Raw genomic sequence first — 230,686 nt, 5'->3', positions numbered from 1 at the left:
ATGCCCAGATCATTATGCGCGCTGCCATAAGCGAGGCGGCGGTCCCATAAAGAGCGCGACGGATAGGGCTCCTGCCCCGGCGCGCTGATCTGGTAATACAGGCCCGAATTGGGTTCGAGGAAGCGCTGGTCGGCCAGTTCGCGATTGTTGAACACTTCGCCTTGCGGGCCGATTTCCGCCGACACGATCAACGCGGTCAGCACATATTCGAGCTGATCGTCGAAATTCTGGGTGATCGCGGTGGTCAGCACGCGGTCCAGCGCGAAGCCGCCGCCGGTCAGCAGCAGCAGAATCCAGCCCGCCGCGATCAGGATCATGCGGCGGCTGAGCGATCCGGTGGTGCGCGTCGCGATCGTCGCGCGCGGCTCGGTGTCGAGCGGCGGCAAGGGCGGGGGCACATGCTCGTGCGCCACCGCGCCTTCGCTCGCCGGGACGACGACGATCTCCGTGCCCGGCGCGTCAGCCATTATGCATCCGGATCTTCAAGGCTGTAGCCAAGGCCGCGAATGGTGGTGATCACGTCCTGGCCGAGCTTTTTGCGGATGCGGGTTACGAACACTTCGATCGTGTTCGAATCGCGGTCGAAATCCTGGTCGTAAATATGCTCGATCAGCTCGGTGCGGCTGACCACCTTGCCCTTGTGGTGGAGCAGATAGCTGAGCAATTTATATTCCTGCGCGGTCATCTTGACCGGTTCGCCAGCGAGCGTGACCTTGCCGCTGCGCGTATCGAGCCGCACATCGCCCGCGGTCAGTTCCGACGAGGCATTGCCCGAGGCGCGGCGGATGAGCGCGCGCAGGCGGGCGATCAATTCCTCCGACTGGAACGGCTTGGCGACATAATCGTCGGCCCCGGCGTCGAGCCCGGCGACCTTATCGGACCAGCTGTCGCGCGCCGTCAGCACCAGCACCGGTGCGGTGCGGCCTTCCTTGCGCCAGCGATCGAGCACGGTGAGGCCGTCAATTTCGGGCAGGCCGAGATCGAGGATGATCGCATCATAATTCTCGGTCGAGCCCATGAAATGGCCTTCCTCGCCATCGGTGGCGAGGTCGATCGCATAGCCCGCACCTTCCAGCGTCGCCTTCAATTGCTGGCCGAGATTGGGTTCATCCTCGACGATCAGAACACGCATGAAAGTTCCCCTTAGGACGGCGCTGGCCGCGCTTAGTTGCTGGTGCGGCCGAGGATCTGGCCGGAACGCCCGTCCACCTCGACCCAGATGACGGTTCCATCGCGCAGGAACTTGAGCGTGTAAATCCCGCGATCGGGTTCGAAATCAAAGCCGAGATACTGGCTGCCGCGCATCGATGGCAACACGCGCGCTTCGATTTCCTTGAGCGGAAGGATGCGGCCTTCCTGGCGCGCGCGCCACGCCTCACGCTGATCCGCGCGCTGGAGTTGCACGCCGTCGGCCGGCAGCGGTGCCGTCGCGGTCGCCAGTCCGAGCAGGATGGGTAGGAGCATTGTCATGGGATTGGCATAGGCAGGCAGCGTTGAACAGCCTGTGAATGGCGAAAGGCGGCAGTCGGCTTTGCCCGACGGACTCGCCTGGGGCCGGTTTCAATCCTTCTCCCTGGGGGAGAAGGTGGCGCGAAGCGCCGGATGAGGGTGATCTGGGTGCACGCCGCATAGCGGATCACCCTCACCCTCCCACCGCTTCGCGGCGGGCCCCTCCCTCTCCCGATGGGAGCGGGGTATCCCGGCTTGCTCGCAAGCGCCTATCCCCGTAACGCCCCCCCTCATGGCTGCACCAATTCTCGCATATGAAAATCTCGGCGTCATTCAAGGCTCGGGCTGGTTGTTCCGTGGGCTCGATATTCATATCGGGCCGCGCGACCGGCTGGCGCTGATCGGGCGTAATGGCGCGGGCAAGACGACGCTGCTCAAATTGCTCGGCGGCAAGATCGATTCCGACGAGGGGCGGCGCACGATCGTGCCCGGCACGCGCGTGATCCAGCTCGAGCAGGAACCGGCGATGACCGGCTTTGCCACGCTCGCCGATTATGTGCTGGCGGGCGACGATGCGCCGCAGCGCTATGAAGCCGAGGCGATTGCCGACCAGCTTGGCATCGATCTGACGCGCGAAGCGGCCAAGGCCTCGGGCGGCGAGCGGCGTCGTGCGGCGATCGTGCGTGCCTTTGCGCAGAACCCCGATGTGCTGCTGCTCGACGAGCCGACCAACCATCTCGACATTGGCGCGATCGAATGGATCGAGGAATGGCTCCAGCGTTTTCGCGGTGCCTTTGTCGTGATCAGCCATGACCGCACCTTCCTGACCAAGCTGACCAAGCAGACCTTGTGGATGGACCGCGGCAATTTGCGGCGCGCCGAAATCGGCTTTGGCGGCTTCGACGCGTGGACCGAGCAAGTCTATGCCGACGAACAGCGCAATGCCGAGAAGCTCGACGCCAAGCTGAAGCTGGAGGAGCATTGGCTGCTGCGCGGCGTCACCGGGCGGCGCAAGCGCAACCAGGGCCGCTTGACCAAGCTGGTCGAGATGCGCGCCGAACGCGCGGCGATGGTCGGGCCGCAGGGGTCGGCCAACCTCACCATCGGCAGCGATGACGCGCGCTCCAAGGTGGTGATCGACGCCAAGCATATCTCCAAGGCGTTTGGCGACCGCACCATCATCCGCGATTTGTCGCTGCGCGTGACGCGCAAGGACCGCATCGGCATCGTCGGCGCGAACGGTGCGGGTAAATCGACGCTGCTCAAGCTGCTGACCGGTGAATTGGAGCCCGATAGCGGCACGATCCGCTTCGCCAAGACGATCGAACGCATCGTGATCGACCAGCAGCGCAGCAAGATGGCGCCCGACAAGACGATCCGCGACGTGCTCGCCGATGGCGGCGACTGGATCGAGGTGCAGGGCATTCGCAAGCATGTCGTTGGCTATTTGAAGGAATTCCTGTTCGAGCCGGGCGTGCTCGATGCCAAGATCGGCACATTGTCGGGTGGCGAGCGCTCGCGCCTGTTGCTGGCGCGCGAATTTGCCAAGCCGTCCAATTTGCTGGTGCTGGACGAGCCGACCAACGATCTCGACCTCGAAACGCTCGATCTGCTGCAGGATGTGATCGGCGATTATGATGGCACGGTGCTGATCGTCAGCCATGACCGCGACTTTCTCGATCGCACGGTGACGATCACGCTCGGGCTCGACGGCTCGGGCACGGTCGATGTCGTGGCGGGCGGCTATGAGGATTGGGAGCGCCGCCGCAAGGCCAATGCGCCGACCAAGCGCGGCGCGATCGCCAGGAATGCGACTTCTGCGGCCCCGGCGGCGGCCCCGGGGAGCAAGGCGAAGCTGACGTACAAGGACCAGCGCGATTACGAATTGCTGCCCAAGCGGATCGAGGCGCTCGACGCGGCGATTGCGCGCGACCAGGCGCTGCTGGAAGACCCCGATCTCTACACGCGCGACCCGGCTTTGTTCGAGCGGCTGATGGAAGCGATCGGCCAGGCGCAGGAAGACAAGAACGCGGCGGAATTGCGCTGGCTGGAACTGGCCGAGATGGTGGAGGCACTGGGATAGTTCGATCCTCCCCGGAACGGGGAGGGGGACCATCCGGCTTCTTTAGCCGGATGGTGGAGGGGGGCTGCCACGGGCGGAGCGCTTGTTGAGAGCTCCCTCCACCCTTCGCTGAATGCTCAGGGTCCCCCTCCCCGTGCCGGGGAGGATTAGGTTAGCGATCGCCCGTTTCGGCCCGCGAGATCGACGATGTAATGCCAGGCCACGCGGCCCGAACGGGCACCGCGCCGCGTTGCCCAGCCGACCGCATCGACCGGATCGAACGGCAAATCATAAGCCTGCGCATATCCCGCGACGATCGCGAGATAGCCGTCCTGGTCGACGACATGGAAGCCGAGGCTGAGCCCGAAGCGATCGGCGAGCGCCAGCGCATCGTCTGCGGCGTCGCGCGGGTTTACGGCGGTCGGCTGGTCGATCATCTCGCGCGGCACCAGATGGCGGCGGTTCGAGGTGACGACGAGGCGGGCATTGGCGGGCCGTGCCTCTGCCCCGCCATCGAGCATCGAGCGCAAAGCGCGCCCATCGGCGGCGGCATCGAAGCCGAGATCGTCGAGGAACAATAGGAAGGCACGCGGTACAGCGGCAATCTGCGCGAACAAAGCGGGCAGGGTCTCTAGCTGCGTGGTGACGACCTCGATCAGCGCCAGCGCGCCGCCCTCCGTCTGCACCGCGCCCGTCATGGCCTTGACCAGTGCCGATTTGCCGGTGCCGCGCGCGCCCCACAGCAGCACGTCATGCGCCGCCGCTCCATCTGCCAGATGGCGGGCATTGGCGTGCATCGCGGCCCTTTGCGCGTCGATGCCGTGCAGACGGTCGAGCGGCAAGGGGCGGAAATCGCGCACCGGTTCCAACACCGCGCCGCGCCAGACATAGGCCGGGTGCGCCAGCGGATCGGCGCTGGCGGGTGGCGGCGGGGCCAGCCGTTCGAGCGCGGCAGCGATGCGGGCGAGAGGATCGGTCATGCGCGCGGTGTTAGCCGCGCACCCCCTGTGCTGGCAAACGCGGTGCCGGCTGAGCTGGGCGGTTGCTTCCTCCTCCCCTCCCTTTCAGGGAGGGGAGGACGAAGGATTGCGGCTGCTTTATCCCAACGCCTTAAGCGCGGCTGCCGCTGCCACGCGGTCGCCAAAGGCGGGATCGGCGAGCGCTGCGCGCATTTGCGTCGCGGCTTCGGCGGTGCGGTCGAGATCGGCATAGGCCTGCCCCAAATGCCAGCGCAGATCGGCGCGGCCGGGCGCGATCGACGCCGCTTTTTCCAGCAATTGCAGCGCGGGTTCGCTCTTGCCCTGTTGGTATAGCGCCCAGCCATAGGCATCGCTCGTCGCCGGGTTCATCGGTGCGAGCGCATAGGCGGCCTTGCCATAGACCATGCCGGTGTCGGCATCCCCGGCTCCGGTATAAGCATAGGACAGTTCTGCGAGCAGTGCGGCATCGCGGTCACCGATGCGCCCGCGCAGATCCTCCAGCGTGTCGATCGCGGCATCCCAATCCTGCGCTGCGATCTGCCAATGGCCGATCAAGCGTCGCGCGGTGATGTTTTGCGGGTTTTGCGAGGCGAACAGCGCCAGCACCTTGCCCGCCTCGGCGCGCCGGTTGGCGTGATCCAGCGCATCGACCACGCGGAGCAGGGTCGGTTCGTCAAAGCGCAGGTCGGCGGCATGGCGATAGGCGTCGGCGGCGTCGCCATAACGGTTCACCGCCATCAATGTATCGCCGAGCGCGATATAAGCAGGCGGGGCACCCGGCGTCAGCCGCACCAGCGCCTGCGCCTTGGCCAGCGCCGCGCCACCATCGCCCGCCTCGATCAGCCCGCGGATCAATGCGAGTTGCGCGACCGGTTCCGCAGGGGCTGTGCTGGCAGCGTCGCTCAGCGCCGACAATCCGTCATCGATGCCAAACGGTGCCGAGCCGACCGCGCTGGGCATGGCCGAGCGATCGAGATATTTCGCAGCCCAATCACGCTCCCCGGTTTGTTCAAAGGCGCGCGCCACCAATGCCAGCGTATAGCTGTCGGCATCGGCGCGCAGCGCGACCGGGCGCAACACCTCGAGCGCACCCTGCGGATCGCCCGAGCGCAGCAACGCCGTCCCCAGCAGGCGGCGCGCGGTGATGTTGGTCGGCTGCTGCCCCACCAGCACACGCCAATCGTCGATCGCCTGCTGATACGCCCCCGCTTTATAGGCCAAAGTCCCCGACAACAGCCGCGCGCCGGGCATAGCGTCCAAGTGTCCACCGGTGCGCGCGAGCAGGGTGCGGGCGAGATCGTCCTTGCCCGCGCGCGCTGCCAGCACCGCCTGAAGGTACAGCGCCTGCGGGCTGTCCGGCCGCGCGGCCAGGGCCTTGCGCGTCGCCGCCAGCATATCGGTATAGCGCCCGACATCGCCCAGCGTGGCGGCATATTCGATCAATGCGGGATGATAATATGCGTCATGCCCCAGCGCCTTTTCGAACCATGGCAGCGCGGCGACCAAGCCATATTGGCCGCGCACCAGCTCCCCGCGCAGCGTGATCGCCTCGACATTGTTGGCATCGAGATCGACCGCGCGCTGCGCCGCGTCGATCGCCCCCGCAATGTCCCCCGCCTGATATTTGATGCGCCCGAGGTCGGACCACGCAAAACTGTCCTTGGGCGCATCGGCGAGCACGGTGCCGAGCGCGGCTTGTGCGCCGGCCATGTCGCCTTGCGCCGCCAGCGCGCGCGCGCCGATGCGGATGGCATAGCCGGCATAAGGTGTCCCCGCTTTGGCGGCTTCGGTCAGCGCGCGGTTGGGATCACCCTGCAGCAACCACGCATGGGCGTAGAGCTGGTGTGCCCGGGCCGGGTCGAAACCGTTGTCGCGCGCGCGGCCGAGTTCGCCCTCCGCTGCGACCCCGTCGCCAATCGCCAGGAAGCTGCGCGCGAGCATCGCATGGGCGAGGCCCCAGCTTGGATCGGCCTTGATCGCGGCCTGGGCGTGTCTGCGCGCGGCGCTGTAATTGCCGGCCTTGAGCAAGCGCGCGCTCAGCGCAAGTTCGGTGCGCGCGGTCGACGCATCGGCATGGGCGGGGCCGGTTGCCGCAACCGCGATCAAGGCGGCGCTGGTCATCGCGGCGAAGGTGCCGATGGCAATCGAAAGGGATTTACGCATGGAGATCGTAGCTCTTCAGCAAATCGTACAGGGTCGGTCGGCTGACCCCTAGCAGCTTGGCGGTATTCGAAATGTTACCCTCGGCGCGGGCGAGCGCCTGCGCAATCGCCGAGCGATCGGCGCTTTCGCGCGCGGCGCGCAGGTTGAGCGGCAATTCGGCCGCGCCTTCCGCCAGATCGAGATCGGCGGCGGTGACTAGCTTGCCCTCGGCCATGATGACCGCCCGCTTCATGCGGTTTTCCAGCTCGCGGACATTGCCCGGCCAACCCCATGCGGCAATCGCGGCACGCGCATCGGGCGACAGACCGGTCACGGCGGCGTGCATCGATTTGGCGTAACTCTTCAGGAAATGCTGCGCCAGCAACACCGCGTCGCCACTGCGTTCCGCCAGCGAGGGGATGCGGACGACGATTTCGGCCAGACGGTAATAGAGATCCTCGCGAAAGCTGCCCGAGGCGACCATCGCATCGACATCCTGATGGGTGGCGCAGACGATCCGGGTATCGACGGCAATCGCCTTGCGCCCGCCGATCCGCTCGATCGTGCGCTCCTGCAGGAAACGCAGCAATTTCACTTGCAGCGGCAGCGGCACGTCGCCGATTTCATCGAGGAACAGCGTGCCGCCCGCGGCCTGTTCGATCTTCCCCTCGGTGGTCTTGATCGCGCCGGTAAAGGCGCCCTTCTCATGTCCGAACAGTTCGCTTTCAAGCAGCGTTTCGGGGATCGCGGCGCAATTGATCGCGACAAAGGCACCGCCGCGGCGCGGGCTGCTGTCATGCAGCCCGCGCGCGAGCACTTCTTTGCCGGTCCCGCTGGCACCGAGCAGCATGACCGAAACATCGGCCCCCGCCACGCGTTCGATCGTGCGGGTGACCTTCAGCATTTCCGGGCTGGCGGTGATCATGCCGCCCAGCGCGGTGCCCGTCGCGCGCGTAGCGAGGCGGCGATTTTCCGCTTCCAGCGCATGGACGTGGAACGCACGCGCAACGATCAGCCCAAGCGCATCAATCTCGATCGGCTTGGCGTAAAAATCCCATGCGCCATCGGCAATCGCCTGCAACGCGCTCTCTCGCGCGCCGTGGCCGGAGGCGACAATCACCTTGGTATCGGGTTTCAAGCGCAGGATTTCGGCGAGCGTGGCGAACCCTTCGCTGGTGCCGTCCGCGTCGGGCGGCAGGCCGAGGTCGAGCGTCACCACGGCGGGCTCGGCCGCGCGCACCGCATCGAGTGCGGTGGCACGGTCGATCGCGGTCAGCACCTCATACCCTTCGTACGCCCAGCGGAGCTGGCGCTGGAGGCCCAAATCATCCTCGACGATCAGCAGCTTGGGTTTGTCGGTCATGCGGCCTGTTCCAGGGTGCGCGCGTGCGCGGTCGGCAAGGTAAGGCAAAAGCTGGTGCCGACGCCTTCGCGACTGTCGACGGCGACGCTGCCGCCCATCGCCTCGGCAAGTTGCTTCGCCTCGAACGCGCCGATGCCGAAGCCGCCGGGCTTGGTCGAGACGAACGGCTTGAACAATTGGTCGCGCACAAAGGCCGGGCTCATCCCGGAGCCCTGGTCGATTACCGTGAGCGAGACCGTAGCATCCGTCGCCGACGCCGCGATGGTGACCGGTTCCGCTGGCGGACTGGCGTCGATGGCGTTCTGCACGAGATGGCCAAGCACTTGTTCGACGCGCGCGGGGTCCGCCTGGGCGAACAGGGCCTTGGGGCCGATCACGACGACGGGATGCTGGACGCGCTTCCCCCGTGCAACCGTCTCGGCCAGCGGCAGCAGGTCGACCGGGCGCAGAACCTCGGCCCGGGCGCGGTGTTGCTGCGATAGCCGGGCGAGCAAGTCGTTCATGCGCGCCGCCGAGTCCTGCAATGTCGCGATCATGTCGGCGCGAAAGTCGGGATTGTCGGCATGACGCTCGGCATTGCGGGCGACGAGCGTCAGCTGGCTGACCAAATTCTTGATGTCGTGCAGAATGAAGGCAAAGCGGCGGTTGAATTCGTCGAAGCGCTCGGCCTCGGCCAGCGCGTCCTGTGCCCTGGCTTCGGCGAGATAGCTCGCAACGTGCCGCCCGGCGATCCGCAGCAGGTCGAAATCCTCCCAGTCGAGCGGGCGGTCGAGTGGCGGGCGCGCCAGCACGATCGCGCCCTGTAAACGATCGAGATGCGTTAGCGGCACCACCGCCCAGGCATCGCCGTCCAGCATCCAGATCGGGATGCTGACGGCCTCTACCGGATCGGCTTTGTCAGCGCGGACGGTGTCGAGTTCGACGATCCGGCCGCTTTTGGACAGATGCGTGACCAGCCGTGCATCGGCACCGCCGGTGGGAGCATCCCAGCGCCATCCGGTGCCGACGCCAAGCCCATCGCCGTCGGGCACGAGCAACAATCCGGCGGGTGAATCGGTAAGATCGGCGATGGCCTTTACGATACGCTGGTCGAGCGGGGCCGCCCCGTCGGGTTTGCCGAGGGTATCGGTAAAGCGCGTCCATTCCGCCCGGTAATCATAGCGGTGGCGGAAGAAATGTTTGGACACCTTCACTTTGGCCCAGGCGCGCAACCAGGGGGAGGAAAGGATGGTCAGCCCCGCCGCAGTCGATCCGAACACGAAGGCGGTTTGCCACAGCCGCGCATTGTCGCCGCTGATGCTGGCGATGGCGCTGGTCGCCAGCAGCATCGCCGCTGTGTAGAGCAGCATGACGGCAAAGGTCAGCGTCTGCCAGGCAACGGTGCGCGACAGTTGCAGCGTCCAGTCGCCGTTGCGCTGCACAGCGATCGCAAACAGGGGGGCTGCCAGCACCATAACAATGCCACGCGCGGCGACCAGGCCGCCATACCAGGGGCTGAACGCATAAGCGGCGGCGGAAAGCAGCAGATCGATGCTCCACATCGCGGTCAGTGCAAGAACGGCCAGGCGGATGCCGCCGCGTGCGCGCGGCGTTACCGCCGAATAGAGGTGATGCAGCAGCAGCAAGGCCCCGATCGCAATCATCATCCGCCACACGGCTCGCACTGCCGCCACTTGCGAACCCGTCTCCGTGGCGATGGTCGGCTCGATCACCGTCAGCGTGGCCCCCGCCAGAACAAGCACGGCGACCAGACCATAGATAATCGAAATCGCGGTGTGTTCGGGGCCCGTCCCCCCGCGCCGGACCAGCGCATACATAAAGCCGAGCCACGCGAGGTTACGCGCCGCCTCGGTCAGTCGCGTCACGACGTCGGTGGTGTCAATCCCGGCGACCGCCAATGCCCATAAGGCGGTGCTGCCCAGCGCTATGACGAAGGTCAACCGGGGCAGCGCGGTGCCGGCATCGTGCAGCCGCGTGAGGGCGACGCCCGCAAACAGCAAGGCGGCCAGGGCGTGGCTCCACAGGATCAGGGTGGCGAGCGCGCTCACGGGATCAGCGCGCGCCTTCTGGCCACAAGACCACACGCACCGTTTGCAGTAGGATCAACAGATCGAGAAACGGCGAATAATTCTTGGCATAATAGAGATCGTATTCGAGCTTCTGCCGCGAATCCTCGATCGACGCGCCGTAAGGATAGTTGATCTGCGCCCAGCCGGTGATACCCGGCTTCACCATGTGCCGCTCGGCATAATAGGGGATTTGCTGTTCGAGATCCTCGACAAATTGCGGTCGTTCGGGGCGCGGCCCGACAAAACTCATCTCGCCCTTCAGCACCGACCAGGTCTGTGGCAGCTCATCGATGCGGAGCTTGCGGATGATACGGCCAATGCGCGTGATCCGGGGATCGTCTTTCTCGGCCCACACCGCTTGGCCCGCGACCTCGGCATCCTGCCGCATCGAGCGCAATTTCACGCAATCGAACCCGACGCTGTACAGGCCGACGCGGCGTTGACGATAGAAAGCGGGGCCTTTGCTCTCGATCTTGATGGCGATCGCGGTGATGAGAATCAGCGGGAGCGTTAACGTCAGCAACAGCAGGCTGGCGACGATATCAAAGATCCGCTTGAACATGCTGGAGAGCATCCGACCCGACGAAAAACCGTCTGAAAAGATCAGCCAGCTCGGATTGACGCTTTGCAAGTCGACCCTGCCGGTTTCGCGTTCGAGGAAGGTCGAGATTTCGTTGACGTGCACGCCCGTCGTCTTGATCCGCAGCAGATCCTTCAGCGGCAGGGCGTTGCGGCGCTCCTCGAGCGCCATCACCACTTCACTCGCGTTGAGCAGCACGACATGGTCGGCAAGGTTATAGATCGCATCGCGTGCGATCGCCTCGGGGATGACCCGCGCAGGCTCGCTCATCGAGACATAGCCGACCACCGCGAAGCCAGCGCCCGGGGCTTGCGCCAAGGCCTTCAGCCGTGCCGCCCGCGCGCCCGCGCCGAGCACGACCACGCGCCGCTTAAACACCTGTCCGCCCAGCGTCTTGCCCAGCAATATGCGTAATGCGATCAAAAGGATCGCCGCCACGCCCATGCCGTAGAGCAGGTTAGACCGCCAAAAGGTGGCGGCGGGCACGATGAAATAGATAACGCTGAGGAAGATGACGCCGAGCGAAATGGCGACCAGCAGCCGCGCCGTTGCATAGCGCAGTGATTGCAGCGCCCCCGCTCCATATACGCCCACCGCGATCATCGCCATTTCCAGCGATCCGGCGAAGGTCAGCAATTGCGGAATCCGCATATGCATCGGCGTCAGCGGCATCGCGACCTGGCGCATCCGCATCGAATATCCGAGCTCCCCCGCCACGACCAGCAGGACGAGATCGAACAGCCCCAGCAAGAGCACCGCGTTGGGAATATAATGTTTGAACAGCCTGATCATTGATGCCGTACCTCGTCCGCCTTCCCGATAGCGGTGTAAACAAATCCGACAGGGGCAAGCTGCTGTCGCAGAAATTGGCAAAGAAAGGTTGAACAGAATGGATCGAGGCTGATCCAGGGCAGTTACCAATCGCTGGAAAGCCCGCTAGGGCGATTCCCTCAGGAGGACCCAATATGCCGCAGACCATACCGATCGTGCCCGTCATACTCTCCGGCGGATCGGGAACGCGACTTTGGCCTATGTCTACGCCTGGCATGCCCAAACAGATGCTTTCGTTGACCGACGATGCGACCATGCTGCAACTGACGGCGCGGCGTGCGCAGGGCGCGCGTTTCACTGCGCCGATTGTCGTCGCCAATGAGCGTCACGCCGATATGGTCGAAGCACAGCTTGATGCTGTCGGTGCGACGGCGAAGGCTTTGATTCTGGAGCCCGTCGGCCGCAACACTGCGCCGGCCATTGCGCTTGCGGCGATTGCTGCCGGCAGCGGGGCTGCCCCGCTTCTGGTGATGCCATCCGATCATGTCATTGCGGATGTCGCGGCCTTTCACGCCGCAATCTACACGGCGTTGCCGTTGGTCGAAGACGGGTGGCTCGTCACGTTCGGAATCGATCCGACTGCCCCAGAAACCGGATATGGATGGATTCGTCTTGGCGAGGAAATTTCCGGGGGAGTCCACCGCGTCGCCAAATTTGTCGAGAAACCACCGCTCGATGTTGCCGAAGCGATGCTCGCGGCAGGCAATCATGCCTGGAACGGCGGCATCTTTCTGTTTCGGGCGGATGCCTATCTCGCGGGTCTCGCCATTCACGCCCCGGAAATTCTTGCGGCCTCGCAGCGGGCGATGGATGGCGCGCGCGTGGAGGGTAGCCGCCTTTATCCGGACTCCGCTTCCTTCGCGGCAGCTCCGTCGGACTCGATCGACTATGCCGTGATGGAAAAGGCTGACCGGGTCGCGGTCGTACCCGTGTCGATGGGCTGGAGCGACCTTGGCAGTTGGGATGCGCTGCACGAGATCAGTGATCGCGACCAGGATGGCAACGTCCACGCCAGCCGCGAAGGTGGTGAAGTGATCGCGATCGACACGGCGAATTGCCTGGTGCGCAGCGATGGTGCCCGCATCGCGATGGTCGGGGTGCAGGATTTGATCGTCGTCGCCAGCGGCAAGGATATCCTGATTCTGCCGCGTGGCCGCAGCCAGGAAGTCAAAGCGTTGATCGAGGCGATGAAGCGCTGAACGACCGGGGGGGGGGCATGGGATGGATGGTTTGACGATTCATGGGTATCGGGACGATCTGGCGCAGGCCTTCCATGACATCAACGCGCAGTGGATTGCCGCCATGTACCGGCTCGAGCCGACCGACCGTGATGTGCTCGAGAACCCGCGCGCGCGGATCATTGACCGCGGCGGGGACATTCTGTTCGTCGAAGCGGCCGGGCTGGGCATTGTCGGGGCCTGCGCGCTGCAGAAGACCGGTGAGGGGCAGTTCGAGCTCACCAAGATGGGCGTGCTCGAATCCGCGCGCGGTCGCAAGGCGGGGGAGTTTCTGCTGCACGCCGTCATCGCGCGCGCCCGCGCGCTGGGGGCGGAGCGGCTCTATTTGCTGAGCAACAGCAAGAGTGCCGCTGCCATCCACCTCTACGAAAAGCTCGGGTTCGTCCATGATACGGGGATCATGGACGAATTCGGCGCGCGCTACGAACGGTGCAATGTCGCGATGCTGTACCCGCTGGATTAGCCGATCAGAGCCTCGGCCTGATCGAGCGTTTCCTTGAAGGTCGCGATGACTGCGCGATAGGGGGCGGGGCTGGCCATATCGAGACCGGCGCGTTGAAGAATCTCGGTCGGATAGGCCGACCCGCCCGCCTTCAGCACGGTCAGATAGGTGTCGCGCTCCTTTGCCCCACCGGTCAGGATGGCGTGCGCGAAATAGGAGGCCGCCGAGATGCAGGTGGCATATTGGTAAACGTAGAAGCTGTTGTAGAAATGCGGGATATAGGCCCATTCGACGGCATAAGCCGGGTCGATGGTCACCTTCGGCCCGTGATAGCGCTTGAGCAGATCGAGATAGAGCGCCGTGAAGCGCTCGCCCGATAGGCCTTCGCCGGCTTCGGCCTTGTCATGCACGGCGAGTTCGAATTCGGCGAACATCGTCTGGCGGAAGAAGGTGCCGCGAATGCTCTCCAATTGCTGGCCGAGGTAGAACAGTTTCTCCTGCTTGGTCTTGGCCTTCGCCACCATATAGGCAGCGAGCAGCATTTCGTTGCAGGTCGAGGCGATCTCCGCGAGGAAAATCGGGTAATCCGATTTCTCATAGACTTGCGTCTTGTTCGACAGCAGCGAGTGCATCGCATGGCCCCATTCGTGCGCGAAGGTGGTCATGCCCTCATAGTTTTCGCCCAGATTGAGCAGCAGATAGGGGTGCACGTCATAGGCACCGGGGTTCATATACGCCCCCGATTTCTTGCCTGGGCGGGGCAGGGGATCCATCCATTTCTGCGCGGTGGCGGTGCCGAGGAGCGCGACATAATCGGGCCCGAGCGGCTTGACCGCCTCCAGCACGGTCGTGCGCATGTCGGGGAGGGTGACCTTGCGGTCGAGCGACACCAACGGCGGGTAGATATCGTAATAGGCCATGTCGGGCAGGCCGAGCAGCTTTCGCCGCAGTTCGAAATAGCGATGCAGTTGCGGCAAGCCAGCATTCGCCTCGGTCACCAGCGTGCGATACACGCCTTCGGGGATGTTGTTGCCCGACAATGATGCCGCGAGCGCTGTTGGGTATTTGCGCGCCTTGGCGCGGTAGATGTCGGCTTTGACGTGGCTGAGATAGGCGGCCCCGAGCGAACTCTTGAAATGCCCATATTCGCCCCAGAAGGTGTCGAACACCGCCTTGCGATCGGCGCGCGCCGGCGCGTCACGGTTCAAGGTATAGGCCTGGTCGTCGAGGCGGACCTTTTTGCCGGTCGACAGTGTGATCGTCGGCCAGGGAATGTCCGATCCGACGAGCTGCTCGCGGATCGTGCCCGGTCCGGAAAGCGGTGCCCCCGCGCCTGCAAGCAGGATTTCGCCCTCGGGGGACAGCGTGTGCGGGGCCTGCCGCAGCGTGTCGGCTAGAAAGAAATCGAACCGCGTCGCGAGAGTCCGGTTTTCCGCGATGAAACCGTCGATTTTGGCTTTGCCGAGCGTCAGGATCTCGGGTGCCATCCACGAAGTCGCTTCGCCAAAGGCGGTGAACAGATCGCCGACCAAGGCGAGCTTTTCCTGATTGGCGGAAATGCGCAGATCGGCATCGCTCTTCAGCCCGGCATAGGTATAGACGCGTGCCGCCTCCCGCGCGAGGTCGGACTGCGCCACCAAAGCGGCGGCGAGCACCTCCGCGCCGGTGCCGAGCTTCCCCTTATAGCTGGCCAGACTTGGGATCTTGGCGAGTACGCCCTTGCGCGCCGCGTCCCATGCCGCATCGTCGGTATAGATTTCCGAGAGGTCCCATTGCGCCGCGTCGACTGGGGCAGACCGATCCTGCGCCCATGCGGGCAAAGCCGTTGCGAGCGTGGCGAAGGCGGTCGCGGCGAGCGCGTCGCGGCGGGTGAGATCGGTCATGGCGGTTGTTCCCCTGGCAGGCGTGTTGGTGCCATCCTGTCGCACCGCGCCTGCCAAGGGAAGGGGCGTTCAGAACGCCAGTTGCACGCCGATGCGGAATGTCTGGCGGTAATGCTCGTTCTCGATCAGCTGAGTCTTAACCGCCTGATACCGCCGCCAGGGCGAGTCGAGCAGATTGCTGACTTCGGCGAACAGCGTGTATTGCTTGACCGGCGAATAGGCGATCCGCGCGTCGAGCGAATTGTTCTCATCGGTATATTGGTCGGTCGCGGCGGTCGTGCCGAGCGTGTCGAGATAGGCCGAGCGATAGGTATAGGCCAGCCGCCCAGTGATCCCGTACTTTTCATAATAAAGCTGTGCCGTGCCGATATATTTCGACTGGAGCAGGTTGGGTACCGACCCTGCGCGGCCGATGACGCCGCTTGACGATCCGTCGGTATAGGTGAAGTTGCCAGACACGCCGAAGCCCGACAGCGCGCCCGGCAGGAACAGCAATTGCGCTTGGACATTGGCTTCAACGCCATAGATCTTGGCGCTGTCGCCATTGACCGGCTGCGTCACCAACGCCTTGGTGAAGGTCGTGCCGCCGAAGGTTCCGGCTTGGGTGATCCCGACGTTGAAGATCGGGTCATCGAGGTGTTTGTAGAAACCGGCAATCGACACGATGCCTTGGCCCGGCAGATAATATTCGGCGGACAAGTCGCCCGCGACGGCCTTGTACGGCTTCAAATTGGGGTTGCCCACGGCAATGACGCCAGCATTCGGCGTTGTGTCCGTGACGTTCACATAGGGGGCGAGCAGATTATAGTCGGGGCGCCCGATCGCGGTCGTTGCGGCGGCGCGCAGGATCAGACGATCGTTGACGTCAAAGCGCACGTTCAGATCCGGAAAAGCATCGGTGTAGCTGCGCGAATTCGACACGTTGAAATCCTGCGCCACACTCGATGCCGCGGTAAAGGATTTGCCTTTATAGGTGCCGTCGGTGTGTTCGACGCGGACACCGGGGACGATCGTGAGCTGGGCGAACTTGAACGTGCCCATGATGTAGCCAGCGACGACCTTCTCGCTCAGGTCATAATCGTTGACCAGCGAGTTGGCGACCGAGGTTGCGGCGTCCGACGTGCTTTGCGTGCGCCCGGCCGGGTTGGTGACGGTGTAATAGGTCTCGGCCAAAGCGTAGTTGATCCGCGGGCCGAACAGATAGCGGCCGCCGTAAATCGCGCTGCCGTTATCCGCTGCGGCTCCGGTCGCTGCCAGTGTGCCGCTCAGCGAATATTGCTGGAAATCGCGATTGTTGGATTTGTCGGTCTGCTGAAACTTGCCGCCAACCTTGATCGAGCTGTCGCTGCCGACGCCGATCGGGATCGTCAGGTCCGCGCGGGCCTGATACAGGTTTTCCTCTGCGCGCCGACGATCGTACGTCACGCGATAGCCGTTATACAACGCCGTGGTGATGGGCGTCGCATTGGCGGTGTTGACCTTGAACAACGTGTCGCTGAGGTCGAGCGACAGGCCGGTGAGCGCGGTGCTGCCGGTGCGGAAGGAATATTCGGACCGCAGCGGATCCTTCTTCAACGCTTTGCTGTACGTGCCCTCGACTTGCAATTCGGCATCGCCGAAGCGGAACTTGCCGCCCAGTTCTCCGGTGAAGGTCGAATCGTCCTCGTTGCGCAGGCGCAGGAAGCGGGTGCCGCGCGAACTGAAGGTTCCGCCACTCGAAATGGCGGCGTTGACCGTTTGTTGCGCGGCGGTCGGCTGCGTGGTTACGCCAGCGGCGTTGGTCGTTGGATAGGTGACCGGGATTTCGATTCGCGACTGGTCGCGGGTTTCGTGATCCTTGAACGTCGAATACAGCGTGCGGAGATAGACGTTGACGTCCGAACTGGGCCGCCAGTCGAAATTGCCGACAAAGCCGTAGCGCGTGCGCGTGAGATTGTAATCGCGCAGGCGGAAATCGTCTGGCACCGCCCGCGTCGCGCCGGGCGGCGTTCCCCAGTTCGATGAACCCTGCAGATTTTCGGACTCGATCGGGCGCCGCGAATAATTGGCCGACAACACGACGCCGAAGGTCTTGTCCGGGCCAAAGCGCGTGCCGGCAGTGATGTCGCCTTCATACGGGCTGCGGCTGTTGAGGTTGGCGTACCCGCCGACGATGCGGGCGTTGGCGAATGCCTTGGTGCGGTCGAATGCGGTGAGCGTGTTGATGTCGACTTGCCCGGCAATGGCATTGGCATCGCGATCGGCGGTAAGCGACTTCACCACCGTGACCGACCCGATCAGCGAGGAGGGAATGTCGTCAAGCTTCACCTGGCGGCTTTCCGGCTCGGGTGCGGGGGCAGTTTGGCCGTTAATGGTGACGTTGGCGAGGTTGGGGTTGACGCCGCGGATGATGACGTAGCGGCCTTCGCCCTGGTCGTTGGCGACCGAGATGCCGGGCAGGCGGCGCACCGCTTCTGCCACGTTCTGGTCGGGCAGTTTGCCGACATCGTTGGCGTTGAGCGTGTCCTGAATGAAGTTGGACGACCGCTTTGCCTGCAACGCGCGACGCTCTGCCGCGCGCTGGCCGGTCACCACGATTTCGCCGCCGCTGGTTTCGCTGACCGGCGCATCGAGCTTGAACACGACGACTTGCGGGCTGTCGCTCGACTGCGCGCTGCGCGTGGTGGTGGGATAGCCGACATAGGTGAAGCTCAGCTGGACCGTGCCTGCAGGCACATCGCGCAGGACGAACATGCCATCGGAATCGGCGACGGCGGTGCGCCCGCCAGCGGTGACGGTTGCGCCGGGCAGCGAGGCCCCGCTCGTCGGGTCGACCACGCGGCCAGCAATATCCGCTGCAAAGGCGGGCAGTGCGGTGGAAGTGAGCAATGCGGCGCACAAGGCTGCCTTGGACGCAAAAGACTGCGCCCGGACGCGTCCGAACATGATGATTTCCCCCAACGGCTACAGGTTGGGATTCCCCAACCTCGAAGTTTCGGGACCGCTACGCTGCTTTCATGACGGGTTCGTGACGACCGCCGCGATCTCGCCAGTGTCCGCGCCGTGCACCGCGGGAACAAAAGGATGCGCACGGGAGTCGTGGCGCTGATACAACAGGCAGGGATTTTTGAGAATGCGCCGGATCCATACCCCTATCATCATCGCTTCGATCGCGATGGTGCTGACGCCGATGGCGCTGCAGGCCGCCGGGCCGCAGGATGACAGCGTCGGCAAGGCCGTCACGCAGCCGCTGCGCGACGTGCGCATCACCGACAAGAAAATCCCGCCCATCCTGCAATTGGCGGCGTCCGCACCCTATTCGTCGGTCAATACGCGCTCCTGTGCTGCGATTGCGGGCGAAGTGCGCAGACTCAACGCCGCTTTGGGCACCGATGTCGATGCGCCGGGTCAGCCCAAGGGCGAAGGGTCGGCGCTTGCCGCCGTTGCGGCGCGGACCGCCGTCAACACGCTGATCCCGGGCCTTGGCATCGTGCGCGTCATCACCGGGGCGGACAAACAGCAGCGCCGGGTGGAAGCGGCGGTCTATGCCGGATCGACGCGGCGCGCCTATCTCAAGGGCATCGGCCTGGCGCGCGGCTGCAAGGCACCCGCCGCGCCGACAGCTGCCGCAGTCGCGGATCGGCCGGAACTGCAGTGATGTTTCCCGCAGGCTGACTGAGCAAGGCACAAAAAAGGGCCGGGGTTCGCGCCCCGGCCCTTTCTTTTGGTCCAGCCTGGGCTGGGAGGTTTGGATTGGGCCCGGCAAAGCCGTGGCCGTCCGTCCTCGGGCGAGTCCGTGGCCAGTAGGACCACGGACGCCCTTCGGATCAGAAGTCCATGCCGCCCATGCCGCCCATGCCGCCGCCGCCGCCCATCGGCATGGCGGGCTTGTCTTCCGGCAGCTCGGACACGGCGGCTTCCGTCGTGATGAGCAGGCCAGCGACCGAGGCTGCATTCTGCAGCGCGGTGCGCACGACCTTGGTCGGGTCGATCACGCCGGCCGCAACCAGGTTCTCATAGGTGTCCGTGGCCGCGTTGAAGCCCATCGTCACGTCGTTGCCGTCGAGCAGCTTGCCCGAGACGACGGCGCCGTCATGGCCGGCATTGCTGGCGATCTGGCGCACCAGAGCGGTCAGCGACTTGCGGACGATGTCGATGCCGCGGGTCTGGTCTTCGTTCGCGCCGGTGAGGCCTTCGATCGCCTTGGTCGCATACAGCAGCGCGGTGCCACCGCCGGGGACGATGCCTTCTTCAACGGCTGCGCGGGTTGCGTGCAGCGCGTCGTCGACGCGGTCCTTGCGCTCCTTGACTTCGACTTCCGACGAACCGCCGACCTTGATGACAGCGACGCCGCCAGCAAGCTTGGCGAGACGCTCCTGCAGCTTTTCCTTGTCGTAATCCGACGTGGTGTGCTCGATCTGCTGACGGATCGCATCGGTGCGGCCCTTGATCGCGTCATGGTCACCAGCGCCATCGACGATGACGGTGTTGTCCTTGTCGATCGTGACGCGCTTGGCGGTGCCGAGCATGCCGATCGTGACGCTCTCGAGCTTGATGCCGAGGTCTTCCGAGATCATCTCGCCCTTGGTCAGGATCGCGATGTCTTCGAGCATCGCCTTGCGACGATCGCCGAAGCCGGGTGCCTTGACCGCTGCGACCTTGAGGCCGCCGCGCAGCTTGTTGACGACGAGCGTGGCGAGAGCCTCGCCCTCAATGTCTTCCGCGATGATCAGCAGCGGACGGCCCGACTGGACGACGGCTTCCAGGATCGGGAGCATCGCCTGCAGGTTCGACAGCTTCTTTTCGTGGATCAGGATGTACGGATCGCTGAGTTCGACCGACATCTTCTCGGGGTTCGTGATGAAGTAAGGCGAGAGGTAGCCGCGGTCGAACTGCATGCCTTCGACGACGTCGAGCTCGAATTCGAGACCCTTGGCTTCCTCGACGGTGATGACGCCTTCCTTGCCGACCTTCTCCATCGCTTCCGCGATCTTCTCGCCGACTTCACGGTCGCCGTTTGCGGAGATGATGCCGACCTGGGCGACTTCATGCGAACCCGAGACGGGCTTGGAGCGCGCCTGGAGGTCCTTGACGACTTCGATGACCGCGAGGTCGATGCCGCGCTTGAGGTCCATCGGGTTCATGCCGGCCGCAACCGACTTCATGCCTTCGCGGACGATCGCCTGCGCCAGAACGGTCGCGGTGGTCGTGCCGTCGCCAGCGACGTCGTTGGTCTTGGAGGCGACTTCGCGCAGCATCTGCGCGCCCATGTTCTCGAACTTGTCCTTGAGTTCGATTTCCTTGGCGACGGTGACGCCGTCCTTGGTGATGCGCGGTGCGCCATAGCTCTTGTCGATCACGACGTTGCGGCCCTTTGGCCCCAGCGTGACCTTCACGGCGTCGGCGAGGATGTCCACGCCGCGCAGAATGCGCTCGCGTGCGTCACGCGAAAATTTTACGTCCTTGGCTGCCATGGTGGCTACCCTTTCAAAAATGATGGAACGTTGGAAGAAATCAAAGGTCGATCAGGCCGAAAGCGGCAGGATCAGCCTACGATCCCGAGGATGTCGCTTTCCTTCATGATCAACAGGTCTTCGCCGTTGATCTTGACTTCGGTGCCCGACCACTTGCCGAACAGGATCTTGTCGCCAGCCTTGACTTCGAGCGGGTGGATTTCACCGGCTTCGTTGCGGGCGCCGGTGCCGACCGAAACGACTTCGCCTTCCTGCGGCTTTTCCTTGGCGGTTTCCGGGATGATGATCCCGCCTGCCGTCTTCTCTTCTGCCTCTACCCGGCGGACGAGGACGCGGTCATGCAATGGACGAAAGGTCATGCGTGAAGTCCCTTATATATTGAACAGCTGTTAGCACTCGCACGGAGTGAGTGCCAGCACGGCGCATATGATGTCGCGACCTGGCATCGTCAACCGGTCGCCATCGGGATTGGCCTACAAAAATATGCGTGTTGGTCGTGCAACACGCATTTACTCGACGGACGCCTTGCCCTAGCCAAGGGCGGTATTTCCGCCAAATAGGGAGCGGCCAAGTGAAACTCGTACGGGGCGCGTGGAAGATTCTCGTCGGGATCAAGGACGGTCTCGTTCTGATCGCGATGCTGCTGTTCTTTGGCTTGCTGTTCGGTGCGCTGGCGGCGCGGCCGGGCAAGACCACGATCGGGGACGGCGCACTGCTGCTGAAACTTGACGGCGCGATCGTCGAGCAGCCGGCCGAGGCCGATCCCTTTGCCAGCCTGGGCGGTGGCCGCACGCCGCATCAATTCCGCCTGCGCGATGTCGTGCGCAGCCTGGATGCGGCGGGCAAGGACAGCCGCGTCAAGGCGGTGGTGCTCGATCTCGACGCGTTCGGCGGCGGCTATCCCGCCGCGCTCAACGAAGTTGCCGACGCCATCCGCCGCGTGCGCGACGGCGGCAAGCCCGTGCTCGCTTATGCCACCGCGTATACCGATAGCGGTTACCGCCTCGCCGCCAATGCCAGCGAAGTGTGGATGAGCCCGATGGGCGGCACGCTGTTCATGGGGCCGGGCGGCAGCCAGCTTTATTATAAGGGGCTGATCGACAAGCTCGGCATCAACGCGCACGTCTACCGCGTTGGCAAATACAAGTCGTTCGTCGAGCCCTATACCCGCACCGAAGCCTCGCCCGAGGCCAAGGAAGAAGTGGTCAAGCTGTATCAGGTGCTGTTCGCCAATTGGCAGGAAGCCGTGGCGAAGGCACGCCCCAAGGCGAAGGTCACCCCGTTCCTGACGACGCCGGGCGCGGTCATCACCGCCGCCAAGGGCAATATCGCGCAGGCCAATCTTGATGCGGGCATCGTCGACAAGCTCGGCAGTCACCTCGATTTCGGCAAGCGCGTCGCCGAACTGGCGGGCGCGGAGTCGGACAAGGCACCGGGCACCTTCAAGACGATCAAATATGACGCCTATGTCGCCGCCAACCCGCTGCCGACCGGGGGTGCCAAGATCGGCGTGCTGACGATCGCCGGCGACATTATCGATGGCAAATCGAAGAGCGGCAGTGTCGGCTCCGATACGGTGTCCAAGGCATTGCTCGATGCGCTTGCCAAGAAGGACCTGAAGGCGCTGGTCGTGCGGGTTGATTCACCGGGCGGTTCGGCGCTTGCGTCTGAAGACATGCGGCGTGCGATTCTGGAGGCCAAGGCGCAGAAGCTGCCGATTGTGGTCTCGATGGGCTCGCTGGCGGCGTCGGGCGGCTATTGGGTGTCGACGGCGGGTGACGTGATCTTCGCCGAGCCGACCACCATCACCGGCTCGATCGGCATCTTCGGCATCATCCCGACCTTTGAGAATACGCTCAAGAAGATCGGCCTCACCACCGATGGTGTGCGCACCACGCCGCTGTCCGGGCAGCCGGACATCTATGGCGGCACCAATGCCGAGACCGATGCGATCTTCCAGGCGGGGATCGAGAATGGTTATCAGCAGTTCATCACCCGCGTTGCCACCGCGCGCAAGCTGACCCCGGCGCGCGTCGACGAGATCGGGCAGGGGCGCGTCTGGGATGGCGGCACCGCGCATCAGATCGGGCTGGTCGATCGCTTCGGCGGGTTACAGGACGCAATCACCGAAGCCGCCAAGCGCGCAGGGTTGAAGCCCGAAGATGTCCATGCCGAATATCTGGAAAAGAAGCCGAGCGCGTTCATGCGGCTGATTTCGCAGATCCTCGATTCGAACAAGGATGACGATGCCTCGGCGGGCGATGCCTTCACGCGGATGGCGACCGAGCGGCGCGCGGTGTTCGCGCGCGCGCTGGGCGATGTGAAGCGGATCGGCACCGGGGCGGCGATCCAGGCAAGGTGCCTGGAATGCGACGGGCTGGGCGGTGCGCAGCCGCAACCAGGCGACGCCACCTTGCTCACCCTCGTGCTCGCGCGGTTCGGCCTGTGAGCGTCGATCCAGCCCCGCGCCCGATCGCGGTGCGCCCGGCGACGCCCGCAGATGCCGCGGCGATTGCGGAGATCTATCGGCCCTATGTCGAAGGCGGCACCGTCTCGTTCGAGCTGACCGCACCCGATGCCGCCACGATCGGGACGCGCATGGCGGCCTCGGGCGGGCTGTATCCGTGGCTGGTGGTGACGGAAGGGCCGGAGGGACCGGTACGCGGCTACGCCTATGCCTCGGCCTTCCGCGATCGCCCGGCCTATCGTTATACGGTGGAAACCTCGGTCTATCTCGAGACCGGCACGCAGGGGCGCGGCAATGGGCGGCATCTGTATGATGCCCTGATCGATACGTTGCGCGCGCAGGGTTTCACCCAGGCGCTCAGCGTGATTTCGCTGCCCAACGAGCATTCGATCCGGCTGCATGAATCGGTCGGCTTCCGCCGCGCCGGGGTGCTGCGTGAGGTTGGCTATAAGGAAGGCCGCTGGGTCGATGTCGGCCTGTGGCAATGCGAACTCAACGACGCCACCTTGCCGCCGATGGAGCCCAAGCCGTTCAGCGAGACCGGAATGGTGTGGAATTGGTGACGCGGCGCGCAGGCGCGTAAAATCCTTTCTGCTTTGCGTCTTCGCGGCTTCGCGTGAAAACGATTCACGCGAAGCCGCGAAGACGCAAAGCGACGATCAACGAGCGACGCGCATTGATGGCGATTGAGGCTCCCCTGCGGGGAGGGCTTTATAGAGCGTTGCCGCTCGGCTAAGGCCGCATCCAATGACCGACACTTCAGACACCGCCGCCCGCGACGCCCAACGAGATTGGCGCGACACCGTCTTCCTGCCGAAGACCGACTTTCCGATGAAAGCCGGCCTGCCCGCCAAGGAGCCGGGGATTCTCGCGCGGTGGCAGGCTATGGGTCTCTATGAGAAAACGCGCGCGGCGCGTCGCGGTCGCGAGAAGTTCATCCTGCATGACGGCCCGCCTTATGCGAATGGCGACATGCATATCGGCCATGCGCTCAACCACATCCTGAAGGACACGGTGTGCCGCACGCAGACGCTGCTCGGCAAGGATGCGCCTTATGTGCCCGGCTGGGACTGCCACGGCCTGCCGATCGAGTGGAAGGTCGAGGAGCAGTACCGCGCCAAGAAGCGGAACAAGGACGAAGTTCCGGCGAACGAATTCCGCGCCGAGTGCCGCGCCTATGCGCAGCATTGGGTCGATGTGCAGCGCGAGCAGTTGAAGCGGCTCGGCATCAATGGCGACTGGGACCATCCCTATCTGACGATGGATTTCCAGGCCGAGGCGACGATCGTCACCGAGCTGTTGAAATTCGCGGAAAGCGGGCAGCTCTATCGTGGGGCCAAGCCGGTGATGTGGTCGCCGGTCGAAAAGACCGCGCTCGCCGAGGCCGAGGTCGAATATGAGGATGTCGTGTCGACGCAGATCGACGTGGCGTTCGAGGTCCTGGATACTCCCAACTGTCCTGCCATTCGCGAATTCTTGGTCCGCGGTGAAAGAGTCTATCTCGTAATTTGGACGACAACGCCGTGGACCATCCCTGTCAACCAAGCGTTGGCTTACGGAGAGGGTATTGAATACGCAGTTTTGGACGTTTCCAAGCTCGAACTGATTTCGCTGACGGAACGGGGAACTGAGCCATCGCGCCGAGATGGCCTGCGTGACACAAAGGTGATTGTCGCTGTTCAATTAGTCGATTCATTTGTGGCACGTCTGAATCCGAAGAATGCACCTGCCGGATGGGCGATTGGCGACACGGGTTTGCGAATTAAGGGAACCGACCTTGCTCGTGGCGAAGCGCGTCATCCGATGCACGCGCTCGGCGGGTTTTTCGCCAAGCCCCGCCCGTTCCTGCCGGGCGATTTCGTCACCACCGACGCGGGCACCGGGCTCGTCCATATGGCACCGGACCATGGCGAGGACGATTTCCTGCTGTGCAAGCACTATGGCATCGATCCGGTCTTCGCGGTCGATGGCGCGGGGATGTATCGCGCCGATTGGGCGTGGCTCGGCGGGCAGGGCTCAGTGATCAACAAGAAGTTCGTCTCCGCCGAGGGGCCGATCTGTTCGGACCTGCGCGCGGTGGGCGCGTTGTTAGCTGCGAGCGATGATTTCGCGCACTCCTATCCGCATTCGTGGCGGTCGAAGGCGAAGGTGATTTTCCGCGCGACGCCGCAATGGTTCATTCCGATGGACCAAAAACTCCCCTCCCGCTTGCGGGAGGGGCTGGGGGAGGGCAGTGCCGCGAACGCTGCGCTCGCTGCTGATTTCCCTCCCCCAACCCCTCCCGCAGGCGGGAGGGGAGCAGAAGGGGAGACTTTGCGCTCCACCGCGCTCGCCGCGATCGAAGCCACCACCTGGTATCCGCCCAAGGGGCAGAACCGCATCACCGCGATGGTCGCCGGGCGACCCGATTGGGTGATCAGCCGTCAGCGCGCCTGGGGCGTGCCGATCACGCTGTTCGTCAACCGCGCGACCGGCCACTATCTGGTCGACCCGGAGGTCAACCGCCGGATTGTCGCCGCGGTGCGCGAGCAGGGCGTCGATGCGTGGTCCGAAGAGGCGGCGCAGGATCTGCTCGGGGCCGATTACGACGCCGCCGATTATGAGCGCGTCACCGACATTCTCGACGTGTGGTTCGACAGTGGCTGCACCCATGCCTTTGTGCTGGAAAGCGGGCGCTGGCCCGATCTGCAATGGCCGGCCAACCTCTATCTCGAAGGGTCGGATCAGCATCGCGGCTGGTTCCAGTCGTCGCTGATGGAGGCGTGCGGCACGCGCGGGCGCGCGCCCTATGATGCGGTGCTGACGCACGGCTTCACGATGGACGCCAAGGGCATGAAAATGTCCAAGTCGCTCGGCAACACGATCAATCCGATCGACCTGATGAAGGAATCGGGCGCGGACATCTTGCGGCTGTGGGCGCTGTCGGTCGATTTCACCGAGGACCACCGCATCGGCAAGGAAATCCTCGCCGGGGTGTCGGACCAGTATCGCAAGCTGCGCAACACCTTCCGCTATCTGCTGGGCGCGCTGGAAGGGTTTGACGAGGAAGTTGAGCGGTTTGGGCGCCTGCCGGTCGCGGAAATGCCCGAGCTGGAGCGCTACATGCTCCACCTGCTCGCCGAATTGGATGCGAAGCTGCGCGCGGCTGTCGCGGTGTACGATTTCAACAGCTATGTCCGGCTGCTGACCGAATTCGCGCAGGAAGATTTGTCGGCTTTCTACTTCGATATCCGCAAGGATTCGCTGTATTGCGATGGGGTCGATGATACCAAGCGGCGCGGCTGTCGCACGGTGTTCGACACGCTGTTCCACGCGCTGGTGCGCTATGCCGCGCCGGTGTTGTGCTTCACCGCCGAGGAAGTGTGGCAGGATCGCTTCCCGAGCGAAGACGGCTCGGTGCATTTGCTCGAATGGCCGGAGGTGCCAAATGTCGTATCATTCTCGATGGTGGGTCGCTGGTCGTTAATTAGGCAATTACGTGAAAAAGTTACCGGAAAAATTGAGCCGCTCCGGCGTGATAAGATTATCAGATCAAGCCTGGAGGCTGAGGTAATTTGTCCGTCACCATACGAAGACGTGCGTCAGAATGCAGAGCAGATCGACTTTGCTGAAGTCTTCATAGTGGCAAAGGTTACGATCGATCCTGCGCGTTCTTCTTTTGAAAATGAGGCGGATATTTCGGTGGCCCGTACCGATTTCCATAAATGCGGTCGCTGCTGGCGGCATTTGCCCGAGGTCGCGGTGGATGGCGATCTGTGTGACCGTTGCGCGGGAGTCGTCGCATGAAGCTGCCTGTCGCTGGTTTTGCCACCGCCGCCGCCCTGTTCGTGGTCGATCAGGCCGCGAAATATGGCATCACCGATGTGCTGAAGCTCAATTTTCTGAGCGATGCCTATCACGTCACCTCCTTCTTCAACCTGCGCTTCGTCGCCAATCAGGGCGTGTCGCTGGGGCTGTTGCACGCCGACACCGCGACGATGCGCTGGCTGCTGGTGGCGATGACGGGGGCGATCGCGCTCGGCGTGCTGGTGTGGTTGCTGCGGGAGAAGAACCGCGCCGACCAAATGGCGCTGGGCCTGGTGCTGGGGGGCGCTGCGGGCAATATCGTTGACCGCATCCGCCTGGGCTATGTCGTCGATTGGGCGGATTTCCATATTGGGGCGTGGCAGCCGTTTTTGGTCTTCAATGGGGCCGATGCCGCGATTACCATTGGTGTGCTGATCTTGCTCGCTCGCGCGCTTCTGGTACGGGATAAGCCGACCGGGGATTCGGGCACACATTCTGGGGCGGAACAGGGCCCAACGGAGAATATCCATGCGTAAGTCGTTTCTTCTCTCCGCGGCCAGCCTGGCGATCGTGGCGCTCGCCTCGGGCTGTGCCCATGGCCGTGGCGGGCGCGGCGGCCCTGATGAGTTCGCCGTGGCGCGTCAGGCACCGCTCGTGATTCCGCCCGATTTCTCGCTGACCCCGCCCAAGCCGGGTGCAGCGCGCGCCAACGATGTCAGCGCCAATGCGCAAGCGCTCGACGCGCTGTTCGGCGGCACTGCCCAGCGCAGCGCTGGCGAAGCGGCCACGGTGGTCGCCGCCGGTGCCGATAGCGACGATCCCGGCATCCGTTCGTCGGTCGGCGATCCGGCGACGACGGTGGTCGACAAGGGCGCGACGACGCGCGACGTGGTCGCCGCTCCGGAAGGCGATGGCCAATCGGCCAAGGCCGCGACCCCGAAATAAACCGGCGCACAACCCAACAAAAAGGCCGCGTACCGGATGCCCGGTACGCGGCCTTTTTGGTTAGGGTCGTGGAGTTTAGAAGCTGGCCGTCAACGACGCGACCACGCCGCTCTTGCTGACATTCTTGGTCGCCGACAGGAACTTGGCATCGGTGTCGACATAGGAAACGCCGAGCGTCAGCATTTTGTAGGTGGCCGTGGCCCCCAGTGCCCAGTCGGTATAGCCCTTCTTGCCGTTGGAGTCGGTGGCAAGCCAGCTCGGACCGAAGCTATGCCCGAGATGCGCGGTCAGACCGAGCGGCGTCTTGGGGATAGCGACGGTGAAATCGTCGGCGAGATAGACGTTGTCGCGCGACTGGAGTTTGCCGCTCGCACCCTGATCGAGCGCCAGCGCCTTTTGCTTCGGGGCATAGTTGACGGTGGTCTTGGCGGTCACCGGCCCAATCGTCGTCGAAATGTCGAAATACGGCTCGACAAAGTCGGAGCTGCTCTTGTCGCCCGCGAGCTTGGTCTTGGGATAGAAATAGTACAGGATCCCGCCATCCAGCTTGATGCCGCCGATCGTGTGGCTGTAGCCTGCGATCAGGTCGATTTCCTGGTGGCCGGTGCCGGCGACGGTGACATAGTCATCGATCGAAGACCCCCAGACCGAGGCATAGAAGCCCGATTTGTGGGTGACGGTGATCGAACCCTGAATCGCCGCATTATTGTCGGTCTGCGAAATGCCGCGGAACCGGTAATCGGTAACAACGGCCGCCGTCGCATTGATCGTGATCGGCGGTGGTGGCGCGGTTTCCTGCGCAAAGGCAGGGGTGGCGGAAGCGGCGAGCAAGAGCGCGCCGAGCGTGGTTGTGGAGAAGCGCATCGTTTCCCTTTCGAAAATGCGACTGTCCCCGCCTGCTTCACCGGGGCATGCGTCTGTCGGGAGCCATACAGATCCCCGCGCTGCTAACCGGTAATGTAGGAGAATTGACCATTGATGCCGCGCTGCACAACTCAAATTTGAGGTGCTACGTCCGGTTCGGCACCAGTTGTTGTAACGCAGCAACAGTCGAGCAACGCTTCAGCAACATAAAAACGCTCAGCGTGCCGCCGAAAACCGCTCCAGCCCGGCCGCCAGGTCCGCGATCAAATCGGCGGGATCTTCCAGCCCGATCTGCAGCCTGACGATCGGACCAGCATAGGGCCGATTGGTGACGCTGCGATAACGTTGCGGGTCGACCGGCAGGGCCAGGCTTTCGAACCCGCCCCAGCTATAGCCGATGCCGAAATGCTCCAGCCCGTCGATCAGCGCGGCGCGTGCCGTCTCGCTGCCACCGTTCAGCACGAACGAAAACAGCCCGGACGAACCTTTAAAGTCGCGCAGGAAGGTTTCGTGGCCGGGGCAATCGGGGAGGGCCGGGTGCAGCACCGCCGCGACCTCGGGCTGCGTCTTCAACCAGTGGGCGATCTCAAGCGCGCTGGCCTGATGCTGTTTCAGCCGCACCGCCATGGTGCGCAGCCCACGCGACGCAAGCCACGAATCGTCGGGGCTGGTGACCTGACCGAGTTGGAAGCTGGTGTCGCGCAGCCGCGCGAAATGCCCCGGCGCGGCGGTGACCGAGCCGAGCATCACGTCGCTATGGCCCACGATATATTTGGTGCAGGCGAGGATCGCCAGATCGATGCCGTGGCTGATGGCGGGGAAGAACAGCGGCGTCGCCCAGGTGTTGTCGAGCAAGGTGGTCACGCCGCGCGCCTTGGCCGCTGCGACGATGGCGGGCACGTCCTGTACCTCGAAGGTCAGGCTGCCTGGGCTCTCCAGCAGGATGGCGCGCGTCTTGTCGCTGATCAGTTCGGCAATGCCTGCGCCGATCATCGGATCGTAGAAGCGCGTTGCGATGCCCATCCGCTTGAGCAGGCCGGTGCCCATCGACCGCGTCGGATCATAAGCCGAATCGGGCAGCAGCAGTTCGTCGCCGGGCGAGAGCACCGATAGCAACGCCGCCGCGATCGCCGCGACGCCCGAGGGGTATAGGAAGGTGCCCTCCGCGCCGGGCTCCAGCTCGGTCAGCGCATCGGCGAGGCTCCACTGCGTCGGTGTGCCCTTGCGCCCGTAAAACAGCCGGTGGTGCGTATCGCGGCCACCCGCCGCTCGCAGATCGGCCACGCTGTCGTAGAGGATCGTCGAGGCGCGCCACACCGGTGCGCTGACGATCCCCTGTGTCCATTCCTTGCGCCGCCCCGCCGTTACGACGCGGGTTGCATCGCCCTTGGGGCGGCCGGTCTTGTCGTTCACGCCGCGCCCGTCGCCTTCGGCGTGGTGCGGTCGGCACCCCATTCGGACCAGCTGCCGTCATAGACCGCAGCTTCGTTGCCGAGCAGATGCGCGCCGAACGCCAGCGCCGACGCGGTGATGCCCGAGCCGCAGGTGGTGACGAGCGGCTTGTCGAGGTCGATCCCCGCCCCTTCGAACGCGGCCTTCAGCGCGTCGCCGGTCTTCCACGTGCCGTCTTCGTTGAAGATCTGGCCAACCGGCAGGTTCTTCGAGCCTGGAATATGGCCGGGATGCGTCGCCGGGCGGGGATCGGCTTCCTCGCCGGTGAAGCGCGCGACCGAGCGGGCATCGAGCACTTGCTCCGCACCGCTTTCGACATTGGCCTTCATCTGCTCGAGCGTGCGCACGCCCTTGTCATCCGCCCAGACGGTGAAGTGGCGGTGACGAAGCTGTTCCTTGCCCGACGCCGTCTCGCGGCCCTCGGCCTGCCATTTGGCCAGGCCGCCATCGAGAATGGCGACATCGTGTGCGCCGAACGTGCGCAGCATGAACCACGCGCGCGCGGCCGTGTGATAGGGCGAATTGTCGTAGAGCACGATGCGGCTGCCATCGCCCAGGCCCAGCGACTGCATCCGGCTGGCGAACTTTTCGGCGCTCGGCAGCATTGAGGGCAGATCGCTGGAGGTATCGGCGATCTCGGCCAGATCCATGAACACCGCGCCGGGAATATGCGTCGCTTCATATTCGGCAGCGGCATCGCGATCGCCGAAACCGGCGAAATAGGTCGCGTCGACAATGCGCAGATCGTTCGCGCCCAGCTCGTTTGCGAGCCATTCCGTCGTCACCAGCGAGTCCATGAATCGTCTCCTTGTTTTTACTGTCCCTAGCCCGCTGCGGGCACGCCGTCGAGCCATCGGGATGACGCAAGCGCCGTGACGCACTACATCAGCTCCATGACTCCGAAACATCTTGGCCAAACCAGCGCGCTCCCTGCCTCTCCCGAAGACGCCGTGCTCGATTACGTCCCCAATCCGCGCCCCGGGCGCACCTATCTGGTGCGGTTTGCGGTTCCCGAATTCACCTCGCTTTGTCCCGTCACGGCGCAGCCGGATTTCGCGCATCTGGTGATTGATTACGCACCTGCAGCAACGATCGTGGAATCGAAATCGCTGAAGCTCTTCCTGGGATCCTTCCGGAACCATCAGGCCTTTCATGAGGATTGCACGGTCGGCATTGGTGAGCGCCTGTTTGGCGAAATGCAGCCGCTGTGGCTGCGCATTGGCGGCTATTGGTATCCGCGTGGCGGCATTCCGATCGACGTGTTCTGGCAATCGGGGCCGCCACCCGCAGATTTGTGGCTGCCGTCGCAGGATGTGCCGGGATATCGAGGACGCGGCTGAGCGGGCGATTCGTTCATCTCACCGCAAGGTTGATTTCGATCAGCGCGATTCCTCGCGTTGCAATGCAACATCAGTGCAACCATATTGAAACTTGGCCGTTCGTTGGAGGTATTCAAAGGGCTTTGGCCCTGATGTTTTGAGGATTGCGAGCATGATGCAACAGGCGGATGGCGTGACCCCAATTGATCGCCTCGCGCTGGTGGGCAATTTCTTGCCGCGGAAATGCGGCCTTGCGACCTATACTACCGACACGTTTACCGCGTTGAAGGGCCGCTTTCCGGATTTGCGGATCGATGTCTATGCTATGGATGATCATCCCGGACGCTATGACTATCCTCCCGAGGTAACACGCAGCATCCCCGACCAGGATCGCATGGCGTATCTCGATGCCGCGCGGGAGATTGAGGCGAGCGGCGCGCAGGCGCTGTGGCTGCAGCACGAATATGGTATTTTCGGTGGCGCGGCGGGTGAACATATCCTCGCGCTGCTCGATCGCGTGTCGATCCCGGTGATCGTCACGCTGCACACGATTCTGGAAAAGCCCGATGCCGATCAGCGGCGAGTGATGGAAGGCCTGCTGCGCCGCGCGGCGCGCGTCATCGTCATGGCCGAGCGCGGTCGCGAAATTCTCGAGCGCGTCTACGGTGCCAGCGGTCGCAACATCGTGATGATCCCGCACGGTGTGCCCGATCGCGATTTCGTCGATCCCGATTCGCTGAAGGATCGGTTCGGCTGGGCCGGACGCGAGGTGGTGCTGACCTTCGGCTTGCTCGCGCCGGGCAAGGGTATCGAAGTGATGATCGAGGCGTTGCCGACGATCGTCGCCGAACATCCCAATGTGCTCTACACCGTGCTTGGCGCGACACACCCCAATCTTGTCGCGCATGAGGGCGAAAAATATCGCGATGGGCTGAAGGCGCTGGCCGCGAAACTGGGTGTCAGCGAAAACATCGCGTTTATCGATGCGTTTCTCGAGCATGACGAACTGATCGATTATCTCCAGGCCGCCGACATTTACGCGACGCCCTATCTTAACCCGGCCCAGATCACGTCTGGCACGCTCAGTTATGCGGTCGGCGTGGGCAAGGCGGTGGTCTCCACGCCCTACGTCCATGCAACCGAAATCCTTGCGGACGGGCACGGTGTGCTGGTCGATTTCGGTGATTCCGCTGCTTTCGCACGCGAGATCAACGCGTTGCTGGGCAGCGACCGCAACCGCCTCAAGCTGTCCGAGCGCGCTTATGCGCGCGGTCGCACGATGATCTGGCCGCGTTTGGCGGAACTGGCGATGCGGGAGATCACCCAAATGGTTGCGGCCAAGCCGCAGCGTCTGCTCAGCAGTGCCATGTCGCTCGCCCCGCTTGCTCCGGATTTTTCGGCGGTCGAACGGATGAGCGATTCGACCGGCATGTTACAGCATTCGATCTATTCGGTGCCCGACCGCCGCCATGGCTATTGCATCGACGACAACGCCCGCGCGCTGATGCTGGTCAGCCAGATGCCGACCATGGACGAAGGCGAGCGTGACAAATGGATGACGATCTATGCGTCGTTCCTGCAATATGCGTGGAATCCCGAGGCCCGGCGCTTCCGCAACTTCATGAATTTCGATCGCACCTGGTGCGAGGATTTCGGGTCTGAGGACTCGAACGGCCGCACGCTGTGGGCGCTCGGCGTAACCGCGCGGGACGCGCAACTCGCCAAGCACCGGGATTGGGCGGTGTCGATGTTCGACATGACGGCGTCGCTGTCGCTCGAACTGGGGTCGCCGCGCGCCCACGCCTTTGCGATGCTGGGGGCTGCCGCGATCTTGGACGCTTTCCCCGGGCACGCGCTGGCGCGCACCATCCTCGCCCGATTCGGCGAGGAACTGTGCGGCCTCCTTGAGGAAGCGCGTCGCCCGCAATGGGAATGGTTCGAAATCGTGCTGGCCTATGACAATGCCCGCTTGCCCGAAGCGCTGATCCGCGCCGGCCATGCGCTTGGGCGCGAGGACATGGTCGCCTGTGGCCTGAGCACGCTCGACTGGATCGTCGGCAAGCAGACGTCCCCCGACGGCCGCTTTCGGGCCGTCGGCAGCGAGAGTTTCGGGCGCGTTTATGCCGAGCCATTACAGTTCGACCAGCAGCCGCTCGAGGCCCAAGCTACGATCGACGCGTGCGGCGCTGCGTTCGATGCCTCGCATAATATGCGCTGGGTCGAGGAGGCCTATCGTGCCTATCGCTGGTATTTGGGCCAGAACGATCTCGATTTACCCCTCGCCACCGCGCAGGATGGCGGCTGTTTCGACGGCCTGATGCCGACCGGTTTGAACCGAAATCAGGGCGCAGAGTCGATTTTGGCGCTGCAATTGTCCGGTTGCACGATTTCAGGGCTGGCAAAGCGGGCGGAAAGCATGGCAGGACCGCAGAGCGCCGTCGCGTAGCCTCGCTCGCGACGCCGCCAAGGCGTTACGCGAGGCTTAAACCGTGATCGATTTGTTTCAGCATGCTCTGCGGCTCCATGCCGACCCCTCGCGGGTCGTGGTGCGGCCGTTTCACCTCGCCTGGGGCGGCAATGGCGGCAATCGCACGGAGCGCATCGTCAGCGCGGTGATGGCGCTCGACGCGGGTGAGACGCGCGCGCAGCTCGAACTGGTGCTCAAGGATTTCGAGGCGCGTCATTGGCAGACGCGGCGCGTGTTCATGACGCGCTATGACGAGATCGAGGATATGCTCGGCATCGACGGCAGCGAGATTGGCGATGAAAAGCGCCAGTTGATCGGTGCCTATTTCTGCCACGAATATAGCTATGCCGCCGCCGCTCTGATGAACCCGAGCGCGGTGCCGCATTTCGACCAGTCGGGCATGCCCGCTGGATCGCAGCGCATTCTGATGAGCTTGCGTGCGGTGGGGGAGGGGCACATCTCCTCGGTCGCCTTTCGCGAAGGCATCATCACCGACGACAATCAATTGAAGCTCGCGCCCGAGCCGCCCTTCGCCACCGCGACCGATGCGGTCGGGCTGGATGAGGAAACGCTGCCCGAGGGGCCGATCACCGTCTATCGCCACCGCGACTCGACGCTGTCGGGCACGGTGATCTTCCCGATCACGGCGGCGCAGTCCAAGGGGCTGGAGGATCTGCGGCTGGTCCAGTTCCATCATGACAATGGCGATGTCGAATGGCTTGGCACCTACACCGCCTATAACGGTTCGACGATCCAGTCCGAATTGCTGCGCACGCGCGATTTCCGTGCGTTCGATCTGGTGCCGATGACCGGTCCCGCCGCGCGCAACAAGGGCATGGCGCTGTTCCCGCGCAAGGTCGCCGGACAGTATATGATGATCGGGCGGCAGGACGGCGAAAACCTGTTCCTGCTCAAATCCGACACGCTGACGCATTGGGACGAGGGGCAGAAGCTGCTCGTGCCGGTGTTCCCGTGGGAACTGGTGCAGATCGGCAATTGCGGCCCGCCGATCGAGCTCGACGAAGGCTGGTTGTTGTTGACGCACGGCGTCGGCGCGATGCGCAAATATGCGATCGGCGCGGTGCTGCTCGACAAGCGCGATCCGTCCAAGGTGCTGGGGCGTACGCCCGAGCCGATCCTGGCGGCGGCGGACCAGGACCGCGAGGGCTATGTGCCCAACGTGGTCTACACCTGCGGCGCGATCCGGCATGGCGACACGCTGTTCGTGCCGTATGGCGTGGCGGATAGCTCGGTGGCGTTTGCGTTTATCAAGATCAGCACGCTGCTTGCGGCGATGTGACCCCCTTTTCCCTCTCCCGTTGGGAGAGGGAGGGAGGAGCGAAGCGACGGAAGGGTGAGGGTGACCTCGCCCGCCATAGCGTCGCCCTCACCCTTCCCACGCCTTTGGCGCGGGCCCCTTCCCTCTCCCGTTGGGTGAGGGAGTTTACCGCGAAACGGTGATGGTCCGACGGTACAGCACCGCCGCAATCCCCAGAAACAACACCGTCCCGCCGATCAGCGCCGCGGTCTCATGGCCCTTGCCGATCAGTGCCAGCGGCGCATCGCTGCCGCTCGCCCATACGATCAGCGCGAACAGCACGCCCCACAGGCTTTCGCCGACGATCAGGCCGGTCGCGGTCAGCGTGCCCATGCGCTCGGCGACTTCGGGGTTGGCGGTGGTGCGTGCCCAGCGGTCGTAGAACCAGCCGATCACCGAGCCCAGCACCGTCGGCAGGATCACCGACATCGGCAGATAGATGCCGAGCGCCACGCCGAGCGGGGGCAGGCGCAGCAACTTCAACCGCCCGAGCGCTTCGTCCAGCGCGATCAGTACGACGCCCGCCAGCGCACCATAGCCCAGCATCCGCCAATTGGCGTCGCCCGACAGCACACCCTTGGCCAGTGCCGAGATCAGCCCGGCTTGCGGCGCGGCGAGCGCATTCGGCCCCGCGCCCGGCACGCCGACAAAGCCCATCCCGCTGTTGAGGACGTTGAGCACCGGCGGGATGATCAGCGAGCCGAACACCACGCCGATCACCAAGGCAACCTGCTGCTTCCACGGCGTCGCGCCGACCAATTGGCCGGTCTTGAGGTCCTGCAGATTGTCGTTGGAAATGGTGGCGACGCCGAACACGATGCCGGTGACGATCAGCGCATAAGCGATCAGCGCGCGCGTGGTGTCAGCGCCCGGATGCTGGCCGAACAGGCCGACCAGCATCAGCGACGACCCGATCACCGCGAGGATGCCGATGCCCGAAACGGGCGAATTGGACGCGCCGATCAGCCCGGCCATATAGCCGCACACCGCCGCGATCATCAGCCCGGCGACGAGCACGAACACCAAAGCGCCTGCGATCAGCAGCGCCGCCGACCCGACCAGCGCGCCGCCCGCGATCACATCCCACAACAGCCACGCGATCGGCAGCAGCGTGAGCAGCGCGACGCCTGCGACCCAGGCGATCGGCAAATCCTGTTCTTCCAGCGCGAGTGTCTCGCCCTTGCCGCGCGCGGCGCTTGCCGCCAGCGCCGAGCGCACCCCGCCAATGACCGGGCCAGCGATCTTCACCAGCGTCCAGATCGCCGAAATGCCGATCAACCCCGCGCCGAAAAAGCGTACGTCGCCCTTCCAGATCGTATTGACCCATGCGGCCATGTCACCCGGTATGGGGTGCGCGGCGGTGAGCAGCGGCACCAGCACGAACCAGCCGATCACCAGCCCCAGGCCCATCGCGGCGCCGACCGAAATGCCGACGAGATGCCCGACGCCGAGCAAGACGAAGGACAGGCTGCCCGCTATGCCGGTCGCGCCTGCGCCGACGCGGAAGGTGGTGGCGGCGGTGTCGGTGATGATCTTGGTCTGGGTGAAGATTGCGAACCCGGCCGACGCAATGCTGTTCCAGATCAGCACGAACAGCCCGGTGCGCGCCTCGGCCGCGCCCTCGCGCGAGCCCGCGCCGATTTGCAGCACTTCGGCGGCGGCGACGCCCTCGGGATAGGGCAAATCGGTATCGACGACGAGCGCACGCCGCAGCGGGACCGAGAACATCACGCCCAATATGCCGCCGGTCGCGGTGATCATCGCGGTCTGGACATACGGGAAGCCCTGCCACCAGCCGATCATCACCAGCCCGGGCAGCACGAAGATGATCGCCGCCAGCGTGCCGGCTGCGCTCGCCACCGTCTGCACGATGTTGTTTTCGAGGATCGTCGCGCCCTTGAACAGCCGCAGCACCGCCATCGAGATAACGGCGGCCGGGATCGAGGTCGCGAAGGTCAGCCCGACCTTGAGCCCGAGATACACATTCGCGGCGGTGAACAGCAGCGTGATCAGGCCGCCAAGCAACACGCCCCGCAGGGTCAGTTCGGCGATCGGGGCGGGGCGTGTGCTGGTCATGCGCCTATCTGGCACAGCGCCGGGCCTCCGCAACAGGGAATTTTGCAACGGAACCAATCCCGTTGCGCAAACTTATTGCGATGCAGCAAAGAAGACTATGGATAATCTAAGCATACTTATTATATGGGCGCTATGCAGGATTCGATCGGATTTTTGATCAGCGACGTCTCGCGCCTGATGCGGCGGCGCTTTGATGAGCGGGCGCGGCTGATCGGCGTGACGCGCACGCAGTGGCGCGTGCTCAAGTTTCTCCAGCGTGGTGAGGGCATCAATCAGGGCGGTTTGGCCGATTTGCTGGAGGTCGAACCGATTACCTTGTGCCGCATGATCGATCGGCTGGAGGAGGCTGGTCTGGTCGAGCGGCGGCGCGACCCGTCCGATCGGCGCGCGTGGCAAATCTTCCTGACCGAGCGCGCCCGCCCTTTGCTCGAAGAATTGGGGCATATTGCCGAGGTGATGCTGGGCAGCGCGCTCGAGGGCGTTTCTCCGGCCGAACACGATGCCGTAATGGCCACGCTCCAGCGTATCCACAGCAACCTTTCTTCCCCAGATAAAACCAGTGAGGCCGCCAATGGCTGACGCAGACCCAAAGATCGACCGTGGCGCAGCGGCCGACACCGTGGTGATATCGCCCCCGCCCGGCACGATGATCGAAACGCCGGTCAAGCGGCGTGCCTGGTTGCGGCCCTTGCTGATGGTCAGCGTGCCGTTGCTGCTGATTGCGATTGCGGGCTATTTCTGGCTGACGGCGGGACGCTTCGTGTCGACCGACAATGCCTATATTCAGCAGGACAAGGTGTCGGTCTCGTCCGACGTCGGGGGGCGCATCGTCCAAATCAACGCGCGCGAGAACCAGCCGGTCAAGGCGGGCGACCTGTTGTTCCAGATCGATCCCGATCCCTATCGCATCGCTTTGGCGCAAGCCAATGCGGCGATCGCCACGGCGCGGGTGCAAGTGAGCACGCTGGCGACCGACAGTGGCGGCGCGGCGGCCGATATATCCAGCGCCAAGGCCGATATCGCGCTCGCGCAAGCGACCTATGACCGGCAAGCCGCGTTGATGAAGCAGGGCTTCACCACGCGCGCGAGCTTCGATGCGGCGGCCCAGCAGGTCGCGGCGGCCAAGGCGCGGCTGGCGACGGCCAATGCCAGCGCGGCCAAGGCGCGCACGCAAGTCGGCAGCGGCACCGATGGCTCGGGCGTGCCCGCTGCGGTCCAGGCAGCGATGGTCCAGCGCGACAAGGCCGCGCTCGATCTGCGGCGCACCTCGGTTTATGCGCCGGTATCGGGCACGATCAGCCAGTCGGACCGGCTTCAGGTCGGCCAGATGATGATCGTCGGTCTGCCCGCCGTCAGCATCGTCTCGAACCATCCGGCGTGGATCGAGGCCAATTTCAAGGAAACCGAACTCAACAAGATGTGCGTGGGGCAACCGGCCGAGGTCGAGTTCGATGCCTATAACGGCCTGAAACTGAAGGGGCATGTGCAGTCGATCGGCGCGGGGACCGGGTCCGAATTCTCGGTGCTGCCGGCGCAGAATGCGACGGGCAATTGGGTGAAGGTGACGCAGCGCGTGCCGGTGCGCATCGCGATCGACCAGCCGAGCAAGCGGCCGCTGATCGCAGGGCTCAGCGCCAACGTCACCGTGGATGTGCGCAGTGGCCACTGCTAATCCCGATGCGGGCGAGGCCGACCGCCTCGCCCGTGTCCCCTCGACCGAGGAGGCGGTGCCGCTGGAGGAGCGCGCCGCGCTCCACACCAGCAACCGCCCGCTGCTGACGATCGGCGTGATGGCGGCGACGATCATGCAGATCCTCGATTCCACCATCGCCAACGTTGCCTTGCCGCACATGCAGGCCTCGCTCAGCGCCACGTCGGACACGGTCACCTGGGTGTTGACCAGCTATATCGTCGCCTCGGCGGTCGCGATTCCGTTGACCGGGTGGCTCGCCGACCGGATCGGCTCGCGCAATCTGTTCCTGGGTGCGGTGGTTGGCTTCGTCATTGCCTCAATGTTGTGCGGTCTCGCCAGCAGCCTGCCCGAGATGGTGATTTTCCGCGTGCTGCAAGGCGTGGCGGCGGCGTTCATGAACCCGCTCAGCCAGACGGTGATGATGGACATCAACCCGCGCTCCAAACAAGCGGCGGCGATGTCGATCTGGGGCATGGGCATCATGGTCGGGCCGATTCTGGGCCCGGTGATCGGCGGCTGGCTGACCGACAATTATGACTGGCGCTGGTGCTTTTACGTCAACGTGCCGATCGGCATCGCCTGCTTCCTCATCCTGTGGGCGCTGCTGCCATCGCGCGAGATCAAGAAGCGCGGGTTCGATATCTTCGGCTTCTCGATGCTGGCGGTGGCGATCAGCGCGTTCCAGCTGATGCTCGATCGCGGGCAGACGCAGGACTGGTTCAGCTCGTGGGAAGTGTGGACCGAGGGGATGGTGGCGCTCGGGGCGGCGTGGATGTTCTTCGTGCAATTGTTCACCGCAAAGGGCCCGATGTTCGACCGGGCGCTGTTCCTCAACCGCAATTTGCTGACCGGTGTCGGCTTCATGCTCGTGATCGGCGTGCTGATGACGGCGACACTCGCCTTGCTGCCGCCGATGCTGCAGTCGCTATACGGCTATCCGGTGCTGACCGCTGGCATCCTGCTGATGCCACGCGGCATCGGGATCGTCGCCTCAATGTATGTCGCCGGGCAGTTGATGAAGCGCCAGGTCGATCCGCGACTGATGGTTGGCACCGGGCTGCTGATCGCGGGCTGGTCGCTTTATGACATGACCAGCTGGACGCTCGAAATGGGGCAGCAGCCGTTCATCGTCACGGGTTTGGTGCAGGGGATCGGGTTGGGGCTGGTGTTCATCCCGCTCAATATCATCGCCTTCGGCACGCTCGATCCGCGCTATCGCACCGAGGCATCGAGCTTGATGAACCTGGCGCGCAACATCGGCGGTTCGGCGGGGATTTCGGTGGTCACCGCATTGCTCGCGCGCAACATCCAGACGGCGCATTCGGAGATCGGCCAGCACATTCCCGATCCGGGCCTGGTGGCGAAAGATCCGGTGGTGAGCTCGATCACGGGCGGCGCGACCGATACGGTGCTGGCGATGGCGGACGGCATCGTCAACAAACAGGCGGCGATGGTCGCCTATCTCGACGACTTCAAGCTGATGATGATCTTGACGCTCGCGTCGATCCCGTTGGTGTTGCTGTTACAACGCCCGGCTCCGCCAAAGGCTGGCGATGAGCCGGTGCATGTGGCGGTGGAGTGAGCAGATGCGCGCGGCGCGCCACCTTTGGTCGCGTCGTGCGTTGGCCAGGGCATGAAGACGCTCTGGTTTATCACCAATCCGAAATCGGGCACGGCAACCCCGGCTAAGGCCGACGCGCTGGCGGCCTTGTTCGCCGAGCGCGGTCTTGTCCTCGCCGGTCGCACGGCCTTTCCCGACGATGTGCTGCCGACACCGCAATCGCTGGACGCGGCGGGGGTGGATACGGCGGTGCTGTTCGCCGGAGACGGCACGATCAACGCCGCCGTATCGGCGTTGGCGGACTGGAACGGCGCAATCCTGATCCTGCCCGGCGGCACGATGAACATGCTCGCCAAACTGCTGCACAACAGCACCGACCCGGCGGCGATCGTCGCCGCAGCGATCGAGCGGGAACGTAGGACGTGCCTGCCCTATGTCGATGTCGCGGGACAGCGCGCGCTTGTCGGCTTGATCCTTGGCCCTGCCGCGACTTGGGTGCGGGCGCGCGAAATGGTCCGCGCGGGGCGGCTGCGCGGCCTTGGCCGGGCGATGAAACATGCCTGGCAGCGCACCTTCGGTCGTGGCATCCGCCTGGAGGGCGTGCCGGCCTTGAAGCATGGTGCCCAGGCGGTGTTCGTCCGGCCGGAAGCTGATCATCTTGACGTCGCTGCGATCGACGCGCGCGATTTTCGGGCGATCGCACGGCTCGGTTGGGAATGGGTGACCGGCGATTGGGTCGCGTCGGCCGAGGTCACGCAATGCCATGTCCGGGAGTTCCGCACGCGCGGCGACAAACCCGCGCTGGCGCTGGTTGACGGGGAGCCGATCATGCTCGATCCCGGCAGCATGGTGCGGGTGGGCATGATGCGCGAGATCTTCCTGACGACCAAGGCCGCTGCATGACGCGGCTGTTCCACGTCAGCGATGTCCATTTCGGGCGCGAAGACGCCGCTGCAGTGGCGTGGTTTGATGCGCTGGTAAAGGCCGAAAAGCCGGATGCGGTGGTGATGACCGGCGACTTGACCATGCGCGCGCGGCGGCGCGAATTCGCGGCGGGGCTTGCCTGGTTGCAGGGGCTCGGCGTGCCCGTGACGGTTGAAGTCGGCAATCATGATTTGCCCTATTTCAATCCGATCGATCGCTTCTTCCGGCCGTATCGCCGGATGACCGCAGTGGAGCGGGTCGTCGAGCAGCCGCTCGATTTGCCGGGCATCGCGATCATCCCGCTGGTGACGACGGCGCGGGCGCAGTGGCGGCTCAACTGGTCAAAGGGCAAAGTCAGTCAGGGCGCGCTGGAGCGAGCGCTGGCGCTGGTGGCGGCGGTGCCCGAGGGGCGGCGGATCTTTATCGCGTGCCACCACCCGCTCGCGGAGCCCGAAACGCGCATGTCGGCGCGCACCCATAATGGCGCGCAGGCACTGGTTGCGCTGGCACGAGCGGGTGTCGATGCCGTGCTGACGGGCCATGTCCACGATCCCTTCGACATCGCGCACGAGATTGAGGGCCGGACGGTGCGGATGATTGGGGCGGGCACCTTGTCCGAACGAGTCCGCATCACGCCCCCCTCGTTCAACGAGATCCGCATCGGCGATGGAGGGTTCGACGTGGTGCTGCGGACGATGGACCTGGCCCCGCCAATCCCTTTGCGGCGCGAACGCGCGGAATAGGCCTGCCAGGACCGAAAGGCGTCTCCGCGGAACGAAAAAGGGCGGCCCGTTGCCGGACCGCCCCTTCGCGACTGGGTGTGAAAAGGACTTAGCGCTTCGAGAACTGGAAGCTGCGGCGTGCCTTGGCGCGGCCGTACTTCTTGCGCTCGACCGTGCGGCTGTCGCGGGTCAGGAAGCCTGCTGCCTTGACCGGCGCGCGCAGGATCGGCTCGAACTTGGTCAGCGCCTGGCTGATGCCATGCTTGACCGCGCCGGCCTGGCCCGAAAGGCCACCGCCCTTTACGGTGCAAACGACGTCATAGGCACCTTCGCGCTCGGCTACGCCGAACGGCTGGTTGATGACGAGACGCAGCGTCGGACGGGCGAAATACACTTCCTGGTCACGGCCGTTGATGGTGATCTTGCCCGAGCCGGGCTTGATCCACACGCGGGCGACGGCGTCCTTGCGGCGGCCGGTTGCATAAGCGCGGCCCTGCTTGTCGAGGATCTGCTCGCGCAGCGGCATCGTCGGAGCAGCGGGCTCGGCAATGTGGCCGGCCATATACTCTTCGGCCTTGCGGTCGGACTCAGCCGATTCGGCCGGGACGACGGGGGCAGGGGTGTTGGTCAGGCCGGCGAGATCGGCGAGGGACTGGCGGTTGTCGGACATTAGTTGCCCACCTTGTTCTTGCGGTTCATGGCGCCGATGTCGAGGACTTCGGGGTTCTGCGCTTCGTGCGGATGCTCGGTGCCGGCGAAGACGCGCAGGTTGCGCAGCTGCTGACGGCCAAGCGGGCCGCGCGGGATCATCCGCTCGATCGCCTTTTCAATCACGCGCTCGGGGAAACGACCTTCGAGCACCTTGCCCGCGGTGATGCCCTTGATGCCGCCGGCATAACCGGTGTGCTTGTAATAGACCTTGTCCTTCAGCTTGTTGCCGGTGAACTTGACCTTGTCCGCGTTGATGATGATGACATTGTCACCGCAATCGACGTGCGGGGTGAAGCTCGGCTTGTGCTTGCCGCGCAGGATATTGGCGACGATCGAGGCCATGCGGCCGACGACCAGACCATCGGCATCGATGATCAGCCACTTTTTTTCCACCTCATGCGGCAGTGCCGGCTTGGTGGTCTTCATCAGCGCCTTCATGGGGCTTGTGACCTTTATGTATGAACGGGTGTAAAACGACAGGTGCCGCCCCGAAGGACGGCACCGATGAGCGGCCTATTGCGGCGAAGGTGGGCAAAAGTCAAGCAATAGGCGGGTTTGCTGACGGGTATCCGAATACCGCCTTAAAGTCAGCCGGGCGGTGTGACGGTTATGACGGTGGCGGTGCGCGTGCGGTGAAATGCGCGGCCGTCCGATGCGATCACGTCCGTGGCTTCGCTGCTTGCGACCAGCAGGCCCGATGTGGAGTCGAACGTCCGGGTGGCGTGTGTCGTTACGGAGGGGGCCGCCACCGGTCCCGCCGCAAATTGGCCAGGGTTGTTGGCAAGCGGCGTTGCGTCGACCCGGCCGGCCGCTTCGGTCTCGATGGTGACTTCACCATTTGCGGCCCGGCGCACGGTCTCGGTGCCTGACAGAGCCATTCCGGGAGCCAGCGGTGGGCGACTGGGCAGCGTCACCGCGACTTTGCCCGGTAGGCGGTCGGTCAGGGGCCCAGCGAGCAGCGGGGACAGGATCGATGTCAGCATGGCGACCTTTCGCTCGGGCGGCATGGCGCGCAGCGGGGCCGCGAGCGCACTCGACATACCGGGGCGGCGCGTACCCATCGCCATCCGCTCGATCGCGGCCGCGATCTGCGCGATGGTGGCGTCGGCATCCTCGACGCCTTTGATCGCTCCATCGGGGGCGAGCGTGAAGTGCAGCGGGCGGTTGAGCAGGCTCGCGGTCGCGGTTGCAAACATGCGCGCAACGCCTGCGGCGTTTTGCTGATCGACCATTACCAGCGTGACGATCGCGCTGAAGCCGCGCTCGGTCTGGTGAAACACGACCGTGCGGGTTGACTGAAACCGCCGCTCAACGCCGTCAACGGTGCGCGTTTCGACCGAGTCGTAGCGGTAGGGGCGATCCTGGATCGGCTGGAACGCCGCCTGTGCCGCACTTGCCAGAAGCGCGACCGGCAGCAATCCCAGCCAGCGTATCACGCGAAACGTCGGCCTACGGCATGGGCGGCGGCGGTCGCTGCGATCAAGGTGAGCGCGGCATTGGCCTGATGCGCGACCGCGACGACAATCTCGACGCCGCTCAGCAAGGTGGCAATTCCAAGCGCGATCTGACATGCGACCAAGCCGATCACTACCGTGGCGGTGCGCGGTGCCCCCGCCCGCATCGCCCGAAGCGCGAGCATGACGAGCCCTGCCGCCGCCACGAAGGCGAACCAGCGGTGGATGAACTGCACCACGACCGGATTGTCCACGGCATTGCGCCACAACGGATCGGTCAGCGGAGTCGCGGCGGGGAAGATTTCATCGCCCATCAAGGGCCAGCTCGAAAAGGCATACCCCGCATCGAGCCCGGCGGTGAACGCGCCGAACAGGATTTGCCCGAACAGCAGGCCCAGCGCGATCACCGCGACGGGCCGCAAGCGCGCTGGGCGTGCGCGACTGTCCTGCGCCAAAGCGCGCAGATCGAGCGCGGTCCAGACCGTGCCGGCGAGCAAGGTGAGCGCGGTGACGAGATGAACCGCCAGGCGGACATGGCTGACGTCGGTGCGCTTGACGAGGCCGGACGACACCATCCACCAGCCGATCGCCCCCTGGAAAGCGACCAGGGCGACCAGCGCAAACAACCGCGGCACATAGCCGCGCGGCACGCGGCCGCGCGCCCAGAACCACAGCAATGGCAGCAAATAGGCCGCACCGACCACGCGCCCGAGCAAGCGATGCAGATATTCCCAGAAGAAGATCGCCTGGAACCCGGCCATCGACATGCCGCGATGGAGCTGCTGATATTCGGGGATTTTCTTGTAGTTATCGAACTCCGCCTGCCACTGCGCGGCATTGAGCGGCGGGATGATGCCGCTGATCGGTTTCCACTGCGTAATCGACAGGCCGGATTCGGTGAGGCGGGTAATGCCGCCGATCACCACCATCGCGACGACGAGCGCGGCGACGCCGAAGAGCCAGTTGGACAGGGTGCGCGGGCGGACCTGTTGCGGGAGCGAGGACGCTTGAAGCATGCGTCTGCCTTACGCGCCCGTCATCCGCGCGTCGATTGCGGAATAACGCTCCTTCCAAAAAATCCCCGCTAAAAATTTCCCGGGGATGATATGTTGTAACTTGACGGGCGGCGTGCCACATAGCGCAGCAAGATGACGACTCTGACCCTTTCTCCCGCCGTCCGGTGGATCGAACAGCGCTTCGACAATATGGCGATCGGCCTGTCGGGGTTGTGCGTGGTGCATTGCATTGCGAGTTCGGTGTTCATCGCGCTCGCCTCGACGGCGGGCGGGCTGCTGCTCAACCCGTTATTCCATGAGGCGGGCCTGACGATCGCGATCGGCTTTGGCGTGCTGGCGCTGGGGCGCGGCATCTTTACGCATGGCTATATGATCCCGGCAGTGGTCGGTTCGGCTGGGCTTGGCACGATGGCGGGGGCGATTTCGCTGCCGCATGACGGGTCGGGCATGGAGACGGTGTGGACGCTGATCGGCGTCGCCATTCTCGCGCTCGGCCATGATCTGAACCGGCGCGCGGCCAACTGACCAGTTGAGTCGCGCCGTTGCGGCTTGGGTCGACAACGCTTATCTGACCCGCATGGCAACGCATCACCATACCGAACCGCAGGGCGCGGATCTTGCCGTCGCGGCGCAGGCGACGCTCGAACGCTCGGGCGAGCAATGGACCGCGATGCGCGCCAACATCTTTCGCGCGCTGGCCGGGTTCGACAAGTCGGCGTCGGCCTATGACATCGCCGAGGCGGTCTCCAAGGCCGAAGGGCGCCGCGTCGCTGCCAACAGCGTGTACCGCATCCTCGATTTGTTCGTTGGCAAGAATCTGGCGCGGCGGGTGGAAAGCTCCAACGCCTATATCGCCAATGCCCATCCCGGCTGCCTGCACGACTGCATCTTCCTGGTGTGCGACACATGCGGGCAGACGGTGCATCTGGATGATGATCGGATCACCAATGGCGTGCGCTCGGCGGCCGAGGCCGCAGGTTTTTCGCCGGTGCGCCCGGTGATCGAAGTGCGCGGCAAATGCGCGGATTGCGGCTAGGCGCGGTCAGGCCAGATCCTTGCCCATCCTGAGCCCCGGCACCGGCGGATCGGTGTCCGCCATAGCGGGCACGCGCTCGATTTCGCGGTAGCCGCACGCACGGTACAACGGTTCCCCGCCCAGCGTCGCCATCATTTCCAGACGGCGAAATCCCGCAGCTCGGGCGGCGTCCTCACATAATGCCAGCACCATCCGGCCCACCCCGCGCCGGACAAAGGCAGGGTCGGTGTACATCGCCCGAATCCGCGCGGCGTCTGCGGTGGGATCAAGCACGCGCGCATCGCGGCGGATCGCACTGGCATCACCACCATAAAGCGTCGCGCGGTAGCTCCAGCCGCCGCACCCGGCGAGCGCCTCCCCATCGGTCACCACGAAATAGGTGCGATCGGCGATCAATTGCGTGTCGAGCCCCATGCTCCGGCGGCTCGCGGCGATTTGGTCCGGGGTCAGGAAGGGGGCCTGCAGCGAATCGATCGCACGCTCCATCACGGCGCGGATCGCGGGAATATCGGCCTCGGTGGCGAGGCGGGGCGTCAGTTCGGGCATGGCGCACTGTGATGCGCGGATGCATCGCTCGTCAAGAATCGGAGCAGCGCGATCCAGGCAATCGACAGGAACCCGCCATGGCGCTAAGTTGGGGGGATGGTTGACGCTCTCCAAACGCCGTTGCTCGATACGGTCCATTATCCTGCCGATCTCCGGGCGCTTGCTCCCACCCAGCTCCGCCAGCTTGCCGACGAACTCCGCCAGGAGACGATTGCCGCGGTCGGGGTGACCGGTGGCCACCTTGGTTCCGGGCTCGGCGTGGTCGAGCTGACGGTTGCGATTCACTATGTTTTCGACACGCCCAATGACCGACTCGTGTGGGACGTTGGCCACCAATGCTACCCGCACAAGATCCTCACCGGTCGCCGCGACCGCATCCGCACGCTGCGCATGGGTGGTGGCCTGTCGGGCTTCACCAAGCGCAGCGAGAGCGAATATGATCCGTTCGGCGCGGCGCACAGCTCGACCTCGATCTCGGCCTCGCTCGGCTTTGCGGTCGCCAACAAGATTGCGGGCAAGCCCGGCAAGGGTATTGCGGTCATCGGCGACGGCGCGATGTCGGCGGGCATGGCCTATGAGGCGATGAACAATGCCGCCCAGGCGGGCAACCGGCTGGTCGTCATCCTCAACGACAATGACATGTCGATCGCGCCGCCGGTCGGCGGGCTGTCGGCCTATCTCAGCCGGATCGTGTCGAGCCGCGAGTTTCTCGGCTTCCGCGATCTGGCGCGAAAGCTCGCCAAGCGGCTGCCCAAGCCGATCGCCACTGGCATGCGCAAGACCGAGGAATTCGCGCGCGGCATGGCGATGGGCGGCACGCTGTTCGAGGAATTGGGCTTCTATTATGTCGGCCCGATCGACGGCCACAATCTCGACCAGCTCATCCCCGTGCTCGAAAATGTGCGCGATGCCGAGGAAGGGCCGATCCTCGTCCATGTCGTGACCAAGAAGGGCAAGGGCTACGCGCCGGCCGAGGCCGCAGCCGACAAATATCACGGCGTCCAGAAGTTCGACGTCATCACCGGTGCGCAGGCAAAGGCCCCGCCGGGACCGCCGCAATATCAGAATGTGTTCGGCGCCCAGCTGAGCAAGGAAGCCGAGACCGATCCGCTGATCTGCGCGATCACCGCGGCGATGCCCTCGGGCACCGGGCTTGACGGCTTCTCCAAGGCGCACCCGGAACGCTTCTTCGACGTCGGCATTGCCGAGCAGCACGCCGTCACCTTTGCCGCCGGCCTTGCCGCGCAGGGGATGCGGCCGTTTTGCGCGATCTATTCGACCTTCCTGCAGCGCGCCTATGACCAGGTCGTCCACGACGTGTGCATCCAGAATTTGCCGGTGCGCTTCGCGATCGATCGCGCCGGGCTGGTCGGGGCCGATGGCGCGACGCATGCCGGGTCGTTCGACGTGACCTATATGGCGTCGCTGCCCAATATGGTGGTGATGGCCCCGGCCGACGAAGCCGAACTGGTGCACATGACGCACACCGCCGTACTGCATGACAGCGGGCCGATCGCTTTGCGCTATCCGCGCGGCAACGGCACCGGCGTGGCGCTGCCCGAGGTTCCGCAGCAGCTCGAAATCGGCAAGGGCCGCATCGTGCGGCAGGGGCACAAGGTCGCGATCCTGTCGCTCGGCACCCGGCTGGGCGAGGCGCTGCGCGCCGCCGAGGCGCTGGAGGCCAAGGGGCTGTCGACCACCGTCGCCGATCTGCGCTTCGCCAAGCCGCTCGACGAGGAGTTGATCCGCAAGTTGCTGACCACGCATGAAGTGGCGGTGACGATCGAGGAAGCCTCGGTCGGCGGGCTCGGCGCTCATGTGCTGACCTTTGCCAGCGACGCGGGCCTGATCGACGCCGGCCTCAAGCTGCGCACGATGCGCCTGCCCGATCTGTTCCAGGACCAGGACAAGCCCGAAGTGCAATATGCCCAGGCCGGGCTCGACGCCGATGCGATCGTCGAGACGGTGCTGAAGGCGCTGCGGCACAATTCGAGCGTGGTGGTCGAGGGCGCGCGGGCTTGAGGTTCAGGGGAGGGCTCCGGCGCTCCCCCGCAACTTGGCGCTGGTCATAGGTGGTCATCCCCGGCACACCGGGGATATCGCTGTTTTTGAAAGACCCGCGCATGTGCTTTTCCGCGACCGCCAGCTTCACCGCCTCGGCCGTGCTGGCGACGGTCGGGGTAGCGACGCTGCGCCATGTGCGTGAACCCCGCGCGCTGCTGTTCGCCTGCGTGCCGCTGCTCTTTGCCGCGCATCAGTTTTCCGAAGGCATGGTGTGGCTCGCGCTGGAGGGGCGGCTGGGGCCCTATGCGCTGGATCACACGGTGTTCCTGTTCACGCTCTATGCGATCGGCATCTTGCCGCTGTTGATGCCGCTTGCGGTGCTGCTGCTGGAGCCGCCGGGGTGGCGGCGCATCGCCATTCTCGGCACTGTGGCGGTCGGCGCGCTGGTGTTTGCGTGGGACATGACCGGGCTGGTGGTTGCGCCGACGTGCGCCGTGATCGAGCAGCATTCGATCCGCTATACCAACCCGATCACCAGCCAATTGTGGGTGTCTTTGCTCTACATTCTGGCAACGTGTGGGGCGTTGCTGCTGTCATCGCACCGCGTGGTGCGCAGCTATGGCGCGCTCAACGTGATCGGGCTGACGATCGTGCATCTGGTGAAGGGCTATGCCTTCGCCTCGGTGTGGTGCTTCTACGCCGCCGTGCTGAGCGTGGTGCTGTACCGCCAGTTCAACCGGCAGGACATCGACATCAAGACCCCCAATGGCACCACGCCGGGGCTGCGGCCGTTCGTGCTGTCGTGGCTGCGCGGGTGAGGGGAGCGGCCGCCGCCGCGCGCTAGGCCGCTGGGCTCGCCGTTGCGGCGGCCGCGCGCGCGGCGAGGATGCGCGCCAGCGGATTGGGTTCGGCGTCGCGGATCTTGAGCAGCGTGTTCTGGTCGCGATGGGCGAACGGTTCCGTCCGACCGTGGACGGTCAACACCGTATCCGTCGTATAACTCCAGGATCCGTCAGGATTGAACACGACCTCGATCTGGTAGCTGTCGGTGCGAAACGCATATTCCAGGAACGCGGTCGAGCAGATGCCATATTCGGTCTGTCCGCGCTCGGCCTTCAGCACGATGCGGTCAGCGTCCGGGGCAGCCTCGCCCGAGGCAATCGCAACCTGGCCACGCGGAATGGCGACGGTCTGGAGCACCAGCCCGGTCGTGGGCTCCCAAAGCCAATAACCGACCTGATCGTGGAAGGTGATGTCTTCCTCTTCGGTGGTGATGTGGATGTGATAGCGCAGGCCATAGAAAAGCTGCGGGCCATTGGCCTGCGGGTCGATTGGATCGAGCACGATCCGCTCGATATAAACGCGCCGTTCGGGCCCCTCCGCTTTGGGGTTGAGATCCACACCCTTGCGGGCTTCCCAGGTCCCCGCCAGTCGCCGCAGCGGTCCGAGATTGGCGAGCGTGTCGGGATCGACGTCGGTCGGCTCGGTAAACACGTCGTCGGGAAAAATCGGCACGGAACAGCCTTTCTATATCAGCCCTGTACTATCGGTCGTACGCACCTCAGTCCACATTGGTTGCCGAGCTTATATCTTGGTATAGTTGGCGACGAATATCGTCTCCTCCGCTGGTTTCACGCGTTATTGTCGTCTCGACGGTTGGAGAGCGGAAGCGATGAGTACCCCCGATACACGCGGCCACCAGATGTTTCCGGTGCTGAACGCGGCCCAGATCGCGACGGCGAAGCGCTTTGCCAGTGGCGCGGAACGGCACTTCGCGCCCGGCGAAACCGTCTACGCCATCGGGCAGCAGGATGCTCCGGCCTGGCTCGTGCTGGAAGGGTCGATCGAGATCGTGCGACGCGACGGCCTGAGCCATGAGGCTCCCGTCACGACGCATCTGGCCGGCCAGTTTACCGGCGAGGTCAATCAACTGGCCGGGCGCGGGTCGATCGCGGCAGGGCATGCCGGGCCGGAGGGCTGTACCGCATTGCCGTTCGATCCGCCGCATCTACGCGCCTTGATGGTCGGGTCGGCCGACGTCGGCGAGATTGTGATGCGTGCGCTGATCCTCCGGCGCGTCGCGCTGATCGAGGAAGGCGGGGCTGGAACCATCCTGATTGGCGTGCCGAACAGCGCGGAGGTCGTGCGGCTGCAGGGTTTCCTGACGCGCAGCGGTTATCCCAACCAGGTGCTGGATGCGGCGGCGGACGCCGAGGGCAAGGCGCTGGTCGAGCGGATCGGCGTGTCGCCTGAGGAATTGCCGTTGGTCGTCTGTCCAAGCGGCGAAGTGCTGCGTCGACCGAGCCAATTGCAACTGGCGACGTGCCTCGGGATGACGCCGACGCTCGACCCTGCGCGGATGTATGATGTGGTGATCGTGGGGGCGGGGCCCGCCGGGCTGGCGGCATCGGTCTATGCCGCGTCCGAAGGCCTGTCGGTGATCGTGCTCGATGAACGTGCGATGGGCGGACAAGCGGGAGCGTCGTCGCGGATCGAGAATTATCTGGGTTTCCCAACCGGTATTTCCGGGCAGGCGCTGGCCGGGCGGGCCTATAATCAGGCGCTCAAGTTCGGCGCGGAGATTGCGGTGCCGCTGGAGGTGACAACGCTCGATTGCACCGCCGACCGGATGGCGCTGGAACTGGCCGGGGGGCAGCGGCTGTTGGCCCGCACGATCGTGGTGGCATCGGGCGCGCGCTATCGTCGGCCCGACATCGCCAATCTCGCCGAGTTTGAAGGGCGCGGCATCTCTTACTGGGCATCCCCGATCGAGGCGCGGCTGTGCGCCGGAGAAGAGGTGGCATTGGTCGGGGGCGGCAATTCGGCGGGGCAGGCGATCGTCTTCCTCGCGCCGCAGGTGCAGCGCCTGCATCTGTTCGTCCGCCGCGCCTTGAGCGAAACCATGTCGCAATATCTGATCGACCGGATCGCGGCGTTGCCCAATGTCGATATCCACGTCGGCAGCGAAGTGGTCGCGCTGGACGGCGATCCGGTAACAGGCTTGGCGTCGGCCGATTTTCGCAACCGCGCGGACGGCGCAACCTGTCGTCTCGCGCTGCGGCACCTGTTTCTGTTCATCGGTGCTGATCCCAATACCGGCTGGCTGCAGGGGTGCGTCGATTTGGACGACAAAGGCTTCGTCATCACGGGGCAAGGCGCTCGCTCGCTCGAAACGAGCTTGCCGGGTGTGTTCGCGATTGGCGATGTGCGCGGTGGATCGACCAAGCGCGTCGCGGCTGCCGTTGGCGAGGGCGCTGCCGTCGTCGCCCAAATCCATGCCCTGCTCGCCGAACGATCGGCCAAGGAGACCGTATGACAACCTGTCGCCATAGCATCACGATCAACGAGGTTACGCCCAGCGCGCGCGGGTGCGAGGAGTGCCTCAAAATCGGCAGCGTCTGGCTGCACTTGCGTCTGTGTCGGGCGTGCGGGCATGTCGGTTGTTGTGACCAGTCGCCGCATCGCCACGCGACCGCGCATTTCCACGCGACCCAGCATCCGATCATCGAAGGCTATGACCCACCCGAGGGCTGGGGCTGGTGCTATGTCGATGAAGAGGAAATCGACTTGCCCGATCAGACGCCGCAATGGGGCCCGATCCCGCGTTATTATTGAGCCGAACACAGGAAGACGTCTGATGACTGGTCCCAAACTTTTCGAGCCGCTGTCGCTGGGGCATCTGACACTGGCCAACCGCATCGTAATCGCGCCGATGTGCCAATATTCGGCGGTCGATGGCTGCATGACCGACTGGCATGTGATCCATCTCGGCCATCTGGCGCTGTCGGGCGCTGGTTTGCTGACGATCGAGGCGAGCGCAGTCGAGCCCGAGGGGCGGATCACCTACGGCGATGTTGGGCTGTATGACGATGCGACCGAGGCGGCGATGGCGCGGGTATTGGAAAGCCTCCGGCGACATTCGGACATGCCGATCGCGATCCAGCTCGGCCATGCCGGGCGCAAGGCCTCGACGAACCTGCCGTGGCGGGGCGGGGCGCAACTTCCGGTTTCGGACCACAATGGGTGGCAGACGGTAGCACCGTCGGCGCTGGGGTTTGCCGAAAGCGACACCCCGCCGGTCGCGCTCGATCGCAGCGGACTCGATCGAGTGCGCGCGGCGTTTGCGGCGGCCGCGCGCCGGGCCGATCGGCTGGGTATCGATGCGGTGCAGTTGCACGGCGCGCACGGCTATTTGCTCCATCAGTTCCTCTCCCCGCTGTCGAACCGGCGCGACGACGAGTATGGCGGCAGCCTCGAAAACCGGATGCGCTTTCCGCTCGAGGTGTTCGATGCCTTGCGCAGTGCCTTTGCCGCGGAAAAGGCGGTGACGATGCGCGTTTCGGGCACCGATTGGGTGGAAGGCGGCTGGGATATCGACCAGACCATCGCCTTTGCGCAGGCGCTGGAACAGCGCGGCTGTTCGGCGATCCATGTCTCAAGCGGCGGGCTCGATCCGCGCCAGGATATTCCGGTCGGCCCGGGCTATCAGGTGCCGCTGGCGCGCGCGGTGAAACAGGCGACGGCAATGCCGGTGGTCGCGGTCGGGCTGATTACCGAGCCGGAACAGGCAGAAGCGATTGTCGGCACGGGCGACGCCGATATGGTCGCGCTGGCGCGTGCGATTTTGTACGATCCGCGCTGGCCGTGGCATGCGGCGGCGGAACTGGGCGCGCAGGTGCGGGCACCGAATCAGTATCTGCGCTCGCAACCCCGTCGCTTCCGCGACGTGCTGCACGGCGGCTGATCCCACCCTTCAAGCCTGCCATGCGCGATGGAATGGCACCGTCTGCGTATTAGTCCCAATGCCGCGTGCTGGCTGCGCCCGTTACCGTGCCCGCAGACCAAGAGACCTTCGGAGGCGGGCATGAAGACGATATTGCTGCTGGTGCATGATGATGGCGGCCAGGAAGCGCGGTTTCAGGCCGCGCTCGACCTGACGCGCACGTTGGAAGGGCATTTGGTGTGCCTTGACGTGACGATCATGCCCGCCATGGTGGTCTCGGACGCGCTAGGCGACGCCGGTTTCGGGATGTTGCTGCAAGAGGAAAAGCAGCGCGAAACCACCAACCGCGCCAAATTGGAGGCGCGGCTGGTTCATGAGGATGTGAGCTGGGATTGGCGCGATGCGTGCGGCGAAGTGGCACCGTGCCTGCGCGATGAATCGGCGCTTGCCGACCTTATCGTCGTCAATCGCCAGCTGGAGGCGTGCCCGGTGCCCGACATGCGGGCGCTGGCGGGCGATCTGGTGGTCAAGGGGCGCACGCCCGTGCTTGCCGTGCCGGAGGATCTGGTTCGGCTTGACCTTGACCGGGCGCTGATCGCCTGGGATGGCTCGGCCTCGTCCGGGGCGGCCGTGCGGGCGGCGGTGCCGCTGCTGCGCCATGCCCAGCAAGTGACGATCATCGCGATCGGCGACGAATCCGATCGCCTCCCCGCCGAAGCGGCTGCAGCCTATCTCTCGCGCTACGATATTCATGCAGAGATCGACCATGTCGTCCTTGCCGGGGAAAAGGTTGGCGACGCGCTGTTTGCACGCGTGTCGAGCGGGCATTTCGGCTATGTGGTGATGGGCGGCTTCGGTCATGCGCGCGTTGCCGAGGCCCTGTTTGGTGGAGTTACCAGGATGATGTTGACCAAAAGCCCCGTGCCGATCTTCCTGGCGCACTGAACGATCTTGGACATGTCCGTGTTCGTCCGCCTCGCTGCGGCCCTTTCGGTCGCGGCGAGCGCCTCGGTTGCTGCGGCTGCGCCCCAACAGCCGGTGGTGCCTCAGGTCGCGGCCCAGGCACCGCGCTGGTCTCCCAGCGATCTTGCCGCGCTCGTCCAGGAAATCGGTCGGTCGGCGCAGGAAGGGCTTACCCCGGAGCGCTATGGCGCGGCGGCGTTGCAACGCGCGATCGACCAGCGCGCGCCGGACCTGGAGGCGCAGGCCAGTCGCGCCGCACTGCTGCTCGCGCATGATTATGCCGAAGGCGCGGCATCGGCTGACGCGCGCACGGGATGGGAGATCGCGCGCGATCCGATTGATCTCGACCTGTGGTTGCGCGAGGCGCTGGCGCGGCATGATGTCGCGGGCGCGTTGCAAGCGCTGCTGCCGCGGTCGTCGGGCTATGCCGCTCTGCGCGCCGCGCTGCCGACGTGCGATACCCCCGCGCATTGCACGACGCTTAAGATCAACCTCGAACGCTGGCGCTGGTTGCCGCGCGCGCTTGGTGCCCATTATCTCTGGGTCAATCCGGCGGCCTATCGGCTCGACCTGATCGAGGGCGATCACATCCTGCAAAGCCACCGCATCATCGTTGGCAAGCCGACCACGCCAACGCCGGTATTTGCCGCGCTGGTGACCGGGGTCACCGCCAATCCGTGGTGGACTGTGCCGAGCAGCATCGTCTCCGAAAGCGTCGGCGCGATGGTGCGCAATCGCCCGGCCCAGGCCGCACGGCTTGGCTATGTCGCGACGCGCGCGGCGGGAGGGCGGTTGCAGGTGCGGCAGCGGCCCGGGCCGCTCAACGCGCTCGGCCAGGTCAAGATCGAGATGCCCAACGCCTATAGCATCTTCCTGCATGACACGCCGTCCCGGGGCCTGTTCGAGCAGGAGCGGCGTGCCTTTTCGCATGGCTGCGTGCGCACCGAACATCCCGATGTGCTGGCGCGCACGCTGCTCGCACCGGCGAGCGCACGCAGCTTCGATCAATATCTGGCGCAGCGCACCAATCACACCTTTGCGCTCGATCGGCCGGTGCCGGTCTACATCGTCTATTTCACCGCAGTGGCCGATCCGACAGCGGTGGGCGGCGTGGCGTATCTTGACGACGTTTACGGGCGCGACGCCGCAATCTCGAAAGCATTTTGAGTTGTTCTCATTCTGGGTATCGATCCACGTAATCTTCCCGATAGAGTGAGCCGGCGTCGCTGCTACCCTTTCGGCGATGATGACGTCCTCGCCCTTTTCAGAGCCCGCGCCGGGCGCGCAGACGGAGATCCTCGCGTTTCTCGAATCCGGCGCGGCTTTCGGTCTCAAAAGCCCGCCTCGCCGGATCGACACCCATGCTGCCGTGGTGTTCCTGTGCCCCGATCGGGCGTGGAAGCTGAAGCGCGCGGTGCGCTTGCCCTATCTCGATTTTTCGACGCCAGCCCTGCGCGGCATCGCGCTGGCGGCGGAGCTTTCGCTAAACCGCCGCACCGCGCCAACGCTCTATCGCGCGGTCCACCCGATCCGTCGCGGCAGGACCGGACGGTTGTCGATCGGCGGGGCGGGCGAAACGGTCGACTGGCTGCTTGAAATGACCCGCTTTCCCGATGGCGCGCTGCTCGATGAGATGGCGGCGGGCGGGCAGATCGACGATGCGCTGCTGCTGCGGCTGGCGGATCGCGTTCAGCGTTTCCACGCGACCGAACCGATCGTTCGAACGGGGACCGCCGCAGACGATTTTCGCACCGTCGTCGAAGCCGCGCTCGATCGGCTGGGGCAATTCCCAAAGATTCTCGACGGTGCGCAGTTCGCCCAGCTAGACCGTGATTTGCGGGGGCGAGTGACGGCGCTTGCGCCCTTGCTCGATGCGCGCGCAGCGGCGGGGCGGGTGCGGCATGGGCATGGCGATTTGCACCTCGCCAATATTGCGGTGATCGATGGCGAGCCGACGCTGTTCGACTGCCTCGAATTTGATGCCGAACTCGCCACCACCGATGTCCTCTACGATCTCGCCTTTCTGGTGATGGATTTGTGGCGGCGGGGGCTGCGGCGCGCGGCGAACATCGTGTTCAACCGCTATCTCGATCTTTCACCGGAAGATGAGGGTGGGCTTGCGCTCTTGCCGCTTTTCCTGGCCACGCGCGCGGTGATTCGGGCGCACGTCGCGGCGACTCGCAGCGCGCAGGCGGCGGGGGATGGCGCGCTGGAGCGCGAGGCGAAGGACTATTGCGCCCTGGCGGCCGATCTGATCACGCCGATGCCGCCTCGGCTGGTCGCGATTGGCGGGCTGTCGGGGACCGGAAAGTCGAGTGTCGCGCGCAATCTGGGCGGGGATGTGGGGCAGCCGCCCGGTGCCCGCATCCTGCGCACCGATGTGCTGCGAAAACGCAGCGTCGGTGCCATGCCCGAACAAGCGCTGCCGCCAGCCTATTATGCGCCCGATGTGACGGAGCAGGTCTATCGTTCGCTCGATCGGCTGGCGGCCGCCGCGCTGGCGCAGGGGAGTGCTGTCATCGTCGATGCAACCTTCGCTTCGCGCGACCAGCGCGATGCGATCGAGATCGTCGCCCGGCGTGGCCGGGTTGTGTTTACCGGCATCTGGCTGGAGGCTGAGATCGATCACCGCCTGGCGCGGGTCGCGGGGCGGCGCGATGACGCGTCGGACGCCAATGCCGCCGTTGTGCGCAATCAGGCGGCGGATGCGGTCGGCCCGCTCGGCGACTGGCACCACGTTGCGGCGGACGGTGCGCTGGAAACCGTCGCGCGCGCCGTGCAGGCCTTGGAGGGGCCGGCCTGACGACGGGGCTGTAGGCTATACCTGCTTATTGGGTGTCCGGCGGCGCGGATGGCCAACCGCGACGCCGCCCGACAGCCGCGCGACCCACGGATAGCGCCGGGCAACCTCCTCGGTATAGCCGAGGTTGAAGACGGTCGGGCTCTTCGCGGGGCGGTCTGCGCGGGAATAGAGCGTGCCGAACAGGCGATCCCACAGAAAGTTGGTGATGCCGAAATTGCCGTCCTCATCGTGGAAATGATGTTCGACGTGACGCACCTTCATCGTCGCCAGCCATTTGATCCGGGGCTTGTAGGCGAGGTGCTGGATGCAGTGGAAAAACTCGTAGAAACAGGTGCATAGCAGCCCGGTGGCGAACCCCGCCGCCGCGCCGCCAATGCCGCCGATCAGATAGCCGGGCAAGGCGGCGACGACGAGCAGTGTCGGCAACGTGGTGTAGAGCGCGCCGAACAGCACCTCCAGATGATTGGGGTCGACATGATGGTCATAGTGGATCCGTTTCCAGGTCGAGGCCAGCAACGGCACCTTGAACATCCAGTGGCAATGCAACACCCAGCGGTGCAGCACATACCAGATCAACGGATAGGCAAACAGAATCAGCGCGACCGTCGCGACCGTGGGTAACGCGGCGGCGGGGTGCCACACGAACACGCCGATCGAAAGCGCGGTCAGTGCCAGATAGGCGATGATGGTATAATGCTGAAAATAGGCGACCACCAACTCGCGGAAGGTCATCCGGTCCAGATAATGCGACCGTGTCCAGAAGGTGCCGTTGTGGCCCGTGCGTGCGGTGTTCACTCGATGTCTCGCCCGATCATTCCGATTGCATTCGAGCGATAGCGGCGGGGCAGGCACGGGCGTTTGACCGCTATCAAATCGTGGGGGAGCGCCGCTTCTAGGTAAAAATCCCAATATTCGAAATGTGTTGGCTGGCCGATCTGTGCGCCCTCGCGGGCCGACGCTTCCAGCGATCAGAGGACATCCCATGCCATTTGCAACGACCAATCCGTTTACCGGCGAAACCCTCAAGACCTTCCCGACTGCGACCGATGCACAGATCGTCGAAGCGATCGGCGCGGCGCATGCGGCGTTCCTGTCGTGGCGCGAAACGGGTTTTGCCGAACGCGCGCAGATCATGACCAATGCGGCAACGATCCTGCGGCGCGACAGCGCGTCGATGGCCGCGCTGCTGACGCTGGAAATGGGCAAGTTGCTGAGCGAGGCGAAGGCCGAGGTCGAATTGTCCGCCGCGATTTTCGACTATTATGCGCACCATGCCGAGGCGCTGTTGCAGCCCGAGCGGCTCCCCGTTGCCGATCCGGCCGAGGGCGAGGCGATGCTGGTGTGCGAGCCGCTGGGCGTGTTGCTGTGCGTCGAGCCGTGGAATTTCCCATATTATCAGATCGCGCGTATCATCGCGCCGCAGCTTTCGGCGGGCAACACGATGCTGCTGAAGCACGCCTCCAACGTGCCGCAGAGCGCCGCCGCCTTTGAAGCGGTGATGCTGGAGGCGGGGTTGCCCAAGGGCGCGTTCATCAATCTGTACGCCGGCCACAGCCAGATCGAGCTGATCCTCAACGATCCGCGTGTGCAGGGCGTGGCGCTGACGGGCTCGGAAGCGGCTGGCGCAAGTGTCGCCGCAGCGGCGGGCAAGGCGCTGAAGAAATCCACGATGGAATTGGGCGGTGCCGATGCCTTTGTCGTGCTGGCCGATGCCGATCTGGAAAAGACCACGAAATGGGCGGTGTTCGGTCGCCACTGGAATGGCGGACAGGTGTGCGTGTCGTCCAAGCGCATGATTATCGTCGATCCGGTCTATGATGCGTTTCTGGAGGGCTACACCAAGGGTGTGGCCGCGCTCCGCATGGGCGATCCGTTCGATCCCGAAACCACGCTTGCGCCCTTGTCGTCGCAAAGCGCGGCGGACGACCTGAAGGCGATGATCCGCAAGGCGGTCGAACATGGCGCGACCGCAACCGAAGTCGGGCCGGAAGCGCCCAATCACGGTGCGTTCGTGCGCCCGACGATCCTGACCGACATCGGTGAGGACAATCCGGCGCGCTATTGGGAGTTCTTCGGCCCGGTCTCGATGCTGTTCCGGGCGAAGGACGAGGATGACGCGGTGCGTATCGCCAATGATTCGCCGTTCGGTCTGGGCGGTTCGGTCTTCACTGGCGACCCGGCGCATGGTGCCGAGGTGGCCAAAAAGATTTCGACCGGCATGGTGTTCGTCAACCATCCGACGATGGTCAAGGCCGATCTGCCCTTCGGTGGCGTGCGGCGCTCGGGCTATGGGCGCGAGCTGCTTGGCCTCGGCCTCAAGGAATTCGTCAATCACAAGCTGATCGACGTCGTCGATATCGACGCCCCGTTCTGACGCCCCCCTAGAGTTCCCCCGAAAGGAAGCAGATCATGCAAAAGACCATGAAAGCCGCCGTTGTCCGCGAGTTCGGCAAACCGCTGGTGATCGAAGAGGTCACGGTGCCGATGCCGGGGCCGGGCCAGATCCTCGTCAAGATCGCGGCGACGGGTGTGTGCCACACCGATCTTCATGCCGCCGAGGGCGACTGGCCGGTCAAGCCCAACCCGCCCTTCATTCCCGGGCATGAAGGCGTCGGCCATGTCGTCGCGGTCGGCAGCGGCGTCACCCATGTCAAGGAAGGCGACCGCGTCGGCGTGCCATGGCTGTATAGCGCGTGCGGGCATTGCGTGCATTGCCTGGGCGGCTGGGAAACGCTGTGCGAGACGCAGCAGAACACCGGCTATTCGGTCAATGGCAGCTTTGCCGAATATGTGCTGGCCGATCCCAATTATGTCGGTCACTTGCCCGACAACATTGGCTTCGTCGAAATCTCGCCCATCCTGTGTGCCGGCGTCACCGTCTATAAGGGCCTGAAAGTCACCGATACCAAGCCGGGCGACTGGGTGGCGATTTCGGGCATTGGCGGGCTTGGCCATATGGCCGTGCAATATGCCAAGGCGATGGGGTTGAACGTCGTCGCGGTCGACATTGACGACGCCAAGCTGAAGCTGGCCGAGGAATTGGGGGCGAGCCTGACGATCAATGCCCGTAACGCCGATCCGGCGGCCTTCATCAAGAAAGAGATTGGCGGCGCGCAGGGCGTGCTGGTCACCGCCGTCAGCCCGATCGCGTTCAAACAGGCGATGGGCATGGTGCGGCGCGGCGGCACGGTGTCGCTCAACGGTTTGCCGCCGGGCGAATTCCCGATGTCGATTTTCGACACGGTGCTCAATGGCATCACCGTGCGCGGCTCGATCGTGGGGACGCGGCTCGATCTGCAGGAATCGCTCGATTTCGCCGCCGCGGGCAAGGTGCGCGCGACGGTGACGACCGATACGCTGGAGAACATCAACGATGTGTTCGGGCGGATGCATCGTGGTGAGATCGAAGGTCGCGTGGTGATCGATTTCGAGAATGCGCCGCCAAAGGCGGATGCGGCGGCGGTCGCCGCGTTGGCACCCGCCACCTAAACGTCGCGCAACGCGAAGATCGCGAGCGAGGCCGGGCGTGTGCCCGGCCTCGTTTGATTCGGGGGCAGGGCGGTCGCACCCGCCAAAGGCCCACAGGCGCGTACATCTACGTACAGCCCGCGTTCAGAATCCTCGGTAGCGGTTTGACGAAGGTCAAGGGCCGCGTCGGCCGATGTGGCCATGGACAAGCTCTACTGGTTGCGGAGGCGCGAATGGACGGAATCGTGATGAGGGCCGTGGCGTGGCTCGTGGTGGCGTTCGCGGCAGTCGGGATGTCCGCCTGCGCGATCGACCAGGGCTTTGCCATCCAGATGGGAATCGTCGCGCTGGCGGCGTTTATCGCTGCGTTTTACGCGATGCGGCGCGTCGGCAATCCGGCGATCGCGGCGGACGGCTCTTTGCCTGCCCCACGCGATCGCTATGATGACGAGGTGATCCGCTGGGGCGTGATCGCCACGGTGTTCTGGGCGATCGTCGGCTTGCTGGTCGGCGTGGTTATCGCCTCGCAGCTCGCTTTCCCGCTGCTCAACCTCCATTCCGAATATACCACTTTCGGGCGCTTGCGGCCGCTGCACACCTCGGCGGTGATCTTCGCCTTTGGCGGCAACGCGCTGATCGCGACCAGCTATTATGTGGTGCAGCGCACCTGCCGCGCGCGCCTCGCCTTTCCTTGGCTCGCGCGCTTCGTGTTCTGGGGCTATCAATTGTTCATCGTGCTGGCGGCGTCGGGCTATGTGCTCGGCATTACCGAGGGGCGCGAATATGCCGAGCCTGAATGGTATGTCGATATCTGGCTGACGATCGTCTGGGTCTCGTACCTCGCGGTCTATGTCGGCACAATCGTGCGCCGCTCCGAACCGCATATCTATGTCGCCAACTGGTTCTATCTCGGCTTCATCATCACCGTCGCGATGCTCCACCTCGTCAACAATGTGACGATGCCGGTGTCGTTCTTCGGCTCCAAATCCTATTCGGCCTTTGCGGGCGTGCAGGACGCGCTGACGCAGTGGTGGTATGGCCATAATGCGGTCGGCTTCTTCCTGACGGCGGGCTTCCTCGGCATGATGTATTATTTCGTGCCCAAGCAGGCCGAGCGGCCGATCTACAGCTACCGGCTGTCGATCATCCACTTCTGGTCGCTGATCTTCCTCTACATCTGGGCCGGGCCGCACCACCTGCACTATACCGCGCTGCCCGACTGGGCGCAGACGCTGGGCGAAGTGTTCTCGGTGATGCTGTGGATGCCGAGCTGGGGCGGCATGATTAACGGCCTGATGACGCTCAACGGTGCCTGGGACAAGATCCGCACCGATCCGATCATCCGCATGATGGTGTTCGCGCTCGCCTTCTACGGCATGGCCACCTTCGAAGGGCCGATGATGTCGATCAAGGAGGTCAATTCGCTCAGCCATTACACCGACTGGACGATCGGCCATGTCCATTCCGCCGCGCTTGGCTGGAACGGGATGATCACCTTCGGCGCGCTGTACTACATGACGCCGCGTTTGTGGGGCCGCACCCGGCTCTATTCGCTGCGGATGGTGAACTGGCACTTCTGGTGCGCCACGCTCGGCATCGTGCTCTACGCTTCGTCGATGTGGGTGGCGGGCATCATGCAGGGGCTGATGTGGCGCGAATATGGAAGCGACGGCTATCTCGTCTATTCCTTCGCCGAAGTCGTCCAGGCGATGCACCCCTATTATCTGATCCGCACGACGGGTGGGCTGCTTTACCTCACCGGTGCGCTGATCATGGCCTGGAACATCTGGATGACGATTGCGGGCAAGCTCCGCGACGAAGCCCCGATGTCGTCCCCGGCCTTCGATCCGGCGCGCGACCATCCGCTCCAGCACGTCCCAGCAGAATAAGGGCGCGACCATGGCAAACCTCCTCAACCGCCACAAAGTGATCGAGCGCAACGTCACGTTGCTCGCGGTGCTTGCCTTCCTCACCGTCGCCATCGGCGGCATCGTCGAGATCGCGCCTTTGTTCTGGATCGACTCGACCGTGACCAAGGTGGAGGGCGTGCGGCCCTACACCCCGCTCGAACTCGCCGGGCGCGACATCTACATTCGCGAGGGATGTTATGGCTGCCACAGCCAGATGATCCGCCCGTTCCGCGACGAGACCGAACGCTACGGCCATTACAGCCTCGCCGCCGAAAGCATGTACGATCACCCGTTCCAATGGGGATCGAAGCGCACCGGGCCGGATCTGGCACGGGTCGGCGGGCGCTATTCGGATGGCTGGCATGTCCAGCATTTGAAGGACCCGCGTGCAGTGGTGCCCGAATCGATCATGCCGCCCTACGCCTTCCTAGCGGACCGCGATCTCGACGTCAGCCATATCGGTGATCACCTGGTCGCGCTGCGCCGCGTCGGCGTGCCCTATACCAATGAGGAGATCGCCAAGGCGGCTGAGGACGTCACCACCCAGGCGACGGGCGAGGGCGACACGGCAGGTCTGCTCAAGCGCTATCCCAAGGCAGTGGCGCGCGATTTCGACGGCAAGCCTGGGCAAGTGACCGAGATGGATGCGCTGGTCGCCTATCTGCAGGGCCTTGGCACTCAGGTCGATTTCAAATCGGCTGCACCGCGGGAGCAGGCACGATGACCACGTATGATGTGTTGCGGGAATTTGCCGACAGTTGGGGGCTGATCCTGATGGGCGTGGCGTTCCTGACCTTCACCGGCTGGACCTTCCTGCGCTCGGTTTCTGCCGGACACGAGCGGGCGGCAATGAGCATCTTCGAGCAAGAGGACGAAGTGGATGGCTGACGAAAAGCGCATCGACGAGCCCACCGGCACCAGTTTCGTCGGGCATGAATGGGACGGAATCGAGGAACTCGATACCCCGATGCCACGCTGGTGGCTGTACACCTTCTACGCCTGCATCGCCTTTGCGGCGGTGATGGTGGTGCTCTATCCCGCCATCCCGATGTTGCACAGCGCGAGCACGGGCGTGCTCGGCTGGTCGAGCCATGGCGATCTCGCCAAGGAAATGGCGGCGGACCATGCGCGGCGCGCGCCGGTGATGCACGCGCTTGAACAGACGCCGATCGAGCAGATCCCGGCCGATCCCAAATTGCTGCGCGCGGCGCAGGAGGGCGGGCATTCGGCCTTCAAGGTCTATTGCACACAGTGTCATGGCGCAGGCGCGGCCGGTGCCAAAGGCTATCCCAACCTCAACGATGACGATTGGTTGTGGGGCGGCGATCTGAAGACGATTCAGCAAACCTTGCTGCACGGCGTCCGCCAGCCCGGCGACGACGAAACCCGCATGTCGCAAATGCCGGCCTTTGGGCGCGATGGCATCCTCAAGCCTGCGGAAGTGCAGGATGTGGTATCCTATGTCCGCTTCCTGTCCAAGCAAGAGGGGGTGACCGCTTCGTCCAGGCGCGGTGCCGCCGTGTTCACCGCCAATTGCGCGGTGTGTCATGGCGATGCTGGCAAGGGGAACCGCGCCGTCGGCGCGCCCAATCTGACCGATGGCATCTGGCTCTATGGCGGAGACCGCGACACCATCACCGAGACGGTGACCAACGCGCGCTACGGCATCATGCCCGCCTGGGGTGCGCGGCTTGATCCAGTGACGGTCAAGATGCTGGCAATCTATGTCCACTCGCTGGGCGGCGGCGAAAAGACGCCGGTCGACCCGGTGCCGGCCCCGGCGGAGACTCCTGTACCGGCAGCGGTCGCGGCGCGCTGATGGCCCATCCCCAAGACTTGACCGGTGACGGGCAACAGTTTTTCGAGGCGCGCCGCAAGGTGTTCCCGAAGGCGGTGGACGGCCCGTTCCGGCGCTTGAAATGGGCGATCATGCTGGTCGCGCTCGCAATCTACTACGTCACGCCGTGGCTGCGCTGGAACCGCGGGCCCTATGCGCCGGATCAGGCCGTGTTGGTCGATCTGGCGCATCGGCGCTTCTACATGTTCTCGATCGAGATCTGGCCGCACGAATTCTATTATGTCGCGGGCCTGCTGATCATGGCCGGAATCGGGCTGTTCCTGGTGACATCGGCGGTGGGGCGGGCGTGGTGCGGCTATGCCTGCCCGCAAACCGTGTGGACCGACCTGTTCGTGCATGTCGAACGCGCCATCGACGGCGACCGCAACGCCCAGATCAAGCTGCAACGCGCGCCATGGGGGCCGTCCAAAATTGCGCGGCGGATTGCCAAACATTCGATCTGGCTGGTGATCGGTGCGCTCACCGGCGGTGCCTGGATCTTCTACTTCGCCGATGCGCCGACGCTGGGTCGGGCATTCGTGCAAGGCAGTGCGCCATTCGTCGCTTATGCGACGGTCGGCGTGCTGACCGCCACCACTTATATCTTCGGCGGGCTGATGCGCGAACAGGTGTGCATCTATATGTGCCCGTGGCCGCGCATCCAGAGCGCGATGCTCGACGAGAAATCGCTGACCGTCACCTACAAGGCATGGCGGGGCGAGCCGCGCTCGCATGGGTTGAAGCGCGCTGAGCCGCTGGCACAGGTGGTGTTGGGGACACCCTCGCTGGTCGCGTTGATCGAGCAGCCCGAGCTGGCATCGCGGATCGGCGACTGTATCGATTGCAACGCCTGTGTCGCGGTGTGCCCGACCGGAATCGACATTCGCGAAGGGTCGCAAATCGGCTGCATCACCTGTGGCCTGTGCATCGATGCGTGTGACGGGATCATGGCCAAGATCGGTCGGCCCAGTCGCTTGATCGGCTATACGACCGATCTCGATGCGCGGCTCGCACAAGCGGGCGAAGCACCGGTGCCCGCGCTCAAGCGCCTGTTCCGGCCGCGCACTCTCCTCTATTTCGGTGCCTGGGCGGGAATCGGCCTGGCGATGCTGTTCGCGCTGGGCAATCGCGAACGGATCGGTATCGGCGTCTTGCAGACGCGCAATCCGCAATGGGTGCGCTTGTCGGATGGCAGCATTCGCAACGGCTATACCGTCAAGGTCCGCAATATGGAGGAGCGTCCGCGCTCGGTCGAAATTGCGATCTCGGGCGTTCCCGGCGCGGTGCTGTGGACCGAAGAGGCAGGACGTAACCAGGCCGCGCGGAGTGTTCGCGTCGACGTCGCGCCCGACCAGGTCGCGCAAGTCCCGCTGTTCGTCAGCGCGCCTGGCGCTGGGCCGACGCGCGCCGATCTTGCCTTCACCGTGCGCGCGCTCGACAAAGAGGGCGGGTCGGCCCGCGACACCAGCTTCTTCGAACGCCCGGAGCCCACGCCATGACGCGACCTTTCACCGGCTGGCACATGACTGGCATCATCGTCGCGATGTTCGGGCTGGTGATCGCGGTCAACGTGCTGATGGCAAGCTACGCGATCGGCACCTTTGGCGGGACGGTGGTCGATAACAGCTATGTTGCCAGCCAGCGTTTCAACGATTGGCTGGCCGAGGCGCGCGCGCAGCGTGGGCTCAACTGGAATGTCGATGCGACCGTCGATGGTGACCGCGTCGTGATCGTCACTGCGCTCGCGCCGCAGGGTCCGCTGTCGGATGCGGTGGTTACGGTGCGCGCGACGCATCCGCTTGGTCGGCTGCCGGAGCGGGATCTCGTGTTCCGCTCGGTCGGCAAGGGGCGGTTTGTCTCGACAACGGCGCTCCCGGCCGGACGCTGGCTGCTCCGCGTCGATGTCCGCCACGGGCATGAGGATGCGCGCTTCGACGACGAGATTCCGGCGTGAGCACGGCAGCGCCGCTCGAAACCTCGATCTTCACGGTCGACGGGCTGCGCTGCGCCGCGTGTATTGCCAAGCTGGAAAAGGGCCTGCCCGAGGTTTCGGGCGTAACGTCGGCCCGCGTCAATTTCACCAGCAAGCGCGTGCGGATCGAGCACGCCGCCAACGTTGCCGATGATGAGCTGCAAGCCGCGATCGGGCGGCTGGGTTTTTCGGCGCAGCCGTTTGTCGGGGAAAGCGAAGTCTCGGCCAATCGCGAAAGCCGCATGTTGATGACCGCGCTGGCGGTTGCGGGCTTTGCAGCAATGAATGTCATGCTGCTGTCGGTGTCGATCTGGTCGGGCGCGGATGGCGCGACGCGGACGCTGTTCCACTGGCTGTCGGCGGCGATCGCTTTGCCGGCGGTCGCTTATGCCGGGCGGCCCTTCTTCAAGAGCGCGTGGGGCGCGCTGCGGCATGGCCGCACCAATATGGACGTGCCGATTTCGATCGGCGTCATCCTGACCCTGTCGATGAGCCTGTACGAAACCGTGATCGGCGGCGCGCACGCCTATTTCGACGGCGTGACGATGCTGCTGTTCTTCCTGCTCGCCGGGCGTTTTCTCGACAGCGCGATGCGCGTGCGGGCGGCGGACGGGGTCGCGGCGCTGATGCGGCGCGTTCCGGCTGAAGTGCTGGTGCGGCGACCCGATGGCAGCACCGAGCAGCGCCTTGCCGCCGAACTGGCACCGGGAATGCGGCTGCTGATCGCGGCGGGGGAGCGGATCGGGGCCGATGGCGTGGTTGAGACCGGGCGCAGCAGTGTCGATCGTTCGCTTGTCACGGGCGAGAGCGTGGCGGAGGCGGTTACCGTTGGCGACACCGTGCTGGCGGGCACGATCAACCTCAGCGGACCATTGACGGTGCGCGTGACGGCGGCGGGCGAGGCGACGATCGTCGCCGACATCGCGCGGCTGATGGAGACCGCGACGCAGGGCAAGTCGCGTTATGTCCGCATCGCCGATCGCGCGTCGCGGCTCTATGCGCCGGCGGTGCATACGCTGGCGGCGCTGAGCCTGGTCGGCTGGCTGATCGCGGGGGCGGGGCTGCACCAGGCGCTGACGATTGCGGTCGCGGTGCTGATCATCACCTGCCCGTGCGCGCTGGGGCTGGCCGTGCCGATCGCGCAGGTTGTCGCGGCGGGCGCGTTGATGCGCGCGGGGATTTTGCTCAAGGATGGTTCGGCACTGGAGCGGCTGGCGGCCGCCGATACCGTGTTGCTCGACAAGACCGGCACGGTGACGCTCGGGCATCTCACGCCGTTGGACGGTTTGCCGTCCGCCCCGGTGGAGCGAGGGGTCCTGCTCGCGTTGGCGCAAGCCAGTCGTCACCCCCTGTCGATGGCGCTCGCCGATACGCTCGGGCGCGCTGGCGTTATCGCCGCTGTGGTGACCGATATCGTCGAGCATCCGGGGCTGGGGGTCGAAGGACGGTTTGGCAACGCGCTGGTGCGGTTGGGGCGTCTTGATTGGGTTGGCGCAGCCGAGGGCGCGACGCAGGCACATGCGGCGGCGGCTTTCGGGATCAGCGATGCGCCGGCGTATGTGATGACCTTTGGCGATGCCTTGCGGCCCGACGCCACGGCGGCGATCGAACGCTTGCGGGCGGAGGGGTTTACCCCGCGCTTATTATCAGGTGATGCGGCGGCGGTGGTCGAGACGATCGGCGATACGCTGGGCATCGATGGCAGCGCGCGGATGGACCCTGCCGACAAATGCCGCATCGTCGATGAGTTTGCCGCGCGCGGGCGCAAGGTGCTGATGGTCGGCGACGGCCTCAATGATGGCCCGGCGATGAAGCGCGCGTTCGTTGCGATGGCCCCCTCTTCGGGTACCGATGTCAGCCAGTTGGTTGCCGACCTTGTCTTCTTTGGCGACAAACTGATGCCCGTGCCGATCGCGGTGGCGGCCGCGCGCCGGACCATGCGCGTCGTGCGGCAGAATTTCGCGCTGGCGATCGGCTATAACGTGCTGGCGGTGCCGCTGGCGATCGCCGGGCAAGTAACGCCGTTGATCGCGGCGCTCGCCATGTCGGGATCCTCGCTGATCGTCGTCGCCAATGCGCTGCGTTTGCGGGGCGTGGCGCGATGACCGGGCTGGTGGTGCTGATTCCGGTGGCGCTGGCGCTGGGCCTGGCGGGGCTGGCGGCGTTCTTCTGGGCGGCGCGCGCCGGGCAGTTTGAGGATCTCGACGGGGCCGCGCTGCGCATCCTGATCGAGGAGGAGGATCAGCCCGCGCTCGCCAAGCCGATCGATCCGGTAACGCCCCATGCTTGATCGGGGTCAAACACCCGGCGCGGCGGATGCGCGTATAGAATCGGACATGTGGTGTCCCAACCCCTGCCATTCTGCGCGGTCTTCGCGGGGCGGTGCGGGTTTGGCGTTGGTCGCGGTGCTGGGGCTGGCCAGCGCCACGGTGGCGCAGGCGGGGCCGCCGGGGGACAGTATCACCGCGGCGATCTGCGGTGGGCACGGCACGGTGACGATCCCGCTCGGGCGTCCGGGCGAGCCGCCCGGGCAGCGACGCGACTGTCCGACCGGATGTCACGCGATGTGCAGCCGCAGGACCGCCGCCGATCTCCTCGACGATGGCGAGGGGGATTGAGCACGGCATCAGGATAATTACGTACAGGCGTGGCGCGCCGTTCCTGTGATAGCGGCGGCATGGGGACGCAAAGCAACAGGTGCGCGGAATGCGACGTACGGGATATGGGCCTGTGCGGTGCCGCCGATAGGGACGACCTTTCCGCACTGAGTTCGATCGGGCGGCGACGCGCGCTGGCGGCGGGGCAGGTGCTCACCTGGGCGGGCGACGATAATGTGCTGTGCGCCAATGTCGTGTCGGGCATCCTCAAAGTCACCGCTTCGACCGCAAACGGGCGCGAACAGATTGTCGGCCTGGTGTTTGCCGGCGATTTCGTCGGGCAATTGTTCGAAGAGACGTCGTCCTTGACCGTCACCGCGCTGGTCGACAGCGACCTGTGCGTCTATCCGCGCGAGCGTTTCGAGCGCGTGATGGCAGAGGCGTCGTCGATTGAACGGATGTTGTTGCGGCGCACGCTTGCCTCGCTGAACGATGCGCGTGAGCGGATGCTGACGCTGGGCAAGCGCGGCGCGCAGGAGCGTGTGGCGGGCTTCCTGCTCGATCTGGTCGACCGCACCGCGGTCCGGACGGTGGACGGATCGATCAGCATCGATGTACCCGTCAGCCGTGGCGATATGGCGGATTTTCTGGGCCTCACCATCGAAACGGTCAGTCGCCAATTGACGCGATTGAAGGTGCTGGGCGCGATCACGCTGGCGCGCGGGGGGCGGTCGATCCTCATCACGGACCGCGCCGCTTTGGAGCCGCTTGCCAATCCTGAGTGAGTGCCCCGGCAGCGGCTTTGACAGCGATCAAGCGGCGACTTTGTAGATTTTAAGGCCGGTGGCGGATAGGCTCAGCCTTTGCCCTCCAGCCTTGCGGGATCATGACGCTGTCCAACCCCGTCCCCTCTCTCGAATTGCGCGAGGCCCGACGGTTGCTGAGCGTCGATCCGTGTGCCGCCGTGGCGCAGGCGCGGCGCGCCGTGGCGGCGGAACCTGGATCGTTGGAAGCACATTTCCTGCTTGCGGCGGCGCTGCGGCGGAGCGGGGATCCGTCTGCTGCGTGCGCGGTGCTGGCACCGCTCGCAACGGCCCGACCGGCGTTATGGGGTTTGCACTATGAACACGGGGTGGCGCTGGCGACGCTCGGCCAGACCGACGCCGCCATCGCCGCGCTGGAGCGCGCGACCAGCGCCAACGCACAATCGTCGCTCGCCTGGCACGCGCTGGGGGACCAACTCGCGCTGCGCAACCACGCCGAGGCTGCGCTCGCCGCGCAGATGCGCGTGGTGCCGGGCTATGTCGGCGATGCGGCACTCGCCGATGTGGCTGGCGCGTTTTTTACGCGGGGGGATCCGCGCGCCCGCGCGGCCTTGTGGACGCGCTTTGGCCTCGATCTGAATGACGTGGCCGCCGTTCGGCTGTTGGCCGATGTCGGGATGCGGCTCGGGCATTTCGCGGCGGTCGAGCCCTTGCTGGCAAAGACCGTCGCTTTTGCCCCCGCGTTCGCGCCCGCGCGCTTCAGTCTCGCCCTCGCACTGCACCGGTTGGAGCGCGGAGCCGAGGCGCTTGGCGTGATCGGCCCGGTGGCGGATGCCTATGCGGGGGTCGCGATGGTGGTCGGGCTGCACGCAGCGATCCATATGCAGCTCGGCAATGTTGCGCAGGCGGTCGCCGCCTATGAAAGTGTGCTGCCCGCCGCCGCCGAGGATAGCGACCTGTGGCACGCTTACGGCCATGCGCTGCGCGCGATCGGGCGGCAGAGCGATGCGGTCGCTGCATATCGCCGCGCCATCGCCATTGCGCCCAGTTGTGGCGAGGCGTGGTGGAGCCTCGCCAATCTCAAGACGGTGCGCTTCGACGCCGCGGATATCGCGCGGATGCAGGCCGTGCCGGACGCGGCCAGCGCCAATCCGGCCGACCGCGCCTATCTGGATTTCGCACTGGGCAAGGCGCTGGAGGACGAGCGCCGCTATGCCGAGGCGTTCGATCATTATGCGCGCGGCAATGCAGCGCGAAAGCGCCTCGAGCCGCACGATGCCGCCGCGCATCATCGCTTCATCACGCAATCGATCGCGGCGTTCGACGCTGCGCTCTTCGCCCGCGCGGCGGGCGCTGGGTGCGATGCGATCGGCCCGATCTTCGTGGTGGGGATGCCGCGATCGGGCTCGACGTTGGTCGAGCAGATCCTCGCCAGCCATAGCCAGGTCGAAGGCGCGTCGGAGTTGCCGACGCTGACCGCGCTGGCGCGGGACTTGGCGACCGCCAATCCCGGCTATCCTGCTTCCATCTCGCAAGTGCCGCGTGAGGCGTTCGCCCGGCTTGGCCGCGCCTACCTAAAGCAGACCGAGGTGTATCGCAGCGGCGACCGGCCCCTGTTCGTCGACAAATTTCCGGGCAATTTCCTGCACAGCGGCTTGATCCATCTGATGCTGCCCAATGCCCATATTATCGATGTCAGGCGGGATCCGGTGGCGTGTTGCTTCTCGATCTTCAAGCAGGCGTTCGCGCGCGGGCAGGCGTATAGTTACGATCTGGAAGACTTGGCCCATTACTATCGCGACTATGTTGCGCTGATGGCGCATTTCGATGCGGTCTTTCCGGGCAGGGTGCACCGCATTGTCTATGAAGACCTAGTGGATGACGCTGAGAGCGAAATCCGCCGTCTGCTCGACTATTGTGCGCTTGCTTTCGAGCCGCACTGTCTGCGCTTTTTCGAGACTGGACGGAATGTGCGCACCCCCAGTTCTGAACAGGTGCGCCGCCCGATCTTCCGCGATGCGCTTGACCAGTGGCGTGGCTTCGAGCCGTGGCTGGGCGCGTTGATCGAAACGCTCGGCCCCCTTGCCAGACCCGTCACCGATCGGCCATAATCGCAATTTGGAATGCCCCTATCTGATTATTATCCTTCTCGCTTTTCGGGAATCGGGTGAGCTTCTTCAATCGGGGATCAGATCCAAATTCTCCGCAAGCAAAAGGCGTGAAGCCTGATGCGGCAGCGCGAGGATCTGACGGGGCGTTTACGACAAGGGGGGACTATGATGAAGTTTCATGCTCAATCCGGCCCGTTGGGCCGTCGCACGCCTTTGCTTGCTACTTTGCTGGCATCTGCAGCAAGTTTGGCGTTGCTGGCACCACAGGCTGCCTTTGCTGCGCCAGACCATGCCGTTCCCCTTGCGGATACCGATGCAGCGGCCGCAGGAGCTTCGCCGACACAAACGCCCCCCAAGGATGGCGAGCTGACCGACATCGTCGTCACCGCCACGCGCTCGGGCGCGGAATCGCTGCAGAAGGTGCCGATCGCGGTGTCGGTGGTGAATGTCGATCAGGTCACCAAATCGGGGCAGGGCAATCTGTCCGATCTCGCCAAATTCACGCCCTCGCTTGTCATCACCGAAGGCGCGCCGGGCTTTAACAAGTTCAACCTGCGCGGGCTTGCGACGGGCGGCTATGTCACGTCGGACACGTCGGATCGCCCGCTCGTCGCGGTCTATCTCGATGATACGCCGATCTCGGTGCAGGGGCAGACTCCCGATCTGAAGGTCTATGATCTCGACCGCGTCGAAGTGCTGCGCGGGCCGCAGGGCACGCTGTTCGGTGCGGGCTCGATGGCGGGCACGGTGCGCTTCGTGACGGCAAAGCCCGATGCCCGGAGCTTCTTCGGCACCGCCGAAGCGAGCGGATCGACCACCGAGCATGGGGCCGGCAGCTACAATGTCCGCGGTATGGTCAACATTCCGCTGATCAAGGATCAGCTTGCCGTGCGCGGCAATATCTTTGTCGGCAATGATGGCGGTTTCATCGACAATATCGGCCAGCACAAGGTCGACAACGCCAATAGCAACCGCTCCACCCAGGGCCGGGTCGCGGTGCGCTGGACGCCGACCGACAAACTGGTCGTCGATGGCAGTTTCACCTATGAGGACAGCCGCGCCAAGGGGCTCAACACTGGGCTCAACGGCCTTGCGCCCTACACCTATGAGAGCAACGGCGCGGAAGGCACGCGCGACCTGTTCAAGCTCTACACTGGCGGTTTCGATTATGATGCGGGCTTTGCCAATCTGATCGTCACCGGCGCGTATACCGACCGCAAGATCGGCTTCAACGCGAGCCCGGATCCGCAGATCGGCTATTATTTCGCGAGTTATTACGCGCCGTATACCGGGGCCGGCAAATATCCGCTGTACAACCCGCCAGCCAGCTACAACCACGCCGTGACCAGCCTGATCCCGGCCGAAAACTATACGATCAACCAGAAGCTGAACGATTTCATGGCCGAAGCCCGGCTAGTGTCGAAGAACGATGGCCCGATCAAATGGACGGTCGGTGCCTATTATGAAAAGCAGAACCGGCACCTCGTTCAGGACATTCCGGTCGCCGGGTTCGATACGCTGTCCTACCAGAATGCTGCGTTTGGCCCGTTCGCGACGCCGAGCGGCCTGTATGACTCGAAAACCGTGGATGGCGCGTTCAACTCGAACGACATTTTCTCAGGCCTGCAGGACGTTCACGAGCATCAGTTCGCTGCTTATGCGGATGGCACGTGGCATGTCACCGATCGGCTCGATCTGACCGCTGGCCTGCGCTACTTCAATTTCAAGGAAAACTATTATCTGTACGAAGGCGGCGCGTTCGGCGTGCTGCTCGGCAAGGATGCGCAGGGGCGGACGACGGGCATCACCCAGTCGATCACCTCGACGCTTAAGTCGAACGGCGTCAACCCGCGTGCCAACATCTCGTACAAGCTCGACGACAATGTGCTGATCTATGCCGAAGCCGCCAAGGGCTTCCGTTATGGCGGGGCCAATCAGCCGGTGCCGCTGGGCACGGCGGGTCTGGCCGGGCGCTGCACGACGCAGCTCAATGCCTATGGCTATACCGCAGCGCCGGGGACGTTCGGGCCCGACAAATTGTGGAACTACACGATCGGCGAAAAGGCCAAGCTGGCGGGCGGCCGCGTAACGCTCAACGCCAGCGCGTATTATATCGACTGGTCCGACGTGCAGACGCGGTTGCGGCTCAACTGCTCGTATTTCTTCACCGACAATAAGGGCAAGATCGCCAGCAAGGGCGTCGAGCTGGAGGCGGCGGTCAAGGCGACGCGCAACATCACGCTCAACGGCAGCTTCTCGTTCAACGATTCGAATGCGCGCGGCGATATCCCGACGGTCGGCGCGTTTGACGGCGACCGCACGCCCTATTCGCCGCAAGTGACCGCGTCGGCCGGGGCGTTCTACGATACCGACCTTGGCAGCGGCTCGCTGCATTTGCAGGCGACGTACAAATACATCTCGTCGCAGCAGACGACGTTCAATAATTTCTCGACCACGCTTGACCCGAAGACCAAGCAGCTGATCGTCGACAAAACCAGCAATGGTGGGGCCAGCCAGACCTTCGCCGTGATCCCCGAAAGCCATAATGCGAGCGCGTCGATCACCTATGACGTGGGCCAGTTCGAATTTGGCGTTTTCGGCAACAATCTGTTCGACGGGGTCAAGGTGATCGATATCCAGCGCGCGACCTATTACGCGATCTATCAGGCGGGGTCGCGCGTGACCTATGCGCGCCCGCGCACGATCGGCGTGCGGGCGAAGGTGAAATTCTGACCGGACTGGGGAGGGCGGCGTGCCGCTCTCCCGATCGCCCTCAGCCTCAGTCGCGGAACACGATCGTCCGCGCGCCATTGGCGAGCACGCGCCCGCTCAGATGCAGGCCAACCGCGCGCGATAGCACGCGGCGTTCGATATCGCGGCCCTTGCGCACCAAGTCTTCGGCGGTGTCAGCATGGCTGATCCGTTCGACATCCTGTTCGATGATCGGCCCTTCGTCGAGATCTCCGGTCACGTAATGCGCGGTCGCCCCAATCACCTTCACCCCGCGCGCATGCGCCTGATGATAGGGCTTGGCCCCTTTGAAGCCAGGCAGGAAGCTGTGATGGATGTTGATGCACCGGCTGGCGAATCTGGCTGCGAGATCGTCCGACAGAATTTGCATATAGCGCGCCAGCACCACCAGATCGGTGCGCGTGGCCTGATGGATCGCCCAGATCTTGGCTTCCTGTTCGGCCTTGGTCGCGGGGGTGATTGGCAGATGGTGGAAGGGAATGCCCGCCAGATCGAGCGACGAAAAGGCCTTGGCCGGATGGTTGGAGATGATCCCGACCACCTCCATGTCGAGCTCCCCGATGCGGCGGCGGTAGAGCAAGTCGACCAGGCAATGGTCGAACTTCGACACCAGGATCAGCACCCTTTGCCGCGCATCGGCCGGGCGGAGCGTAAGCGTCATGCCATAGTCTTTGGCAAGCGCATCGAACCCGCTGTGCACCGCCGCCGCATCCCCCCCGCCGGGGATGGAAAAGGCGGTGCGCATGAAGAAACCGCCCGAATCCGCGTCATTATACTGGCTGGAATCGGTGATGTTGCCGCCACAGGCGAGAATGTGGCCGGAGACGGCGGCGACGATGCCGGGCCGGTCCTGGCACGACAAAGTGAGGATGAAGGGCTGCACGGACATCATGCCTCCGCAGGAAGGGGCGCGGCGTCCATGCCGAAGGTCCGGACGCGCAGATCGTCGACGGCGTAGCTGCGCACGCTCGTCCAATAATGATAGGCAGCCCAGAAGCCGGTGAGCGACAGCGCCAGCAAGGCATAGCGAAGCGACGCGGCATTGCCGCCGAGCGGCCCAGTCAGCATGTCGCTGATCCAACCGACTGCGGTGGGCGCGATGATGAGATTGGCGACATTGGCGGTGAGCAAACTGATTGCCATGCCCTGTGCGCGCATCGGGGCGGGCATGAAATTGAGCAGCAGCGCCATGGTCGGGCCGACATAGAGATAGATGGCGGGCACCACGATCCACAGCATCGCGGTCGCCACGGTGAGCGAATGCGTCAAGTAAATCAGGAAAGACGGGATCGTCGATGCCGCGACGATGACGGCAAGCAGCCGGGCGATCCATTTCGGATCCTGCATTTGCGGCAGCGCGAGGATGGCGCTGGTGGCGATCGTCGCGACCGTACCCGCCCAGAAATAGATCGTGCCGAGGCGCGCGCCCGCCTCTGCGGTCGACAGGCCATAAGCGCGCTCGAAATAGGTCTGCGTCCAGAATAACAGGCCCCAACCCCACAGGCAGATGACCGTGCCAGCCGCGTTGATGTGCCATGCCGATCGCTGCGTCCACAGGAAGCGGCACGTCTCGACAAAGCTCGCGGCGGGGGCGCTGTCTTCGGTGACGAGTTCGAAGCGGCCCCGCACCGGCTCGCGCACGGTCAGCAGGATCAGCAGGCCGAAGATCACGCCCGGCACGCCCAGCGCGATGAAGGCGGCGCGCCAGCTATGGAAATGCTCGACGATCGCGCCCGCCAGGCTCGACCCCATCCACGCGCCAAGCGGCAGGCCCAGCGCATAGATGGTCAGCGCATAGGCGCGCCGTCCGCGCGGGAAATTGTCGGCGATGATCGAGGTTGAGGGCGGGGTGCCGCCCGCCTCGCCAATCCCAACCGCGATGCGCGCGAGCAGAAACTGCAGATAGTTCTGCGTCAGGCCCAGCAAAGCGGTTGCTGCCGACCAGAGGATCATCGCGCCCGCGACGATGTTGCGGCGATTGGCACGATCGGCATAGCGCGCGATCGGCAGCCCGACGAAGATGTAGAAGAAGGCGAGCGAAACGCCGGTCAGCCAGGCAACGCCTGAATCGCTGAGGCCAAATTCCTTGCGGATCGGTTCGAGCACGGTCGCGACGACATAGCGGTCGGCGATGTTGACCGCATAGACCAGCCCCAGCACCAGCACGACATACCAGCGCGCCGATTCCAGGCGCGGTGTCGTCGATGTCATCATGCTGGCCCCCATTGTCTTCGTTCCCCGCCGTCAGCTGCCGCCGGGTCTGTTGCGCGGTGCAGGCGGCGGTTCGGTCACCCCGATCGCGCGCGTCCACAGATCGGCCAGACTAGCGGCGTAACTGCTTGGCAGATAGACCTCACACGCGGTGTCGCTGATCGGCGCGATCCACACCGGCACATGGTGGATCGTCGTCGCGGCGATCTGGCCGGGGCCGAAAGCGGGATTTTCGGAATCGAACCACCCGCTCACGCTCAGCAGCGCGCGCCAGCCGGGGCCGGTGAGCGTGGCACGGATCAGGCCGCCGCCGATGGGCGACAGCGCGCCACGATCGGCGATATGCACGGCGATTGCGGGCGTGTGCTGCGCCGCGTCGATCAACCACCAGCGTCGCGGTTCGACCTGCACTATCCGCCCGGTTGGAGGATTTGGCGGCAGGCCCTCGTCCCACAGATCGAGCGCGACGACATCGCCCGCCGGGGCCATAGCCAGGGTGACTCGCGCGTCAGTCACGATAGCGCGTCCCTTCGGGATCGTAGAAAAGCGGTGCCGTAACGGTCACATGGGCGGACTGATTGCGCGTGGGGGAGGTGGCGAGCAAGCGTTCGCCGATCCGCAGTCTTCCCCCGGCGAGCAAGCCCAGCGCGACCGCGCCCTCGCCCAGCACACGCCCGGTGGCGGAGGTGACATGGCCCAGCACCGGTTCGCCGGTCGCGGTGACCAGCATTGCCCCTTCGGGGATCGGCGTTTCGCTGGTCAGGCCGACGAGCTGCGAGCGATCGGGCGCTGACAAAGCCGGGCGGGTCAACCCCGCCGTACCGATGAAGCCGCCGCTCTTGCGTAGCATCCGCTCAAGCTGGAGGTCATGCGGGGTGGTGCGGCCATCGGCCTCCGCCCCGATCACGATATGGCCCTTTTCGATCCGCAGAAATTCCAGCGCCTCCAGCCCATAAGGCGCACCGCCGCGCGCGCGCGTGGCCGCTTCCACGGCATCCCACACCGCGCCCGCATCGCTGGCCACGGCATAAAGTTCGAAGGCGCGCTCGCCGCTATAGCTGGCGGCGAGGATCAACACGGCTACGCCTGCGATTTCGGCCTGGGCCAAGCCCATATGCGCGGGCGGGGCGATGCCGGTCAGCTCTGCCAGAATGGCCTTGGCGAGGGGCCCGGCCAGCGCGATCCCGGCGAAATGCTCTTGTTGCGCCACCACCGACACGCGCAGATGCGGGGCGAGCACGCGGTGGGCATAGCTGAGATGCGCCTCCATCCGGTCGGCCCCGCCGGTCGAACTGGTCAGCAAATAGCGGTTTTCCTCCAGTCGCCAGACGGTGCCGTCATCCATCACCATGCCGTCTTCGCGCAGCAGGAAGGTATAGCGTCCGCGCCCAACCGCGAGCTTGGCGATGCCGGTCGCGCACACGCTTTCGAGCAATGCCGCCGCATCCGGCCCGACCACCGCGAATTTGGCGAGCGTCGAGACATCGACGATCCCCGCGGCGGTGCGCACCGCGCGCGCCTCGCGCAGCGCCGCCTGATGCAGCGTTTCCCCCGCTATCGGATAGGCACGCGGCCGGTGCCACAGCCCGAGCGGTTGCCAGATCGGGGCGAGGCGCTGGTGGCGATCATAGAGCGCCAGCCGACGGCTCGGCGCGGCATGGCCGCCACCAGCGGCCCCGGCCAGCGCGCCCAGCGTTACCGGCGTGAACGGCGCGCGGAAGGTGGTGAGGCCGGCTTGCGGGATGGTGACCCCAGCGACGCTTGCCAGTCGTGCGAGCGCGGCCATGTTGCTGGTCTTGCCCTGATCGGTCGCCATACCGAGCGTGGTGTAGCGTTTGAGATGCTCGACCGAGCGATAGCCTTCGGCCCAGGCGAGATCGATATCGGCGGCGGTCACGTCATTCTGGAAATCGATGAAGCTGGTTTTGGGGTCAGGCAGATCGGCAACCGCAATGCCGACTGGCGGCAGGTCGCCCGCTGCCGCGCCAACGCTCGACACCGCTTGCCGCGATGCGCCGGGCACGAACGCCTGAATCGCCTCGTCCCAATCGAGCGCGCCACCGGCCTGACTGTGGAGATGGACGACGGGGGTGAAACCTCCGGAAATCGCGAGTAAATCGGCCTCGAAGCGCGTGCGTTCGCCCCCAATATCGGCCTCGACCGAGTGCAAATGATGGCGTTTGCCCGAGGTTGAGATCGGGAAGGCATTGGTGTGGACCGGGTGCGCGGCGGCACTAGCGACCGGGCTCTTTTCGGCGCGCGAGTCCAGAATGGCGACGACGCTGCCACCCGCCGCCGCAATCGCATCGGCGGTGGCATAAGCAGCGTCATTGTTGGTGGCGATGACGACGCGCTGGCCGGGCAGCACCTTGAACCGTTCGATATAGCGGCACACCGCTTGCGACAGCATCACGCCGGGGCGGTCATTGCCGGCAAAGGTCAGTGGGCGCTCGATCGCGCCGGTCGCGAGCACGACGCGACGCGCGCGGACATGCCATAGCCGTTGTGCGGGCTGGCCGGGGGCAGGGGGCTGGCCCGGCTCGACCAGGCGTTGGACTAGCGTGACAAAGCCATGATCCCATACGCCCGATGCGGTGGTACGCGTCAGCACGCGCGCGCCGCCGATCTCCTCACTGACTTCGCGGTCTTGCTCGACCAACAGCACGCGCTCGCCTGCTTGCACCGCGGCACGCGCGGCGGCGACCCCGGCGGGGCCGCCGCCCACCACCAGCACATCGCAAAAGGCCGAACGGTGTTCATAAGGGTCGGGGTCGGGTTTGGTCGGTGCCTTGCCCAGACCAGCGGCGCGACGGATGAAGCGCTCGTACAGCAGCCAGCGTGGCGGCGGGCCAAAGAAGGTCTTGTAATAGAAGCCCGCGGTCAGGAAGCGCGCGGCGAGCCCGTTGACCGCGCCCAGATCGAAAGCGAGGCTCGGCCAACGATTCTGGCTGTGCGCGACCAAGCCGTCATAGACATAGACATCGGTCGCGCGCGTATTGGGTTCGCGCCGTCCGCCTTCGCCGACGGTGACCAGCGCATTGGGTTCCTCGATCCCTGCGCTCAGAATGCCGCGCGGGCGGTGATATTTGAAACTGCGCGCGACCAGGCCGATGCCGTTCGCCAGCAGCGCCGCCGCCAGCGTATCGCCGACGCGCGCGCGCAGCGGTACGCCATCGAAGGTGAAACGCAGCGTTGCCTCCGGACCACTGGGTAAGCGTGACGGGCCGCTCATCGGTGCAGCGCCGGATCAAAGGCCGCGACCGATGTGATTTCGTGCGTCTGGCGATGGCGGCGCAACACCAGCCACTGCCGACAGCCAAAGGCATGACGCCACAGTTCATCGTCAAAGCCGCGCGGATTGGCGCGCGCATAGAGCCGCCGGACCGCTTCGTTTGCAGGCATCTCCACCGTCACGATCGAATCGAGCGTGCGTTCATAGCTGAACTCGCTTTGCGCGCGCGCTCCGCAATAGGGGCAATCGATCTGCAGCATCAGCGCAACTGCGGCAGGACGCCGACGCCCGCTTCATCGATGGTCGCGCCGCGCACGAAGCGGTCGAACGCAAAGGGTGCTGCGAGCGGGTGATTGTCGCCCGTCGCCAGCACATGCGCGTAGCACCAGCCCGATGCGGGCGTCGCCTTGAAGCCGCCATAACACCAGCCGCCATTGAGATAGAGCCCGTCGACCGGCAAGGCCGACAGGATCGGCGATCCATCGAAGCTCATATCGGTCGTGCCCGCCCAGCACCGCACCATCCGGAGCCGCGACAATGCGGGCACGAGCGCGATCGCTTCCGCTGCGGCCTTCTCGATCCTTGGCGGCAGGCCGCGCTGGGCATAGCTTGGGAACTGGTCGGGGTCGCCGCCCAGCACGATCCCGCCTTTGTCGGACTGGCTGATATAGCAATGCAGCGACTGCGACATGATGACGGTGTCGATCATCGGCTTGACCGGCTCGGTGACGAAGGCCTGCAATGTCTGCGCTTCGATTGGAAGCTGGAGGCCCGCAAATGCGGCGACGGGGCCGCTATTGCCCGCCACGCAAATGCCGACGCGACCGGCGGCGATGGGGCCCCGCGTCGTCGCGACGCCGCTCACCCGCCCGCCGGTCATGGCGAAGCCGGTGACTTCGCACTTCTGGATCACGTCGACGCCCAGCGCGTCGGCGGCGCGGGCATAGCCCCAGGCGACGGCATCGTGCCGCGCGGTGCCGCCCCGGCGCTGGATCAGCCCGCCGTGGATCGGAAAGCGCGCATCGGGGGCCATGTCGAGCAGCGGCACCAGCTTTTGCACCTGCGCGCGCGTGAGCAAATCGGCATCGATCCCGTCGCAGCGCAGCGCGTCGCCGCGCTGCGCCAGCACCGTCATATCGCCATCGGAATGGCCGAGGAACAGCGCGCCACGCGGCGAAAACATCACGTTGAAGTTGAGCGCGTCGCTCATCCCCTCCCACAAATCGAGCGCGAAATCGAACAAATCGTGCAGCGGTTTCTGGCGGTAGTTGGAGCGCACGATCGTCGTGTTGCGCCCGGTATTACCGCCGCCGATCCACCCTTTTTCAAGCACCGCGATGTTGCGCAGGCCGTGCACCTTGGCGAGATAATAGGCGGTGGCCAGACCGTGCCCGCCGCCACCGATGATGATGATGTCATACGATTTTTTCGGCTCCGGGTCGCGCCACGCTTGCTCCCAGCCGCGCTGCCCGGTGAGGCCGGCCTTGAGCAACGCCAGCGCCGAATAACGCTTCATGCCGCCCACCCGCGCTGTTCGCGCCAGTCGGGCTCCAGATTTTTGAAGCGCGCCAGGCCGAGCTTGGTGATGTCGGCGAAGGAGCAGGCACCATCGATGACGAGATCGCGCACGGCATGGCCGCTGGCGGGCGAAAGGCCGAAGCCGACGCCAGACATGGTCGCGACGGTAACGTTGGCGGGATGGTCAAGCCGGTCGAGAATCGGGCGGCCATCGGGCGTATTCTCAATCACCCCCGCCCACGAACGGATGACGTTCAGGTGCGCGGCCTTGGGAAACATTTCCGCGACGCGGCGCGCGAGGTTCCGGATCAGCGGCGAAGTCGGGCGCGCCTTTGGCCCGGCTTCGTCCATGTCGATCCACTCATGTGGGCCGCCGCCAAAAGCGAGATTGCCGCGCAGCGTCTGCCGCCCGTACAGGCCATTGCCATCGACGCCGCCGATCCGCATCAGCGGCGCGGGTTCGGTCACGATCATCTCCGCGCGGGCCGAGGCGAGCGGGAAATCCACGCCAAGGGGGGCAAGCAGCATCCCCGATTGCGACCCCGCCGCCACGACCAGCGCGTCGCAGGCGATCCGCCCGCGCGGCGTATCGACCGCGACGACCTTGCCGCCTGCGGTCTCGATCGACAAAGCCGGGCAATGTTGCAGGATGCGCCCGCCCAAATCCTGCAGCGCCCAGGCATAGGCCTGCACCGTGCGCTGCGGATTGGCATGGCCGCCAAAGCGCAAATGAATGCCGCCAAGGCAGCTCTGGTCGGTCAGCGGCACCATGTCCTGCGCCTGCTGGCTGTCCAGATCATCGACGCGGTAGCCCATTGCGCTGCACATCCGCCCGACCGCGCGGTAATGGTCGAGCAGGTCCGGATCACGTTGGATGATGATGCGTTCGCGCTGATATTCGGTCGGGTAGCCGAGCAGATCGTCCATCTGCGGCCATAACCGTTGCTCCTCGGCGAAGAGCGGGCTCTGATAATGCGAGGCCCCGCCGCCATTGCGGCCCGATGCTTCCCAGCCGACGATCCCCTTGTCGAGCACGACCACGTCGAACCCGTCGCGCGCCAGCCACCAAGCCGCGCTGAGGCCGGTGACGCCCGCGCCAATCACGACGACCGCTGCGCCCTTGGGCAGGTCTGCCTCAGACATGCATAGTGCCGCCGAGCCCCGCGACATGATCCGCCTCTTCCGGCGTGCCGATCACGGCATAGGGCGTCCATTGCGTCGGGATGCCGAACCACACGTCCCATCCCGCTGTCATCGCGGCGCTTTCCTGCCAGTCGGCGAGGATGCCGAGCGGCACGGGGCGCACCGGCGCGCGGAAGCTGGCGATGGGCACCGTGGCGAGTGGCACGCCTTGCTGTTGGGCGAGCAGGCACGCCACCTGATCGCGGCAGCGCCGCCCCTGGCACGCGCCCATCCCGGCGCGCGTCAGGCGCTTGATCTGGTCGGGATGGGCGGGGCCGTCATTGAGCAGCGAAGCAAGCGAGCGCGCCGCCATGGCGTGCGGCCGATCGAGATAGCGGGGCGGCTGCACGCCAAGCAGATCGGCGCGGGTCACCTCCTCGCACTGGCAGACGATCGTATCAGGGGGGGCGTGCTGGCCGAGCGCTGTGGCCCAGGCCTGCAGATAGGCGGGGTCGGGTCGCGTGACCGTGGCGGCGTCGCCGATCAGGTGGATGGTTTCGCTGGGGAGGGTGCCTGCCGCATCGAGCAATTCGGTTGCCGGGGCGGATCCGATGGCGAGCACGATGGTGTCGCACGCGATTTCCAGCGCATCTTCCTGCGCCGGGGAAGGAAGAGGGGTTAGGGTAACGCCTTCGACCCCATCGATCCCGCCGCGGGTCGCCGCAACCGTGTGACCGAGCAAGATCGGCACGCCCGCCGCCGCCACTTGCGCCGCCAGCGCCGCCGGACCCTGCACCACATCCGCCACTTCGACCAAGGCGACAACCGCGATCCCGCGCGATAGCGCGAGCAGCGCCGTTTCCAGCGCCAGTGCGCCCGAACCCAGGATCACGATCCGACGGCTTGCCAACGCATCATAGCGGGTCAGCAGCGCAGCAAAGCCCTGCGCGCCCATTACCCCCGGCTGGTTCCACCCGGCAAAACCCAGCACCAGATCGCGCGCGCCGGTCGCCAGCACCAACCGTCCGAACCCGACCATCGTCGCGGCTTCGGCATCGGCAATACCCAACATCGGCCCGGGCAAGGCGCGCAGTGCAGGGCCGTTGACGTACAACCCCCAGGCACAGGTGCCGAGCCGGACATCGACTCCGGCGGCGAAAGCGGTTTCGAGCGCCGGATTGCTGGCGAACACCTGTTCCAGCATCCGTGCGGGCTGTTGCACCGCCGCCGTCATGCGACCGCCGTAGAAATGGGGGACGTCACTGCCGATCAGCGCGCCCGGCACCGGATTTTCGTCGATCAGCAATACCGACGCGCCGTCCTCTGCCGCGGCAATCGCCGCCGCCGTGCCCGCCGATCCTGCGCCGACGACGACCACATCGAAGCGCGCATCGGGCGCGGGCAGCTTGCCGTCGATCGCGTGGACATCGCGCACGGTCATATCGCGTCGAGCGCCTGGCTGAGATCGGCCAGCAAATCCTCGACATGCTCGATCCCGACCGACAGCCGCAGCGTGGCATCGGTAATCCCGCCCGCTGCGCGTTCTTCGGGCGTCAGCGCATAATGCGTCGTGGTCGCCGGATGCGTGATGAGCGTTTCCGATCCGCCAAGGCTCACCGCAAAACGCAGCAGCGTCAGCCGGTCGAGAAAGCGGAACGCCTCCGCCTCGCCGCCGACCACCGCGAAGGAAAAGGTCGATCCCGCCGCCTTGCATTGGCGATCATAGACCGCGCGCGCCGCACTGCCTTCGGGCAGGAAGCCGAGATAGAGGATGCTCGCCACCTTGGGATGATCGCGCAGCATTTCGGCGATGCGGCGCGCATTGTCCATTGCGCGCTCGACCCGCACATGCACCGTTTCCATCGATCGCAGCAGCAGCCAGCTCGTATAGGGGTCGAGATGGCTGCCAAGCGTGGTGCGCAACAGCCGGAGCGGCGCGATCAGCGCCGCGCTGCCGCTAACGCCGCCCGCCAGCAAATCGCTGTGGCCGCCACAATATTTGGTCAGGCTGGTCATGCACAGATCGACCCCGAGTGCGATCGGGCGCTGCATCAGTGGCCCCAGCAACGTGTTGTCGACCACCACCAGCGGGCGCAGCCCGGTGCGCGCGCCAACCGCGTCGGCAATGTCCACGACTAAGGCGATGTCGACGATCGCGGCGGTCGGGTTGGCCGGGGTCTCGATCACGATCAGCTTGAGCGGCCCGTGCGAGAGTGCTTCCTCGACCGCCGCCTCGATGCTGGCGCGGTCGCACCCGTCGGTAAATTCGGCATGGCTGACGTCGAAGGCCGGCATCAGGCCGGTATAGAGCCCGTTGGTGCCGCCATAGATCGGGCGGCTGAACACCACGCTGTCGCCGGGGCGCAAATGCGCAAGCGCGATCGCCGAATGCGTCGCCATGCCGCTGTTGAACACGGCGGCGGCCTCGGCCCCGTCGAGCGCGGCCAGTCGCGCCTCGACCATGTCGAGCCCGGGGTGGCTGAGCCGGGCATAGATATGGCCGGGACGCCCGACTTCGGGGCCGGTGCCCTCGAAATACGCCTCGTGAATGTCCTTCGCTTGCCGCGCCGAGGCATAAGCGAAGGTCGAGGTCATGTAGATTGGCGGCTTGGCGGCATTGGCGGCGCTCGCCGGATCATAGCCTGCGCGCACGGCGAGCGTTTCGGGACGCCAGACGGGGGGTGTATCGTCGCTCATCGCGCTGCGCGATCAAGATAGGCATTGGCCTTGGCGCAATACCAGTCGACGAAGCGCAGCGTCAGCGATTCGGCATCGGGGCTGTACGGCCCTGGCGTATAGCCCGGCGAATTGACGCCAAGCTGGTTGTTTTCGGCCAGTTCCTTGTCCTGCAAATTGGTGCGCGTCCACAAATCGGTGAGCGATGCGATGTCATAATCCACGCCCTCCACCGCATCTTCATGCACCAGCCATTTGGAGACGACATGCGTTTCGGTCGGCGACACCGGATACGCGCTGAAGGCGAAGGTATATTCGCTGGTCGAATGGCAGAAATTGTTGGGCTCGATCGCCCAGCGCAACGATCCGGTATCGCCGCCGCCGATGTCGCACATCAGCTTCTTGACGGTGAATTGCCCGTCGGTGCTCATCGCCACCGTGCCGTCATTCAGCGGAAAGCGCACCGCTTGCCACCAATCCTCGCCGACCGGCCCCATCGGCATCGCCAGATCGGCCATGCGCCGCTCGAAGCGGGTGGCTGTGTCATCGGCGAAATCGAAATAGGCCGAGGCGTTGATCGGGAAGGAGCGCGAGAGTTCGGGGTGGCCGCTCGCGCAATGATAGCATTCGCGGCCATTTTCCATGACCAGCTTCCAATTGGCATATTCGACCAGCGTGGCTTGGTGGGCGAGCTTGGCATGGCCGAGGTTGTGCGGCGCGAGTAGCGGCGTCAGGTCGCGGCGCATGGTGGCGATGTCGGGCGGCGTTTCGGCGAGGCAGATGAACACGGCACCGGCAACCCGTTCGAGATGAATCGGCTTCAGGCTGTGTTCGCCCTTGTCGAAGATTTCGGGCATCCGCCCGGCCGCGAGCAGCCGCCCGTCCAGGCCATAGGTCCAGCTATGATAAGGGCACACCAAGCGCGCGACATGGCCTTCGCCGGGCTTGCACAGGATCGACCCGCGATGGCGGCAGCTATTGTGGAAGGCGCGCAGGTCGCCGTCGCGACCGTGGACCACCAGCACCGGCCACGACCCGATCATGAAGGACAGATAGTCGCCCGGCTGGCGCAGTTCGGCTTCGAACCCGACGAACAGCCAGGACTGGCCGAAGATGGCCGCCAGATCGAATTCGAACGCTTCCTGACCGGTGTAGAGCGCCTGGGGCAGGGAATGGCCGACCGGGCGCGCCTGCAGGAGCGTCGAAATAGTCCCGAGGTTCAACCGAAATCCTCCCACCTGCCCATCATAGAAGAGTGACATGGCGAGGAGGCGATGCTGAAATCGCATTTGCGCATGGCGATATGCCAAAAACTGCGCGGGCCCTCCGCCGCCGCGCCGCACCGTTGCGCCGCCCGAAAAAACACGCTTGGTATCGAAAAACGGCATAACCGAGCCTAAGGCTCGTCAGGTGTCACCAGCCAGCAGGGGGATTTCCATCGCACGCACCACTCCCGTCAATCGGCGCTGGTTGCCGCTCAACGCCTTGCGCGCGTTCGATGCGGTCGGCCAGCGGCTGAGCTTCACCGCCGGCGCGCAGGCGCTCAACGTCTCGCAAAGCGCGGTGAGCCGCCATGTCATCAGCCTGGAGGAATTGCTCGGGCACAAATTGTTCGATCGTTCGGGCCAGGCGCTGGTGCTGACGGAAGCGGGCAAGGTGCTGCTGCCCGAAGTCGGCAAGGCGTTTGACCGGCTGGAGCAGACGATGAACGCGATCTGCGCCAACCCCGCCGCCAGCCGCCCGATCCGCATCCACATTCCGCCGACGCTGTTGCAACAGGTGGTGATGCCGATGATCCAGGCCTTCCACGCCGAACATCCTGACGTCCGTATCGACATTTCCAGCTCGCACGCAGTCGGCTTGCCGAGCACCGAGACCGATATGGCGATCGTGTTCGACCGCCCCAATATCGATGATCGCGTGACCGATCTGTTGTGGATGGTGCGGGTCGCGCCGGTCTGCGCCCCACAAACCGCCGAGCGGCACAAGGGTAAGACGCTGGAGCAGTTCCTGGCCGATGCGCCGTTGCTGCACGTCAAGCTGGAGGGGCAGCCACGCGGCCTGTTGTGGAGCGCTTATGCCAATCAATGCCGCATTGCGCTCGATTCCGACCGTGGCCTTGCCTTCGACGCCAATGCGCTGGCGGTCAGCTATGCGATGCAGTCGGATGGCGTGGCGCTCGCCGATATCGACATGTTCGCGCCCGAAATTGCGGCGGGCCAACTCGTCATTCCCTATGACGCGGTGATCAACGACGGGTTCGGTTACTATCTGAAGCTGCGCGCCGATGATTTGGCGGACCCGACAATCAGCATGGTGCGTAGCTGGCTGATCGCGCATTTCGCCGCGCGCGGGCATGCCGCACACGAGGCTGGCTTGAGCTAACCATTTGAAATCACGGTTACTCTGACCGGATTGCCGCCGACCCTACGCGCGACCGCAAAAAAAGTTCCATGACGTCGAATATCCTGTCCGGTTTTCGCGCGTCGGTATCGTTTTGTTAACGAGGAGATCTCGTTTGCCGATGCCGACCGCGAAACACTTTACGGGAGTCGACACCCGTTTTGCGCGGCCGGGCGGTTGGCGCAGCCTGTCGGGGGGCATCTGCGCAATGGCGAACCGAGCGCGCGCCGTCCCGGCGATCGCCGCTCTCTCCTCGACATATTGATCACGCGGACCAGCGCAGGAACGACACATGTTACTCGAATCGCAGGACTATCAAGGCTGGAATTCGCCGTGGGAGCCCAACGCGACCAGCGTCGGTCGTGGCCCTTGCGCGTGGACCGTGCTGATTCCCTTTTTCAACGAGCGGAATTTCCTGGACGGGACCCTGGCCAGCCTTGCCGCGCAGGATGTGCCGTTCGAGCTGATCCTGATCGATAATGGCTCAACCGATGGCAGCGGAGATGTTGCGGCGGCGATTTGCCAGCGGCTTGGTCTTTCGTACACGCTGCGGGTCGATCGCCGTCCGGGCAAGGTGAACGCGCTGCAAAGCGGCATCGAGTGCACGAAGACGCCGTTCGTCGCGACGTGCGATGCCGATACGCTGTACCCGACCGACTATTTGCGCAAGGCGCAGCATCTGCTCGAAACGTCCGGTGCCGTGGCGGGCGGTGCCTATTTCGTCACGCCGACCGCGACCGCAGAGGATCACGCTCAGGCGGCCCAACGCATGGCGCGTGCGGCCAAGCTGCTGCCCGCGCAATGTCATACCGGCGGGGCGGGGCAAGTGTTCCGCACCGACGCACTGCGCCGCGCGGGGCAATTTGATGCCAGTCGCTGGGGCTATGTGCTCGAGGATCACGAGATCATGCATCGCATGGCGAAGCTTGGTCGGCTGGCTTATGGCGGTGCTCTGTGGTGCGCGCCTTCACCACGCGAACGCGACCGGGAATCGATCCGCTGGACGTTGCTGGAACGCGTTCTGTATCATGTGACGCCGAAGCCGGCCCGAGACTGGTTCTTCTATGACTTTCTCGGTCGTCGGCTTGCCGCGCGCAAATTGACGAGCGACCGGATCCGCGAACGTCAGTTTTACGCGCAGACGGATTTTGCCAACCGTTCCGCCACACCCGCCTGATCGTCGGTAAATCCATGTGCGCGCTTGCGAAGTGACGCGCGGCGCGCTCTAGACGGCAGAATGCCGTGGCTGCTTCTTCATCGATGACCGAGGCTGGTCTCAAGGCGGTGTTCCTGGCGGAACGACCGATGTTGTTGCGCTTGCTCGCGGCACGTCTCGGCAATCCCGCCGATGCAGAGGATGCGCTGCAGGACATTTGGCTCAAGCTCGACCAGCACGGCGTACCGCCAGTGGCCCAGCCGGCCGCCTATCTGTATCGCATGGCCACAAACCTGGCGGCGGATCGGCGGATCGCGGCGGCACGCGCGGGCGCGCGCGACACCGCATGGCTGGAGGTGCAGCCTGCGGCAGAGGAGCATCCCTCGATCGAGCACACTTTGCTGGCGCGCGAGCGGCTTGCGCGACTCGAAGCCGCGCTCGCCGCAATGCCCGAGCGGATGAGCCAGGCTTTGCGCCTCTATCGCGTCGAAAACTTGCCCCAAAAACAGATCGCCGAGCGGCTTGGCATGACGGTAAGCGGTGTCGAAAAGCTGTTGAGACGGGCTGTTAAAGAAATTCACGCATATAAACTGGCGGGCGAGGCGGAATCGGGCGATGTGTATCGTCTATCCGATGAAGGGGACTCTCATCGTGGCCGTTGAAGACGCGACTATCGTCGACCGCGCCATCGACTGGCATTTGCGCCAGGGCGATATGGGCGAGGCTGACTGGCGCGCTTTCGTCGCCTGGTTGGAGGAAGACCCCGCGCACGCGCAGGCCTTTGACACGGTCGCGCTCGACATGGCGCTGTTGTCCGAACGCGCCGATCTTTTCCCCGCGCAACCGATGGTGGTGGCACCGGTCGTAGCGCCGACACCGACTCGACGCCTTTGGGCGTGGGTTGGCGGGGGCGCAGCGGTTGCAGCTGCGGCCAGTGTTACGCTGATGGTGACACCGATCGGTTCAGGCAGTGCGAGCGCCGCCTATGCTGTCGAAACCAAGCCAGGTCAGCGGCGGGACGTCGCGCTGAGCGACGGCACGCGGATTGAGCTGAACGGCGCGAGCCGGTTGGTGCTGGACCGCAACAATCCGAGAATTGCGACGCTCCAGGCGGGCGAGGCGACTTTCCATGTCCGCCATGATCCGCGCGATCCGTTTACGGTGCGATCCGGCACGATGACGGTCCAGGATCTTGGCACCGTCTTCAATGTCGAACGCGATGGCGCGCGGTTTGATGTACAGGTGGCTGAAGGGTCGGTTTTGTTTCAGCCGCGCCAGCAAGCAGTGACGCTGCGCTCGGGCGCTGCGGTCTCCGCGCGGGAGGATCTTGGCAGCGTGACGGTGTTGAAGATCGACGCCGCCAAGGTCGGCAGCTGGCGAAATGGGGTGGTTGCCTTTGGCGGGGAACCGTTCGGGCGTGTCATCACTTCGGTCAGACGGATCGACGGAGTCATCCTTTCGATTGAGCCGAGCTTGTCGCAGCAGCCCTTTACCGGCATGGTCCGCTTCACGGGTGAAGCGGCGCGGGATGTTCCGCACATTGCCGCGCTGGTTGGGGCTGAGTGGCATCACGATGGCGAGCGATGGACCATCTCGCCGAAATAACCGTAATGTGCTGTGTCTAAGCAGAAAACGAACAGGGCTGGGGCCGCGCATCGCTGCCTTGCTGGTTGTGGTGGCAATGCCTGTTGCGGCGCTTGCCGATTCGCCGCGTATTGCGGTTCCGGCTGAACCCCTCGACCAGGCGCTGACGGCGCTGGCGCGCCAAATCGGTTTTGACATTATCAGCACCGAACCCGGCCTGGCCCATGTTCGGACCAAGGGGGTCACCGGCCAGATGCCGCCGCGCGAGGCGCTGCGGCGGCTGCTGGAGGGGACGGGCTACCGCGCGGTCGCAGTTGACGATCGCAGCTATCGGATCGTGCGGGCCCCGCGGCTTGTCGTTCATCCGCGCCTTTTGGCGCGCAGGACGGCGGAACCCGCATCGGGCGATGACATCATCGTGACCGCGGGTAAGCAGAAATCCAGCTTGCTGCGGTTCCCCGGCAGTGTGCTGATGGTCGGCGGCTTTTCGCCAGGCGCATTGGCGGGACGGTCCATCGATATGGACGAGGTCGCGCGGGGCACCCCGGTGTTGCAAAACACCGAGTTGGGCGTCGGCCGAAACAAGATTTTTATTCGCGGCGTTGCCGACAGCAGCTTCAACGGTGCCACGCAATCGACCGCCAGCATTTATTTCGACGAGGTGCCGCTGGGATATTCGGGCCCGGAGCCAAGCCTCAACCTGTACGACATGAAGGGCGTGGAGGTGCTGGAGGGGCCACAGGGCACCTTATACGGATCGGGGGCGATCGGCGGGATCATACGGCTGACCCCCAATCCGGTTGATTTGCGCAGGGCTTCGGCGTCGCTGAGCAGCGGCGTGACCGCAACCCAAGGCGGTGCAGGCGGTTTCGATGTGGCCGGAATGGCCAATTTGCCGCTGGTCGAGGAGCGGGTGGGCCTGCGCGTCGTTGGCTATCGCGATCGCGACGGCGGTTTTATCACCGATCGCACAAGAAAACTCTCGAATATCAACCGCACCGATACGGTTGGCGGGCGTGCGACGCTTGCGATCGATCCGGGGGACGGATGGGGCGTCGAACTTGGCGGACTGGCCCAGCGAATTGAGGCTGCCGATGCGCAATATGCCGAGCAAACCGTCGGCCCACTCGCGCGGCGCTCCCTGGCGCAGCCTTATAGTAGCGAGATCAAACTGCTGCGGGGCGTCCTGCGCAAACATTGGGACAGCGGGCTCGATCTGATTTCGGCGACCGGTTATGTCGAATTGCAGACGTCGGACACCTTCGATGCGACTCGCGCGATCGGCAGTAAGGGGCCGACGATCTATACCAACGATCAGTCGAATGCCTTGTTCGTGCAGGAGGCGCGCCTGTCGCGCGCGGTGCCGGATCATATCGGCTGGTTGGTTGGCCTCGCGTTTTTGCATGATCGCGATATTCAGGCGCGCGCGCTCGGCCCGCCGGACCAGCCGCTTGATATCATCGGTGTCACCAATATGACGGACAGCCTCTCGGCCTTTGGCGAGGCGAGCTGGCCGGTGTCCTCGCGCCTCACGCTCACGGCGGGAACGCGTTTTACCACCGCTCGCACCGACGGTGAGCCGTCGGTGCGCCCGCGCAACAACAGTTTCATCAAAGGGCGCGCGACGCGACGCGTCGATCCGACCCTCGGGCTGTCCTGGCTGATCGACAAGCGCACGGCGGTGTTTGCGCGGGTGCAGTCGGGGTATCGCACCGGGGGGCTCGCGGTGGCGACGGGGGTCGGGCGGGTTCTTGATTTCCGTTCCGACTCGATTCTGGTCGGCGAGGTCGGCATCCGCAAGCAACGCACGGGTCCGACGGGCCTGGAACTGACCACCGCCGTGTCCTATGCGCGGTGGCGCAACATTCAGGCCGATCTCTACAACACCCGAGGCCAGCCCTATACGGCCAATATCGGCGATGCCGACATTGTCGGGCTGGAGGCTTCGGGAGATTGGGCGATCGTGCGCGGGCTGCACGCCAATTTCGCCTTTCTCTACACCTATAACGTCGTCGACGGCCCGCTCGCGCAATTGTCGGTCCGCGCCAATCGGCGATTGCCGGAGACCCCCGCTTTTGCTGGCAATGCGGGGCTAAGCTACCACTGGATGCGCGGTCGCGAATCGAGCTTCAGCGCGGGGGTGTCGGGTCGCTATGTCGGGCGGTCTTTGCTCGGCACCGGGGACTTTCTGGACGTTAGCCAAGGCAAATATAGCGTGCTGGATGCGCAAATCGGCTGGCACTGGCGCAATCTCGATGTGTCGCTGAGCGGCGACAATCTTGCCAATGCGACGGCCAATCGCTTTGCGCTTGGCAACCCGACCATTCTCGCCACGCGGCAGCAAACGACGCCGCTGCGCCCGCGCAATGTTCGCTTGGGGGTATCGATCGCCTGGTAACCTAATGGGCCGTTCGCAATCGTCGCAGACCTTATTGCGGCCGCGTGGAGACGGGGATGTTGCCGGGGTGGTAGCGTTGCTCGATGTGGTTCGCCAAGTCGGCCGGGTAGAAATAGACCGGGCGCAGAGCGCCTGCCGCATAGCGCGCGGCTTGATCGTTGAAATGCGGCGAGGCGGGATCGCCGCTCTCCCCGCCCGCGGTCACCGCCCAGGCGCGCAGCTTCGGACCGAATTCAACCACCGCGACAAAGCTGTTGCCGCTCGATCCATAGAGTTTCCGGGTATTGGGATAGGGCTTGGTGCCGAAGGACGCGAGGCTGCCCCATTGCGCGGACGCGAACGGCACGGGAATGCTGGGCTTGGCATCATCAAAGTGCGGGGCAACGGCATCGTCGAGCCGCTGGAAACGGTTGATCTTGCCCCAGCCGACGCGCCAGTCGCCAAAGTCGCGCTGCAGCTGGTCCACCGCCTCGCCAAGTGCGGCGAGCTTGCGATCCGCGGACACCTGCGTGGCGATCGCGGCGGGCACGTTGATCTGCTCGGACTGGATGAAGCTGCCCACGTCGCGCCACATCCGGCCACCCCACAGCACGCCGAGCGTCGTCGCCACCGAATCCGCGCTCCAGCGGTAATCCCACGCCTTTAGCGTCGCGATCGGCTCGGCGAGTTTGGCGCGACGCGGGTCGGTGCTGGGCAGTGCGTCATAGGCCTTTACCAGCGGCGGGATCAGCTGGGCAAAGGCGGGGAGATAGCTGTCATAGGCGGCGGCGATCAGCCGCTGCGGCGTAAAATCGCGATGGCCGGTCAGCAGCAGATCGGCATGGACGCCGCGCTGGTTCGGGCCGAATTGGTCCATATAACGCGGATAATCCTTCGCTTTGGGGCTGTCCGGCCCAGCGGCGCTCCACGGCCAGTCATTGGTGTTGCGCACCCAGCCGGTGCCGGGATTGATTACATTGGGAAGCGAGGCGACCGTGTGCAGGCCTTTCCAGTCGGTCGCCGGGTCGGCCCCGTCGACCGCCTTGGTATAGTCGAAGCGGTCGTCGCGCACGGGCACGAATTGCGGGTGGAGATAGGCGATTTCGCCCTTGGCATCGGCGAACAGCGTGTCGTTCGACGAATTGGCCTGGCGCTCGGCAACCTTCCTATAGCTGGCGAGATCGTGCGCCTTGGTGCGCAGCCAGCTTTGTTCGAGTGCGGCGACCGGCTTCCACATCAACGCCTCGGCAATCCATTTGCCCCCGCGTTCGGCGACGATCGGGCCGTGGTGTGAGGCGTACGTGGTGAAGCTGCGCGATGCGAGCGTCCCGTCGGGCAAGCGATAGGCAAGGGTGATCGGATTGGTGCGATAAGGGCGGACGTCCTTGCCATAGACGTAGAACCGCCCGTACCGGGTCAGTGCGGTTTGTTCGGCAAATTCATCGACATTATCGACGCCGGATGAGGTGTGCATCCACCCGGCTTGCTCGTTAAAGCCCTGATAGATAAAGAACTGCCCCCAGGTGGAGGCACCATAAGCGTTCAGCCCCTCACCGCTGGTCATTTGCAATTCGGACCGGAAATAGAAGCTGGTGTGCGGATTGATCAGCAGCAGCGCGTGGCCGTCCACGGTGTTTTTGGGAGCGATGGCGATGCCGTTCGATCCGCGCGGCTCACGCGGCACCGGGTCGGCATCTTCCGCCGCCACGGCGATCTTCTGTCCGCCATAGAAAGCGGCGAGTTCCGCCAGCGAAATGCGTTCGATATCGCCGCCGATGCTGCCTTCGGTGAAGGACAGCGCCATCCACGGTTCGAAGTGCGTCAGCACCTTGGGATGCACTTGCGGATGCGTCGCCAGATAATAGTTCAGCCCATCGGCCCAGGCGGTCATCAGCCGTTGCAACCAGTCTGGGCTGGCGCGGTATTGCGCCTGTAGATCGACCGGATCGACATAGAGCCGCTGGCGCAAATCGGCCCAGATCGCGCCTTCGCCTTCCGCCTCGGCGGTGCGGCCAAGCGCGGTCAGGTAATTGGCTTCGATCCGGCTGAAATCGTCCTCCGCTTGCGCATAGGTCGCGCCGAACACGGCATCGGCGTCGCTTTGGCCGACGACATGGGCGATGCCCCATGTGTCTCGGGTGATCGTGACGCGCGCGGCTTGCTCCTGCCAATGCGCCTGGTCGCTCGGCGCAGGTGCCGCAGCGGTGACCAGGAAAGCGGTGGCTGCCAGCAGCGCGCGGGCGGATCGGACGGTGCTCATGCGGGTGAGGCTATCGGGCATTATCCGCGACGACAATCACCGTCTGGCGCGCGATGCTGCAAATCTGTGGTCCAATCTCGCGCCCGGCTCGGCACGCGGCCCGCGCCGCTGAGGACAGACCCCTTTGGCCTGGCGCTCGCGCGGGAGGTGCTTGTAATAATAGTGACCTTTATCAGGCATATAGCCAAATCAATTCGGTATTTTACGGATGCTCTATTGCATTGGCGCACCGTCATTCTCATTTCTACACACAATTACGAGCAGGCCTGCCGGAGAAGCGGGCTGCGTGGCGGGGGTGCATTCAGACCATGATGCTCGTAGGGATCAAAGCGCCGATGACCGTAATGCCTGGCCGTATGGGCTTGATCCCGTTAGCGACCGCGATTGTGGCTCTCGCCGCCTGTTCGTCAAAGGCCCCGCCGCCGCCACCGACGCCGCAGGTCAGCGTAGCGTTGCCGCTGCAACGCGATGTCGTCGACTGGGATGAATATGTCGGTCGGTTCGAGGCGATTCAGGACGTTCAGCTGCTCCCACGCGTGTCCGGCACCATCGACCGCATCTTTTTTGCCAACGGTCAGCGCGTGCGGGCTGGTGAGGCGCTGTTCACGATCGACCCACGCCCTTATGCCGCAGCACTGGCGCAAGCGCGCGCGCAGGTTGCCAAGGCGCAGGCCGCGCTGACCAACGCGCAATCCGAATTGGCACGCGCGGATAAGCTGCTGGCCGCCGAAGCGATCAGCAAGGAAGAATATGAGACCAAGCTGGCTGCGGTGCGCACCGCGCAGGCCGATTTGGGTGCTGGCCGCGCCAATGTGACGACGGCTGAGCTCAATCTTGGGTTCACCACGGTTCGTTCGCCGATCACCGGGGTCGTTTCGGATCGCCGCGTGAGCAAGGGCAATTACGCGACGGCAGCGACGACGGTGCTGACGCGCGTGGTGTCGACCGATCCGATCTGGTTCTCGTTCGAAGGCGCGGAGAGCTTTTACCTGAAGTATCTGCGCCAGGCCAAAACGGGCGAGCGTGGTTCCTCCCGCAATACCCCCAACCCGGTCGAGGTCCAGCTCGGCGACGAGAAGGGGTATCGCTGGCATGGGCGCATGGAATTCGTCGACAATGCGGTCGATCCCAATTCGGGCACGATCCGCGCGCATGCCGTCATCGCCAATCCCGATGGTTTCTTGACGCCGGGGCTGTTCGGCCGGGCGCGGTTGCTCGGCTCGGGCCATTATCATGCGATGCTGGTGCCCGATGAGGCGATTCTCACCGACCAGACCCGCAAGCTGGTTTATGTCGTCGGACAGGATGGCAAGGTTGTCGCGCGTCCGGTTGAAACCGGCCCGCAAGTGGAAGGGTTGCGCGTCGTCAAATCCGGCCTCGCACCAACCGAGCATGTCGTGATCGACGGCATTACGACGTTGCAACCCGGCATGGCGGTGAAGCAGAATTTGGTGAAGATGCGGCCAAAGGCGGCCGATACAGCGCCGCAATCAACCCAGGAAACAGCCCCGCCCGCTTCTGACGCAACCGCCAATTAAGGCCCCGCGCTCGTGAAATTTCCCCATTTCTTCATAGATCGACCGATCTTCGCGGCGGTGCTGTCGATCCTGATCGTCGTGTTCGGCGTGGTCGTGTATCCGTCGCTGCCGGTCGCGCAATATCCCCAGATCGCGCCCCCAACCGTGGTGGTGAGCGCGACCTTCCCCGGCGCGAATGCGGAGACGCTTGCCGAAACCGTCGCCGCGCCGCTCGAGGAATCGATCAACGGTGTCGAGAACATGATCTACATGTCCTCCTCGGCCACCGGGGACGGGTCGCTGGCGATCACGGTGACGTTCAAGCAAGGCACCAATGTCGATCAGGCGCAGGTGCTGGTGCAGAACCGCGTTTCCACAGCGGAACCGCGCCTGCCCAACGAAGTCCGCCAGATCGGTGTGACGGTGCGCAAGAATTCGCCCGACATCCTGTTGGTGGTCGCGCTGACATCACCCGACGGGTCGTTGAACGAATCCTACGTGTCGAATTATGCGACCACGCAAATCATCGACCGGATTTCGCGTATTCCCGGCGTTGGTGGCGTGCGCAGCTTCGGCGGGCGCGATTACAATATGCGGCTGTGGATCGATCCCGATCGCGCCGCTGCGCGCAATCTGACGGTCGATGAAATCGTCGCGGCGGTCAGCGCTCAGAACGTGCAGGTTGCGGCCGGTGCAGTGGGCGCACCGCCGTTCAACCAGGGTGGCACCGCCTTCCAGCTTGGCATCCAGGCGACGGGGCGACTGACCACGCCCGATCAGTTCGGCGAAATCATCATCAAGCGCGACACGCAGGGGCGGCTGACGCGGCTGCGCGATGTCGCGCGGATCGAGCTGGGCGCGCAGGACTACACGATCAACGCCGCGCTTAACGGCAAGCACATGACCGCGCTCGGCATCACGCAATTGCCCGGATCGAATGCGCTGAGCACGGCCGAAGCGGTGAAGGCCGAGGTCGCCCGTGCCGCGAAGAGCTTCCCGCCCGGCCTGAGCTATTCGATCCCGTATAATCCCACGGAATATATCCAGGCGTCGATCGAGGCGGTCGAACATACGCTGGTCGAGGCGCTGGTGCTGGTGGCGTTGGTGGTTTTGCTGTTCCTGCAAAGCTGGCGCGCGGCGATCATCCCGATCGTCGCGATCCCGGTGTCGCTGATCGGCAGCCTGGCCGTGCTGGGCGGTTTCGGGTTCAGCCTCAACAACCTGTCGCTGTTCGGGATGGTGCTGGCGATCGGCATCGTGGTCGATGACGCGATCGTGGTGGTCGAGAATATCGAACGCTTGATGGAGGAGGAGGGGCTGTCGCCCCGCGAAGCGGCGCATAAGACGATGGATGAGGTGTCGGGCGCGTTGATCGCGATCGCGCTGGTGCTGTGCGGCGTGTTCATTCCGACCAGCTTCATTCCCGGCATTTCCGGCCAATTCTATCAGCAGTTCGCCCTGACGATCGTGTCGGCGACGGCAATCTCGGCGTTCGTGTCGTTGACCTTGTCGCCAGCGCTGGCGGCGATGGTGCTCAAGCCCAAGCATGATGGGGAACCGAAGCCTGGGTGGCGTGGGCTGGGCACCCGCTTTGCGCGCGGCTTCAACCGAGGCTTTGACTGGCTCGGTCGCACCTTCGGCAAGTTCACCGCGCGCGCGGTTCGCAGCCTCGCGATCATCGGAATTGCCTATATCATCCTGATCGGCCTTGCCGGGTGGCGCTTCACCGCAACTGCGACCGGGTTCATCCCGGCGCAGGATCAGGGCTATCTGATCGTCGCGGCGCAATTGCCTCCGGGCTCTTCGCTGCAAAGAACGACCGAATTGATTCAGCGTGCGAGCGAAATCGCGCACAAGAATCCGGCGACGCGCGACACCGTTGCCTTTTCCGGCCTCGACGGGGCGACGTTCTCGACCGCCTCGAATGGCGGCGCGATGTTTATCACGCTCAAGCCCCGCGCCGATCGCGCCGATGCAAACGTCATCGCCAACCAGATGCGGCAAGCCTTCGCCCCGCTTTCGGGCGGGTTGCTGCTGGTGATTCCGCCGCCCCCAGTGGCCGGCATCGGCACCGGTGGCGGTTGGAAGATGCTGATCGAGGATCGCTCCAACCTCGGCTATAAGGCGCTGGAAGGGGCCGCCTTTGGCATGATGATGAAGGCCAATCAGACGCCGGGCATTACCTCTGCCTTCACCACCTTCAACACCCGCACGCCGCGTCTGTTCGCCGATATCGACCGGGAGCGCGCCGAGCAGATGGGCGTGCCGGTGTCGAACGTCTTTTCGACGCTTGGGACGTATCTCGGCTCTGCCTATATCAACGACTTCAACTATCTTGGCCGCACTTACCGCGTGACCGCGCAGGCGGATGCACCGTATCGCGACCAAGTGTCTGACGTCGGGCATTTGCGGACGCGATCGGCGGCGGGCAATATGGTGCCGCTGGATGCGGTGATGACACTACGCAACGATAGCGGGCCGTACCGCGTCGTGCGCTACAATCTCTATCCGGCGGCCGAGCTGCAGGGCGATACCGTGCCCGGCTATTCCTCCGGGCAAAGCCTGCTGACCATGGCGCGGTTGGCCGACCAGATCCTGCCCAAGGGCATGAGCTATGAATGGACCGAAATCGCCTTCCAGCAAACGCAGGCGGGCAATACCGGCTCGCTGGTGTTCGGCTTGGCGGTGCTGTTTGTGTTCCTGCTGCTCGCGGCCAATTATGAGAGCCTGGTGCTGCCTTTCGCCGTGATCCTGATCGTGCCGATGTGCTTGCTCGCGGCGATTGTCGGGGTGAACATCATGGGGATGGACAACAACATCCTGACGCAGATCGGTCTGGTCGTGCTGATTGGTCTGGCGGCAAAGAACGCCATTCTGATCGTCGAGTTTGCCCGCGCCAACGAAGACCAGGGGATGGAATTGCATGCAGCGGCCGAACACGCCGCCGAGCAGCGCCTCCGCCCGATCGTGATGACCTCGATCGCGTTCATCCTCGGCGTATTGCCGCTGGTGATCAGCTCGGGGCCTGGGTCGGAAATGCGCAAGGCTTTGGGCGTGGCGGTGTTCTTCGGGATGATCGGCGTGACGACCTTTGGCCTGCTGTTCACCCCGAGCTTCTACGTTATCAGCCGCAAGGGTGGGGACTGGATTGCCAGCAAGCTCCGTCGCAAGCCGCGCGCGGTGGCGACGGTCGACCATATCGAGGGTAATCCGGCATGACCCGCATGGTGCGTATCCTCGGCCTGACGCTGCCGGCGCTGGCCTTGTCGGCCTGCGTCGTCGGCCCCCATTACAGCCCTCCCACCACGCCTGTACCGGCCAAGGGCGGCGGCTTTGTGGAAACAAGCCACAGCGCCGCGATTGCGGCAACGCCACTGCCCGACCATTGGTGGCGGCTCTATGATGATCCGGCGGTCGACCGGCTGGTCACCGAGGCGCTGGCGCACAATACCGACATCCGCGTGGCTGCCGCCAATCTTGAGCGCGCGCGCGCGGTCTTGTCCGAACAGACGGGCGCGCGGCTACCGACGACCAGCCCGAGCGCGCAATATAGCCGCCAACAGGCCAATAGCGCGAGCGCGGCGGCCTTTGGCGGCGCTGCCGCCGCGCCGCAGACCTTTCGCTTCGACAGCTTCAAGCTGGGTTTCGATGCGTCCTATGAGGTCGACCTCTTTGGCGGTGTGACGCGCGCGATCGAAGCGGCGCGCGGCGATGCGCAGGCGGCGCAGGCGCAGCTAGACGCCGCGCGCGTGTCGGTCGCCGCCGAAACCGCACGGGCCTATGCCAGCGCGTGCAGCAATGCTGCGCAACGCGCGGTCGCGATCGAGACGGTGGCGTTGCAACAGCGCACGCTGGGGCTGACCAACACGCTGTTCACCGCAGGGCGCGGCACCCGGCGCGATGTGGAACGCGCCGATGTTCTGCTCGCGCAGACGCAGGCGAGCATTCCGGGATTTGAGGCCGAACGGCGCGCGTCGCTTTATGCGCTCGCGGTGTTGACCGGTCTGCCGCCCGAGCAAATCGATGCCGCTGCCGATGCGTGCAAGGCTCCCCCGACGATGCATACCGTGGTGCCGGTCGGCGACGGTGCGGCGTTGATTGCGCGGCGCCCCGATGTGCGCGCGGCCGAGCGTACGCTCGCGGCGGATACGGCGCGGGTCGGGGTTGCGGTGGCCGATCTCTATCCCAAAATCTCGTTGCTCGGCAGCATTGGCCTCAACGCCACGCGCGGCAGCCAGTTGTTCAAGAGCAGCGCGGCCAATTATTCGTTCGGGCCGCTCATTTCGTGGAGCTTCCCCAACCAGACCGTCGCGCGCGCACGCATCCGAGAGGCGCGCGCTGGGGCCGATGCCAGTCTTGCGACATTCGATGGCAAGGTGCTCGGCGCGCTGAGCGAAGTGGAGCAAGCGCTCGCGCGCTATGCCGGGGCGCTGGAGCGCAACGCCGCGCTGCGCCGCGCCGAAGCGGCAAGCACGTCGGCGGCCAAGCTGTCGCAAGTCCGGTTTACCTATGGAGCAGACAGTTTTCTGCTGCTGATCGAGGCCGAGCGGGACCGTGCCGATGCGCGCGCCGCTTTGGCGCAATCGGATGCGGCGGTGGCCGATGCACAGATCAGCCTGTTCAAGGCGCTGGGCGGTGGCTGGGAGGACGCGCCCGCGCCGACGCGGCGCGAGGCCCCAGCCCCATAATGCACACCATTCGCAGCGCCTTGTTCATGCCGGCGTCGAACGCCCGCGCGATCGAAAAGGCGCGGGGCCTGGCATGCGATGCGGTGATCCTCGATCTGGAGGATGCCGTCGCGCCCGAGGCCAAGGCGAGCGCCCGCGCCCAGGCGTTGCAAGCGGCGGCGGACGGTGGGTTTGGCGGGCGGACGCTGGCGCTGCGAGTCAACGCGCTCGACAGCGAATGGGGCATCGCCGATTGCGAGGCGGCGCGGGACGCGGGCTTTGACGCGATCGTCCTGCCCAAGGTTTCCAATCCAGATGACCTGTCGGCGGCGCGCGCATTACTGGGGGATGTTCCGCTGTGGGCGATGATCGAGACGTGCGCGGCGATGCTCGCTTTGCCGACGATCGCCGCGACGCGCGGGTTGGAGTGCCTGATAGCGGGCACCAATGATCTGGCGAAGGACATGCGCTGCACGCCCGGCGCGGACCGCTTGCCACTGCTGCCGCACCTCACCGCGATCGTCACGGCGGCGCGCGCGCATGGGCTGATTGCGCTGGACGGGGTGTCGAACGTGCTGGCCGAGACGCCCGAACTGGCGGCGGAATGCGCGCAGGGTGCCGCCTTCGGTTTCGACGGCAAGACGCTGATCCACCCGGCGCAAATCGCGCTCGCCAACCGCGCCTTTGCGCCGTCCGCCGAGCGCGTCGCGTGGGCGAAAGCGGTGATCGCAGCCTTTGCGCAGCCCGAAAACGCCGACAAAGGCGCGATCCGCGTCAACGGCGCAATGGTCGAACGGCTGCACCTGAGCGAAGCCGAGCGGATCGTAACGCTCGCGCGCTGAGCGGCCCCGGCGTAGCCGCCTTTTTCCCTTCTTCGTGGCTTTGTGCCTTTGTGTGAAAAAATGCTCGCACGAAGACACAAAGCCACGAAGATCGAAGCGTTATTTGCCCAGCACGCGCCCTGCCACGGCATCGAGCATTGCCAGCACCGCAGGATCCCGCGACGCGGGGGCGGTGATCAGCGCGTGGTCGAGCACGGTGTCGAGCGGGGAGGGAGCGCGCTCGCTCGGCAAGGCGGCGACCAGCTGCGCCAGCGCCTTGCGCGCGATTTCGCCGTTCGCGCCCATTTGCTTGATGACTTCGGCCACCTCGACAAAGGCTGCTTCCTCACGCCAGCAATCATAGTCGGTGACCATGCCGATCAGCGCATACGGCATCTCCGCCTCGCGGGCGAGCTTGGCCTCGGGCATCGCGGTCATGCCGATCACGTCGGCGCCCCATTGGCGGTAGAGCAGGCTTTCCGCGCGGCTGGAGAATTGCGGGCCTTCCATCGCCAGATAGGTCGCACCCTTGGTCACCGCGCCGCCCGCTGCCGCAACCGCCTCGGCCGCATAACCCGACAGGCGCGGGCAGACCGGCTCGGCCATCGACACATGCGCGACCATGCCGGTGCCGAAGAAGCTCGATGTGCGCGCGACGGTGCGATCGATGAATTGGTCCACCACCACGAAATGCCCCGGCGGCAGTTCCTCGCGCAGCGAGCCGATCGACGAAATGGCGATGATGTCGGTGCAGCCGCTACGCTTCAGCGCATCGATATTGGCGCGGAAGTTGAGCTCGGACGGGCTGATGCGGTGCCCGCGGCCATGGCGCGGCAGGAAGACGAGGTCGACATCGCCGATCGACCCGAACAGCAATTCGTCCGACGGCTGCCCCCATGGCGTATCGACGCGGTGCCAGCGCGGATTGTGCAAGGCATCGATCGCGTACAGGCCCGATCCGCCGATCACGCCCAGTTTCCACTTTCCGCTCATGCGGCATTCCCTTCCTGTGATTCCAACCGTGTGAGCCACGCCTGCGCCTGTTTGGGTTCCCCGACGGCGTGTGCGGGCACGGGGCCGCGCGATGCAACAAAATCCGCATGGAGTGCAAAGGGCGGCATCGACAATTGTTCGCGCACGTGATCGGCAGCCTCGCCCAATTCGGTCAACTCCAGCACAACGGGGGCAAATTTGGCAGCGTGCGCGCGGTCCTTGTTATGGCCGAACAAGCCCCATTGGCCCGCCGCCGTGCGCCGCAGCGCGGCGACGAGCAGCGCGCGATACTCGGTTTCGATTTCAGCGCGACGGTCGTCGAGCCGGGCGAGGCGGTCTGCTTTTGCCATGGCTCAGACGACCGTCATGTCGCTTTGATAATGATGCCAGGCGAAGATCGCGGCGGCCCCGCGATGCGGACGCCACGCCTCGGCCAGGTCGCGCACCAGCTTCTCGCCCGGGCGTGCCTCGTGGCCGAGAATGCGGCCGATCTCGATCTGCACCGCCAGATCGCCCGCTGGCCAGATGTCGGTGCGGCCCTCGGCGAACAGCAGATAGATTTCGGCCGACCAGCGCCCGATGCCGTTGACCGCGACCAGCTTGGCGATCGCCTCTTCGTCATCGGCGGGCAGATGGTGCAGATCGAGTTCGCCGCTCGCCACCAGGGCGGCGAGACTGCGCGCATAGCCGGCTTTCTGGCGCGACAGGCCCGCCTCGCGCAGCGTCTCGTCGGTCGCGCTGGTGATATTGGCCGGGTCGTCGAGCGACCCGACCAAGCCTTCCAGCTTGTTCCACACACTTTGCGCGGCCTTGGTGCTGACCTGTTGCCCGATGATCGTGCGCAGCAGCGTGGCATAGCCGCGCTCGCGCAGACGCGGTTCGGGATAGCCGACCCGGGCGAGTGCTGCCGCAAAGGCGGGTTCGCGTTCCGCCAGCGCGTCAAGCGCGGTTTTCAACTGATCGGCGCTGAGGCCCATGCGGTGATACCTTGATCGGGGCCGCATCTGGCGGCATGGCGGTGGAGACAGTCGCTATCGCAAAGGATCGTTCATGCCCAAGCTTATCGTCGTGACCCGCGAAGGGGAAGAACGGGAAATCGAAGGCGATGCCGGTCTTTCGGTGATGGAAGTGATCCGCGACGCCGGGATCGATGAAATTCTGGCGCTGTGCGGCGGCTGCTGTTCGTGCGCGACCTGCCACGTTCATGTCGACCCGGAATTTGCGGCCAAACTGCCCAAGATGAGCGAAGACGAGAACGATCTGCTCGATTCCTCGGCCGACCGCGACGCGACCTCGCGCCTGTCGTGCCAGATCGAACTGACCGATGCGCTGGACGGGCTGAAGGTCCGCATCGCCGCCGAGGATTGAGGCGACAAGCGGGCGGCGCTGCCGCCGCCCGCGCCGCTATTTGAAGCGCAACACCGCCGTCGGCGCATCCTTGGTGGTTGGCGTCGCCTTCCACGTCACGGTCTTGCGCGTCCCCGTCGTCACCGCGCCATCTTCCTGGTTCTGGCTGACGATCTCGGCATCGGTGTCGAGCGTAAAGGTGCCGTCGAGCTGGCTCGTCGGGCCCTTATCGGTCATGCCGCCTGCCAGCCCCTTGCTGGCATCGCTTTGATTGGCATAGCCCGGTGCCTTGATCCGCACCGTATTGTTCGTCCGCACTTCCAGCGCGATGAATGGGAACAGCACTTCGGCGTCGAGATTGTACGGCCACAGAAAACCGCGATCGAGCGTGCCGGAAATGGCATAGTCGATGCTGAACTTGCCATCGCCGAGATAGGTCACCTTGCGATAGCCAATTTCCTTGGCGAGCGTCGCGGCGATCGCGCGGTTCTTGGCGTCGGTTGCGGCTTTGCCGTCGGGCTCGGCGGGCTTGGTGTCCTTCGGGACGGGTTTGCGCTTGGCGATTTTCTGGAGCGTGGGTTCTTCATCGTCGCTGGCGGCGGGGTCGGTATCCTTGGCATCGCCGTCGCCGCCATCCTTCATGCCCTTGGCAAACTCGCCGCCCAGATCGACCGCGATCACCTCCCCGACATAGGTGAAGGTGAAGTGGCGGTCGGCGTCGATCCGTAAGGTCGACACGAAGGTGCCGGGGGTCAGCACGCAGCTTGCCAGCGCGAACGGCAACAGCAGCACGCCGAGCAGCTTTGGTGTCAGCCGCCGCGCAAGACGTGCCACCATGTCGAACCTCCCGTTCAGCGTGATGCCACCGCGTACAGCGCGATGGCCGCTGCGTTCGACACGTTCAGGCTCTCGACCTTATGCGAGATCGGCAAACGCGCAAGCTCGTCGCAATGCGATGCCGTGTTCTGCCGCATCCCTTCGCCCTCTGCTCCCAGCACCAGCGCGACGCGCTGCGTGCCCATCGCCTGGGTCAAGGTCTGCGTGGCCTCGCCGGTCAGCCCGACGCGCCAGAAACCGGCTTCGGCGATCTCCTCGAGCGCACGCGCGAGGTTGACGACGCGCACCCACGGCACGATTTCGAGCGCACCCGAGGCTGCCCGCGCGATCGTGCCCGATTCGGGCGGCGCGTGCCGATCGGGCGTGACGATGCCAAGCGCATCGAAGGCGGCGGCCGAGCGCATGATCGCGCCGACATTGTGCGGATCGGTCACCTGGTCGAGCACCAGCAACGGACGCTGATCGCCTTCGCCCTGCTGCAGCAAATCGCCAAGCCAGATATCTTCCAGCGGATCGACTTCGGCGACCAGCCCCTGATGCGGGGCGTCGCCCGGCACCAGCCGCGCGAGATCGGTGACATCGGCATAGACGATCGGGATCACCGGCGGGATGTCGAGGCTGGCGGCGGCCTCGCGCGTCACCCAGAGCTTGCGCACCACGCGTTCGGGGTTGGCGAGCGCTGCGGTGACGGCATGGCGTCCCCAGAAGCGCGGGCGACCGGCGGGGGCCTGTGACGGGCGATGTCCACGGCGCGCCATCAGTTGGTCTCCACGATCGAAAGGCGGGTCAGCACAGGGGTAGGGAAAAGCGATACGGACACGGGTTTATTCATCCTCGTCGGAATAAGCGAAAGGCTCGGTCACCGCCGGTTTGGTCGGCAAAGGCGGGCGGGGCAGGGCCTTTTCGGCATTGGCGGCATTGACCAGGAACGACGCAAGAATGGTCGCGGCCTGGCGCATATCATTGCCCTTCAAATGGTCGAAGGTGTCGATGCTGGAATGGTGGACGCGGCTGTCATAGTCGAGCGGATCCTGGATGAACTGGAAGCCGGGCGCGCCGACCGCCTGCATGAAGACATGGTCGGTGCCGCCCGTGGTGCGAATCACCACGTCCTTCGCCCCCATCGGCCCGAACGGCGCGAGCCATTCGCGGAAGATCGGCACCACCGCCGGATTGTTCTCGGCATAGATACCGCGCACCTTGCCCGAACCATTGTCGAGGTTGAAATAGGCGGCGAGATCGCCCCAGCCGGGCTTGGGCGTGATCGGCCAGCGGTTCGACCAGCCCATGTACAGCGCAAGCCCGGTCTGCTTCGGGTCGCTCGGGTTTCCGCGCGTGGCGAGGTGGCTTTCTACATAGGATAGCGAGCCGAGCAGCCCCTGCTCCTCGCCCGCCCACAAGGCGAAGCGAATCGTGCGCTTGGGGCGGATGCCGGTCTTGGCGATGATCCGCGCGGCTTCCATCACCATCGCGGAGCCAGCGCCATTGTCGGCCGCGCCATCTCCCGCAACCCACGAATCGAGATGCCCGCCCGCCATCACATAGCCGACCTTGGGGTCCGTTCCGGGGATTTCGGCGATGATGTTGTAGGCGCGCGTGTCGCTATCGTCGAAGCGCACGTCGCTGTTGATCTCGACCGTCGGCGCGGGGCCGATCTTGGCGAGGCGGGCAAGGCGGCGATAATCCTCGGCGGCGATCTGTACGGCGGGCAGCGCGGGCGTATCACCGACGCCGAAGGTATAACCCTCGCCGCTGACCAGTTTGCCGTCGCGATAGGCCATGGTCGCCATCGCGACCGCGCCCTCGCTCTTGAGGAAGGCATCGAGCTTCTTGGCGAAATCGAGCCGCTTCAGGCGGCGGTCGGCGGCTTCGGGATTATAGGTGGGCTGCTGATATTGATCGAGCTTGCCCAGTTCCTCGCCGGTATAGCGCTGGAAGGGAGCCTCGCCCGGTTCGGAGCCAGTGTTGGGCAGCGTGACCATGACGATCTTGCCCGACAGCTTCCCGCGCCATTTGTCGAAATCGCGCACGCGCGCAATCGGCGCGACGATCACGGGTGCCGAAATCGGCCCGTTGGTGGCGGGCGTCCAGGCGATGGGGATCGCGGTGAGCTGGATCGGGCGCGGGGTCAGCATCTTCACGCTGGAGGCGACGATGTACCAGCCACGACCGAAATCGAAGCCTTCCTTATGGACGTTCTTCAGCCCCCATTCGGTGAACTTCGCCTGAGTCCAGGCCTCCGCCGTGCGCATTGCGGGCGAATTGGTCATGCGCGGGCCGATCACGTCGGCGAGATGTTCGGCGGTCAGCATCACTTCGCTATGGGCGATGCCCTCGTCGATGATTCGCGTGGTTTGCGTGCGATCGACCGACTGGCCAAGCGCAGGCGCGGTCGCGAGCGCCGCGCAGGTGGCGAGAAGCAAGACACGACGCATGATGAGACCCCCAACGAAAAATAGCTGTATCCGCGTGGGTATGCGCGGCGCGGCGCGGGCGCAAGGTCGGTCTTGGCACCGATGTCGTGACCTTAGCCGTTGACAGGGGCGCATGTCGTCGGCATTGGCACGCCTCGCTTTTTTGAAGCGACCATCCTTTCCCAAAGGATGCGCGCCTGGGGACAGGTGGCCGAGTGGTTAAAGGCAGCAGACTGTAAATCTGCCCGTGCAAGCGTACGCTGGTTCGAATCCAGCCCTGTCCACCAACCTTCTTGTCAGAAGGAAGCAAGCGATGAACCCGGTTTACACCGCGCTCGGCACCACCATTTTCGAAGCGATGTCGGCGCGCGCGCGGGCGACGGGGGCGATCAACCTTGGCCAGGGCTTTCCCGACGGGCGCGGCCCCGAGGACGTGCTCGCCGAAGCGGCGCGCGCGCTGATCGAGGAGTCGAATCAATATCCGCCGATGGCGGGCACGCCTGCGCTGCGCCAGGCGGTGGCCGACCATTACCGCGTGCATCAGGGCCTCGATCTCGATGCGAGCGAGGTGATCGTCACCTCGGGCGCGACCGAGGCGCTGGCGGCGGCGATCTTCGCGTTGGTTTCGCCCGGTGACGAAGTGGTGATGTTCCAGCCGCTCTACGACGCCTATCTGCCGCTGGTGCAGCGCGCCGGGGGCGTGGCGAAGCTGGTGCGGCTCGAACCGCCCGAGTGGCGCATCACTGCCGATGCGCTGGCGGCGGTGGCGAGCGATCGCACGCGGCTGGTGCTGCTCAACTCACCGCTCAACCCCACGGGAACGATGATCGGGCCGGACGAGCTGGCGCTGCTTGCCGATTTCTGCGTTGCGCACGATGCGATCGCGATTTGCGACGAGGTGTGGGAGCATGTCGTGTTCGATGGCCGCCAGCACCGCTCGCTAATGGCGCAGCCGGGGATGCGCGATCGCACGGTCAAGATCGGCTCGGCCGGCAAGATCTTTTCGCTGACCGGGTGGAAGGTCGGCTGGCTGTGCGCGGCACCTGCGATTTCCTCCGTGCTGGCCAAGGCGCACCAGTTCCTGACCTTCACCACGCCCCCCAATTTGCAGGCGGCGGCGGCCTTTGGGCTGGGCAAGGACATCGCTTATTTCGAAGAGATGCGCGCGGGCTATCAGCGCTCGCGTGATCGCCTGGCGGCGGGGTTGACGGGGCTCGGCTATACGGTGCTGCCGAGTGCGGCGACCTATTTCCTCAATATCGACCTGGCAGCCTCCGGCGTCGATATGGACGACGTCGCGTTCGCGCGCTGGCTGCTGGAGGAGGCGGGCGTCGCGACGATTCCCGTGTCCGCTTTCTATGCCGAGAACGCCGTTCGCAGCGTCGTGCGGCTGTGCTTCGCCAAGCAGGATGCGACGCTGGATGCGGCGCTGGAGCGGATGACGCGACGGCCGTGAAGCGCGCGCGTCAAATCGTGTCCAGCAGCCCGCGCTCGGTCAGATAGCCGGTCACCAGCCGCGCTGGCGTCACGTCGAAGGCGGGGTTGGCGGCGTTCGAGGCGGTCACGCGAATGCGCCCGCCTTCGCCGGCGACATGGGTCACCTCGTCGGCCGAACGCTCCTCGATCGGGATGTCGGCGCCGGTCGCGGTGCTCGCATCGAAGGTGGTGTAGGGCAAAGCGACATAAAAGGGCACGCCAGTGTCCTTGGCGGCAAGCGCCTTCAGATAGGTGCCGATCTTGTTGCAGACATCGCCATTGGCGGTGACGCGGTCGGTGCCGACGATCACGGCGTCGACCTGGCCGGTCATCATCAAATGGCCACCGGCATTGTCGGCGATGACGGTGTGGGGCACGCCATGCCCGGCCAGTTCGAAGGCGGTGAGCAACGCGCCCTGGTTGCGCGGGCGCGTCTCGTCGACCCAGACATGGACCGGGATCCCCGCATCATGCGCGAGATAGATCGGCGCGGTGGCGGTGCCGTAATCGACCGTTGCCAGCCACCCGGCATTGCAATGCGTCAGGATGTTGAGCGGACGATCGGGGCTTTTCGCATGGAGCGCGCGAAACAGCTCAAGGCCATGCGCGCCGATCGCTTGATTGAGCGCCACGTCTTCATCGCAAATCGCATCGGCGCGCGCGAAGGCAGCTTGCGCGCGCTCGGCGGCGGGGAGGGGGCGGACGGCCTCCACGATCGTGTCGAGCGCCCATTTCAAATTGACCGCGGTCGGACGCGATTCGAGCAACAGCGCATAAGCCGCATCAAGCGCCGCGTCCGATCCGTCCTCGGCCAGCGCCATCGCCAGACCATAAGCGGCGGTCGCGCCGATCAGCGGCGCGCCGCGCGTCCACATTTCGCGGATCGCCTGTTCGGCCGCGCGGGCAGAGCGGAGTTCGACCCATTTCACCCTCCAGGGGAGTTCGCGCTGGTCGAGGATGCACGCGCCTGCGCCATCGGCGGTGCGGGTGATCGAGCGCTGATGAATGCCTTCCAGGATCACGATCTCACGCCTCTATCGGTGAATTGGCAAGGTCATTGAAGCTTGCGATATCGCCCGCGCCCCCGGCGCGGTCGATCAAGCGCGCCGCCATCCCCGCGCCGTGCGCGGCGGCGATTTCCTCGGGTGTGTCGGACAGGAACAGCACATCGGCGGGCGCGATCCCGATCGCTTCGGCAATCTTGGCATAGGAGGCCGCCTCGCGCTTCGGCCCGGTTGTCGTGTCGAAATAGCCCGAGAAGAGCGGGGTCAAATCCCCGGCGTCACTATGCCCGAACAGCAATTTCTGCGCAGGGACCGAGCCCGAGGAAAAGACGTACAGTGCGATTCCCGCCGCGTGCCAGCGCTGCAACCCGGCCACCGCATCGGGGTAGATGTGCCCGCGAAAGGCACCGCTGGCATAGCCATCGGCCCAGATCATCCCTTGCAGCGCCTTGAGCGGAGTCGCCTTGCGGTCCTCGTCGATCCAGCGCAGCAGCGTGGCTACGGGGTCGCCCGGCTCGGTCACGGCGACTTCGGCAAGGATCGGTGCGGTTTCCGCCGGATGCGCGGCGACATAGTCGGCCAGGTGCGCGCGGGCATAGGGAAACAGCACCTCGGCGACGAAGGCGATGCTCGACGTGGTGCCCTCGATATCGGTGAGGATCGCCTTCACGCGGTTGCGGGCTCCAGGCGTGGGAAGCGATCGGCGATATCGCTGCCGGTAAACTGCGCGATCCACCCGTCGGGATTGAGGAACAGACGGATCGCGGTAAAGCGCGGTGCCGCCCCCATGTCGAACCAGTGGCGCATTCCGGCTGGCACCGAGATCAAATCGCCTGCGCCGCACAGCATGGCGAACACGCGCGAATCGTGGTGGAGCGTGAACAGCCCTTCGCCGTCGAGGAAGAAGCGGACTTCATCCTCGGCATGGGTGTGTTCGGACAGAAATTTTTCGCGCAGCGTGGCGCGATCGGGATGGTCGGGCGTGATCCGCGCGACATCGATCGACTGATAGCCGCCCTCTGCGGTCAGCCGCGCCACTTCGTCGGCATAGACGGTTAGCGGGTCGCTGTCCGCCGTGACTGGCTTAAGCGGCCAGCGTTCGAACCGGACCCCAGCCTCACCCAGCGCAGTCGCGATTTCAGCAGCGTCTGCGGTGTCGAGCAGCGGCGTCGCAGCATCCTCCTCGGCAAAGACCTGCAAACGGCTCATCGAAAGCTCCTTTCGGCCAGTTCGGCGGCGATCATCCATTCGACGGCTTCGATCACGCGCTCGGCCTCGGCCATGTCCTGGCCCCAGCCATACAAACCGTGGCTGCGGATGAGATAGGCCGGGATGGCACCTGGCACCAGCAGGTGCGGGGTGATCGCCGCGTCGAGTTCGGCCATGTCCTGGCTGTTGGGCACAATCGGCAGCACCACCGACGTCTCATGCGTCGCGATACCGGGCAGGGCTTTGAGCATTTCGTGGCCGGTGAAGGTGTAGCCCGCGCCCGGCGTCGCGCGGCTTAGGCCAACGGCTGTGGCGGAATGGCTGTGCAGCACTGCGCCGCACGCGGGAAACAGGCGGTAGAGCGCCAGATGCAACGCGGTTTCGGCCGAGGGTTTCTTGCCATCGAGCGACACACCCTCGGCATTGACGCGCATCACGTCATCGCGCGTCAACCGCCCCTTGTGGCGACCGGATACGGTGACGGCGATGCTGCCATCATCAAGCCGCGCCGAATAATTGCCGGATGTGGCGGGTGCCCAGCCCTTGCCATCGAGCCACCGCCCGACCGCGACGATCGCGTCCTGCGCTTGCGAAAAGGAAAGCGTGCTCATGCGCTTACCGGGATGCGGGCTGGAGCGGGTAACGGGAATCGAACCCGTGTATTCAGCTTGGAAGGCTGCTGTACTACCATTGTACTATACCCGCTCGCCGGCTGCGCGCGCTCGTGCGGCGATGCGCCCGGTTAGCGTGGCCGACGCGCCGACGCAAGATGCGGGTGCGCGAGGCGTCGCGCGCCTTCATCCATCGCTAACCATTTTCGCGCTACCAAGCGATCGATGTTTCATGACACCGCCCTCGCGCGCGCTGCCAAGGCAGCCGATCCCCGCCCGGCCTCCGCGGTCAGCACTGGCTGTGGCCTAGCGGGTCTCGGCGGTCTGTTCATATGGGTGGCGATCGCACGCTATTTTGGCATGGACGGGCCGTATGCCGCGCTGGTCAACATCGCGGCGTGCGCGCTACCGATGGTGCTGTGGGCGGTGCTGGTCGACAAGGTTCACCGGCGGGCCTCGACCGGGATCGACTGGAGCGCCGCGAAGCCGTGGCGCGAAACGCTCGATGTATCGTTGACCAAATTGGCGGGGCTGTGGGCGACCTGGGCCGGCATCGCCCTGATCTATGGCACCGGGCGCTTCTATTGGAGCAACCAATGGGGCGGCTTTCCCTTTGCGATGCAATGCTTCGGCGTTGCTGCACCGCTGCTCTTCGTCTGTTCGATCCCCTATGTGCTGTGGATCGATCGGCGGCTGGTCGCGCCCAAGGATGGCGCATGGGCGCTGGGCGCGTGGCTGATGGGGCTCGACGAGCCGATCGACCACGAAGCGCTATATAACCATTTGCGCAGTTGGGGCGTGAAGGCGTTCTTCCTGGCGTTCATGCTGGCGGTGGTGCCGCCGGGCTTTGCCGGGTTCATCCATGGCAATGTCGCGGAGGTGCTGCACAACCCGGTCGCGCTGGCCAATTGGCTGATCGGCTTCATGTTCGTGATTGACTGCGCCTTTGCCACCGCCGGGTACATCCTCACCTTTCGGCCGCTCGATTCGCACATTCGCAGCGCCAACCCGTTTGCCGCGGCGTGGATGGCGGCGTTGATCTGTTACCCGCCTTTCACGCTGATGGCCGAAAACGGGCCGCTCGATTATCATCCTGGCACCTATGGCTCGGATGGCTGGTCGGTCTGGTTTGCCGGGCATCCGGTGCTGCTGGCCGCGATCGGCGCGGTGCTGGTCGGTCTAACCGCAATCTACGCCTGGGCGACGGTTGCCTTTGGGTTCCGGTTTTCCAACCTGACGCATCGCGGCATTTTGACGCACGGGCCGTATGCCTTTTCGCGCCACCCGGCCTATCTGTCGAAGAACCTGTTCTGGTGGATTTCAACCGTGCCGGTGCTGACGACGGGGTCGTGGCTGGATGCGGTGCGCGCCACGATCCTGATGGGGGTGGTCAGCGGCGTTTATTACTGGCGCGCCAAGACCGAGGAGCGGCATCTCGGCCTGGACCCGGCCTATCGCGACTATTCGGAATGGATGGCGCGCAACGGGCTGGTGCCGCGCTTCTTTGGGTGGGTCGCGGGCAAGCGCGCGGTGCGGGCCTAGCCGCGCGGTGTCGGGGCATCCGAAGATGCCCCGAGGGTCCGCTCTCCGCAGATTGTCAGCGCGAAGACAGCTGCACCGGGCGCGCGGCGGCGCGGGCAAGCACGCGGTCGGCAATCTGATGCGACCAGATCGCGTCGCCCGTCGGCGTCTCCAGCATTTCATTGTCAAGCGCGCGGGCGCGACGGAAGGCGGTCAGTGCCTCGGCCGTGCGCCCGCTTCGCAAATACGCAGCGGCCAGTTCGATATGGCGTCCGCCATCATCCGGGTTGAGCCGAACCCGCGTTTCCAGCGTCGTAATGGCGTCCGCATTCTGCGCGGCCGCACTGGCTGACGGCGTTGCTGCCATGGGGTTCGCCACTGCCGGTGCCGACAGCGGCGCCAGGACAAGCAAGCTCAAAGCGATCATTTTGGTCATGGGGTTCATCCTCTCACCGAGTCATTCGGTTACAGAATGATGACACTTATGAGGCAGTTTTGTGAAGTGGTATTTTTGGATGAGAAAAAGGCACGAGTTTTCCCGCCGGAAAACCGGGCTAAGGCATTCAAAAATGATAAAAATTCCGGGGCGTCAGCTCGCCCGCAAAATGTCCTTGCCGGTCGTCGGATCAGCGAGCGTGACATTTTCGGCCGCCTGGACGCGCCAATCGCCATCGCGGCGCGTAGCGATCGCGAGGATCAGCGTGTCGGCAACATGGGGGCCGGCGGGATGCGCGGCACCCGCGGTGAGCCGAGTCCAGAAATGCAGAATTGCCGCGTCCTCGCCGACCCAGTCGATATCGGCCGGATCAACCCGTAACACCGAGTCGCTGTAGATCGTCTCATGGATGAAGCGATGCCCGGCGACGATTTGGTCGATCCCGCGCCAATACATGGCGAAACGGTTCACAAAGGTGGCATCCGGATGGAAGAGCGCGCCAAACGCGACCATGTCATGCGCGTTCCAGGCGGCTTCAAAGTGCTCGGTAATCCGTTCCGGATGATCGACCATGTTCATTTCCCCCAGTGGTTGAATGGTTGGAACCACAGAGGATCATACCACTTCGATATGACGTTCTGGCAGAAAGAATTATCGTTGCTTACGGCCATTGCGTGACGTGCCACGACCGGGGATCGGCCCTCTTTATGCGGTCGTCGGCTGGATGGTCGCATCGCGCGATTGGGACAGTTCAGCCAGTGCCGCGCGCACTTCCTCAATATGTCCGGCAAACGCCTCGGCAGGATCGATTTCGCCCGAATTGGCTTCGATCTGCGTCCGTGACAGCCGCAGCGCTGGGCGCGTAGCGATCGGCCGTAACCCGATCCCTTCGCACACCTCCTGCAATTGCGCGGCCGCCTTGCCGCCGCCATGCCCGCCATAGGACACGATCATCACCGGCTTGTCGGCCCATTCGCGATAGAGGTGGTCGATCGCGTTTTTCAGCGCGGCCGGATAACCCCAATTGTATTGCGGTGTGACGAAGACAAACGCCGCCGCGCTGGCGATCTTCCGGCTCCATTCGAGGGTTAATGCTGAGGCGTAGCTGGCGCGCTGCGGCATTTCCGCCTCATCATCCATCGGCAACGGCCAGTCGCGCAGATCGACGACTTCGTAGGCGTCATCGCTTTGCGCGCGGCCCAGCGTCGCGACCCATTGCGCAATGTGCGGGGAGATCCGGCGCGGTCTTACACTGCCGGCGATGACGAGCGTGGGAGATGTGTGTATCATGCAGCCTTTATGCCACTTTGGGGGCTTGGGGTAAAGAGTGTATAATACAGGTAGTATCGATACCGTCGCTCGCGCGCTCGTTGATCTGCTGGGCTTTTTCAGCAGCCCGCAGCGCGTGGACCTGTTGCTGAAAGAGGCAGATGTGGTGCTCGACCGCGCGCTGGTGCCGCTGCTGGTGGCGATCGCCACGCGCGGCACGCTGAGCGTGGCGGCGCTGGCCGATCAGGTCGGGCGGGACTCGACGACGGTCAGCCGCCAGCTTGCCAAGCTCGCGCAACTGGGCCTGGTCGCGAAAGGTGCTGGAGAAAGCGACCGGCGAATCCGGATGGTCACGCTCTCGCCTACGGGCGAGGGTCTGGCGCGCTCGGTTGCGGCCGCGCGGCGGCGCTTGCTGGCGCGCGCGGTTGCCGCCTGGAGTGAGGATGACTTGGCCGACCTTGGCCGCTTGAACGCGAAGTTTGTGGAGTCCCTCGCCCACGCCGCGCAGGCGGGGAGCGAAGCAGAGCTCGGCTAGAACCGCAGCTCGTCATACACTTTCGACACGTCGCCATTCCAGACGCCGTGATATTTCTCCAGCAGCAGTTCGGCGGGCACCTTGCCGCTGCGGACGATCTCGCGCAGCGGATCGAGGAAGCCGGTTTCGTTGCTGCCGCTCGAATCGGTGCGGCCCCGTGCGATGAGGCCCGCGCTGGCGATGTCGATCACTTCGCCCGCAATCGCGCGCAAGGTGCGCCCGCCCGCGATTGGCGCGTCGAGGCCGAGCTTGGGCACCGCATCGCGCAGCGCCTGGCGTTCCTCGATCGTCCAGTGCTTGACCACATCCCACGCCGCATCGAGCGCGCCCTGGTCATAAAGCAGGCCGACCCACAAAGCAGGGAGCGCGCAGATCCGCCCCCATGGCCCGCCATCGGCCCCGCGCATTTCGAGAAAGGTCTTCAGCCGCACCTCGGGGAAGGCGGTGGAGAGGTGGTCGTTCCAATCGTCGAGCGTCGGCTTTTCGCCGGGCAGCACCGACAATTCGCCCTTCAGGAAATCGCGGAAGGACAGGCCTGCGGCGTCGATATATTTGCCGTCGCGATAGACGAAGTACATCGGCACATCGAGCGCGTATTCGGTGTAGCGATCATAACCAAAGCCATCCTCGAACACGAACGGCAACATGCCGGTGCGCGCGGGATCGGTGTCGGACCAGATATGGCTGCGGTACGACAGCATGCCGTTGGGCTTGCCCTCGGTGAAGGGCGAATTGGCGAACAGGGCGGTCGCCAGCGGTTGCAGCGCGAGGCCGACGCGGAACTTCTGCACCATATCGGCTTCGGAACTGTAATCGAGATTCACCTGGATCGTGCAGGTGCGCAGCATCATGTCGAGGCCCATGCTGCCGACGCGCGGCATGTGGCGCAGCATGATCGCATAGCGGCCCTTGGGCATGATCGGCAGCTCGGCGCGGGTCTTGTCGGGCCACATGCCGAGGCCGAGGAAACCGATGCCGAATTTGTCGCCGATCGTCTTGATCTGCTGCAGATGCCGGCCGGTCTCGGCGCAGGTCTGGTGCAAATTTTCGAGCGGCGCGCCCGACAGCTCGAACTGTCCGGCGGGTTCGAGGCTGATCGACCCGTCGACACCGTTGAGCGCGATGACGTTGTCGCCCTCCAGCACCGGTTCCCAGCCGAATTCGGTGAGCGCATCGAGCAGATCGCGAATGCCGCCCTTTTCGGTGTAGCTTGGCGCATGATGATCGCTGTCGGCATAGACGAACTTTTCATGTTCGGTGCCGATCCGCCAGCGCTCGGCGGGCTTTTCGCCGCGCGCGAAACTCGCGACGAGCTGGTCGCGCGACTCGATGATGGGGGATGTTTTCTTGCTGTCGGGGCGCGTCGTCATGATCGCGCCTTAGCGCCGCCCGAAGCCGCCCGCCAGCGCGTTTCGTTTAGCTACCGATGCGCCTCACCAATCGCCGCGCGCGGCCATCCACAGCGCGACTGCTGCCGCTGCCGCCGTGTCGGCTCGCAGAATGCGCGGGCCCAGGCCGATGGCGACGGCACTTGGCACGGCACGGATCGCGGCTCGCTCGTCGTCATCGAAGCCGCCTTCAGGACCGATCAGGATCGCCGCCGCACCGCTTGCCGCGCGCATGGCCGCCAAAGCCGGAGTCCCGCCGGTTTCGTCGGCGAAGAACAGCGCGCGATCCGCTGGCCAGTCGCGTAGCAGGGCGGACAGCTTTACGGGCTCGGCCAGCGCGGGCACCGCCGTGCGCCCGCATTGTTCGGCCGCCTCGATCATGTGCGCGCGCAGCCGCTCGCCATTGAGCCGGTCGACGATCGTGCGGCGCGTCAGCACGGGCACGAGCCGCGCAACGCCAAGCTCGCACGCTTTCTCGGCGACCCAGTCGATCCGGCCTTTCTTGATCGGGGCGGCGCACAGCCACAGATCGGGCACCGTCTCGGCCTCACGCAGCTTTTGGGTGACGTCGAGCACGAGGTCGCGCTTGCCGACGCTGGCGGCGACGCCGAGCCACTCGCCGGACGCGCCGTCGAACAGCTTGACCGGATCGCCCGTCTTCATCCGCATTACGCTAACCAGATAATGCGCTTGCGGGCCATCGACGCGCAGCGGGCCAAGGCCGAACGGGGTCTCGACGAATAGACGCGGGGTCGATTGCGGGGGCCAGGCGGGGGTGGCGGGCATCGCTGCGCCTTAGAGCAGGGGCGTGCGGTGTGGCAAATCGGCGGCGTTCACTTGCGTCCCTGCCACAGCGCCCGCAGCACGACGGCGAGCAGCCCCAGCCCGACCACCGCTAGCAGCGCCCATCCCGCCATCACGCCGACGCCGCGGGCCACCGCCCACAGCAACGCCTCGAAGAACCGTCCAATCGCGACGGAGAGATGAATCACGCTGCCCGCCCTTTGGAAAACCGCGCCCTTATTCGGGTCTTGGCACCGCTATCGACGCAGAGCGTGGCGAAGTCGAGGCGATGCGCGCCGGGGCTGTTGCGCGGCCGCTGGCTGGTGCATGGAGCGCCTATGACCGCTGCCGATCTTACCCCCGATACCGAACATCGTGGCCTTGTTGGACTTTTGCCCGCTGCGGTGCGCCCGTTTGCGCTGCTGGCGCGATTCGATCGACCGATCGGCTGGTGGCTGTTATTCTGGCCGGGGGCGTGGGGTGTCGCGCTGGCGGGCGGGGCGGTGTCGCGCTGGGATTTGATCCTGTGGCTGTTGCTCGGCAGCATCGCCATGCGCGGCGCGGGCTGCGTGTATAACGACATTGTCGACCGCGATCTCGACCGGAAAGTGGCGCGCACCGCTGCCCGACCTTTGGCGAGCGGTGCGGTGTCGCTGAAGGCGGCGTGGGCGTGGCTGCTGGTGCTGTGTCTGCTTGGCCTGCTCGTGCTGCTGCACCTGCATCTCTATGCCGCCGTGGTTGCGGTGCTCAGCCTGGCGCCGGTCGCGGCCTATCCGTTCATGAAGCGGATCACCTGGTGGCCGCAAATCTGGCTCGGCCTTGTCTTTTCCTGGGCGGCGCTGGTCGGGTGGAGCGATGTGATGGGCGCGCTGACCGCGCCCGGCCTGCTGCTCTATGCCGGGTCGATTTGCTGGGTGGTCGGCTATGACACGATCTATGCGTTGCAGGACCGTGAGGATGATGCGCTGATCGGGGTGCGCTCCTCGGCGCTGCGCATGGGCGCGCGGGTGCGGCTGGGGGTCGGGTTGTTCTATCTGGCGGCGCTGGTGCTGTGGGCGGGGGCGATCTGGGTGTTGCGGCCCGATTGGCTGGCGCTGGCCGCATTGCTACCGGTGGCGGGGCATTTCCTGTGGCAAGTTGCGACCTTGTCGCCCGATGATGGCGCAGGCGCGCTGCACCGCTTCCGCTCCAACCGCTTTGCCGGGCTGCTGATGTTTCTCGCCTGTGTGGTGGTGGGCACGCCCTGGCCATATTGAACGCCGGTATTGCACAGCGGCGCGGGCGGTTGCGTGGTGGTGCTGCCGCTCCTAAGTCTTCGCTCATGTTGACCCCAGACCAAGGGCGCGACCGCGCCGCCGCTATTGTCTCCCGCGCCCGCGCTGCCGGGGCCGATGCCGCCGATGCGGTGTATGCCGCCGATACCTCGCTCGACATTTCGGTGCGCTTGGGCGCGCTGGAGGATGTCGGGCGGTCGGAAAGCGCTGAGCTTGGCCTGCGCGTGTTCGTCGGCAAGCGTTCGGCGAGCGTGTCCACTTCCGATCTGTCCGACGATGCGCTCACCGCCTTGGTCGACCGCGCGATCGCGATGGCGCGCGAGGCGCCCGAAGATGCCTGGGCTGGCCTCGCCCCCGCCGAGCGGCTGATGCACGGCGACCCGCCCTTGCTCGACCTCGACGATTTGGCGAAGGGCGGCAGCGAGCCCAGCCCCGAAGCGCTGCGCGATGCGGCGCGGGCGGCGGAGGATGCCGCGCGCGCAGTGGCGGGCGTCACCAATAGCGAGGGTGGCTCTGCCAGCGCCTCGCGTTCGATCTGGGCGCTCGCGACCAGCCACGGTTTTGCCGCCGCTTATGCGGCCACTGGCTATGGCCTGTCGGCGAGCGTTCTGGCGGGCGAGGGCGGGGCGATGGTGCGCGATTATGCCTATAGCTCGGCACGCCACCGCCGCGCGCTGGAAGCGCCCGAGCTGATCGGCACGCGCGCGGGCGAGCGCGCCGTCGCCCGCGTCAATCCCGGGCGGCTCGCCAGCGGGCCGATGACGGTGGTGTTCGATCCGCGCGTCGGGTCCAGCCTGCTCGGGCACCTTATCGGCGCGATCTCGGGCCAGGCGATCACGCGCAAGACCAGCTTCCTGCTCGAGGCGCTCGGCACGCAGGTGTTCGCCAGCGGCGTGACCGTGCTCGACGATCCGCACCGCCCGCATGGCCTGCGTTCGCGCCCGTTCGATGGCGAGGGGCTGCCGGTGTCGCCGACCGCGATCATCGAGGCGGGGATGCTCGAACGCTGGCTGCTCGACAGCGCGTCTGCGCGGCAATTGGGGTTGGAGCCGACCGGCCATGCCGCGCGCGGCGTGAGCGGCGCGCCGGGGGTGTCGACCAGCAATTTGCATATGGCAGCAGGGCATGTCCCGCCGGAAACGCTGATCGCCGACATCACCGACGGCGTGTTCGTCACCGAACTGATCGGCATGGGCGTCAACGGCGTTACCGGCGATTACAGCCGCGGCGCGGCAGGCTTCCGCATCGAGCGGGGTGAGATCACCGGGCCGGTCGCCGAATTCACCATCGCGGGCAATTTAAAGGACATGTTCCTCAACCTGACGCCCGCGAACGACCTAGAATTCCGCTATGGCACCAATGTGCCGACGCTCAGGATCGAAGGGATGACGGTGGCGAGTGGCTGATTCCGGTCTTGCCGATGCAGTGACGGCGGTCGTCCAGGAGGCGGGCGCGCTGGCGCTGCGGCATTGGCGCACCGATTTTCACTGTTGGGAGAAGGGGCCGAACGACCCGGTCAGCCAAGTCGATCTGGACGTGAACATGCTGTTGCACGCGCGCCTCACGGCGTTGCTGCCCGATGCCGGATGGCTGTCGGAGGAGACCGCCGACAATGCCGATCGGCTCGCCTGCAGGCGGGTGTGGGTGGTCGATCCGATCGACGGCACGCGCGATTACATTCGCGGACGCGATGGCTGGGCGGTGTCGGTGGCGCTGGTCGAGCAGGGCCGGGTGACGATCGGCGTGTTGGATGCGCCCGCTCGCGGCGACATGTGGCGCGCCGCGCACGGGCAGAGGGCGACGCGCAACGGTGCCGCAATCCAGGTCGGCGACCGCGCAGTGTTCAGCGGATCGCGCGTGCCGAGCGACGGCCTGCCCAAGGCCGACCGCGATCTGGTCGCGGTGGCCAAGCCCAATTCGATCGCCTTGCGCATTGCAATGGTGGCAGCGGACGAGGCCGATCTCGTGGCGACGCTGCGCTGGGGCTATGAATGGGACATCGCCGCCGCCGCGCTGATCGCCGCCGAAGCGGGCGCGACCGTCACCGATGCCTTTGGCGCGCCGCTCGTCTTCAACACGCCGCGCGCGCAGGCGTTCGGCGTGTTGGCGACCACGCCCGGCATCCATGCGGCGGCGGTCGAGCGGCTGAGCGAGCGCGCGCGGGTGCTTTCCGTCTAACGCGCCGTCGCGGACGACAGAATCCGCCCTGTAAAATTCGCTCCATTCAAAATATAGCGTGCAATCATGATGACGTTGCCGATTGCTGCAAAAGTATATTTTTGTTATAGATCCGACTCGATCGACGATAACGATTGAGGAGGATTTGCCGTGAAGGATCTCCACGCAATATTCCAGCCGGGAGCTATTGAAAAGCTCAACCCTGTCGCAATCGATCGTATCATCTGTGCGCTATTTTATCCACAATATGATCCGGGCCCTAACTGTAGCTGGGAGCGCTTGTTTCAAACTGCACCGGTCGATCATTATGTTACCTTTCCTCAGGCACCATTTCACACGCGCTTCGGTCCGGTCTTTTATCGCGGTCGATTGGATGGGACGGCGCGTGTTCTGGTGATTGGACAAGATCCCTCGACGGACGAGATTTTGGCGCAACGCATCTTTGTCGGTCAGGCCGGGCAAATCGCGCAGCATTTCCTCGGCAAGCTGGGGCTCACGCGATCCTATCTGATGTTCAACAGCTTTTTGTTCGGCGTTCAAAGTACGTCGCTCTCCGGCGGGGCCGTTAGCGAGACCGAGGCGACGATCATGGCGTATCGCAACAGCCTGTTCGATCACGCCCAGGCGACCAACCCGTTGACCGCGATTATCGCCTTCGGCTCGCATGCTAATAACTGCGCGCTCAATTGGCCGGGACGGGGGAGTTTGCCGATCATCCATTTGACCCACCCAACCGCGCCGAGCGGGGTTGCGGCGAACTGGAACAGCCATCTTGCGGCGGCGCAAAATGTGATCGCGCCCGACAGCGATGGCCATGTCGATACGACGCCCTACAGCACGAGCGGGGCGATGCCGCACCTCGACATACCGCGGCGCGACCTTCCCTTCGGTTTGCCGGCCTGGCACGGCGCGGGCGGCGGCACGCAAAGCCAGCGCGGCGCGGCCCCCAATTTCGAAAGCCAGATCATCTGGAGCGCGCCTTAAGCGCAGCGCCGCTTCTCAAGGCGGCTATACCGCGCCGTCATCGCGATATTTGATCTCCAGGAAGCGCCCGCGCGTTTCGAGCGAGTCCAAATCCCCTTGGGCGATCTGTGCCGACATTTCGCCAATCTCGTCATCGATCAGCTTCAGCGCGTCTGCCAGTTGCGCGTCGGGGCTTTTGCCGTTGCGCGCGACGCCGCGCAGGGGCGGGGGGACCTTGGCATAGCCTTTGAGCAGTTCGGGCAATTGCTCGCCGATCAGCTTGCGCACTTCGGCAGCGACGGGTTCGCGTTCGTCGAGCGTGGCGAGTTGCGGCGACAGCGTTTCCAGCTTTACGCCGATGCCATCGACCAGCGTCTGCGCCGGGGCTGGCAGGAGCTTGCGCTGGGTATCGAGCCATTGCTCGGTCATCAGCGGCAGCGCTTTCAGCGGCACTTGCGTCAGTTGCTCGGCGCGCACCGCAGGCGTCAGCGTCGCGAACAGCAGGAACAGCGTGACCGCCACCAGCACCGCGCCGACCAGCAGCGCGCCGCCCATGCCGAGCGGGACGAACCAGCCGATCGCGATCGCCGCCACCACAATCGCCAGATCCGCGCCCGCCACCAGGGTGAGACGCCTGGTGATGGCGGTGCCTTGCCGCCGCCGCTTGACCAGCGCCTCGCGACCGGCGCGGGTGCGCTCGAGCAATTCGCCGGCGCGCGCGATCTGGCGATCGACATCGGTCACGGGGGTTACTCCGCTTCCAGCTTGAAGGTTGCGTCGGGGCCGGACAGACGGTTCTGCGCGGCACCCTCGGCGCGGGCGATATAGCCCTTCGACTTTTCGACTTCGTTCGAGAGCGTGCCGACCGTCGCCTTCATCGAATCGAGCGCCTTCAGCTTGAAGCTGTCGATCGCGTCCATCGTGTCATAGATGTTCTGGAAAGCGCGCTGCAGCGTTTCGACCGGGATGGTCGAGGCGGCGGCCTGTTCGTGGATGGTCGCGGTCTGCGACTTTAGCAGCTTGCCGGTCGCATCGATGATGTTGGCGGTGGTGGTGTTGAGCGCGGTGATCTGGTCGAGCACCAGTTTCTGGTTGGCGAGCGCCTGCGCCACCGTGACTGCCGTGCGCAGCGCGGAGACGGTGGTGGTGGAGGCGCGATCGACGCCCTTCACCAACTCGACATTGTTCTTCTTGACCAGATCGAGCGCGAGATAGCCCTGCACCGTCACCGCCATTTGCGTGAGCAGATCCTGCGTGCGCTGGCGGACATAGAAGAGCGCGCTTTCGCGGATCGCCTTGGCCTTGGCCGGATCGCTATGGTCGAGGTCGCCCGCTTTCTCTTCCAGCCGCGCGTCCATTTCCTTGGAGAGCACGATCATCTGTTCGAGCCGCCCCATCGCGGTCCACAGATTGGCGCGTTCGGTGTCGATCGCGGCATTGTCCATCAACAGCTCCTCCTTGCCGCGCGCAAGCGTCTTGAGGATCGCCGAGATGTGCGACTGCGAAGAGCGGTATTTGTCGAAATAGGTGTTGATGCCGCCACCAAAGACCTTGCTCAGCAAGCCGCGCCCTGAGATCAGCTTGCCGTTGACCGAAGGATCGAGCTTTTCGATCGTGCGGCGCAGTTCGGTGAGGTCCGCGCCGATCCCGGTTTCGCCGTCCATTGCCTTGACCGGACGATCGAGAAAGCGGTTCGACTGATCGGCGGCGGCGCGGATTTCTTTTTGCCCCATCGCCGAAATGGCATCGACGCGCTTGCCGAATTCGGGCGAGTTCACATCCTGCGCGACGAGATCATCGACGAAATCGGCGACTTTGGCTTGCAGTTTGGTGCGCACGCCATCTTCGACCGGGACCAGCCCCACCGCCTTTTCGGGCGCGAGCACCGCCACGGGGTCAGGCGGGGTCAGTACCAGGGGGGTCGTTTCGCTATCGGCAGCGGTCGCCATGTCGTCACTCCAGCCGGGGATGCCCTTAAATGAAACGGATCGTCGCGCGGTTCAAGTGTATCGTTTTTATAATACACTATTGTCACGGAAGCGTCACGGAAAAGACCCGAATCCGACGCTCAGGCTCGATACCGCACCGCAACAAATTTCGTAAAACAAAAGGGGTTATCGATGCGTCGTTCCTTCTCGCTCGCTTTTGCGGGCGTCCTTCTCGGTTGCTCGTCGACGGCGGCGCTCGCCCAGTCGGCCACCGCAGCAGAGACGCCCGAGGCGCAGGGCGGCGACATCATCGTCACCGCGCAGAAGCGTGAGCAGAAGCTGCAGGACGTACCGATCACGGTGTCGGCGCTGACCGGCGCACAGATGCAAACGCTGGGGGTCAACTCGCTCGCCGAAGTGGCGATGTACGTTCCCGGCCTGCGCATTCAGGAGCAAAGCGACAACAACCCCGGCTTCGTGATCCGTGGCATCACTTCGGATAGCGGCTCGGCGCAGCAGGGCGCGCGCGTTTCGCTGTACTATAACGGCGTCGACATCTCTCGCACGCGTGGCGCGTATCAGGATCTGTTCGATCTTGAGCGTATTGAAGTCGTGAAGGGGCCGCAGGCGACGCTGTTCGGCACCGCATCCGCAGTTGGCGCGGTGAACATCATCTCGGCCCGGCCCAAGGCCGGAACCTCCGCCGGAATCATCGCATCCTACGGCAATTACAATCGCGGGCAGGTGTCGGGCTTCGTCAATGTCGGCAACGACACGCTCGCGGCGCGCCTCGCCTTCGCCTACAAATATCATGATGGCTTCGTCCGCAACATCGCCGGCGATCCCAATGTGCCCAACCAGAATCAGGGCAAGACCAAGCAGGACGATCTCAACGGTCAGGATCAGCGCGGCCTGCGCGGTTCGTTGCGCTGGGCACCGACCGATGCGCTCACCGCCACGCTGGTGTTGACCTATGACGGCCAGCGCAACCCCGGCACGGCCTTCCGCTCGCGCGCGCAAGCGCCGACGGGCGGCAATGGCGGCGACTATAGCTATGCCGAACTGTCGGGCTCGCCCTATAGCGCGCAAGTGCTGGGTGGCTCCAAGCTCGGCCTGAAGCGCGACGTCTATGATGCCAACTTCACGCTGACGGCGGAACTGGCCCCCGGGGTCAGCTTCACCACCGTCAACGGCTATCGCAAGTTCAACAGCAACGAAGTGTTCGACGCCGATGGCGGCCCGGCCTGGTATCTGGAATTTGCCGAGGACGCGCGCGGCGACCAATATAGCCATGAAGGCCGCTTCAACTTCACCGGCACCACCTACCGCGCGTCGTTCGGCTGGAACGCGTTCTTCGAAAACAATCTTCAGCGCGTGCCCTTCTCCACCGAAGAAGGGACCTATCTGACCTGCGCCGGTGCCTTGCCCGCCGCGACCCGCGCTGCCTTGCTCGCGGCCGGTATCCCGAGCGGCCCGGGCTGCGTCCTGCCCAACGGCACCGTTGCCGCAGCGGGGGCGACCGCGCTGCTGACGCGCGGTGCCGCGACCGCGATTCCCTATTCCTCGGTCTTCACCAATTACGGCACCAACGACACCTATTCGGTCTTCGCCGACGGCACCTGGCTGCCGACGCCGCGGCTCGAACTGACCGCCGGTGCGCGCATTCTGATCGAGAAGCGCAAGTCGGGCTACAGCTCGGTGCAGCCCAATTCGGTGCTTGCCGGCGTGCCGTTATTGCCGACGGTCAGCACGGGCGGCGTCAAGTTCACCGCGCAGCGCAGCTTCTCGGCGATCCTGCCGCGCTTCAACGCGCTGTATCGCTTGACCGATGGCATCAACCTGTATGCCACGATCAGCAAAGGCCGCCGCTCGCCGGTGGTGCAATTGTCGGCGGCGACTTCGGGCGGCGTGGCGGTGCCCAGCCTGCAGGTCGTGCCCGATGAAGTCGTGTGGAATTATGAGGGCGGTATCAAGGCCAAGATCGGCGCGTTCAGCGGGTCGCTCGGCGTGTTCTACCAGGATTATAACGGTTTCCAGGTGACCGTCACCGACGGCGCGGGCAAGACCACCACGCAAAGCGCGGGCAAGGCGCAGAACCCCGGCGTCGAGCTGGAGGGCAATTGGCGGGTCAACTCGCTGCTGCAGCTGTTCGGCAACTTCGCCTATGTCGATGGCAAGATCGCCAACAACCCGGCTTATGGCGTCTATTCGGGCGCGCAGTTCCGCCTGCAGCCGAAATATAGCGCTTCGGGCGGCGCAACCTTGCGCGTACCGGCCCGAAACATGACCTTCTACGCCACGCCATCGGCGACCTATCAGAGCAAGGAATATTTCGAGCTGCCCAATTCCGAGCCGATCAGCCAGGGCGCTTATGCGCTGGTCAACGTCCGGGCGGGCGTCGAACTGGCGGGCGGGCGCTACCAGATCGGCGGTTTCGCGCGCAATGCGCTCGACCGCAAATATCTGATCGACGCCGGCAACACCGGTGGCGGCTTCGGTATTCCAACCTATATCCGTGGCGAACCGCGCGTTTACGGCGTGGAAGTCAGCGGCAAGTTCTGATCGCCGCGAGGCGTTCAACCCTGATCGTGAAGGGCCGGGTAGCACTGTGTGCTGCCCGGCCTTGTTGCACCGCACCGTTTCGGCTAGGGGCACGCGATCCTTTTCCCGATTTTGTAACGAGACAGACATGAGCCTCCGCAACGTGGCCATCATCGCACACGTCGATCATGGTAAGACAACTCTGGTCGATCAGCTCTTCCGCCAGTCCGGCACTTTCCGCGACAACCAGCGCGTCGAAGAGCGCGCGATGGATTCGAACGATCTCGAAAAAGAGCGTGGCATCACCATTCTCGCCAAGCCGACCTCGGTCGACTGGACCCCGCCGGGTGAATCCGAGAGCATCCGCATCAACATCGTCGACACGCCCGGCCACGCCGATTTCGGCGGTGAAGTGGAGCGCATCCTGTCGATGGTCGACGGCGTCGTCCTGCTGGTCGATTCGTCGGAAGGCGCGATGCCGCAGACCAAGTTCGTCACCGGCAAGGCGCTGGCGCTGGGCCTGAAGCCGATCGTCGTCGTCAACAAGGTCGACCGCAACGACGCGCGCATCCAGGAAGTGCTCGACGAAGTGTTCGACCTGTTCGTGTCGCTGGACGCGAATGACGAGCAGCTCGATTTCCCCGTGCTCTACGCCTCGGGCCGCAACGGCTATGCCTCGACCGATATGAACGCGCGCGAAGGCACGCTGATCCCGATGTTCGAGACGATCGTCAGCCACGTTCCCGCCCCCAAGGTGGAAGTCGCCGGCGTGCCGTTCACCTTCCTCGTCACGCTGCTCGATCGCGATCCGTTCCTGGGCCGCATTCTCACCGGCCGCGTCAATTCGGGCGTGGTCAAGCTCAACCAGCCGATCCACGCGCTCAATAACGACGGCAAGATCGTCGAGACCGGCCGTGCGTCGAAGATCATGTCGTTCCGCGGCCTCGATCGCGTACCGGTCGACGAAGCCAAGGCTGGCGACATCATCAGCCTGGCCGGCCTCTCCATCGCGACCGTCGCCGACACGATCGCCGACACCAGCGTGACCGAGCCGCTCCACGCCCAGCCGATCGATCCGCCGACGCTGTCGATGCGCTTTGCCGTCAACGATTCGCCGATGGCGGGCCGCGAGGGCACCAAGGTGACCAGCCGCATGATCCGCGAGCGCCTGTTCCGCGAAGCCGAATCGAACGTCGCCGTGAAGGTGACCGAAGCAGCCGACAAGGACAGCTTCGAAGTCGCTGGCCGCGGCGAGCTTCAGCTCGGCGTGTTGATCGAGACGATGCGCCGCGAGGGCTTCGAGCTCGGCATCAGCCGTCCGCGCGTGCTGTTCGGCGAAGACGAGCATGGCAACAAGACCGAGCCGTATGAAACCGTCATCATCGACGTTGACGACGAATATTCGGGCACGGTCGTCGAGAAGATGAACATCCGCAAGGCCGAGATGACCGACATGCGGCCATCAGTTGGCGGCAAGACGCGCATCACCTTCTCGGCCCCGTCGCGCGGGATGATCGGCTATCATGGCGAGTTCCTGTCGGACACGCGCGGCACCGGCATCATGAACCGGCTGTTCGAGAAGTACGGCCCGCACAAGGGCAATATCGAAGGCCGCAAGAATGGCGTGCTGATCTCGAACGGTGCCGGCGAAGCCAATAACTACGCTTTGGGTCCGCTCGAAGAGCGCGGCATCCTGTTCGTCGGTCATGGCGAGGCGCTCTATGAGGGCATGATCGTCGGCGAGAGCGCCAAGCCCGACGATCTCGAAGTCAACCCAATGAAGACCAAGGCGCTGACCAACTTCCGCGCGAGCGGCGGCAAGGACGACCAGGTCCGCCTGTCGCCTCCGAAGCGCGCGACGCTCGAGCAGGCGATCGCCTATATCGACGATGACGAGATGGTTGAAGTGACGCCAAAGTCGATCCGACTGCGCAAGCGCTTCCTCGATGCCAACGAGCGCAAGCGGGCGAGCCGCGCGAAGCAGTCGTAAGCGACGCGAGAGCATGATACCGAAGGGGCCGGGCGCGCAAGCGTCCGGCCTTTTTGTTGGGGGGCTTCAGGTCGGCATGAAGATGGACAAGCCTGCTCTATCCGTCCGTGCCCTTGGGATTATTCTGGGCGCGGCAGCGCTTGCCGCTTTGCCGACGGCGAGTGCGGGCGAGCCGGCCCTGGCACCCGACTTCACGCTGACGCTGCTGACGGGCGCTCAGGTGGGTTCGGCCACGCTGCGCGGCAAGGTGGTGGTGCTGAATTTCTGGGCGAGCTGGTGCGCGCCATGCAAGCGGGAACTGGCGGAGCTTGAGGCTGCCGCTTTGCGCTACGGTCCCGAGCATGTCGCGGTGTTCGCCATCAATGCGGAGCATCCCGCAGATCCGCACATGCTGGCACGACAGGCCACCGCGATGCGCATTCCCGTCGCGACGGCTGTTTCTGGCGGCTACCGACCGCGCAACAACGCGGTGCCGACGACGTTCGTCATCGACGCACAAGGCCGTTTGGTTCTGGTCAAGGGCGGCGCTTTCAAGCCGGGGGAGATTGACGCCTTGTTCGCGTCGCTACCGGGCCTTGGAAAGTGAACCCATAAAGGAAACGGCGGAGATTGGTGGGAAGAGGACCTAACCGCTCGACTGCCAAGGAAGACTTGTGAAGCCCGCTTCGGCGTGAGACGGTGACAAGATGCTCTTTCGCTCGGTCCTTTTGGTGACAATTTCCGCCTTCGCGTTGCTCTACTGGCGAATGGTCTGCGACATGACCGGTGCCAACGAGCCTTGGGACGCCGCGGACTTCTTGACCAAATGGTATCCCGTCGCCTTAGCGGCTTCCGCCGTAAGCGGTTTCTGGCTGCGGTTGTGGGGATGGTCCGCCGGTGTGATCATAATATTTGCGCAGCTTCCAGTGATGCTGCTAAATTCGGGGACCGGCCCGCTCTTGGTCGTTGGTCTGTTCTTTCTCGTCGGACTCGCCTTTCCCGCTGCTCTACTTTCGGCCGCTGCCGGTCAGATAGCCACGTTGGTCGCCCCGACCAATAAGGAAGCGTCGTAGGGTCCGCTGTTGAGCGTTAGCGACCGGACCGGCGTCGTGAGTCGATCCCCTACTCCGGCAAACGGTAGTTCACGTTGACCGTCTTCCCCACGCAACCCAGCACCTTGTTGTCGAGCGTCGGCGGCAGGTAGCGGAATTGGGCGACGGCTTTTTCGGTCGCCGAGCCGAACACGAAGGGCGGATAGGACAAAACCGTGCGGACGTTCTCGACCCGCCCGTCAGGGCCGATGTCGAAGGCCTCGCGCACATTGCCCTCGAAATGCCACCGCATCGCTTCAGTCGGAAAGGCGGAACTGGAAATGTCGGTGTTGCGCGGCACCGGGCGCACGTCGAGCAGCGAACATTGTTCGGCATCGATCCCGGCGTCCTTGATTCGCTGGTCGGCAAGGGCGGCGTTGCCCGAGCGCTTGTCGATCAGCGCCAGATGTAGAACGGCTATGCTGCGGATCGGATCGTCCCCGCCAAGCGCCGTTGTCGGTGTCGCCACTACCCTTTGCAGCGTCGTTCGCGCGGCCGGCAGGGCGTTCCCGGTTTCGAGAGCGAGAGCAATTTCGGTTTGCAGCCACGCCTGCACCCGCTCGGCACCAACCTGATGGTCGAGCGTCTGCAGCGCGGCGGTCAAATTGCGGGCATGGGCGAGCGCGTAGGCGCGCCTGGACTCCCCGTGTTGCGGGGCGGCGGCCACGAAGAGAAAAAATCCGCGCACCTCGATCGGTGCTTTCGCCGAGACCAAGGCGGCATCGAGCTTGCTCGCCGCTGCCGCGCGATCGCCATTCGCTTTCCAGAACGCCGCCAGCATGGCGGGCAATGTTCCGGCGGCAGCAGCAGTCGGGTTGAAGGCCGACTTCGACAAGCTCGGATCATAGCCGGCTTTGGTCAGCCAGGCAGCGGTCGCATCGCGGAAGGAATCGCTGAGATCAAGCAATGGGGGCTGCTTGACGCAGCGCACCTCGACGCGGATCGAGCTGCGCCAAAATGCATTGAGTTTGGCCAGAACCTCCGGCTGCCATCGCCAGCCCTTAACGGCGGTGGCGAACACGGCACCAACGGGTCCGGGGCGGCTTGCGTACACCGCATTTGCCCCGATGGCTTGCCCGTCATCCCCGATCGAAAATTCGACGACGGCAAAATCCGTGGGGCCAACCTGATCGTCGCATACGGGTAGCTTCTTTTCGGCCGCCAACAGCCAGTCAGAATCCGGGACATGCCCCGCACCGGAATAGGTCAGATATTGACGGACGTTCTCCTGATTGCCCAGCCGCGAATAGACCAACGCCGCGTTGCCACGAACGCGAACTTGCCGGAGCGTCACCTTGGTCGTCGTGCGCCCCGTAAGGTCGAGCGCCTTTTCGATATAGCCTGCCGCCGCCTTGGCCTGCCCGCGATTGAGATCCGCCAAGCTGCGCAAGCTGTAAAGATCGGCTTGATCGGTTTTCGGCAGCGTCTTCAGATAGGTTTGGTCCGCCAGAATCGCGTCGATTGCACTGGCGGTAAGATCGGGCTTTGCCGTGATGGTGGCCAGCGCCAAGCCGTAGCGCAGCGGCATCAAGGCGGCGGAGGTGGTATCGACTGCGGAGGCCAGCGCTTGCTGATATTCGGCGATCGCATGCTCGTTGTCGGGGCCACCGCGATGGATGTTTCCCAACAGAAAATACGCAAAGGACAGATCGTCGTCCTTCACCACATTTTGCGCGGCAAAGCCACGGACCGAAAGCGTCGCTTCCTGTTCGGCCGCCGCCAAATTGCGGGTTTGCTGCAGCGCATTGGCGAGGCGCGAGTGGATGACGGGGGCCGACCGCGCGGTTGGCTTGACCGCCGCCAGCGCTGCGCGGAAGCCTGTGACCGCATTGGGCCAGTCGCCTTGCTCGGAGGCGGCCTGCGCTGCGTTGAAAAGCGCTTGCGGCGTCTGCACTGCTTGCTGAGCGAGTGCGGGCGAGAGCCACACTGCGGTTACGCCGCAAAACAGAGCAGCTATTTCGTATTTCCGCATGATGCCCCCGCCAATCCGCCCGGCTACACGCTAACCGTAGCAGCACCAAATCTGTGGCAAAGCGTTTTGTTGTAAAGGCTTGCTTGCCAGCCGGTGCCATTGCCGGACGCGGTGCGGAGGGGGCAATACCGGTTTCTTGCGGCAGCATCCGTTGCGCCGGGTTCAACTACGTAACTTCCGCAGCTTTCGCTCCGTTCGCAGCCGGGCGCATAGCGCGTGCGGGGGCGCGTCGCCGTCGCGCTGCACTCGCGACGGCGGCGGTTCTCGCCGCCAAGCAACCAGCACCACAGGAGCAGTTATGTCCACCGATCCGAAATCCGTCGATCTGTCGCGCCGTCGGCTCCTGTCGCTTGCCGCGGCCGGTGGTGGGGCGTTGCTGGTGGGCGCTGTCGCCACTGCGCCGGCGGCTGCTGCGACCAAGCTGCCGCAAAAGGCCGTGCATTATCAGCCGCAGCCCAAGGGCAAGGCGCGTTGCGATACGTGCCTGCAATGGCAGGCTCCCAAGGGGTGCAAGCTGGTCGCAGGCGATATCGCGCCATCGGGCTGGTGCTCGCTTTACGCGCATAAAGCCTGACCGCGCCGACCAAGCGCGCTTGGAAAGCGCCCGTTTCGTTCATCCTGCAGCAAGAAACTGTTGCAGATATGTGACGAAACGGGTGTTCGAGACTTTATCCTTGCTGCAGTGCAACTTAGCGCGGTGACCCTTGTTGGGTCGGCTGCGGGACACCGACGCGATCGTCGGCACCCCTAACAGTCGAACAAAGGTCCTTATTATGCGTACTTTCAAACTCGCCGCCGTTGCCCTGGCGGCTTTCGTCAGCGTTCCCGCTTTCGCGCAGGACGCCGCACCGGCCGCGCCGGCAGACACCACGCCGACCGCACCCGACGGCTCGCGCGCTTTCGGCATCGAGCCTTACATTGGCGTGATGGGTGGCTGGGAACAGTTCGATAACGAGCGCAACCACGGCATTCCGCAGGCGCTGAACGCCGATGGCTCGCTGCGCCGCGGCTATCGCCTCGCGGGCGCACTGGTGCAGGGCGTGGCGGGTATCAACGTGCCTTTGGGGCCGGTGTTCGTTGGCGCGGAAGGCAATCTTGCCAAGGGCGTGTCCGGCAACATCAACTGGGAATATGGCGCGGCTGGCCGGTTCGGCGTGCGCGCTGGTGACAGCGGCATGTTCTACGGCAAGGTCGGCTATCAGTGGGTCGAGTTCGACCATTATTCGGCTCTGTCGACCGGCAATACCGGAAAGAAGCAGTATGGCGACATCACCTACGGGATCGGCACTGAGTTCGGCCCCAAGGACATCGGCCTGAAGGGCATCACCGGCAATGCCGGCGTCCGCATCCGTGCCGAAGTGAACACCTATGGTGATTTCCACAGCTTCCGCCCGATGATGGGCCTGATCACGCACTTCTAAGTCTTACGGCTTAGCGTGTCGGAAGGGGCGGGGAATGGCGACATTCCCCGCCTTTTTTGCGTGCGGGGGCGAGCCTGACGTCCTCCCCAGCAGGATCGCCCAAAATCCGTTCGGGTTGAGCTTGTCGAAGCCCCCCCGTTTACGCGCACACATCGCTTGCCGAGGGGGCCCTTCGACAGGCTCAGGGTGAACGGAGGTGGATTCTCCCTCAACATAAGACTCTAGCGCTTCACGCCCCTCAGCATTTGCCACACTTTGGGCGCGCCGGTTGGCTTGGGCGTGCCGTCGAGCCGCTCGGCGCGCAGGATCGGGATCGGCTTGACCATCAATTGGCCCTTAAACGCTCCCTCGCCGCCGGGAGAGGTCGGCTCGGCCAGCATCCGTTTGACCACGTCCATCCCCGCAATCACCCGCCCGAAGGCGGCATAGCCGACAAAACCGGGTCGCGCGTCGAGCGAAGGGTTGGGGCCGACCATGATCGAGAAATTGCCGGTCGCCGAATCGGTGCGGTCATAGCGCGCCATCGACAGCACGCCGTCGAGATGCTTGATCCCGGTCTGGCTGGTCGGCTCAAGCGGCACCAGCCCGAGCATGCGGTGCGCATCGGTGCCGATGCCGCCTTGCACGAAGCCGGTCTTGGGCGCGGTCTTGCGGCGCGTCGCGCGGTAGAAACTGGTGCCCTCGAACCGGCCATCATCGACATAGGCGAGGAAATTGGCGACCGTCGCCGGGGCGTGGCGGGCGTCGAGTGCGATCACGATCGGCCCTGCGCCCGTCACCAGCCGCACGCGCACGGTCGCCGGTTCACGGGCAGGCGTTGGGGCTGGGGGAGCCTTTGCGGCGGTGGCGAGCGCAAACGCCCCGATCAACAGCAACGCGCGAACCCGCATCAAACCCTTACCCTTCACCCAGCGCCAGCAGCGTCGCCCATTCTGCATCGCGCACCGGCGACACCGACAGCCGCGACTGGCGCAGCATCGCCAGATCGGCAAGCCCCGGCGTCGCCTTGATCGTCGCCAGCGGGACGGGCCGTGGCAAAGTGGCGAGCGGCTTGACCGCGACCGACACCCAGCGCGGATCGTCGCCATCGGGCTGGGCGGTGCGCGTAATCTCGACCGTGCCGACAATCGCCTTGGGGCCGCCGCTATGGTAGAAAAAGGCGCGGTCGCCGACTTGCATTGCCTTCAGGTGCGAAGCGGCAGCGGCGTTGCGCACGCCGGTCCATTCGGTGCTGCCTTCGGCCAGCAGATCCTGCCAGCTGTAACTCTCGGGTTCGGACTTGAGCAGCCAATGCGCCATTGCCATATTCCTTCGCTGAACACCGGGTAAACACGCCATTCCGCCCATATTCAGGGCGACTCGCTTATGGGTTGCAACAAGCTAGTCCACCAATGCGTTATTGGGCGATGCATGCAGGGCTGCTGGAGTGAGGAGATTCGAGATGAACAGCCTGTTGAAGAAGATCGGTCTCGCGGCGGCGCTCGGCGCGACCGCGTTGACGGCGGCGGCTCCGGCGGAGGCGCAGCGCTGGGGTGGTGGCTGGCACGGCGGTGGCTGGGGCCATCGCTATTACGGCCATAATGACGGCACCGGCACCGCGATCGTGGCGGGCATTGCCGGTCTGGCGGTCGGCGCGGCGATCGCGTCGCACAATAACGACCGCTATCGCGACGCCTATTACCGCGATCGTGGCTATGACGCTTATTATGACGACCGTTACTATCGCAGCCACGGCTACTATCCCAATGATGGCTATTACGCTTATCGTTACAGCCGCGGCTATGATCGGTGCTGGGTCGAGCGGCGTTATGACCGTTATTATGACGATTGGGTCCGCGTCCGCGTCTGCGATTGATCGCTGCGGGACGATCGAGACGGCGCGGAACTTCGGTTCCGCGCCGTTTTCGTATCTGGCGTGGACGCGGATTTTGCGCCATGAGCCGGGATTATGACCGATACCGATCTTCCCCCCGACCGCCTGTCCTCCAACCCGCGCAGCCCGCATTATGACGAGGCGGCGCTGTCGCGCGGCATCGGCATCCGCTTCAAGGGCGCGCAGCGTCACGATGTCGAGGAATATAGCCGCTCCGAAGGCTGGATCCGCGTTGCCCTGGGCAAGAAGGTCGACCGCCACGGCCAGCCGCTGACGCTGAAGCTGTCGGGTGAGGTCGAGGCGTGGTTCGAGCGGCCGGCCGAGGGCACGGACGAAGCGAGCGACGCGTAACGCAAAATAACCGTCATGCCGGGCTTGTCCCGGCATCCACCGTGCGCGTGTTCTGCGCGCGATTGTTGTTGGCAGGGGTGGACCCCGGGACAAGCCCGGGGTGACGGTGTTTGGGTTTAGTGGACGAAGCGCGCGACCACGTCGCGATAGCTGCGCGAGACTTTCACTTGCGCGTTCGACTGCAGCACCAGGAAGCATTCGCCATTGGTGTGCGGCTTCACTTCCTTGACCAGGTCGAGGTTGACGATGGTCGAGCGATGGACGCGCTGGAAGCGGCGCGGGTCGAGGCGGCGTTCGAGATCCTTCATCGTCTCGCGCAGCACCAGCGAATTGTCGCCGGTCTTGATCACCATATAATCGCCGGCCGCCTCGATCAGTTCGATCGTGTCGACATCGACGCGAAAGATCTGCCCGCGATCCTTGATGTTGATGAGCTTTTCGAAACGGTTGGACGAGACCTGCTCGCCCCCATCGGTGAGTGTCTCAACCGAATCCGGTGCGATCTCGGCGATCACTTCCTTCAGCCGGTCGACCTCCTCGATTCCGCGCTTTTCGGTCAGGCGCTGGCGCACGCGGTCGAGCGTGTCGGCCAGGCGGCTCTCTTCGACTGGCTTCATCAGATAATCCACCGCGTCGGTTTCGAACGCTTTCAGCGCATGGTCGGAATAAGCGGTTACGAACACGAACAGCGGGGGTTCGACCTCCATCAGGCCCTGGACGACCGAGAAGCCGTCGAAGCCGGGCATTTGAATGTCGAGAAAAACGAGGTCGGGTTTGTTGGTCTTGATCGAGCGGATGGCCTCGCGGCCATTCTGGCAGGTATCGATGATCTCCACATCTTCATGGGCGGCCAGCCGCAGGGCGAGGCCCTGGGTTGCCAGTTTTTCGTCGTCGACGAGGATGGTGCGGATCGTCATGCGGCCTCTTTCTTCGGTTCCTCGAGCTGGAACGGGATTTCGATCTCGACCCCGAAACCGCCCCCCGGGATCGATCGTGTCTCGAATCTATGGTCCGGCCCATAAGCCTGGGCCAGTCTCTCCCTGATATTGGCAAGCCCGACCCCGGTTGAAAGGGGCTGGCTCGTAGAAACGCTCGGCCGTCCGCGGCTTTCGTTCAAGCCGGGGCCGGTGTCGGATACGACGATCTGCACCCGATCTCCGGCAAGCCGCGCGGTCACCGCGATTTCGGCCCCGTCTTCCTGCGGCGTCACCGCATATTTGATTGCGTTCTCGACCAGGGGTTGCAGCAGCAGCGAGGGCAGCCGCGCCTTGGCGACGCGCGGGTCGAGCTCGAAGCTCGGGCGCAGCCGGTCCTCGAAGCGCATCTTCTCGATTTCGAGATAGAGTTTCAGCGTCTCGAACTCCTGCACCACCGTCACGTTGGCGGTGGGCTCGTTGGCGAGCGTATAGCGCAGGAAGGAGGACAGCCGCCCGAGCATCGCATTGGCGCGCTCGGTCTCTTTCAGCAGCACCAGCGTCGAGATGGAGTTGAGCGTGTTGAACAGGAAATGCGGGTTGAGCTGATAGCGCAGCATCGCCAACTGGGCGGACGAGGCGGTGTTCTCAAGCGCTGCGAGCTGGTCGATCTGATCCTCGACGATCAGATAGAAATTGATGCCGAAATAGAGCGCGGTCCACCCGGCGAGCACGGTGAAGTTGAGGAAGATCGTGCCCAATACCAGCCCGATGTTGAGCCCCGGATTGCGCGCGTTGATGAAGGAAAACGAAAAGGCGTCGAGCACCGCATAGACCAACGTCGCGGCGGCGAGTGTCAGCACCGTCAGGATCGCCATCGCGAAACGCGGCTGGCGGCGGTAATAATGATACAGCGTCGAGAGCAAGAGCGTGATGCTGTAGCCCACGATCGATTCGATCACGACCGGCACCATGCTGGTCATATCGCTGGCGTTGGAAATGCTCGAAACGCTGCGCAGGATCAGATAGCCGGTCCACCCGGCCGCCTGCAGCGTCCAGAAGGCGCGGTTCTTGTCTTCGAAGAACGGCCGCGACAGGATCGCGGGTTGGGGGGGAAGCGACATGCGGCCGTCTTAGCCCGGCTGGGAGCGATGCGCAAAGTACGCTATCGTCCGTGCCACCGCGATAACGCGGGCCCTCCCGCTTCATCACAAGGGGAGGAAGACGAGAGGAGAGAGCCGCATGAACCATCAGCCCGACCGCGCGCGCTTCAGCGCGATGGAGCATGGCACCCAGGCCGACTGGACCATCATCTCCGGCCATTTCGCCGATTTCGCCAAGGGCTTGCCTGCACGGGTGCTGACGCATTTGCAGTTGCTGGACGGCGATTATGGTGGCTTCCCGGTCGATCGGCTCGAACATTCGCTGCAGACCGCAACGCGCGCGCACCGTGATGGTCGCGATGAAGCCTATGTGGTGATGGCGCTGTTGCACGACATTGGCGACACGCTGGGGACCTTCAATCATCCCGAGATCGGCGCGGCGATGTTGCGTCCGTTCGTGTCGGACCAACTGCACTGGATCGCCAACACGCACGGCGTGTTCCAGGGCTATTATTTCTTCCATTACATCGGCGGCGACCGCGACATGCGCGAATCGTACCGCGGCCATCCGCATTTCGAGGCCTGCGCCGAGTTTTGCGAGAAATACGACCAGGCCGCGTTCGATCCGAATTACGACAGCGCGCCGCTGGCCTTCTTCGAGCCGATGGTGGGCCGGGTGTTCGCGCGGCCGATCACTTCGATTTATGCGAAGGTGGCGGAAGCAGGGGCGAGCTGACGTTCACGCCGGACGGGCCGCAGAGTTAAAAAATTGGCCGCCGTCCCAGGGGACGGCGGCCAATTTTTTAGACCAATCGAGCCAGATCAGAACGCTACGTTGAGCGTTCCGACAACAGCGCGCGGGCTGCCGATCTGGACGAAGGGTACGTTGTAGGTCGAGGTCGAACCGCCCGAGAAGCCGCCAACGTAGAAGGCGTTGAACACGTTCTGGACGTTGAGCTGCAGGTAGGTCTTGTCGTTCAGACCAGCCCAACCCATCGCCAGGCGCACGTCGATGTCGACCTGCGTGTATGCCGGGCTCTTGGACGGGGCGACCTGATATTCGAAGCCGCGGGTGCCGGTGAAAGCTGTCGTCGTGCTGGTGTTTGCCAGCGTCGGGCAGATCTGGTTCACCAGCGAAGCCGTGCACTGCAGGTTCGGCAAGTTCTGGTCGTTATAGTAACGCGGACCGGTACGCTTTGCTTGCAGACCGATTTCAAGCGGACCGAAGTCGCCCTGAATGCGGCCACCAAAGGTGTAGACCGGCGCACCCGATTCGCGCTTGCCGGCGGTCAGTGCATAGATCTGCTGACCGACGCTGGTGCAGTTGATTGTCTGGGTGTTCGCGCAGGTACCGAGCGCAACGTTGTTCTTGATTTCCGACTTCAGGTACGAACCATATGCATAGAGCGTGACTTCGCGGATCGGGCGATAGGTGACGCTGCCATCAACACCATATTTATCCACCCGCCCAAGGTTGCGGTAGAAGGTCGTCTGCGTGTCGGGGTCGTACGCACCCGCCAGACGGTTGGTGAAGCGCGTGTACCACGGCCCAACCTGCGCCTGAAGCGTGCTGCTGGTGTAACGAAGACCGGCGTCGAAGTTATCGGTCGTTTCCGGGGTTGGATTAGCCTGGGGCGCGCTTTGGGGGAAGTAGAACGCGTTGTAGAGGTTGTCTGTGCCGGGGACCTGGATGCCCTTCGAGTAGTTGGCATAGATCGAGAAGGCGGGATCGAATTTGTAGGTAAACCCGGCGCTCGGCAGCACGCGGCTGTAGTTATAAACGCGGTGTTGCGGGGCTGCCCAACCGGTGACGCTAGCTGGCGTCGTACCACTCGCGGGGGTGTAGCTGTAGGGGTTGTAGCCTGCCAGAGCCGCCTGGAGCGCCGCGTCGCGTCCGAAGCATTCCACGAAACCGCCAGAGCTGCTGGTGAAGCAGTAGTTGGTGAGATCGCGCTTGAAGAACTTTGCGGTCACGCCAAGGTCGATGACCAGCTTCTTGTCGAAGAACTCACCACGATATTCGGCCGAGCCCTGGTTCAAGATCGCCAGCGAGAGACGGTCGCGCTTTTCAAGCGGATAGCCGTTGGAGCCCAGGATCGGGTTGTTCACAGGGAACACGTCGAACGGCGCGCCGTTCTGCTGGAGATACCCGATTTCGCCGGTCTGGCGATGACGACCGTAATCGAGCGTGTAGCCGACGCGGATCGTATGCTCGGGGGTAATGTCGTAGCGCAGCGAAGCGATCACGCCGTAGCGGCGCGTCTGGGTCTGGCTGGGTGCCAAGACGTTGACGGTATCAAGCAGATCGCCGTCGCCGTTCAGGTCCTTGCCGATGTAAGGGAAGCCACCGAAATAGCCGGGCACGCAATTATAGCCAGCGGTCGTCGGTGCGGTGACGCACTGCGTCGGGGTGGCCGTGTTGGCCGGTGACGCCGGGGTCGGACCTGCAGGGTTGATGTCGCGCGTGCCCTCGCGGGCAACCACCGTGCCGCCGCCATTGGCCTTGGTGTATTGATAGCTCGGATCGACGGTCAGGACGAGCCCTGGGGCGAACGTGAAGCGCGAGTTGATACGGATGCTGCCGGTGTTCGACGGGTTGTACCGCTCGTCGAAGCTGGTGCCGCAAGCGATGCCGCTGTTGGAAGCGCCCGGCGCGACCACGTTTGCAGGAGAGTCTGCGACACCGGCGGTGCCGGGAGCGATCTGGCAGCGCGCGATCGAATAGGGCAGTTCGCCACGACCCAGCGGGAAGCGGTTGATTGCGCCGTTGGTACCGGCGGTGCGACCCGCGCCAACCACCAGGAATGGGTTCAACGTCGAAATGGTCGGATCGGTCGCGGTGCCGGCTACCGGCGCACCAGCGTTCGGCTTGGTGATCTGCGAGAGGACGTTGTTGTCATAGCGCAGCGGGGCAGACCCGAAGAAATTGTTGCGGTTTTCGTTGTAGTTGCCCGAGACCGAGATGAAATCGCCATTGCTGCCGATCGGCTGATAGATCTTGCCGTTATACTGCTGCTTGTCGATCTTGCCGAAGTTGTTGAAAACGACGTTGTTCTCAGCGTGGCTGGCCGAGAACCAAGCCTTGGTACCGAAGGGCGTGAACACGCCGGTGTCGACTTTGCCGAAGATACGGAAGAAGTTATACTCGCCGTACGAGCCTTCGAGGCGCGCGCCGAAATCGTCGGTGGGGTTGACCGTGCGATAGTTGACGGTCGAACCGGAAGCCGATGCCGAGGGGCTGTCGACGTCGGTCGAGCCATAGTTGACGTTGACCTGATCGATCAGCTCGGGGTCAAGCTGCTGGTTCGAATATAGCGCATAGTTGCCCGTGTCGTTCAGCGGGATACCGTCAAAGGTCAGCGAGATGCGCGACGAGTCGAAACCACGGATGGTGAGCGTGCCGCCAGCCGAACCGAACGGATCGTTATTCTGGAAGCTGACGCCCGGCAGGTTGTTGATCGTATCGAGGATTGAGTTGCCAGGGGTCTGCTTGGCGATGAATTCCTGAGTCAGGACGCCCTTGGCCTTGGTGGTGTTGGGCGACTGGATACCGTCAATGCCCTTGCTGGCACGCGCAGTGACGACGATGTCCGCAGTACCTTTTTCGAAGTCCACTGACCCGGTCGACTGGGCATAGGCCGCGCCCGGAATCAGCAGCGCGGCACACGCCACGCTCGTGAACAACTTCGTTTTCATCATATTTCCCCTGAGACTACAAACAACCGGCGAATGGCGTCTTGGCTCGTGTCGCCCCGTCGCAGCGAGCCCATGCACGGGATATATTTCGGTTAAGTGACAGTCGAGGTAGCTGTTCATGAATCATTAAAAATGAGTTATGATGCGTTGCAAAATGGCATCACACTGCGGGGGGTAACCCAGCCGGGTGTTCTCAGCCCGCAGCCGCAACAATCTCCGCCCAGCCCGCTTCGTCGATGACGGAAATGCCTAATTCTGCGGCCTTTTTCAGCTTTGAGCCCGCGCCCGGCCCAGCCACGACCAGATCGGTCTTGGCCGACACCGAGCCCGACACGCGCGCGCCAAGCGCCTCCGCTTGGGCCTTGGCTTCGTCGCGACTCATCGTCTCCAGGCTGCCGGTGAACACGACCGTCTTGCCGCTGACAGGGGATTCGCGGGTTTCGTGGACGATATCGAGCGGCTCCACCTCGCGCAGCAGCGCCGTCACCACCTCCCGATTGTGCGGTTCTGCAAAGAATTCGATCAGGGCATCGGCGACTTCGGGGCCGATCCCCGCCGTTTCGATCGCGGCGGCGAGCGCCTTGCCACGGCGCACGACGAATTTCAGGTCGGTCTCGCCCAATGCGGGGACAAGCTCGGCGCGGACCGCCAGCACGCTCTCGATCATCTCGGAAAAGGCCGCCATGCTCACATAGCGTCGCGCCAGGTCACGTGCGGTAATTTCCCCGACATGGCGGATGCCGAGCGCGAATAGGAAGCGGTCGAGCCCGATTTTGCGGCGCAGGTCGATCGCCGCGAGCAATTTGTCGACGACCAGTTCCGACATGCGGTCGCGGGTGACCAGCGCGTCGCGATGTTCGTGCAGGCGGAAGATGTCGGCGGGGGACGCGATCAGGCCGTCGCGGAAAAACTCCTCGATCCGCACCAGCCCCAGCCCGCTAATGTCAAAGGCGTGGCGCGAGACGAAATGGATCAGCCGCTCGACGCGCTGCGCCGGGCAAATCAGCCCGCCGGTGCAGCGCACCACCACTTCGCCCTCGCCGCGCTCGGCGAGCGAGCCGCATTCGGGGCAAAGGGTCGGGAAGACGAAGGCCGGGCGGTCCTCGGCGCGAGTCAGCACATCGACGATTTGCGGGATGACGTCGCCCGCGCGCTGCAGCACGACGCGGTCCCCCACGCGCGCGCCGAGCCGCTCGATCTCGTCGGCATTGTGCAGCGTCGCATTAGCGACGACGACGCCGCCGACGGTGACCGGCTCCAGCCGCGCGACGGGGGTGAGCGCACCGGTGCGACCGACCTGGATATCGATCGCGAGCAAGGTCGTCTCGGCGCGTTCGGCGGGGAATTTGTGCGCGATCGCCCAGCGCGGGGTGCGCCCCACCGTGCCCAGCCGCGCTTGCCAGTCGAGCCGGTCGAGCTTGTAGACCACGCCGTCAATATCGAAGGGCAGGTCGGCGCGCTGATGTTCGATGCCGCGATAGACGGCAAGCGCATCGGCGGCGGTGGCGGCATGGGCGAACCCCTGCGCCACGGGGAAGCCCCAGGCTTTGATTGCGGCGATTACCGCACTTTGCGTGTCGCCGGGCAGCGCGCTCGCCTCACCCCAGCCCCAGGCGAAGAAACGCAAGGGCCGCGTCGCGGTGACCGAGGCGTCTTTCTGGCGCAGCGATCCGGCGGCGGCGTTGCGCGGGTTGGCGAATTGGCGCGCGTCCTTGCCGGTGCCCTCGGCCTCGGCGAGCAGGCGCGCGTTGAGGGCAGCGAAATCGGCCTTGGCCATATACACTTCGCCGCGCACCTCGAAGATCGCCGGCGCGTCGGCGGGGAGGCTTTGCGGAATGTCGGCGATGTGGCGGACATTGGCGGTGACATCCTCGCCCACCTGCCCATCGCCGCGGGTGAGCGCCTGGACGAGCTGCCCGCTTTCATAGCGCAGCGAACAGGACAGGCCGTCGATCTTGGGTTCGGCGGTGAGTTCTACGAGTGCGTCCTCGGGCAAAGCGAGGAAGCGGCGGACGCGGCCGACGAAATCGGCGACATCCTCGTCGGTAAAGGCATTGTCGAGGCTGGTCATCGGCCGCGCATGCGGGGCCTTCGCGAGATGCGCGGCGGGTGATCCTGCGACAACGGCAGTCGGATCGAACAGATCCGCAAGATCTGGATTATCACGCTCTAGCGCACGAAGCGCAAACTTGAGCGAATCGTAGTCTGCGTCGCTTATCGTTGGATCGTCGTGGACATAGTACCGATCATCATGCGCTTTGATCTCCAGCATTAGCCGAGCGTGCTCTCGCTGCGCCTCGATCGGCGCAACCGCCAACCGGCTCGTATCTGGTTTTGGCCGCTTCTTTTTCGGTTTGAGAGTCATGTAATCGCCAATGTCGGTTTGACGGAGCTTTCGTCAACCGTACAAGGACATCATAACGCGCGCGGCAAACGCAAAATGGCTAATCGTCTTCGCTGGCGTCCATCTCGGCGAGATGCTTGGCCTCTTCGTTGGTCGAACGGCGCTCGGCGGTCTTTTCCGCGCGGCTGGCCATTTCGTCCCAGGCTTTGGCGGCGCGCAGCCAGCGGCCGCGAACATTGTCGAGGGTGGCCGTAGCCGCGTCGGACTCGGCCTGACGGGCGCGGTCGCGATAGAACAGGGCGGTGGTGTTCGTGGGATATCTCCGCAAATAGGAGGGAAACGGATCGAGAAAGCGGGGTGCCGCCGATGAGCGACACCCCATATTGGCTCAGGCTTGCGCCAGCCGGACGGCCGAAACCTTGCCGCGACGGTCTTCTTCCAACTCGTACGAAACGCGCTGGTCGCGGTCGAGCGTGGCCATGCCGGCGGCTTCCACCGCGCTGATGTGGACGAAGGCATCGCCACCGCCGCCCTCAGGCGCGATGAAACCATAACCCTTGTCGGCGTTGAAGAACTTAACGGTGCCGATAGCCATATCTAATTCCTTACGTGCCGGTGCCGCGCCGCAGCGTCGGTACCGGATGGGGCCGAGATCGAAGACGGATGCGACGTCCGGCCCCGGCCGACGCATCCGATCACAAGGCGTCAGCCGCGCGCGGAAATTCCGCTGCGGGCAGGCTGGACGAAAGAGAAGAAAGGGAGAGACACGAGCTCCAGTCCGATGCCAGGCAAGCGGGAGCGCGGTGGGTCTCTCAGCCGCGCGATGCTTGGGAGCGGACTCGCGCGATGGGCCCACCATAGCAGGTTGTTCGGGACATGTCGTGGGGATTGCGCGGAGGGGCGGATTGTGTCGCTGCACGAAGCCGGTTAGCCTCGGCGAAACATTGCGGCAGAGGGGCCGATCATGATCCTGACGATGTTGGCAATGGTACAGACGACTCCGCCCGACGCTCCGCCGCAACGTCGCGCGAGCGTCGATTTGCCCGCCGCCTGGCATCCGGCCTCGTGTCCAACGGCAGACTCAGGAAGCGACATCGTGGTGTGCGGCAGCCGTGACGCAGCCGAGAAATTCCGCGCGCGTCCGCTGCCCGAAAAATATGCCGAAGTCGGCGGGCCGGGGATCGGGGTCGATCTGGGCAAAGGTGCGCGCGGCAATCTCCACGCCGAACGGGGCGGGACCGTCGATGGCAAGGTCGCCAATCGCATCATGTTCACGGTGACGATGCCGTTTTGAGGGCAGCGCTTCCCCTACTCCTTCCCCGGCGAAGGCCGGGGCCCAGCTGGGAGCGGCCTGAAGGCGTGCGTTGCGTTCGCTTGCAAACACCTTCGCTGCTGGGCCCCGGCCTTCGCCGGGGAAGGAAAAGGGCGGGGAAAGGAGAGAGGCGGATGCGGTCCGTCATCGCCCCGTCACCCCGGGTTTATCCCGGGGTCCACTGCGATGCGGATTCTGCGGGCGGCGGTGGTGTGGCACGGCAGACCCCGGGATAAACCCGGGGTGACGGGGGTGGCGCTGAGTTTGCGGGTTCCCGGTGCTGGCGCGTTACGCCGTTTCCAGCAACCGATCGGCTTGGGCGCGTGCCTCCGGGGTGATCGTCGCGCCCGAGAGCATGCGCGCGATTTCCTCGCGGCGGGTGGCGTCGTCGAGCCGGGTCACGCCGGTGCGGGTGACGGTACCGTCATGGCTCTTGGCGATGAGCAGATGATGCTGCCCGCGCGCGGCGACTTGCGGGCTGTGCGTGACGACCAGCAATTGCGTGGCCTCGGCCAGCCGCGCGAGTCGTTCGCCGATTGCGCTGGCCACCGCACCGCCGACGCCGCGGTCGATTTCGTCGAAGATCATCGTCGCGGCCCCGCCTTGCTCGGCGAGCGCGACCTTCAGCGCGAGGATGAAGCGCGACAATTCGCCGCCCGAGGCGATCTTGACCAAGGGCGCGAACGGCGCGCCGGGGTTGGTCGAAATCTCGAATTCGACGCGGTCCTTGCCCGCTGCCGACCACTGTTCTTCCGGCGCCGGGGCCACGACGGTGCGGAAGCGCGCTGCGTCGAGTTTCAGCGGGACCAACTCGCCTTTGACCGCAGCGTCGAGCCGTAGCGCGGCGGCGCTGCGCGCTGCGCTGAGCGTGGTGGCGGCCTTGTCATACGCGGCACGGGCGGCGGTGAGCTTGGCTTCGAGCGCGGCGAGGCCTTCTTCCCCGGCGTCGAGCGCCTCCAGCCGGGCGGCGAGTTCTGCGGCCAAGTCGGCCAGCGCATCGGGCTGGACGCGGTGCTTGCGCGCCATGCCGCGCAGTTCGAACAGCCGCGCCTCATCCTCTTCCAGCGCGGCGGGATCGAACCAGAGATCGGCCTTGGCCTCGCGCAGTTTTTCCTCGGCGACTGCGCCCTCGATCACCGCGCGATCGACCGCCGCCAGCGCTTCGGCGAGCGCCTCATGGTCTCCGGCGATCCGTTCCAGCACGCGCGCCGCCTGGCGGAGCTGCGACAGGCCGCCGTCCGATCCCTCCAGCCAGCCTTCGATCGCGGCGAGATCGGCGGCGATCTTTTCCGACCGCTGCATCGTGCGGCGGCGTTCGGCGAGCGCTTCCTCCTCGCCCGGTTCGGGGGCGAGCGCGCGCAATTCGGCGACTGCGTGTTCCAGCCATTCGCGGTCGCGCGCGGCGGTGTCGATCGTGGCGTGCGCCGTGGCGAGCGCCGTCTCGGCGTCGCGCCAGGTCTTGTAGGCAGTGGCGGTGGCGCTCGCGTCGATCCGGCCGAACGCGTCGAGCAGCGCACGATGCCCGCGCGCGTTGAGCAGCCCGCGATCATCATGCTGGCCGTGGATTTCGACGAGATAGGTCGCGAGTTCGCGCAACAGGCCAGCCGAGGCCGGCTGATCGTTGACGAAGGCGCGGCTGCCGCCATCTGCCTTGACGATTCGCCGGATCATCAGCGGTTCGCCGGGGTCGACGTCGAAGCCGTTCTCGCCGAGCAAGGTGGCGATCGGCCCGGTCGCGTGCGGCGTATCGAAAGTGGCGGTAACCACGGCTTGGGTCGCCCCCTGCCGCACCAGCCCGGCATCGCCGCGCGCGCCGAGCGCCAAGCCCAGCGCATCGAGCAGGATCGACTTGCCCGCGCCGGTCTCACCGGTCAGCACGCCCAGGCCCTGCCCGAAGTGCAGGTCCAGCGCCTCGATCAGCACGACGTCACGGATGGCGAGAGAGATCAGCATGGGTCTGCCGCCCGCTTTACCCGAACAATCGATGTTCCGGTATCGTTCTTTTTGGTCGAGCCTCAGCTGCCCGGATTGGGGTTGCCAGGGTTGGTCGACGATCCGCCCGTGGGCGGCAAAGCGCGCGCGTCGCGCTTCGGCTCGCGAGTCTTGATGGGCTTGTCGGGAAGCGATTTGTCGGCCGGTAGCACGATCAACTGGCCCGGCGCGATCGCCGCGACCGCGACGGGGGGGTGTTCCTCCGACAATTTGTACGCGCGGCTATACCATTGCGTGCCGGGATAATTGGCCCCCAGCACGGCGGCGGCCTTGCGCGCCTCGTCGGGCACGCCGAGCGCGAGATAGGTTTCGGTCAGGCGCATGAGGGCTTCGGGTGCGTGCGTGGTCGTCTGATAGTCATCGACCACCTTGCGGAAGCGCATTGTCGCGGCGAGCCATTGGCCGCGCGTTTCGTAAAAGCGACCGATTTCCATTTCCTTGCCGGCCAAATGGTCGCGCACGAGATCGATCTTCAAACGCGCATCGGCGGCATAGCGCGTGTTGGGATAGCGGCGCGTCAGCTCGCCCAGCGCATCCAACGCCTGCTGCGTGATTTTCTGGTCGCGCGTGACGTCGCTAATCTGTTCATAATAACCGAGCGCGACGAGATAATAAGCGTATGCGGCATCGCGGTTGCCGGGGTGGACCGAGATGAAGCGCTGTGCCGATTGGATCGAGGCGGTGTAATCATGCGCGAGATAATAACTGAAGGCGCTCATCAACTGCGCGCGGCGCGCCCATACCGAATAAGGGTGCTGCCGCTCGACTTCGTCGAACAATGCCGCCGCCAGCTTATATTCCTTATTGTCGAGCCGCTTCTTCGCCGCCGTATACAGCGTGCCGACGTCGCGCGCGACATAGGGAATATCGCCCTTGGTCCGGTTGCGCGCGCACCCCGTGGAGGTGAGCACAGTCGCGGCAATCAGGCCGACCGCGAGGCTGCGGAAAAGGGGCGAGCGGGTAAGGGGGGTACGCATCGCCGTAAGCCTTAGCCTAACCCCCGAGGCGCGAACAATCCTTTTCGTCGGGGTGCTTGCGACGGCGCGTTTTCATTACGGATCGCTTCGCGCTATCGGAGCGTTGCCACTTCCGGATTCGATTGGAGTACCCCCGTGACCGCCACCTTGCTTGCCACCAAACGCGTCGAGAAGCCCTGGGGTCGCACGCAATTGTGGCCCGGCTTTGCCAATCCGGCACCGGGTGGGGAAAAGGTCGGCGAAGTGTGGTTCCAAACGCCGCATGCGGGCGAGCCCGAGCTGCTGATCAAATATCTGTTCACCAGCGAAAAATTGTCGGTGCAGGTTCACCCCGACGATGCGGCCGCGCAGGCAGCGGGCTATCCGCGCGGCAAGGACGAGGCATGGCTGATTCTGGCAGCCGAGCCCGATTCGACGATCGCGCTCGGCACGCTGGAACCGATGACGCATGAGGCGCTGCGCGCGGCATCGCTTGATGGCTCGATCGCGCATCTGCTCGACTGGAAGCCGGTCAAGGCGGGCGAATTCTATTATTCGCAAGCCGGGACGATTCACGCGATCGGGGCTGGCATCACCGTGATCGAGGTGCAGCAGAATGTCGATCTGACCTATCGCCTGTATGATTATGGCAGCGACCGGGAGCTCCATCTCGATGCGGGTGTCGCGGTGTCGAACCCGGTGCCGTTCGTGCCGCTGCCCACGCCCGCTCCCGATAGCGGCGATCATCAGGTGCTGGCCGAAGGGCCGAAATTCGTGGTCGAGCGCTTTGCCGGCGGTCACCGCGTCATCGCATTGCCCGATGGGGTGACGGCGTGGCTCGTGCCCGTGGCGGGCGCGGGTGTGGTCGACGGTGTTGCGTGGCAAGCGGGCGAATGCCTGACGCTGACCGGTCGCTGCGAAATCGCTGCTGAGGTCGGCAGCGACCTGTTGCTGGCCTATCCGGGCGACACGCGCATCTGACGTCTTTCCCTCCCCCTGGCGGGGAGGGAAACGGTAAGCCTTTCGCGCTACAGCGCGCTTATGCTGCGCGTGCTGACCCTTTCGACGCTGTTTCCCGATGCGTCGCGGCCCAATTTTGGGGTGTTTGTCGAACGGCAGACGCTTGGGCTGGCGGCGCACCCGGATGTCGATCTGCGCGTGGTGGCACCGCTCGGGATGCCGCCCTGGCCGCTTGCGCGGCACGAGCATTACGCACCACTTGCGGCCTTGCCCGAGCGCGAGACGTGGAAGGGCCTCAACATCCGCCGCCCGCGCTTTCTCGCGCTGCCCGGCACCGGCGGGCGGTTTCATGCGGGCGCGATGGTGCGGCGCTTGACACCCATGCTCACCGCGCTGCGCCGCGAGTTTCGGTTCGACGTGATCGATGCCGAGTTCTTCTTTCCCGATGGTCCTGCAGCGGTTGCGCTCGGGCACCATTTCGGCGTGCCGGTGTCGATCAAGGCGCGCGGCGCAGACATCCATCATTGGGGGCGTGCGTCCGCGACGGCCGCGCAGGTGATTGCGGCGGGGCAGGCGGCGGACGGGCTGCTCGCGGTGTCGCAGGCGATGCGCAGCGACATGGTGGCGCTTGGCCTGACAGAGTCGCGTATTCGGGTGCACCATACCGGGGTCGATCTCGATCGCTTCGGGCCCCGCGATCGCGCCGCCGCCAAAGCGGCTTATGGAGTTACGGGGCCGCTGATCGTCTCGCTCGGCGCACTGATCCCGCGCAAGGGCCATGATGTGGTGGTGGAGGCGATGGCCTCGCTGCCCGGCGCAACACTGCTGATCGCGGGTGAGGGCACCGCGCGCGCCGCTCTCACCACGCAGATTGCGACGCTTGGCCTCGCGGATCGTGTGCGGCTGTTGGGCAGCGTCCCGCATGGCGATCTCCCCGCCTTGCTCGGCGCGGCGGATGTGATGGCGCTGGCGTCAGCATCGGAGGGGCTCGCCAATGCCTGGGTCGAGGCACTGGCCTGCGGAACGCCCATTGTCATTACCAGCGCAGGCGGGGCGGCGGAGGTGGTGACCGAGCCCGCCCTCGGCCGCATCGTCGATCGCAGCGCGTCCGCTTTTGCAGAAGCGATTGGCGCTGTGCTCGCCAATCCGCCGAGCGCGCAAAATGTCCGCCGTGGCGCGGAACGTTTTACCTGGGCGGCCAATACCGCCGCGCTCTACGACCACCTTGCCGGGCTGGTGTCAGCCCGCCGGTGACGCCGGGTGCTTGGCCAACCACGCTTTGGCCTGGAGGTTGCTGAGCTCGACCAGATTGCCCATCACCACCGGCATATCGATCAAGTGCAGGCCCCAGTCCCGGAGCGTCATCCCGCCATAGACGATGTCGCCGACGATCGTGCCGGTGCGTTTGTCGGTCGGCTGGGCGTGGATCGTCAGCGCCAGATAATGGACCTTGCCCGTGCTGGCGCAGGCGGTGCTGAGCAGGCCCGGCACCTTGACGAACGGAGTCGTGACGGGCGCGCCATCGGTCGTCCACGGCCCCATCGGCAAGCTGCTCATGCCAGCGCCCTTCGCGCCGAGATAGGCGTCGGTGGTGGCACCGCCGGTTAGCGCCGCCGGATCGACGCAGGCCGCGACCATGCCGGGCTCGCTGACCAAGCCGAAATGGCTGTTGGCGGGCGGCGGCGCATCGGCGCGGAAGGTGACGTAGCTGACAACGCAGCCGACATCCTTGGCGGTGTGGCAGAGCGGTGTCGATTGCAGATCGCCGCCTACGTCTTTGCCCTCCGGCACCGCGACCGTGGTGCCCGGGATCAGCACGGAGATGATCTGCTGCTGCGCCGGCGTGCCCTCGATCGCCTTGGCGACCAGGCTTTTCAGGATACCCGCGCCCTGGCTATGGCCAATCAGCACGACGCCGCGCCCGTGATTGTCGTAGGCGAGATACTCCTCCCACGCTGCCTTGACGTCGTGATAGGCCATCGCCCGGTCCGACGTGTCGGGCTTGCCGATCAGCTTCGCGCGGAGTGCCGCGATCGTCACCTGGCGATAGAGCGGCGCGAACACGCGGCAATATTTGGCGAAGCGCCCGGCCTGGAAAGCGGCGACCGAGTCCTCTTCGGGACCCGCGACCATGTCGCTATTGGGCGTCGGATCGTTCGAGACGGTGGGATAGACGTAGAAACAATCGAATTTCGGATCGGTGGTCGCCGAGAATTTCTCGGTGCTGCGCGATCCATCGGCCTTGATGATCGTCGCATCCTGGTTGGCGTCGCACGGATCGACCTTGCCGGGGCGGCACAGCCAGCTTTCGGGCTTGCCATAATCGGGCGCGGCAGCGGCGGCAGGCGGCGTGTCGGCGGTTTGCGCGCTGGCGAAAGCGGGGACAGCGGCCAGGGCCATAGCGGCGGCCAGATATACTCTCATCGTCATGACGCGACTCTCCCCCAAGCGTTTTACGGGCAGGATAACGCCGCCCGCGCGCTCGTCAAAGCGGATAGAGCGCGCCTGCGACCTGACGGCCCTCGCCGCGCAGCACGGCCCAGGCACGCGCGGCGGCGCGGCTGTCCATCGCCTCGACGCCGACCCCTTGCGCCTCCAGCGCGCGGACGAAGGCGGGCGGGGGGCGATGCATGGTGGCACCAGTGCCGAGCAGCAGAAATTCCGGCCGGGGATCGATCGCCAGCAACGGCGCGACCGCTTCTGCGTTCAGCGCGTCGAGCGCGGGCGGGGCCCATTCGTCCGACCCGTCGGGCCAGATCAGCAGCGCGCGATAGACCCCGCGAAACGCGTCGGCTTCGACCTTAAACCCGCCTTGCGAGAAGCCGGTGATGATCGGGCCGACTCCGCGCTCGCGTTCGATCCGCATCAGCCGACCTTGGGCGTTCCGGCGACGGGGGCGTCGTCAACCTTGGGATCGGGACGCAGGCCGAGCGAGATGAGTAGCGAGGACGACACGTAGATCGACGAATAGGTGCCGACGAAAATGCCGAGGATCATCGCCGCAGTAAAACCGCGCAGCACCTGGCCGCCGAAGATGAGCAGCGCGAACAAAGCGAGCAGGATCGTAACCGAGGTCATGACCGTGCGCGGCAGCGTTTCGTTGACCGACAGATCGACAATGCCGGCCATATCCATCTTGCGATAGCGGCGCATATTCTCGCGGATACGGTCATCGATGACGATCTTGTCGTTGATCGAATAACCGATGATCGTCAGCACGGCGGCGACGATGTTGAGGTCGAATTCAAACCAGGTCAGCGCGAAGAAGCCGAGCGTCATCAGCACGTCGTGGACGATGGCGACGACGGTCGACACGCCGAACTGCCATTCGAAGCGCAGCACCGCGAACAGGCCGATGCCGATCACCGCGAGCACGACCGCGAGGATGCCATTGCCGATCAGTTCGTTCGAAACCTTGCCGCCGACGACGTCCTGCTTGGAGAATTTGGCGTCGGGAAACTGCTTGGTCACCGCCGCCTGCACTTGCGCGACGATGCGGTTGGTGGCGCCGTCGTCGGTGCTGTTGGGCGGGGGCAGCTTGATCGACATGGTCTTGCCGTCATTGCCGATGCGTTGCAGACGGACTTCGCCCAGATTGAGCCGGTCAATCGTGGTGCGCAGCATGTCCTCCGAGGGCGGCGTATCGAACTTTTCCTCGATCATCAGGCCGCCACGGAAATCGACGCCAAGATTGAGGCCGCGCGCAAGCACGATGCCAATGGCTGCGATCGACAGCAGCAGCGTCAGCCCGAACGCCCATTTGCGCAGCGAGACGAATGGCAGGTTGGTGTTATCAGGAACGAGTTTCAGCAGGCGCATATGTCTGGCCGATCAAATATTGATTTCGGTCGGGCGATTCTTGCGAATCCACAACACGACCAGCATCCGCGTGAAGGTAACGGCGGTGAACACCGAGGTGACGATGCCGATCAGCAGCACGACCGCGAAGCCCTTGACCGGGCCCGAGCCGAGCAGCAGCATGATCAGGCCCGAAATGGCATGGGTCGCGTTCGCCTCGAAGATCGTGCGGCTTGCTTCCTTATAGCCCAATTCGACCGACTGGATCACGCTGCGGCCACGGCGGCGTTCTTCGCGAATACGCTCGTTGATCAGCACGTTCGCGTCGACCGCGGTGCCGATCGTGAGCACGAAACCGGCAATGCCCGGCAGCGTCAGCGTGCCGTTCAGCAACGCCAGCACGCCCATGATGACCACGACGTTGATGATCACCGCATAATCGGCATAGAAACCGAAGCGGCCGTAGGTGACGATCATGAACACCACGACCAAAGCGACCGCGATGCACGAGGCGAGGATGCCGGCGTGGATCGAATCCGCGCCGAGATCGGCACCGACGCTATGTTCCTCGATCACCTTCAGCGTGATCGGCAATTTGCCCGAGCTGAGCGCGATGGCGAGGTTGTTGGCGGATTCGACGGTGAAGCGGCCCTCAATATAGCCCGAGCCGCCCAGGATCGGCGTGTTGATGCGCGGCGCGGAAATCACCTGGCCATCGACGATGACGGCGAAGGCCTTGCCGGTATAATCCTGCGTGATCCGCGCGAACTTGCGGCCGCCCTCGGCATTAAACCCGAAATTGACGATCGCCTCGGTCGAATCGGGTTTGAAGCCCTGGCTGGCGCTGACCAATTGGTCGCCGGTCAGGATCGCCTGACGCTTGACCAGGATCTTCGCCTGCGGCCCACCTTCGGGATAGGGCAGGACCTGGCTGCCCGCGGGGACGATGCCGCCCGCCACATAGGGCGTGTCATCGACCATCTTGAATTCGAGTTTGGCGGTCTTGCCGAGCAATTCCTGCAGGGCCTTGGGGTCCTTCGATCCCGGCACCTGCACGACGATGCGGTCGTTGCCCTGGCGGACGATCGTCGGCTCCTTGGTGCCGAGCTTGTCGATGCGGGTGCGGACCACGTCGGTGGCGGTCGACATGGCGGTGTTGACCGCCTGGGTGATGCCGGCCTGGGTCGGCGTCATCACGATGCGCTGACCGTCAATGACGCTCAGATCCCAATCGCGCTGGCCGGTCATGCCGGCACCGCCGATATGCTTGTTGAGCAATTCGCGCGCGGCATCGAGCTGGCGCACGTCGCGCAGCAGGAAGCTCAATTTGCCGCCGTCGGTGGAGATGTCGCCGATCTGGATCGGCGGAGTCGCGGTGTTGATGTCGTTGAGGATTTCCTCGCGCTTGGCCTCGAGCCGGTTCTTGACCAGTTCCTTGGTGTCGGCCTCGAGCAGCAAATAGCTGCCGCCTACAAGATCGAGCCCGAGATTGACCTTGGGGTGCGGGAAGCCGCCCCAGCGATCGGTCACCGAATCGGGCAGGAAGCTGGGGATCGCCAGGGCCATCAGGCAGGCGAGGAACCCCAGGATCGAAATGACCTTCCAGCGCGGGAAATCCTGCATCGGATCAGTCGTTCGCGGGCTTGGCGGTGCCAAGCGGGGTGACTTCGGCGAGCGTCGCCTTGACCACCTTGATCTTCAGCGTGGGCGCGATTTCGACCTCGACGATCTTGTCCTCGACCTTGGTGACCTTGCCGAGCACGCCGCCCGCCGTGATGACCGAATCCCCCTTCTTCACCGCGTTGATCGCGGCGGCCTGCGCCTTGGCGCGGGCTTGCTGCGGACGCAGGATGAGGAAGTAGAACACGACGAAGACGAGCAGCAACGGCGCGAAGCTGACGATCATCGGAAGGATGCCATCGGGCTGCGCAGCGGCACCGGCGGTCTGAGCGAAGGCGGGGGTGGCGAACATGGGCTACCTTGGTAAAGCTGGACCCGCCTGCGCATCGTGGCACGCGGGGATGGCGAGATCTTGCGACCTCGTTACAAGGGGCGGGCGCTATCATCTCATGTGCGTTCACGCAACATGCCGGTTGGAGACAGATACATGACGATCATCGTAATGGGGCATATCAAGACGGCACCTGGCGATCTGGCCAAGATGACCGGCTTGCTGGCGGCGCATGTCGAAAAGGTCCGCGCCGAAGCGGGATGCGAGCTCTATGCCTTTGCGGTCGATGTCGCCGATCCGGACTTGCTGCATATTTCCGAACGCTGGGCTTCGGTCGAGGCGTTGGCGGCGCATGGTGAGGCGGCGCACCAAATTGCGTTCGGCCGCGCGCTTGGCGATTTCGCCATTGTTGATTTCAGCGTGAAGGCGTGGGACGCCACATTCTTGCGGACGCTGCGCGGCGAATAGCGCACCCCGCGACGGGAGGGAAATCGCGATGAGCATGCGGCTGGCTGCGACGGTTGTGATAGCGGCATCGGTGGCCGCCCCGGTGTCGGCAGAGGTGCCGAACGGGCGTGAGGCGCTCACCCAGACCGCGTTCTTCGCGCGCGACAAAGCGTCGGCGCTGGCGCAGATTGCCAGCGTCGAAGCGGCGGCGGTGGCGACGCTCGCGCGCTCCCCGGCCGATGCCGATGCGCTTATGACGCGGGCGATGGCGACGAGCTACCGCGCCAAGCTCACCCGCAGCCGCGCCGACGCGCTGTCCGCGCGCGACCAGTTCGAGGCGATCGCCCGCCGCAACCCGCGCGATGCCGAGGCGCAGGCGGCGCTGGGGGCGTGGCACCTCAACGCTGTGGTGTCGCTCGGCACGCTGATGGCGCGCGGCGCGCTGGGTGCGCGCAAGGCCGACGGCCTCGAGTCGCTCGACCGCGCAATCGCGCTCGGTGGGGAGCGGGCGCTGTTCCCCGCGCTGGAAGGGATGCTGCGACTCGCCATCGACGGCACCGATGCCGGGGCCGCCGCCTTGCTCGCGCGCGCCGCGAAGGGCAGCACGCCGACGCCGCTCGACCGAATCCTGCAGCGCCACGCCGTGCAACTGGCGGCGGTGGTGCAGGGCGGCGACGCCAAGCTGATCCAGGCGCTGGCCAAACGCCTGCTGCCGCTCGGCCAGATCAAGCAATAACGGGTGTTCGCGCGGAAGTGGCTTGCATCGCGGCGCGCGTCAGCCTAGACGCGCCCCCCTCGGTCGGGGCGTAGCGCAGCCTGGTAGCGCATCACACTGGGGGTGTGGGGGTCGCAGGTTCGAATCCTGTCGCCCCGACCAGATTATAGAATATTTGCAACGGGTTGTGCGGGCAGCGAAAGCTGCCCGTTTCTATGTTTGCGATGAGTCTAACGGATGTGTAACAATATCAGGCGTTAGGGGCCAACTAGACCGCTTTGCGGCCAAAGTTACCGCAACCCTCGCGAGGGGTGAGATGTCAGTGAGAGTCATATACCATTACACTCCCTTTGAAGGGTTCAAATCCATAATAGAAAAGAAGCGCCTTTGGGTATCTGATATTAGATATTTGAACGATTACATGGAGGTAAAGTCAGGCCAGCAATGGCTGACTCACTTGTCAGACATATTTTTCAGCGAAAACGCTGATTTTGCGTATTCTTCACGCCTTCGAGATCTCGTCGATGAACTCGCCGAACGGGAGATCACTTGCTTTGCTGCTTGCTTCTGCGATCAGCCCGATCAGTTAAGCCAATGGCGCGGATATGGAAGTGGTGGCCCTGGAATATCTATCGGCTTTAATGCGGGCATACTCGAAAAAAACACAAATCTGAGCTTGAACACAGTTCGCTACGACCAAGACGAAACCATTAGGTCGCTCGAAGATTGCCTAAAAAGAGCAAAAGCTCGCCTGTCCTCAAACCCAAATTCCGCCGGCGTAAAGTCGATTTTGGAAGAAGCAGAGGACAACATTGTCTCCTGCATTATTACTTCAAAAAATACTACATTTATCGAAGAGAGAGAATGCAGACTGATTGCAAAGGTCGCATCTACTGGGGTTCCCAATGTGATATATCGAACAAAGGGAGCACTATTAATTCCATACCTCGAAATAGACCTGTCGGCGGATTGGCAAAAACTAATTCCCGAGGTATGGATTGGACCAGTAAACTATAGAGAAGATACATGGAAAAGTGTGAGAGAGTTTTTAGATTACAATAAGCTTAAAAGTACTGAATTGAAAAATTCAGCATCGCCGTACCGAGCATAATTCTATATCGATAAGCTCTTGAACCGAGTGACAGCGGCCTTTAGCCCTGGGAAAGTATCAGGATGAGTCTCAACAATTTTTGCAAATTCGGCATATATCCCAACGGCCACAGTCTTATCGGCATCTGTGCCAAATTCACCCTGTGCTGAATCTTCGCGTTTTTGACGCTCCTTCTTAAGACTATTGCTCATTCTCTTTCTGACTTCCCGCATATCGGATATGCACTTTCGCCGGTGCGCTCGGTCAACGAGGTCCACCCCCTCACCTCTGTCATTCCACTTTTCGTAGATATCTTTATATTTCTGCAGGTCAGATGATACGCAGGGTCGCCAGTAGGATTCCGTTGCCTCTTCAGTGACCTTTATCACCTGGCTCAAAGCGCCCTTAACGACTTTACACTTAGACTCAGGGTAACCAGTCTTTTCTAGACGATCAAGATCGTCAATTAGCCGCGGGAGACCAATAGCCTTAACGTGCCATATTGCCCATTCCGGGCTACCAGCATTGAGCATCCTACACCTCGCCGATTCGCGTCCAGTCTGAAGCTATAGAATGGTTAACATCCTCGATGCTTTGTCAACACACTATATCTTGCTGTTCTACGATGATTTGGTAGATGTAACATTTATTAGCTCTCAGTGCGCGCCCAGCGTTTCACGGAAGCCAACACCACGGGCATGTCTCTGCTATCGAGTGAGCCGTTCCTATTCCCGCCAAGATATCCGCCTCAAATTGCTCAATCGAACCAATTAGGCGCACCACCGCCGATACCTTTACCTGCTCCAACCGCGCGACACGGGCAAGGAGTGCGCGAGGCGATGCCATGTCAGCCCTGCGCGATCTTGCGCCACTTCAACACGGCGCGGACCAGCATCTCAATGTCAGTCGCAGGCGCAACGGTGACGCCGCTCTCGGTGTGTCTGCTCACTCCTGACACACCCTATCGACCCACTACGAAACCCGCGCCACCACCCCACTCAGCGCCACCACCGCCAACGGCACCCCCGCCAGCGCCCACCGCCAGCGCGGCAGCGCGCGTACGTCGGCGCGGGGGAGCGTCAGCGCGGCGGCGATGCCGACGGCGGCGATTGTCCATAGATGATAGCGCACTTCGGACGCCACGCTCAGCGGCAGATAGCTGAAGCCGTACAGCACCGCCGACCACGCCATCGCCGCCGCCGGGTCGAGCGTCCGCACCGCTGGCCGCAGCACCAGCAGCCCGACCCCGAGCGCCAGCCAGCACACCGGCCAGCCGAACGGCGTTTGCAGCACCGCCTGCGCCGCCGCCGCCACCGCATCGCGCGCGGCATTGGGCGCGAGCGTGAAGCCCCAGGTATTGGGATCGGAGGCAAGCGACAGCCTCGGCAAATCGGCATCGTGTACCAGGAACCGCGTGTTGCTGTTGAAATGCGCGAGGCGATGCTCGGCATAAGCCAGCGGATGCGCCAGCACGGCCGCGCCCCACCAGGCATAAGGCCCGTGCCCGGCCTTGAGCGGCGCGCGCAGGTTGGTGAAGCCGATCGCACACGGCTCCGCCCCCCACCAGGCGTAGCGATCCCATGACACCGGCGTGTAGCAGTCGGCATTGACCGCCACGGGATCCGCGACACCGGTCGCGGGAAACACGTTTGTCCCGCTGAACCGCCCAATGCCGCCGAGATCGTAAATGACCAGCGACAGTTCCACCCCGCTACGGGTCGAGTGCAACGCGGCGTTGGCGAGCGGCAGGGCGAGCGCCAAGGGGATCGCCGCCAGCACGCTGGTCATCGCCAGTCGTGGCAGCGTCCGCCGCCACGCCGCCGGGGCCGCCAGCACGAGCAGCGGCAGGCACGCGGGCACGGCGTTGAAGCGCAAGGTGGCGGCTGCGACCAGCACGATCGCGGCGACGATCCTGCGCCAGCGTTCCCCGGCGCGCGCCGTCGCGATCAGGCCGCTTGCCAGCAGCAGCGCGCCCGCAAACAGGCTGTCTTTCAACACCGTGCCCATCAGCACCAGGGCGACCGGCGACACCGCCAGCACCGCAATCGCCAGCGCGGCGCGCGGGCGGCCGCGCCCCGCCGCGCGCAGCCATAGCAGCGTGCCGCACCAATACAGCCCGAGTTGCAGCAGCAGCATCGGCGCGGGCCCGGCTCCAAACGTGCGCAGCTGCCGCCACAGCCAGTTCATCGCGGGCGGGTGCCAATCGTCATAGTGGCCGCTAAGCGCCTGACCATATTGGCGAATGGCGTCCCAGGTGAGGATTCCGGGCCAAAAGAGCGCGCCATGCACCACAAGGACGAGCAGGAGCGCTAGCACCATGCCGATCGACGGTCCGTTACCGGCGCGCCATTTTGAGGAAAGGCTGCTCACCCGGAACCGCTATCATGTCGGCAAATATATTTCATCCCGCGTCAATCCGTAATATTTGACCTGACGCACCATAAAAATTTGCGCTAACATCGTTTGAATGTCTTGAAGTTCGGTAGTAATTTTCTCGTAGAGGCCGTCTGCTGGTGGGGGGCACTGGTTGAGGGGGCACCGCCAACGGCGGAGAAGCAGGGGAGACACGGCTTGGCTCGAACGATTTTGATTGCGGATGATCATCCGATGTGCGCCACCGCCTTGGGAATGGCCGCCCAGCAGGTGGAACCCGGGATCGCGATCGACCAGGTCGGCACCATTTCCGATGCGACCGCCCTGGCGCAGGAGCGCAAGTTCGATCTGATCCTGCTCGACCTTGGCTTGCCGGATGTGCAGGGTCTGGCGGGCTTGCTGATGTTGCGGCGGTTGCAGCCGCAGGCGAAAATCGCGATCGTCACCAGCAGCGATCAGCCCGCGCTCATGCGGCGCGCGGCGCAGGAAGGGGCCAGCGGCTTCATCCCCAAAAGCGAACCGATGTCGGCGATGGTCAAGGCGATCGCGACCTTGCTGTCGGGCGAAACGTCGTTTCCGCCGGAAATGCTGGAGGGTGCCGATCCGGTCGAAACGCCGTCGCTGATCGGGGAGTTGTCGCCGGCGCAGTTCCGTGTGCTGCGCGCTGCGGCCGATGGCAGCCAGAACAAGCAAATCGCCTATGAACTCGGCATTGCGGAAACCACGGTGAAGACGCATTTCGCGCAGATCTTCAAGAAACTGCACGTCACCAACCGGACACAGGCGATCCTGGCGCTTCAGGCGCTTGATGTAGCGGCCTGACGGCGGAGCTGCTCGATCGCCGCTACGGTGGCGGTCGCGCAGGCGGTAATCGGCCCGGCGGATCGTTCCGCCTGACGTTCGATCTCGCGACACTGCTGGGCAAGGTCGAGCGCGCCGATCCCGTCCGCCGCGCCGCGGAGCGCATGGGCTTGCGTAACCGCGCGGGGAAAATCCTGCTCGGCCAGCAGTGCGGCGATGCGGTTGGTGCGCTCGACAATGTCGGTCGCCATCATTGCGAGCAGCGTGTCGGCCTGCGCATACCCCACCGCAGCCCGTAAATCCGCCAGGCGCGCCTTGTCGATCAGCGATCCGTCATCTTCGACTGGGGGTGTGGTTGCCAGTAAGTGTTCGATCTTGTCGATCAATGCGCCCGGATTAAAGGGTTTGCGGACATAGTCATTGGCCCCGGCTTCCATGGCGAGCTTCGCGTGCCATTCGCTGCGCCGCGCCGTCAGGATCAGCACCGGCAGCGTCTGGAACATCGCCGATTGGCGGATCTCGCGCAAAATGGCGAGGCCGGTCTTGCCGGGCAAGGCGCAATCCAGAATCGCCAGATCAGGGCCGCATTCCCACAGTACGTCGACCGCATCATCCCCGTCGCGCACCGCGACGACCGTGTGGCCAAGCGGTGCCAGCGTTCGGGCAACGATGGCGCAGAGCAGTTCGTCATCGTCGACCATGACGATCGTTGCCATCTTACACCCTTTCTGCTGCAGCAGCCCGTAAATGCGCGCGCGCCGCCTGCAAGAAGGCCGCGGTCCCGACATGGTACCCGGCGCCGAGTTGATCGTCGAGATCGGCCGCGATCGTGCCCAGTTCCGCTTTCCCAAAGAACGCTGCCGTCCCCGCGAGCAGGTGCAAGGCCTCCTGCACGGCGTCGATCGCCTGTTTCGGGTCGGGCGTCGGCCCGTCGCTCTCTCCGAGCGCCATGTCGATGGCGGCGAAGGTGCGCTGCACACGCGCTTCGAATTGCGCGATCAGGTCGGGGTCTGCGCTTGCGGGAAGCGGGGTTTCTGTCGGCGCTTTTGCAGGCGGGATGGCCCAGCGCCGCACGGCATGGTCCAGTGCTGCAAGGCGAACGGGTTTGGCCAGATGGTCTTGCATGCCGGCCGCGCGACAGGCCTCGATGTCGCTGGCATAGGCATTGGCCGTCAGTGCGATGATGGGCAGCGTGGCGGGGGCAATGCCGCCTTGGCGAATGCGCTGGGTGGCGACCAATCCGTCAATATCCGGCATCTGCATGTCCATCAGTACCAATCCAAACGGATTCCCGTGTGTCGCGGCATCCTGCACCATCGCGACGGCCTCGATACCGCCACGCGCAATGACCGGATCATAGCCCAGACGTGTCAACATTGCCTTTATGAGGAGCTGGTTGACCTCATGATCTTCCGCCACCAGCACGCGCGCGCCGGGGACGGGCGGCAAGGTCGCAGCGGGTGTGGGCTTGATCGCGGGGGCTGTGTGGGGTGCCGCCGGCAAGGGCACGCGCAAGGTGATCGTCGTTCCGATCCCGACCGCGCTGAACAACGACAGCGAGCCTTGCATCAATTTGGCCAATTTGGACGAAATCGACAGGCCAAGCCCGGTTCCGCCATATCGGCGCTCGGTCGAGCTGTCTTCCTGGACGAACTCGCCGAAGATCGCGGCCTGGCGGTCGGGCGCGATGCCGATGCCGGTATCGCCAACCGAAATGGCGACATCGCCGTCGACCATCGCGACACTGAGCGTGATTGCGCCGTGCTCGGTGAATTTCGCGGCGTTACCCAGCAGATTGAGGATAATCTGGCGCAGCCGCAGCCCGTCGCCGATCACCATATTGGGAACGTCGTCGGCGATTTCCGTCCGCAGGTCCAGCCCGCTGCGCATCGCGATCGGCAGGATCAGCTTGGCGCAGCTGCGGGCGAGATGGCGCAGGTCGACCCGATCGTGCGCCAGTGTGACATGCCCCGCCTCAATCTTCGACAGGTCAAGAATGTCGTTGAGCAAGCGCATCATCGCCGCCCCCGATTCGGCGATCATCTGCAGCTTTTGTTGCTGGTCGGGGCGGGGGTCTTCCGCGAGCAGCAAATCGGTAAAGCCAAGCACGCCATTCATCGGCGTGCGAATTTCGTGGCTCATATTGGCGAGGAAGCTCGATTTCGCCTGGGCGGCAACCTCGGCATGACGCCTTGCCGAATCGAGGTCGAACTCGAGCTGCTTGCGCACGGTAATGTCGCGGATCGAGCTGATGATTTCGAGCGGCTGGTGCGTCTCGGGGTCGCGCACCAACCCGCTATTGGCCTCCAGCCAGAACCATTTTCCTTTGTGTTCGAGCGATTCCCACCGAAAGGTCGTGACCGATCGCTCCATTTCTCCCGCCGCGAGGGCCCGGTGCGTTGCCATGACGGCATCCGCATCCTCGGCATGAAAACGGACGAGGATTTTTTGCCCGATCAGCCTTTGTGGATCGATCCCGAGCATGTGCCGGAACGATGGCGACGCATAGAGGCACACCCCGTCCAACGACAGGCGGAACACTGCGTCGGTGGCGTTTTCGGCGAGCAGGCGGAGCTGCTCCTCACTCGCGGCGAGGGCGGCTTCTGCGGCCTTGCGCTCGGTGATATCGATGTCGACGCCCAGAAAACCGATCCGCTTTCCGTCCGAATCATATTCGTTGACGGCGAGCACCTCGACCCAGCGCTCGACCCCGTCGCGCAGAAAACGAAAGTCCATGCGCACTTTTTGGGCACCTTGCACGGCCTCGTTCCACGTCTTGGAAACGCGCGGCAAATCGTCCGGATGGATCGCCTTGCTCCAGCCATATCCCATCGACTGTTCGTAGCTCAGGCCGGCAAATTCCATCCAGGCGCGATTGACATAGGTGATGCGCCCCTCGGTATCGGTGCGGAAAATGCCAGCCGGGGAAAGGTCGGCGAGGGTTTCGAACAAGCGCTTGCTCTCGGCGAGCGCAATCCGCGACTGGCGTTGTTCGGTGATGTCGATGATCGCGCCGATAAAGCCGGTCAGCGCCCCGTTTTCGTCGAATTCGGGGCTGTTGACGGTCTGGAACCACAATTCCCGCCCGTCCGCTCCGTGAAAGGCATTGTCGCGAATGCGCACGTCGCCGGGTTTGAAGTCTTGCCAGGCAGGCTGTTCCATAAAGGGGGTTGGGTCGACCAGGGCGCGCATCCAGCCGTTGCCGAGCGCGTCCTCCATACTGAGCCCGACCTTGTCGGCCCAGGCGCGGTTGACATAGGTCAGCCCGCCGGTGGCCCCTGCTCGGAAAATGCCGACCGGCGCGGTTTCGGCCAGGCGCCGGAAGCGGGCTTCGCTCTCGGTCAGCGCATACTGTGTGGCGACCGTCTCGGTGATATCGCGGATGGTGCCGATCGTCCCGGCAAAGCTGCCGTCAGGCTCGGCAAGGCGACGCAGCATCGTCTCGATATGGCGGCACTCACCCGCTGCGTTGAAGAAGCGTTGCCGCAGGGTTGCCTCGGTCACCTCGCCGCTGATGATCTTGCTGAAACGGACGTCACCTTGGGCGCGGTCTTCAGGCAAAAGATATTCGGTTGTCGATCGTCCGAGGCTTTGGGCGACGCTGTAGCCGGTGATCGTTTCCCAGGCGGGGTTGAGGAAGATCCAGCGCCGCTCGGCATCGGTCCGAAACACGATTTCCTGCATCGAGGAAACGAGCGTTTCCGAAAAGTCGCGACTGCGCTTCAGTTCCAGGCGTATGCGCTCGCGTCCCGCGATCGCCGCCGCGAAGGGCAGGCTGATCCCGAAACACGCGGCGAGGAACAGTTGCAGCAGATGGACGCGCGTCGCCAGCGTCCCGCCGATCATGTACGCCGGGCCGAGCCCCGACAGTGTCCCCACCGTCCCGATGATGCCCACGACCGTGATCGCGGCGGCAGCCCCGGGAACCCCCAGGCGGAACGAGGCCAGAATGATCAAGGGCAGGGAAACGAAGAACATCGGATAGGCGGGCTGAAAAAAGACGAACGCCGCCACCACGGCATTTGCCGAGAGAATGGCCGCGATCTCCCACGCGCGCTCTCGCTTAAGGCTGCGGCGTTGGCTCCAGGTGTCGATCGCGACCAACGCGATCGGTCCGCCAATCAACATGCCCAGGCTATCGGCGAAAAACCAATATCGCCAAATCGACAGGCCAAGCAGCAAGTCGTGCGGATCCAGCCAGAACGTTGCCACCACCCCCGACAAAGCCGGGGCGATACCGCAGCAACACAGCGCGAAGCGCAGCAGGTCGCGGAAGTCGGCCATGTCGGGCACGTGCTTCTGCCACCGCAGCAGCAGCCAGCTGCCGCCGATCGCCTCGGCACAATTGACTGCGGCGAGCACGGGCGAAAATAACGGCGGGTCCCCGTTCAAGATGGCGGCAAGGCACAAGGCTGCGAAGGCTGTGGTGACCCAATACGAGGCGTTGCGCCAGCCCGACTTCAGGATGGTCGCGGCAAGGACGGCGTTGGCCAACCACAAGGGCGCGATGTATCCGTTACCGCGCGATATCGCGACGCCACCCCATGCCAATAATAGGATGAGCCCAGCAAACAGCGCCAGCGCAGCATTATGGGGTCGGCGGACGGGCACCATCGGAGAATATGCCGGGAGAGTGATAGGGTCCATTGCGGCCCTGTTGAACCTCTTCGGTTAAGCCGAGACTAACATGCCAGACGGCGCTTGTGATGAACACTGTTTTACGCTTTGTTGCTGGGAAATAGCGACAAGCAAATTCCTATAATTTTGAGGCGTGCTTCTATGATCTTCCGGGGCCTTGCACTCGCCACGGCGACGTTGCTCGCGTCGACCACGCTCGCGTCGCTGCCTGCGGCGGCGCAAGCGGTTGCGGCCAAAGCGGCCTTTGCCGAGCCGAGCCTGTCGCCCGATGGTAGCCTGATCGCCTTCGCCTCGGGCGGCGACATCTGGGAAGTGGCGGCGACTGGCGGCACCGCGCGTCCGCTCGTCACCGATGCAGCGACCGAGGGACGCCCGCTTTATTCGCCGGATGGCACCCGGCTCGCCTTCACCTCGACCCGTGGCGGCAGCCAGAATCTGTACGTGCTCGATCTCGCCAGCGGCGCGGTGACGCGGCTGACCTATGCGGAATCCGCCGAGGAACTCGATGCCTGGTCGCCCGATGGCCAATATCTCTATTTCGCCTCGGGCGTTGCCGATGTCGGGCGGCAAGCGGATATCTACCGGGTCGCGGCCGCGGGCGGCACGCCGATGCAGGTCAGCCGCGAGAAATATCTCGCCGAGTTCCAGGCCGCGCCCTCTCCCGACGGCACCACGCTGGCGATCAACGCGCGCGGCCTGAGCGGCAGCCAATGGTGGCGCAACGGCACCTCGCACATTGATGAGACCGAGCTGTGGCTGAAGCCCGTCGCCGAAGGCGGCACCTATCGCCGTCTGCTGCCCGGCGGCGAGAAGCACGCCTGGCCGATGTGGAGCCGCGATGGCCGCAGCATCGTCTATATGAGCGCGCGCGGCGGCACCGAAAATCTGTGGCGCGTCGGGCTGGGCGAGGGGGCTGCGCCCGACCAACTGACGCACTTCGGCGATGGTCGTTTGCTCTATCCGTCGATGGCGGCGAACGGATCGGCGATCGTGTTCGAGCGCGATTTCGGCGTGTGGCGCTATGATCCCGCGACTGGCCAGACGAATGCAGTGCCGATCACGCTGCGCGGGGCCGCCAGCGCCACACCGCGTCGCCATGAACAATTGCAGAGCTTCAGCCGCTTGGCGGTCTCGGGTGACGGGCAGAAAGTCGCGGTGATCGGCCACGGCGAAGTCTTTGCGGCACCGGCCAAGGATGGCGGCCCGGCGCAGCGCATCACCAACACGCCGGGGGCCGAGCGCGAAGTGGTGTGGTCGCCCGACAGCCGCCGGGCTTTGGTCATCTCCGAACGCGGGCTCGACCATGCGCTGGTCGAATATGATGTCGCCAGCGGTCGCGAGACGATGCTGACTGCGCACGGCATCGCCTCGGTGCCGTCCTACGCCCCCGACGGCAAGTCGGTGGCCTATGTGCTCAACGACCGCGAATTGCACCTGGTTACGCTTGGGGCAGGTGGCACCGATCGCACGCTGTTTACAGGCGCAATCGCCACCGACGGTCGTGAGGGGCCGCGCCCGACCTGGTCGCCCGATGGCCAATATGTCGCCTTCCCATTGCGCGATGCGCGGTCCTTCGTGAACGTCCATGTCGTTCCGGCAGCGGGTGGTGCGGCGCGGCCGGTCAGCTTCCTCGGCAATGGCGAAATGGGCGGCATCGCCTGGTCGCCCGACGGCAAGTACATCCTGTTTGACACCGCACAGCGCAGCGAAGACTCGCGCATCGTCCGCGTGGATCTGCTGCCGCACGTGCCCAAGTTCCGCGAGGACAAGTTCAGCGACCTGTTCAAGCCCGGCAAACAGCCCGGAACACCCGAAACCCCCGCTGATTCCCCAGCGCCGGCTACGCCAAAGCCGCTGCCGGTCGCGGCGAAGAAGGGTGCCGCACCGCCGCCCGCACCCAAAGTCCCACCCGTCAGCATCGTGTGGCAGGGCCTGCGCGGCCGCGCGACGATCCTGCCGCTGGGGCTCAGCGCGGACACGCCCGTCATCAGCGCCGATGGCAAGACGCTGGTCTTCCGCGCCTCGGAAAAAGGGCGCGCCAATCTCTACAGCTACACTCTCGACGAACTCGCCGACGAGCCGCCGGTCGCGCAGCAACTGACGCAGAGCGATCGTCCCAAGGGCGATTTCGCGCTGTCGGGGGACGGCAAGACGCTGTTCTATCTCGACGGTGGGCGCGTGATTTCGACGCCGATCGAGTCCCCCAAGCCCAAGCCGATCACCATCGCCGCCGATATGGACATCGACTTCGCAAGCGAAAAGCAGGTCGTGTTTGATGAGGCATGGAGCATCCTCAACCGCAAATTCTTCGATGCCGGGTTTAACGGCCATGACTGGACGGCGCTGCGGGCGCACTTCCAGCCTTATGTCGCAGGCGCGCGCACGCCCGACGAACTGCGGCGGATCATCACCTTGATGATCGGCGAACTCAACGCCTCGCACACCGGCATCAACCGGCCCTTTATGGGGCCGGGGACGCTGCCATCGGGCCGTGTCGGCGATCTGGGCGTGCGGTTTGATCGCGCCGCCTATGAAGCCGGGCGCGGGCTTGTCGTGCGCGAAGTGGTGACGCTCAGCCCCGCCGCGATCGAGAAGATCGTGCCGGGCGAGCGCATCGTCAGCGTCGGCGGTGTCGCGGTCGGTGCGCATGACAATCTCGATGCGCTGCTGGAAAACACCGTCGGCCGCCGGGTGCGGCTGGGTGTCGAGGGTGCCAATGGTCGTCGCGAGGTGGTGGTGCGCCCGGTTTCGGCGGGCAGCGCGGCCGGGCTCGCTTACCGCCAATGGGTCGATGATCGCCGCGCTCTGGTTGAGCGAATGTCGGGCGGCACGCTCGGCTATGTCCACCTCGCCGACATGTCGTCCGAATCGCTCGATCAGCTCTATCTCGACCTTGATGCCGAAAATCAGGGCAAGCAGGGCGTCGTGGTCGATATCCGCAACAACAATGGCGGCTTCATCAACGGCTATGCGATCGATGTGTTCGCGCGGCGTAACTATCTGACGATGACGCCGCGCGATCTGTTCTCGCTGCCCGGTCGCCAGGCGCTGGGCCAGCGCGCGCTCGGCAAGCCCACCGTGCTCGTCACCAATGAATCCTCGCTGTCCGATGCGGAGGATTTCACCGAGGGCTATCGCGCGCTCGGGCTCGGCAAGGTGGTCGGGCAACCGACCGCAGGCTGGATCATCTTCACCGGTGCCGAGCCGCTGATCGACGGCTCTTCGGTGCGCACGCCGAGCACGCGCATCCAGGACGGGCGCGGGCAGGACATGGAAATGCACCCGCGCCCGGTCGACCTGGCGGTGGAACGGCCTTTGGGCGAAACGGCCACTGGGCAGGATGCGCAATTGCGCGCGGCGGTGGATGTGCTGCTGGCGCAAGTGGGCGCGGGGAAGCCGTAAGCGAGGCATCATCTTCTCCCCTCCCTGTCAGGGAGGGGAGGAGCAACGCTGTCCTACAAAAACCAAATAGGTTATTTCCTGCGATCAGGAGGTAGCCATGACCATCGACAGTTTGATCGACACCGTGCTGGATCGCGAAGGGGGATACGTCAACCATCCCGCCGATCGCGGCGGCGAGACGCGCTTTGGGATTACCGCCGCCGTGGCGCGCGCGAACGGCTATGGCGGGCCGATGCGCAGCTTTCCGGTCGAGCAGGCGCGGGCGCTGTATCGGCGACTCTATTGGGAGGCACCGCGCTTCGACGCCATCGCCGACCTCGCTCCGCATCTGGCCGCCGAACTGTTCGATAGCGGCGTGAACATGGGGCCGGCGGTCGCCGCCGCGTTCCTGCAACGCGCGCTCAACGCGCTCAATCGCGGCGCCACCGATTATCCCGACATGCCCGTCGACGGGTGCATCGGCGCGGTCACGCTCGCCGCACTCGCGGCGTTTCTCAAGCGGCGCGGGGCAGGGGGCGAGGCGGTGCTGCTCAAGGCAATCGAGGCGTTGCAAGGCGAACGCTATGTCGCGCTGGCCGAGAGCCGCCCGGCCAATGAAGCCTTTCTCTACGGGTGGCTCGCCAACCGCATCGGTTAACCCGCGCGACCCCGAATTGGGGGGACGTAGCGTGGACTTTGTGGACTTCCGACCTTCAACAGGAGTGTGATTATGGGACTTCTCGACGGCCTGCTCGGCCCCATCACCAGCATCATCGACAAGATCATCCCCGACCCCAAGGCGCGCGACGAGGCCAAGCTGAAATTGCTGACGCTGCAGGGCACGCAGGACATGGAACAGGTCAAGACGCAGATCTCCGCGATCCTGGCCGAAGCGCAAAGCGCCGACCCATGGACCAGCCGTGCGCGACCGAGCTTTCTCTATGTGATGTACGCGCTGCTGCTGTGGGCGATCCCGATGGGGTTGATCGCGGCGGCCCAGCCGCAAATGGCCAAGGACATTGCGGCGGGGATGAACGCGTATCTGAATGGCATCCCGGAGCCGCTCTATGCGCTCTTCGGTACGGGCTATCTGGGCTATACGGCGGCGCGATCGTGGGGGAAGGCCAAGGGGCTGGAGAAATAAGACGCTTTCCTCCCCGCTTGCTTGTCGAGCGGGGAGGAAAGCGCACCCGGTTGCTCTGTCGCCTAGCCGTGCTACATCGCTCCATCACCTCGACGGAGCCTCACCTTCATGCGCATCCCCGTGTTTGCCCTCTTGCTTTCCGCCGTCGCCACGCCAGCGCTCGCGGCACCGGTCCACGGCTATGGCAGCCTTGCTTTGTCGGCAAAGGGCGACACGATCGCGACGGTCGAAAGCGATGCGGCGGGCAAAAGCAAGATCACGCTGCGCAGCGCGAAGACCGGCAAGATCCTGCGCAGCTTCGATCCATGCGCCAGCGCTTGCGGCCTGTCGGGCTTGGCCTTCGCGCCGGATGGCAGCCTTGCCTGGCTCGCGCGCGATCGCAAGGCGGGCACAGTCACGCTGGCGCTCGATCATGACGGCAAGGCGCGCACCGTGGCCACGATCAACGGCATCGCGCAGACCCCGCGCTTCGCGCCCGATGGGACGCGGCTGGCCGTATTGGTGACGATCGGCGCGGCCAAGGAATCGGGTGCCGCGCAGGCCGGGGTGCGCCAGATCGGTGAAATCGGCGAGAAGAGCGACGAGCAGCGGCTGGCCGTGTTCGACCTGTCCGGCGCGCCGGTTGCGGCGGAAGCGGTGAAGCCCGTGTCACCGGCGGATCGCTATATTTACGAATATGACTGGACGCCCGACAGCAAGGGGTTCGTGGTCACCTCTGCGCTGGGCAATGGCGATAACAATTGGTGGGTGGCGACGCTCGATGCGGTGGATGCGCAAACGGGCGCGGTGCGCATGATCGCTAAGCCGACGACGCAACTCAACTTTCCGCGCGTTTCCCCCGATGGCAAGACGGTCGCCTATATTGGCGGGCTGATGAGCGATTTCGGCGCGGTTGGCGGCGATGTGTGGACCGTGCCGTTCGCCGGGGGCGAGCCGCAAAATCTCATGCCGCACAGCGCGCTGACGGTCACGTCGCTGGTGTGGAAGGATCGGTTTATCCGCGGCACCGCGCTCAGCGGTGATCGGATGGGGCTGTTCACCTTTGCCGGCGAACGCGCCGACGGTCTCGGCTGGAGCCGCCCGGCCAGCCTCGCGGCGGGCGATGCCAAGGCCGCCTTCAGCGCCGACGGGCTGACCGTCGCCACCGTCGCGCAGGACTTCACCCATGCCCCCGCGATCTTCGCCGGGCCGGTCGCGGCACCGGTGCAGATCACGCATGACAATGATGCTGTCCCCGCGGCGATGACCGCGCGCAGCATCGCTTGGAAAAATGACGGCTTCACCGTCCAGGGCTGGCTGCTCGCGCCGCTTGGGGCCGACCCCGCCAAGAAAGCGCCGATGGTCACGATCGTGCATGGCGGCCCATCCTCCGCGAACGTCCCCAATTTTGGCGGGGGCTTTGGGGATCTGCTGGCGGCGGGCTATTACATCTTCCTGCCCAATCCGCGCGGCAGCTATGGCCAGGGCGAAGCGTTCACCGCCGCCAACAAGCGCGATTTCGGCGGCGGCGACTTGCGCGATATCCTGACCGGGATCGACGCGGTCGAGAAGGTCGCGCCGGTCGATGATGCGCGGCTAGGCCTGACGGGCGGCAGCTATGGCGGCTTCATGTCGATGTGGGCCAACACCCAGACCAACCGCTTCAAGGCGATCGTCGCGGGCGCGGGGCTGAGCAATTGGGTCAGCTATTATGGTACCAACGGTATCGACCAGTGGATGCTGCCGTTCTTCGGCAAGACGATGTACGACGACCGCAAGGCCTATGAGGATGTCTCTGCGGTCAATTTCATCAAGCAGGCCAAGACCCCGACCTTCATCTATGTCGGTGAGCGCGACATTGAGGTGCCGCCGACGCAGTCGGTCGAATATTGGCATGGCCTGCACGACATGGGCGTACCGACCAGCCTGGTCATCTACCCCGAAGAGGGCCACGGGATCCGCAATCCCGTCAACGCCGCCGACGTGCGGCGGCGCACGCTTGCGTGGTTCGACAAATATCTGGGTGCAGGGAAGTAAGGCGAAGAGACCGCGCCCATTTCGTCACCCCGGGCGGCAAATCCTGCAGGTGCTGGAGGAAGACCATGGTAGACCCCGGCACAAGGCCGGGGTGACGCCGAGCTAGCGCAGCGGCTTGCCCGAATCCTTCCACCGGTCGAGGATCTGCGAGTCGCCGGGCAGCGTATCGGCGGCAGGGCGCGGCGCGACCGGCAGGCTCGCTTGCGCATAGGCGGGCTGGATCGCGGCGCTCGCCGTCTTCGGGGCGGCTGGCGGAGGCGCAGCGGCGATGACGGGCGTCGGGGTGATCCGCGCCAGCGGCCCCGGCACCGGTTCGCCCCCGGCATAGCTTTGGCGGAAGGCGGCGGGCGTGCCCCACCAGCCTTGCCAGCGGTGGAAGAAATGCGCACCGATCGCCGCCGTCATCACCAGGCTGCGGTTCCACGCCGGGGTGACGGCATAGGTGTGGTAATGCGTCGCCATCCCGACCTGCGCCATGACATGGCCGTTCAGCGCAGCGGCGGCGACGTTCAGCGCGCGCAGCCATGCCGCCTTGCCGGGTGTGCCGCGTTGCAGCGACCCGTCACAGGCGAAGCTGAACTGGCATCCGGCATGATCCGACCCCTGGAACACCACCCCGCACACCGTCGCCGGAAAGGCGGGATGGCGGACGCGGTTGAGGATCACCTGCGCGACCGCTTGCTGCCCGGCATCGGGCTCGGTCGCGGCTTCATAATAGATGGCGGTGGTCAGGCATTGCAGCGCCCGCCCGCGATCGGTCGCGTTGGCATGTGCGAGCGAGAAGGGGGCTGCGGGATGGATGGAGCCATCGGGGGTCAGTGTGGCTGCCCCTGGCGGTAAGGGCAGATCGGGCAGCGCGATCGTGCCCGTCGCACCGCGCGCCGGGATGGGCGCTTCGTCAGCGGTGTAGAAATAGGCGGCACCGGGGAAATGGTCCTCGGCTTCATATCCGGTCGGCGGCGCGGCGTTGCGGGCGGCCTTGGCGTGCTGATCGACGATCGCGCGCAAAGCGGCATGCGCCGACACGCCTGCCAGCAACAGCGCGCACAGGCCGACAAGACCGAGCTTGCTCAGCCGCCGAGTCTGCAACCAACCGAGGATCGTCCACACGCGCACGCGTGGCCCATATCCGATCTCGCGGCTCCGCGATGCCACCGATTTTACGGCGTCCCGCGGCGAAACACTTGTTGGTTAATGCAAGGGTTTCGCCGCGTCGGCCTTATTTGAGCGAAGCGCTGTCGAGCTTCAGCGCATCCGCCTGGATCACTTCGGCGTCGGGATAGGTCTTGCGCAATTCGGGCAGGAACAGCTTGGCATCGCCCACCACGACGACGCTCGCCACGCTCGGGTCGAGCAGCTTTGCCGCTGCGGCCTGCACCGCTGCCGGATCGACCGCCGCGACGCGCTGGGTATAGTGTCCCAGCTCGCTCAGCGGCACGCCCTGCACGGTATAGCTGCCGATCGTCCCGGCAATCCCGCCGGTGGTCTCGGTCGCGCGCCCGAAATTGCCGACGAGCACCGCCTTGCGGGTTTCGAGTTCGGCAGCGGTGACGGGTTCGGCACCCAGCCGCTTCATTTCGGCCAGAATGATCGACACCGTCTCTGGCGCGCTGGGGTTCTTGGTCGAGGTGCGCGCGGTAATCGCGCCGGGGGCGCGGCCGACTTGCAAGCTGCTGCCCGCGCCATAAGCGAGCCCGCGCTTGATGCGGATTTCCTGGTTGAGCCGTGACGAGAACCCGCCGCCGAGCACCGTATTGGCGACCGCCGCCGGGTAATACGCCGCATCGCTGCGCGCGATGCCGGGGCGGGCGACCACGACGCCTGCCTGGCCCGAACCCGGCATATCGACGACAATCACGCGCGGCTTGGGATAGGTGGCGACCGGCGCGGCCGCTTTGGGCTGCGCGGCGGGCGCGGTCCAATTGGCGAAATTGCTCTCCGCCAGGGTCTTCGCCTGCGCCGGGGTTACGTCCCCGACCAGCACCAGCGTGCTTTGCCCCGGCGTCCAGGCCGCAGCATAGGCGCGGCGGATGTCGGCCTGGCTGATCGCCTTGAGCGAGCTTGGCGTGCCCGACAGTGGATGGCCATATTCGGTATCGCCAAGCGCCGCGCGCGCGGCGACGAGTCCGGCCAGCTGGCTCGGATTTTTGATCGCGACCTGCACACCGTCAATCGCCTGCGCCCGTGCCCGTTCGATTTCCTCGGATGCGAACACCGGATTGCGTGTAACATCGGCCAGAATGGCGAGCGCGGGGACGGCCTGATCGGATTTCACGGTTACGGTCACGCTCGATCCGTCGAAGCTCGCATCGCTCGAAATCGACCCGCCGAGCGATTCGATTTGCCGCGCGATCTCGGTGGCCGAGCGCGTCTTGGTGCCCTTGGTCAACAGGTCAGCGGTGAGGCTGCCTAATCCCGCCCGGTCGGCGGGGTCCAGCGCACCGCCGCCTTGTGCGATCAGCACGGCGCTTAGCAGCGGCAGGTCGTGCTTCTCGACCAGCACGACGCGCAGCCCGTTGGCGAGCTTGAACTCCTGCGGGGCGGGCGCGCTCGCCGGGATGGCGGGGCCTGCGGGGGGCGGGGCGATCCGCTCGGCCGCGCTCGCGGGTGTTACGACCGCGACCGTGCCGGGCACGACCAGCGGTTTGACCACGACGCTGTCAGCCACTTCGATCCGGTCGTTCTGCGGCGCTGCGATGGTCTTGTCCTCGGGCAGATACTGGATCGTCGCCGAGCGCTCGTCGCGCAGATATTTGGCGGCAACGCGCTGGATGTCGGCAGCGGTCACCTGGCTGATCGCGGCGAGTTGGCGATCGGCGGCGTGCGGGTCGCGATCGATGATGACCGAGGAGGCGATCGTGCGTCCCTTGCCCTCGGCGGTCTCGCGCGATTCAAGCGCGGCGGTCAGGATCTCGTTCTTGGCCTCGGCCAGCTCAGCCGCGCTGACCGGCGTGTCGCGCAAGCGGGCGACTTCGCGGCGCAATGCCGTTTCGCCATCGCTCGCTTGCTTGCCTCCGGCCAGGATCGCGAACACCGCGAGATTGCCCGGACCCTGCTTGGAATCGAGCACGCTTTCTGCGCTCTGCGCGAGCTGGTCGCGATAGACCAAAGTCTCGTACAGCCGCGAGCTTTCACCTTGCGACAGGACCGCGTTGAGCACCGTCAGCGCGGCATTGTCGGGATCGTTGTCGGCGGGGATCGGGTAGCTGATCATTACGGCGGGCAGTGGGGTATTGGCCTCCCGCACGACATAATGCGTGGCCGTGGTGCGCTCGGGCTCGGTCACGGTCACACGCGGGATCGGGGTGGTCGGGCGCTTGATCCCGGCGAAATACTGGTCGACCCAGGCGTCGAGCTGCTGGGGATCGAAATTGCCCGAGACCACCAATACGGCATTGTCGGGCCGATAATAGGTCGCATGGAACGCGCGCACGTCATCAATCTGCGCGCTCTGGAGGTTGTCGAGGCTGCCGATCGTGCCGCGCGCATAAGGGTGGCGGGTGTACGAAATCGCCGGAAAATAGAGCGAGAACAGCTTGCCGTAAGGCCGCGCATTGGTGTTCTGACGCAACTCCTCCTTCACCACGTCGCGTTCGGAGGCGAAGCTCTTCGGCTCGACGACGAGCGCGGCCATGCGGTCGGCCTCGGCGAACAGCAGGCGCTGCAGGTGGTTGGCCGGGATCGTCTCGTGATATTCGGTGTAATCGTCATTGGTCGAGGCGTTGTTGTTGCCGCCGACATCCTCGGTCAGTCGGTCCATCTGTTCCGACACCAGATTGCGCGTCGCCTTGAACATGAGATGTTCGAACATGTGCGCAAAGCCCGAGCGGCCGGCCGGATCATCCTTCGAGCCGACATCGTACCAGACTTGCACCGAGACATTGGGCGTCGAGGTATCGCGGATGGCATAGACGCGCAGGCCATTGGCGAGCGTGCGTTCGGTAAAGGCGATCGGCTTGATCGCGGGGGCGGATGCGGGGGGCGTAGGCTTGGCGGCGACGGATGTCAGCGGCAGCAGGGCGGCACCCAGTAAGAGGGCGGCACGAGACAGCATGGGGAAAGCTCCGGATGGAGGGAAGCGCACGCGCTCTTGTGTCGCGGAGGCGGGGGGCGTGTCAATCGGGTGGGACACTGCCGCTTTAGCTCCCCTCCCTGGAAGGGAGGGGTTAGGGGGTGGGTCGGCCTGTTGGGTGAGGTTGTTCTCTATCGAGAGCAACCCACCCCCGGCCCCTCCCTTCCAGGGAGGGGAGACACCGGTGGCAGAGGAGTGCGCTAGTTCTTCTTGGGCCGGTTCACGTAGAGCAGCACCGCCGCCAATGCCGCCGATCCCACACCAACGCCGATCGCGATCGGGGTCAGGGGCCAATTGCCGCCTTTTTCAGACTTGGCTTCGGCCGCATCGCGCACGCGCTTATGGTCGCGGGCGGCGGCTTCGATTTCGTTGATTTCGCTCATTGGTCCCTCTCGCTTTGGCTTCGATACTCGTGTCGGAACGTATCGGCGAAGGATTTGAGCCGTCCTTCGGCAATCGCTCGGCGCAGATCGGCCATCAGCGCTTGATAGAACCAAAGGTTGTGCTCTGTCATCAACATCGCGCCGAGCATCTCACCCGATCGCACCAGATGATGCAGATAGGCGCGGCTCCAGGTCGTGCAGACCGGGCAGGCGCAGGTCGGGTCGAGCGGGCCAGTGTCTTCGGCGAACTTGGCGTTGCGGATGTTGAGCGGGCCGCTGCGCGTAAAGGCCTGGCCGGTGCGGCCCGAGCGCGTCGGCAGCACGCAATCGAACATGTCGATCCCGCGTTCGACCGCGCCGACAATGTCCGTCGGCTTGCCCACGCCCATCAGATAGCGCGGCTTGTCGACGGGCAATTGGCCGGGCGCGAAATCGAGGCAGCCGAACATCGCCTCCTGGCCTTCGCCGACGGCAAGGCCACCGACGGCATAGCCATCAAAGCCGATGTCGATCAGCGCGGCGGCGCTGTCGCCGCGCAGCGTCTGGTCGAGCGCGCCCTGCTGGATGCCGAAGATTGCGGCGTTTTCGGCATGGGCGCCGCCGCTGTCGAACGCGTCGCGGCTGCGCTTGGCCCAGCGCATCGATCGTGCCATCGCGGCGGATTGCACTTCAGGGGGCGAGGTGGTCGGCACCAGTTCGTCAAATGCCATCACGATGTCCGAGCCGAGCAGGCGCTGGATTTCGATCGAGCGTTCGGGGCTGAGCGTGTGGCGCGTGCCATCCAGATGCGACTTGAAGGTCACGCCATTCTCGTCGCGCTTGGTCAGGTCGCTGAGGCTCATCACCTGATAGCCGCCGCTGTCGGTGAGGATCGGGCGATCCCAGCCCATGAAGCCGTGCAGCCCACCGAGCCGCGCGACGCGTTCGGCACCGGGGCGGAGCATCAGATGATAGGTGTTGCCAAGGATGATTTCGGCACCCGCCGCGCGCACGTCGGCGGGCTTTACGCCCTTCACGGTGGCGGCGGTGCCGACCGGCATGAAGGCGGGGGTGCGGATCGTGCCCCGGCGCATCGCGATTTCACCGGTGCGGGCTTTGCCGTCGGTGGCGTGGATGGTGAAGGCGAAACGGGGTCGGTCAGTCATGTCGTGCTCCCCTCCCTGGAAGGGAGGGGCTGGGGGTGGGTCGGTTCGTTGTCGAACGCGGCACCCGCCTCATACCAACCCACCCCCAACCCCTCCCTTGTCAGGGAGGGGAGGGCGTCAGTCCTTGTTCAGCGCTTGAACAGCGTCTCGGCAGTGGGCTCGGCGGGCTTGGCGGTTTCGCCATGCTCAGCCGCTTCGGCGTCGCGCGAAAGCTGGTCGCGCTGCGCGCGCAGCTCGGTGATCAGGGCCTCGCGGTCGCCTTCCAGCCGGGTATCGACCGGAGCTTCGAGCCCTGCCGCCTTGGCCGCCTTGGACACAGCCGCGTCGAGCTCGCGCTGGGTCGTCAGGCCGAGCGTCACCGGGTCCTTCGGCGTGATATTGGCGATGTTCCAGTGGCTGCGGTCGCGGATCGCGGCGATGGTGGTGCGCGTCGTGCCGATCAGATTGCTGATCGCGCCGTCGCTGATTTCGGGGTGGTTGCGGATCACCCAGGCAATGCCGTCGGGCTTGTCCGAGCGCTTCGACACCGGCGTGTAGCGCGGCCCCTTGGTGCGGCGGACCTGCTCGGGCCCCTTCAAGATCTGCAGGCGATAATCGGGGTTCGCTTGCCCCTTGTCGATTTCGACCTGGGTCAGTTCGTGCGCGCGGATCGGGTCGCGCCCGGTCAGCTTGGTCGCGGCGGTATCATCGGCGATCGCCTGGATTTCCAGGATATGCAGGCCGCAAAATTCGGCGATTTGCTCAAAGCTGAGCGATGTATTGTCGACGAGCCAGGACGCGGTCGCGTGCGGCATGAGCGGCTGGGCCACGGGGAACTCCTTAAAAACGGAAAGGGCCGCCCCTTTCGGAGCGGCCACTTATTCTGCCCGCCAGTGTAGAGCGGTTGTGAGGGGAGGGCAAGCGTGTCGCTTTCCTCCTTAAGCTGCAATCGCCTCGGGATGATCGACCGGCACCAAGGCCCCGAGAAACTGCCGGGCGCTCGCTTCCCAGGTAAAGGTCTGGCCATAGGCTGCACAGGCAGTGCGATCGAGCGTCAGCGCGGTGGCGATCGCGGTATAGAGATTTTCGTCCATGACGCCGACGGCAGGGTTGAGCACATCGACCGGCCCCGTCACCGGGAATGCGGCGACGGGCGTGCCGCACGCCAGCGCCTCAATCATTACCAGCCCGAACGTGTCGGTGCGGCTGGGGAAGACGAAGACGTCGGCCGACGCATAAGCGGCGGCCAGATCGCCGCCGAACAACGGCCCCAGGAAATGCGCGTCGGGGAAGCGGGCGGTCAGCGCGGCGCGCGCCGGGCCGTCGCCCACCACCACCTTGGTGCCGGGATGGCTCGAGGTCAAAAACGCCTCAATATTCTTCTCGATCGCGACGCGACCGACATAAAGCTGGATCGGTCCCTTGCCCGCATCCTTCAGCGCCTTGATCGCGGGTAAGGGGGCCAGGTGCGGCCCGAAGATCGACAGATCGACGCCGCGCCCCCAATGCCGAATCTTGGTGAGGTCGTGCGACTTCAGCGTCGCCGCGATCGACGGGGTCGAGGCGAGGATCGATTGGGCGGGCCAATGGAACCAGCGAATATAGCGCCACACCCATTCCGGGTTCACGCCGGTGCGCGCCGAAACGTAATCGGGGAATTGCGTGTGATAGGCGGTGGTGAAGGGAAAGCCGCGCGTCAGGCACCAGCGCCGCGCCGCCAGACACACCGGCCCCTCGGTCGCCAGATGGATTGCATTGGGTGCAAAGTCGGCCAGCATCTTGCCGACCGTGGCGGTGCTGGCAAAGGCCAGGCGAATCTCGGGATAGGTCGGGCAGGGCAGTGAATAAAACAGATCGGGCGAGACGATCAGGACTTCATGCCCCTGGCGTTCCAATTCCCTGCGCACGGCCTGCAGCGTGCGCACGACTCCATTGACCTGGGGGCTCCACGCATCAGTGGCGATCGCGATGCGCACGCCGGTCAGGCCGCCATCATCTCGATCTTCGCCACGGACCGGGCTTTTGCCCGCGCGGCGATTTCGTCGGCCCAGTGGAGCAACTCCATCCGTCCGTCGAAATGTTCGACCAGGGCGGTGCAACCCTCCACCCAGTCACCGTCGTTATAATATTCAATTCCGTTGATATCGCGGAATTCGGCAGTGTGAATGTGGCCGCAGACCACGCCATCAACGCCGCGCGAACCGGCGGCCTGCGCGACGATCTCTTCGAAGTTGGAGATGAACTGCACGGCGTTCTTCACCTTGGCCTTGGCGTGCTTGGACAGCGACCAATACGGCAAGTTGAAGAAGCGACGATACGCATTCACCCAGCGGTTGAGAGCCATCATGAATTCATACGCCACATCGCCGACATGCGCCAGCCAGCGATGCGCCAGCGTGATTGCGTCGAATTCGTCGCCATGCAGCACCAACAAACGGCGACCGTCGGCGGTTTCATGGATCGCCTTGCGGCGGATCGCGACGCCGCCGAAATCGAGCCCGGTGAACTGGCGCATCACTTCGTCATGGTTGCCGGGAATGTAGATCACTTCGGTGCCGCGCTTGGCGCGCTTCAGCAGCCGCCACACCACATCGTTATGCGCGGCGGGCCAGTAGAACCGCTTCTTCAGCCGCCAGCCATCGATAATGTCGCCAACCAGATACATCCGCTCGCTGTCGACATGGTCGAGAAAATCGATGAGCATATCGGCGTTGCAGCCGCGCGTGCCGAGGTGGATGTCGGAAATCCAGATCGTGCGATAACGGCGGCGTTCGCTCGTTGCGCGTTCGGGAATGGCGGGGTGCGAGTTGGCGAAGTCCGCAAAATCGGCAATCGTCCCGCCCGAAAGACCGTCCATGGCAATCTTGGTCACAGCGTCCATAGCGTCGAAACCTTCGCGAAACCTTTGGCTGATCTCCAGCTATGGCGACGGAATGTTACAATCGGAATCGTGGACCTTCACGCAACTGTCACATGGGCACGTGCCCGGGTTGTTCCGCAACGCGGGCGAGCCATGCCGTGACCGCTGGATAGCGGTTTAGAACGAAGCCCCCGTCCTCGGCCACATGCGTATAAGCGTAGAGTGCAATGTCGGCGACGGTGAAGCGCCCGGCCGCGAGGAAGGGCGTTTGCGCAAGGTGCGCGTCCATCAGCGCCAGCGCGGCTTCGCCCGCCGCCTGTTTGCCGGGGATGAGCGTGCGCTGGAAATCGGTCAGCCGGTCTTCGCCGATAAAGGCGCGCCAGAAGCGCAGTGTCGCGACATTGGGCTCGTGATTATATTGTTCCCAAAACATCCAGTGCAGCATGTCGGCGCGGTCGAACCGGTCGTGCGGGATCAACGCCGATCCATCGGCGAGATACAGACAGGCGGCACCGCTTTCCGGCAGAAAATCGTCGCCAATCTGCAGCACCGGAATGCGGCCATTGGGGTTTACGCCGTCAAGAAAGGCGGCGGTGCGCGTTTCGCCCTTTTGAATGTCGTAACTGCGCCGTTCGAGCGGAATGCCGACATGCGCCGCCGTCAGACGGATTTTGTAGCAATTCCCCGAAACGGGATCTTCGTGGAGGATCAGATTGGCCATTGCCCGCGTGCCCCTTGGATCGTCTCCAACGGTCTTTAGGGGTTCCGATCCATTCGGGCCAGTTCGCTTTATGCGAAAGGAGCGGGATCGCTCTCCGCCTTCACCTCGGCAATCAAATCCTTGCGGCTGAGCTTGCCGATCATCGTCTTTGGCATGGTCAGGCGGATCACGACGGCGTCGACGCGCTCATGGCGGCCAAGCTGCGGATTGAGCCAGTCGCGCAGCGCCTCCGGCGTAACATCGGCCCCGTCGTTCAGCGTGACATAGGCGCGCGGCTGCTCGCCACGATAGGGATCGGGCAGGCCGATCACCATCGCTTCCTTCACCGCCGGGTGATGATGCAGCACCGCCTCGATCTGGCTGGGGAAGACCTTGAACCCCGACACCGCGATCATGTCCTTCAGCCGATCGACGATCCGCACGAACCCGTCGGCATCGATCGTGCCGACATCGCCGGTGCGCAGCCAGCGGCCTTCGTCGGTCGTCAGGAACACCTCGGCATCGGCATCCGGGCGGTGCCAATAGCCCTGCATGATTTGCGGGCCCATCGCGACGATTTCGCCAGGCTCGCCCGCAGGCGGGTCCTGCGTCGGATCGGCCTTGTCGACCAGCCGCAGGCGCGTGCCGGGAATGGGTTGGCCGATCGTCCCGGTCTTGCCTTCGCCCTCATACGGGTTGGCCGACAGCACGCCCGAGCTTTCCGACAGCCCATAGCCTTCGACCACGGCGGCCCCGGTGACCTTCTCGAACTTGGCCTTCAATTCGGCGGCGAGCGGCGCGCCACCGGAAATGCAGATGCGCAGCGACGAGAAATCGGTGCTGGTGATCGTGGGATGGTCGAGCAGCGCCTGATACATGGTCGGCACGCCGGGCAGGGCGGTCGCCTTGGTACGGCCGATTGCGGCCAGCACCGCCCCCGCCTCGAAGCGTGGCAGCATCACGATGCAGCCGCCGTTGAGCACGGTGCGGTTGAGCACGCAGGTATTGGCGAAGACGTGGAACAGCGGTAACACGCCAAGGATGCGGTCGGGCGGGCCCGGGTGCGGGTCGATCCCCATCACTTGCCGGGCATTGGCCGACAGGTTTTGGTGCGTCAGCGCGGCACCCTTGGGCACGCCGGTGGTGCCGCCGGTATATTGGATCAGCGCAACGTCGCGGTCGGGGTCGATCGTCGCAGGCGTGTGCCGTCCATCATTGGCGATGAGCTGCGAAAAGGCGATGACGCGCGGGTCGTGCGGGCGCGGCGTGACTTCGGCGCGCTTGAACAGGCGATACAGAATCGATTTCGCACTCGGCAGCGCCCCGGCGATCGATCCGACGATCAAACGCTCCAGACCGCTTCCGTCGAGCACCTTGAGCGCGGTCGGCAGCAGTGCGCTGGCCGAAAGCGTGAACAGCACGCGCGTTCCCGAATCCGCGACCTGATGCTCCAACTCCGCCACCGTATAAAGCGGCGAGAAATTGACGACGGTCGCGCCGATCTTGAGAATGCCGTAATAGGCGGCGAGATAGTGCGGCACGTTGGGCAGGAACAGGCCGATCCGGTCCCCCGGACCATATCCCAAGGCTTGCAGGCCCGCCGCAACGCGGTTGGCCCCGTCCAGCGTCTCGGCATAACTGAAGTGCCGACCAAGAAAGTCGATCAACGGAGCCTTGCCCGCCGCCTGCGCCGAGCGCTCGAACAATTCCACCATCGAGAGCGCAGGAAAGGTGCTCTCCCAAGGGGTTGGATGACGGTAGGATTGGTGCCAGGCGGCTTCAGCGGAGATCATTGACAGGGGTGTAAGCAGCCTTTTCGTGCGCCGCAAGCGTCAGGAAATATGCGTTCCTGTCCAGGTCACGAGCACCGATATGGCCACTAGCCCAAGGTCCAAGGCCGCCTTTACCTGATGCGGCGCATGATCCGTAGCGTCATGCGTCAAAATCTGAATGTCGGCGCTCGGATGGCGCACGATCGCGATCAGCGCGAGGGCTGCGACGATTCCGATCGTGATGCGGCGATTGCGCATGCTGAGCCCCTGCTGCCGCGCAATTCTATCCGTAATTCCGATTCGGAGCAAGAATGTTGGCCTGACGACTCAGGCCGCCCAGCGATCAGGCAAGTGGCGGCCGCGCACGCGGTCCCGCCCGGCAGACTTTGCCTCGAACAGTGCGCGATCGGCGCAGGCATAGAGCGCCTTCCAGTCGACTTCGCGCAAAAGCGGCCCGGTGCAGGTGCCGATGCTTGCGGTCACGGTAACATCATAGGGCATGCGCCCAGCGCGCAGTTTCTCCAATATCGCGCGCGGTTCGATCGCGATGTCGGCGGGGGCAACGATCGCAAACTCCTCGCCGCCGATCCGCGCCACCAGCGCCTCCGGTGGGACGGATTCGCGCAGCGTCCGGGCGAACACCCGCAATACTTCATCGCCGCCATCATGGCCGATCGTCTCGTTGACACGCTTGAAATGGTCGAGATCGGCGATCAGCAAGGTCTGTTCGCCCGACCGTCCGATCACTTCCTTCAGGAAGGCACGGCGGTTCAGCAATCCCGTCAGCGAATCCGTATCGGCGAGCAGAAGTGCGGCGATTTCGCGTTCGCGCGCGAGGTCGCGTTCGCGGCTGAGCACCCGGATGCGATAGGCAACCGCAATGCTCGACAGAAGCGCCTCCACCGTCATCGAAGCAAGCGTCGAATTGTCGAGCCAGAAGCTCCAGCCGATCAGCCCGAGCGAACTGAACGCCCGCAGGCAGGCCAGGGCGATCGGTGCGCCCCACGCCATGACGAACATTCCAAGATAGTCGCTGCGCACGCGCCAGGCTCGCCACAAAAGCGGTCCGGCGACCGACATTTGGACAAGAAACGCATACATATACGCGCGGTCCGCCAGATGTGGGGCGATCGGCGAAAACACGGCGAAGGCCAGCGTCGCAAGCAGCATTACGCCAGATGCGACCGTCGCCAACCGCCCGAGATGTCTCTCAAACACGGACGGCTCGAAAAACGCGCGCGCAAAAGCGAACGCAGCAACCGCCGCGATCCCCAGCGTCACATAGTTTATGCGGATCCGGTCGTTATTGGCGAGGTCGGGCCACGCCCATGCCAGCGCCCCCGAGGAGGACAGGGCATATAGCAGCAACGCCGCCACCATGACGCAATAAACGAGCTGAAATCGGTAACGAAGCGCCACCCACAGCGCCAGATTGTAGGTCAACAGCGCGATGCAGAGACCGGCAAACCCGCCGTAGAGCGCTGCCATCTTCAAATTCGCGCTGATGCTTTCTTGCGGGGTAACGATGCGCGCGTTGCGCAAGATCCCGCGCAGATTGCCCGTCCCTTCAATGTGCCACAGCAACCGCACCAACGGCGCGGCGCGCTCGGGCAAGCGCTGCTCGATGATGGCACCGAGCTGCAGATGCCGTGCTGCGCCATGCTGGTCGAGCGAAGACGATACGATCTTTCCATCGGCATAGAGCGCGTAAAAGGTGATGCGGTCTTGCCAAAGGCTGGCAACCTGGAGTGCGAGCGGCCCAGTGCGGCGGACCAGCGGCGAGATCGCCCAATAGTCGCCGCCGGGCAGAGCGCCTTGCGAGGACGCACAATCGAAGGCGGCTTGTCCGGCAAGGAGGTGATGCGGCGTCATGCCGGGTTGTGCGCGCGTGACGCACACCGGCAGCGCATCGCCCTGTCGTTCGGCATGCGCGGCCGACGCGAAGAGCGTCACCATCACTGCAAGGACACTGGCGAAAAGAACGCGGTACATGCCCGCCTCCTACGCCAACGAAACCAAACAGAGCGTAAAGGACAAAAAATTGTTGCGATGACGATTCGATCGCGCTGCATGCCGCCTTTTGGAGCTGGCACGATGCATCCCGCGCGCGTTGCATCCGCATGAAAAAAGCGGGCCGGCATTGCTGCCGACCCGCCTGTTTCGCTTATTTGGCCGTGGTCGTGTCCTTGTCGATCTTGGCGGCGGCCTTCTTCTTCGGCTTCTTGGGCGGGGCGGCGGTGATCTCGAACGACAGCGCGCCGTCCTTCATCTTCACCGTCACCTCGCCGCCGTGCACCAGCTTGCCGAACAGCAGTTCCTCGGCGAGCGGTTGCTTGATCTTTTCCTGGATCAGGCGGCCCATCGGGCGGGCACCGTATAGCTTGTCATAGCCCTTGGCGGTGAGCCACGTCTTGGCCTCGTCGTCGAGGTTGATGTGGACGTTGCGGTCGGCCAACTGCAGTTCGAGCTGGAGGATGAACTTGTCCACCACGCGCGCCACGACTTCGGTCGGCAGATAGCCGAACGGCACGATCGCATCCAAGCGGTTGCGGAACTCGGGCGTGAACATCTTCTGCACCGCCTGCTCATCCTCGCCCTCACGGGTGAGGTTGCCGAAGCCGAGCGTTTCGCGCGCCATGTCGCTTGCACCCGCATTGGTCGTCATGATCAGGATGACGTTGCGGAAATCGACCGTCTTGCCGTGCTGGTCGGTCAGGCGCCCATTGTCCATCACCTGCAGCAGGATGTTGAACAGATCGGGATGCGCCTTCTCGATCTCGTCGAGCAGCAGCACCGAATGCGGCTGCTGGTCGATTGCGTCGGTCAACAGGCCACCCTGGTCGAACCCGACATAGCCGGGAGGGGCACCGATCAGTCGGCTGACCGAGTGGCGTTCCATATATTCGGACATATCGAAACGCTGAAGCGGGATGCCCATGATCTGCGCGAGCTGCTTGGCGACTTCGGTCTTGCCGACGCCGGTCGGGCCGGTGAACAGATAGTTGCCGATCGGTTTTTCCGGATCGCGCAGGCCAGCCCGGCTGAGCTTGATCGCCGAGGCGAGCTTCTCGATCGCGGCATTCTGTCCGAACACCACACGCTTGAGATCGGTCTCGAGCGATTCGAGCGCCTTGGTGTCGTCGGTCGACACCGACTTCGGCGGGATGCGCGCCATCGTCGCGATCACGGCCTCGATCTCACGCGAGGTAATGGTCTTCTTGCGCTTGGCGAGCGGCACCAGCATCTGCATCGCGCCGACTTCGTCGATCACGTCGATCGCCTTATCGGGCAGCTTGCGGTCGTTGATGTAGCGCGCGGACAATTCCACCGCCGACTTGATCGCGTCGGGGGTGTATTTGACCTTGTGATGCTCCTCGAACGCCGAACGCAACCCGGTCAGGATCTTGACGGTATCCTCGATCGTCGGCTCGTTGACGTCGATCTTCTGGAAGCGCCGCAGCAACGCGCGGTCCTTCTCGAAATGGTTGCGGAACTCCTTATACGTCGTCGAACCGATGCAGCGGATCGTCCCGCCCGAAAGAGCAGGCTTGAGCAGGTTGGACGCATCCATCGCGCCGCCGCTGGTGGCACCAGCGCCGATCACGGTGTGGATCTCATCGATAAACAGGATCGCGTCCGGCAGCTTTTCAAGCTCGTTGACGACGGCCTTCAGCCGCTCCTCGAAATCACCGCGATAGCGCGTGCCGGCGAGCAGCGCGCCCATGTCGAGCGAATAGATGACCGCGGGCAACAGCACCTCGGGCACTTCGCCCTCGACGATCTTGCGCGCCAGCCCCTCGGCAATCGCGGTCTTGCCGACGCCGGGATCGCCCACATAAAGCGGGTTGTTCTTGGAGCGGCGGCACAGGATCTGCACGGTGCGATCGACCTCGGGCCCGCGCCCGATCAGCGGATCGACCTTGCCCTTCTTGGCCTTCTCATTGAGATCGACGCAGAATTGCTTGAGCGCGCTTTCGCTCTTGCCCTTTTCGCCCTGCTTTGGCGGTTTTTCCTCATCGACGCCCTTTGGCGTGGTGGCTTCCGGTGCAGGCGTGCCCTTGCCGACGCCGTGGCTGATGAAGCTGACCGCATCGAGGCGGCTCATATCCTGCTGCTGCAGGAAATAGACGGCGTAGCTTTCGCGCTCGCTGAACAAGGCGACCAGCACATTCGCGCCGGTTACTTCATCGCGGCCGGAGGACTGCACATGCAGGATCGCGCGCTGGACGACGCGCTGGAACCCGCTGGTGGGCGAGGGGTCGGTGGCGGCATCGACCTTCAGCGCTTCAAGTTCGGTATCGAGATAATGTTTGACGGTCGCGGTCAGCTCGGCGGTGTCCACGCCGCAGGACTGCATCACCTTCGACGCATGTTCGTCGTCGATCAAGGCGAGCAGCAAATGCTCGAGCGTGGCATATTCGTGCCGGCGCGACGACGCAGCCTCTAGGGCCTTGTGCAGCGTGGTTTCCAGCGCGGAGGCGAAGGATGGCATCTGTACTTACTCCATGCGGGCCACGAAAGACGGGCGGCCCTTTCCTGCTATGTCGGAAGGCAGGACGCCCGCATCAAGCACTTGAAACTCGCCACGGCATTTCCTTGGTTCCGTGGCAACACCCCTTATGACTTAAATAGGTCGTTCGCGGATGTCCGGTGGTCAACAGCGCGTTGAATTTTTGTTCGGGTGCGTGCGATTTCGGTCTCCAGCGCCACGATGCGCGCTTCCAGTTCCTTGACCGATAGCGGGTCAAGGTCCTGTACGATCAGCGCGGCGAGCGGATCGCCCGCGCGTTTCGGGAGAATCTCGTCGAGGTCCATAGGCAGGATCGTTGACCCGGCGGCGCGCCATGTCAATAAGGCGCGCAAAGCAAAACAGGGCGCACGAGCGATGGACGGCATTCCAACAACGATGCGAGCGATCGACCCGGACGTGCCGGGCGGGCCCGAGGTGCTGCGCGTGGTGCAGCGCCCGGTGCCGGTGCCGCGGGCCGATGAAGTGTTGATCCGCGTCGTCGCGGCGGGTGTGAACCGGCCGGATGTGCTGCAGCGCAAGGGCGGTTACGCGCCACCGCCGGGCGCGCCGTCGATCCCAGGGCTGGAAGTGTCGGGCACGATCGTCGCGCAAGGGGAGGATGTTGCGATCGACATGACCGGTCAGCCGGTGTGTGCTTTGCTGGCAGGCGGCGGCTATGCCGAATATGTCGCGGTCGCGGCGGGGCAGGTGCTGCCGGTGCCCAACGCGCTGTCGATGGTTGAGGCGGCGGCCTTGCCCGAGACATTGTTCACCGTGTGGACCAATTTGTTCGAGCGCGCTTATGCGACCGAGGGCGATACCGTGCTGGTGCATGGCGGCACCAGCGGTATCGGCACGATGGCGATCGCCTTGGGCGCGATATTCGGGCTGGAGGTGATCGTCACCGCTGGCTCGGACGACAAATGCGCGGCGGCGGTCGCGCTCGGCGCGGCGCATGCGATCAATTACAAGACCGAGGATTTCGTCGAGCGTGTCGCCGAGATTACCGGTGGCAAGGGCTGCGCGGCGGTGCTCGATATGGTGGGCGGCGATTATGTGCCGCGCAACCTCAAATGCCTGGCCGAGGACGGTCGCCACGTGTCGATCGCGGTGCAGGGCGGGCTGATGGCGACGATCCCGATCTTCGACATCATGCGCCGCCGCCTGACGCTGACCGGATCGACGCTGCGTCCCCGCGATACCGCGTTCAAGAGCCTGGTCGCCGACGAACTGCACAGCACCGTGTGGCCGCATGTCGAAGCGGGGCGGTTGAAGCCCGTGATCGACCGCACCTTCTCCCTGGAAGAGGCCCCCGCCGCGCACGCGCGGATGGAGGCGGGGGACCATGTCGGGAAGATCGTGCTGACGCTGGACTGACCAGGGAGGCTCCCCTCCCTTCCAGGGAGGGGAGGTGGACGGAGGCGCTTAGCCGATCACCGTCTTCAAATTCATGAACTCGTGCAGCCCATAGGGGCCGAGTTCCCGCCCATGGCCCGAGCGCTTGATCCCGCCGAAGGGGGCATCGGGCTTGGAGGCGAGCATCGCGTTGACCGCGATCATCCCCGCCTCGATATCGCGTTCAAAGCGGGCACGCTCGGCCGGATCGTTGGTCCACACCGAGGAGCCGAGGCCGAACGGCACGGCATTGGCAAGCCCAATGGCGGCGTCGATGTCGTCCGCCTTGAACAGCATCGCCACCGGGCCGAACACTTCCTCGTGGGCAACGGCATGATCGGCTGGCACGTCGACCAGAATGCCCGCCGAGAGATAGGCACCCTTGCCGGGTAGCGGCTCGCCGCCGAACATCAATTTGGCACCCGCCTCGCGGAACATCTGCAATTGGTCCAGTACGGTTTGGAGCTGCGCCTCGCTCGACAAGGGGCCCATGTCGGTTGCCGCGTCCATCGGGTCGCCAGCGACCACTGCCCGCATCCCGGCCGAGAATTTCTCCAGGAACGCGTCATAGACATCGGCATGGACGATCATGCGCTTGGCGCAGATGCACGATTGCCCGGTATTCTGGATGCGAGCGGTCACCGCAGTTTTGGCGGCAAGATCGAGATCGGCCGAGGGCATGACAATGAACGGGTCCGACCCGCCCAGTTCGAGCACGACCTTCTTCAGCGCGCGGCCCGCCGCCTCGGCTACCTTCATGCCCGCGCCCTCGCTGCCGGTCAGCGTGACCGCAACGATGCGGTCGTCGGCGATGAGCGCGGCAACCTTGTCGGATTTGATCGGCAAGTTCTGGAACAGACCGGCGGGGGCTCCGGCGGCGATCACCATTTCCTCGATTGCGGCGGCGACGCCCTGCACGTTGGAGGCGTGCTTCAACAAACCGACATTGCCCGCCATGATCGTCGGCGCGAGGAAGCGCACCACTTGCCAATACGGGAAATTCCACGGCATCACCGCCAGCACCGGCCCCATCGGGTGCCAAGTTGCGGTCGCGCCCTGGAACTGGCGCGGCTCCAGCATCGCCGGGCCTTCCTGCGCGTAATGGCGGAAACCCGCCGCGCATTTTTCGACTTCGGCGATGGCCGATTTCAGCGTCTTGCCCATTTCGCGCGTCGCGATCTCGGCAAGACGGTGCGTGTTGGCGTCGAATTGCTCGGCGATTCGCGCGAGCAGGGCCGTGCGCGTGGCGTAATCCGTCACCCGCCAATCGCGAAAAGCGGCGCTTGCCCGCGCGAGCCTGGTTTCGATCTCGTCGCCGGTCAGTTCCCGGTAGGATTGGCCGGGTGCGCCGGTTGCCGGATCGATGCTGGTGAACATGAGGGAAGTTCCTTATTGCGAATCGCACGACAAACGCACCGCAGCGCTAGCGTATCCTTGACCCCAAACACTCGCCTGCCGCATAGCTGACAAATGGATATAGCGATCGAAGAGCTGTCGTTCGAAGCGGCGTTGAAGGAATTGGAGGGGATCGTGGCGAGGCTCGAGAGCGGCGACGCGCCGCTCGACCAGGCGATCGCGCTGTATGAGCGCGGCGACAAGCTCCGGCGTCGGTGCGATGACCGGCTCAACGCAGCCCAGGCCCGGATCGAAGCGATCCGCACCGATAGCGAGGGGCGTGCCATTGGCACGCAGCCCTTTGCAGCGGGTTGAGGGCATGACCGCTGCGTCCCTGTCGCTTGCCGCGGCCTTGTCCGAAGTCGGTGCCGATATCGATCGGCGGCTCGATCAGTTTCTGGCGATCCCGGAAGATCCGCGCGCGGATCTGTACCGCGCGATGCGCCATGCCGCGATTGGTGGGGGCAAGCGCCTGCGCCCGCTGCTGGTGTTCGCGACCGGGCGTTTGTTCAACGTCGATCGCGACGCGGTCGGCCGGGCGGGTGCCGCGATCGAGTGCATCCATGTCTATTCGTTGATCCATGACGATCTTCCCGCAATGGATGATGACGACATGCGGCGCGGCAAACCGACCGTCCATAAGGCGTTTGACGAAGCAACCGCGATTCTGGCGGGTGATTCGCTGCATGCGCTCGCCTTTGAAATTCTGGCGGATCCGAACACGCATCCCGACCCCTTCGTCCGCAGCGAACTGGTGCTGGATCTGGCGCGCGCGGCGGGCCCGGCGGGCATGGCCGGCGGTCAGGCGATGGACCTCGAGGCCGAGAAGTCGACCTTCGACTTGCCGACCGTGACGCGGCTTCAGGCGCTGAAGACCGGCGCGCTGATCGCCTGTTCGGTCGAGGCGGGCGCGATCCTTGGCAAGGTGCCGCCGGAAGGACGCACGGGCTTGCGCGGCTATGCCCGCGATGTCGGCCTCGCCTTCCAGATCGCCGACGACATCCTCGACGTCGAAGGGGATGAGGCTGCGGTCGGCAAGAAGCTGGGCAAGGACGAGGGGGCTGGCAAGGAAACATTCCTCTCGCTGCTCGGGCTTGATCGGGCCCGCGAACAGGCGCGGATGCTGGTCGATCAGGCGATCGAGCATCTCCACGCCTTTGGCCCCGAGGCCGATCTGTTGCGCGACATCGCCCGCTTCACGCTCGAGCGTGACCGGTGACGATCCGCACCGGGGTCTATCCCGGCAGCTTCGATCCGCTGACGCTTGGGCATATGGACATCATCCGGCGCGGGGCGAAGCTGGTCGATCGGCTGGTCATTGGCGTCACCACCAACCCGTCCAAATCGCCGATGTTCACGATCGAGGAGCGCATGGCGATGGTCCAGCGCGAGATCGAAGGCGTGCCGGGTGAGATCCACGTCGTCAGCTTCGATTCGCTGCTGATGGATTTCGCCGAGCGCGAGGGCGCGAAGGTCATCGTGCGCGGCCTGCGCGCCGTCGCTGATTTCGAATATGAATATCAGATGGCCGGGATGAACCAGCAGATCAATCCGCGCGTCGAGACGGTGTTCCTGATGGCGGATGTTTCGTTGCAGCCGATCGCCAGCCGGTTGGTCAAGGAAATCGCGCTTTATGGCGGGCCGATCGATCGTTTCGTCAGCCCGGCCGTGGCGGCGGAAGTCGCGGCGCGGGTCGATAAGATTGGTCGCAAGGGCACGCAGCCCTAATATGGTCGCTTTCGCGCGCCACGTTCAGATTGGCGCAAGCGGCGACTTGGTCTAAGCGCGGGTCCACACCGAGTTTTTCGCGGGGAAATGATGCGTTTCGTTACCACCCTCCTGGTCTTCCTCCTCGCGTTCGTCGCCGGGCCCGCTTTTGCTGCCAAAAAGAAGGTGGATCCAAAGAGCGCTGTCGTCACCACGGTCGGGCGTCCGGCCATTCCCTCGGCGACGGACCCCGAGAATTTGCTGTATCTCGATCTGTCGACCGGTGGCCGTGTGGTCATCTGGCTGCGCCCGGATGCGGCCCCCAAGATGGTCGAACGCGTCAAGACGCTGACGCGGCAGCATTTCTATGACGGGCTGCTGTTCCACCGCGTGATCGAAGGCTTCATGGCGCAGACCGGCGACCCCAAGGGGGACGGCACTGGCGGATCGACGCTGCCCAACGTGCCGGCCGAGTTTAACTGGCTGCCGCATGTGCGCGGTGCCGTGTCGGCGGCGCGCGAGGGATCGGCCGAGGGTGCGACCGTCGAGGAAGTGACCAAGGCGGAAAATAGCGCCAACAGCCAGTTCTTCATCGTGTTCAACCCGACGATGAAGCTCGATAAGAAATACACCGTCTTCGGGCGCGTGATCTCCGGCATGGACTATGTCGATGCGATTGCCCGCGGGGAGCCGCCGGTCCACCCGTCGCGGATCCTCCACGCCTATATCGCGGCGGACAATCCCCCGGCCTATGCACCACCGCCGCCGCCCGCTCCGGTTGCTGCCCCCGCTACGCTCGCGCCGAGCCAGCCGGTGCTGAAGCCTGCACCCAAGGCCGCGCCGAAGAAAAAGGCCGCCTGAGCCGCTGATTGTTGCGACGACGGGGGGAGTACCGTCATGAAGGTCGATCTGTTCGACTTCGTCTTGCCGCCGGAGCGCATCGCCTTGCGCCCGGCGTCGCCGCGCGACAGCGCGCGTTTGCTTGTGCTGGATGGCGCGGCAACGCTTGATCGGCATGTCGGCGATTTGCCAGCGGCATTGCGCGCGGGCGATTTGCTCGTGTTCAACGATACGCGCGTGATCCCGGCGCAATTGGAGGGGACGCGCGGCGATTCGCGGATCGGCGCAACCTTGCATAAGCGCGAGGGACCGCGCCGCTGGCGTGCCTTCATCCGCAATGCGCGGCGGCTGCGCGATGGCGACGAAATCGATTTCGGCAACGGCGTAACCGCTTATGCCCGGGATCGCGGTGAGGATGGCAGCTTCGCGCTCGATTTCGCGGGTGACGAGCCCGTCGAAGTGCTGCTGGAGCGTGCCGGGCGGATGCCGCTACCGCCCTATATCGCCGCGCGCCGCCCCGCCGACGCACGCGATGCAGACGATTATCAGACGATGTTCGCCGCCGAGAAGGGCGCGGTCGCGGCACCGACTGCGGCGCTGCACTTCACGCCCGAGCTGATGGCAAAGTTCGCCGAGGCAGGCATCGAGCACGCCACGCTGACGCTGCACGTCGGGGCGGGCACCTTCCTTCCGGTCAAGGCCGACGATACGCTCGACCACAAGATGCATGCCGAATGGGGGCGCATCGATGCGGCGACCGCAGACCGGCTCAACGCGGTGCGCGCGCGCGGCGGGCGCGTGATCGCAGTCGGCACCACGAGCCTGCGCCTGATCGAGAGCGCAACAGGCGCGGACGGGGTGATTCGCCCGTTCGAAGGCGACACCGCGATCTTCATCACGCCGGGCTATCGCTTCAACGGCATCGACGGCCTCGTCACGAATTTCCATTTGCCGCGATCGACGCTGTTCATGCTGGTCAGCGCGCTGATGGGCACCGAGCGGATGCAAGCGGCCTATGCCCATGCGGTGCGAGACGGCTATCGATTCTACAGCTATGGCGATGCCAGTCTGTTGCTGCCGACGAAGGAGACGTGATGCGCGCCGGTTCGGTCTTGCTGCTTGCGCTTGCTGCCCCGCTATCGGCGCAAACCGTACCCGTCGTCACTCCCCCGCCAGCCCGTCAGCCAGCCGCGACGATCGTGGTCGAGCCGGCCGCAATGCTCATTGCCGCATGTGACAGCGATGGCGACGGGCGCACCACTCGCGCCGAGCTCAGCGCCTGTATCGCGCGGAGCTTCGCTGATGCCGATACCGCGCATAAGGGCTCGATCGGCTATATCGACTATAGCGACTGGGCGCTCAAATGGCTGGGGGATCGCAACGCGCTGCCCAGCCCCTTCGCGATCGACAGCGATGGCGACAATCGCATCACGCTGGCCGAATTGCAGGCGCAGTTTTCCAGTCTGTTCGACCGCTTCGACACCAACAAGGACGGCGCGGCGACACGAGCGGAATTGGTGACCATTCGCAGTGCGCCGGTTCCCCAGGGGGATGACGGCAAGCGTGGTCACCGCCGCCCCTCGCAATCGCGCTGAGGTGACCATGCCCGATCCGCGCTATCGTTTGGTGATTTTCGATTTCGACGGAACGCTGGCCGATAGCGGGGACTGGTTCCTGTCGGTTGCCGATCATCTCGCCGAGCGGTTCAAGTTCCGCAAGGTCGCTCCCGAGGAGGTCGCATCGCTGCGCGGGCGCACCACGGGGGAGGTGATCCGCCATCTCGGCATTCCGCGTTGGAAATTGCCCAAGATCGGGCGCTATCTCCATCGCTTGTTGGCCGAGCAGACCGACCGGATCGCCTTGTTCGAAGGCGTTACGCCGTTGTTGCGGCAATTGGCGGACAATGGCGTGCGCATGGCGCTGGTCACTTCCAATGCCGAGGATAATGCGCGCGCCATTCTCGGCCCCGATAATGCGGCGCTGATCGAATGGTTCGAATGCGGCGCGTCCTTGTTTGGCAAGGCACCGCGCTATCGTCGGGTCTTGCGCAAGAGCAAGATCGCGATCGAGCAGGTCATCTCGATCGGTGATGAGACGCGCGATGTGGTGGCGGCAAAGAAGGTCGGCATCTGTTCTGGCGCGGTGCTGTGGGGCTATGCCAATCGCGACGGGCTGACGCGGCTTAACCCAGACGTCCTGTTCGAATCGCCCGACGAGGTGTTGCGGCTGTTGCTGGGCGAGCAGGCGACGCTGCTTGCCTGAGGAAATGCGTGACTTGGTACGGCACCCCGCGCTAACCGATCGCATGTCCATTGCAGAGGCGGCCGTGACGGCCGAGCAGAGCTTCGTCCCGACTAACCACAAGGGGCTGACCTATCCGTATGGCGGGGCCGAGCCAGCGCCCGGCACGGTGATGCCCGTGGCCCCCGGCATCGGCTGGGTGCGGCTGCATGTTCCGGGGCCGCTTAAGCACGTCAATTGCTGGCTGCTCGACGATGCGGGCGGCATGGCACTGGTCGATACCGGTATGAACACGCCCGAGGCGCGCGCGGCGTGGGAGGCTTTGGCGCAGGGGCCGCTGGCGAGCGTGCGGGTAACGCAAATGATCGGCACGCATTTCCACCCCGATCATATCGGGCTCGCCGGTTGGATGTGCGACACGCACGGTTGCCCCCTGGTGATGACGCGCGGCGAATGGCTGACCGCGCGGATGCTGGTCGCCGATGCGCGCGATGCGGTGCCGGGCGAGATGGTCGCCTTCTGGCGCGCGGCGGGGTGGGATGATGCGCAGATCGCCCATGCCAGCGAGCGTGGCTGGGCGGGGTTCCGCCGGATCGTCACGCCGCTGCCGCTCGGCTATACCCGGATCCAGCATGGCGACACGCTGCGGATCGGTGCGGTCGCGTGGCAGGTGGTGGTTGGCTCGGGGCATAGTCCGGAACATGCCTGTCTGTACGATCCGATCGGCAAGGTGCTGATCTCGGGCGACCAGGTGCTGCCCCGGATCAGCCCGAACGTCTCGCTCGGCGTGACCGAGCCCGCCGCCGATCCGTTGGGCGAATGGTTCGATTCGATCGCGCGGTTGAAGGCTTTGCCCGACGATGTGCTGGTGCTGCCCGGGCATGGCGATCCGTTCACCGGCTTGCACGCGCGGCTCGATGCGATGGACCGCGAACATCGTGAGCGGCTCGACGAGCTGGAAGTGTTCCTGGCCGAACCGCGTCGTGCGATCGACTGTTTCGGGCGGCTGTTCCGGCGCGCGATCGGGCCCGACATGCTCGGCATGGCGACGGGCGAAGCGCTGGCGCATGTCCGGCGGCTGGAGGTCGAAGGGCGCGCGGTGAAGACGATCGAGGACGGTGTGTGGTGGTATCGCGCGGTGTGACGGGCTAGCGTGCGGCCGCGCCGGGGGGCGAATCGTTTGAGGAAAGCTGATGTCCGATATCCGCGATCGCGCCATCCAGATTTACGACGCTTTCACGCATGAGCATCGCGACCGCCGCACCTTGTTGCGCGAAATGGTCGGCCTGGTCGGATCGGTCGCCGCTGCCGAGGTGTTAATCGCGGGGATCGCGGCCTCGCCCGCCGCCGCTTCGATCACCCAGCCCGACGACCCGGCGCTGGTGACGCGTAAAGGTCCCTATGCGATCGGTCCGGGCAAACAACTGACCGGTTATTTCGCGGCACCCAAGGATGCAAAACACGCTGGCGTGGTCATTGTCGTGCATGAAAATCGCGGGCTGACCCCGCATATCGAAGATGTCGCAAGGCGCGTGGCGCTGGCGGGTTTCCAGGCGGTTGCGCCCGATTTCCTGAGCGACCAGGGCGGCGCCCCCGCCGACGAGAATGTCGCCCGCGACATGATCGGCAAGGCCGATCTTACCGCAATCACCGGGGAAGCCGTCGCCACGATCGGCGCGATGTCGGCGCAGCCGGGCGCGAACGGCAAGGTTGGGATTATCGGCTTTTGCTGGGGCGGGGCGCTGGTCAATCGCGTTGCCGTGGCGTCGGGCAATGCGCTTGCGGCAGGCGTCGCTTATTATGGGCCGGCCCCCGATCCGGCCGAGGCCGGGGCGGTCGCGGCCCCGTTGCTGCTGCACTATGCGGGCAAGGATGCGCGGGTTGCCGCAACCGGCGTGCCGTGGGTTGCTGCGTTGAAGGCGGCGGGCAAGGACGTGACCGCTTATACCTATGACGGCGTCGATCATGCCTTTAACAACGACACCTCGGCCGAACGCTATAACAAGCCAGCCGCCGATTTGGCGTGGGAGCGGACGATCGCTTTCCTGCATCAGCATCTTGACGGATAAGGCTATTTCGTTCCACTAATGTTCCCGAGAATCGTGTGACGATTTTGGGGGAGAATGACCGTGGCGGACCTGACCTTTTACACCAACCCGATGTCGCGCGGCCGCATCGCGCGCTGGATGCTCGAGGAAGTCGGGGTGCCTTATGAAACGGTGCTGCTCGATTATGCGACGACGATGAAGCAGGAGCCGTATCTGTCGGTCAACCCAATGGGGAAGGTGCCCGCGATCGTCCATCACGGACATGTCGTCACCGAATGCGCCGCGATCTGCGCCTATCTCGCCGACGCGTTTCCCGAGGCTGGCCTCGCTCCGCCGACCAGTGCGCGGGCGGACTATTATCGCTGGCTGTTCTTTGCGGCGGGACCACTCGAACATGCGATCACCAATCGCTCGCTGGGCGTAACGCCGACCGATTCGCAGCAGCGCATGGCAGGCTATGGTTCGTACGATCGTGCCGTCGATACGCTCGAAAAGGCGGTGTCGGCGCATCGCTATTTTGCGGGCGATACCTTTACGGCGGCGGACGTCTATGCCGGGTCGCAAGTCGCCTGGGGTGTGCAATTCGGGTCGCTGCCCAAGCGCGCTGCCTTTGAGGACTATCTTGCACGCGTGCAGGAGCGACCTGCGTATCAGCGCGCGAACGAGATCGATAACGCGCTGATGCCGGCACCCGCGCCAGCAGCGTAACGGTAGCACTCCACCGCCGGGCAGCGTGCTCCACCGCCTTGCGGCGGTGGCACGCTCAGTCGGTCAGCGTCAGTTTGGCGAGCAGGAAGTTGGGCATCGGGCCATTCCAGCCGCCATCGTCGACCGCATCGATCGGCTCCAGCGGTTCGGCGCGTTCAGTCGGCGCGCCACGCGGCGGGCGGCTGGCACGGGCGGGGCGCTCCTCGCGCGGTGCGCGGGCCTCGCGCGCGGGGCGTTCGGTACGCGGCGGACGGGGCGTGCGGGCAGGGCGCTCGACCTCGGACGGAGCGTCCTCGGCGTCAACGACGGCCGCCGCGACCTTGGCGGCGGCCTTGGGACGTCGCCGCGTTTTCGGGGCAGCTTCGCGCGGCGCTTCCGGCGTGTCGTCATCGGCGACGGGCGCACCAGTCTCGTAGCGTTCGATCTTCAGACCGGTCAGCTTTTCGATATTCTGGATGTTTTCGGCATCGTCGGGCGTCGCGAAGGTGAACGCGATGCCGGTCGCGCCCGCGCGCCCGGTACGGCCGATGCGGTGAACGTAATCGTCGGGGTGCCACGGCGCATCATAGTTGAAGACGTGGCTCACGCCCTTGATGTCGATGCCGCGTGCGGCGACGTCGGACGCGACGAGGATCTTGATCTCGCCCTTCTTGAAGCGATCGAGCTCGGCAATGCGTTGCGCCTGCTCCATGTCGCCATGGATTTCCCCCGACGCGAACCCGGCACGCTGCAGCGCCTTGTTGAGGTCGCGCACCGTTGTCTTGCGGTTGGAGAAGATGATGCCGGTCTGGACGTCTTCCGAGCGCAGCAGTGAAATCAGCGTATCGCGCTTCTTGGCGGCGGAAACGTTGACCAGCCACTGCTTGATGTTGACGTTGGCGGTTGCGGGCCGCGCGACCTCGATCGTCTTGGGGTTGTCGAGAAACTTGTCGGCCAGCTTCTTGATCGGCGGCGGCATCGTCGCCGAAAACAGCAGCGTCTGCCGCGTCTTGGGCAATTTGGTGCAGATTTCCTCGATATCGGGGATGAACCCCATGTCGAGCATCCGGTCGGCCTCGTCGATCACCAGCATCGAACAGCCGGTGAGCAGGATTTTCCCGCGCCCGAACAGATCCATCAAGCGACCCGGGGTAGCGATGAGGACATCCACGCCCTTTTCGAGCGCGGCGGTCTGGTCGCCCATCGACACGCCGCCGATCAGCAGCGCCATCGAAAGCTTGTGATATTTGCCGTATTTCTCGAAATTCTCGGCGACCTGGGCGGCCAGTTCGCGCGTCGGTTCGAGGATCAACGAGCGTGGCATCCGCGCGCGCGACCGCCCCTCGCCGAGGATATCGATCATCGGCAGCACGAAGGCGGCGGTCTTGCCCGTGCCCGTCTGCGCGATGGCGACAAGGTCCTTGCCCATCAGCACGGAAGGGATCGCGCTCGCCTGGATCGGAGTCGGCTCGGTATAGCCGGACTCGTTGACGGCACGCTGGAGTTCGTCGGAAAGGCCGAGATCGGCAAAAGTCATGCGGTATCCGGAAAAAGCGCCCGGGCGAAGCGCCCGCGAACGGTTGAAAAGCGCTTGCCGATCAGGGGCGAAATGTCAAGGTAAACGGGTGCGTTCTACTTGCCTTTGGCCACCAGCCGCTTGAAACCATCGATTCGGCAGGCACTGCCCGATCGCGCGCGGATCGAGTCGCGCCCGGCGCAGACCATGCCGTCCGGCGTGCTCTTCAGGTAAAGGCCCGAATAGAAATCAAGCGCGGGGCATTTGTTGTCGAACCGTGCGCGCAGGCGCGTATCGTCGATCAGGATCAAGTCCACGCTGTCGTCGCCGGAGATCAGCGCACCCTCAACCGCCGCCATGGCCACGCATTTCGGGCCTTTTTTCTCGGTGAAGCGGGGCGGGGCGAGTTCGGATCGCTGCGGCGTGCGCCCGCCCAGAACCCGCGGAATACGAATCACGATGCGCTGGTGGATGGTCAACTGGGCTAGCGCAACGCCGTCGCTATGCGCCGTCGCGGCCGAACTGGTCGACGCGAGCGCAAGGAGCAACGAAGCGGGAAGGGCGCGGTTGGGCATAGATATAGCGATCAGCGTTACCGTGAATGGTTGAATGCCGGATGAATTGGCGTTGGTCGATACGGATGGTAGGGCAAAAGGATGATGCATGCCCGCTCTTCAACCGACAATAGCACCCTTGCCCAGCAGCAGGCCATCCGCGCCGTCGAGGCGGCGCTGGGGCCGAAGGCGGTCACGACCGATGCACAGGACATCGCCCCGTGGCTGACCGACTGGCGCGGCCGTTTTCACGGCCGCACCGCCGCGATTCTATCGCCAGATAGCGTTGAGGGCGTTGCGCAGGTGATGCGCTTCGCGGCGGAACATGGCGTCCCGCTGGTGCCACAAGGCGGCAACACGTCGATGGTCGGCGGTGCCACGCCGCCTGCCGACGGCTCGGCGCTCATCCTGTCGTTGCGGCGGATGAATCGCATACGCTCGATCGATCCTGCGGCCGGGTTGGCGGTGGTGGAGGCGGGGGTGATTCTCGCCGATCTCCATGCCGCGGCGGCGGCGCACGGCATGCGCTTTCCGCTCACGCTTGGCGCGCGCGGTAGTGCCACGATGGGCGGACTGGCGTCGACCAATGCCGGCGGTACGCAGGTGCTGCGGTTCGGCACGATGCGCGGGCTGGTCGCGGGCGTGGAGGCGGTGTTGCCCGGCGGGGAGGTTTTCGATGGGCTGGCGGCGCTCAAGAAGGACAATCGTGGCTATGATCTCGACCATCTGTTGATCGGGGCGGAAGGAACGCTCGGCATCATCACCGCGATAACCGTCTGCCTGTATCCCGCAGTGGTGCAGCGCGCGGTGGCATGGGCCGGAGTGCCCGACCCCGAAACGGCGTTGTCTCTGTTGCGGCGGCTCGAGCGCGCGAGTGATTCGGTTGAAAGTTTCGAGATCATCCCGGGGGATTCGCTGGCACTGGTGCTGCAGCATATTCCGGGCACACGCGCGCCGCTCGCCGGGCCGCATGCGTGGCATGTGCTGATCGAGGCGACAACCGCCAATGCCGCCGCCGAGGCACCTGCTGTGTTGCTGGAGCGTGTGCTCGGTGCCGCCATTACCGATGGCCTGGTCGCGGACGCGACGATCGCCGCCTCGGAAGCGCAAGCCGAAGCGTTCTGGCGCATTCGCGACTCTTTGTCCGCAGCGGAGCGCGCCAGCGGACCGGCCGTGCAGCATGACATCTCGGTCCCGGTCGCGACGATGCCGCGCTTCATGATCGAGGCCGCCGCCGCCGCCGAGGCGCGCTTTCCCGGCACCCATGCCACCGCGTTCGGTCATCTGGGCGATGGCAATGTCCACTTCCACGTCCGTGCGCCCGCAGGGGTCGATGCGACGCGCTGGTATGGCGAGGATGCGCCAGGCGTGACGCGATTCGTGCATGATCTGGTGGTCGCGGCGGGCGGTTCGATTTCCGCCGAACATGGCATCGGGCAAATGAAGCGGGCGGAGCTGGAGCGTTTGTCCTCGCCCGCGCGCCTCGCTTCGCTCCGCGCGATCAAGGCCGCGCTCGATCCGCAAGGACTGATGAATCCCGGCAAATTGCTCGGCCTTGCAGAAACGCCGCGCGCACCATAGAGCCAGCGGCCATCAGGCATAGCAAGCCGCGTGCTTTATCTTAGTCGATGGAGAATTTCTGATGGCCAGCGCGCCGCAATCCCTTCCGCTGTTCTACAACGCGCTCGAGCCTCTTTCGAGCGACGTGCACGCAGCTTTCCGTTTCCGCGCGCTGGACCGGGCGTCTTTCCTGGTGGGTCAGCACGCCATCCCGATCACGGTGGATGAATTCGTTGCCGCGCAGCGCTCGCTCCCGATCGTCTTCACCAGCGGCGACGATGCGATCCCGATCGCGCTGATGGGCCTGAACGAAGGCGTTAACGTTTTCATCGGCGACGATGGCAAGCTGACCGAAGATCAGGTCTATGTGCCGGCCTATGTGCGCCGCTATCCCTTCATGCTGGCGCGGTTGCGTCCCGACGCCGAAGAATTGTCGCTGTGCTTCGACCCCACAGGCGAGGCGATTGGTGCGTTCGATGATGGCGAGCCGCTGTTCGCCGAAGGCAAGCCGACCGAGATCGTGCAGAACATCCTCGCCTTCAACGAACAGTTCGAGCAGGCGGGTGCCCGCACCGCGAACTTCATGAACGAGCTTCGCGAACTGGACTTGCTGATGGAGGGCGAAGTCACGCTGCAGATCGAAGGCAATGACAAGCCCTTCATCTATCGCGGCTTCCAGATGGTGAACGAGGAAAAGCTCAACGACCTGCGCGGCGACCAGCTGCGCAAGATTCAAAAGTCGGGCTTGCTGCCGTTGCTCTATGCGCACCTGTTCTCGCTCTCGACGCTGCCGCAGGTGTTCGATCGTCAGGTCAAGCTCGGCAAGGCCCCTGTTCCGCAACTGATCGACTAAGATGGCGCGCAGCGCGATCATCGTGCTCGACCATTATACGCGCGGGGCGATCTGGTTGCACTGGATCGTCGCCGCGTTGGTCTTGGTCAATCTGGTGATCGGGCTGTTGCATGACTCGCTGCTCGACGGCGTGAAAGGGGCGATCCCCTTTCACATGGCGATCGGCCTGTGCGTGCTGGTGCTGACGGTCGCGCGCGTGGCGTGGCGGTTGCTGCATCGCCCGCCGCCGCCGCCCGCGAAATCGGCGGGTTGGGAACGCGCCGTCGCCGGGCTCACCCACGGCGCGTTTTACCTGTTGCTGTTGGCGTTACCGGTCACGGGCTGGATGCTAGCGTCGCGCAAGCCGGTCGGTGCCGCGTTTTCTTGGTTTGGCCTGTTCGACGTGCCGGTTCTGCCCATTCCTCGCGCCGTCAGCGGCCTTGCCCATACGGCGCATGGCCCGCTCGGCTATGTGATGGCAGGGTTGATCGTGCTGCACGTCTGTGCCGCGCTGCGTCACCATTTTGTGTTGCGCGACGGTACGCTCACCCGGATGATCCCCGCGCTGACGCGGCCCGAATAATTCCGATCGATCGGGCCGAAATTTGGGCCTTGAAGCGTGAAAACCTCTTACCTATATCAGTCGCACGCGGCTTCGTGTTCCCCCCTTTCGCGGGGCCGCGCGGCACTCTTTCAGGGTGCCTCCTCCCTGAACCTTGGCCACCGCGTGCTGCATTGCACGCGGTGGTTTTTTTATTCCGCCGCAATCGAAAGAGTGGTCGCCGCTTCGTCGGCCAGCGCATCGATCATGTCGCGCAGCAACCGCGCGACGGCGGGCAGGGTATCCCCTGGGCGGTCGCCCGCAGGGTCGAGATAGAGGCTGCGGTCGAATTCGATTTGAATGGCATGCACGCCGCTGGCGGGCCGCGCATGCGTGTCGAGGATGTGGCCACCGGCATAAGGCGTGTTCAGCGCCGCCATGACCCCGTGGCGCGCCGCCACCGCTTCGATCGCGGCGATGAAGCGCGTGCCGGCACTGCGCCCGAAGCGATCCCCAATGACTAGTCTTGGCTGATCCGGCCCAAGCGACGGCATCGAGTGGATATCGAGTAGCACGGCGGTGCCAAAGCGCGCCCGCGCCGCAGCCAGCGCGAGGGCGAGCGCAGCGTGATAGGGGCGGTGATCGTCACGGATGCGGGCGGCGACGTCCTGCGCATCCAGCCGCCGCCGCCACAATTCGCCCGCCCCGGCGACTCGCCGCGGGACGAGGCCGAGCCCGCCGCGCAATTTGGCGGAGGCGAGCGGCAAGGCGGTCCAGGCTGCGCCCTCATCGATCGCCGGATCGCGTTCCTGCTCGGAACGGTTGAGGTCAATCCACGCCCGCGCGCGGCGTTGCACGAACAGCGTTTCATCGCGGTGCGCGGCAAGGGCGACGGCATCGATATAGCGATCCTCCAGCACCGTCGCGGCCGCCAGCGGAACCCGCAGCGCGGCCCTCAGCGCGAGCGGATAGTCGCGCCCGGCATGCGGCACCGACAGCACGATCGGGCTGGTCGGCGGATCATCACCATGACGGTCGAAGGCGCATTCCGGAGCGGTCATCTCACCCCTTTGTAGCACAAGGTACGGCGCGATCCGGCTGGAAAATATTAAGGGCTTTGCGCATAGGAAAGAATGGTAAACCGCAGCTGTGGGCTGCGAAGCGGGATTTTGGAATGATACGCATATTGCTGGCCGAGGATGATCGCGTGATGCGCGAATATCTGACTCGCGCGCTTGAACGGTCCGGCTATGCAGTGGCGGCGGTCGATCGCGGGACAGCAGCGATTCCGCTGTTGGAAACCGAGCATTTCGACTTGCTGCTCACCGATATCGTCATGCCCGAAATGGACGGCATTGAACTCGCGCAGAAGGCCGGGGACATGCTGCCGGACCTGCGGGTGATGTTCATCACCGGCTTTGCCGCCGTGACGCTGAAGGCAGGCAAGACGATGCCGCAGGCGCGCGTGCTGTCCAAGCCGTTTCACTTGCGCGATATCGTTCTGGAGGTCGATCGCCTGTTCGAGCACGAGCGCGCGAGCGACAATATTTAAATCGTGCAGCAGACGCTTGCGCGACGGCCAAGGCTTCGTTAAAGGCCGCCCCTCGCCAGGCACTTGCTGCGGCGAAGTGGGCGTGTAGCTCAGTGGTAGAGCACTGTGTTGACATCGCAGGGGTCGCAAGTTCAATCCTTGCCACGCCCACCATTAAAAGCCCGCTAAGCCAAAGGCTTAGCGGGCTTTTTTGTAGCCTGTCGCGTGAGCCGCACGGACGTGAACGAGGTGTGGACGGGCACCGCTTCAGCGGAGAGCCCCTTGCTCAGAGTGAGGCGGTTCGTTCGAACGGCGCTGGGCTGCGGCCGTCGACCGCCCCATCTCCCAAAGCGAGCCGATCTGAATGAGGCAGACTTGCGTCAGGCGGCCACGACAAGATCAGACAAAGCGACGCTGCAACAGGCGAGCGCCAATCCAGTCGCTTTCTCGCGCCCCACCGTCTCGAACTCGAGCTTTTCGCAAAGCAGGCCGGTAAAGCGCACCTCGCACTCGCCGCAACTGCCGACGCGGCAAGCATGGTCGAGCTCAATAGCGTGCGCCTCCGCCAGCTCCAGGATGGTGGAGGCCCCATCCGTCTCGACCGTCTTCCCGCTTTTGCTGAAGTGGACGGTGTGGCGGTGACCGGAACGCGACAATGGCTTGGCGGAGTCCTTGCCGCCAGTGGCGACGCGACCGCTGCCGAAACTCTCGCTGTACAGCTTGGATTGATCGAAGCCGAGCTCGTCCAGGCTGTTCCTGACAGCGGCGGCAAAAGGCTCCGGCCCACAGAGGAATACGGGCCGCTGGTCCAGGTCCGACGCCATCTCCGCAAGGCGCGATTTGCCGATCCGCCCTGTCAGACCGGTCCAAGCGTCGGTTTGCCCGCCCGATGCCGAGGTTAGGGTTAGCGCGATCCTGAAGCGCGGATGCCGCGCGGAGATGAGGTCGAGTTCCTTGCGGAAGATGATGTCTGCCGGCGATCTGAACGATGCGAGCAGCGCGACATCGACATCGGCCATGGAGTCGGCGATCCAGCGGATCATCGACATGATCGGCGAGATCCCGCTGCCTGCCGCGATGAACAGCATCTTCGACGCTGGGGAGTCAAAGCAGGTGAATCGCCCCGCTGGTCCCTTCAAGGTCAGCGATTGCCCTAACGCCACATGATCGCACAACCAATTCGACACCCGGCCGCCGGGGACGCGCTTCACGGTGATTTCCAGGACATGCGGCCGGGATGGGCTCGAGGAGATGCTGTAGGACCGCTGCACCGCCTCACCGTCAAGGTCGAGCAGCAAGGTCACGAATTGGCCCGGTCGATACGAAAACAGGACCGGAGTCTCGCCGACCAGCCGGAAGGTTTTAACGTCGTGGGTCTCTTCGATGATGTCCGCCACCTTCAACGTCGTGACGCCCCCGGACCAGAGCGGAATCGAGCCATGATCATCGACGAGACCGGCCAGGACGGGGCTTGCGGGTGGCGGTGGTGCGACCGCGTTGACCTCGCCATCTGCAAACAACCGATCGATCCACGTGTCCTGGCTGCGGCTGGTGGGGGGCACCGCGCGATCTGTGCCGCCGAATGACTCTGACTCCGGATTTGACAAGCCCGCGAAAATCTCGGTCCAAAAGGTCTGATCCACGGTGCCAGGTGTAGGACGTTTGGTATCGGCTTGGGCGGTCATATGCCGCGTGCCAGGATGTCGTGGCGGGTAGCCTCGACTGCGGCCATCGCTTGGCGGATTGCCTCTTCGTGGACGAGCAACGATTCGAGGGTTTGCTTCAGGATCTCGACCACCCGATCGAAGTGAGGCTCCGTGAAGACCATCCCGCTGGCCAACCGATCACCGACCCGGTGTAGATCCTGACCTGTGGACGGATGAGGTCCGCCAAAGGCCATCGACACAAACGACTTCAGCCTTAGGCGTTGGGCTTCCGTATCGGGTGCCTGGAATAGGCTGGCAACGAAGCTGTCCGCCAAGATATTGCGATAATAGACATCGACGATCGCGGTGATCGTCGCGTCGCCTCCGATGCGTTCGTACCAAGATAATTGGTGGAGCTGAAAGTAGTCAGACTTCTTTACTTGTGCGCTGTCTGTGCCTGGGTCGATGGTCCGATCGAGCTTTTTCACCAGCGGAATATTTTTCGAGCATTGAATGAAGGCCTCCTCGACCTCAACCATCACCCATCGACTGGGCCGCCGATTGCCCGTCTTACCCAACTCGACCAACACATTCTTTGGAAGTTTGTCGGCAAGGGGCAAAAGCGCATCGCTTTCGATAATGCGCGCCTTGCCATTGATATGCAGGCCAAGGGATTCGCGGTATAAATCCAGTATTAACAAACCGATATGGGGGTTCTCGCTGATATTGCCCAGGCTGGCGAAGACCCCATTGCCTCTATATTCCGGATAGAGGACATGCCGGTCGCCTAGAACAGTGATGAAGCCCGGTTCGCCAAATCGCGAGCTGCAGTCGCAGTCGCCATGGCGGTTCGCGGTCGCGACAAACATGCATTCCTGCTGCGATATAAAAGTGCGCATCAGGGGCGACAGGAAGTTCAGGACCTGATGCGCGTAGAAGCTCAATGCGCGATCCCGGGAGCCATATTTGATTTGAAGCGCATGCTCGCCGTCGGACCCGGGCAGCAAATCTTGCCGCATAGCCTCCGGCGCGTCGTTCCCCAGGGAAGGGGCGGCCGCCGAGCCACTACGCGTCGGTGCTTCGCTGGGAAAATCCATTCCGTCCAACCTTCCCATGTCCTGTCATGGGCGAGGCACCCCAACAGCGTCGCAGCGGCGATCGCTCGTCGGACTGCCTGCAGTTTACGGGCAGACGGGCTTTTTGGATGCCGTTCGGGGAGCGATGCTCTCACCTGCGCGGTTTGCTCGATCGCCGTTCTGGACGAGCGGTGCGGTTGATGGCGTTGCTGTCGAGATCGACACAGCTGTTTCCCGAGACCTGTTCGAGTACATGCAGCAGTCGCGCACGATCAGGCACTGACGTGCAAATCGTAATATCTGTGTAAAATATCACAAAAGTATAGTAACAATATCCTAATCGGTTCTTTTCAATCGTTGACCGAAACCCTGTTGATTGATATCGTCTATTTTCTGAAATATCGTGTCGATAGAGTAAAAGCGTATCCGTCAGACTGGATTCTGAGGAGACTTTCCCATGTCTATCTTCGCTTTTCGAAAAAATCGTCTCTTTGCTGCAATTGCGGTGGCTGCGATTTCGGTTGGTGCCGTTACCGTGAGCGGTTCGCAAATCAATGCGAAACCTGCGCAAATCGTTCCGCCGCCTTTTGGTTCGACGGATGCGGTTTCATGGCAGCAATTCATCCTTGCCGTCGCGCCGTCTGGAGTGACCGGGAAGGTTACTTATGAGACCTTCGCGTCGGATCAAGACATTTACGTTTCGAACCCATGTACGACCCCGCCCACAAAGGGCTGCAACGTGCCGACCTGGCCGAGCGCAAGTTCCAGTCAAGGCAGTAAGCTGCTGCAGCGCAGCTTGCTCGGAAGAGCCCATATGCGCGCCGCGATGGCGACGCGCGGGGCCGGGCGTTTCACCGTTCAGGTGATCGGACCGGCACAGGGTTGCGGTACGCCGCCCGGGCTGAATGGGGCCGCGGCGGGTTCGGGCTTTCCGTCGGGGGGGTGCGTCGGCGAAGAGGTCCGGCGCGATCGCGCGACGTTCGATTATCTCGTGGCGAATGGGCTATGGTCTTCGGCGGGGCTGACCAAATATTACGCCACCAAGCAGCCGGTTTCCGTGCCGTGGAATGCGCTGGAAGTGAAAGCAGACTGGATTCCGGTGAGCACGCTTGCGACCTGGCTGGGGCAGCCGGCGAGCTTCGTCACCGCCAATTTCTACACCTCGTCTGCGAGCGTTGGTACCGGGCCGGCGACGACCTACGCGATGACCAGCATGCACATCTCGGTGAAGACGCCGGGCTTCCCCAACTGGATATGGGCGGATTTCGAGAATGCCTATACGCCGGGCCGTTGCGACCAGACCGGCTGTAACGACAGCTTTGGTGCGGTGACCCAGACGGTGCCGGCCAATGCCAAGGCGTGGGGGCAATATGGTGCCTGCCCCAAATCTCAGGCAGTTGCCACGATGATGACCCAAGCGAATGTAGCCCCGGTCTTCGCCAATTACTGTATGACAGGGTCGCAGAGCAGTTTTGGGACGGCGGCCAAGCCGACCTTGCTGGGCAGCCCGATCATCGAGCCGCTTAACGCCAATGTCCCGATGGCGAAATCGTCGTGCATTTCGTGCCATGCTGGCGCGTCGTTCAACGCCTCCGGCCCCGGTCACGTCGGAGAGCCGGTCGGTCCCCACGCGCCGCCCGCAGGCTATACTGGCTATGACTTGATGTGGGGCGTGCTGTTCGCGCAGTGACCTGTCGGGCGGTTGGACCCCCAACCGCCCGATCGCCGCTTCGAAAGTCGGCGGGGAGAGACCCTTCCGTTCGAGTTAGTGCGCGCGTAACACCGGCGGGACACCTTGTTTCTTGCCCAGGCAACCCAGAGAGCCCGCCAGCGCGACGCGTTGGCGGGCTGTCCGGTGTTGGATACCCTCTAACCCGCCCTTTCATGCCGACGGTGGAATTCTCTGCGGTGCGACTTCCGTCGCGTGCACATTGATCTTATAATTGTCTGAGTATATCCGGGAGCAAAGTCGTCCCGACGCGGAGTATCTCAATGACCGGTTCCCCTCCCTTTAAGCTCCGCAGTCGCGCATGGTTCGATAACCCCGACAATATCGACATGACCGCGCTGTATTTGGAGCGCTATCTCAATTTCGGCCTCAGCCTGGAGGAATTGCGCTCGGGCAAGCCGATCATCGGCATCGCGCAGACGGGCTCGGATCTCAGCCCGTGCAACCGCCACCATCTGGTGCTCGCCGAGCGCGTGCGCGAAGGCATTCGTGAGGCTGGCGGCATCGTGCTCGAATTCCCGGTCCACCCGATCCAGGAAACCGGCAAGCGGCCGACCGCCGGGCTCGACCGCAATCTCGCCTATCTCAGTCTGGTCGAGACGATCTACGGCTATCCGCTCGACGGCGTCGTGCTGACGATCGGCTGCGACAAGACCACGCCCGCCTGCCTGATGGCGGCGGCGACGGTGAACATTCCGGCGATCGCACTGTCGGTCGGGCCGATGCTCAATGGCTGGCACAAGGGCGAGCGCACGGGCTCGGGCACGATCGTGTGGAAGGCGCGCGAGCTGCTCGCGGCGGGCGAGATTGACGATGCCGAATTCATCCGCCTCGTCGCCTCGTCCGCGCCATCGACCGGCTATTGCAACACGATGGGCACCGCGACGACGATGAACAGCCTGGCCGAGGCGCTGGGCATGTCGCTGCCCGGATCGGCGGCGATCCCCGCGCCCTATCGTGACCGGCAGGAATGCGCCTATTACACCGGCAAGCGCATCGTCGAGATGGTGGCGGAAGACCTCAAGCCCTCCGACATCCTGACCAAGGACGCCTTTCTCAATGCGATCGCGGTCAATTCGGCGATCGGCGGATCGACCAACGCGCCGATCCATCTCACCGCGATCGCGCGGCATATCGGCGTCGACGTGCCGCTTAAGACCTGGGAAGAGCATGGCCTCAACGTGCCGCTATTGGTCAATTTGCAGCCAGCAGGCGAATATCTGGGCGAGGATTATTATCGTGCCGGTGGCGTCCCCGCCGTGGTCGCGCAGTTGATCCAGCACGGCCTGATCGCCGAGGGCGCGATGACCGCGAACGGCAAGACGATCGGCGACAACTGCCGCAGCGCGGTGATCGAGAATGAGGATGTAATCCGTCCCTTTGACATGCCGTTATTGGCGTCGGCGGGCTTCGTCGTGCTGTCGGGCAATCTGTTCGACAGCGCCATCATGAAGACCAGCGTGATCTCGCCCGAATTTCGCGAACGCTATCTGTCCAACCCCAACGATCCTGAGGCGTTCGAAGGGCCGGTGGTCGTGTTCGATGGCCCCGAAGACTATCACGCGCGCATCGATGAGATTTCGACCGGGATTACGCCTGCCACGCTCCTGGTGATGCGCGGCGCGGGGCCGGTCGGCTATCCGGGCGCGGCGGAAGTGGTGAACATGCGTCCGCCTGCGCATCTGATCCTCGATGGCATCCACTCGCTGCCGTGCATTGGCGACGGGCGCCAGTCGGGCACCAGCGGGAGCCCCTCGATCCTCAACGCCTCGCCCGAAGCGGCGGTTGGCGGCACGCTCGCGCTGCTGCGCGATGGCGACCGCGTGCGGATCGACTTGATGCGCGGCACTGCCGATCTGCTGATCGATGACGCCGAGCTGGAGGAGCGCCGTGCGGCCTTCGCGGCGGCAGGCGGCTATCGCTACCCCGCCTCGCAGACGCCGTGGCAGGAAATTCAGCGTGCCGTGGTCGGTCAGCTCGGTTCGGGCGCAATCCTGGAAGGGGCAGAGGCCTATCAGCGGATCGCGCAGACGCGCGGTCTGCCGCGCGACAACCATTGATGGGAAATCCCGGCGCTCGCCGCTGATCGGCGAGCGCCGGGGTTAGCCGCGCTGCGCGAGCCCCATGTCGCGGAGCGCGAGCTTCAGCAGCGTCACCATTGCCTCGCGCGCGGCCTCTGCATCGCTGGCGGCGATTGCGTCGAGGACCCGCACATGGTCTGGCAGCGGGTCGCGCGGCAAAGCGCGCTTGCGCTGCTTGAATTTGGTGGTCCAGCGCACCGCCGCACCAACCGAATTGGCGAGCGTGGCCAGCGGGGTGTTGCGCGCGGCGGCGAGGACGGCGCGGTGGAAGTGCTGGTCGGCGCTCTGGCCGCGTGCATCCGCCAGCCCGTAATGTTTCATCGCATCGAGCGCGGATCGCATCTCGGCCAGGTCGGCATCAGTGCGGCGTGCGGCGGCAAAGGCAGCGGCGGCAGGCTCGATCACGCCGCGCAATTCGAACAGGTCGATGATGAAGTCGGTGTCGGGTTCACCCTCGAACGTCCAGGCGAGCACGTCGACGTCGAGCATGTTCCAGCGGCTGCGCGGGGTCACGCGGGTGCCGGCTTTGGGGCGGCTTTCGACCAGCCCCTTGGCAGCGAGGATGCGGATCGCTTCGCGATAGGCGGTGCGCGAGACGCCGAGCGCTTCGCTCGCTTCGATTTCCCCGCCGAACACGTCGCCGGGTTTTCGCACTCCGCTAACGATTTCCACGCCGATATCGTGCGCGATGGTGCCGTGAATACGCGGCGAGAAGACGCGGTCGTCGTCCATTATCGAGGCGGTGGCTGGGTCATGGAGACCCAGCCTAGCGGATCACGCGCCCGGCAGGAAGGCACGGGGATATCCCACCGCACACCCTGACGGGCGCGTCGGATCATCGCGCGGAGGCTTCGCGCACCCCATCGACCCGACGGGCGATGTCCCATGGATTGCCGTCGCGCACCGCGACCGGGAGCAGCGTCGGGGCCAGGTTCTGGAAGGCAACCGGGCGCAAGAAGCGATCAATGGCGAGCGTCCCGACCGAGGTCGTACGGCCATCGCTGGTGGCGGGGTAGGGGCCGCCATGCACCATCGCGTGGCACACTTCGACGCCGGTCGGCCAGCCATTGGCCAGAATGCGACCGACGCGCTGGGCGAGGACCGGGATCAATGTCGCGGCCGCGGGCTCGTCGGCTGCATCGAGCTGCAACGTCGCGGTCAATTGCCCTTCGAGCCCGGCGATGACCTGCGCCAGTTCGTCCAGGTCGCGGCAGCGCACGATGATCGACGACGAACCGAACACTTCATGGCCGAGCGCGCGGTCGGCGAGGAAATGGCTGGCGTCGGTTTCGAACAGCGCGCCAACCGCCTGGTTTGGCCCGGCGCTGGGGCAGCCGCGCGCGATCGTGCGCACTGCGTCATGCGTGGCGAGCGCTTCGACGCCCTTGTCGAAGCTGGCATGGATGCCGGGGGTGAGCATCGTCAGCGGCTGCGTGCCCGAAAGCAAGCGTCCCGCCTCGGCGACGAACGCGTCCAGCTCGGGGCTGTCGAGCGCCAGGATCAGACCGGGGTTGGTGCAGAACTGGCCCGCGCCCATCGTCAGCGACTGAACGAAACCGGCGGCGATCTCGGACCCGCGCGCGGCGAGCGCGGCGGGGAACACGATAACGGGGTTGATGCTCGACATCTCGGCATAGACGGGGATCGGCTGCGCACGCTCGGCCGCGATGCGCATCAGCGCGAGGCCACCGCCGCGCGAGCCGGTGAAGCCGACCGCCTGTACGCGCGGATCGGCGACCAGTGCGCCGCCCAGGTCGTTGGTGTCGCCGGGGAGATAGGAGAAGACACCTGCGGGCAGGCCGCTCGATGCGACCGCAGCGGCAATTGCGCGTGCCACCAATTCACCGGTGCCGGGATGCGCCGGATGGCCCTTCACAATCACCGGGCATCCAGCGGCAAGCGCCGATGCGGTGTCACCGCCGGCAACCGAGAAAGCGAGCGGGAAGTTGGAGGCACCGAACACCGCAACCGGGCCGACCGGCACGTTGATGCGGCGCAAGTCGGGGCGGGGCAAAGGCGTGCGATCGGGCAGCGCAGGGTCGATCGTGGCATCGAGCCAGTCGCCCTGACGCACCACCTGCGCAAACAGCTTCAGCTGCCCAACGGTGCGGCCACGCTCGCCCTCCAGGCGTGCGCGCGGCAGGCCGCTTTCGGCCATCGCGCGCACAATCAGATCATCGCCAATCGCAACGATATTGTCGGCGATCGCTTCCAGAAAGGCAGCGCGAGTCGGCAGGTCGGTCGCGGCATACGCCGGAAAGGCGGCCTGCGCCAACGCCGTGGCAGCGCTGACCGCGTCGCGGTCCGCAGACGAAAAACTGGGAGTCAGCGATTCGCCGGTGGCCGGGTTTACCGTGGTGAATCGTGTTGTTGCCTGACGAGCGTCGGCACCGATCAAAATAGAACCATCGATCACGGGGAGGCCTTTCAAAAATAACTCAGACATAATAGGGGTTGCACCGGGTTTCTGCAAGGCTGGTCTTGCGTGGAGGGCGGTAGAGGCGGGGCTCCACCGCTCCCCCCATCCACGGCAATTTGGCGGCGGCGCACGATTTGCCCAACCCGTGGCGAACACGGGCTTTATCCGAAAAATGCTACAGTACCGAGCAGGAAGGGCTGGACGCGATGCGCTGACGCGACCAGTGGGATCGCAATGCGTAAAGTCGTTCTCACCACCATCGGGACGTTGGGCGATCTGCACCCGTTTATCGCAATCGGGCTGGCGCTGCGCAAGCGGGGCTTCACCCCAGTGCTGGCGGTGCCCGAGGACCAGGTGCTGAAATGCCGCCGCGCCGGCCTGGAGGCGGTCGCGATCTTGCCCGGCTTCGATGCGGTCCAGAAACGCATGGGGCTGAGCCATGAAGAGGCGGTGCGGCGGGTCATCGCGAACCAGCGCGTCATGCTCGAACAGGTTCTGTTGCCGGGACTTTCGGACAGCACGCGCGCGCTCGACGCGGTGGCGGCGGATGCCGAGGCGATCATCGCCTCGATTTTTGTCTTTGCCGCTCCGATGATCGCCGAGAAGCGCAACTTGCCGCTGATTTCGGTGATCCTGCAGCCGATGGCGATGTTGTCGGCCTATGATCCGCCGCGCACGCCCGATTTCTGGATGATGCGCGATCAGCCGGTCGGGCGCGTCGGACGCGTGTGGAATCGGACGGCTTACACCGTCCTGCGGCGTGTTCTGCACGGGCTTTACGGTCGACGGTTCGATCGCGTGCGGGCAGAGCATGGCCTGCCGCCCAAGGGAGCGCGGCGCGCGCTGGAGCCCGATTCTCGCTCCATTTTGCAACTGGGCTGCTACTCGCCGCACCTTGCCCCGCTGCCGCCAGACGCTCCCCCTTCGACCAAGATTGTCGGTTTTCCTGTTTTCGATAGCGGCAGCGGGAGCGAGGAAACGCTGGACCCGATGTTGGCGGATTTCCTGGCGGCGGGGCCGGCACCCCTCGTCTTCACGCTCGGCTCCTTTGCGGTGAACAGCGCCGGCGGCTTTTACGATACCGCCGCCCAAGTCTCTCGTCGGCTGGGGATGCGCGCGGTGCTGCTGGTGGGGGGCGATGCCGCGCCGTCGATCGAAGGCGATGTATTGCGCTGCGGCTATGCGCCGCATTCGCTGCTGTTCCGAAGCGCCGCAGCGATCATCCAGCATGGCGGTGTCGGGACGACGGGCCAGGCTTTGCGCGCGGGCAAGCCGCAATTGGTGGTACCGCATATGGGCGATCAGAACGATCACGGTCACCGCATTGCGCGGCTGGGTGCCGGTTTGCGGCTGCGGGCGGACCGCTTCTCGGTCGCGCGGGCGACACGGCGTATCGGGCGTCTGTTACACGATCCCGCTTATAGCGCGGTTGCGGCCGAAATTGCGCGGCGCATGGCCGACGAAGACGGCGCAAACGCCGCCGCCGAAGCGATCGCGCACGCGCTCGGCGGTGCTGCCTAGAGCAAAGGGATCCGCAGCACCTTGGTGCGTCGCGACGGTGGCGTGCCGAGGATGTCCTGCATATGCCAGAAGAGCGCGGCCATGCCGATCTGCACCATATCTGGCATGGTAGAGCGGGGCCGTGGCATCGCTGGCCGGGCCATCCTAACCGACCGGTGGCGGGATGGTTTGCGGGACACGCGAAAACCCGCGGGAACTTGCTTCCATTTACTGGTGCTCGGCGCGCCCGCCGACCGGATCATGTCGCGGTTGCACCGCTGGCAGACGCTGAACGCAAACCCTTGATTGAGTTGGGTGGAAGGTCGGGCCCGATGCCCGAGTACGCGACACAACAGCGACATCGTTTACCTCTTGTACAATTTGACTGGCCTGCAAAAGCGTGGCGAGCGTGACGAGATCCGACGGGCCATGGTCGAGCACATAGGCCATGTCCCAAATTTCGAAGCGCGCGCCGGTGGCGACGAGCAAGGCAAAGCTGCCGATCGCGCCCCGTTCGCGCATGATCCGCGGCAGCGTCATCATCCCGTCGGGAGCGATCGGTGCCTCATCGACGAAGCCATATGTCCGCCGCAAGCGATGGTAATCGTGAAAGCCACCGGGAGACGCCGCCAACTTCTCGGCGACTTCGAATTGCCGCTGCATCGCGTGGAGCCGGTCGAAGGCGATCAGGCAGGGCGATTCCTCATGCAGCCCGATGAAGACCGAATGATCGGCCGAGCGCAGTCGCAAGGTTTGGTGAAAACGACGCGGCAACAGGATGTCGCCCCATTCGGTCACTTCACACAATGCGCTGCCGATGAAAAGTTCGTCCATGTCCCATGCCCCTCATTGTGAGCATATGGTTAACGGCCGAAAAACGATTCGGGGAATTGAGTAGATATACTTTATGGTATTCGCCCTACCCGTATTGTTGCGGAGGGCGGAGATCATTTCCATACATACTAAAGAATGATCGATCGTTTCCTTATCGTAACAAGCCAATATACCCATCAATACAACTTTAGATCGGGGTAATGATACTATATCGTTAACTATAAACGTTCGGAGCAAAGGTCCCGCGACAGCAGCATTATGAAATGCGATTCTCGGGAGTATCGATATGACGTTCGGTCAAAACGCGGGGAACACGCACGGCGGTGTGATCGTCTTTGGTGTCGGAGGCGCAGGCGGCAACGCCGTTCGGGCGCTGTTGCAGCGGCCAGAATGCGGGATGAAGATCCTGTGCGCGAACACCGATGTGCAGGCCATGCGCGCGGTGCCGACAGCCAATCGCTTGCAGCTTGGTCGACACATTACCGCTGGGCTGGGTGCTGGCGGTCGACCGGAGATTGGGCGCGCGGCGGCGGAGGAGGCCTTGCCCGAGATTATCGAGGCGCTGCAGGGGGCATCGTTGTGCTTCATCGCCACCGGGCTGGGCGGCGGTACAGGAACCGGTGCGGCCCCCGTCATTGCCAAGGCGGCGCGGGACCTTGGCATCCTGACTATCGGAGTCGCAACGAAGCCCTTCGCCTTTGAAGGCAAACGGCGTGGCCGCACCGCCGACCTGGGGGCGATCGACTTTCGCGCCCAAGTCGATGTGATGGTGACGGTGTCCAACGAGAAGCTCCTGGGTCTTGCTGGTCGCGACACCACCTTAAGTGACGCGCTGCGATTGTCGGACTCGATCATCGGGGAGACCGCCACAGATTTCGCGTTGCTTCTGGAGGAGCCCGCGCTGCGCCGGGTGGACGTGGCGGACCTGCGGTCGTTGCTGGCATCGACCGGGGACGCCGTGATCGGCTTTGGCGAGCGCTGCACTGGCGGGGATCGCGCCGCCAATGCCGCGCGATCCGCCTTAAGCAATCCGTTGCTGGAGGGGCTGCCGGGGACAGCGCGACGTCTGCTGGTCACCGTCGCGGGCGGCGACGAGCTTACGCTTTTCGAAGTGGAGGAGGCCATCAGCTGTTTGCGGGCCAATCTGCCGAACGACACCGAGGTGCTATGGGGTGCCGTCCTCGATGCTGAACTCACCGGGCGGATCCGGGTCGGGATTATCGCTGGCGGAATTCCGGTTCCGGATCCGGCGGCGGTGGCGGTCGCACCCTATATATTGCAGCCGTTGCGCGATGTGGCGATTGCGCCCGTCCTTGTCGCGGCGGAGGCAATGTCAGCCGAGACTCTCGGCCACGTGCCAGCAACGGTTGCAAAGCCTGAAGCCGAAACGCCCGGGCTTATTCTGACGCCCATACAATTTTCGCGCGACCAGGAGCCCACGGCTGTTGTTCCTGAGAAGAGCCCCGCCGTCGAGGAAGGTCTTGTGCGCCGCAGTTATCACGCAGTGCGCCGACAGCTACAGCGATCGCCCCGCAGACGTTCGGAGGTCGTGGGCACGTACCCGCCGGGCGTATTCCATGTTGTGAAGGCGTTCGATCCGCCGGCGCGATCACCGATCATCGCGGGTAATCTTATCGTCAACGCGCGGATGATGATGGCATTTGCCGAGTGATCACGCAGATCGCTCGGCAGCTTTGCTATAGCGCGAAGGCGACCGCCGCGATCGCGGCCCAAAGACCCAGGGACAGGATGCCGCCAATCAAAAGCCCCGTTCCCGGTGGTGCCTGGCGGTTGTCATGAGTGTCGGAGGACGTCAACCGGTCGAAAGAACGGACTTTCATGTTCATGGTCCATTACAGATTCATTCTATTGATAAAATATAGGCCATTTTTGCAAAATAACAGGAGCAGATCACGATTTCGTCAATATGGATGACAATAATTTGGCAAAATACGTGCTGCAACGCACAAATTAAAACTTTGGTAACACTCCATTCTGCCGCAGCTGCATTTATGTCGTATGATCCTTGAGGGTCGTCGGCGAGATCGCGCTCGCGCTGGGTTGCCGCACCGATAAATCCGCCTAATCTCCCCGCTCGTCGACGGACATACGGCTAAAGGGGGAAAAAGGATGGGGACGACCTTGGATGGGGCTGTAGATCCAGGGTCCGCCGCGCCGCCGAGCCGTAAGGACATGCAATTGATCATTGCGGCCTCGTCGCTGGGTACGATTTTTGAGTGGTATGATTTTTTTATCTACGGGACGCTCGCGGCGTCGGGCATCATCGGGCGGACCTTTTTCCCGGCGCAGAGCGAGTTGCTGCAGACGCTGTACGCGTGGGGCGGCTTTGCGGTCGGGTTCGGATTTCGCCCGCTTGGGGCGGTTCTGTTTGGCTATCTCGGCGATACGCTGGGCCGCAAATATACCTTCCTCGTCACGATTACGGTGATGGGCCTTGCCACGGCGGGCGTCGGGCTGGTTCCCTCGGCTGCGATGATCGGCCTTGGGGCACCGTTTATCGTGCTTGGCTTGCGCATCCTGCAAGGTCTGGCGCTGGGCGGTGAATATGGCGGCGCGGCCATTTATGTCGCGGAGCACTCCCCGCCGGGGAAGCGCGGCTTCTATACCAGCTTTATTCAGGCAAGCGTCGCGGGTGGGTTCATCCTCAGCCTGGCAGTCGTGCTGCTGACCAAGGGCGTCATGTCGGCGGACGTATGGAATGGCTGGGGCTGGCGCGTCCCGTTCCTGTTTTCGATCGTGCTCCTGATCGGATCGCTCTGGATGCGGCTTAAACTCTCCGAAAGCCCGGTGTTCCAGCAGATGAAGGCGGCGGGCCAATGTGCGGGAAACCCGTTCGTGGAGAGCTTCACCTATCAGGGCAATCTCAAACGGCTGTTCGTCGCCTTGTTCGGGATTGCGGCGGGCCTGACGGTGATTTGGTACACGGCGATGTTTACCGTGTTGTCGTTCCTGCAAGGGACGATGCGCGTACAGGAAACCGTCGCGCAAGTGATCGTCGGGGTGGGCGCGCTGTTCGGGCTTGGCTTTTTCGTGCTGTTCGGATGGCTATCGGACCGGATCGGGCGTAAAACGCCGATCGTGCTTGGCTATGGCCTCACGCTCGTGCTGATCTTCCCGATCTTCTGGGTGATGGGCAGTGCCGCCAATCCGGAACTGTCGCGCGCCGCCAAACACGCCCCCGTGGTGGTGTCTGGCCCGGCCTGTTCGCATGAAGTGCTGCCCGAGATGCTCCCGATGCTGTTCCCGACGAAGCAGTCGGATGAGTGTCGTCGCTTGGTCGACTATCTCGCCAAAAAGGGCATCCCCTACGCCAAGGCGCACACGCCGGTGACGCTGGTGATCGTCGGCGGCGTGGGCGTCGATGATATGAGCAATGCGGGGCTGGAGGCAGCGCTGACGCGGGCCGGCTATGATCTGTCGCCGGTGGTTCCAAAGCCGGGCAACATCGCCCTTATTTTGCTCGCGATCCTGGCGCTCAGCGCCTTGTCCGGCATCACTTACGGCCCGGTCGCGGCGTTGCTTACCGAGTTGTTTCCGCCGCGCATTCGGTATAGTTCGATGTCGATCCCCTATCATATCGGCACCGGCTATTTTGGCGGGTTCCTGCCGCTGATCAGCCAGATGATCGTCGTGCATACCGGCAATCCCTATTCGGGCTTGTGGTACACCGTGATTGTGGTGGCGATGGCGCTGATCGTGACGCTGTTCGGCCTCGAGGAGGGCAAACCGGGAACGGCGAGCGCGGACTAGCGCCGGGTAGCACGGAGCGCTAACCGGCGGGGATGACCGCACCGCTTCGCCTCCGCCTTGATTCCGATGCCCTGGTCGCCAATTGGCGCGCGCTCGATCGCCTGAGCGGGGCGGCGGCGTGCGGCGCGGCAATCAAGGCCGACGGCTATGGTTTGGGTGCCCGTAGCGTCGCGACACGGCTGGCTGCTGCGGGCACGCGCGATTTCTTTGTCGCGAATTGGAGCGAGGCGGCGGCGCTTGGCGATCTGGGGCTCGACGTTGCGGTTCTGCACGGCGTTCGCGCCGACGATATGCCGCTGGCGCTGAGCGGCATCGCGCGGCCGGTGCTTAACAGCGCGGCACAGGTGGCGCGCTGGCGGGAGGCCGGGGGCGGGCGCTGCGACGTGATGGTCGACACCGGCATCAACCGGCTTGGGGTCGCGCCGCACGAGGTGCTGGGGGGGCTGCTCGACGGCCTTCAGATCGATACGGTGCTCAGCCATCTGGCGTGCGCGGACGAGGATAGCGCGATGAACCTGCGACAGGTGACCGCGTTCCGCGCGCTGCAGGACCGCACCACCGCGCGCCGGATGAGCCTTGCCAATTCGGCGGGGATCGCGCTGGGGCCGGACTATGCATTTGACCTCACGCGCCCGGGGCTCGCGCTGTACGGGGGCGTTGCGCGGGGAGAACTGGCCGCAGTCGTGCGGCAGGTGGTGACGCCGGAAGCCCAGATCCTGCAACGCCGCACCGTCGCTGCGGGGGATTCGATCGGGTATAATGCGCTCTATACCCCGGCCGCACCGATGGAGGTGGCGATCCTCAATATCGGCTATGCCGACGGCTATTGGCGTGGCTTCAGCAATGCCGGTGTTGCCGCGGCCGGGGATGCTCGGCTGCCGGTGGTGGGGCGCGTGTCGATGGATCTGACCGCGATTTGCGTGGATGCGGCACCTGCGCTCGCAGAGGGGGACTGGGTGGCTCTGGAATATGCCCTGCCTGTGGCTGCAGCGGCTTCGGGCATGTCGCAATATGAGCTGCTGACGGGGCTTGGCGCGCGGTTTGATCGGGTGTGGGGTTAAATAAAGAACGGCGCCTCCGAAGAGGCGCCGTTTAGGTGCGATACATCCGGGTCTAAAAGATCGGGTCTATCAGAACTTGGTGGTTACAGAGACAAAGAAGGTCCGCCCAACGAAATCATAGCCGCTATACAGTGGCGCATTGCCAACACGATTGTAATATCCAGCAGAGATTGATGGCGGATTCTTATCCGTCAAATTGCGAACGCCGACCGTCATTTCATATTTCGGGGCTTTATACGCAACCGATAGCGAATGTAGCCAATAATCCGGAGTGTTGAAGTTATAGGTCGGATCATTGCCAGTCACATAGGTATCGCTGCTCGTGTGCTGCGTCCATTCGCCACTATAATGCACGCTAAAGCCCTTGAGGGCGTAGGTCGCATCGAAAACACCAGTGAAGCGCGGCTGCCGTACGAAACCAACCTGATCGACGATTGGGTCGGTCGGAAGATTTTGGTCATACATCGAGAGGAACTGTGTCACTTTTGCGTTGAGCAACACTTTCCCGCCGGCCAAATCATGGGTGAAGCGAGCATTATAGTCGATCCCGCGAACCACGGAGGTTGCGATGTTCACGTATCCGGTTGTCACGGTGAGCGGGTAGGGTGCCGTGGACCCGCGAACCACAAGATTGCAGACGCTATTGGCCCTGAATTCCACCGAATCGTAGCACTGGCTGAGGATCGTCGAGTAGCTCAACTGGCTTACGCCATTGCTGACCTTAATATCGAAATAATCGACTGACAGCGAGAAGCTTCCGCCCGCAAACTTCGGGTTGAACACGCCGCCGACGTTGATATTGCGAGAATTCTCCGAAGCCAAACCTGAGGCTGCGCCACCCCGCTGGTTGACCTGAATACCATTTGTTGGCGTGAATCCAAGCGGAACGCCGTCTGCGGCGCAGTTTTTAATACGGTTGGGCAAGCTGTTAGCAGTCAAGTTGCCGCAAATGTCGTTTTGAGCAGCCTGGAAGCCCGAAGTTGCTCCCAAATACTGCTCAAACAGCTGCGGCGCACGGAAAGACGTACCATAGCTGCCCCGTACCGAAAACCACTCTACGGGCGAGATGAGTCCACCGAACTTGTAGGTGAAATTACCGCCATAAGAACGATAGCTCGTATACCGCCCTGACGCCGTGACGGTCAGGTCGTGGATCAACTGGTTATGGAGGAGCGGCAGTTCCAATTCCCCATATCCCTCTGTCACAGAGTCGCTACCGCGCGTGATGGTCGACGAGGTGAACCCATAGAGGTTGCCGTTTTGGCTCTCGGTGCTGGGCGTATCGTCGATGTTTTGCGAACGATGTTCCGCGCCGAGCGCGATTTGTGCGGTGCCGCCGGGCAAATCGAAGAGCGGACCGTCAAAGTTCGCGGCGAACGTGGTCTCGCGGAACTTGGTCGTGCCAGTGACCGGGGCGACCACGTAGTTGAGCCAGGCTTGGGGGAAAACGCCACCGATTACATCACTGGTCAGCGCCGGAGCGGCAACGCAGCCGCCGACGGGGTTGCGGCAGGCGAAGCCTGAGCCGGACGCCACGACGTCAAGACTCTGGGCCAATCGATTGGTCAGAATCAAATCGGTAGTGTAGCGCGCATCCGACCAGCTCTGGCTGGCATACAAATCGTAATGAAATTTGTAAGGTAGGTTGCCACGAATGCCGCCACCGAACTTAACGTAATCAGACGTCTGATAGTTGTTGTAATTGCCGTAATTGGCAAAAACGCGTGCAGCTACTGGTGTCCCGGTAATGCAAGTCGGGAAACTTGCCTGGACGCAGCTGCCGAAGTTCCCGTTCCGCAGAGCGGTCGGGAGCAGCAGGCTTCCCTGGTTATAGTCGATGGTGAATTGGCGCTGGCCAAGTTGGCTAGAGTCGCGACGTGACACCAGCAACTCGCCGTACAATTCCGCGTCGCCCAAGGCATGCAGGTTGTACGTGCCGGAGAGGAAACCGTTATAGTTTTCGGTGCCCGAGATCAGGGGCTGGTTCAGCAGCGAAGGCGCGAACGTGTCACGAACGTTGAGGCTGATGCTTCCGCCGCCTACGCATTCATAGCCGGGGTATGCACCGGTTGTAACGAGCGGGTTAGGACGGAACCGGTTGCAAGTGCCGTTATACCCTGCAGGCACCCCAGGGGCCAGGGCGACGGTGCCGCCAAGAACGCCGGGTAAGCCGATTGTATTGATGGTGACGCCGCTGTCGCCGGTGCCGTTGGCAATGCCATAGCATTTGGATTTGCCGGTCTTGGGATCGATAAAGTCGCCGGTGCCGGGGCCGCCGCCCTTTCCATCGTTACGATAGCCGATCTGGCATTGCGAAAAGTCGCGGTCCGCATAGGCAAGAGCGTTACGCTTGTAATATTCGATCGATCCATTGATGGAAAAATCGTCGTTTCCGGCACCGAAGACTGCGGCCAAGCGCTTTTGAACGCCGGCCCCCACGCCAGGTACGTTGACCTCACCATCAAGCTCAAGACCTTTGAATTTGCGGGTGATGACGTTGATAACACCAGCAACGGCGTCAGATCCGTAAATCGACGAGGACCCGGCGTTTAGCACCTCGATGCGATCAACCATTGCACTTGGCAGCGTGTTAAGATCGACCGACCCGACTGCGCCGCGGGAGCCAGACGGTGCCAAGCGACGGCCATTCAGCAGCAACAATGTGCGCGACGGACCAAGGCCACGGAGCGAAATCGTGTTCGCACCCGGGCCACCATTGGTAACGTAACCGCCATAAGCATTGTTGATTTGCGACGTGCCGTTCGTGATCGCATTGCTTTGCAAAAGATCGGTCGTGGTGCTGAAGCCGTTTGCAACAGCATCTTCGCGACGGATCGTGATGACCGGATCCGCGCCCTTATAGATGCTACGGATGTGCGATCCCGTTACGAGGATGTCGTTGCTATCGTCGCTCTTGTCCGTTTCAGTCGGGCTGGTTGACAAGCTCGCCGATTCAGCCGGTGTGCTCGTTTGAGCCCACGCAGGCGCACCTATCGCCAGCATTGCGCTGGCGATAGCGGTCGCTGAAAGAAGACCGTAAGATTTCATATTTGCCCCCATTTTATAACTACCGACCCAAAAAGGGTCGTTGGGGGGAATAAATAAGAAACCTTAGATGCAGACAAGCCCTACCTGTACGTCGCATGAATGGAACGTGACGGTTTGATGAATTTGTGGCACTTTTGTCACGTGCCGTGTGTCACGCCCTGCCAGGCAACCAAAGCGACCGCAGTCTCACCGCTCCACACACAGCGCAATCCCCATGCCGCCGCCAATACACAGCGTTGCCAAGCCCTTGGTCACATCGCGCTTGGCCATCTCGTACAGCAACGTCGTCAGAATGCGCGCGCCCGAGGCACCGATCGGGTGGCCGATGGCGATCGCGCCGCCATTCACGTTGACGCGGTCGGCATCCCATTCGAGTTCCTTGCCGACCGACAGCGCCTGCGCCGCAAACGCCTCATTGGCCTCGATCAAGTCGAGATCCGCGATGTTCCACCCGGCTTTTTGCAGGGCGCGCCGAGTCGCGGGGACGGGGCCGATCCCCATGATCGAAGGGTCGACACCGGCCGATGCCCAGCTCGCAATCCGCGCCAGGATCGGCGATCTGCGGCGTTCGGCTTCGGCGCGGCTCATCAGCACCAGCGCGGCCGCTCCGTCGTTGAGGCCAGAGGCGTTGGCCGCAGTAACCGAGCCATCCTTTTTGAAGGCAGGACGCAGCCCCGACACGCTTTCCACGGTCACACCGGCGCGGATATATTCGTCGTCGGCGACGATCGTCTCGCCCTTGCGGCCCTTGATGGTGACCGGCACGATCTCAGCGCGGAAGCGCCCGGACGACCGCGCCGCATCGGCAAGGTTTTGCGATCGCACGGCAAAGTCGTCCTGCGCGGCGCGCGTGATCTGATATTGCTCGGCCAGATTCTCGGCGGTGATGCCCATGTGATAGCTGTTGAAGGCATCGGTCAGCCCATCCTTGACCATCGTGTCGATCAAGCTGAGGTCGCCCATTTTCTGTCCGGCGCGCAGCAATTGGGCATGGGCGCTCATCGACATCGATTCCTGTCCACCGGCAACGACGATGGTCGAATCCCCCGTGGCGATCGCCTGTGCCGCCAGCGCGACCGCGCGCAGCCCCGAGCCGCACACCTGATTGACGCCCCAGGCCGGAATTTCCTTGGGCACGCCCGCCGCCATCGACGCTTGCCGCGCCGGGTTCTGGCCCTGTGCGGCGGTCAGCACCTGGCCTAGAATGACTTCGGACACGTCCGCACCCGCAACGCCGGCCTGCGCGAGCGCTGCCTCGATCGCGATCCGCCCGAGTTCGTGCGCGGGCGTTGCGGCAAACGCACCAAGGAAGCTGCCGACCGGGGTACGCTTGGCGGCGGTGATGACGATGTCCTGCATGGGGTCTCTCCGGAAATCTGTGTCGCGGCCTATCTAGGGGGCGAAAGCGCCTTTAACCAGTCCGACAGTGGTTCCCACAGTTGCGCGCGCGCGCCGCGCCCGACGATCATCCCGACATGGCCTGCCCCCAAATCGCGGCGGTCGGGCAAGTCTGCGGCGCTTGCCGCCGGAACGATGCGGTCGTTGAGCGACACGAACTCGATCGCCGGGCAGGACAGCGCCGACGGGGCGAGCGTCACCCCGTCGATGCGCCACGCGCCGGTGCCGGGCGTGTCTGCTGCGATCAAGTCTTCGAAGATTTGGGCCCCGGTCGCAAAGGGCAGGGGGGCACCGCCATTGGCCCAATCTTCCAGCGCGATGAAGGTGCGCGCGGCGTCGCTATCCGGTTCCAAAGCGGCAAAGGCTTCATATTTCGCGATCGTGCGCGCCGGATCCAGCCGCCAGAAACCCGCTTGCAAGACCTCCATCGGCACGAGCCCGAGCGTGTCGCAGGCGGGCCTGGCCGAGGCCCACAAGGCTGCTATTTCCGCACGCGCGGCGGCACCGTACCCCGTAAAGTGCCACGGCGATGCGATCAGCGCGACGCCCGCCACCTCGGCCAGACAGGCGGCGGCCAGCGCCATCGTTCCGCCAAGGCAATATCCAACCAAGACCGGCGGCACCGCAAATTTGGCGATCAGCGGCAGCACTATGCGGCGGATATGGGCGTCGACGTCCATATTGCGCGCTTTGGGCTCCGGCGTTCCCCAATCGAGCATGAACGGGCGATGGCCCTGGCTGGCGAGCCAGCGCAACAGCGAACTTTCGGGGCGCAGATCGAGGATGTGCGGCGGGTTGATGAGCGAAGGGATGACGATCACCGCCCGCCCGGTGGCACCCTTTGCCCCATAGTCCCGCAGCCGCGCTTTGCCTTTGCGGAAACGCGCGGGCATCGGCTTGCGCGGTTTTGCGCGCGGCGCATCCTGATAGGCGCGCAGTCCCGCTAGCGCCGCTGCGGTTCGCTCCGGCGATTCCGCCGTCTGATCGCGCAAGATATCGAGGAACAAAGGCAGTGGACGCGGGCCGTGTTGCGGTGCGGCAATAAATGATGGTAGGACTTGCGCAACCACAGGCGGGGAGCCTCTCTTCATGAAGAAGACCGTTCCGGGCGATGGCCCGGTGATCATTAAAAAATACGCGAACCGCCGTCTCTATAATACCGAGACATCCTCTTACATCACGCTCGAGCACCTTGCAGCGATGACGCGCGACGGGCGGGATTTCAAGGTGGTGGATGCAAAGTCCGAAGAGGACATTACGCACAACATTCTGACCCAGATCATCATGGAAGAGGAACAGCGCGGGCAAACGATGCTGCCAGTGCCGTTTCTGCGCCAGTTGATCGCGATGTATGGCGATTCCATGCAGGCGATGGTGCCGGGCTATCTCGAAGCGTCGATGGACAGTTTCCGCCGCAATCAGCAACAGTTCAAATCGGCGGTCGAGGGTGCATTCGCCAATTCGCCTTTCGCGGAATTGGCCAAGCAGAATATGGCGATGTTCGAGGCGGCGACGGCGGCGTTCAAGCCCGGCGTGGCCGCTGGTCTGGCTCCGGCCGCCAGTGCCGCGAGCAAGGATGACGAGATCGCCGCGCTGAAGGCCGAGCTTGGCCGCCTGCACGAAAAGATCGAAAAGCTCGGCGACTGAGCGACGCGGTGCTTTGGTGGGTGGCGGCAGCGGGCGCGATGGTCGTCGCGGGGCTGGCCGGGTTGGGCGACTGGCGACACCGGACGCGGCGCGACCTCGACAAGGTTGGATGGATCAATTGGCCAAGCGTGCAAATGGCGGCGGTCATCGCGGCGGTTGGCTGCGCGATCATGGCGGCGCATCGATGAGGATCGGGCACGACCGCCCTCAATAAAAGGCGCGCAAGGTCAAGGTTCGGGTCACGCCAGTGCAGGTCGCCAGCCGCACGCTGCGCCCGGCGGTATCGACCGGCCAATGCAAGGTGCCCTGGGCGCTGACCGGAAGCCCGTCCACGGCACAGATCTGTTCGCCGGCTTGCCAGCCGTCAGCCTCGGCCGGGCCGCCGCGCATGACATGCAGCACCGTCAGCCGATCGTCGTCGCGGCGCAGAATAAGGCCGCTGGTTGAACGCAGCGGCGGCGTGTCCACGGATGAACCCGGGAGCAACACCATTCGCCCGGCATGGGGATCAAGCAAGACGCGATAGTGGCGCAGGAAGCCCGAACCGATCCGTCCGTTCATGCCGATCGTGGCGGTGTAGCCTCCCGATGGCTCGATCCGCATTTCGACGGTGCGTGCCGGTGCCGCGCCGCTGCGCACGCCGGGGACAATCGCAAGATCGACAATCGCCGCACCGCCGACGCCATAGCTGATGGTCGAACTGGTCGGACGTTGCTGCTCAGCCAGTGCGGACCACGCGCCCCGGGTCACGGTGATGGCGCTGCCATCTCCGGTGTCGATTGCCATGCGCGACAGATGGTGGGTGCCGACAAGAAGATCGGTCACATAGCTCGACCATTCCCCGCCAATCCGCAGCGGCGCGATGTTCCCGGCGAAGGGGAGACTGCCCGATGGGAGCAAGCGGAAGCGCTGTGCGGCATAATCGATGTCGAGTGCATAATGCGCGATCATGTCGCTGCCGACCAACAGGTCGATCGCCGCTTGGCCCGTCGTTGCGGGCGGCAGGGGGGCCGTCATCAGGCGGGGGTTTTGCACCGTATGCGCGGCGATGGTGACGCTTGACGGATCCACCCAGCCGCTCGCCACAGTGCCGCCGATCGCAAGCGCGGCATGACCGCCGCGCACGCGCATCCGTGCTGCATCGACGAATCGGCGCGACAGGAGCGAGGTGCTCACCCCCGTATCGAGGATCGCCGCCACGGGGTGGCCATCGACCACCGCCTGGAAGCAAATCTGCTCGGCGGGGGTCAGCGTGAAGGCAACCCAGGGGGCTTCGGCCTCTCGGGCACGGGTTGCGCTTGCATGCGGTATGGGCGGCGCATCGGGGGCGGCGGCGCAAAGCAAAAAAAACAGAAACACGAAGCAACGCATCGGTTGCCATCGATACCCGATTTAGCGGTCAGAGGCACGCCTCAAGATACGCCTGGTCGAAGCCGAAGGTGCGCGCCTTTTCCAGCGTGTAGGGGCGCAGGCCCATCGAGCGATATTCGCCGATGATCTTGCCGTCGGCGCTCTCGTCGAGATATTCGAACTTGAACAGTTCCTGCGTGACGATCACCGGGCCTTCCATGCCGATCACCTCGGTCACGTTGGTGACGCGGCGCGAGCCGTCGCGCAGGCGCTTGACCTGGATGATCATCTCGACCGAATCGGCGATCTGGCGGCTGATCGCTTCCTTGGGAACCTTGATGTCGGACATCATCACCATGTTCTCCATACGCGCGAGCGCCTCGCGTGGGGAGTTGGCGTGGAGCGTACACATCGAGCCATCGTGACCGGTGTTCATCGCAGCGAGCATGTCGAAACACTCGCTGCCGCGGATTTCGCCGAGGATGATGCGGTCCGGGCGCATACGCAGCGCGTTCTTGACGAGGTCGCGGATGCTGATTTCGCCCTGGCCTTCGAGATTGGCAGGGCGCGTTTCGAGTGGGAGCCAGTGCGGCTGCTGCAGGCGAAGTTCGGCGGCGTCCTCGATCGTCAGCACGCGCTCGCCCGGGTCGATCATCTTGGACAAGGCGTTGAGCATCGTGGTTTTGCCCGAGCCGGTGCCGCCCGAGATGACGACGTTGAAGCGGCATGCGCCGGCGATCTTCAGCGCGGTCGCCATCTTGGGGCTCATCGAGCCGAAGCCCGCCATCATGTCGAGCGTGATCGGCTTGGCGGAGAATTTACGAATCGAGATCGCAGTGCCGCGCAAGCTGAGCGGCGGCACGATCACGTTGACGCGGCTGCCGTCCTTGAGGCGGGCGTCGGCGAGCGGCGTGGTCTGGTCGACGCGGCGGCCGACCGAGTTGCAGATGCGCTGCGCGATCTGGAACAGATGTTCCTCATCGCGAAACTGGATCTGCGCGAGCTCGAGCTTGCCCTTGCGTTCGACATAGGTCTGCTCGGGGCCGTTGACCATGATGTCGGTGATGTTCGGATCGGCGAGCAATTCTTCGAGCGGGCCTAGACCGAGCAACTCGTCGACCAGCACCTTTTCGAGTGCGAACTGCTCGCGGCGGTTGAGCGTGAGCTTCAGCTCGGCGAGCACTTCGCCGATGATTGGGCGGAATTCCTCGGCAAGCTCATCCTTGTCGAGCGTTGCGGCTGCCTCGGGATCGACGCGTTCGAGCAGGCGGGGGAGCACCTGTTCCTTGATCTTGTGGATCGAGCTTTCGAAGCCCTCGACCTTGGAATTGCCGGCATCGCCCGAAGACGCTTGCCGGTCGGCAAGGCGCTGCATCGCGTCCATTTGCAGGCCGGGCATGTTGCCGCTCGGCTCGGTTTCGCCCGGAAGCGGCGGCAGGGGGAGCGGCGGGAACTGATCGCTGGCGGTCTCCGCCTCGGTCGCGGGCCGGACGCCCGCGCCGTGCATCGGCCGCGCGACGCCGAAGGCTGGCCGGGTGCCCGGTCCGGCTGATCCAGGTCTGCGCCCAAATGCACTCATGCCACTCAGTTCCTTGTCGTTCGCCCGGACGCTAGCGCCCAAGCTTTTACAATTGCCTAACCACGGTCGCGCGGTGTGCCGACTTTACCGTCCGACGTTGCGCCGCCAGATGACCAGTTGGTCGCGCCCGCCGGTATAGACCCGGTGGGGCAGGCCAGTTGTCGGATGGTAGTCGCGGGCCAGCGTGGCACCCAGGAGTCGTTCCATCGCCGGGTTGCGGTCGGTCCAGATCGAGTGGGCGATGGTGATGATCGTGCCAGGCCGCCGCGCGAGTGCGTCGCGCAGTGCCTGCGCCTGGTCGACGCCCAGCGCATTCGCCTCGCGCGTCGAACTGAGATGCGCGGTGAAGGCGAAGCGCGTCACCCGGCACGCGTTGCTGAGCTGATAATAAGCAACCGGCCCCTCGTAGATGAACAGGCAGCGCGTCGTCACATCGCGTGGCAGTGCGGCGACGACATTCGCAGCATAAACGCGCTCGATCGCGCCGATTTTGGGCGCGACGACGACCGCGTAAAATAGCGGCCATGCCATCACCGTGGCGAAGAGTGCCTTGCCGAACCGGGGAATGGCGAAGGCATGCGCGATCAACGGGCAGCACGCCAGCACCAGCGGAATCGCATAATGCGGGAAATATCCGCCGATCGCGCCGAAATCGACCAGTCCGAACGCGATCCAGCCGAGGATGAAGAGCGTCTCTTTCTCCCACATCTGGAAGCGTTCGGTCCGGGCCCACAGGCCGAGCAGCGCAACCACCAAGGCGGGCAAAGTCAGGATGACGGAGGTCGCGAGATTGTCGATCGCCGCAGGGTCGGTCGGTCGGCCCTTGGCGATTACTGACAGCACATTGGCTTGCCACCAGGCATCGAAATGGCCGAGCGCCGCGTAGGACAGCATTGCCGCCAGCGTAGGCACCGCGGCGGCGAGCACCATCGGCACGGCCAGGCGCACAATGCGGACCGGATCGCGGGTTTCGCGCCACACCGACCAGATCAGCCAGGCCCCAAAGAACCCGCCTTGAAAGATGGCGTTGGTCTTGATCTGGATGGCGAGACCGATCAGCGCCACCGCAGCGACGCCGCTGCCGGTGCGGACACGCTCATTGGCCGTGTCGCAGGCGCGCAGGGTCAGCATGGCCGCTGCCATCACCAGCAGATCGTAAAATACCGGCGTCTGGGTGGTGTCGCCCCACAGAATGTTGAGCTGCGCGAGATAGAACATCCCGGCCATCGTCGCGGGAACCCAGCCAACGCGTCGGCGCATGAACAGCGCGATCAGGAAGGCGGTGGCGGCGGCAAAGGCCGTGGCGACCATTTGCGCGGCAAGGAATCCGTCCCCCGGCAAGAGCCGGATCGCGGCAAACAGGACGAACAGACCGAGCGGCTTGCGGTCCCAAATGTCGACATAGGGCAGTTCCCCATGCCATATGCGGTCTCCGATCAGCAGATAGAGCTGCTCGTCCAGTCCCGCGATCGGATTGCCGAACAGACCGAAGCGGAGCAGCACCGCAGCGATAATCGTTGCCGCAAGCGCGATCCAGGCTGCACGCACCGACACCGCGCTCGCACGGTGGGGCAGGGGACGGGAGAGTTGGCCAAGGAGGATATCCATGGCCCGCTGTGTCGCAGGGTGTAGTTAATGCCCGGTAAAGGGCGGGGCCGCTCGGCTTAGGCGGCGCGTTCGGCCAGCACGGTCAGGCCGTTGGCATTCACTTCGGCGAAACCGCCTTCGATCGCGATCAATTCGGGTTCGCCCTTTTCGGTGCGATAGACCGACAGCGCGCCGTCGCGGATCGTCGACATCACCGGGGCATGGCCCTCCAGTACGCCGAAATCGCCTTCCGATCCGGGGACGACGACCATGTACACGTCCTCCGAGCGGACGAGCTTTTCAGGCGTGACGAGTTCGAAGTGGAGCATTCTTGTGTCCTTCTCCCTCTCCCCTTCAGGGGAGAGGGTCGGGGAGAGGGGC

Annotated in this window: 204 protein-coding genes and 4 tRNA genes (1 of these 208 running past the window's edge); 104 read left to right on the top strand and 104 right to left on the bottom strand. The window is 64.4% G+C overall.

All coding sequences use genetic code 11. From position 1 onward, the window contains the following. The 3 genes in view from ON00_RS07305 to ON00_RS07295 are tightly spaced (at most 32 nt apart) and all read right to left on the bottom strand, a layout consistent with a single transcriptional unit that may run on beyond the window. On the bottom strand, positions 1–467 hold the 5' portion of the coding sequence (locus tag ON00_RS07305) for a sensor histidine kinase (protein WP_010404478.1). 1,009 nt of this gene lie to the left of the window's left edge; only the first 467 of its 1,476 coding nucleotides appear in the window; its start codon is at positions 465–467; the stop codon falls past the left edge of the window. Further along, positions 467–1,132 (bottom strand): response regulator transcription factor, encoded by a 666-nt coding sequence (locus ON00_RS07300; protein ID WP_010404476.1) that lies wholly within the window; start codon positions 1,130–1,132, stop codon positions 467–469. Before ON00_RS07300 ends, ON00_RS07305 begins: the two co-directional genes overlap by 1 nt. Positions 1,133–1,164: 32 nt before the next feature. Next, positions 1,165–1,470, bottom strand: coding sequence for a PepSY domain-containing protein (locus tag ON00_RS07295; RefSeq protein ID WP_029622510.1), 306 nt, complete (start codon positions 1,468–1,470; stop codon positions 1,165–1,167). 271 nt (positions 1,471–1,741) lie between these two features. On the opposite strand from ON00_RS07295, the gene ON00_RS07290 reads away from it, so the two are divergent. Beyond that, positions 1,742–3,532 (top strand): ABC-F family ATP-binding cassette domain-containing protein, encoded by a 1,791-nt coding sequence (locus tag ON00_RS07290; protein WP_010404474.1) that lies wholly within the window; start codon positions 1,742–1,744, stop codon positions 3,530–3,532. Between the two features lie 146 nt (positions 3,533–3,678). Here ON00_RS07290 and ON00_RS07285 read toward each other — a convergent pair whose 3' ends face one another. The 5 genes from ON00_RS07285 to ON00_RS07265 form a co-directional block, all read right to left on the bottom strand. Next, entirely contained in the window at positions 3,679–4,491 is an 813-nt protein-coding gene (locus ON00_RS07285; RefSeq protein WP_010404473.1) for a DUF815 domain-containing protein, read from the bottom strand. Positions 4,492–4,608: 117 nt separating this feature from the next. Then, positions 4,609–6,654, bottom strand: coding sequence for a tetratricopeptide repeat protein (locus ON00_RS07280; RefSeq protein WP_010404472.1), 2,046 nt, complete (start codon positions 6,652–6,654; stop codon positions 4,609–4,611). Then, positions 6,647–7,996 (bottom strand): PEP-CTERM-box response regulator transcription factor, encoded by a 1,350-nt coding sequence (gene prsR / locus ON00_RS07275; RefSeq protein WP_010404471.1) that lies wholly within the window; start codon positions 7,994–7,996, stop codon positions 6,647–6,649. The genes ON00_RS07280 and prsR overlap by 8 nt, the downstream gene beginning before the upstream one ends. Then, positions 7,993–10,044: an XrtA/PEP-CTERM system histidine kinase PrsK gene (gene prsK, locus ON00_RS07270; RefSeq protein ID WP_010404469.1), complete on the bottom strand. Its 2,052-nt coding sequence runs from the start codon at positions 10,042–10,044 to the stop codon at positions 7,993–7,995. The genes prsR and prsK overlap by 4 nt, the downstream gene beginning before the upstream one ends. 4 nt (positions 10,045–10,048) lie before the next feature. After that, on the bottom strand, positions 10,049–11,437 hold the full coding sequence (locus ON00_RS07265; RefSeq protein ID WP_010404468.1) for a TIGR03013 family XrtA/PEP-CTERM system glycosyltransferase: 1,389 nt from the start codon (positions 11,435–11,437) through the stop codon (positions 10,049–10,051). 173 nt (positions 11,438–11,610) lie between these two features. On the opposite strand from ON00_RS07265, the gene ON00_RS07260 reads away from it, so the two are divergent. Together ON00_RS07260 and ON00_RS07255 are read left to right on the top strand one after the other, a co-directional pair. Further along, the gene (locus ON00_RS07260) at positions 11,611–12,675 is read left to right on the top strand and encodes a mannose-1-phosphate guanylyltransferase/mannose-6-phosphate isomerase (protein ID WP_083834076.1); all 1,065 of its coding nucleotides are present in this window, start codon (positions 11,611–11,613) and stop codon (positions 12,673–12,675) included. Between the two features lie 22 nt (positions 12,676–12,697). Then, a complete protein-coding gene (locus tag ON00_RS07255) occupies positions 12,698–13,177 on the top strand; it encodes a GNAT family N-acetyltransferase (RefSeq protein WP_010404463.1) in 480 nt (159 codons plus the stop codon). Here ON00_RS07255 and pepF read toward each other — a convergent pair. Both pepF and ON00_RS07245 read right to left on the bottom strand, forming a co-directional pair. After that, entirely contained in the window at positions 13,174–15,039 is a 1,866-nt protein-coding gene (gene pepF, locus ON00_RS07250; protein ID WP_010404462.1) for an oligoendopeptidase F, read from the bottom strand. The genes ON00_RS07255 and pepF overlap by 4 nt on opposite strands. Before the next feature lie 69 nt (positions 15,040–15,108). Continuing rightward, positions 15,109–17,964: a TonB-dependent receptor gene (locus ON00_RS07245; RefSeq protein ID WP_010404460.1), complete on the bottom strand. Its 2,856-nt coding sequence runs from the start codon at positions 17,962–17,964 to the stop codon at positions 15,109–15,111. 187 nt (positions 17,965–18,151) lie between these two features. Between ON00_RS07245 and ON00_RS07240 the strand changes: the two genes are divergently transcribed. Next, the gene (locus ON00_RS07240) at positions 18,152–18,676 is read left to right on the top strand and encodes a hypothetical protein (RefSeq protein WP_010404459.1); all 525 of its coding nucleotides are present in this window, start codon (positions 18,152–18,154) and stop codon (positions 18,674–18,676) included. A gap of 169 nt (positions 18,677–18,845) precedes the next feature. On the opposite strand, the gene groL is transcribed toward ON00_RS07240, so the two are convergent. Next, positions 18,846–20,492, bottom strand: a complete 1,647-nt coding sequence (groL, locus tag ON00_RS07235; protein WP_010404458.1) for a chaperonin GroEL — start codon at positions 20,490–20,492, stop codon at positions 18,846–18,848. Between the two features lie 71 nt (positions 20,493–20,563). Next, positions 20,564–20,851, bottom strand: a complete 288-nt coding sequence (gene groES / locus ON00_RS07230) for a co-chaperone GroES (protein ID WP_010404457.1) — start codon at positions 20,849–20,851, stop codon at positions 20,564–20,566. Between the two features lie 212 nt (positions 20,852–21,063). Here groES and sppA point away from each other — a divergent pair, with 212 nt between their 5' ends. The 5 genes from sppA (at position 21,064) to ON00_RS07205 (ending at position 27,690) form a co-directional block, all read left to right on the top strand. Then, positions 21,064–22,941: a signal peptide peptidase SppA gene (sppA, locus tag ON00_RS07225; protein WP_010404456.1), complete on the top strand. Its 1,878-nt coding sequence runs from the start codon at positions 21,064–21,066 to the stop codon at positions 22,939–22,941. After that, complete coding sequence (locus tag ON00_RS07220; RefSeq protein WP_010404455.1) at positions 22,938–23,522, top strand: GNAT family N-acetyltransferase; 585 nt, start codon at positions 22,938–22,940, stop codon at positions 23,520–23,522. Before sppA ends, ON00_RS07220 begins: the two co-directional genes overlap by 4 nt. Before the next feature lie 184 nt (positions 23,523–23,706). Beyond that, positions 23,707–26,745 (top strand): isoleucine--tRNA ligase, encoded by a 3,039-nt coding sequence (gene ileS / locus ON00_RS07215; RefSeq protein ID WP_010404454.1) that lies wholly within the window; start codon positions 23,707–23,709, stop codon positions 26,743–26,745. After that, a complete protein-coding gene (lspA, locus tag ON00_RS07210; RefSeq protein WP_010404452.1) occupies positions 26,742–27,281 on the top strand; it encodes a signal peptidase II in 540 nt (179 codons plus the stop codon). The genes ileS and lspA overlap by 4 nt, the downstream gene beginning before the upstream one ends. Further along, entirely contained in the window at positions 27,274–27,690 is a 417-nt protein-coding gene (locus ON00_RS07205) for a DUF3035 domain-containing protein (RefSeq protein ID WP_010404450.1), read from the top strand. Before lspA ends, ON00_RS07205 begins: the two co-directional genes overlap by 8 nt. A gap of 75 nt (positions 27,691–27,765) precedes the next feature. On the opposite strand, the gene ON00_RS07200 is transcribed toward ON00_RS07205, so the two are convergent. The 3 genes from ON00_RS07200 to sseA form a co-directional block, all read right to left on the bottom strand. Beyond that, entirely contained in the window at positions 27,766–28,554 is a 789-nt protein-coding gene (locus ON00_RS07200) for a TorF family putative porin (protein ID WP_010404449.1), read from the bottom strand. 216 nt (positions 28,555–28,770) lie between these two features. Continuing rightward, positions 28,771–30,009: a cystathionine beta-lyase gene (gene metC / locus ON00_RS07195; protein ID WP_010404448.1), complete on the bottom strand. Its 1,239-nt coding sequence runs from the start codon at positions 30,007–30,009 to the stop codon at positions 28,771–28,773. Then, a complete protein-coding gene (gene sseA / locus ON00_RS07190) occupies positions 29,964–30,803 on the bottom strand; it encodes a 3-mercaptopyruvate sulfurtransferase (RefSeq protein WP_010404446.1) in 840 nt (279 codons plus the stop codon). Before sseA ends, metC begins: the two co-directional genes overlap by 46 nt. 96 nt (positions 30,804–30,899) lie before the next feature. Between sseA and queF the strand changes: the two genes are divergently transcribed. From queF to ON00_RS07175, 3 genes are all read left to right on the top strand, one after another. Continuing rightward, positions 30,900–31,346: a preQ(1) synthase gene (gene queF / locus ON00_RS07185; protein WP_040601597.1), complete on the top strand. Its 447-nt coding sequence runs from the start codon at positions 30,900–30,902 to the stop codon at positions 31,344–31,346. Between the two features lie 151 nt (positions 31,347–31,497). Next, positions 31,498–33,771: a glycosyltransferase family 4 protein gene (locus ON00_RS07180; RefSeq protein ID WP_010404442.1), complete on the top strand. Its 2,274-nt coding sequence runs from the start codon at positions 31,498–31,500 to the stop codon at positions 33,769–33,771. 43 nt (positions 33,772–33,814) lie between these two features. Next, positions 33,815–35,092 carry a glycoside hydrolase family 130 protein gene (locus ON00_RS07175; RefSeq protein WP_010404441.1) on the top strand — a complete coding sequence of 426 codons (1,278 nt, stop codon included), beginning with the start codon at positions 33,815–33,817 and terminating at the stop codon, positions 35,090–35,092. Positions 35,093–35,236: 144 nt separating this feature from the next. On the opposite strand, the gene ON00_RS07170 is transcribed toward ON00_RS07175, so the two are convergent. Further along, a complete protein-coding gene (locus tag ON00_RS07170; protein ID WP_010404438.1) occupies positions 35,237–37,186 on the bottom strand; it encodes an OPT family oligopeptide transporter in 1,950 nt (649 codons plus the stop codon). A gap of 123 nt (positions 37,187–37,309) precedes the next feature. Here ON00_RS07170 and ON00_RS07165 point away from each other — a divergent pair, with 123 nt between their 5' ends. From ON00_RS07165 to ON00_RS07145, 5 genes are read left to right on the top strand one after another with little or no spacing between them, the layout of a single operon-like run. Next, positions 37,310–37,765 carry a MarR family winged helix-turn-helix transcriptional regulator gene (locus ON00_RS07165; RefSeq protein ID WP_010404436.1) on the top strand — a complete coding sequence of 152 codons (456 nt, stop codon included), beginning with the start codon at positions 37,310–37,312 and terminating at the stop codon, positions 37,763–37,765. Continuing rightward, positions 37,758–38,858 carry an HlyD family secretion protein gene (locus tag ON00_RS07160; protein ID WP_010404434.1) on the top strand — a complete coding sequence of 367 codons (1,101 nt, stop codon included), beginning with the start codon at positions 37,758–37,760 and terminating at the stop codon, positions 38,856–38,858. Before ON00_RS07165 ends, ON00_RS07160 begins: the two co-directional genes overlap by 8 nt. Then, positions 38,836–40,461: a DHA2 family efflux MFS transporter permease subunit gene (locus tag ON00_RS07155; RefSeq protein WP_154651289.1), complete on the top strand. Its 1,626-nt coding sequence runs from the start codon at positions 38,836–38,838 to the stop codon at positions 40,459–40,461. The genes ON00_RS07160 and ON00_RS07155 overlap by 23 nt, the downstream gene beginning before the upstream one ends. 51 nt (positions 40,462–40,512) lie before the next feature. Continuing rightward, positions 40,513–41,343 (top strand): diacylglycerol/lipid kinase family protein, encoded by an 831-nt coding sequence (locus tag ON00_RS07150; RefSeq protein ID WP_010404430.1) that lies wholly within the window; start codon positions 40,513–40,515, stop codon positions 41,341–41,343. Next, a complete protein-coding gene (locus tag ON00_RS07145) occupies positions 41,340–42,107 on the top strand; it encodes a metallophosphoesterase family protein (protein ID WP_010404429.1) in 768 nt (255 codons plus the stop codon). Before ON00_RS07150 ends, ON00_RS07145 begins: the two co-directional genes overlap by 4 nt. 88 nt (positions 42,108–42,195) lie before the next feature. On the opposite strand, the gene rpsI is transcribed toward ON00_RS07145, so the two are convergent. From rpsI to ON00_RS07125, 4 genes are all read right to left on the bottom strand, one after another. Next, a complete protein-coding gene (gene rpsI / locus ON00_RS07140) occupies positions 42,196–42,756 on the bottom strand; it encodes a 30S ribosomal protein S9 (RefSeq protein ID WP_010404428.1) in 561 nt (186 codons plus the stop codon). Then, complete coding sequence (gene rplM, locus ON00_RS07135) at positions 42,756–43,235, bottom strand: 50S ribosomal protein L13 (protein WP_010404427.1); 480 nt, start codon at positions 43,233–43,235, stop codon at positions 42,756–42,758. The genes rpsI and rplM overlap by 1 nt, the downstream gene beginning before the upstream one ends. A 149-nt stretch (positions 43,236–43,384) precedes the next feature. Then, positions 43,385–44,233, bottom strand: a complete 849-nt coding sequence (locus ON00_RS07130; RefSeq protein WP_010404426.1) for a hypothetical protein — start codon at positions 44,231–44,233, stop codon at positions 43,385–43,387. Beyond that, positions 44,230–45,267: a COX15/CtaA family protein gene (locus ON00_RS07125; RefSeq protein WP_010404425.1), complete on the bottom strand. Its 1,038-nt coding sequence runs from the start codon at positions 45,265–45,267 to the stop codon at positions 44,230–44,232. The genes ON00_RS07130 and ON00_RS07125 overlap by 4 nt, the downstream gene beginning before the upstream one ends. 132 nt (positions 45,268–45,399) lie before the next feature. Between ON00_RS07125 and ON00_RS07120 the strand changes: the two genes are divergently transcribed. Next, positions 45,400–45,792 carry a MerC domain-containing protein gene (locus ON00_RS07120; protein WP_010404424.1) on the top strand — a complete coding sequence of 131 codons (393 nt, stop codon included), beginning with the start codon at positions 45,400–45,402 and terminating at the stop codon, positions 45,790–45,792. Positions 45,793–45,844: 52 nt separating this feature from the next. After that, the gene (locus tag ON00_RS07115; protein WP_029622506.1) at positions 45,845–46,303 is read left to right on the top strand and encodes a Fur family transcriptional regulator; all 459 of its coding nucleotides are present in this window, start codon (positions 45,845–45,847) and stop codon (positions 46,301–46,303) included. A 6-nt stretch (positions 46,304–46,309) separates the two neighbouring features. On the opposite strand, the gene ON00_RS07110 is transcribed toward ON00_RS07115, so the two are convergent. Continuing rightward, on the bottom strand, positions 46,310–46,849 hold the full coding sequence (locus ON00_RS07110; RefSeq protein WP_010404420.1) for a GNAT family N-acetyltransferase: 540 nt from the start codon (positions 46,847–46,849) through the stop codon (positions 46,310–46,312). Positions 46,850–46,945: 96 nt separating this feature from the next. On the opposite strand from ON00_RS07110, the gene dxs reads away from it, so the two are divergent. Together dxs and ON00_RS07100 are read left to right on the top strand one after the other, a co-directional pair. Beyond that, entirely contained in the window at positions 46,946–48,871 is a 1,926-nt protein-coding gene (gene dxs / locus ON00_RS07105) for a 1-deoxy-D-xylulose-5-phosphate synthase (protein ID WP_010404419.1), read from the top strand. A 101-nt stretch (positions 48,872–48,972) separates the two neighbouring features. After that, a complete protein-coding gene (locus ON00_RS07100) occupies positions 48,973–49,671 on the top strand; it encodes a DUF6629 family protein (protein WP_010404417.1) in 699 nt (232 codons plus the stop codon). A 22-nt stretch (positions 49,672–49,693) separates the two neighbouring features. On the opposite strand, the gene ON00_RS07095 is transcribed toward ON00_RS07100, so the two are convergent. Then, a complete protein-coding gene (locus ON00_RS07095; RefSeq protein WP_010404415.1) occupies positions 49,694–50,368 on the bottom strand; it encodes an FABP family protein in 675 nt (224 codons plus the stop codon). A gap of 157 nt (positions 50,369–50,525) precedes the next feature. Here ON00_RS07095 and ON00_RS07090 point away from each other — a divergent pair, with 157 nt between their 5' ends. The 6 genes from ON00_RS07090 (at position 50,526) to ON00_RS07065 (ending at position 57,342) form a co-directional block, all read left to right on the top strand. Continuing rightward, on the top strand, positions 50,526–52,169 hold the full coding sequence (locus ON00_RS07090) for an FAD-dependent oxidoreductase (RefSeq protein WP_010404413.1): 1,644 nt from the start codon (positions 50,526–50,528) through the stop codon (positions 52,167–52,169). Further along, positions 52,166–52,468, top strand: a complete 303-nt coding sequence (locus ON00_RS07085) for a UBP-type zinc finger domain-containing protein (protein ID WP_010404412.1) — start codon at positions 52,166–52,168, stop codon at positions 52,466–52,468. The genes ON00_RS07090 and ON00_RS07085 overlap by 4 nt, the downstream gene beginning before the upstream one ends. Positions 52,469–52,490: 22 nt before the next feature. Beyond that, positions 52,491–53,597 carry an NADH:flavin oxidoreductase/NADH oxidase gene (locus ON00_RS07080; protein WP_010404410.1) on the top strand — a complete coding sequence of 369 codons (1,107 nt, stop codon included), beginning with the start codon at positions 52,491–52,493 and terminating at the stop codon, positions 53,595–53,597. A gap of 120 nt (positions 53,598–53,717) precedes the next feature. After that, entirely contained in the window at positions 53,718–54,521 is an 804-nt protein-coding gene (locus tag ON00_RS07075) for a universal stress protein (protein ID WP_010404409.1), read from the top strand. 12 nt (positions 54,522–54,533) lie between these two features. Further along, positions 54,534–55,706 carry a L,D-transpeptidase family protein gene (locus ON00_RS07070; protein WP_010404407.1) on the top strand — a complete coding sequence of 391 codons (1,173 nt, stop codon included), beginning with the start codon at positions 54,534–54,536 and terminating at the stop codon, positions 55,704–55,706. Positions 55,707–55,785: 79 nt separating this feature from the next. Then, positions 55,786–57,342 carry a bifunctional aminoglycoside phosphotransferase/ATP-binding protein gene (locus ON00_RS07065; RefSeq protein ID WP_010404404.1) on the top strand — a complete coding sequence of 519 codons (1,557 nt, stop codon included), beginning with the start codon at positions 55,786–55,788 and terminating at the stop codon, positions 57,340–57,342. Between the two features lie 15 nt (positions 57,343–57,357). Here ON00_RS07065 and ON00_RS07060 read toward each other — a convergent pair whose 3' ends face one another. Then, positions 57,358–58,074, bottom strand: coding sequence for a sterol desaturase family protein (locus tag ON00_RS07060; protein ID WP_083834159.1), 717 nt, complete (start codon positions 58,072–58,074; stop codon positions 57,358–57,360). Between the two features lie 250 nt (positions 58,075–58,324). Here ON00_RS07060 and ON00_RS07055 point away from each other — a divergent pair, with 250 nt between their 5' ends. The 14 genes from ON00_RS07055 (at position 58,325) to ON00_RS06990 (ending at position 74,734) form a co-directional block, all read left to right on the top strand. Next, positions 58,325–59,716 (top strand): NAD-dependent succinate-semialdehyde dehydrogenase, encoded by a 1,392-nt coding sequence (locus ON00_RS07055; protein ID WP_010404397.1) that lies wholly within the window; start codon positions 58,325–58,327, stop codon positions 59,714–59,716. Between the two features lie 35 nt (positions 59,717–59,751). After that, positions 59,752–60,831, top strand: coding sequence for an alcohol dehydrogenase AdhP (gene adhP / locus ON00_RS07050; RefSeq protein WP_010404396.1), 1,080 nt, complete (start codon positions 59,752–59,754; stop codon positions 60,829–60,831). Positions 60,832–61,043: 212 nt separating this feature from the next. After that, positions 61,044–62,699 carry a cytochrome-c oxidase, cbb3-type subunit I gene (gene ccoN / locus ON00_RS07045; RefSeq protein WP_010404395.1) on the top strand — a complete coding sequence of 552 codons (1,656 nt, stop codon included), beginning with the start codon at positions 61,044–61,046 and terminating at the stop codon, positions 62,697–62,699. A 10-nt stretch (positions 62,700–62,709) separates the two neighbouring features. After that, positions 62,710–63,444 carry a cytochrome-c oxidase, cbb3-type subunit II gene (gene ccoO / locus ON00_RS07040; RefSeq protein WP_010404394.1) on the top strand — a complete coding sequence of 245 codons (735 nt, stop codon included), beginning with the start codon at positions 62,710–62,712 and terminating at the stop codon, positions 63,442–63,444. After that, positions 63,441–63,608: a CcoQ/FixQ family Cbb3-type cytochrome c oxidase assembly chaperone gene (locus ON00_RS07035; protein ID WP_010404393.1), complete on the top strand. Its 168-nt coding sequence runs from the start codon at positions 63,441–63,443 to the stop codon at positions 63,606–63,608. The genes ccoO and ON00_RS07035 overlap by 4 nt, the downstream gene beginning before the upstream one ends. Further along, positions 63,601–64,539: a cytochrome-c oxidase, cbb3-type subunit III gene (gene ccoP / locus ON00_RS07030; protein WP_010404392.1), complete on the top strand. Its 939-nt coding sequence runs from the start codon at positions 63,601–63,603 to the stop codon at positions 64,537–64,539. The genes ON00_RS07035 and ccoP overlap by 8 nt, the downstream gene beginning before the upstream one ends. Further along, on the top strand, positions 64,539–66,056 hold the full coding sequence (gene ccoG, locus ON00_RS07025; protein WP_010404391.1) for a cytochrome c oxidase accessory protein CcoG: 1,518 nt from the start codon (positions 64,539–64,541) through the stop codon (positions 66,054–66,056). Before ccoP ends, ccoG begins: the two co-directional genes overlap by 1 nt. After that, complete coding sequence (locus ON00_RS07020; RefSeq protein WP_010404390.1) at positions 66,053–66,511, top strand: FixH family protein; 459 nt, start codon at positions 66,053–66,055, stop codon at positions 66,509–66,511. The genes ccoG and ON00_RS07020 overlap by 4 nt, the downstream gene beginning before the upstream one ends. After that, positions 66,508–68,634, top strand: coding sequence for a heavy metal translocating P-type ATPase (locus ON00_RS07015; protein WP_010404388.1), 2,127 nt, complete (start codon positions 66,508–66,510; stop codon positions 68,632–68,634). The genes ON00_RS07020 and ON00_RS07015 overlap by 4 nt, the downstream gene beginning before the upstream one ends. Continuing rightward, positions 68,631–68,819 (top strand): cbb3-type cytochrome oxidase assembly protein CcoS, encoded by a 189-nt coding sequence (gene ccoS / locus ON00_RS07010; RefSeq protein WP_010404386.1) that lies wholly within the window; start codon positions 68,631–68,633, stop codon positions 68,817–68,819. The genes ON00_RS07015 and ccoS overlap by 4 nt, the downstream gene beginning before the upstream one ends. 100 nt (positions 68,820–68,919) lie before the next feature. Beyond that, a complete protein-coding gene (locus tag ON00_RS07005) occupies positions 68,920–69,147 on the top strand; it encodes a hypothetical protein (RefSeq protein ID WP_010404384.1) in 228 nt (75 codons plus the stop codon). A gap of 104 nt (positions 69,148–69,251) precedes the next feature. Further along, complete coding sequence (locus tag ON00_RS07000; protein WP_010404383.1) at positions 69,252–69,911, top strand: Crp/Fnr family transcriptional regulator; 660 nt, start codon at positions 69,252–69,254, stop codon at positions 69,909–69,911. A gap of 101 nt (positions 69,912–70,012) precedes the next feature. Continuing rightward, the gene (locus tag ON00_RS06995; protein ID WP_010404381.1) at positions 70,013–72,001 is read left to right on the top strand and encodes a tetratricopeptide repeat-containing sulfotransferase family protein; all 1,989 of its coding nucleotides are present in this window, start codon (positions 70,013–70,015) and stop codon (positions 71,999–72,001) included. A gap of 168 nt (positions 72,002–72,169) precedes the next feature. Then, the gene (locus ON00_RS06990) at positions 72,170–74,734 is read left to right on the top strand and encodes a TonB-dependent receptor (RefSeq protein WP_245535543.1); all 2,565 of its coding nucleotides are present in this window, start codon (positions 72,170–72,172) and stop codon (positions 74,732–74,734) included. Between the two features lie 46 nt (positions 74,735–74,780). Here the strand turns inward: ON00_RS06990 and purU are convergent, their stop codons facing one another. From purU to ON00_RS06940, 10 genes are read right to left on the bottom strand one after another with little or no spacing between them, the layout of a single operon-like run. Further along, positions 74,781–75,641 carry a formyltetrahydrofolate deformylase gene (purU, locus tag ON00_RS06985; protein ID WP_010404375.1) on the bottom strand — a complete coding sequence of 287 codons (861 nt, stop codon included), beginning with the start codon at positions 75,639–75,641 and terminating at the stop codon, positions 74,781–74,783. Then, positions 75,641–76,966 carry a spinster family MFS transporter gene (locus tag ON00_RS06980; RefSeq protein ID WP_040601935.1) on the bottom strand — a complete coding sequence of 442 codons (1,326 nt, stop codon included), beginning with the start codon at positions 76,964–76,966 and terminating at the stop codon, positions 75,641–75,643. Before ON00_RS06980 ends, purU begins: the two co-directional genes overlap by 1 nt. 30 nt (positions 76,967–76,996) lie before the next feature. Further along, positions 76,997–77,479 (bottom strand): aminomethyltransferase family protein, encoded by a 483-nt coding sequence (locus ON00_RS06975; RefSeq protein ID WP_050810904.1) that lies wholly within the window; start codon positions 77,477–77,479, stop codon positions 76,997–76,999. Next, on the bottom strand, positions 77,472–80,195 hold the full coding sequence (locus ON00_RS06970; protein ID WP_010404367.1) for a 2Fe-2S iron-sulfur cluster-binding protein: 2,724 nt from the start codon (positions 80,193–80,195) through the stop codon (positions 77,472–77,474). The genes ON00_RS06975 and ON00_RS06970 overlap by 8 nt, the downstream gene beginning before the upstream one ends. Beyond that, positions 80,192–80,455 carry a sarcosine oxidase subunit delta gene (locus ON00_RS06965; RefSeq protein ID WP_010404365.1) on the bottom strand — a complete coding sequence of 88 codons (264 nt, stop codon included), beginning with the start codon at positions 80,453–80,455 and terminating at the stop codon, positions 80,192–80,194. The genes ON00_RS06970 and ON00_RS06965 overlap by 4 nt, the downstream gene beginning before the upstream one ends. Next, positions 80,455–81,711 carry a sarcosine oxidase subunit beta family protein gene (locus ON00_RS06960; RefSeq protein WP_029622503.1) on the bottom strand — a complete coding sequence of 419 codons (1,257 nt, stop codon included), beginning with the start codon at positions 81,709–81,711 and terminating at the stop codon, positions 80,455–80,457. The genes ON00_RS06965 and ON00_RS06960 overlap by 1 nt, the downstream gene beginning before the upstream one ends. Beyond that, entirely contained in the window at positions 81,708–82,856 is a 1,149-nt protein-coding gene (locus tag ON00_RS06955) for an NAD(P)/FAD-dependent oxidoreductase (RefSeq protein WP_029622502.1), read from the bottom strand. The genes ON00_RS06960 and ON00_RS06955 overlap by 4 nt, the downstream gene beginning before the upstream one ends. Then, positions 82,849–84,276: an NAD(P)/FAD-dependent oxidoreductase gene (locus ON00_RS06950; RefSeq protein WP_010404356.1), complete on the bottom strand. Its 1,428-nt coding sequence runs from the start codon at positions 84,274–84,276 to the stop codon at positions 82,849–82,851. The genes ON00_RS06955 and ON00_RS06950 overlap by 8 nt, the downstream gene beginning before the upstream one ends. Next, positions 84,273–85,532 (bottom strand): aminotransferase class I/II-fold pyridoxal phosphate-dependent enzyme, encoded by a 1,260-nt coding sequence (locus tag ON00_RS06945; RefSeq protein ID WP_010404354.1) that lies wholly within the window; start codon positions 85,530–85,532, stop codon positions 84,273–84,275. The genes ON00_RS06950 and ON00_RS06945 overlap by 4 nt, the downstream gene beginning before the upstream one ends. After that, positions 85,529–86,734: an aromatic ring-hydroxylating oxygenase subunit alpha gene (locus tag ON00_RS06940; protein ID WP_245535542.1), complete on the bottom strand. Its 1,206-nt coding sequence runs from the start codon at positions 86,732–86,734 to the stop codon at positions 85,529–85,531. The genes ON00_RS06945 and ON00_RS06940 overlap by 4 nt, the downstream gene beginning before the upstream one ends. Before the next feature lie 187 nt (positions 86,735–86,921). Here ON00_RS06940 and ON00_RS06935 point away from each other — a divergent pair, with 187 nt between their 5' ends. From ON00_RS06935 to ON00_RS06915, 5 genes are all read left to right on the top strand, one after another. Beyond that, positions 86,922–87,896 (top strand): LysR family transcriptional regulator, encoded by a 975-nt coding sequence (locus tag ON00_RS06935; protein ID WP_245535541.1) that lies wholly within the window; start codon positions 86,922–86,924, stop codon positions 87,894–87,896. 310 nt (positions 87,897–88,206) lie between these two features. Then, positions 88,207–89,091, top strand: coding sequence for a glycosyltransferase family 2 protein (locus ON00_RS06930; protein ID WP_010404345.1), 885 nt, complete (start codon positions 88,207–88,209; stop codon positions 89,089–89,091). An 83-nt stretch (positions 89,092–89,174) separates the two neighbouring features. After that, the gene (locus ON00_RS06925; protein ID WP_010404344.1) at positions 89,175–89,732 is read left to right on the top strand and encodes an RNA polymerase sigma factor; all 558 of its coding nucleotides are present in this window, start codon (positions 89,175–89,177) and stop codon (positions 89,730–89,732) included. Further along, positions 89,722–90,675, top strand: a complete 954-nt coding sequence (locus tag ON00_RS06920) for a FecR family protein (protein ID WP_010404343.1) — start codon at positions 89,722–89,724, stop codon at positions 90,673–90,675. Before ON00_RS06925 ends, ON00_RS06920 begins: the two co-directional genes overlap by 11 nt. Positions 90,676–90,751: 76 nt before the next feature. Beyond that, positions 90,752–93,052: a TonB-dependent receptor gene (locus ON00_RS06915; RefSeq protein WP_245535624.1), complete on the top strand. Its 2,301-nt coding sequence runs from the start codon at positions 90,752–90,754 to the stop codon at positions 93,050–93,052. Between the two features lie 31 nt (positions 93,053–93,083). Here ON00_RS06915 and ON00_RS06910 read toward each other — a convergent pair whose 3' ends face one another. Next, entirely contained in the window at positions 93,084–95,291 is a 2,208-nt protein-coding gene (locus tag ON00_RS06910; RefSeq protein ID WP_010404341.1) for a penicillin acylase family protein, read from the bottom strand. Positions 95,292–95,599: 308 nt separating this feature from the next. Between ON00_RS06910 and ON00_RS06905 the strand changes: the two genes are divergently transcribed. From ON00_RS06905 to ON00_RS06890, 4 genes are read left to right on the top strand one after another with little or no spacing between them, the layout of a single operon-like run. Further along, positions 95,600–96,829, top strand: coding sequence for an efflux RND transporter periplasmic adaptor subunit (locus tag ON00_RS06905; RefSeq protein ID WP_010404340.1), 1,230 nt, complete (start codon positions 95,600–95,602; stop codon positions 96,827–96,829). 12 nt (positions 96,830–96,841) lie between these two features. Beyond that, positions 96,842–100,027 carry an efflux RND transporter permease subunit gene (locus tag ON00_RS06900; RefSeq protein WP_010404339.1) on the top strand — a complete coding sequence of 1,062 codons (3,186 nt, stop codon included), beginning with the start codon at positions 96,842–96,844 and terminating at the stop codon, positions 100,025–100,027. 5 nt (positions 100,028–100,032) lie between these two features. Then, a complete protein-coding gene (locus tag ON00_RS06895; protein ID WP_083834157.1) occupies positions 100,033–101,496 on the top strand; it encodes an efflux transporter outer membrane subunit in 1,464 nt (487 codons plus the stop codon). Next, positions 101,496–102,317, top strand: a complete 822-nt coding sequence (locus ON00_RS06890; protein ID WP_010404334.1) for an HpcH/HpaI aldolase/citrate lyase family protein — start codon at positions 101,496–101,498, stop codon at positions 102,315–102,317. Before ON00_RS06895 ends, ON00_RS06890 begins: the two co-directional genes overlap by 1 nt. A gap of 99 nt (positions 102,318–102,416) precedes the next feature. Here ON00_RS06890 and ON00_RS06885 read toward each other — a convergent pair whose 3' ends face one another. Genes ON00_RS06885 through ON00_RS06875 form a run of 3 tightly spaced genes read right to left on the bottom strand, consistent with a single transcriptional unit; the run spans position 102,417 to position 104,266 of the window. Further along, positions 102,417–103,289: an S-methyl-5'-thioadenosine phosphorylase gene (locus ON00_RS06885; protein ID WP_010404331.1), complete on the bottom strand. Its 873-nt coding sequence runs from the start codon at positions 103,287–103,289 to the stop codon at positions 102,417–102,419. Then, the gene (locus tag ON00_RS06880; protein ID WP_010404329.1) at positions 103,286–103,639 is read right to left on the bottom strand and encodes a hypothetical protein; all 354 of its coding nucleotides are present in this window, start codon (positions 103,637–103,639) and stop codon (positions 103,286–103,288) included. Before ON00_RS06880 ends, ON00_RS06885 begins: the two co-directional genes overlap by 4 nt. Before the next feature lie 3 nt (positions 103,640–103,642). After that, positions 103,643–104,266, bottom strand: coding sequence for a DNA-3-methyladenine glycosylase family protein (locus ON00_RS06875; protein ID WP_010404328.1), 624 nt, complete (start codon positions 104,264–104,266; stop codon positions 103,643–103,645). A gap of 73 nt (positions 104,267–104,339) precedes the next feature. Between ON00_RS06875 and ON00_RS06870 the strand changes: the two genes are divergently transcribed. Continuing rightward, positions 104,340–104,657: a 2Fe-2S iron-sulfur cluster-binding protein gene (locus ON00_RS06870; protein WP_010404326.1), complete on the top strand. Its 318-nt coding sequence runs from the start codon at positions 104,340–104,342 to the stop codon at positions 104,655–104,657. A 36-nt stretch (positions 104,658–104,693) separates the two neighbouring features. On the opposite strand, the gene ON00_RS06865 is transcribed toward ON00_RS06870, so the two are convergent. The 3 genes from ON00_RS06865 to ON00_RS06855 all read right to left on the bottom strand — a co-directional run bounded on the left by ON00_RS06865 (position 104,694) and on the right by ON00_RS06855 (position 107,908). Continuing rightward, positions 104,694–105,473 carry a hypothetical protein gene (locus tag ON00_RS06865; protein ID WP_010404324.1) on the bottom strand — a complete coding sequence of 260 codons (780 nt, stop codon included), beginning with the start codon at positions 105,471–105,473 and terminating at the stop codon, positions 104,694–104,696. Between the two features lie 14 nt (positions 105,474–105,487). Next, positions 105,488–106,231, bottom strand: a complete 744-nt coding sequence (gene rlmB / locus ON00_RS06860; protein ID WP_010404323.1) for a 23S rRNA (guanosine(2251)-2'-O)-methyltransferase RlmB — start codon at positions 106,229–106,231, stop codon at positions 105,488–105,490. Between the two features lie 66 nt (positions 106,232–106,297). Continuing rightward, on the bottom strand, positions 106,298–107,908 hold the full coding sequence (locus tag ON00_RS06855) for a M20/M25/M40 family metallo-hydrolase (protein ID WP_010404322.1): 1,611 nt from the start codon (positions 107,906–107,908) through the stop codon (positions 106,298–106,300). 180 nt (positions 107,909–108,088) lie between these two features. Between ON00_RS06855 and ON00_RS06850 the strand changes: the two genes are divergently transcribed. Both ON00_RS06850 and ON00_RS06845 read left to right on the top strand, forming a co-directional pair. Further along, positions 108,089–108,174, top strand: a tRNA-Tyr gene (locus ON00_RS06850). 26 nt (positions 108,175–108,200) lie between these two features. After that, on the top strand, positions 108,201–109,343 hold the full coding sequence (locus tag ON00_RS06845) for an aminotransferase (protein ID WP_010404319.1): 1,143 nt from the start codon (positions 108,201–108,203) through the stop codon (positions 109,341–109,343). Positions 109,344–109,353: 10 nt separating this feature from the next. On the opposite strand, the gene mtnA is transcribed toward ON00_RS06845, so the two are convergent. The 5 genes from mtnA to ON00_RS06820 form a co-directional block, all read right to left on the bottom strand. Further along, a complete protein-coding gene (mtnA, locus tag ON00_RS06840; protein ID WP_010404317.1) occupies positions 109,354–110,385 on the bottom strand; it encodes an S-methyl-5-thioribose-1-phosphate isomerase in 1,032 nt (343 codons plus the stop codon). Between the two features lie 4 nt (positions 110,386–110,389). Next, the gene (gene mtnC, locus ON00_RS06835; RefSeq protein WP_010404316.1) at positions 110,390–111,037 is read right to left on the bottom strand and encodes an acireductone synthase; all 648 of its coding nucleotides are present in this window, start codon (positions 111,035–111,037) and stop codon (positions 110,390–110,392) included. Continuing rightward, the gene (locus tag ON00_RS06830) at positions 111,034–111,576 is read right to left on the bottom strand and encodes a 1,2-dihydroxy-3-keto-5-methylthiopentene dioxygenase (protein ID WP_010404314.1); all 543 of its coding nucleotides are present in this window, start codon (positions 111,574–111,576) and stop codon (positions 111,034–111,036) included. The genes mtnC and ON00_RS06830 overlap by 4 nt, the downstream gene beginning before the upstream one ends. Further along, complete coding sequence (locus ON00_RS06825) at positions 111,573–112,187, bottom strand: methylthioribulose 1-phosphate dehydratase (RefSeq protein WP_010404311.1); 615 nt, start codon at positions 112,185–112,187, stop codon at positions 111,573–111,575. Before ON00_RS06825 ends, ON00_RS06830 begins: the two co-directional genes overlap by 4 nt. Before the next feature lie 20 nt (positions 112,188–112,207). Further along, a tRNA-Gly gene (locus ON00_RS06820) sits at positions 112,208–112,281 on the bottom strand. Positions 112,282–112,412: 131 nt separating this feature from the next. Here ON00_RS06820 and ON00_RS06815 point away from each other — a divergent pair. Continuing rightward, complete coding sequence (locus ON00_RS06815) at positions 112,413–113,729, top strand: methyltransferase family protein (protein WP_010404308.1); 1,317 nt, start codon at positions 112,413–112,415, stop codon at positions 113,727–113,729. 55 nt (positions 113,730–113,784) lie between these two features. Here ON00_RS06815 and ON00_RS06810 read toward each other — a convergent pair whose 3' ends face one another. From ON00_RS06810 to ON00_RS06800, 3 genes are all read right to left on the bottom strand, one after another. Further along, complete coding sequence (locus tag ON00_RS06810; protein WP_010404306.1) at positions 113,785–114,144, bottom strand: BTAD domain-containing putative transcriptional regulator; 360 nt, start codon at positions 114,142–114,144, stop codon at positions 113,785–113,787. A 153-nt stretch (positions 114,145–114,297) separates the two neighbouring features. After that, positions 114,298–114,717, bottom strand: coding sequence for an SgcJ/EcaC family oxidoreductase (locus tag ON00_RS06805; protein WP_010404304.1), 420 nt, complete (start codon positions 114,715–114,717; stop codon positions 114,298–114,300). 132 nt (positions 114,718–114,849) lie between these two features. Beyond that, the gene (locus ON00_RS06800; protein WP_010404301.1) at positions 114,850–115,434 is read right to left on the bottom strand and encodes an NADPH-dependent FMN reductase; all 585 of its coding nucleotides are present in this window, start codon (positions 115,432–115,434) and stop codon (positions 114,850–114,852) included. A 37-nt stretch (positions 115,435–115,471) separates the two neighbouring features. Here ON00_RS06800 and ON00_RS06795 point away from each other — a divergent pair, with 37 nt between their 5' ends. Then, positions 115,472–115,948 (top strand): MarR family winged helix-turn-helix transcriptional regulator, encoded by a 477-nt coding sequence (locus ON00_RS06795; protein WP_010404299.1) that lies wholly within the window; start codon positions 115,472–115,474, stop codon positions 115,946–115,948. Here ON00_RS06795 and ON00_RS06790 read toward each other — a convergent pair. The 3 genes from ON00_RS06790 to ON00_RS20870 form a co-directional block, all read right to left on the bottom strand. Then, entirely contained in the window at positions 115,945–117,318 is a 1,374-nt protein-coding gene (locus ON00_RS06790) for a glutamate--cysteine ligase (protein ID WP_010404296.1), read from the bottom strand. The genes ON00_RS06795 and ON00_RS06790 overlap by 4 nt on opposite strands. A 63-nt stretch (positions 117,319–117,381) precedes the next feature. Then, a complete protein-coding gene (locus ON00_RS06785) occupies positions 117,382–118,122 on the bottom strand; it encodes a 16S rRNA (uracil(1498)-N(3))-methyltransferase (RefSeq protein WP_010404294.1) in 741 nt (246 codons plus the stop codon). Positions 118,123–118,169: 47 nt separating this feature from the next. Beyond that, complete coding sequence (locus tag ON00_RS20870; protein ID WP_029622495.1) at positions 118,170–118,328, bottom strand: hypothetical protein; 159 nt, start codon at positions 118,326–118,328, stop codon at positions 118,170–118,172. A gap of 129 nt (positions 118,329–118,457) precedes the next feature. Between ON00_RS20870 and ubiA the strand changes: the two genes are divergently transcribed. The 4 genes from ubiA (at position 118,458) to ON00_RS06760 (ending at position 122,555) form a co-directional block, all read left to right on the top strand. After that, on the top strand, positions 118,458–119,375 hold the full coding sequence (gene ubiA, locus ON00_RS06775; RefSeq protein WP_010404293.1) for a 4-hydroxybenzoate octaprenyltransferase: 918 nt from the start codon (positions 118,458–118,460) through the stop codon (positions 119,373–119,375). A gap of 65 nt (positions 119,376–119,440) precedes the next feature. After that, complete coding sequence (locus tag ON00_RS06770) at positions 119,441–120,799, top strand: TldD/PmbA family protein (protein ID WP_010404291.1); 1,359 nt, start codon at positions 119,441–119,443, stop codon at positions 120,797–120,799. Continuing rightward, positions 120,792–121,571 carry a 3'(2'),5'-bisphosphate nucleotidase CysQ gene (locus tag ON00_RS06765; RefSeq protein ID WP_010404289.1) on the top strand — a complete coding sequence of 260 codons (780 nt, stop codon included), beginning with the start codon at positions 120,792–120,794 and terminating at the stop codon, positions 121,569–121,571. The genes ON00_RS06770 and ON00_RS06765 overlap by 8 nt, the downstream gene beginning before the upstream one ends. A gap of 150 nt (positions 121,572–121,721) precedes the next feature. Then, positions 121,722–122,555 carry a uracil-DNA glycosylase family protein gene (locus ON00_RS06760; protein WP_281047986.1) on the top strand — a complete coding sequence of 278 codons (834 nt, stop codon included), beginning with the start codon at positions 121,722–121,724 and terminating at the stop codon, positions 122,553–122,555. Between the two features lie 24 nt (positions 122,556–122,579). Here the strand turns inward: ON00_RS06760 and ON00_RS06755 are convergent, their stop codons facing one another. Beyond that, entirely contained in the window at positions 122,580–123,278 is a 699-nt protein-coding gene (locus ON00_RS06755; protein WP_010404286.1) for an HAD family hydrolase, read from the bottom strand. Between the two features lie 5 nt (positions 123,279–123,283). Further along, positions 123,284–124,483: a toxic anion resistance protein gene (locus tag ON00_RS06750; protein ID WP_010404283.1), complete on the bottom strand. Its 1,200-nt coding sequence runs from the start codon at positions 124,481–124,483 to the stop codon at positions 123,284–123,286. A 171-nt stretch (positions 124,484–124,654) separates the two neighbouring features. On the opposite strand from ON00_RS06750, the gene ON00_RS06745 reads away from it, so the two are divergent. From ON00_RS06745 to ON00_RS19800, 4 genes are all read left to right on the top strand, one after another. Further along, the gene (locus ON00_RS06745; protein WP_010404281.1) at positions 124,655–127,024 is read left to right on the top strand and encodes a TonB-dependent receptor; all 2,370 of its coding nucleotides are present in this window, start codon (positions 124,655–124,657) and stop codon (positions 127,022–127,024) included. A 127-nt stretch (positions 127,025–127,151) separates the two neighbouring features. Continuing rightward, positions 127,152–128,993 carry a translational GTPase TypA gene (typA, locus tag ON00_RS06740; protein WP_010404279.1) on the top strand — a complete coding sequence of 614 codons (1,842 nt, stop codon included), beginning with the start codon at positions 127,152–127,154 and terminating at the stop codon, positions 128,991–128,993. Then, on the top strand, positions 128,950–129,579 hold the full coding sequence (locus ON00_RS06735; RefSeq protein WP_245535539.1) for a TlpA family protein disulfide reductase: 630 nt from the start codon (positions 128,950–128,952) through the stop codon (positions 129,577–129,579). Before typA ends, ON00_RS06735 begins: the two co-directional genes overlap by 44 nt. Before the next feature lie 100 nt (positions 129,580–129,679). Then, positions 129,680–130,045, top strand: a complete 366-nt coding sequence (locus ON00_RS19800; RefSeq protein WP_010404275.1) for a hypothetical protein — start codon at positions 129,680–129,682, stop codon at positions 130,043–130,045. A 49-nt stretch (positions 130,046–130,094) separates the two neighbouring features. Here the strand turns inward: ON00_RS19800 and ON00_RS06725 are convergent, their stop codons facing one another. Beyond that, positions 130,095–132,035, bottom strand: a complete 1,941-nt coding sequence (locus tag ON00_RS06725; protein WP_083834074.1) for an energy transducer TonB — start codon at positions 132,033–132,035, stop codon at positions 130,095–130,097. A gap of 298 nt (positions 132,036–132,333) precedes the next feature. Here ON00_RS06725 and ON00_RS06720 point away from each other — a divergent pair, with 298 nt between their 5' ends. Together ON00_RS06720 and ON00_RS06715 are read left to right on the top strand one after the other, a co-directional pair. Continuing rightward, positions 132,334–132,609: a hypothetical protein gene (locus tag ON00_RS06720; RefSeq protein ID WP_010404271.1), complete on the top strand. Its 276-nt coding sequence runs from the start codon at positions 132,334–132,336 to the stop codon at positions 132,607–132,609. 199 nt (positions 132,610–132,808) lie between these two features. Continuing rightward, the gene (locus ON00_RS06715; RefSeq protein ID WP_010404269.1) at positions 132,809–133,456 is read left to right on the top strand and encodes an outer membrane protein; all 648 of its coding nucleotides are present in this window, start codon (positions 132,809–132,811) and stop codon (positions 133,454–133,456) included. A gap of 221 nt (positions 133,457–133,677) precedes the next feature. Here ON00_RS06715 and ON00_RS06710 read toward each other — a convergent pair whose 3' ends face one another. After that, on the bottom strand, positions 133,678–134,346 hold the full coding sequence (locus ON00_RS06710) for a peptidylprolyl isomerase (protein WP_010404267.1): 669 nt from the start codon (positions 134,344–134,346) through the stop codon (positions 133,678–133,680). 7 nt (positions 134,347–134,353) lie between these two features. Further along, positions 134,354–134,755 (bottom strand): EVE domain-containing protein, encoded by a 402-nt coding sequence (locus ON00_RS06705; protein WP_010404264.1) that lies wholly within the window; start codon positions 134,753–134,755, stop codon positions 134,354–134,356. 142 nt (positions 134,756–134,897) lie between these two features. On the opposite strand from ON00_RS06705, the gene ON00_RS06700 reads away from it, so the two are divergent. Both ON00_RS06700 and ON00_RS06695 read left to right on the top strand, forming a co-directional pair. Next, positions 134,898–135,311, top strand: coding sequence for a hypothetical protein (locus ON00_RS06700; protein ID WP_010404261.1), 414 nt, complete (start codon positions 134,898–134,900; stop codon positions 135,309–135,311). 93 nt (positions 135,312–135,404) lie between these two features. Further along, positions 135,405–135,680, top strand: coding sequence for a DUF3297 family protein (locus ON00_RS06695; RefSeq protein WP_010404259.1), 276 nt, complete (start codon positions 135,405–135,407; stop codon positions 135,678–135,680). 116 nt (positions 135,681–135,796) lie between these two features. Here the strand turns inward: ON00_RS06695 and ON00_RS06690 are convergent, their stop codons facing one another. Beyond that, a complete protein-coding gene (locus tag ON00_RS06690) occupies positions 135,797–136,597 on the bottom strand; it encodes a LytR/AlgR family response regulator transcription factor (RefSeq protein WP_010404257.1) in 801 nt (266 codons plus the stop codon). Next, complete coding sequence (locus ON00_RS06685; protein ID WP_010404255.1) at positions 136,594–137,718, bottom strand: sensor histidine kinase; 1,125 nt, start codon at positions 137,716–137,718, stop codon at positions 136,594–136,596. Before ON00_RS06685 ends, ON00_RS06690 begins: the two co-directional genes overlap by 4 nt. Before the next feature lie 118 nt (positions 137,719–137,836). On the opposite strand from ON00_RS06685, the gene ON00_RS06680 reads away from it, so the two are divergent. Continuing rightward, positions 137,837–138,433, top strand: coding sequence for an HD domain-containing protein (locus ON00_RS06680; RefSeq protein ID WP_010404253.1), 597 nt, complete (start codon positions 137,837–137,839; stop codon positions 138,431–138,433). Positions 138,434–138,519: 86 nt separating this feature from the next. Here the strand turns inward: ON00_RS06680 and ON00_RS06675 are convergent, their stop codons facing one another. The 4 genes from ON00_RS06675 to ON00_RS06660 all read right to left on the bottom strand — a co-directional run bounded on the left by ON00_RS06675 (position 138,520) and on the right by ON00_RS06660 (position 144,332). After that, positions 138,520–141,393: a TonB-dependent receptor gene (locus ON00_RS06675; RefSeq protein WP_010404251.1), complete on the bottom strand. Its 2,874-nt coding sequence runs from the start codon at positions 141,391–141,393 to the stop codon at positions 138,520–138,522. A gap of 193 nt (positions 141,394–141,586) precedes the next feature. Then, a complete protein-coding gene (gene ligA, locus ON00_RS06670; RefSeq protein ID WP_010404249.1) occupies positions 141,587–143,665 on the bottom strand; it encodes an NAD-dependent DNA ligase LigA in 2,079 nt (692 codons plus the stop codon). Positions 143,666–143,837: 172 nt separating this feature from the next. Next, positions 143,838–144,065 (bottom strand): hypothetical protein, encoded by a 228-nt coding sequence (locus ON00_RS06665; protein WP_231565191.1) that lies wholly within the window; start codon positions 144,063–144,065, stop codon positions 143,838–143,840. 60 nt (positions 144,066–144,125) lie between these two features. Then, positions 144,126–144,332: a cold-shock protein gene (locus ON00_RS06660; RefSeq protein ID WP_010185321.1), complete on the bottom strand. Its 207-nt coding sequence runs from the start codon at positions 144,330–144,332 to the stop codon at positions 144,126–144,128. A gap of 369 nt (positions 144,333–144,701) precedes the next feature. On the opposite strand from ON00_RS06660, the gene ON00_RS06655 reads away from it, so the two are divergent. Further along, a complete protein-coding gene (locus ON00_RS06655) occupies positions 144,702–145,031 on the top strand; it encodes a hypothetical protein (RefSeq protein ID WP_010404243.1) in 330 nt (109 codons plus the stop codon). 306 nt (positions 145,032–145,337) lie between these two features. Here the strand turns inward: ON00_RS06655 and recN are convergent, their stop codons facing one another. Together recN and ON00_RS06645 are read right to left on the bottom strand one after the other, a co-directional pair. Next, positions 145,338–147,002, bottom strand: coding sequence for a DNA repair protein RecN (gene recN, locus ON00_RS06650; protein ID WP_010404241.1), 1,665 nt, complete (start codon positions 147,000–147,002; stop codon positions 145,338–145,340). Between the two features lie 62 nt (positions 147,003–147,064). Further along, positions 147,065–148,018, bottom strand: coding sequence for an outer membrane protein assembly factor BamD (locus tag ON00_RS06645; protein ID WP_010404239.1), 954 nt, complete (start codon positions 148,016–148,018; stop codon positions 147,065–147,067). A 135-nt stretch (positions 148,019–148,153) separates the two neighbouring features. On the opposite strand from ON00_RS06645, the gene ON00_RS06640 reads away from it, so the two are divergent. Beyond that, entirely contained in the window at positions 148,154–148,978 is an 825-nt protein-coding gene (locus ON00_RS06640; protein WP_010404237.1) for a class I mannose-6-phosphate isomerase, read from the top strand. A gap of 60 nt (positions 148,979–149,038) precedes the next feature. Beyond that, positions 149,039–150,211, top strand: coding sequence for a glycosyltransferase (locus ON00_RS06635; protein ID WP_010404235.1), 1,173 nt, complete (start codon positions 149,039–149,041; stop codon positions 150,209–150,211). Here the strand turns inward: ON00_RS06635 and ON00_RS06630 are convergent. From ON00_RS06630 to yajC, 5 genes are read right to left on the bottom strand one after another with little or no spacing between them, the layout of a single operon-like run. Beyond that, positions 150,197–151,387, bottom strand: coding sequence for a DUF3089 domain-containing protein (locus ON00_RS06630; protein ID WP_010404233.1), 1,191 nt, complete (start codon positions 151,385–151,387; stop codon positions 150,197–150,199). The genes ON00_RS06635 and ON00_RS06630 overlap by 15 nt on opposite strands. Before the next feature lie 55 nt (positions 151,388–151,442). Then, positions 151,443–151,823 (bottom strand): Mth938-like domain-containing protein, encoded by a 381-nt coding sequence (locus ON00_RS06625; protein WP_010404231.1) that lies wholly within the window; start codon positions 151,821–151,823, stop codon positions 151,443–151,445. Then, positions 151,823–152,776, bottom strand: coding sequence for a protein translocase subunit SecF (secF, locus tag ON00_RS06620; RefSeq protein ID WP_010404230.1), 954 nt, complete (start codon positions 152,774–152,776; stop codon positions 151,823–151,825). The genes ON00_RS06625 and secF overlap by 1 nt, the downstream gene beginning before the upstream one ends. Before the next feature lie 12 nt (positions 152,777–152,788). Continuing rightward, on the bottom strand, positions 152,789–154,378 hold the full coding sequence (gene secD, locus ON00_RS06615) for a protein translocase subunit SecD (protein ID WP_010404228.1): 1,590 nt from the start codon (positions 154,376–154,378) through the stop codon (positions 152,789–152,791). Positions 154,379–154,382: 4 nt separating this feature from the next. Continuing rightward, positions 154,383–154,727: a preprotein translocase subunit YajC gene (gene yajC, locus ON00_RS06610; protein ID WP_010404227.1), complete on the bottom strand. Its 345-nt coding sequence runs from the start codon at positions 154,725–154,727 to the stop codon at positions 154,383–154,385. A 135-nt stretch (positions 154,728–154,862) separates the two neighbouring features. Between yajC and ON00_RS06605 the strand changes: the two genes are divergently transcribed. The 4 genes from ON00_RS06605 (at position 154,863) to ON00_RS20105 (ending at position 156,979) form a co-directional block, all read left to right on the top strand. Then, positions 154,863–155,174 (top strand): putative quinol monooxygenase, encoded by a 312-nt coding sequence (locus ON00_RS06605; protein WP_010404224.1) that lies wholly within the window; start codon positions 154,863–154,865, stop codon positions 155,172–155,174. 28 nt (positions 155,175–155,202) lie between these two features. Continuing rightward, positions 155,203–155,889: a hypothetical protein gene (locus ON00_RS06600; protein WP_010404221.1), complete on the top strand. Its 687-nt coding sequence runs from the start codon at positions 155,203–155,205 to the stop codon at positions 155,887–155,889. A 64-nt stretch (positions 155,890–155,953) separates the two neighbouring features. Beyond that, positions 155,954–156,030 (top strand) — tRNA-Pro (locus ON00_RS06595). A 247-nt stretch (positions 156,031–156,277) separates the two neighbouring features. After that, entirely contained in the window at positions 156,278–156,979 is a 702-nt protein-coding gene (locus tag ON00_RS20105; RefSeq protein WP_169313325.1) for a DUF2971 domain-containing protein, read from the top strand. Positions 156,980–156,981: 2 nt separating this feature from the next. Here the strand turns inward: ON00_RS20105 and ON00_RS20865 are convergent, their stop codons facing one another. Further along, a complete protein-coding gene (locus tag ON00_RS20865; protein ID WP_169313324.1) occupies positions 156,982–157,491 on the bottom strand; it encodes a hypothetical protein in 510 nt (169 codons plus the stop codon). Positions 157,492–157,930: 439 nt separating this feature from the next. Continuing rightward, the gene (locus tag ON00_RS06590; protein ID WP_245535537.1) at positions 157,931–159,328 is read right to left on the bottom strand and encodes a hypothetical protein; all 1,398 of its coding nucleotides are present in this window, start codon (positions 159,326–159,328) and stop codon (positions 157,931–157,933) included. A 201-nt stretch (positions 159,329–159,529) separates the two neighbouring features. On the opposite strand from ON00_RS06590, the gene ON00_RS06585 reads away from it, so the two are divergent. Next, positions 159,530–160,153: a response regulator transcription factor gene (locus ON00_RS06585; RefSeq protein ID WP_029622493.1), complete on the top strand. Its 624-nt coding sequence runs from the start codon at positions 159,530–159,532 to the stop codon at positions 160,151–160,153. Here the strand turns inward: ON00_RS06585 and ON00_RS06580 are convergent. Then, entirely contained in the window at positions 160,129–160,848 is a 720-nt protein-coding gene (locus tag ON00_RS06580) for a response regulator (protein WP_010404212.1), read from the bottom strand. The two genes, ON00_RS06585 and ON00_RS06580, sit on opposite strands and share 25 nt — an antisense overlap. Position 160,849: 1 nt before the next feature. Then, positions 160,850–164,779 carry a PAS domain S-box protein gene (locus ON00_RS06575; protein ID WP_154651285.1) on the bottom strand — a complete coding sequence of 1,310 codons (3,930 nt, stop codon included), beginning with the start codon at positions 164,777–164,779 and terminating at the stop codon, positions 160,850–160,852. 132 nt (positions 164,780–164,911) lie between these two features. Between ON00_RS06575 and ON00_RS06570 the strand changes: the two genes are divergently transcribed. From ON00_RS06570 to ON00_RS06555, 4 genes are all read left to right on the top strand, one after another. Beyond that, on the top strand, positions 164,912–168,172 hold the full coding sequence (locus ON00_RS06570; protein ID WP_010404210.1) for a S41 family peptidase: 3,261 nt from the start codon (positions 164,912–164,914) through the stop codon (positions 168,170–168,172). 97 nt (positions 168,173–168,269) lie between these two features. Continuing rightward, entirely contained in the window at positions 168,270–168,809 is a 540-nt protein-coding gene (locus tag ON00_RS06565; protein ID WP_010404209.1) for a glycoside hydrolase family 108 protein, read from the top strand. A gap of 72 nt (positions 168,810–168,881) precedes the next feature. After that, a complete protein-coding gene (locus tag ON00_RS06560) occupies positions 168,882–169,295 on the top strand; it encodes a holin family protein (protein ID WP_010404208.1) in 414 nt (137 codons plus the stop codon). A gap of 108 nt (positions 169,296–169,403) precedes the next feature. Beyond that, on the top strand, positions 169,404–171,311 hold the full coding sequence (locus tag ON00_RS06555) for a S9 family peptidase (RefSeq protein ID WP_010404207.1): 1,908 nt from the start codon (positions 169,404–169,406) through the stop codon (positions 171,309–171,311). A gap of 102 nt (positions 171,312–171,413) precedes the next feature. Here ON00_RS06555 and ON00_RS06550 read toward each other — a convergent pair whose 3' ends face one another. The 13 genes from ON00_RS06550 to ON00_RS06490 form a co-directional block, all read right to left on the bottom strand. Next, positions 171,414–172,427: a cell wall hydrolase gene (locus ON00_RS06550; RefSeq protein WP_010404205.1), complete on the bottom strand. Its 1,014-nt coding sequence runs from the start codon at positions 172,425–172,427 to the stop codon at positions 171,414–171,416. Between the two features lie 103 nt (positions 172,428–172,530). Next, positions 172,531–175,365, bottom strand: a complete 2,835-nt coding sequence (locus ON00_RS06545) for a M16 family metallopeptidase (RefSeq protein WP_010404203.1) — start codon at positions 175,363–175,365, stop codon at positions 172,531–172,533. 218 nt (positions 175,366–175,583) lie between these two features. Continuing rightward, positions 175,584–175,766 carry a hypothetical protein gene (locus ON00_RS06540; RefSeq protein ID WP_010404201.1) on the bottom strand — a complete coding sequence of 61 codons (183 nt, stop codon included), beginning with the start codon at positions 175,764–175,766 and terminating at the stop codon, positions 175,584–175,586. After that, entirely contained in the window at positions 175,763–176,911 is a 1,149-nt protein-coding gene (gene tgt / locus ON00_RS06535; RefSeq protein ID WP_010404200.1) for a tRNA guanosine(34) transglycosylase Tgt, read from the bottom strand. The genes ON00_RS06540 and tgt overlap by 4 nt, the downstream gene beginning before the upstream one ends. A 128-nt stretch (positions 176,912–177,039) precedes the next feature. Further along, a complete protein-coding gene (locus ON00_RS06530) occupies positions 177,040–177,720 on the bottom strand; it encodes a DUF1013 domain-containing protein (protein ID WP_029622492.1) in 681 nt (226 codons plus the stop codon). Positions 177,721–177,828: 108 nt separating this feature from the next. After that, positions 177,829–178,866 carry a glycosyltransferase family 4 protein gene (locus tag ON00_RS06525; RefSeq protein WP_010404194.1) on the bottom strand — a complete coding sequence of 346 codons (1,038 nt, stop codon included), beginning with the start codon at positions 178,864–178,866 and terminating at the stop codon, positions 177,829–177,831. A gap of 5 nt (positions 178,867–178,871) precedes the next feature. Continuing rightward, positions 178,872–179,771 (bottom strand): UDP-2,3-diacylglucosamine diphosphatase, encoded by a 900-nt coding sequence (locus tag ON00_RS06520; protein ID WP_010404191.1) that lies wholly within the window; start codon positions 179,769–179,771, stop codon positions 178,872–178,874. Between the two features lie 88 nt (positions 179,772–179,859). Continuing rightward, positions 179,860–180,471: a glutathione S-transferase family protein gene (locus tag ON00_RS06515; RefSeq protein ID WP_010404188.1), complete on the bottom strand. Its 612-nt coding sequence runs from the start codon at positions 180,469–180,471 to the stop codon at positions 179,860–179,862. A 68-nt stretch (positions 180,472–180,539) separates the two neighbouring features. Continuing rightward, on the bottom strand, positions 180,540–182,243 hold the full coding sequence (locus ON00_RS06510) for a long-chain-fatty-acid--CoA ligase (RefSeq protein WP_029622491.1): 1,704 nt from the start codon (positions 182,241–182,243) through the stop codon (positions 180,540–180,542). Positions 182,244–182,282: 39 nt separating this feature from the next. Continuing rightward, positions 182,283–182,480 carry a hypothetical protein gene (locus ON00_RS06505; protein WP_010404184.1) on the bottom strand — a complete coding sequence of 66 codons (198 nt, stop codon included), beginning with the start codon at positions 182,478–182,480 and terminating at the stop codon, positions 182,283–182,285. 69 nt (positions 182,481–182,549) lie between these two features. Then, complete coding sequence (locus ON00_RS06500) at positions 182,550–184,214, bottom strand: GGDEF domain-containing protein (RefSeq protein WP_010404182.1); 1,665 nt, start codon at positions 184,212–184,214, stop codon at positions 182,550–182,552. Between the two features lie 172 nt (positions 184,215–184,386). Then, positions 184,387–186,714 carry an ATP-dependent Clp protease ATP-binding subunit ClpA gene (gene clpA / locus ON00_RS06495; RefSeq protein ID WP_010404180.1) on the bottom strand — a complete coding sequence of 776 codons (2,328 nt, stop codon included), beginning with the start codon at positions 186,712–186,714 and terminating at the stop codon, positions 184,387–184,389. 125 nt (positions 186,715–186,839) lie between these two features. After that, on the bottom strand, positions 186,840–187,037 hold the full coding sequence (locus ON00_RS06490) for a DUF1192 domain-containing protein (protein WP_010404179.1): 198 nt from the start codon (positions 187,035–187,037) through the stop codon (positions 186,840–186,842). 70 nt (positions 187,038–187,107) lie between these two features. Here ON00_RS06490 and ON00_RS06485 point away from each other — a divergent pair, with 70 nt between their 5' ends. Then, the gene (locus ON00_RS06485) at positions 187,108–188,109 is read left to right on the top strand and encodes an NAD(P)H-quinone oxidoreductase (protein ID WP_010404176.1); all 1,002 of its coding nucleotides are present in this window, start codon (positions 187,108–187,110) and stop codon (positions 188,107–188,109) included. Between the two features lie 48 nt (positions 188,110–188,157). Here the strand turns inward: ON00_RS06485 and ON00_RS06480 are convergent, their stop codons facing one another. After that, entirely contained in the window at positions 188,158–189,504 is a 1,347-nt protein-coding gene (locus ON00_RS06480) for an NAD-dependent succinate-semialdehyde dehydrogenase (protein WP_010404173.1), read from the bottom strand. 93 nt (positions 189,505–189,597) lie between these two features. On the opposite strand from ON00_RS06480, the gene ON00_RS06475 reads away from it, so the two are divergent. From ON00_RS06475 to ON00_RS06430, 10 genes are all read left to right on the top strand, one after another. Continuing rightward, positions 189,598–189,837, top strand: a complete 240-nt coding sequence (locus ON00_RS06475) for an exodeoxyribonuclease VII small subunit (RefSeq protein ID WP_010404171.1) — start codon at positions 189,598–189,600, stop codon at positions 189,835–189,837. 4 nt (positions 189,838–189,841) lie between these two features. Further along, entirely contained in the window at positions 189,842–190,741 is a 900-nt protein-coding gene (locus tag ON00_RS06470; RefSeq protein WP_010404170.1) for a polyprenyl synthetase family protein, read from the top strand. Between the two features lie 2 nt (positions 190,742–190,743). Further along, on the top strand, positions 190,744–191,250 hold the full coding sequence (gene coaD, locus ON00_RS06465) for a pantetheine-phosphate adenylyltransferase (protein WP_211207158.1): 507 nt from the start codon (positions 190,744–190,746) through the stop codon (positions 191,248–191,250). Positions 191,251–191,340: 90 nt separating this feature from the next. Beyond that, positions 191,341–192,090, top strand: coding sequence for a peptidylprolyl isomerase (locus tag ON00_RS06460; RefSeq protein WP_010404168.1), 750 nt, complete (start codon positions 191,341–191,343; stop codon positions 192,088–192,090). 36 nt (positions 192,091–192,126) lie between these two features. After that, a complete protein-coding gene (queA, locus tag ON00_RS06455; RefSeq protein WP_010404167.1) occupies positions 192,127–193,164 on the top strand; it encodes a tRNA preQ1(34) S-adenosylmethionine ribosyltransferase-isomerase QueA in 1,038 nt (345 codons plus the stop codon). Continuing rightward, complete coding sequence (locus ON00_RS06450; protein ID WP_010404166.1) at positions 193,164–193,664, top strand: EF-hand domain-containing protein; 501 nt, start codon at positions 193,164–193,166, stop codon at positions 193,662–193,664. The genes queA and ON00_RS06450 overlap by 1 nt, the downstream gene beginning before the upstream one ends. 7 nt (positions 193,665–193,671) lie before the next feature. Continuing rightward, complete coding sequence (locus ON00_RS06445) at positions 193,672–194,331, top strand: HAD hydrolase-like protein (protein WP_029622490.1); 660 nt, start codon at positions 193,672–193,674, stop codon at positions 194,329–194,331. Between the two features lie 43 nt (positions 194,332–194,374). Beyond that, positions 194,375–195,454, top strand: a complete 1,080-nt coding sequence (locus ON00_RS06440; RefSeq protein WP_029622489.1) for an MBL fold metallo-hydrolase — start codon at positions 194,375–194,377, stop codon at positions 195,452–195,454. Between the two features lie 49 nt (positions 195,455–195,503). Next, complete coding sequence (locus tag ON00_RS06435) at positions 195,504–196,379, top strand: dienelactone hydrolase family protein (RefSeq protein ID WP_010404160.1); 876 nt, start codon at positions 195,504–195,506, stop codon at positions 196,377–196,379. Between the two features lie 60 nt (positions 196,380–196,439). Next, complete coding sequence (locus ON00_RS06430) at positions 196,440–197,066, top strand: glutathione S-transferase family protein (protein ID WP_010404157.1); 627 nt, start codon at positions 196,440–196,442, stop codon at positions 197,064–197,066. Between the two features lie 55 nt (positions 197,067–197,121). Here ON00_RS06430 and ON00_RS06425 read toward each other — a convergent pair whose 3' ends face one another. Then, the gene (locus tag ON00_RS06425) at positions 197,122–198,582 is read right to left on the bottom strand and encodes a DEAD/DEAH box helicase (protein WP_010404156.1); all 1,461 of its coding nucleotides are present in this window, start codon (positions 198,580–198,582) and stop codon (positions 197,122–197,124) included. 95 nt (positions 198,583–198,677) lie between these two features. Then, positions 198,678–199,226, bottom strand: a complete 549-nt coding sequence (locus ON00_RS06420) for a hypothetical protein (RefSeq protein ID WP_245535536.1) — start codon at positions 199,224–199,226, stop codon at positions 198,678–198,680. Between ON00_RS06420 and ON00_RS06415 the strand changes: the two genes are divergently transcribed. From ON00_RS06415 to ON00_RS06405, 3 genes are all read left to right on the top strand, one after another. After that, complete coding sequence (locus tag ON00_RS06415; RefSeq protein ID WP_010404153.1) at positions 199,221–200,696, top strand: FAD-binding oxidoreductase; 1,476 nt, start codon at positions 199,221–199,223, stop codon at positions 200,694–200,696. The two genes, ON00_RS06420 and ON00_RS06415, sit on opposite strands and share 6 nt — an antisense overlap. A 61-nt stretch (positions 200,697–200,757) precedes the next feature. Further along, positions 200,758–201,528, top strand: coding sequence for a SapC family protein (locus tag ON00_RS06410; RefSeq protein ID WP_010404152.1), 771 nt, complete (start codon positions 200,758–200,760; stop codon positions 201,526–201,528). A 1-nt stretch (position 201,529) separates the two neighbouring features. Further along, the gene (locus tag ON00_RS06405; protein ID WP_010404151.1) at positions 201,530–202,090 is read left to right on the top strand and encodes a cytochrome b; all 561 of its coding nucleotides are present in this window, start codon (positions 201,530–201,532) and stop codon (positions 202,088–202,090) included. Between the two features lie 170 nt (positions 202,091–202,260). On the opposite strand, the gene ON00_RS06400 is transcribed toward ON00_RS06405, so the two are convergent. Further along, complete coding sequence (locus tag ON00_RS06400; protein WP_010404150.1) at positions 202,261–203,109, bottom strand: N-formylglutamate amidohydrolase; 849 nt, start codon at positions 203,107–203,109, stop codon at positions 202,261–202,263. Between the two features lie 113 nt (positions 203,110–203,222). Here ON00_RS06400 and cpdR point away from each other — a divergent pair, with 113 nt between their 5' ends. Both cpdR and ON00_RS06390 read left to right on the top strand, forming a co-directional pair. Further along, positions 203,223–203,600, top strand: coding sequence for a cell cycle two-component system response regulator CpdR (gene cpdR / locus ON00_RS06395; RefSeq protein WP_010404149.1), 378 nt, complete (start codon positions 203,223–203,225; stop codon positions 203,598–203,600). Positions 203,601–203,678: 78 nt separating this feature from the next. Next, positions 203,679–203,753 (top strand) — tRNA-Val (locus tag ON00_RS06390). A 206-nt stretch (positions 203,754–203,959) separates the two neighbouring features. Here ON00_RS06390 and ON00_RS06385 read toward each other — a convergent pair. Beyond that, positions 203,960–205,264, bottom strand: a complete 1,305-nt coding sequence (locus ON00_RS06385; RefSeq protein ID WP_010404147.1) for an FAD-binding oxidoreductase — start codon at positions 205,262–205,264, stop codon at positions 203,960–203,962. After that, positions 205,261–206,322 (bottom strand): globin domain-containing protein, encoded by a 1,062-nt coding sequence (locus ON00_RS20860; protein WP_169313322.1) that lies wholly within the window; start codon positions 206,320–206,322, stop codon positions 205,261–205,263. Before ON00_RS20860 ends, ON00_RS06385 begins: the two co-directional genes overlap by 4 nt. A 793-nt stretch (positions 206,323–207,115) precedes the next feature. Between ON00_RS20860 and ON00_RS19795 the strand changes: the two genes are divergently transcribed. Together ON00_RS19795 and ON00_RS06370 are read left to right on the top strand one after the other, a co-directional pair. Next, positions 207,116–207,991 carry a hypothetical protein gene (locus ON00_RS19795; RefSeq protein WP_154651284.1) on the top strand — a complete coding sequence of 292 codons (876 nt, stop codon included), beginning with the start codon at positions 207,116–207,118 and terminating at the stop codon, positions 207,989–207,991. A 302-nt stretch (positions 207,992–208,293) separates the two neighbouring features. Next, complete coding sequence (locus ON00_RS06370; RefSeq protein ID WP_010404141.1) at positions 208,294–210,090, top strand: IlvD/Edd family dehydratase; 1,797 nt, start codon at positions 208,294–208,296, stop codon at positions 210,088–210,090. A gap of 42 nt (positions 210,091–210,132) precedes the next feature. Here ON00_RS06370 and ON00_RS06365 read toward each other — a convergent pair whose 3' ends face one another. Then, positions 210,133–210,843: a FadR/GntR family transcriptional regulator gene (locus tag ON00_RS06365; RefSeq protein WP_010404139.1), complete on the bottom strand. Its 711-nt coding sequence runs from the start codon at positions 210,841–210,843 to the stop codon at positions 210,133–210,135. A 103-nt stretch (positions 210,844–210,946) separates the two neighbouring features. Beyond that, positions 210,947–212,527 carry an aldehyde dehydrogenase (NADP(+)) gene (locus tag ON00_RS06360; protein WP_010404138.1) on the bottom strand — a complete coding sequence of 527 codons (1,581 nt, stop codon included), beginning with the start codon at positions 212,525–212,527 and terminating at the stop codon, positions 210,947–210,949. 237 nt (positions 212,528–212,764) lie between these two features. Here ON00_RS06360 and ON00_RS06355 point away from each other — a divergent pair, with 237 nt between their 5' ends. After that, on the top strand, positions 212,765–214,051 hold the full coding sequence (locus tag ON00_RS06355) for a glycosyltransferase (RefSeq protein WP_010404136.1): 1,287 nt from the start codon (positions 212,765–212,767) through the stop codon (positions 214,049–214,051). Here the strand turns inward: ON00_RS06355 and ON00_RS21310 are convergent. The 3 genes from ON00_RS21310 to ON00_RS21190 all read right to left on the bottom strand — a co-directional run bounded on the left by ON00_RS21310 (position 214,048) and on the right by ON00_RS21190 (position 215,342). Beyond that, positions 214,048–214,179 (bottom strand): hypothetical protein, encoded by a 132-nt coding sequence (locus tag ON00_RS21310; protein ID WP_281047984.1) that lies wholly within the window; start codon positions 214,177–214,179, stop codon positions 214,048–214,050. The genes ON00_RS06355 and ON00_RS21310 overlap by 4 nt on opposite strands. A 79-nt stretch (positions 214,180–214,258) precedes the next feature. After that, entirely contained in the window at positions 214,259–214,864 is a 606-nt protein-coding gene (locus ON00_RS06350) for a cell division protein SepF (RefSeq protein ID WP_010404135.1), read from the bottom strand. A gap of 256 nt (positions 214,865–215,120) precedes the next feature. Next, positions 215,121–215,342, bottom strand: coding sequence for a hypothetical protein (locus tag ON00_RS21190; RefSeq protein ID WP_245535642.1), 222 nt, complete (start codon positions 215,340–215,342; stop codon positions 215,121–215,123). Here ON00_RS21190 and ON00_RS06345 point away from each other — a divergent pair. The 3 genes from ON00_RS06345 (at position 215,241) to ON00_RS06335 (ending at position 219,696) form a co-directional block, all read left to right on the top strand. Beyond that, complete coding sequence (locus ON00_RS06345) at positions 215,241–216,536, top strand: cell division protein FtsZ (RefSeq protein WP_245535623.1); 1,296 nt, start codon at positions 215,241–215,243, stop codon at positions 216,534–216,536. The two genes, ON00_RS21190 and ON00_RS06345, sit on opposite strands and share 102 nt — an antisense overlap. 521 nt (positions 216,537–217,057) lie before the next feature. Continuing rightward, a complete protein-coding gene (locus ON00_RS06340) occupies positions 217,058–218,635 on the top strand; it encodes an MFS transporter (RefSeq protein ID WP_010404132.1) in 1,578 nt (525 codons plus the stop codon). A 32-nt stretch (positions 218,636–218,667) separates the two neighbouring features. Further along, on the top strand, positions 218,668–219,696 hold the full coding sequence (locus ON00_RS06335; protein WP_010404129.1) for an alanine racemase: 1,029 nt from the start codon (positions 218,668–218,670) through the stop codon (positions 219,694–219,696). 69 nt (positions 219,697–219,765) lie between these two features. Here the strand turns inward: ON00_RS06335 and ON00_RS06330 are convergent, their stop codons facing one another. From ON00_RS06330 to ON00_RS06320, 3 genes are all read right to left on the bottom strand, one after another. Further along, positions 219,766–222,744 (bottom strand): TonB-dependent receptor domain-containing protein, encoded by a 2,979-nt coding sequence (locus ON00_RS06330; RefSeq protein WP_029622485.1) that lies wholly within the window; start codon positions 222,742–222,744, stop codon positions 219,766–219,768. A 186-nt stretch (positions 222,745–222,930) separates the two neighbouring features. Then, positions 222,931–224,103, bottom strand: a complete 1,173-nt coding sequence (locus ON00_RS06325; protein WP_010404123.1) for an acetyl-CoA C-acetyltransferase — start codon at positions 224,101–224,103, stop codon at positions 222,931–222,933. Between the two features lie 29 nt (positions 224,104–224,132). After that, positions 224,133–225,149 (bottom strand): alpha/beta fold hydrolase, encoded by a 1,017-nt coding sequence (locus ON00_RS06320; protein ID WP_010404122.1) that lies wholly within the window; start codon positions 225,147–225,149, stop codon positions 224,133–224,135. 82 nt (positions 225,150–225,231) lie between these two features. On the opposite strand from ON00_RS06320, the gene phaR reads away from it, so the two are divergent. Together phaR and ON00_RS06310 are read left to right on the top strand one after the other, a co-directional pair. After that, the gene (gene phaR / locus ON00_RS06315) at positions 225,232–225,789 is read left to right on the top strand and encodes a polyhydroxyalkanoate synthesis repressor PhaR (protein ID WP_010404121.1); all 558 of its coding nucleotides are present in this window, start codon (positions 225,232–225,234) and stop codon (positions 225,787–225,789) included. 8 nt (positions 225,790–225,797) lie between these two features. Beyond that, positions 225,798–225,977 carry a hypothetical protein gene (locus ON00_RS06310; RefSeq protein WP_029622483.1) on the top strand — a complete coding sequence of 60 codons (180 nt, stop codon included), beginning with the start codon at positions 225,798–225,800 and terminating at the stop codon, positions 225,975–225,977. A 19-nt stretch (positions 225,978–225,996) separates the two neighbouring features. On the opposite strand, the gene ON00_RS06305 is transcribed toward ON00_RS06310, so the two are convergent. The 4 genes from ON00_RS06305 to ON00_RS06290 form a co-directional block, all read right to left on the bottom strand. Further along, positions 225,997–227,148, bottom strand: coding sequence for an aspartyl protease family protein (locus ON00_RS06305; protein ID WP_169313320.1), 1,152 nt, complete (start codon positions 227,146–227,148; stop codon positions 225,997–225,999). A gap of 40 nt (positions 227,149–227,188) precedes the next feature. Beyond that, entirely contained in the window at positions 227,189–228,718 is a 1,530-nt protein-coding gene (locus ON00_RS06300; RefSeq protein WP_029622482.1) for a TadA family conjugal transfer-associated ATPase, read from the bottom strand. A gap of 84 nt (positions 228,719–228,802) precedes the next feature. Beyond that, positions 228,803–230,326 (bottom strand): glycosyltransferase family 39 protein, encoded by a 1,524-nt coding sequence (locus ON00_RS06295; protein WP_083834071.1) that lies wholly within the window; start codon positions 230,324–230,326, stop codon positions 228,803–228,805. Positions 230,327–230,382: 56 nt separating this feature from the next. Beyond that, positions 230,383–230,634, bottom strand: a complete 252-nt coding sequence (locus tag ON00_RS06290; protein WP_010404117.1) for an ATP synthase F1 subunit epsilon — start codon at positions 230,632–230,634, stop codon at positions 230,383–230,385. Positions 230,635–230,686: the final 52 nt, after the last annotated feature.

Origin of the sequence: Sphingomonas echinoides ATCC 14820 (assembly GCF_000241465.1) — a bacterium.
In the GTDB taxonomy this organism is placed as follows: domain Bacteria; phylum Pseudomonadota; class Alphaproteobacteria; order Sphingomonadales; family Sphingomonadaceae; genus Sphingomonas; species Sphingomonas echinoides.
The sequence above is the reverse complement of the archived record's forward strand: the minus strand, read 5'-3'. Positions and strand labels throughout refer to the sequence as shown.

Bases quoted from the DNA above. Each gene is read 5' to 3' on its own strand.
- ON00_RS06475 (WP_010404171.1), top strand. From the start codon at position 189,598: ATGGATATAGCGATCGAAGAGCTGTCGTTCGAAGCGGCGTTGAAGGAA.
- rlmB (WP_010404323.1), bottom strand. From the start codon at position 106,231: ATGGCGCGCCGTGGACATCGCCCGTCACAGGCCCCCGCCGGTCGCCCG.
- ON00_RS07155 (WP_154651289.1), top strand. From the start codon at position 38,836: ATGTGCGCAGTGGCCACTGCTAATCCCGATGCGGGCGAGGCCGACCGC.
- ON00_RS06870 (WP_010404326.1), top strand. From the start codon at position 104,340: ATGCCCAAGCTTATCGTCGTGACCCGCGAAGGGGAAGAACGGGAAATC.
- ON00_RS06570 (WP_010404210.1), top strand. From the start codon at position 164,912: ATGATCTTCCGGGGCCTTGCACTCGCCACGGCGACGTTGCTCGCGTCG.
- ON00_RS06490 (WP_010404179.1), bottom strand. From the start codon at position 187,037: ATGGACCTCGACGAGATTCTCCCGAAACGCGCGGGCGATCCGCTCGCC.
- ON00_RS06915 (WP_245535624.1), top strand. From the start codon at position 90,752: ATGCCTGTTGCGGCGCTTGCCGATTCGCCGCGTATTGCGGTTCCGGCT.
- ON00_RS06930 (WP_010404345.1), top strand. From the start codon at position 88,207: ATGTTACTCGAATCGCAGGACTATCAAGGCTGGAATTCGCCGTGGGAG.
- ON00_RS06745 (WP_010404281.1), top strand. From the start codon at position 124,655: ATGCGTCGTTCCTTCTCGCTCGCTTTTGCGGGCGTCCTTCTCGGTTGC.
- ON00_RS06895 (WP_083834157.1), top strand. From the start codon at position 100,033: ATGGTGCGTATCCTCGGCCTGACGCTGCCGGCGCTGGCCTTGTCGGCC.
- ON00_RS06705 (WP_010404264.1), bottom strand. From the start codon at position 134,755: ATGGCGCATTGGCTGCTCAAGTCCGAACCCGAGAGTTACAGCTGGCAG.
- ON00_RS06460 (WP_010404168.1), top strand. From the start codon at position 191,341: ATGCGTTTCGTTACCACCCTCCTGGTCTTCCTCCTCGCGTTCGTCGCC.
- ON00_RS06635 (WP_010404235.1), top strand. From the start codon at position 149,039: ATGCTGCGCGTGCTGACCCTTTCGACGCTGTTTCCCGATGCGTCGCGG.
- ON00_RS07200 (WP_010404449.1), bottom strand. From the start codon at position 28,554: ATGCGCTTCTCCACAACCACGCTCGGCGCGCTCTTGCTCGCCGCTTCC.
- ON00_RS07150 (WP_010404430.1), top strand. From the start codon at position 40,513: ATGAAGACGCTCTGGTTTATCACCAATCCGAAATCGGGCACGGCAACC.
- ON00_RS06825 (WP_010404311.1), bottom strand. From the start codon at position 112,187: ATGAGCACGCTTTCCTTTTCGCAAGCGCAGGACGCGATCGTCGCGGTC.
- dxs (WP_010404419.1), top strand. From the start codon at position 46,946: ATGGTTGACGCTCTCCAAACGCCGTTGCTCGATACGGTCCATTATCCT.
- ON00_RS06970 (WP_010404367.1), bottom strand. From the start codon at position 80,195: ATGAGCGGCCCGTCACGCTTACCCAGTGGTCCGGAGGCAACGCTGCGT.
- clpA (WP_010404180.1), bottom strand. From the start codon at position 186,714: ATGCCATCCTTCGCCTCCGCGCTGGAAACCACGCTGCACAAGGCCCTA.
- secF (WP_010404230.1), bottom strand. From the start codon at position 152,776: ATGCGCCTGCTGAAACTCGTTCCTGATAACACCAACCTGCCATTCGTC.
- ON00_RS06355 (WP_010404136.1), top strand. From the start codon at position 212,765: ATGCGTAAAGTCGTTCTCACCACCATCGGGACGTTGGGCGATCTGCAC.
- ileS (WP_010404454.1), top strand. From the start codon at position 23,707: ATGACCGACACTTCAGACACCGCCGCCCGCGACGCCCAACGAGATTGG.
- cpdR (WP_010404149.1), top strand. From the start codon at position 203,223: ATGATACGCATATTGCTGGCCGAGGATGATCGCGTGATGCGCGAATAT.
- pepF (WP_010404462.1), bottom strand. From the start codon at position 15,039: ATGACCGATCTCACCCGCCGCGACGCGCTCGCCGCGACCGCCTTCGCC.
- ON00_RS06450 (WP_010404166.1), top strand. From the start codon at position 193,164: ATGCGCGCCGGTTCGGTCTTGCTGCTTGCGCTTGCTGCCCCGCTATCG.
- ON00_RS07000 (WP_010404383.1), top strand. From the start codon at position 69,252: ATGGGCCTGTGCGGTGCCGCCGATAGGGACGACCTTTCCGCACTGAGT.
- ON00_RS07285 (WP_010404473.1), bottom strand. From the start codon at position 4,491: ATGACCGATCCTCTCGCCCGCATCGCTGCCGCGCTCGAACGGCTGGCC.
- ON00_RS06965 (WP_010404365.1), bottom strand. From the start codon at position 80,455: ATGCTGCAGATCGATTGCCCCTATTGCGGAGCGCGCGCGCAAAGCGAG.
- ON00_RS06420 (WP_245535536.1), bottom strand. From the start codon at position 199,226: ATGCATCATCCTTTTGCCCTACCATCCGTATCGACCAACGCCAATTCA.
- ON00_RS06945 (WP_010404354.1), bottom strand. From the start codon at position 85,532: ATGAGCGACGATACACCCCCCGTCTGGCGTCCCGAAACGCTCGCCGTG.
- ON00_RS06725 (WP_083834074.1), bottom strand. From the start codon at position 132,035: ATGCGGAAATACGAAATAGCTGCTCTGTTTTGCGGCGTAACCGCAGTG.
- ON00_RS06660 (WP_010185321.1), bottom strand. From the start codon at position 144,332: ATGGCTATCGGCACCGTTAAGTTCTTCAACGCCGACAAGGGTTATGGT.
- ON00_RS07160 (WP_010404434.1), top strand. From the start codon at position 37,758: ATGGCTGACGCAGACCCAAAGATCGACCGTGGCGCAGCGGCCGACACC.
- ON00_RS06695 (WP_010404259.1), top strand. From the start codon at position 135,405: ATGACCGATACCGATCTTCCCCCCGACCGCCTGTCCTCCAACCCGCGC.
- ON00_RS06350 (WP_010404135.1), bottom strand. From the start codon at position 214,864: ATGGACGAACTTTTCATCGGCAGCGCATTGTGTGAAGTGACCGAATGG.
- ON00_RS06880 (WP_010404329.1), bottom strand. From the start codon at position 103,639: ATGGCAAAAGCAGACCGCCTCGCCCGGCTCGACGACCGTCGCGCTGAA.
- ON00_RS06645 (WP_010404239.1), bottom strand. From the start codon at position 148,018: ATGCGTACCCCCCTTACCCGCTCGCCCCTTTTCCGCAGCCTCGCGGTC.
- ON00_RS06575 (WP_154651285.1), bottom strand. From the start codon at position 164,779: ATGGACCCTATCACTCTCCCGGCATATTCTCCGATGGTGCCCGTCCGC.
- ON00_RS07075 (WP_010404409.1), top strand. From the start codon at position 53,718: ATGAAGACGATATTGCTGCTGGTGCATGATGATGGCGGCCAGGAAGCG.
- ON00_RS06405 (WP_010404151.1), top strand. From the start codon at position 201,530: ATGGCGCGCAGCGCGATCATCGTGCTCGACCATTATACGCGCGGGGCG.
- yajC (WP_010404227.1), bottom strand. From the start codon at position 154,727: ATGTTCGCCACCCCCGCCTTCGCTCAGACCGCCGGTGCCGCTGCGCAG.
- ON00_RS06290 (WP_010404117.1), bottom strand. From the start codon at position 230,634: ATGCTCCACTTCGAACTCGTCACGCCTGAAAAGCTCGTCCGCTCGGAG.
- ON00_RS06700 (WP_010404261.1), top strand. From the start codon at position 134,898: ATGAACAGCCTGTTGAAGAAGATCGGTCTCGCGGCGGCGCTCGGCGCG.
- ON00_RS06485 (WP_010404176.1), top strand. From the start codon at position 187,108: ATGGACGGCATTCCAACAACGATGCGAGCGATCGACCCGGACGTGCCG.
- ccoP (WP_010404392.1), top strand. From the start codon at position 63,601: ATGGCTGACGAAAAGCGCATCGACGAGCCCACCGGCACCAGTTTCGTC.
- ON00_RS06995 (WP_010404381.1), top strand. From the start codon at position 70,013: ATGACGCTGTCCAACCCCGTCCCCTCTCTCGAATTGCGCGAGGCCCGA.
- ligA (WP_010404249.1), bottom strand. From the start codon at position 143,665: ATGCTGGAGATCAAAGCGCATGATGATCGGTACTATGTCCACGACGAT.
- ON00_RS07070 (WP_010404407.1), top strand. From the start codon at position 54,534: ATGTCCGTGTTCGTCCGCCTCGCTGCGGCCCTTTCGGTCGCGGCGAGC.
- rpsI (WP_010404428.1), bottom strand. From the start codon at position 42,756: ATGTCCGACAACCGCCAGTCCCTCGCCGATCTCGCCGGCCTGACCAAC.
- ON00_RS06335 (WP_010404129.1), top strand. From the start codon at position 218,668: ATGACCGCACCGCTTCGCCTCCGCCTTGATTCCGATGCCCTGGTCGCC.
- ON00_RS19800 (WP_010404275.1), top strand. From the start codon at position 129,680: ATGCTCTTTCGCTCGGTCCTTTTGGTGACAATTTCCGCCTTCGCGTTG.
- ON00_RS06960 (WP_029622503.1), bottom strand. From the start codon at position 81,711: ATGAAGCGTTATTCGGCGCTGGCGTTGCTCAAGGCCGGCCTCACCGGG.
- ON00_RS07300 (WP_010404476.1), bottom strand. From the start codon at position 1,132: ATGCGTGTTCTGATCGTCGAGGATGAACCCAATCTCGGCCAGCAATTG.
- ON00_RS07085 (WP_010404412.1), top strand. From the start codon at position 52,166: ATGACAACCTGTCGCCATAGCATCACGATCAACGAGGTTACGCCCAGC.
- ON00_RS06805 (WP_010404304.1), bottom strand. From the start codon at position 114,717: ATGGTCGATCATCCGGAACGGATTACCGAGCACTTTGAAGCCGCCTGG.
- ON00_RS06655 (WP_010404243.1), top strand. From the start codon at position 144,702: ATGATCCTGACGATGTTGGCAATGGTACAGACGACTCCGCCCGACGCT.
- ON00_RS07245 (WP_010404460.1), bottom strand. From the start codon at position 17,964: ATGTTCGGACGCGTCCGGGCGCAGTCTTTTGCGTCCAAGGCAGCCTTG.
- ON00_RS06630 (WP_010404233.1), bottom strand. From the start codon at position 151,387: ATGACGATGAGAGTATATCTGGCCGCCGCTATGGCCCTGGCCGCTGTC.
- ON00_RS06470 (WP_010404170.1), top strand. From the start codon at position 189,842: ATGACCGCTGCGTCCCTGTCGCTTGCCGCGGCCTTGTCCGAAGTCGGT.
- ON00_RS07115 (WP_029622506.1), top strand. From the start codon at position 45,845: ATGGCAACGCATCACCATACCGAACCGCAGGGCGCGGATCTTGCCGTC.
- typA (WP_010404279.1), top strand. From the start codon at position 127,152: ATGAGCCTCCGCAACGTGGCCATCATCGCACACGTCGATCATGGTAAG.
- ON00_RS06500 (WP_010404182.1), bottom strand. From the start codon at position 184,214: ATGTACCGCGTTCTTTTCGCCAGTGTCCTTGCAGTGATGGTGACGCTC.
- ON00_RS06690 (WP_010404257.1), bottom strand. From the start codon at position 136,597: ATGACGATCCGCACCATCCTCGTCGACGACGAAAAACTGGCAACCCAG.
- recN (WP_010404241.1), bottom strand. From the start codon at position 147,002: ATGCTGATCTCTCTCGCCATCCGTGACGTCGTGCTGATCGAGGCGCTG.
- ON00_RS06790 (WP_010404296.1), bottom strand. From the start codon at position 117,318: ATGACGACGCGCCCCGACAGCAAGAAAACATCCCCCATCATCGAGTCG.
- ON00_RS07205 (WP_010404450.1), top strand. From the start codon at position 27,274: ATGCGTAAGTCGTTTCTTCTCTCCGCGGCCAGCCTGGCGATCGTGGCG.
- ON00_RS06445 (WP_029622490.1), top strand. From the start codon at position 193,672: ATGCCCGATCCGCGCTATCGTTTGGTGATTTTCGATTTCGACGGAACG.
- rplM (WP_010404427.1), bottom strand. From the start codon at position 43,235: ATGAAGGCGCTGATGAAGACCACCAAGCCGGCACTGCCGCATGAGGTG.
- ON00_RS06865 (WP_010404324.1), bottom strand. From the start codon at position 105,473: ATGGTGGCACGTCTTGCGCGGCGGCTGACACCAAAGCTGCTCGGCGTG.
- ON00_RS19795 (WP_154651284.1), top strand. From the start codon at position 207,116: ATGCGCGCCGCGATGGCGACGCGCGGGGCCGGGCGTTTCACCGTTCAG.
- ON00_RS06565 (WP_010404209.1), top strand. From the start codon at position 168,270: ATGACCATCGACAGTTTGATCGACACCGTGCTGGATCGCGAAGGGGGA.
- ON00_RS21310 (WP_281047984.1), bottom strand. From the start codon at position 214,179: ATGCCACGGCCCCGCTCTACCATGCCAGATATGGTGCAGATCGGCATG.
- ON00_RS06605 (WP_010404224.1), top strand. From the start codon at position 154,863: ATGACGATCATCGTAATGGGGCATATCAAGACGGCACCTGGCGATCTG.
- ON00_RS20860 (WP_169313322.1), bottom strand. From the start codon at position 206,322: ATGGATTTTCCCAGCGAAGCACCGACGCGTAGTGGCTCGGCGGCCGCC.
- ON00_RS07090 (WP_010404413.1), top strand. From the start codon at position 50,526: ATGAGTACCCCCGATACACGCGGCCACCAGATGTTTCCGGTGCTGAAC.
- ON00_RS06885 (WP_010404331.1), bottom strand. From the start codon at position 103,289: ATGAGCGGAAAGTGGAAACTGGGCGTGATCGGCGGATCGGGCCTGTAC.
- ON00_RS07295 (WP_029622510.1), bottom strand. From the start codon at position 1,470: ATGACAATGCTCCTACCCATCCTGCTCGGACTGGCGACCGCGACGGCA.
- ON00_RS06950 (WP_010404356.1), bottom strand. From the start codon at position 84,276: ATGACCGTGCGCGATGTCCACGCGATCGACGGCAAGCTGCCCGCGCCC.
- ccoS (WP_010404386.1), top strand. From the start codon at position 68,631: ATGACCGGGCTGGTGGTGCTGATTCCGGTGGCGCTGGCGCTGGGCCTG.
- ON00_RS07290 (WP_010404474.1), top strand. From the start codon at position 1,742: ATGGCTGCACCAATTCTCGCATATGAAAATCTCGGCGTCATTCAAGGC.
- ON00_RS06735 (WP_245535539.1), top strand. From the start codon at position 128,950: ATGCCAACGAGCGCAAGCGGGCGAGCCGCGCGAAGCAGTCGTAAGCGA.
- ON00_RS06555 (WP_010404207.1), top strand. From the start codon at position 169,404: ATGCGCATCCCCGTGTTTGCCCTCTTGCTTTCCGCCGTCGCCACGCCA.
- ON00_RS06810 (WP_010404306.1), bottom strand. From the start codon at position 114,144: ATGACCAAAATGATCGCTTTGAGCTTGCTTGTCCTGGCGCCGCTGTCG.
- ccoN (WP_010404395.1), top strand. From the start codon at position 61,044: ATGGACGGAATCGTGATGAGGGCCGTGGCGTGGCTCGTGGTGGCGTTC.
- purU (WP_010404375.1), bottom strand. From the start codon at position 75,641: ATGTCCGTGCAGCCCTTCATCCTCACTTTGTCGTGCCAGGACCGGCCC.
- ON00_RS07260 (WP_083834076.1), top strand. From the start codon at position 11,611: ATGCCGCAGACCATACCGATCGTGCCCGTCATACTCTCCGGCGGATCG.
- ON00_RS07065 (WP_010404404.1), top strand. From the start codon at position 55,786: ATGACGTCCTCGCCCTTTTCAGAGCCCGCGCCGGGCGCGCAGACGGAG.
- ON00_RS06295 (WP_083834071.1), bottom strand. From the start codon at position 230,326: ATGGATATCCTCCTTGGCCAACTCTCCCGTCCCCTGCCCCACCGTGCG.
- ON00_RS07180 (WP_010404442.1), top strand. From the start codon at position 31,498: ATGATGCAACAGGCGGATGGCGTGACCCCAATTGATCGCCTCGCGCTG.
- ON00_RS06800 (WP_010404301.1), bottom strand. From the start codon at position 115,434: ATGATACACACATCTCCCACGCTCGTCATCGCCGGCAGTGTAAGACCG.
- ON00_RS06925 (WP_010404344.1), top strand. From the start codon at position 89,175: ATGACCGAGGCTGGTCTCAAGGCGGTGTTCCTGGCGGAACGACCGATG.
- lspA (WP_010404452.1), top strand. From the start codon at position 26,742: ATGAAGCTGCCTGTCGCTGGTTTTGCCACCGCCGCCGCCCTGTTCGTG.
- ON00_RS06540 (WP_010404201.1), bottom strand. From the start codon at position 175,766: ATGAGCGAAATCAACGAAATCGAAGCCGCCGCCCGCGACCATAAGCGC.
- ON00_RS06600 (WP_010404221.1), top strand. From the start codon at position 155,203: ATGAGCATGCGGCTGGCTGCGACGGTTGTGATAGCGGCATCGGTGGCC.
- ON00_RS07100 (WP_010404417.1), top strand. From the start codon at position 48,973: ATGTGCTTTTCCGCGACCGCCAGCTTCACCGCCTCGGCCGTGCTGGCG.
- ON00_RS06715 (WP_010404269.1), top strand. From the start codon at position 132,809: ATGCGTACTTTCAAACTCGCCGCCGTTGCCCTGGCGGCTTTCGTCAGC.
- ON00_RS06440 (WP_029622489.1), top strand. From the start codon at position 194,375: ATGTCCATTGCAGAGGCGGCCGTGACGGCCGAGCAGAGCTTCGTCCCG.
- ON00_RS06855 (WP_010404322.1), bottom strand. From the start codon at position 107,908: ATGCGTCGTGTCTTGCTTCTCGCCACCTGCGCGGCGCTCGCGACCGCG.
- ccoG (WP_010404391.1), top strand. From the start codon at position 64,539: ATGGCCCATCCCCAAGACTTGACCGGTGACGGGCAACAGTTTTTCGAG.
- ON00_RS07255 (WP_010404463.1), top strand. From the start codon at position 12,698: ATGGATGGTTTGACGATTCATGGGTATCGGGACGATCTGGCGCAGGCC.
- ON00_RS07170 (WP_010404438.1), bottom strand. From the start codon at position 37,186: ATGACCAGCACACGCCCCGCCCCGATCGCCGAACTGACCCTGCGGGGC.
- tgt (WP_010404200.1), bottom strand. From the start codon at position 176,911: ATGACTGACCGACCCCGTTTCGCCTTCACCATCCACGCCACCGACGGC.
- metC (WP_010404448.1), bottom strand. From the start codon at position 30,009: ATGGGGTGCCGACCGCACCACGCCGAAGGCGACGGGCGCGGCGTGAAC.
- ON00_RS07110 (WP_010404420.1), bottom strand. From the start codon at position 46,849: ATGCCCGAACTGACGCCCCGCCTCGCCACCGAGGCCGATATTCCCGCG.
- ON00_RS06385 (WP_010404147.1), bottom strand. From the start codon at position 205,264: ATGACCGCCCAAGCCGATACCAAACGTCCTACACCTGGCACCGTGGAT.
- ON00_RS06980 (WP_040601935.1), bottom strand. From the start codon at position 76,966: ATGATGACATCGACGACACCGCGCCTGGAATCGGCGCGCTGGTATGTC.
- ON00_RS06910 (WP_010404341.1), bottom strand. From the start codon at position 95,291: ATGAGCACCGTCCGATCCGCCCGCGCGCTGCTGGCAGCCACCGCTTTC.
- ON00_RS20865 (WP_169313324.1), bottom strand. From the start codon at position 157,491: ATGCTCAATGCTGGTAGCCCGGAATGGGCAATATGGCACGTTAAGGCT.
- ON00_RS07035 (WP_010404393.1), top strand. From the start codon at position 63,441: ATGACCACGTATGATGTGTTGCGGGAATTTGCCGACAGTTGGGGGCTG.
- ON00_RS06785 (WP_010404294.1), bottom strand. From the start codon at position 118,122: ATGCCCGCCACCCCCGCCTGGCCCCCGCAATCGACCCCGCGTCTATTC.
- ON00_RS06710 (WP_010404267.1), bottom strand. From the start codon at position 134,346: ATGCGGGTTCGCGCGTTGCTGTTGATCGGGGCGTTTGCGCTCGCCACC.
- ON00_RS06545 (WP_010404203.1), bottom strand. From the start codon at position 175,365: ATGCTGTCTCGTGCCGCCCTCTTACTGGGTGCCGCCCTGCTGCCGCTG.
- ON00_RS06435 (WP_010404160.1), top strand. From the start codon at position 195,504: ATGTCCGATATCCGCGATCGCGCCATCCAGATTTACGACGCTTTCACG.
- secD (WP_010404228.1), bottom strand. From the start codon at position 154,378: ATGCAGGATTTCCCGCGCTGGAAGGTCATTTCGATCCTGGGGTTCCTC.
- ON00_RS06890 (WP_010404334.1), top strand. From the start codon at position 101,496: ATGCACACCATTCGCAGCGCCTTGTTCATGCCGGCGTCGAACGCCCGC.
- ON00_RS07165 (WP_010404436.1), top strand. From the start codon at position 37,310: ATGGGCGCTATGCAGGATTCGATCGGATTTTTGATCAGCGACGTCTCG.
- ON00_RS06815 (WP_010404308.1), top strand. From the start codon at position 112,413: ATGTTTCATGACACCGCCCTCGCGCGCGCTGCCAAGGCAGCCGATCCC.
- ON00_RS07240 (WP_010404459.1), top strand. From the start codon at position 18,152: ATGCGCCGGATCCATACCCCTATCATCATCGCTTCGATCGCGATGGTG.
- ON00_RS06685 (WP_010404255.1), bottom strand. From the start codon at position 137,718: ATGTCGCTTCCCCCCCAACCCGCGATCCTGTCGCGGCCGTTCTTCGAA.
- ON00_RS06370 (WP_010404141.1), top strand. From the start codon at position 208,294: ATGACCGGTTCCCCTCCCTTTAAGCTCCGCAGTCGCGCATGGTTCGAT.
- ON00_RS06300 (WP_029622482.1), bottom strand. From the start codon at position 228,718: ATGAGTGCATTTGGGCGCAGACCTGGATCAGCCGGACCGGGCACCCGG.
- groL (WP_010404458.1), bottom strand. From the start codon at position 20,492: ATGGCAGCCAAGGACGTAAAATTTTCGCGTGACGCACGCGAGCGCATT.
- ON00_RS06770 (WP_010404291.1), top strand. From the start codon at position 119,441: ATGTTGACCCCAGACCAAGGGCGCGACCGCGCCGCCGCTATTGTCTCC.
- ON00_RS07265 (WP_010404468.1), bottom strand. From the start codon at position 11,437: ATGATCAGGCTGTTCAAACATTATATTCCCAACGCGGTGCTCTTGCTG.
- ON00_RS06515 (WP_010404188.1), bottom strand. From the start codon at position 180,471: ATGGCCAATCTGATCCTCCACGAAGATCCCGTTTCGGGGAATTGCTAC.
- ON00_RS06905 (WP_010404340.1), top strand. From the start codon at position 95,600: ATGATGCTCGTAGGGATCAAAGCGCCGATGACCGTAATGCCTGGCCGT.
- prsR (WP_010404471.1), bottom strand. From the start codon at position 7,996: ATGACCGACAAACCCAAGCTGCTGATCGTCGAGGATGATTTGGGCCTC.
- ON00_RS06830 (WP_010404314.1), bottom strand. From the start codon at position 111,576: ATGAGCCGTTTGCAGGTCTTTGCCGAGGAGGATGCTGCGACGCCGCTG.
- sseA (WP_010404446.1), bottom strand. From the start codon at position 30,803: ATGGACTCGCTGGTGACGACGGAATGGCTCGCAAACGAGCTGGGCGCG.
- ON00_RS06720 (WP_010404271.1), top strand. From the start codon at position 132,334: ATGTCCACCGATCCGAAATCCGTCGATCTGTCGCGCCGTCGGCTCCTG.
- queA (WP_010404167.1), top strand. From the start codon at position 192,127: ATGAAGGTCGATCTGTTCGACTTCGTCTTGCCGCCGGAGCGCATCGCC.
- ON00_RS07060 (WP_083834159.1), bottom strand. From the start codon at position 58,074: ATGACCTTCCGCGAGTTGGTGGTCGCCTATTTTCAGCATTATACCATC.
- ubiA (WP_010404293.1), top strand. From the start codon at position 118,458: ATGACCGCTGCCGATCTTACCCCCGATACCGAACATCGTGGCCTTGTT.
- ON00_RS06845 (WP_010404319.1), top strand. From the start codon at position 108,201: ATGAACCCGGTTTACACCGCGCTCGGCACCACCATTTTCGAAGCGATG.
- ON00_RS07120 (WP_010404424.1), top strand. From the start codon at position 45,400: ATGACGACTCTGACCCTTTCTCCCGCCGTCCGGTGGATCGAACAGCGC.
- ON00_RS06400 (WP_010404150.1), bottom strand. From the start codon at position 203,109: ATGACCGCTCCGGAATGCGCCTTCGACCGTCATGGTGATGATCCGCCG.
- ON00_RS06675 (WP_010404251.1), bottom strand. From the start codon at position 141,393: ATGAAAACGAAGTTGTTCACGAGCGTGGCGTGTGCCGCGCTGCTGATT.
- ON00_RS06875 (WP_010404328.1), bottom strand. From the start codon at position 104,266: ATGGGCCTCAGCGCCGATCAGTTGAAAACCGCGCTTGACGCGCTGGCG.
- groES (WP_010404457.1), bottom strand. From the start codon at position 20,851: ATGACCTTTCGTCCATTGCATGACCGCGTCCTCGTCCGCCGGGTAGAG.
- ON00_RS07080 (WP_010404410.1), top strand. From the start codon at position 52,491: ATGACTGGTCCCAAACTTTTCGAGCCGCTGTCGCTGGGGCATCTGACA.
- ON00_RS06560 (WP_010404208.1), top strand. From the start codon at position 168,882: ATGGGACTTCTCGACGGCCTGCTCGGCCCCATCACCAGCATCATCGAC.
- adhP (WP_010404396.1), top strand. From the start codon at position 59,752: ATGCAAAAGACCATGAAAGCCGCCGTTGTCCGCGAGTTCGGCAAACCG.
- ON00_RS06415 (WP_010404153.1), top strand. From the start codon at position 199,221: ATGCATGCCCGCTCTTCAACCGACAATAGCACCCTTGCCCAGCAGCAG.
- ON00_RS06990 (WP_245535543.1), top strand. From the start codon at position 72,170: ATGAAGTTTCATGCTCAATCCGGCCCGTTGGGCCGTCGCACGCCTTTG.
- ON00_RS07145 (WP_010404429.1), top strand. From the start codon at position 41,340: ATGACGCGGCTGTTCCACGTCAGCGATGTCCATTTCGGGCGCGAAGAC.
- ON00_RS06325 (WP_010404123.1), bottom strand. From the start codon at position 224,103: ATGCAGGACATCGTCATCACCGCCGCCAAGCGTACCCCGGTCGGCAGC.
- phaR (WP_010404121.1), top strand. From the start codon at position 225,232: ATGAAGAAGACCGTTCCGGGCGATGGCCCGGTGATCATTAAAAAATAC.
- ON00_RS07055 (WP_010404397.1), top strand. From the start codon at position 58,325: ATGCCATTTGCAACGACCAATCCGTTTACCGGCGAAACCCTCAAGACC.
- ON00_RS06520 (WP_010404191.1), bottom strand. From the start codon at position 179,771: ATGGACGCTGTGACCAAGATTGCCATGGACGGTCTTTCGGGCGGGACG.
- ON00_RS06330 (WP_029622485.1), bottom strand. From the start codon at position 222,744: ATGAAATCTTACGGTCTTCTTTCAGCGACCGCTATCGCCAGCGCAATG.
- ON00_RS06680 (WP_010404253.1), top strand. From the start codon at position 137,837: ATGAACCATCAGCCCGACCGCGCGCGCTTCAGCGCGATGGAGCATGGC.
- ON00_RS06480 (WP_010404173.1), bottom strand. From the start codon at position 189,504: ATGTTCACCAGCATCGATCCGGCAACCGGCGCACCCGGCCAATCCTAC.
- queF (WP_040601597.1), top strand. From the start codon at position 30,900: ATGACTCCGAAACATCTTGGCCAAACCAGCGCGCTCCCTGCCTCTCCC.
- ON00_RS06340 (WP_010404132.1), top strand. From the start codon at position 217,058: ATGCAATTGATCATTGCGGCCTCGTCGCTGGGTACGATTTTTGAGTGG.
- ON00_RS07020 (WP_010404390.1), top strand. From the start codon at position 66,053: ATGACGCGACCTTTCACCGGCTGGCACATGACTGGCATCATCGTCGCG.
- ON00_RS06410 (WP_010404152.1), top strand. From the start codon at position 200,758: ATGGCCAGCGCGCCGCAATCCCTTCCGCTGTTCTACAACGCGCTCGAG.
- ON00_RS07280 (WP_010404472.1), bottom strand. From the start codon at position 6,654: ATGCGTAAATCCCTTTCGATTGCCATCGGCACCTTCGCCGCGATGACC.
- ON00_RS06365 (WP_010404139.1), bottom strand. From the start codon at position 210,843: ATGGACGACGACCGCGTCTTCTCGCCGCGTATTCACGGCACCATCGCG.
- ON00_RS06505 (WP_010404184.1), bottom strand. From the start codon at position 182,480: ATGCGCAATCGCCGCATCACGATCGGAATCGTCGCAGCCCTCGCGCTG.
- ON00_RS06955 (WP_029622502.1), bottom strand. From the start codon at position 82,856: ATGTCTGAGGCAGACCTGCCCAAGGGCGCAGCGGTCGTCGTGATTGGC.
- ccoO (WP_010404394.1), top strand. From the start codon at position 62,710: ATGGCAAACCTCCTCAACCGCCACAAAGTGATCGAGCGCAACGTCACG.
- ON00_RS06580 (WP_010404212.1), bottom strand. From the start codon at position 160,848: ATGGCAACGATCGTCATGGTCGACGATGACGAACTGCTCTGCGCCATC.
- ON00_RS07125 (WP_010404425.1), bottom strand. From the start codon at position 45,267: ATGCTTCAAGCGTCCTCGCTCCCGCAACAGGTCCGCCCGCGCACCCTG.
- ON00_RS06510 (WP_029622491.1), bottom strand. From the start codon at position 182,243: ATGATCTCCGCTGAAGCCGCCTGGCACCAATCCTACCGTCATCCAACC.
- ON00_RS06425 (WP_010404156.1), bottom strand. From the start codon at position 198,582: ATGACTTTTGCCGATCTCGGCCTTTCCGACGAACTCCAGCGTGCCGTC.
- ON00_RS06750 (WP_010404283.1), bottom strand. From the start codon at position 124,483: ATGGCGACCGCTGCCGATAGCGAAACGACCCCCCTGGTACTGACCCCG.
- ON00_RS06625 (WP_010404231.1), bottom strand. From the start codon at position 151,823: ATGCGGATCGAACGCGAGCGCGGAGTCGGCCCGATCATCACCGGCTTC.